We start from the raw sequence: 226,248 nt of genomic DNA on the forward strand, positions 1-226,248 counted from the left end.
GGCGGAGAGAGCTCGGCCGAATTCGGCGACCTGGTCGGCGAGTCCGACAACGCGCTCGAATCCGTCGACGACCGGGTGACCGTCAGCGGGCTGCTGCACCGGCTGCCCTGGCGGGAGCGGCGGATCCTGGCCATGCGCTTCTACGGCAACCAGACCCAGGCGGAGATCGCGGCCCGGTTCGGCATCTCCCAGATGCACGTCTCGCGGCTGCTGTCGCGGGCGCTGACCTGGCTGCGCCAGGCGATGCTCGCCGACGCCCCGCCGCCGTGGCAGAACGGGGCGGCGGAGTCGGACGGCGCGAAGACCCGGATCTCGGTCAGGCAGAACGGGGACCGGGTGGTCGTGGAGGTCGGCGGCGAGGTCGACCGGGACGGCGCGGACCAGCTGCGCCGGGCCATGCTGGAGGCGGTGACCGGGCAGCCCGCCGAGGTGGTGGTGGACCTGGTCGGCGCGGGCGGCTTCGACGCCGGCGGTATCGCCGCGCTGATGGCCGGCCGCGAGGCCGCCGCCCGCACCGGCGTGCCGCTGCGGCTGACCCGGGTCCAGCCGGCCGTGCGCCGCTCGCTCACCGCGGCCGGTCTCGCGCAGGCCCGCGAGAGCTGACCACGGCCGGTTCCGCGAGAGCCGGTCTCACGCAATCCCGCGAAGGCCGAGCCCATGGCCGGTTCCGCGAGAGCCGGTCTCACGCAATCCCGCGAGAGCCGAGCCCACGGCCGGTTCGGCGAGAGCCGGTATCGCGCGGTCCCGCGAGAGCCGAGCCCACGGCCGGTTCGGCGAGAGCCGGTCTCGCGGGAGCTGACCGACCGGGCGCGTCGGGAGGGGCCGGCGCCCGCCGCTTGGGCGCCGGCCCCTCCGCGCGTACGGCCGCTCAGTGCTCCGGGGTGTCGCCGGGCCCGCGCGGGTGCCGCCAGCGGTCCTTCTCCTGCTGCTCGCGCTGGGCGCCGAGCCGGGTCTCCTCCGGCTCGTCGGTCTGCTCGAAGGCGGGCCGGCGCACGTCTTCCGGCTCCGGCACGTCCACCGGCCGGGCGCCCGACTGCGCCGCCGGCTGGTACGCGGCCGCCTCCGGCGCGCCGTGCGCCCCTTCCAGGGACGGCGACTCGGGCACGTGCCTCTCGCGGTGCAACTCGTCGCGGAACTCCTGCGGCGGCTTGGTGGTGCGCTGGGGCAGGTCCCGGCCGAGGTCGGAGACCAGCGGGCCGTACTTGAGGTCGAACGCCGGGCGCTCGGAGCGGATGCGCGGCATCCGGTCGAAGTTGCGCAGCGGCGGCGGGCAGGTGGTGGCCCACTCCAGGGAGTTGCCGAAGCCCCAGGGATCGTCGACCGACACCACCGCGCCGTAGCGCCACGACTTCCACGCGTTCCAGATGAAGAAGAGCGTGGAGGCACCGAGCACGAAGGCGGAGATGGAGGAGACCGTGTTCAGCGCGGTGAAGCCGTCGGACGGCAGGTAGTCGGCGTACCGGCGGGGCATGCCCTCGTTGCCCAGCCAGTGCTGCACCAGGAAGGTGCCGTGGAAGCCGAGGAACATCGTCCAGAAGTGGGCCTTGCCGATGCGCTCGTCGAGCAGCCGCCCGGTCATCTTGGGCCACCAGAAGTAGAAGCCGCCGAAGAGCGCGAAGACCACCGTGCCGAAGAGCACGTAGTGGAAGTGCCCGACGACGAAGTAGGTGTCGTGGGTGTGCCAGTCCGCCGGCGGGCTGGCCAGCAGCACCCCGGTGAGGCCGCCGAAGAGGAAGGTGACCAGGAAGCCGATCGCGAAGAGCATCGGCGTCTCGAAGGTGATCTGCCCCTTCCACATGGTGCCGATCCAGTTGAAGAACTTCACCCCGGTGGGCACCGCGATCAGATAGCTCAGGATGCTGAAGAAGGGCAGCAGCACCTGCCCGGTGGCGAACATGTGGTGCGCCCACACGGTCATCGACAGCACCGTGATGGCGATGGTGGCCAGCACCAGGCCGGTGTAGCCGAAGATCGGCTTGCGGGAGAAGACCGGGATGATCTCGGTGATGATGCCGAAGAACGGAATCGCGATGATGTAGACCTCGGGATGGCCGAAGAACCAGAACAGATGCTGGTAGAGCATGGGTCCGTTGTTGTCCGGCGTGTAGACCTGCGCGTTGAGCAGCCGGTCCGCCGCCAGCGCCAGCAGCGCCGCGGCGAGCAGCGGGAAGACCAGGAGCACCAGCACGCTGGTGAACAGCATGTTCCAGGTGAAGATCGGCATCCGGAACATCGTCATGCCGGGCGCGCGCAGGGTCAGGATCGTGGTGATCAGGTTGACCGCGCCCAGGATCGTGCCGAGCCCGGAGACGACCAGGCCGATCACCCACATGTTCGCGCCGACGCCGGGGGAGTGCTCCTGGCTGCTCAGCGGCGTGTAGGCGGTCCAGCCGAAGTCGGCGGAGCCCTGGGGGGTGAGGAAGCCGCCGATCACCATCAGGCCGCCGAACAGGTAGAGCCAGTAGGCGAGGGCGTTGAGCCGGGGGAACGACACGTCGGGTGCGCCGATCTGGATCGGCACGATGTAGTTGGCGAACCCGAACGCCGCCGGGGTGGCGAACAGCAGCAGCATCACCGCGCCGTGTGAGGTGAACAGCTGGTTGTACTGCTCGGGGGAGAGGATCTGCATGCCGGGGCGGGCCAACTCGGCCCGGATCAGCATGGCCTCGACGCCGGCGACCAGGAAGAAACCGAACGAGGTGATCAGGTAGAGCAGGCCGATCTGCTTGTGGTCGGTGGTGGCCAGGAACCGCAGCAGGGTCCCGCCCGGGAGCGGCTTGCGCAGCGGCCCCGGAAAGCCGCCGAAGCGTGCCGGTGCCAGGATCGCCGGTCCCCGGTCGCGTGGAGGTTCCGTGGTTACCCGCTTGGGCATGAGACTCTCACCCCGTCGTGACGACAGAAAGGACGGGCGTGCCTGCCCGCCCCCTCTGCCCATGTAACCAGGCGAGAGCGGCTATTCAGGCGAGAGCGGTAATTTCGGTCAATTGGCGGGCAGCGTCGCCCAGACGACCTTGCCGTCGCCGGCCGGCACGCTGCCCCAGCGCTGGGTCAGCTCACGGACGAGCATCAGCCCCCGGCCACCCTCGGCCAGCAGGTCGGGGGAGCCGGCCCGGGCCGAGCCCCGGCACCCGTCCACCACCGTCAGGTGCAGGTACGGCCGGCGCAGGGTCACGGTCACCTGCATCGGGGTCCCGGCATGCCGGACCACGTTGCCGACCAGCTCGCTGAGCACCAGCGAGGCCGGGCCGACCGCCTGCGGCAGGTTCCACCGGGCGCACGCGTCGGCGACCAGCTCACGGGCCCGCCGACAGGCCCCCGCCACCGGTTCGAGCCGGGCCCGCAGCCGCGGCACCGCCGCGGCGTTGGCCACCCGGGTCGCCTCCTCGCAGTCGGGGCGCACCGGGACCACCCGGCACGCGGTCGACTCCGCCAGCCACCCCGCCGCCTCCGGCGGCGGGGCGCAGAGCACCACGGGTACGGCCGGCCAGTCGGCGGCGCGCCGGGCGGCGGCCGCGAAGACCGAGAGCGCGAGCCGGTCGCGCACGGTGACGTCGGTCAGGTCGACCACGAGCGCGTCGGGCTGGGCCGCCAGGCAGTCCTCCAGCACGGTGTGCACCGCGCGCATGGTGCCGAGGTCGAGGCCGCCGCGAAGCCGTACGACGGTCACGGGCGACGCGTCGCGCACCTCGCAGGTGATCCGGCTCGACATGGTGCCCTCGCTTCGCATCGTCGGGGAGCCTGCGAACTACCCGGGCGCGACGGGGACCAAACCGGCCGGGCGACCACACCGGCCGCCCGACCCGCCGGCCGGGTCACCGGCCGGATCTCCCCCGCGTGGTCAGCAGGCCGAGCGCGATCATGCCGACGCCGAGGAACAGGTGCAGCCAGTTGTCGGCGTTGTTCACCGGGACGAAGTTGGCCCCGCTGTCGTGGTCGACCACCAGGCCGTAGAGCCAGAGCACCAGGTAGATGGCGCCGCCGCCGACCAGGAACGTCCGGGCGCCGGAGACCGTCCTGGCCAGCGCCAGCCCGGCCACCCCGAAGAGCAGGTGGACGAGGTTGTGCAGCACCGAGACCTGGAAGAGGCCGAGCAGCTTGGCGTCGGACTCGTGCCCGGCGAACCGCAGGTCGCCGTAGTCGCTGGTGATGCCCGGCACGAAGCCGAGCACGCCGATCAGGAGGAAGACCACCGCCACGACGGTGGCGGCCCGCCGGACGGGCGCCTTGCCGTCAGCCGGATTGCGCCGGGCGCGGGAGTGCGCCATGGGACCGGTCACCGCCGTCTCCTCACTGTGCGGGAACGCTGAGCGGTCCGCGCCTTCCCGCTTCCCGCCCCGCCAAACCCGCGCGCCCGAGGGCGTCCCCGTTGCGCGGCAGCGCGCCACGCCGGCGACGGCACCCGCGCAACGGGGGCCGGTCCGACCTGCCAGGCGGACCGGCCCCGGAGCGCGGATCAGACCGGTTGCAGGCGCGGGGCGGAGGCGAGCTGGCGGACCCGCTCGTAGAGGTCCACGTACCGCTGTGCCATCACGGCGGGGGTGAAGCGGACGGCGGCCTCGCGCCGGCACTCGTCCGGATCGAGGAGGCTCGCGGCCAGCAACAGGTCGGCCAGCTCCTCCTCGTCGTCGGTGAGCAGGCCGGTGCGGCCGTGCTCGATCAGCTCCGGCAGGCAGCCCCGCGCCGTCGCCACCACCGGCGTGCCCAGGGCCAGCGACTCGACCACCGCCGTGCCGCCCGGCTCCTCCCAGCGCAGCGGGAACAGCGAGGCACGGGCGCCCGCCAGCAGGTCGTCACGCTCCTGACCGGCCACGGTGCCCACCCAGCGGACCAGGTCGCCGTCGACGTGCGGCGCGACCTCGTCGTAGAAGAACCGGACGTCCGGGTTCTGCCGGGCCTCGTCGCCGGCGGCGGCCAGGTCCTCCGGCCGGTGGTACGGCCCGACCGGCCCGGCGAGCACCAGCGGCACCCCCACCCGGCGGGCCAGCCGGGCGCCCACGTCCTGCCCCTTGCCGGGGTTGATCCGGCCCAGGATGACCAGGTGGTCACCCTTCTCTGCCCGGGGCCGCCGGTCGGCGTCGACGGCCAGCGGGGTGGACAGGTGCACGTGGCCCACGGAGTGCTCCCGCAGCGCCTGGGGCGCCCGGGCCAGCTGCGAGGCGGAGACCCCGTTGACCCGTACCCGGTCGCCGCCGTCGAGGTTGCCGTAGAGCGCCGGGTGCTTGGCCAGGTCCCAGTGCAGGGTGTGCAGCGCAGGCGGGGCGTCCGGGCCCATCGCGGCGAGCGTCGCCAGGCCCACCGCCTCCACGTGGTCGTGCACCAGGTCGATGTCGTCGCGGGAGTGCAGCGCGCGCACCACCCCGAACAGGTGCGCCTGGGAGATGCCGCAGACCTGGTTGTACGGGCGTTGCAGGGCGTGGAACTGCCCGTCGGGGAAGACGGAGATCTTCTCGTCGACCGGGAGGGTGCTGCTGTCGACCGACGCGAGCACCACCCGCACGCCGAGGCGGCGCAGCTCCGGCACCAGCGTCGCGATCACGTTCTCGATCCCGCCGTAGCCGGGGGGCGGCACGGACAGCCACGGACCGGCGTTCATCAGGACGGTGAGGCTCATCGTGCGGGATTCCTTCCCTCGGCGGGGCTCTGGGCCGTCCGCGACCGGTCGACTGCGTTCGGCTGCGGCCGGGCGTTCACGCCGCGGCCACCCGTCGGCGGGGGATCCGGTGCCGCAGCTCGGCCAGGGGCGGCCGCTCCTCGACGGAGACGTCGCTGACGACGATCTCCCGTTCCAGGTTGGGCAGCGCGTCGGAGCCGCCGCGCCGGAACTGGGTCAGCAGGGCGGCGGGCATCGCGCCCGGCGCGGCCCAGCCGCGCCGCTGCAACCGCGACCACGCGGTGAGCATGATCTGGGCCGACATCCGGCCCAGCGCGGCGGTGTCCTGGTGGCGGTGCTTGCGCTCGCCCAGGTCCACCTGGGCCAGCGCGTCCAGCCCGACCAGGTCGAGCAGGTCGATCAGCATCGCCGTCTCCACGCCGTAGCCGGAGACGAACGGCACCCGCTCCAGCACCTCCCGGCGGCCGGCGTACTCACCGGCGAGCGGCTGCACGAAGCCGGCCAGTTCCGGCCAGAACAGGTTGAGCATCGGCCGGGCCATCAGCTCCGTCACCCGGCCGCCGCCGTCGGCCTCCACGCTTGCCGTCCCCACCAGCGGGCGGTGGTAGAAGCCCTTGACGAAGTCGACCGACGGGTCGGTCAACAGCGGGCCGAGCAGCCCGGTCACGAAGTGCGGCCGGAACTCCCGCAGGTCGGCGTCGACGAACGCGACCACGTCTCCCTCAGCCGCGGCCAGCCCGGCCCACAGCGCGTCGCCCTTGCCGCTCAGCCGGGGCAGGCCCCGGGTCATCGCGTCCTGGCTGACGACCTCCGCGCCGGCGGCCCGGGCCACCCGCGCGGTGCCGTCGGTGGACCGGGAGTCGACCACGATCAGCTCGTCCACGAGGGCCACCCGGTCCATCAGGTGCTCCCGGATCGTCGACACGATCGCGCCGACCGTCGCCTCCTCGTTGTGAGCCGGCAGCACCACGCTGACCCGGCTGTCACCCTTGGCGCGCATGAGCCGCCGCGCCGGCCAGTCGGCCGCGGACGTGGTCCGGTAGGTGGCCCACGCCTCCACCACCGGTGAAACCATCGCTTCCGAGTTCCGCACAGGCACCCCCTGATCGTGGCGGAAAAACCTTCCCTGGTTTTCCCACTGCCGCGCTCGCGCTAACCGCACCATGCCTAACAGCTTGATCACGAAGACGACGCGGCCGGGTTCCTCACCGGTGAACGTTTCATTGCGTCCGCGTGGGGGGAGTGCAGTCGGCGGAACGTGAAACCGTGGCGGAAGGGCTTTTACATGCGCACGTGCCGGGTGGGACTGGTAGGGGCCGGCGGGGTGGCGCAGCGCCACGCCCGGGTGTTGGGCGGCTTCGCCGACGTGGAGCTGCTCGGGGTGACCGACGTGGTGCCGGAGGCGGCGGCGGAACTGGCCGGCGCGCACGGCGCCCGCACGTTCGGCGACGTCGAGGAGCTGCTGGCCGCCGGGCCGGACGCGGTGTACGTCTGCGTGCCCCCGTTCGCGCACGGGCCCGCCGAGGAGGCGGTCATCGCGGCCGGGGTGCCGATGTTCGTGGAGAAGCCGGTCGCGGTCGACCTGGCCACCGCCGAGCACGTCGCCGACCTCGTCGCCCGGCGGGGGCTGCTCACCGGCGTCGGGCACCACTGGCGGTACCTGCCGGTGGTGCAGCGGGCGCGGGAGCTGCTCGCCGACCGCCCGGTGCGGATGGTCAGCGGCGCGTGGTGGGACAAGGTGCCCCCGGTCGCCTGGTGGTCCAGGCAGGACCGTTCCGGCGGCCCGGTGGTGGAGCAGGCCGCCCACGTGCTGGACCTCGTCCGGTCGCTGGTCGGAGAGGCGACGGAGGTCACCGCGTACGGCAACGGCACCCCGCCGCCCGTCGACGGCGCCGACATCGACTCGGTGACCACCGCGGCGCTGCGGTTCGCCGGCGGCGCGGTCGGCACGCTGACCGCCGCGTGCGTGCTCGGCTGGAAGCACCGCGCCGGGCTGGAGATCCTCGCCGACGGGCTGGCCCTGTCGCTGACCGAGGACGGCCTGGTGGTCCGCGACGCCGACGGCGAGCGCCGCTACGACGCCGACCCCGAGGCCGCCCGGGTGGCCGTCGACCGGGCCTTCGTCGACGCGGTCCGGGGCGTCGGCGACGACGTGCGCGTCCCGTACGCCGAGGCGCTCGGCACCCAGCGGCTCGCTCTCGCGGTCGCCGACTCCGCCCGCACCGGCCGGACCGTACGCCTGGACGTCCCGGCCGCCGCGCCGCTCGCCACGGGGGTGACCGTCGATGCGTGACAAGGTCGTGGTGGTCACCGGGCCGGGCCGGGTGGAGCTGGTCGAGCAGGACGCCGCCGAGCTGAACGACGGCACCTTCCGGGTCGAGACGCTGTTCAGCGGCGTCTCCGCCGGCACCGAGCTGAGCTACGTCAAGGGCACCAACCCCTACCTGCACGTCACCTGGAACGCGGACCTCGGCCTGTTCCAGCCGGGCCGGGCGAGCACCCCGTACCCGGTCGACCGGCTCGGCTACATGCAGGTCGGCCGGGTGGTGGAGAGCCGCACGCCGGCGGTCGCCGTGGGCGCCGTCGGCGCCATGACCTACGGCCACCGCACCGGCTGGGTCGCCGACCCGGTCGCCGAGCGGTTCGTGCCGCTGCCCGACGACCTCGACCCGCTGCTCGGCGTCTACGTCGCGCACATGGGGCCGATCTGCGCCAACGGGGTGCTGCACGCCGCCGCCGACCTGTGCGGCACCGACGTGCGGTCCCTCGGCGACGGCGTCCGGGGCCGCCGGGTGGCGGTGGTCGGCAGCGGAGTCGTGGCCCTGCTCACCGCCCTGTTCGCCAAGCGTCACGGCGCCGCCTCGGTGGTGGTGCTCGACCCGACCCCGCAGCGGCGCGCCGTCGCCGAGGCGCTCGGCCTGGAGACCCTCGACCCGGAGGCCGACGACCCGGCGGTGGTGCTCAAGACCCGCTGGGCGCACGGCCCCGGCGACCGGGGCGCCGACGTGGTGTTCCAGTGCCGCGGGCAGGCGTGGGCGCTGCAGCTCGCGCTGCGCCTGCTGCGCCCCCAGGGCACCGTCGTCGACCTGGCCTTCTACCAGGCCGGCGCGGACGCCGTCCGGTTCGGCGAGGAGTTCCACCACAACGGGCTTTCGCTGCGCTGCGCGCAGATCGGCCGGGTGCCGCGCGGGCTCGCCCCCACCTGGGACCGCGAGCGCCTCTCCGCCGAGACGATCGACCTGCTGCGGGCGTACGGGGACGTGGTCCGCAAGCACCTGGTGTCGGCGGTGGTGCCGTTCGAGGAGGCGCCGACCCTGCTGACCGACCTCGCCGAGCGGCGCCGGCAGGAACTGCAGGTGGTGCTGACCGTCTGAGCGCGCCGCGCGGCCCGTCCGGGACGCGCCGCGTGGCGGCGCGCCGGGCGGGCCGCCGTCACCCGGCCCGGTCGCGTACCGTTGCCGCTCATGGGTGTGTCGCAACGCTTGAAGAGCAGGTTCCGCCGGTTCCTCCAGCGCCCGGGGACGACGGTCGACCTGGGGCCGCTGGAGAAGCTGCTGCCCGCCATCGAGGCGCGCGAGGAGAAGCTGTCGGCGCTCGACGACGCCGAGCTGACCGAGGCCGCCGGCAATGCCACGGGCTACGAGGAGATCTGCGCGATCGGCCGGGAGGCCGCCCGCCGCGGCCTCGACCAGCGGCCGTACGACGTGCAGCTGCTCGGTGCCATGGCCCTGCTCTCCGGCAAGGTCGCCGAGATGGCCACCGGCGAGGGCAAGACGCTCACCGCCACCGTCGCCGCCTACGGGCACGTCCGGCTGGGCAACGGGCCGGTGCACGTGCTCACCGTCAACGACTACCTGGCCCGCCGCGACGCCCAGTGGATGGAGCCCGTCTACACCCTGCTCGGCCTGACCGTCGGCTGGGTCAACGAGGCCTCCACCCCGCAGGAGCGGCGCGACGCGTACGCCTGCGACGTCACCTACGTCTCGGTCAGCGAGGCCGGCTTCGACTACCTGCGCGACCAGCTCGTGACCGACATCGCCGACCGGGTGCAGCCGCCGCTGCGCACGGCGATCGTCGACGAGGCCGACTCGATCCTCATCGACGAGGCCCGGGTGCCGATGGTCCTCGCCGGCGCGGTGGCCAGCGAGCAGGATCCGGTGCACACGGCCGCCGCCCTGGTGCGCGGGCTGCGCAAGGGCAGGCACTACACGGTGGCCGAGGACGGCCGCAGCGTGGCCTTCACCGCCGCCGGCCTCGCCGCCGTCGAGGCCAAGCTCGGCATCGACCTCTACGACGAGGAGCACGTCGCGCAGCTCTCGGCGGTGAACGTGGCGCTGCACGCCCACGCCCTGCTGCACCGCGACGTCGACTACATCGTGCGGGACGGCACCGTCGAGCTGATCGACGAGATGCGCGGCCGGGTGGCGCAGCGCCGCCGCTGGCCCGACGGGCTCCAGGCGGCGGTGGAGGCCAAGGAGGGCCTGGACGCCACGGCCGAGGGCGAGGTGCTCGGCACGATCGCCGTGCAGGCGTACATCGGGCTCTACCCGACGGTGTGCGGCATGACGGCGACCGCCGTGCTGGTCGGCGACCAGCTCCGGGAGTTCTTCGGCCTCGAGGTGGCGGTGATCCCGCCGAACACCCCGTGCGTCCGCGAGGACGAGCCGGACCGGATCTACGCCACCCGGGCGGAGAAGGAGGAGGCGCTGATCGACGAGATCACCCGCTGCCACTCCGCCGGGCGGCCGGTGCTGGTCGGCACGCTGGACGTGAAGGAGTCCGAGGGGCTGGCCGCCGGCCTGAACGCCGCCGGGGTGCCCTGCGTGGTGCTCAACGCCAAGAACGACGACGAGGAGGCGGCGATCATCGCCGAGGCCGGCGCGTACGGTGCCGTGACCGTCTCCACGCAGATGGCCGGCCGGGGCGTCGACATCCGGCTCGGCGGCAGCGACCAGGCCGACCGGGAGCGGGTCGCCGAGCTGGGCGGCCTCTACGTCATCGGCAGCGGCCGGCACGACAGCCGGCGCGTCGACGACCAGTTGCGCGGCCGCGCGGGCCGGCAGGGCGACCCGGGCGGGTCGGTCTTCTTCGTCAGCCTGGAGGACGACCTCGTCGCGCGGCACGCCGGCGACGCCGTCCCGCCCTCGCCCCGGATGAACGCGGACGGCCTGGTCACCGACGAGCAGGTGGACTACGCCGTCGAGCACGCCCAGCGGGTCGCCGAGGGCGTCAACCACGAGATCCACCGCAACACCTGGCGCTACAGCGTGGTCATCGAGCAGCAGCGCAAGGCCCTCGCCGAGCGCCGCGAGCGGCTGCTGACCACCGACGTGGCGGCGCTGATGCTGCTGGACAAGGTGCCGGAGAAGGCCGGGGAGATGGACGAGGACCTGCTCGCGCGGGTCGCCCGGTCGATCGCCCTCTACCACCTCGACCGGCTCTGGGCCGACCACCTCGCCGAGCTGTCCGAGGTGCGCGAGGGTGTGCACCTGCGCGCGCTCGGCCGGCTCGACCCGCTCGACGAGTTCCACCGGGCCGCGGTGCCGGCGTTCAACGACCTGATCCCGGAGATCGAGAAGCGGACCATCGCGACCTTCGAGGAGACCGAGTTCGGCGAGGACTGGGAGCCGGACGAGTCGAAGCTGGTCCGGCCGAGCGCCACCTGGACGTACCTGGTGCACGACAACCCGTTCGGCTCGGAGCTGGACCGGTTGATCGCCTCCGTGGGTCGACGGCTCGCCGCCGGCTCCCGCTGACGCGTCCGGGCCCCTTCCGCGCCACCCGGCGCCGGAAGGGGCCCCCTTTTGCGCCGTTTCGACCCCGGTTTGCGAGGGTAGTAGGGCGGGTCCGAAGAGTCGGGAGAGATCAGAAGATGGAACAGGTGACGACGCCGGTCGGGCGAGCGGGAGCGCGCGCGGGTTCGGTGGAGGCTGTGCGGCGGTGAACCTGGAGATGCGGGACCCGGCGGTGGAACGGCTCGGCGTCCTGGAGACGGCCGCCCTCCTGCGGGAGCTGACGGCCGGGCTGATCGCCGTCGACGACTTCGACGAGGCGCTGGCGGCGCTGGTGCGCATCGCCCGCGACGCGGTGGACGGCGTGAGCTGGTGCGGCTTCACCGCGCTGCGGGCCGGGGAGCCGGCCGGCGTGGCCGCCTCCGACGCCCGGCTGGCCGGCCTCGACGACCTGCGCCACGGCCCGGACTCGCCGGCCATGGACGCGATCCGGCGACGGGAGATGATCCTCTCCGACCACCTGGGGCGCGAACCGCGCTGGCCGGCCTGGACGCCGCGGGCGCGGGAGTTGGGCGTGCGCGGCGTGATCTCCGCGCCGGTCGACGTCGACGAGCAGGTGATCGGGGCGATCAACCTCTACGCCGGGACCAGCGACCTGCTCACCCCCGGGCACCAGCTCACCGCGATGCTGCTCGCCGAGCACGCCGGACTGCTCCTCGCGGCGGTCCGCGACCGGGCCCGCCAGGCGGCCCGGGCCGGGGAACTGGACTCCTCGATGCTGGGCGACGGCGTCGTCGGGCAGGCGATCGGGGTGATCATGACGCAGCGCGGCTGCCCGGCCGAGGAGGCGCTCGACGTGCTGCGCAGCGCCGCGTCGTCGCTCGACATCCCGCTGCGGGAGGTGGCCGACCGGCTGGTCAGCACCGTGTCGCGCCCCCGGGACACCTGAGCCCGCCCCCGTCCGACCAACGGGCACGGTCGCCCTCGGCGCCCGAGGCTTCGATGGTGACTGCCAGGCGCCCGCCCGCGGCGAGAAGTGGCGATGCCTGAGGGGGCGGTGACGGTGGCTGTCAGGACGGTCGACGCCCGCGAGCCGCAGGGATCCAGTCGGCGAAGATCTCGGGCAGGCGGTTCAGGTCCGGCGGTCGGATCGTGACGAGCCTGATGCCCGAAATGCGGGCGAGTTCCATCTTGCGCCGGGCCTTGGCAGCGTAGCCGTCCTGCTCCAGCATGCCGAGCGCCTCGACGTACGTTCCGTCGGCCAGCAGCCAGTCGGCACGCAGGCCGCTCGTGTTGAGCAGGTGGTGCCGAGGATAGTGCGGCTCCACCTCGTGCGCGATTCCCTGGTGGTGCAGGAAGTCGTCGATGTGCCGTTCGAACATCGACCGGCACAGGTGCCCGTCCGCCGCGACGGAGAGGATTCCGCGCGCCGGTCGGGAGGCGTCGGCGAGCAGCCCTGCGACCATCAGCCAGTCGGTCCAGGTGCGCTGCCTGCGGCCGGGACGGGCGGTGAGAGCGTGGGTGCGGGGGATGAGGAACCGGCACAGCATCGCCTCGTCGGCGAGGACGGGGTCGACGAGGGCGATGCTCGAGAGCTGTTCCTTCGACGGTGGACCGGAGAACTCGATCTCTGCGAGTCGGCGCAGGGCCCAGATCGTCGCGTCGGTCCATGGTCCGTCGGTGCCGTTGTCGCGCAGGAGTCCGTGACCCGCGAGGACGCAGCAGTCGAAGCAGTATGCGAGCCCGGACCGGGTGCCGTGCGCCATCGTGCCGCAAAGACGGCACGGGCGGGTGCTGTCGCCGATGTCGTCGGTGCGGAACAGGTCGCCGAGGATCTTGCGCTGCAACTCGAGGGTGAAGGCGGCGACGTTGGGAGCCGGCTCGTGCCTCGCCCGTACGTTCAGCCAGGGCCGGTGCGGCTCCGGCACCAGGTCGACGGCTCGCGCGGTCAGGCTGCACGACGCGGGGACGACCGCCAGATCGTCGACGATCAGTCCGCCTCCCAGCTGGTGGATCGACCTGTCGCGTACGACGGGACGGAACGGTCCGATCTCGGCAGCCAGGAAGGCTGCGGCCCTTCGGTTGTTGTTGACGGTCGTGCTCGAGGGCGAGGCCCAGCGCACCCTTGCGGGACGGACGTCGTGCCTCCTGAGCAGGGTGGTCATCGGGGCGATGTGGGGGCGAGCGTAGACCGTGAGTACGTCGGAGTCCGGGTCGTACATCCCGGCTTCCGGTAGTTCGTCGAAGTCGACTCCGTCCCGCACCAGCCGGATGGACCAGATCCGCTCCCGATCCGTCGGATCGTCGCGGAGCCGGTCCGTCCTGACGATCGCGTCCGGAAAGTCGCCGAGCTCCTCGAAGTCGTCGGGAAGAGACACGTCCACGCCGTGGTCGCGCAGGGCCGCGACGGCGTCCGGACGGGCGCGCTCGTCGATCAGCGTGAGAGGACCGTCGGGCAACTCGTGGCGACCGACCTCGAGGCCGCAGTGGTCGGTGACGATGATTCGCTCGAATCCCCAGGTGGATCGGCTGATGGCGCGAAGGCCTTCGTACGGGTGCGGGATCCGCCGGTAGTCCGCCCAGGCGCGCAGGTCCGCCGACGCCGCGGCGTCCCAGCGGTCCTGGGTCCGGCTCCGCTCCGTCGGGACACCCCAGCTTCCGGTGGCCAGCCTGGCGGCGAGGGCGCCGCGGAGCAGCTGACCGAACTTCGCGATCACACCCGCGCGGACGACGTCGTCGACGGACGCGTCCACGGCCGGCGGCGCTGCCGCGGCGAACCCGTCGACCAGTAGGTGCAGGGGACCGGAGTCCGGCAGATCCAGATAGAGGCGGCCGATCTGGTACCCGAAGCGGCGCTGCTCCGCCGGCGAGAAGGGGTCGTCACGACTGGGCTCCCATTCCCCGTCGTCGTCCAGCTCGTCGTCCTCGATCGGGTGGAGTCGGACCCAGCCATGGCAGCCGATGGGATGTGGGGCGGCGGCGACCGCGAGTCGCTGCAGGCTCTCACCCACCCAGTGCAGGGTGCTGTCGTACAGGAAGCCCATGTGCCGGTCGATGACCGAGCCGCCGCTGCTCGGCGGTGCGACTGCTGAGATCGCCTTCGGGTTGTAGGTGTTGTCCGGGCGGGGCATCAGACCCAGCACCACCGGAAGCCGCAGCTCGATCTCGTCGTGTCGGTTGCGTGCCTCGACGAACCCCTCGGCACGCGCCAGGCTGTCGGTGACGAACCGGCGAAGCGCTGCGACGGAGTCGTCGAAGACCGCGATGCCCGTCGAGTAGCGTGTCCTCCCGGGCGGGATGACGACCATCCCCACGGTCTCCTGGTAGGCGATCTGATCTTGCGTGGCCGGCACCAGCGGATCATGCCAGAGCTCGGGCGATGGACCAGTCGGTGGGGTTGCCCTGTGCCCGTGGCGGGCGCGGCGCCCCGCGACGAGGGAACCGGTTGATCACCTGCGAACCGTCCCGACGACGACGGTGGCTATCCTGCTGCGATGTCGACGCAGCGGCTGAGGATGATCTGGTGACGACGTACCGACGTCGCGGGCACTGGCGAACACGTTCAAGCGGCACCCGACACTGGGTGACCACCCACCACGTGACCCGGTCGTCCGCCAGGCCCGCCACGTCGCCCGGGCGGAGCCACCCGAGATCGTCATCACCGGCACCCAGCGGCGCGGTGGGGTGGATCAGCCCGAACGCCAGCTGCCCGGTCTGCGGTGCGGCGGTCTACTTCTACGCCAACGAGCACGGCAGCCGCGTCTTCTTCGACGAGCTGGGACCGCCGTGGCCCAAGCATCCGTGCACCGACAACCCCGCGCTGCACGCGACGACGGCGGGTGGTCGTCAGGCACCCAGCATCCGTGACCTCGGTGTCGCTCGGCGTCCGAGCGACATGCGTGACCGCGCGTGGAAGGCGTACGCGGTCAAGGGCATCGCCATCGAGGACGGCCGGTCGTCGATCGCACTTCAGCCCCTCAACGGGGCTGGGCGAGGGCTCTCGTGGACCGTCTCGAGGCCGTTGTCCCTGCGAGCGGACGACATCGTCTTCGTGAGGGCACAGCAGATGTCCTACTTCGACGCCGACGCGTGCGAGCCCGCGATCGTCGAGGATGCCAGGCGCGCCGCTGAGATCGCTCGAAGGCTGATCACCGAACGGGACAGGCAGCACGTCCTGGCGGCGATCGCCGGGCGAGTCGCGGCGGGGGAGATGACGCCCGACGAGGTGGCGGAGGTGACGGTCGCCGTCCGGGCCGCCCGAACCCGCGGCGAGCTCGCCGCCGCGATCAGGATCAGGGTCACGGACCTGACGGTCGCACCGCCTCGCCGCGGCGACCTGTGGCTGCTCGCGATCGCGTTCGTGCTCATGGTGGGGGCGACCAGCGCCGCCGAGGGCGGACGCTCCTTCCTGATGATGCTTCCCGGGCTGCTGCTCATGGCGACGGCGGTCTACCGTCTCAACCCGGATCTGGAACGCGGGGCCAGGGTCGTCTTCGCCGTACTGACGGCCGTGGTGGCGATCTGTCCCGCTGGCGCACTCGGCGGTGCGATCCAGGTCGAGATCCTCCAGCGCTGACCGGGGAACCAGGCCGGTCGAGCCTGAGCAGCCCGGAACCGGGTCGGTCGAACATGCCTGGCCCGCGCCGCCTCCGCGATCACCGGACAGCGGCCCGCAGGGGCCGGCCGGGCGCGTGTCGTTTCGCCTCGGTGGCGCACGGGTAGCACTCTGGATTCGTGGGTTGGCCGACCTGGGGGAGGAACCATGCAGAGCCGGCTGCGGGTGCAGGGGCACCCGATCCAACCGATGCTGGTGACGTTCCCGTTCGGGCTCTTCGTGAGCGCGACCGTGTTCGACCTGACCGACGTGCTGGGGGGCCCGGCCTTCCTCGGCGAGGTGGGGTACTGGACCTCGGTGGCGGCCCTGTTCGCCGCCGCGCTGGCCGCCGTGGCCGGCATGATCGACCTGTGGGACGTGCCGGGCGGCCGGACCCGCCGCACGGCGGTCACCTTCAACCTGGTGAACGTGGCGATGGCCGCGCTCTTCCTGGTGGCCTGCCTCGTCCGCGCGGACGCGCCGCAGCGCGGCGCCAACGTCGTGCTCCTGCTCACCGAGATCGTGGCCCTCGGCGTCGGCGCGGTCGGGGTCCGGCTGGGCGCCCGGCTGGTGCGCCGCTTCGACGCCGGCCGCCGCGCCGAGGCGACCACCTTCGACGCGCTCGGCGGTGTCTCCGGCTCCACCGTCGACCTCGCCCGCTTCCGTCCCTGACGCGGCCCGGCGGCCGCGCCCGGGACCGGGCGAAGCCGCTGCGGGCGGAGCGGGGTCAGGGCGCCCAGGTGTAGGTGGCGGTCAGCGAGCGCCCGAGGAGCGCGGCGGGCAGGAGCGGTAGGGCCGCGTCGCGCAGGACGGTCAGCGGGGCGGATCTCCAGTGCGCGGGGGCGCCGACCTGGCGGGACAGGCGTACGACCAGCTGGGTGCGCGGCCGGCGGGCGCGGTCGTACGCGGCCAGCCCGGCGGGCACGCCGTGCGAGTCGACGGCGGCCGCGAGGGTGACCGCGTCCTCGAGCGCCTGGCAGGCGCCCTGGCCGAGGTTGGGCGTCATGGCGTGTGCAGCGTCACCGAGGATCGCCACCCGTCCGCAGACGTAGGTGTCCAGCTCGGGCAGCTCGTAGGTGTCGTGCTGGAGCACCTCCTCGGGGCGCGCGGAGCGCAGCAACGCGGGGATGGGGTCGTGCCAGCGGGCGAAGCGTTCGCGCAGCTCCGCCAGGCCGACGCGGGTGCCGGCCGGGGCGTTGGCCATCAGGTGGCAGTAGACGCGGCCGTCGGGCATGGGCACGTGCCCGAACCGCTCGCCCCTGCCCCAGGTCTCCACGCTGCCTTCGACGGGTCGGGGTGGGGCGAGGAGCCGCCAGGTGGTGTATCCGACGTAGCGGGGCCCGGGAAGGCGCGGCCAGACGGACCGGCGGGTGACGCTGTGCACGCCGTCCGCACCCACCACCAGGTCCGCCGTCGACGTGCCGCCGCCGTGGACGACGGTGCCGTCCGGGCGTACCTGACGCACGTCGACGCCGGGGCGCAGGGCCTCCGCGGGCAGCGCCCCGCGCAGCAGGTCGACCAGGTCGGCGCGGGGGCCGGGCGCGCCGGCCGACCGGTCAGGGGGTGGGGTGGGACTCGGCGTGATGGGCGGCCAGGACGTCCGCACCGAAGTCGCTGGCGGGGCGACGCAGCACGGTGTGCGCGTGGTTGCCGTCGTCGGTCGTGTTGTCGTACTCGATCAGCAGGTCGTCGCCCTGCACCCGGTAGTAGTGGCGCTGCCCGGGACCGGTCGGGCCGGCCCATGCGAAGTGCAGCTGCCCCGGGGCCAGCCGCCGCGCCTCCCGGATCGCCAGCTCCGCCGGGAGCCGGTCGAGATAGAGCGCCACGAGCTGGTCCAGCAGCGCCCGGCCCGTGGCCCCGAGCCGGTCGCCGGGCACCCCGAGCGGCTCCAGCGGGGCGTCGACGCGGGGGCGGGTCGCGCTGATGATGTCCCCGGGCGCCTCGTCGGCGACGATCGCCGCGGCCCGGCCGGCGGGGCCAATGGCGTCCAGCAGGGCGCGGGCCAGGTCCTCCTCGACACCCAGTGGGCGCGAGACCGGGCGGCCGGCGTACCGGACGGTCGCCGGGTTGGCGCCGAGGAAGACCGGCGCGGGGGAGACCTGGTCGGCCGCCACGGTCATGCTCACCGAGAGGTGGTGCCCCTCCAGCCGCCACGCCCAGGTGTCGTCGCGGGCCGGGTCGCCGAAGACGGCCACCCAGTAGTCGCCGCTGTGCCGGCCCCGCCGCCATCCCTCGGCCCGGTCCAGCACCTCCTCGAGCGCGACGATCGCCATCGCCTGCGCGTACGCCGGCGGGCTCAGCGCGGTGGCCAGCAGCCGGTGCGCGGCCTTGCGCCCGGCGCGGTCGAGGTCGGCCAGGCAGACCCCGGGTCGGGGCCGGGGGCGGTACTCCAACCAGCGCCGGGCCTGCTCGTCGTCGAACCGGAGGGCGGCGCGGGCGCGGGCGGGCTCGTCCAGCGCGGCCAGCAGCGCCGTGCCGGCGGTACGCATCTGCTCGGGCAGCGGATCTTCCACCGCCTCTGTATACCGGTCCGGCGACGACCGCGCGGGACGACCTCCTCAGCCGGCCCGCGGCCCGGTCAGCAGCGCCAGCATCTCGGGCAGGTCGAAGAAGCGGGCCGTCTCCACCGCGGACGGCGTGCCGTGGTGCGGGTCGGCCCCGGCGGCGAGCAGTGCCCGGACCGCGTCGCCGCTGCTGCGGAAGGCCGCGGCGGCCAGCGCCGTCTGCCCCCGGTCGTTGGCGCGGCTGTGGTCGGCGCCCCGCGCCAGCAGGGCGGCGACGGTCTCCGGGTGGGCGTGGTAGGCCGCCAGGATCAGCAGGGTGTCGCCCTTGCCGTTGGTCAGGTTGACCGGCAGGCCCGCGTCGACGTTCGCGGCCAGCTCGTCGGTCGCGCCGTCGCGTGCCAGGTCGAACATCCGGTGCGCGAACGCCAGGGTCTCGGCGTCGAGTTCCTCGCTCACCGGTCCAGGCTAGTCGGGCGTGCGCCTGGTAGGTTGCTCGGCCGGCGTGCTGGGGGAGGGGCGATGGACGACACGGTGTACGTGGGCAACGCGGGTGTCGACGGGGCGACGAACGCGGGCTGGCTGCTCGGCCACTTCATGCCGCCCGGCGACGCCCGGCACAGCACCGACGTCGAGGTCAAGTGGGGGGTGCACCCGGCCGGGGAGGCGCGCTCCCGGTGGGCGACCGGCGAGCGGCGGACCGCCCTGCTGGTGCTGGTCAGCGGGTGCTTCCGGGTCGAGCTGCCGGACCGGACGGTGGTGCTGCGCGAGCCCGGCGACTACGTGGTGTGGGGGCGCGGCGTCGACCACTCCTGGTACGCCGAGCGCGAGTCGGTGGTGCTGACCGTCCGCTGGCCGTCGGTCCCCGGCTACCGGGTGGAGCCACCCGTGCGCCGCTGACCCGCGCGGGGTGCGTGGACGTCCGTGTCCCGACATGCGGAACTGCTCAGGTCTTCACCCGCCTGCAACTGCTCGCCAACGTCCGGGGCTACGAGCACGCGGTGGCTCGCACCGTCGACGTGCACGGCGGCGGCTGCGCGCCAAGTTCGACGCCGGCACGCCGCTGGTGACCACCGTCCACGGTGTCGGCTACCGCCTGGCCGACGAGGCCCGGATCGAGGTCGACCGGGGTCGCTGACGGGCCGGGGCGGGCCCTGAAGGCCCGTGCCCCCGTCCCGCCCTCTCGCGGCGCGTCCGGGTTCCGGACGCGCCGCGCGGTCGAGTCCCCACACTGGGAGCGCGCCCGCCGTTCGGCCGCGTTCGACCCGGACCGCGTCCGCTGAGCTGTGGCGCGACGACCTCGACGAATGTGAACCGGACGGGGACCCCCCGTATCGGGGCAACCCGGCGGCTCTGCTGTAATCATCAGGCTTCGTACGCAGAGCGAGCGTTCGGCTCCTGTGCGTTCGTCAATTGTCACATTCATGCAACGCAGCCGCCCCTTGACCCTCGCACCGGCGCCGGGAAGCATCGATGAAGCGGCGTCCCGGGCCGTGGGGAGATACCCGGACCAGCCAAGGAGGACCATGTCGGTCAGCCCCGCCTCGTCGCGCGCCGGATGGCATACGTCCCAGCCCGCTGTTCCCGGTCGGCCCCCCGGCGGCCAGCGCCGCCCCGCCAACACGGCCGCGCCGATGCTCACGGTGACCCTCAACATCCCCCTGGCCTGCGAGGAGTCGCTGACCCCACCCGCCCGTCGGCTGCTGGAGGCCGCCCGCGAGATGCTCGAACGCGGCGAGGGCACGATCACCGCCGCCACCGTCGAGCGCCGCCCCGACCCGGTGCCGGCCGGCCGGTCGCCGTCCCGCCCGGCCGCCGCCCCCACCATCCCGGCCCTGCACATCCTCGCCTCGTCCCGCTCGGTGCTGCGCGACGGCGAGCCGTTGCCGCTGACCCGGCTGGAGTTCGACCTGCTGCTGCACCTGGTGGCCCACCCCCGCCGGGTGTTCACCCGGCTGCAGCTGCTCAACGCGGTCTGGGGCTACGAGCACGCCGGGGTGCGCACCGTCGACGTGCACGTGCGCCGGCTGCGCGGCAAGGTCGGCGTCGACGTCCCGCTGGTCACCACCGTCTACGGCGTCGGCTACCGGCTCGCCGACGACGCCCGGGTCACCATCGACCGCAGCGGCTGACCGGCCGGCGGGGCACGATGGTCGGATGCGGATCCGCCCCATCTCCCCGGATCGGCTCGTCACCGAGCTGACCGAGCGGCTCGCCGGCGCCGATGTCGCCGGCCGGCTGCGCGTGGCCGTCGACGGCGCCCCGGCCGCCGGCCCGGACGCCCTGGCCGCCGCCCTGGTCGACCCGCTGCGCGCGCTCGGCCGGCCCGTGCTGCACGTGCGCGCCGACGACTTCCTCCGCCCCGCCTCGGTCCGCCTGGAACACGGCCGGACCAACCCCGACGCGTACTACGAGGGCTGGGTCGACGAGGCCGGGCTGCGCCGCGAGGTGCTCGACCCGGCGGGGCCGGGCGGATCCGGGCGGGTGCTGCCCACGCTCTGGGACGCCCGCACCGACCGGGCCAGCCGCGCCGCGTACGTCGATCTGCCGCCCGGCGGCGTGGTGCTGGTCAGCGGGGCGCTGCTGCTCGGCGGCGGCCTGCCCTTCGACGTCACGGTCCACCTGGCGCTGTCTCCCGCGGCCCTGGCCCGGCGCACCGACCCGGCGCTGCGGTGGACGCTGCCCGCCTTCGCCCGGTACGCCGACGAGGTCGTGCCCACCTCCTTCGCCGACGTCGTGGTCCGTGCCGACGACCCCCGCCACCCGGCCCTGGTGGAGTCCGCGGTGTCCTCGTGACCGCCGCGACGTCCGGAAAAGTCGCCGGTTTGATCGTCGGCGGGTCGGGGTATTCGGCCGGCTCACAGAGCACGGGTGATCTCACCCGCGCGCGAGACGACCACGGCCCGGGCCCACGCACCGGCGCCCAGGCGGACCTTGAGGCCCAGAAAGGCAGGCAGCGATGCTCGTCCACGACAAGGTCGGTACGGGCCGATCCCAGGCGGAGATCGACCAGATCCGGCGCTCCCTGCAGGCTCGTTACGACGAGCTGTCCGCGGAGTACGAGCAGGCGGTGCTGCAGAGCCAGGTGCTGCGACTGGTGGAGGTCGGCGACACCGCCGGCGACGACCAGGCCGACAGCGGCACCAAGACGGCGGAGCGGGACACCGCGCAGTCCCTGCTGCGGACCATCCTCGACCGCCGTGCCCAGTTCGAGCACGCGCTCACCCGGCTGGAGGAGGGCACCTACGGCTTCTGCGAGGGCTGCTCCGCGGCCATCCCGGTCGAGCGGCTGGAGATCTTCCCGTCCGCCACCACCTGCGTGCAGTGCAAGCAGAACCGGGAGCGCCGGGCGGCCTGACGCGAGCGGTTGCCGGTCGGTCCGGGGCACGGTGGACTCCACCCATGGGTGAGATCAAGGTGGGCACCGCCTCCTGGACCGACCGCACGCTGCTGGACTCAGGCTGGTACCCGCAGACCGCAGACACGCCCGAGAAGCGGCTGGCGTACTACGCGCGCCGGTTCCCGCTGGTCGAGGTGGACGCCACCTACTACTCGCCGCCCGCCGAGCGGACGGCGCGCCTGTGGGCCGAGCGGACCCCGCCCGGCTTCACCTTCAACGTCAAGGCGTTCAGCCTGCTCACCGGGCATCCGACCCGGATCTCCGCCCTCTACAGGGACCTGCGGCCGGAGACGGAGAAGAAGAACCTCTATCCCGACGACCTGCCGCCGCAGGCGTACGAGGAGGTCTGGACGAGGTTCCTCAGCGCCCTGGACCCGCTGGTCGAGGCGGGCAAGCTCGGCGCACTGCTGTTCCAGTTCCCGCCCTGGTTCACCATCAAGCGGGACAACAAGCAGTACCTGCTGGAGGTGGCGAAGCGCTGCGCCCCGCTCCGCCCGGTCTACGAGTTCCGGCACGCGTCCTGGTTCGACGGCGACAACGCCGAGGAGACCCTGGCCTTCCTGCGCCAGCACGAGCTGGCGTACGTCTGCGTGGACATGCCGCAGGGGCACCGCTCGTCGGTGCCCCCGGTGCTGGCCGCGACCGCGGACCTGGCGGTGGTCCGCTTCCACGGGCACAGCGACAAGTGGACCAGCAGGGACATCCACGAGAAGTTCGGCTACCGCTACTCCGACCGGGAGCTGCGCGACTGGGCGCCGAAGCTGCGCGAGCTGGCCGACTCCACGCGGCAGACCCACGTGCTGATGAACAACTGCTACCGGGACTACGCCCAGACCAACGCCGCCACCCTCGCCGGGCTGCTCGACGCCGGCTGAGCCGCGGCGACTTCTCATCCCGTCCGGGTGAGGTCCGCTCACCCCGCCGCCGCGCAGCATGGAGGGTGCGTGCGGTCGACCGCGACCGCGGAACCGACACCACGGAGGTGGCTGGAGATGACGGTTCGGGTGGTACCGGATCGACGGCGCGGCGTCGTGCTGCACGTCGTCGGATCCTCCGGCGACGCCCGGTCGGCGCCGCGCGCCAGCCGGGTCGGCCCGACCCGACAGCCGCGTGGCCCGGTGGGGCCGCCGCGACGTGACGACGACCGACGGTGGGAGACCGACGTACGGGGGTGGAACGATGGCTGAGCAGCTGCATTCGGCGTTCGAGTCCTCGATGGACAAGACCAACCTGATCCTCAAGGACATCGAGCAGGCCTACGGTTGGCCGAAGGAGCAACGCAACCAGTCCTACTGCGCGCTGCGCACGGTGCTGCACCTGCTGCGCGACCGGATGCCGGTGCAGGAGAGCGTGGAGTTCGCCGCGCAGTTGCCGGTGCTGGTGCGCGGGATCTACTTCGACGGCTGGAAGCCGCAGGACGTGCCGATCAAGCTCAACCGGGACGACTTCCTGCTGGAGGTCCGGCAGGGCTTCCCGTACGACGTCGAGGGGGGCCCGGAGCGCGTGGTGCAGGTGGTGCTGGACACCCTGCGCCGGCACGTCACCCAGGGCGAGTGGGACGACGTGAAGGCCACCATGCCCAGGGACATGGCGAACATCATTCCCTGATGCGCCGGCACGCGCGACGGCCCGCCCCACCGCCGGTGGGGCGGGCCGCACGTCGCCTCGGCCCAACCGACGGTCATTCACTGCGGCAGCCCCTGCGGGTAGAAGCGGCCCCGCCAGTCGCGGTACTGCCACCCCGAGGCGCCGAGCAGGATCATCGGGCGGCCCTACCAGAGGTCGAAGTGGAACACCTCGAACGCGGCGCCGTAGCGGACGCCGAGCCGGGCGCCCACGGGCCGGCCCAGACCTTCGAGGAACTCCTCGGCGTCGAAGCTGCCGTCGCCCAGCCCGGTCAGGTACGCCTCGTGCGCCCGCAACGAGGCCAGCCCCCGGTCGAAGGTGTCGGTCACGTCCACCCCGTGCCCGGCGAGCGGGGAGGAGGCGGCCCAGACCTGGCGCACCCCGTTCCACGGCTCGACGCCGTCGGTGAGCTGCTCGGGGAAGACCCACCGGTTGCCGGCGTCGCGGACCGCGTCCAGCACGGCCCGGCCGGTGGCGATGTGGTCGGCCTGGTTCAGCGCGTACGCCCCGTCCCAGGTGTCGCGGAAGTTGTTGGTGACGACGATCTCGGGGCGGTGCCGGCGTACGACCGCGGCGAGTTCCCGGCGTAGCGGCACGCCGTACTCCAGGACGCCGTCGGGCAGGCCGAGGAACTCCACCGTGTCGACGCCGACCAGCGCGGCGGACTCCCGCTGTTCCCGCTCGCGCACCTCACGGGCCCGCGGCGGCGGCATGCCGTCGATGCCGGCCTCGCCGCTGGTGACCAGGCAGTAGACGACCTGCTTGCCCTGCCCCGTCCAGCGGGCGACGGCGGCGGCCGCGCCGAACTCCAGGTCGTCGGGGTGCGCCACGATCGCCAGGGCGCGCTGCCACTGCTCGGTCACCGGCTCCAGCGGCCCGGGGCCCTCGGTCATCGCCACCTCCACGTCCGACCGGACCATCCTGCCACCACCGGCACCGCCGCGCCGCCCGGCGGGCGTGCCGGGCGCGGTTCCCGGGCGGGCGGCGGTGGAGACGGTTGACGGTGGACCACACGGATGCCAGCATGCTGGAAGCGCTCCCATCGACCGACGTCGACCCCCGCCGCCCGCACCGGGCGGCCCGACGAAGGACAGGGACCTCATGCCCACCCACCCTCACCGAGCCGGTCGGATCCGACCGGCGCTGCTGGCCGCCGTGCTGGCCGCCGGCGCCGTCCTCGCCGTCGGCCACGGCATCAGCCGCCCCGACGCCGCCGAGGCGGCCACCACGCTGAAGAGCCTGGCCGACGCCAAGGGCCGCGACATCGGCGTGGCCATCGACCCCGGCCGCCTCGCCGAGGCCCCGTACAAGCAGATCGCCGACAACGAGTTCAACCTGGTGGTGGCCGAGAACGCGATGAAGTGGGACGCCACCGAGCCCGCCCGCGGCCAGTTCAACTTCGGCCAGGGCGACGCCGTGGCCGACTACGCCGCGTCCGGCGGCAAGCGGCTGTACGGACACACCCTGGTCTGGCACTCCCAACTGCCGGGCTGGGCCGCCGAGCTGCCCGGGCCCGAGCTGCTGGCGGCGATGCGCGCCCACATCGCCGGGGTGGCCGGCCACTACCGGGGCAAGGTCGTCGCCTGGGACGTGGTCAACGAGGCGTTCGCCGACGGCGGCTCCGGCGGCCGGCGCGACAGCGTCTTCCAGCAGCGCATCGGCGACGGCTGGATCGAGGAGGCGTTCCGCGCGGCCCGGGCCGCCGACCCCGGCGCGAAGCTGTGCATCAACGACTACAGCACCGACGGGGTGAACGCGAAGAGCACCGCGATCTTCAACCTGGTCCGCGACTTCAAGGCCCGGGGCGTGCCCATCGACTGCGTCGGCTTCCAGGCGCACCTGATCGTCGGGCAGGTCCCCGGCGACCTCCAGGCCAACCTGCAGCGCTTCGCCGACCTCGGCGTCGACGTGCGCATCACCGAACTGGACATCCGGATGCCCACCCCGGCCAGCGCGGCCAACCTGGCCACCCAGGCCGCCGACTACCGGCGGGTGGTCGCCGCCTGCCTCGCGGTCGCCCGCTGCGCCGGCGTCACCACCTGGGGGATCACCGACAGATACTCCTGGATCCCGTCGGTCTTCCCCGGGCAGGGTGCCGCGCTGATCTGGGACGACAACTACGCGCCCAAGCCGGCGTACCAGGCGGTGGCCGAGGCGCTCGGCGGCGGGGCCACCCCGACCCCGACCACGCCCGCCCCGAGCACCCCCGCCCCCGGCACCGGCTGCACCGTCGCCTACGTGCCCAACTCGTGGAACAACGGCTTCACCGCCGAGGTGCGGGTCCGCAACGACGGCACGACGCCGGTCGTCGGCTGGACCGTCGCCTTCGGTCTCCCCGCCGGCCAGCGGGTGACCAACGCCTGGAACGCCACGGTCACCCAGAACGGCGCCCAGGTCGAGGCCCGCAACGCGAGCTGGAACGCCACAATCTCCGCCGGCGGCACCGTCGGCTTCGGATTCCAGGGCACCCACGGCGGCACCAACCCGTCGCCGTCGGCGTTCACCCTCAACGGCGCGCCCTGCCGTACCGCCTGAGCAGTACCGCCGTGCCCGGGGAACCGCCGGTGCGGGCCCGGCCGGACGTCTACGGTGGGTTAGAGAAGATCGCGCGTGGGGTACCACCCGCTGCACGACGGACCCCGGCGCACGGCGGGGCGGCACATCCCGAGGGAGCACCGATGGCACTCAACGACGACGACATCCAGACCACCGGCGGCGGCGGCCTCGAGGGCCCGGCCGACGGCGGCGCGACCCCCGGTCAGCAGGACGGCGGCGCCGACGGTGGCGCCGACCGCGGTGTCGAGCGCGGCACCGACAAGGGCGCCGACCAGGGCGCGGAGGGCCCGGCCGACGGTGGCGCGACGCCGGGGCAGCAGGACGGCGGCGCCGACGGCAGCGCGGAGGGCCCGGCCGACGGTGGCGCGACGCCGGGGCAGCACGACGGCGGCGCCGACGGCAGCGCCTGAGCGGCACGCCATGACGCACATCGACCCGCCGGGCGGCCACGGCCGCCCGGCGGTTCCGTCCGCGGCCGACGCGGCGCTGACCCGCTGCGTGTCGGTCGAGCCGGCGAAGTTCGCCGCCGCCCACTGGGGACGCACGCCGCTGCTGTCCCGCGCCGACGAGCTGCCCAACGCCGCCGGGTTCACCGACCTGCTCAGCCCCGCCGACGCCGACGAGCTGCTCAGCCGGCGCGGCCTGCGCAGCCCGTTCCTGCGCGTCGCCAAGGACGGCCAGCTCGTCCCGGCGGCCCGCTTCACCGGCGGCGGCGGCGCCGGCGCCGAGATCGGCGACCAGGTCCTCGACGAACGGGTCCTGGAGCTTTACGCCGACGGGGCCACCCTGGTGTTGCAGGGCCTGCACCGCACCTGGCCCGCCCTGATCGACTTCGCCCGCGACCTCGGCGCGGCGGTCGGGCAGCCGTTGCAGGTCAACGCCTACCTGACCCCCGCCGGCAGCCAGGGCTTCGCCACCCACTACGACACCCACGACGTCTTCGTCCTCCAGGTCGACGGCCGCAAGCACTGGCGGATCCACCCGCCGGTGCTGCCGGACCCGCTGGAGAAGCAGCCCTGGGGCGGGCGGGCGGACGAGGTCGCCGCCACCGCCGACGGCCCGCCCGCGCTCGACGTGGTGCTCGCCCCCGGCGACGCCCTCTACCTGCCCCGCGGTTGGCTGCACAGCGCGCAGGCGCAGGAGTCCAGCTCGCTGCACCTGACCGTCGGCGTCCGGGCGTTGACCCGGTACGCGCTGGTCGAGGAGCTGCTCGCCCTCGCCGCCGAGGACCAGCGGCTGCGGGCCACGCTGCCGTTCGGCACCGACGTCGCCGACCCGGACGCGATCGAGCCGGAGCTGACCGAGACGGTCGAGGCGCTGCGGGACTGGCTGCTGCGGGCCGAACCGGCCGCGGTGGCCGCGCGGCTGCGCCAGCGGGCCTGGCCGGCCGCCCGACCCGCGCCGATCCGCCCGCTGGCCCAGACCAACGCGCTGGCCGCGCTGGGCACCGACACCCGGCTGGCCCCGCGCCCGGGCCTGCGCTGGCAGCTCGCCCCGCAGGGGGACCGGCTGGCGCTGCGCCTGTTCGACCGCACCATCACCCTGCCCGCGACGTGCGAGCCGGCCGTGCGCGCCCTGCTCACCGGGGAGGCCGCCCGGGTCGGCGACCTGCCGGGCCTGGACGACGACGCGGACCGGATCACTCTGGCCCGTCGCCTCCTGCGCGAGGCCGTGCTGGTCCCCGCCTGAGCGCCGCCCCGACGCCGTGCCGCACCCGCCCCGACGCCGTGCCGGGACCTGTACCGCGCGACTTCGGGGAAGTTGTCGCCTCCCGCCGGTGGGAGCCGGCACCTTCGCCGAAGTTGCGCGGATCATGGTCGGGCGCGTGCCCGCCCGTGGGCAGGCTCGGGTCAGGCGGTGTCCAGGGCCGTGACCGGGCGGACCTCGATCGGCAGGGTGGTCGCCCGGGACAGCTTCGCCGCCCAGCCCAGCGCCGCGTCCAGATCCGGCGCGGCGATCACGGTGAAGCCGCCGACGTGCTCCTTGCCCTCGGCGAACGGGCCGTCGGTCAGCAACGTCTCGTCGTCGCGGACCCGGACCACCCGGGCGGTGTGGGCCAGCGCCAGCCCGGCGCCGAAGACCCAGACGCCGCTGCGGCGCATCTCCTGGTTGACGGCCCCGACGTCCCGCATGATCGGCTCGAGGAACTCCGGCGGCGGCGGGGCGTCGCCGTCGGGCTGGATCACGTTGAGCACGAAGTTCGGCATCGCAGCTTCCTCTCGTCGGGTGGCCGGCGTCGCCCGGCCTCTCCCGTCTACACGAACGGCGGCCCGTCGGATCGACGACGCGCTGCCCGGGCCGCGCCGGATATGCCCTCGGCGTCGGAGATGCCGCGCCGGGAACGCCGCCGCGCCGGGAACGCCGCCCGCCCCGGCGGGTCAGCGGCCGGCGACCAGCAGCGCGACGGTGGTCACCAGCCCGGCGACGAGCACGACGGCCATCGGCCGCGGGCCGAGCACGGCGTGCCGGCGATCCGCCAGGACCTTCGCCGGCACCAGGCCGACCAGCGGGCCCAGCAGGGTCACCACCAGGGCCAACACGGGCAGCCCGACCGCGAGTTCGCCGCCGTATCGGTCGCCCGCCGCCCGCGCCGCGCCCCCGAGGGCGTACGCGAGCACGGCGCCGGCCACCCCGCAGAGCGCCAGCAGCGGGTTGACCGAGCCCGGCAGGTCACCGGGCTGGCGGGTCCGGTTCAGCAGCTCCCGCACCCCGTCGAGCAGCGGCACCGGGTCGGCGGTGGCGCCGGGAGCCGGGGCTGGCGGCCCGCCCGCCCGACGGCCGCTGCCGCCCAGCCGGCCGCGCAACTGCTGCCACAGGTGGGCGGCCTCGGCGTCGACCCGCTCCTGCAGCTCCCGCGCGTCGACGAGTTCCCGCTCGGCGCGCGCGAGCGCGGCCTCGGCGTCGGCCACCGCCCGTTCGGCGGCGGCGCACTGCTGCTCGTGCCAGGTGTGCGCCTCGGCCCGCTGGGCGCGTACCCGCGCGGTCAGCTCGGCCAGCCGCCGAAGCTGGTCGGCGTACGTCTCACTGGTCACCGGTTCGTTCATCGCGACGGTCCGTAGGGGATGATCACCTGACCGGTGCGGTGCACCGCCCGGTCGAAGAACAGCCCGCGCCAGGGGCGGGGATACCAGTCCGGGCCGCCGGTGCCCGGATAGAGCGACGAGCCCAGCTCGCCCCCGTGGGCGTCCAGCGCCACCCAGGCGCCGATCTGGTCCGTCCGCGCCGCCGGTCCACCCAGGTCGGCGCGCATCCGGGCGACGCCCCGCCACCACGCCAGCACGTGGGTGCGCCGCTCCGGCCCGTCGTGCAGGATCCGGCGCAGCTCCTCCAGCCCGGTGCGCCGGCCCACCCGCGTCCCGAGCGTCCCGGCCGCCGCGTCGACGGCGAACAGCAGCAGGTAGTGCGGCACGCCCGGCGCCTCGAGCCCTTCGGCGGTCTCGGCCATCAGCTCGCCGACGGTCTCCTCGTCGTACCAGGCGGCGTCGTCGGCGAGGTCCTCGTAGAGCGAGCGGGCCGCCGGGTCGGCGTCCGGGTCGAGGCAGGCGATGGAGAACCGGGCCGTGCCGGGCCGGTGCTGGCGGGCCAGCGAGCGGGCCGCCGCGTCGAGCACCGCGCACGCCTCGTCCACCCGGGTGCCGAGCACCGCCAGGTTGCGACCGGGCGCCCGGGGCAGCCGTAGCGCCGCCGAGCGCGCCTGCACGTCGATGATCTCGCCGAGCAGCGCGACGGGCGTACGCGGGTGACCGGTCTCCGGGGCGGCCAGCGCCCGGAAGTCCGGCGCGTCGGCGAGCCGGGGAATCGCGTCGCCGTCGAAGAGGCGGGCCGGGGCGGCGTCCTGCGGGCGCATCCGCCACAGCCGGTGCTGCAACTCGCTCCACGTCTCCCAGTCGCTCGCCGACGGGATCCGGGCGATCTGGTTGCCCTCGGCCATGCCCGACTCGGCGTTGACGACCGCGTGGTGCCGGGGCAGCGACTGGGCGGCGTCGTTGCGTTCGGCGAGGATCCGCAGCGCCTTGGGCAGGGCGATGCGCAGCGTGAACTGGGCGACCAGGGCGGGACGCCCCCACAGCGCCTCGATGCCGCGCACGTCCTGCGAGGCGAGTACCAGGTGGATGCCCTGCGATCGGCCGCGCCGCGCCAGGTCCTCCAGCAGGTCGGCGGCCTCCCGGGCGACCACGTCCCGCCCGGCCAGGAGCATCTGGAACTCGTCGACCACCGCCACGATCCGTGGCCAGTGCCCGGTCGGGTCGACCGCCCGCAGCTCGGCGAGCTTGGTGACCTCGTGCTTCTTGGCCGCGTCGGCCCGCCGGCGCAGCTCCTCGGCGAGGAAGCGCAGCAGCGCCAGGCCGAACTCCCGGTCGGTGTTGACGTTGATCCCGACGAGCCGCATGTGCGGCAGCCAGCTCGGGTCGCGCCGACCCTGGGCGAACCGGGCGAAGGACACCCCCTCCTTGAAGTCCAGCAGATAGAACTCCAGCTCGGCGGGGGAGTAGCGGGCGGCCAGCGCGCCGATCCAGGCGAAGATCAGGTTCGTCTTGCCGGTGCCGGACGGTCCGCCGATCAGCGCGTGCGGCGGGTAGTCGCCGAGGGTGAGCTGCACCGGCCGGCCGTGCGGGCCCTCGCCGATCGGCGCGGTCAGCCCGGTGGCCGAGTCCTCGCGCCACATCCGCTCCGGCGGCGGCAGCAGGTCGGTGAACGGGGTGGGTGCGGGGCCGGCGTTCACCCGCGCCGCCACCTCGCGGCAGGTCTCGGTGACCAGGGTCGCGGGCGGCGGCGGGTCGAGCCGGACGGGCAGCGCGCCGATCCAGGTGGCGTCCCGGTCGACCGTCACCCGGGTCACCGTCCGGTCGTCGGGCAGCGCGACGCCCCGGACCACCAGGTGCACGCCGCAGGCGGCCCCGGTGCGGACCACCCGGTCGAGCTGGCCGCGCTCGTGCCGGGACAGCTCGTCCCCGCCGAGCAGCACCGCCACCCGCCACGGCTCGGGCCGTCGGCCGGTGGCGGCGGCCAGCTCGCGCAGCGAGCTGTGCTCCCCGGCCAGCACGGTCTCGTTGATCCGGCGGATCTGCTCCACGAGGTCGTCGAGCAGCCGGGCCAGCCCGCCGGGACCGACGAAGGTGAGCAGCCCGGCGGTGCCGAGCGGGGCGAAGCCGGCCAGCCCGCCGCCCAGGTGGTCCGGGTCGTAGCCGACCAGCCGGACGGTGCCCGGGTCGGCGCGGCCGACGGCGCGCAGCAGCAGCGCCGAGACCACCGCCTCGCAACCCTCGCGGTCGTCCCCGGCCAGCTCGACGTGGCCGGCGTCGAGCAGCGGCACCAGCGCGGGCACCGGTTCCGCGCCCGGAATGCGTACCGTGCCGATCCGCAGCGCGCCCGGCGGCTCCGCGCGCCGTACCGGGGTGGGGCGCCAGCGCGCCCAGTCGGCGGACGCGGCGCCGGGGGCCTCCCGCAGCGCGGCGTCCGCGGCGCGACGGGCCAGTTCGGCGAGGCGCGCCGCGTGCCGGTCCTCGATCTCGGCCAGTCGGCGGTCCCGCTGCGCGCCGACCCGTTCCGGCACGGCTGCCGCGGCCCGCCGCACCTTCGCCAGCCGCTCGCGGGCCGCGGTCAGCTCCTCGTGCGCCGTCGACAGCCGGGTCCGGGTCGCGCCGAGGGCCTCGCCGAGCATGCCCCGGACCCGGTCGACCAGCTGCGTCCGCCGGTCAGCCATCGACGCCCCGCGGCCGCGGCTCCCCGCCCCCGCCGGTGGTCGGGCGACCCGCCGGCGGGCTCGACCAGACGCGGCCACCGGCGCCGGGCCGGCCCGCGCCCGCCGCGCCGCGACCGGCGCCCGCCGCGGGCGGCGCCGCCGGGCCGCCGGCGCTCGGCCGTCCACCGCCCGTCGGGCCGTCGGCGCTCGGCCGTCCACCGCCCGCCGGGCCGTCGGAAGCCGGCCGTCCACCTCCCGCCGGCCCACCGGTGCCGGACGGCCCGCCGCCCGCCGGGGCGTTCCGCCGGGCGGCGGCCGCCCGCTCGGCCGCCGCGACGGCCTGCTCGCGCGCCGAGGCCGCCCGGTCGGTGGCCGCGGCGACCCGCTCCCGGGCGGCGTCCGCCCGCTCCCGCGCGCCGGCGGCGCGCCGCTCCCACTCGGCGTCGGCCGCCCGGCGGCTCGCGGCGTCGGCCCGCCGGTCCCGTTCCTCGTCGGCCTGGCGCGCCCGGGCCGCCTCGGCCCGCCGGTCCCGCTCGTCGCCGGCCGGCAGGTCGCGGCCGAGCCGGGCCAGCAGCACGCCGGTGAGCACCCCCGCGGTGACCGCCGGATCGGCCGCGTGCGGCCGCTCGGCCTCGTCGCGGCGCGGTGGCGGCATCCGGCAGACCCGGGTCAGCAGGGTGTCCAGCACCGGCGCGGGCAGCCCGGGCAGCAGGTCCCGGACCCGGCCGTCCAGCTCGCTGTGCAGCCGCCCCAGATCGTCGGCGCGCGGCGGGTGCCCGAGAAGCTCCCGGGCCAGGTCGCGCAGCAGCGGCGGGGCCACCGCGGCCAGGCCGAGGCCGACGTCGGCGTGCGCGCGGCGCAGCTCGGCGTGCAGCCGGCCCCGGTCGCCGGAGCGGACCCCGTCGACGACCCGGCGCAGCAGCTCGCGGGAGTCGCCGACCCGCTCGTCCGGGTCGTCCGGCGGACCCTCCCGGCCGCCGGTCAGCTCGGCCACCCGCACCGACCACCAGCGGCGCAGCTTCACCTCGCCGGCCGGCTCGGGCGCCGCCGCGACCGGTGCCGCCTCGCGCGGGGCGTCGTGCGCCGGCCGCCGCTGCTGCCGCTCCGGCCCGGGCGCGGGCCCGCCGTCGGGCCCCAGCCCGATCGCGGCCAGGTACGCCGAGAGCTGCTCCTGCGCGACGCGCAGCGCGTACCCGGCGGTCTCGGCGTGCTCGGTGGCGGCCGAGAGCTCCGGCACGCCCATCGGGTCGGCCGACTCCTGACGCACCCAGCGCAGCCGCTCCGCGGCCAGCCCGAACGCTTCCAGCGCCTGGGCGAGCTGGGCGATCGGCAGTTCCTCGGCGGCGGCGCGGACCTGCGCGCCCACGTCCTCGACGATGGACACGGCCCGGCCTCAGAGCGTCGCGATGTAGAGCTGCGCCTGCTCGACCGCGACGAGTGTCGCGGCGAGGCACTCCTCCAGCTCCTGGCTGGCCTGGGTCAGCGAGGACTGGGCCGCCTCCACCGTCTCGTGCCCGCTGCCCTCCAGCGCGCCGGCCAGCGTCTGCTGCGCCTCGGCCAGCTTCTCGCCGGCCGCCTGCACGGCGCTCTGGCCGTCGCCGATCTGTTGGAGCGCGACATCGATGGCTGCCTTGAGCTCGGCGACGCTCGCCACGGCGAAACCTCCTGGGGGCGGGGAGGCCTCCATTAGAGCCTACGGTCGGGGTGCGGGAACATCCGCCCTGTCAGTGTTCCTGCCCCGGTGACCGGTTGTCGACCGGAAGCGCCCGGAGTCCGGTCAACGGGACCCGTCGGACGGGTCGGCGCGGTCGCGCAGCCAGCGCGGGCCGTACACCTCGGCACCCTCGTCGGTGACCCGTTCCCGCAGCTCACGGTCGGCCGTGACCACCAACCGCCGGCGGTCCGGCGCGGCGGCGACGAGCGCGACCACGGCGTCGTCACCGGAGCCCGCCGCGGCCACCACCCGGACCCCGGACGTGCCCGGCACGTCGCGGGCGCGGCCCTCCACCACCAGCACCACCTCGACCGGCGGCGGCAGCTCCGGGGGCAGCCCGGCCGCGGCCACCGGGGCCAGCGAGTCGCGCAGCCGGGCGGTGGCGCCGGCCCGGTCCCGCCACCAGCCGTCCGGGCGGGAACCCACCACGTTGGCGGCGTCAACGATCAGCAGAGGCGTCGCGTCCATCCCGCCAGCCTGCCATCCCGCCCGCCCCGCGAGGCGTAAGGAGGGGCCACCCGCCACCGCCGACGCGGCAGGGTGCCCTCCCGCGAGGTGCGACGGGGGCCTTCCCCCACCGCCGACGCGGGAAAGGTGCCCTCCCGCGCGAGGGCCCGGGCCGCCGACGCACGCGGGCGGCCCGGGCGTGGCGGGCGTTTGTCGGGCCGACCGCCGGGTAGCCCCTGGCGACCGTGCCGCGCCCGAGCAGCGGAGGACAGAGATGATGGGACCCGGTGACTTCGGCTCCGACCCCTGGGACGAGTTCCTGGCCCGGTACTTCGGCCGGGGCGAGGGCGGGCGCCGACCCGCGCACCGGGTCGACATCACGCGACTGATGACCGCCGACGCCCGGGAGATGCTGGCCGACGCCGCGCGCCGGGCCGCCCAGCGGCAGAGCACCGACCTGGACACCGACCACCTGCTCTGGGCGGCGCTGCAACGCGAGCCGCTGCGCGACCTGGTCCGTCGCGCCGGCGCCGACCCGGACACGCTGCTCAACGCGCTCGGCGGGCGCGGCGACGGCGCGCCCCGCGGCGAGGTGCCGCCGAACCTGTCGCTCACCCCCGCCGCGAAGCGGGCGCTGCTGGACGCCCACCAGTTGTCGCGGGCGATGGGCGCGAACTACATCGGTCCCGAGCACATCCTGATGGCGCTCCCGCTGAACCCGGAGTCGCCGGCCGGCCGGATGCTCGCCGCCGGCCGGATCCAGCCCGAGTCGTTGCAGGCCGCCAGTGCCGAACGCGGGCCGATGGCCGGGCCGAAGCCGGACCGGGGCACGCCCACCCTCGACCAGTACGGCCAGGACCTCACCGACCTGGCCCGCAACGACCAGATCGACCCGGTGATCGGCCGGGCCGAGGAGATCGAGCAGGCCGTCGAGATCCTGTCCCGACGGACGAAGAACAACCCGGTGCTGATCGGCGAAGCGGGCGTCGGCAAGACCGCCATCGTGGAGGGCCTGGCCGAGCGGATCTGCGACGGCGACGTGCCGCAGACGCTGCTCGGCAAGCGGGTGGTCCAGCTCGACCTGGCCGGCCTGGTGGCGGGCACCCGCTACCGGGGCGACTTCGAGGAGCGGCTGAAGAAGGTGATCGAGGAGATCCGCGCGCACCGCGAGGAGCTGATCGTCTTCCTGGACGAGATCCACACCCTCGTCGGCGCGGGCGGGGCGGGCAGCGAGGGCGGCATGGACGCGTCCAACATGCTCAAGCCCGCGCTGGCCCGGGGCGAGCTGCGGGTGATCGGCGCGACCACGCTGGACGAGTACCGCAAGAGCATCGAGAAGGACGCGGCGCTGGCCCGCCGGTTCCAGCCGGTCTACGTGCCGGAGCCCAGCGTCGAGGACACCGTGGCGATCCTGCGCGGCCTGCGGGACCGCTACGAGGCGCACCACCAGGTGCGGTTCACCGACGAGGCGCTGGTCGCGGCGGCCGAGCTGTCCGACCGGTACGTCACCGACCGGTACCTGCCGGACAAGGCGATCGACCTGATCGACCAGGCGGGCGCGCGGGTCCGCCTGCGCACCCGCACGCCGGCGTCGGACGTGCGCGAGCTGGAGACGCAGCTCGACGAGGTGCGGCGGGACAAGGAGCAGGCCGTCGCCGACGAGCAGTACGAGAAGGCGTCCGCCCTGCGCGACCGGCTCGCCGAGCTGGAGGAGGAGATTCGCCGGGTACGGGGCGACGAGGGCGGCACGTCGCAGGTGCCGGCGGTCGGGCCGCGCGAGATCGCCGAGGTGGTCTCCCGGGCCACCGGCATCCCGGTCAACCAGCTCACCGAGGAGGAACGCGACCGGCTGCTGCGCCTGGAGGGCCACCTGCACGAGAAGGTGGTCGGCCAGGACGACGCGGTCACCGCCGTCGCCGAGGCGGTGCGCCGCTCGCGTACGGGGCTGGCCGACCCGGAGCGGCCGATGGGCAGCTTCCTCTTCCTCGGGCCGACCGGCGTCGGCAAGACCGAGCTGGCCCGCGCCCTCGCCGAGGCGCTCTTCGGCGAGGCCGACCGGATGGTCCGGGTGGACATGAGCGAGTTCCAGGAGCGGCACACGGTCAGCCGGCTGGTCGGCGCACCGCCCGGGTACGTCGGCTACGAGGAGGCCGGCCAGCTCACCGAGGCGGTGCGCCGCCGCCCGTACGCGGTGGTGCTGCTCGACGAGATCGAGAAGGCCCACCCCGACGTGTTCAACATCCTGCTCCAGGTCCTCGACGACGGGCGGCTCACCGACAGCCAGGGCCGTACCGTCAACTTCAAGAACACCGTGCTGATCATGACGAGCAACCTCGGCTCGGAGCTGATCACCGGCACCCAGCGCGCCGTCGGGTTCGGCGCCGGCGCGCCGGGCACCGACGCCGAGCGCGACGAGCTGCGCGAGCGGCTCATGCGTCGGCTCCAGGAGAACTTCCGCCCGGAGTTCCTCAACCGCATCGACGAGGTGATCATCTTCCGCCGGCTGGAGGCCGAGCAGCTGCGCCAGATCACCGAGCTGATGCTGGAGGAGACCCGGCGCCGGCTGCACGCCCAGGACATCCAGGTCGACTTCACCACCGCCGGCGTCGACTGGCTCGCCGAGCACGGCTACCAGCCGGAGTTCGGTGCCCGGCCGCTGCGCCGGGTCATCCAGCGGGAGGTGGACAACCAGCTCTCCCGGATGCTGCTGGAATCGGCCGTCTCGTCCGGCCAGAAGGTCACCGTCGACGCCCGCGACGGCCGCCTCGCCTTCGACGTGGCCGCCGGCGAGCGCGGGTACCGCGCGGCGAGCACGTCCCATCCCCGATGAGCCGGAGGGCGGACATGACCGAACCGGAGGAGACCCAGGAAGAGACCGACCGCACCGATCGGATCCTGGCGCCGCCGACGGCGAACCCCGCCCGGGTGCAGGTGCCGCCGGAGGGCCTGGGCCAGCAGCAGGGCGACGAGCCGGAGCCGCCGGCGTCCGACCGTCGCGGTCGAGAGGAGGGCTGATGGTACGCGAGCAGCGGCTCGATCCCGAGGTGGAGGTCCTCTGGGACGACTTCCACGCCCAGGTGAACGTCCCGTCCGAGCAACTGCGGCAGTGGCTGCTCACCCGCGGCTCGGGGGAGGAGTCGTTCGGGCCGGACCCGGACCTCGACCTGCCCGAACCGGGCCGGCAGATCCTGCGGGTGCTCAGCAAGCGCAAGGTGGACCTCACCCCGGAGGACATCAGGGTGATGCAGGACGCGATCGACGAGATCCAGAACCTGCTGGAGGCGAAGCCGCCCCGCGGCAACGCCGACGACGAGTGGCGGCACGCGCTGCTCGACCTGGGCCACGACGTCCTCGTCGAACGCTGACCGGCCCACGTCGCGGCGCTGACCCCCGGACCACGTCGCGCCGGGGGCCGACCGCTTCGCGGCGGAAATCGTAGACCGACGCACCGACGGCGTACCGGGCCTGCTCCCGGTACGCCGTCGGCCGGCACCGTCAGCCGTGGTCGCTCTCCAGGCTGCCGATCGTCAGGCCCGCGGCGTCGGCCGCCGCCTCGCGGTCGGCGCGCGCCCGCTCCTCGCGGGTCAGCAGGTTGGCGTACTCCGTCACGTCCGCCGGGTCGGGCACCTCGGGCAGGCGACGCAGGAACGCCTCCACGTCGCGGGCGGCGGACGTGTGCGCGGCGGCCGCCTGCCGGAGGATCTCCCGGTCGTCGGCGGCGGGGTAGAGATCGGTCATGTCCGCCTGATACCCGGCGCTACGCCGTTCGCACCCCGTCCGTGCCGGCGGTCGTCAGCCCCCGCGCCCCGTCCGGGCCGGCGGTCGTCGGCCCCCGCGCCCCGAAGCCCGGGTTGCGCAGCAGCCAGGACAGGTAGTCCGGGTGCGCCGCCAACGAGTCGGTGTACGCGGCCAGCGCGGTCTCCAGCACCGCGTCGGCGTCCCGGGCGGCGGGGGAGTCCGGGTGCCAGCCCAGCATCAGCCGCCAGCGCAGCGGCGTCCCGGCCAGCATCCGGGTGACCAGCCCGGCGACCGGGCGGAAGGTGGCCTGGCACAGCGCCACCGCCTCGCCGGAGTCGACCATGTCGATGCAGACGCGCACGTCCGCCTCGTACAGCTTGCGGGGGGTGAAGCCGGCGCGGGCGCAGGCGGCGGCGAAGCAGTCGCCGAAGCAGCCGTCGCCCGGCGCCGCCACCCACTGCTCACGGCGCAGGTCCGCCAGGGGCACCTCGGCCCGGTCGGCCAGCGGATGCTGTTCGGGCAGCATGACGAGCACCGGGTCGACCGCCACCTCCCGCCAGCTCAGCCCGCACTCCGCCGGCGGCGCGGCGTCGCCGCACACCCCGATCAGCGCGAAGTCCAGCCGACCGCCGGCCACCAGCTGGGCCAGTTCCTCGGCCGACCAGGAGGCGTGGGTGGTGATCTGCGCCGGCGGGGGATCGGCGGCGAGCCGGTGCACGAGCCGGCCGAGGATCGGGCTGTTCACCCCGCCGAGCCGGTAGCGCCGGGGAGCGTCCCCGGCGCCGGCCAGCCGGGCCGCCTCGTCCTGCAGGCCTTTCATGGCCGGCAGCAGCACCCGCGCCCGGGCGAGCACCAGCTCGCCGAGGGCGGTGGGCCGCGCGCCGCGGCGGTCCCGTTCGAACAGCGGCCCGCCCAACGTCCGCTCGATGCGCTGGAGCTGGGCGGTGAGCGCCGGCTGGGCCAGGCCGAGCGTCGAGGCCGCCTTGGTCACACTCCCCGTCTCCGCGATCGCGCAGACCACCCTCAGGTGTCGCAGCTCCAGATTCATAGAGTGACGGTATGACCCCGCAGCGGCCGACGGAAGGGCCCGAGCGGATCAACACTTGCCGATGCGTACCCGAATCGTCGCCCCGTCGTCCCGCGACGGCGTCGGCGGCTCAGCCCGGCGGCGGCTCGGCCAGGTCGGCGAGGTGGGTGGGGCGGCCGGTGACGGCGTCGCGCACCTTGTCGACCACGCCCACCGCCGGCTCGACGACCCGGTTCCACGGCGGGGTCGCCGGGGTGCCCGGGTGCGGCCGGGTCGGCGCGGCCTCCTCGGCGATTTCCAGCCGGTTGCCCAGGCGGATCAGCTCCTCGGCGCTGGCGGCCTGCCGCAGCGCCGCGACGAGGGCGCCCACCTCCTCGACGTGGCGGCGGACCCGCGCGTCGACCTCGGGCAGCCCGTCGGCGGCGAGCCCGCGCAGCAGGGTCAGCAGCTCGGTGTCGTCCGCGAGCACCCGGTCCACCCGGGCGGCGGTGTCCGGCAGCGCCGCCCGGACCGCGGGCAGCAGATACTGCTCCTCGGCGGAGAGGTGCCGGGACAGCGCCGCCGTGAGCACCGTGGCGCCGCCCTCCGGCGCCGGCTCGGGGTCGGCGTCGGTGAGCCGGCGCAGCAGCGCGGTCAGCTGCCGGTGCTCGGCGTCGACGATGTCGGCGATGCTGCGCCCGCCCGGCCGGAAGACCTCGTCCTCTCCGGTGGGCGGCAGCGGCGGCAGGGGAACGGTCATCGTGCCCTCCTCGGGCGGCGGGCGGAGCGCGTCGTGGGTGCGGTCGGGACCGGCGGTACCCGAGCGCGGCGACGGCGAAACCGGGTGACCGCCCCGCCGGCACCGTCCCGCGCGGCGGGGCGGGCGGCGCGCGGCGGGGCGGGGGGACCGGAGCGGGTCGGTCGGCTGGTATGAAGAACCGATGACGAGCGACGCCGCCACCGCCCTTCCCGACCCCACCGACGAGGTCGTCGACCTCTGCCGCGACCTCCTGCGCATCGACACCACCAACACGGGGGACAACGACACCAGCGCCGGTGAACGCGCCGCCGCCGAGTACGTGGCGGAGAAGCTGGCCGAGGTCGGCGTCGAGTCCGTCATCCACGAGTCCGCGCCCGGCCGGGCCAACCTCGTCGCCCGCATCCCGGGCACCGACCCGAGCCGGGGGGCGCTGCTGGTGCACGGCCACCTCGACGTGGTGCCCGCCGACGCCGACGAGTGGTCGGTGCACCCGTTCTCCGGGGAACTGCGCGACGGCTACCTGTGGGGCCGGGGCGCGATCGACATGAAGGACTTCGACGCGATGGTGCTGGCCGTGGTGCGGCACTGGCGGCGCACCGGCGTCCGCCCGCCCCGCGACATCGTGCTCGCGTACACCGCCGACGAGGAGGCCGGCAGCGACTACGGCGCGCACTTCCTGGTCGAGCGGCACCGCGACCTCCTCGACGGTTGCACCGAGGCCATCGGCGAGGTCGGCGGCTTCTCCTACTCCGTCAACGACGACCAGCGGCTCTACCTGATCGAGACCGCCGAGAAGGGCATCGACTGGCTGCGCCTGCACGCCAGGGGCCGCCCCGGGCACGGCTCGATGGTGCACGACGACAACGCCGTCACCGCGCTCGCCGAGGCGGTTGCCCGGGTCGGTCGGCACCGCTTCCCCGTGGTGGTCACCGACACCGTCCGGGCGTTCCTGGAGGAGGTCTCCGACCTGCTCGGCATCGAGCTGGACCCGGAGGACCCGGAGACCGCCATCGCCAAGCTCGGGCCGATCGCCAACATCATCGGCGCGACGATCCGCAACACCGCCAACCCGACCCGGCTCGCCGCCGGGTACAAGGACAACGTCATCCCCGGCCGGGCCACCGCCACCATCGACTGCCGCAGCCTGCCGGGGCAGTCGGAGCTGCTGGAGCGGCAGCTGCGCGAGCTGGTCGGCCCCGACATCGTCATCGAGTACATCCAGCGCCAGCCCGCGCTGGAGACGACGTTCGACGGCGACCTGGTCGACGCCATGTCGGCGGCGCTGCGCGCGGAGGACCCGGGCGCCCGGCCGGTGCCGTACATGCTCTCCGGCGGCACCGACGCCAAGGCGTTCTCGCAGCTCGGCATCCGCTGCTTCGGCTTCGCGCCGCTGCGGCTGCCCGCCGACCTGAACTTCTCCGCGCTGTTCCACGGCATCGACGAGCGGGTTCCGGTGGACGGACTACAGTTCGGCGTGCGGGTTCTCGACCGGTTCCTCCGCACCTGCTAGCCCCCGCCAGGAACCGGTGTTCCGGCGGGAACCTCTGATCGTGAAGGGACTGACCCACATGACCGACCAGCACGGTGAGCTGGACGCCGCCCTCGAGCGCGTGATCGATGCGGCCCGCCACCACCTGGCCGCCGTCCGCGCCGCGCAGGGCCGCGTCGACGACGACGACGTCTGGCAGGCGTACGTCGCCCTGAACAACGCCTCCTACGCGTACGACGAGCAACTCCTGGACGCCTTCGGCGAGGTCACCCCGTGGGACGTCGAGTCGATCGACCCGGACGAGGCCGACCAGCGCTTCGGCGGCGGGGAGGGCGTGGAGGCCACCGACCCGCACCCGCGGGTCATCTCGGTGCGTCAGCGGCGCGACTACCGGGTGCCGAGCGTGTCGGCGCTGATCCGGGTGGCCGAGGCCGCCCGGCGGGAGGGCACGCCGGCCGACGACGAGCCGGAGCCCGTCGAGGGGGTCGGCGAGGCGGTGCTGGAGCTGCTACAGAGCGGCGACGGCTCGCTCGGCGCGCTGGACGTGCCGGAGCTGGAGCCGCTCGACGGCGTGGTGATGGTCAGCGAGATCGGCACCCCGGTCGACCTGGAGTCGTTCGACGACGACGACCCGGTCGGCCCGTTCCAGCCGGCCGCCGACGACCGGCTGGTCGGCCGCCTCGACGAGCACCCGTTCATGGAGCTCGACGACGAGCACGACCACGCCCACTAGCGGCCCCGCCCGTGCAGCGGCGACGCCCCGGGATCCGGCCGAGCAGCCGGGCCCCGGGGCGTCCGCGTGCCGGGTGCCGCCGGCGCCTCAGTGCGACGGCCCCGCCCGCCTCAGTACGACAGTCCCGGCTGCGGCTGGTTGACCCGCCGGCGGCGAAGCACCACCTGGCGCGTGCCGTCGCGGTACAGCCGCACCCGGGCCAACTCCCACCCGGAGAACTCCGCCTGGATCGCCAACTGCGCCGCAGCGGTCAACCGGTCGACGTTCGGCGGCAACCGCAGCGGCGCGTACTCGTAGTCCATGTGCCCTATGCTGCCCAGCCCGGCGGCCGTCCGCCACCCCCTCGCCGCCCCGGCCCCGACGCACCCGCGCCGCAGCCGGGCAGGGCGTCCGCGGTCGAGGCGTCGGCCCAGGGACGCCACCGGAGCTCCTTCGCGGCCGGCTTCGCCGAGCCTGGTCGTCCCGAAAGCCGGCCGGTCGAGCGGAGATCGGCCGACACGAGGAGATCCCACCCGACCCCGGCACCGTGCGCGGGCAGGCCCGCAACCCTGCCTACAAGGCCCGCGCCGACTCCTGAGCCGTGTCGTGCCGGTCGAGCAGGTACCTGACGCTGCAGTGCATAGTCGCGGTCAGTAGCGGCAACGGGCAGCGGGCATTGCTTCGCTCGTGTTCGACACGAAGTTGAAGACGATCAACATGGTTGGCCGACGCCTGCGCCGTGTGCGATCAAGGGTGTTGCCGACGCGCGCGCCACAGGTCGTCCTGGGCGGTTGTCTTGTGCCAGAGATGAGCGACGCCATCCGGGCCGAGGTCGTCGAGTGGTACGAGGAAGTGTGTGGAGAGCGTCCTGGCGAACTCCTCTGCGTCGCCGATCGTCCGGCGCGTCCTGCCGTCGGTGCCCAGCCGACGCAGGGTACGTGACAGCAGTAACAAGGTGTGCTTGGCGACTGGCCGGGCGGCCATGAGCGTGGTGACGTACGGCGATTCGGGGGAGGTGGACATTTCGCGGGAGCGGGCGGCGAAGTCGGCGATCTGCCGTGGCTGGAGCCGGAAGTCGTAGGAGGCGATGGATCCGCTGGGATGGTGGTGGAAGCGCCAGGTGTCCGGATCGAGTCGCTCGAGCCGGTAGGTCAGGTCTCCTTGGGTGTGCGGCCCCTCCTGCATCGGCAGCGGCAGGACGAATCCGTCGCCGATGCCGGCGTCGGCCAGCCAGCGTTGGCTGTCGAGGTCGACCAGCAGCGCGTTGTGGTTGCCCCACATCGTCTCGCCGCGGTCTGCGCGCATCACCGCGGCCTCCACCAGCGTCACCTGAAAGCCGGCCAGGCGCAGCAGCGTGGCCAGGCCAGCGTTCTGCTCGTAGCAGTAGCCGCCGCGGCGCCGCCGCACGAGTTTGTCGAACAGCGCGTTGGGGTCGAGGCTGATCGGCCTGCCGAGCTGGATATCGAGGTTCTCGTACGGCACCGCGTGCCGCCAGGCCCGGTGCAGAGCCAACAGCGTCTCCATGTCAACGGTCACGTGCCCCCGGTACCCGATCCTTCGCAGCATCGGGTCGATGGTCATCTCCACGTTCGTTCCTCCCGAATAACTGGTAGAACATCCCCCACTTATGAAGCTTATCCGAGGGGTGGCCTTCCGTATACTGTTGGAGTGACGAATGAAAGCCCCGGCCGCAAGCTCCGGGCCGACGCCAGACGCAACCGCGAACAGATCATCGAGGCCGCCCGCAATCTCATCGCGGAACGCGGCGCCGAGGTGCCGATGGAAGAGGTGGCCCGCCGCGCCGGCGTCGGAGCCGCCACCCTCTACCGCCGCTTTCCCGACCGTGAAGCGCTGGTGCGCGGGGTGGCGCTGGACGGCTTCGGCCGCGTCGTCGCCATCGCCCGCGATGCCGAGGACGAGGAGCGGGACGCCTGGCGAGCGTTGTCACGATTCATCCGCCGCGCCGCCGCCGAGCTGCGGCTGGCGACCTGGCTGTCGATCTGGTTCACCAGCACCTGGGAACAGCTCCACGCCGACCCCGAGGAACGGCGGCTGCGTCAGACCTTGCTGAAGATCCTCGACCGGCTCGTCCGCCGCGCCCAGGCCGACGGGGACCTGCGCCACGACGTGGACGCCGGCGACCTGACCCTGATGATGGCCCTGCTGCTGCGACCGCTCCCCGGCCTGCGCGTCGAGCTCACCCAGCGCAACGTGGACCGCTACCTGGCGCTCATGCTCGACGGACTGCGCGCCGGTCCGGACATCCAACCCCTTCCTGACGGCGAGCTCGGCCTGGCCGACCTCGGCGGCGCCTGACAACCGCTTCAGCCAGCGATGACATCTCGATCACCGCAAGCTGTTCATGGCTGACTCAGCGTGATGCCCGGCTGTCAGCGGAGGCGATGGTCGCCCGGTTGCCAGCGGTACGCGGAGACGGTCGCCGAGGCCCGTGGCCCACGCGGTGTGTGGCGATGAGGTGGAGGGTCAGGCCGACGCAGCCGCTTTCCGGGGCCAGGCGTGGTTCGTTGATGAACAGGTGCGCGGCCGTGGCGGCGGTGACGTGGCAGTGCCAGCCGATCCAGGAGCGGCCTTCGAAGTGGTCCAGGCCGAGGCCGGTCTTCAGTTCGCGATGGTCGTGTTCGGTGTGCCAGCGGATCCTGCCGTAGCGGACGGGGTCGGTGGCTGGTCACCTCGGGGAGGCTGGACAGCCAGTACTTGACGGGCTCGGTCTGGTCGTCGGACCACTGGGTGATCAGCCGTCGCTCGAGCGGGGTGCCGTCGGCGTCGCGGGCGACGCGGTGCCCGGCGGGGCGCACGCACGGGTAGACGAATCGGGAGCTCATGGTGCCTTTCGAGCCTTCCGCCAGGACCACACCCGCTCGACTGGCTGTGCGCCCGGGTTGTGGGCGAGGGCGTCGCCTTCGACCTGCATAGGTAGCCGATCCCGCGTTCGTCGAAAGCGCTGCGGAATGGGCTGTTGTCGCCGGCGTCGGCGGCCGGTAGCGATGGGCGCAGCACGTGGCCGGTCAGCTCGTCGAGCATCTCCACCACCAGCGACCACTTCGGGCGGTGACGCCCCTGCTCGGGAATGCCGCAGCGGGCCGGCGAGCAGCCACCCCCCGGGCTGGTCAGCCTCGTCACCGGCGTGGTCGTCCCGCGACGCGACGTCGGGAGAAACAGCCGCCGGTCCGGGGGCACGACGCGGTGTCGGCGACCGTGTGGACGCTTACGCCCAGCTGGCAGTTCGCGACCTTGCCGGGCGTGCCGGAGTACTGCCTGGCCACAGCCGGCGAGCTCCTGCCGCCCTTCGGAAAGCCGGTGTCGTCAACGACCCATGCCTCCGGCTCGACCACCTCGAGGGCTCGGCGGGTCAGCCGCATCCGTACCGCTGTGGTGTCCCACGTCGAGGTCGTCACAAACTGCTGCAACCCCTGTCTCGGCGGCCGGCTCGGACGGGGCGTCGGCGGTCGCGTCGGCGGACGGGTCCCTCCGGTGCCGTTCCTCTCCGGTGCCGGTGATCGGCTCGGCCCCGTCCGGCCCTTGCGGGCCGTCGGTGGTCGGGTCGGCCCCGGTGACCGCCGGCCCGCCCCCGGCGTCGGGGCCCGCCGGATCGACGGCCTGACCGATGCCGTCGGCGAGGGCCGGCGGGGTCGGCGGCACGGCGGCGACCTGGGCCGGGTCCGGGGGCGGCGGCACGGCGGCGGCCCCGGTCGCGCGGGGCGCCGGCGGCACGGGCGGCGCCGGGGGCACGACCGGCGGCGGCAGGGTCGGCTGCGGTGCGGCGGGTGTCGGCGGCGCGGGAGCGGGCGGCACCATGGGAGGCGGCGGGACCGACGCGACGGCCGCGGGCCGGGGGCGCGGGCCGGGCGGCACGGTCGGCTCCGGCCGCACCCGGGGGCCGGTGGGTGGCAGCACCTGGCAGGAGAGCGCGTCCGGCCGTGTGGTGAGCACCGCGGCGGCGGTACGCGCGACGAACTCGCTCCACCAGCGCAAACCCTCGGCGGTACGCGGCGTCTCGTACCACCAGCCGGCGGCGCCCTGCGACGGCCACCAGCCCAGGTCCGCCATGCGGCGCTCGTCGTACGGCGGGCAGACCCCGCGGACCGTGGTCCGGCGCACCAGCAGGTGCAGCCGGCGGGGACCGGCGGCGAGTTCCAGGTCGGTGTCGCGGTCGCAACGGGACAACGTGTCGTGCAGCCGGGCGACGATGTCCGGCCAGCCCGGCGAGGTCATGCCGGCGGCCTCGGCAGGCGCCCGTCGAGGCGCCCGAGCCGGCCCATGGCCTCCTCCAGCCGGCCCAGCGAGGCGAAGTCCCCGGGGGTGCCGAAGATCCCGTTCAGGCCCGCGCCGAGGGTGGCGTCGAGCCCGCCGGTGCGCTCGTCGAGCTGCTCGTTCGCCGCCGTCCGGGCCTGCCGGTACGCCTCGATCACCATCGCGGCGAGGTCCTCGGCGCCCACCCGCAGCGCGGTCGGCGCGAAGCTCAGGTCGGTGAGTTCGCCGGTCGCGGAGGCCGGTCCACTCTCGTCGGTGGCGGTGCCGCGCAGCTCGTCCAGGTCGTCCTTGAGCCCGGCGAAGCGACGTTCGATGTCGGCGAGCCGTCCGGCCAGGGCGTCGAACGCGGACAGCGGGTCGGACATGAGAACCTCCCGTGGGGCGCCGGCCCGGGGTGGCGACCGGCGGCGCCATGATCGTATCGGCGCCCGGGCCGGACGAACGGGGGGAGGAGCGTGGTGCACGGGGTCAGCCCGGGGCGGCGTCGCGCTGGTCTCCAGCCTGTCCGTGCCCGGCTCGGAGCAGATCGGCGATCAGGTCGACGCGGCGGTGCAGGGCGGCGCCGACTGGATCGACCAGAATGTCTTCGGCCAGCGGCCGGCGGAGCGACCGGCCGGCCGGTGAGCGGCGAGCGAGGGGGCAGGGCGTGACCGGTGGGCGAGGGCGACTCGGTCGGCTGACCGAGGCGGTGCTCGGTGGGGCGCGGGCCGCCCGGGACAAGGCCCGCGAGCTGCGCGACGAGTTCCGCACCACCGACGAGCCGGAGCGCGCGCTGGTCGCGCCGCTGCTGCCCGGCGAGGAGATCCGGTACGTCGGGCTGGCGCCGGTGCGGGCGCCCGAGACCCACCGGGCGGGCAGCCAGTTCGCCGACCGGGTGGGCGCCGAGGTGGCGGAGGCGCTCGACCCGCGCGCGCTGTTCGGGCTGCTCAACGTCGTCAACCCGGTCGCGTGGGTGGACGCCGTGATGACCCCGGTGCGGATCGTCGCGGGCGTGCTGATGCTGCCGGGCAAGGCCGCCGTCCTCGCCGCGGACGGCGGGGACCCGGCCGGGGCCGACCCGCCGGGCCCCGACCGGCCCGCGCAGGCGCGGCAGCCGGTACCGCTCACCGAGGAGCAGGAGGCGTTCCGGGCGTTGTTCCGGCTCAGCCGCCACCGGCCGCTCGCCGACCAGCTCGCGGAGATCGCCTACCGGCGGCGGTACGTCTTCAGCGGTGACCTCGCCTCGCTCGCCGGTAGCCTGCTGCTCTTCCTGGAGCGCTACACCGGCACCCCGCTCGTGGTCACCGACACCCACCTGCACCTGCTGCGCATGGGGCGCCGCCCGGACGAGGGCCGCGAGGACCGCCGGCGTCCCCAGGTGCTGTGGAGCGTCGAACGGCGGCGCATCGCCCGCATCGACTCCGACCACGGCGCGGCCCGCCTCATGCAGTTCCCGTCCACCATCGTGTTCGACGACGGCTCCTGGATCCGGATCGTCAACCCGGCCACCCGCGACGACCAGGGGCGCTTCCTCGCCGCCGTACGCGACATCCCCGGCCAGCGTCCGGCGACCTGAGCCGGGCGGCGCCCGCCGGACCGGCGCGGACGCCACCGCCGCGCGACGGGCGGGGCGGCGGGTCAGCCGTCGCGCTCCGGGTAGCCGACCGGGACGGCCGACACGTCGTCCAGCGCGGTGATGATCTCCTCCGGCAGGGTCATGCGCTCGACCTGGAGCGCGCCGAGCAACTGCCCGACCGTCCGCGCGCCGAGGATCGGCGCCACCACACCGGGGCGGTCGCGGATCCAGGCCAGCGCCACCTCCAGCGGCGAGACCCCGAGCCCACCGGCCGCGGTGGCGACCGCCTCGACGATGCTGGAGCAGCGCGGCTCCAGGTAGGTGGCGACGAACCGCTCGAAGTGGGGCGAGGCCGCCCGCGAGTCGGCCGGCCGGCCGTGCCGGTACTTGCCGGTGAGCACCCCGCGGCCCAGCGGCGACCAGGGCAGCACGCCCAGCCCGAGGGCATCGCACGCGGGCAGCACCTCCCGCTCCACGCCCCGTTCCAGCAGCGAGTACTCGACCTGCGCGGCCACCACCGGGGCGCGGCCCGGCCAGGCGGCCTGCCAGGCGGCGGCCCGCGCGGTCTGCCAGCCGGAGAAGTTCGACACCCCGACGTAGCGGACCCGGCCGCTGGCGACCGCGTGGTCGAGCGCCGCGAGGGTCTCCTCCAGCGGGGTGTCGGGGTCGTAGCCGTGCACCTGGAACAGGTCGACGTGGTCGGTGTTGAGGCGGCGCAGCGAGGCGTCCAGCGTCCGCAGCAGGTGTCCCCGGGAGCCGTCGCGGCGCCGGCCGCTGCCCGGCCGCAGCCCCGCCTTGGTCGCGATCAACAGCTCGTCGCGCGGCACCAGGGCGCCCAGCAGCGAGCCGATCACCGACTCGGCGTCGCCGTCGCCGTAGACGTCGGCGGTGTCGATCAGGTTGCCGCCCGCGTCGAGGAAACTCTTCAGCTGGGCGGCCGCGTCGTCGGCGTCGGTGTCCCGGCCCCACGTCATGGTGCCGAGCGCGAGCCGCGAAACCGCCAGCCCGCTTCGGCCGAGCGGTCGCTGTTGCATGGGTGAACCTTATTTGGAACAGGGCCGCGCGGACATCCTCGCTCCCGTCAAGTCTGCCGGGCGCGTCGTGTTTCCGACCGCCTGATCCGTCACCGGGAGCACGCGGCCGGTACGCCCGACGCGCCGGCCCGCTCCGCGTCTGGTTGCGGTGAGCCGGTGATCGGGCCGTCCCGAGGCATTGCGTAACCTGATGCGACCTGTGGTGCGGATGGGGGAGGACCTAGTGCGACTCGGGCTCAGCCTCGGATACCAGACGGCGTGGAGCACGCCTGCCGATCACCTGGCTTTCGCCCAGGAGGCGGACCGGCTCGGCTACTCGGTGGTGTGGGCGGCGGAGGCCTACGGCTCCGACTCGCCGAGCATGCTCGCCTGGATGGCGGGGCAGACGGAGCGGATCGACCTGGGCAGTGCGGTGATGCAGATCCCCGCCCGCACCCCGGCGATGACCGCGATGACCGCGGCGACCATCGACGCGCTCTCCGGCGGCCGGTTCCGGCTCGGACTGGGGGTGTCCGGCCCGCAGGTCTCCGAGGGCTGGCACGGCGTCCGGTTCGGCAAGCCGCTGGCGCGGACCCGCGAGTTCGTCGACATCGTGAAGCTGGCCGTGGGGCGCAAGAGCGTCGCGTACGACGGCGAGTTCTACACGCTGCCGCTGCCCGACGGGCCGGGCAAGGCGCTGAAGCTGGGCTTCCACCCGCCCCGCGAGCACATCCCGATCTACCTCGCCGCCGTGGGCCCGAAGAACCTGGAGCTGGCCGGCGAGATCGCCGACGGCTGGCTGGCGATCTTCTACGCGCCCGAGTTCGCCGAGGAGCAGCTCGCGTCGGTGCGCGCCGGGCGGGCGAAGGTCGGCAAGGAGTTGGCCGGCTTCGACGTCGTCCCGTCGGTGCCCGTGGTGGTCGGCGACGACGTGGCCACCTGCGCCGAGCTGGTCCGCTGGTACGCGGCCCTCTACGTCGGTGGCATGGGCAGCCGCCAGCAGAACTTCTACAACCAGCTCGCCACCCGGATGGGCTACGGCGACGCCGCCCGCGAGGTGCAGGACCTCTACCTGGCGAAGCGGCAGCGGGACGCCGCCGCCGCGGTGCCGCTGGAGTTCATCGACCGCACCTCGCTGCTGGGCCCGAAGGAGCGCATCGCCGAGCGGATGCGGGAGTACGCCGCCGCCGGCGTCACCACCCTCTCCGTGACCCTGTTCGCGGGCGACCGGGACAGCGGCGTGCAGACCCTGCGTACCGTCGCCGAGGCGCTGGACCTCTCGGGAGTCGGGGAGTGACCTGGGTCGAGGCCATCGTCCTGGGCATCGTCCAGGGACTGACCGAGTTCCTTCCGGTCAGCTCGTCGGGGCACCTGCGAATCACCTCGGCGATCTTCTTCGACCGCGACGCCGGCGCGTCGTTCACCGCGGTCACCCAGTTGGGCACCGAGGCGGCGGTGCTGATCTACTTCGCCAAGGACATCTGGCGGATCACCCGGACGTGGCTGGTCGGCATCCGGGACAAGTCGGTGCGCTCCAGCCTCGACTACCGGATGGGCTGGTACGTCATAGTCGGCTCGATCCCGATCGGGCTGTTCGGCTTCCTGTTCAAGGACCAGATCCGCACCGCCGGCCGGAACCTGTGGCTGGTGGCCACCACGCTGATCGTCTTCGCGTTCGTGCTCGCGTTCGCCGAGTACTGGGGGCGGCAGACCCGCACCCTGGAGAACTTCCGGATGCGCGACGGCGTGGTGATGGGTTTCGCCCAGGCGATGGCGCTGATTCCCGGCGTGTCCCGTTCCGGCGGCACGCTCACCGCCGGGTTGCTGCTCAACCTGACCCGGGAGGCGGCGGCGCGGTACTCGTTCCTGCTGGCCATCCCGGCGGTGGTGATGTCGGGCATCTTCAGCGTCGGCGACGTCTTCGAGCCGGCGGCACCCGGCACCTCGGTGCCGAGCGTCGCACAGATGATCGTCGCCACGATCATCGCCTTCGGCGTCGGCTACGCGGCCATCGCCTGGCTGCTGCGCTACGTCGCCCACCACACCCTGTACGTCTTCGTGCTCTACCGGGTCGCGCTGGGCACCCTGGTGCTGGCGCTGTTGATGACCGGGACCATCAGCGCCACCTGACCTCCCGTGGCCCGTGCCGGCCCCCGTTCGCCTCCCGGCGACGGGGGCCGGCCCCGTTCGCGGGGCCCGGCCTGCCCGGGCTCGGTCCGGACCGCCCTGCCCGGGCTGAGCCCGTGATCGCCCTGCCCGGGCTGAGCCCGGCGGGCCCTGTCCGGGCTCAGTCCGGATCGCCCTGTCCGGGCGGTGGTGGGGTCGCCCGGGGGCGGGCGCGCAGGTGGGCGCGCTCGCCCTGCGTGCCGAACAGGCTGAGGAACTCGACCGGCTCGGGGTCGGCGGCGCCGAACCAGTGCGGCACGCGGGTGTCGAACTCGGCCGCCTCGCCGGGAGAGAGCACCAGGTCCTGTGCCCCGAGCACGAGCCGGAGCCGCCCGTTGAGGACGTAGAGCCACTCGTAGCCCTCGTGGGTCTGCGGGTCGGGCACCCGCCGGTGGCTGCTGGCCGGGATGACGAGCTTGTACGCCTGGATGCCGCCGGCCCGGCGGGTGAGCGGCAGCATGGTCATGCCGTGCCGCGTGACGGGGCGCAGGTGGATGCGCGGGTCGCCGGTCGGCGGGGCGCCGACGAGTTCGTCGAGCGTGACGCCGTGGGCCTTGGCCAGGGGGAGCAGCAGCTCGAGGGTGGGTCGCCGGGCGCCCGACTCCAGCCGGGACAGGGTGCTCACCGAGATGCCCGTCGTGGCGGACAGTTCGGCCAGCGTCGTGGCGCGCTGCCGGCGCAGCGCGCGCAGCCGGGGCCCCACCGCGCCGAGCGCCTCGTCGAGATCGTCGTCCATGCCGCAAGCTTGCCAGCCTGGCAACAGCGTTTGCCACCCCGGCCGGCGTGACCGTCCCCGCCCCGGGCCGGTCACGGGCGGGCGTGCCGACCGCCGGCGCCCGGGGCCATAGGGTGGTCACCGTGGCGACCCTTCTGCTTCTGCGACACGGCCGAACGACCGCGAACGCGGACGGCGGGCTGGCCGGCCGCCAACCGGTGGAGCTGGACGACACCGGCCGGGCCCAGGCCGCCGCGGTGGGCGAGCGGCTGCGGGCGGTCCCGCTGGCGGCGGTGGTGACCAGCCCGCTGATCCGCTGCCGGCAGACCCTGGAGCTGGCGTTGCCCGGGGCCGAGCCGGTCGTCGAGGAGGGGCTGATCGAGTGCGGCTACGGCACCTGGGAGGGGCAGCCGCTGAAGAAGCTGGCGAAGGACCCGCTCTGGCCCGTGGTCCAGCAGCACCCGAGCGCCGCGGTCTTCCCCGAGGGGGAGGCGATGGCGGCGATGGCGGCGCGGGCGGTCACCGCGGTGCGCTCCTGGGACGCCCGGGTCACCGCCGAGCACGGCCCGGAGGCGGTCTGGCTGGCGTGCAGCCACGGCGATGTGATCAAGGCCATCGTGGCCGACGCGCTCGGCGTGCACCTGGACCTGTTCCAGCGGATCGTGGCCGATCCCGCGTCGGTGACGGCGATCCGCTACACCCCGCTGCGGCCGTTCCTGGTGCGGCTCAACGACACCGGCGGCGACCTCGCCGCCCTGGTGCCGCCGCCGCGCCGGCGGCGTCGCCGGCCGGCCCGAGCGGCCGGCGCGGCCGACTCCGACGCGGCGGTGGGCGGCGGGGCGGGGGCGGGCCGGTGACGGCCCGGCGGCGGTCGGCCGCCACGCCCGGCTCCGGCCGCCGGCACGCCGGGCGCGGCGGGCGCGCGGCGATTCGCGTCGGTGGGGTACGCGGTGCCGTGGCGCGCCGGATAGGGTCGTGGGTATGACCCACCAGGTGCACGCCTTCGAGCCGCCGGAGCGGTTCGTCGCCGGGACCGTCGGGCCGCCCGGGGAGCGCACGTTCTTCCTCCAGGCGCGCGGCGGCGGCCGGCTGGTCAGCGTCGCGCTGGAGAAGGTCCAGGTGTCGCTGCTCGCCGAGAAGCTGGAGGAGCTGCTCTCCGAGGCGCAGCGCCGGTTCGGTGTCGAACTGCCCGAGCCGGTGGCCGCCGTCGGCGACAACGACCCGCTGGACACGCCGGTCGACGAGGAGTTCCGGGTCGGCACGCTCGGCCTGGCCTTCGACGTGGACACCGCGACCGTGGTGATCGAGGCCATCGCCGCCGGCGAGGCGGAGGTCGAGGTCGAGCTCGGCGAGCCGGACGACGAGGAGGACGAGGCCGACGAGGAGCCGGACGACGACCTCGACCGGCTCCGGGTGCGGCTGACGCCCGAGGCGACCCGCGCGTTCATCGAGCGCGCCCGGCGGGTGGTCAACGCCGGTCGCCCGCCGTGCCCGCTGTGCGGCCAGCCGCTGGATCCGGCGGGTCACCTCTGCCCGCGCCACAACGGTTATCACCGGTGACGTCGTCGGAACTCCAGCCCCGACAGGACGGCGACGCCGCGCTCCGGCTGCTCCGCGACGGCTCGCTCGAGTTGGAGGGGCGGCTCGTCGACGCCTCCAACACCACGCTGCGGGGCTTCCTGACGCTCGACGGGGTGACCGCGCGGTGCGTCTACAAGCCGGTGCGGGGCGAGCGACCGCTCTGGGACTTCCCGGACGGCACCCTGGCCGGCCGTGAGGTCTCGGCGTACGTGGTCTCCCGGGCCACCGGCTGGGACCTGGTCCCACCGACGGTGCTGCGGGACGGCCCGTTCGGGCCGGGCTCGTGCCAGCTCTGGATCGACGAGCCGGCCGACGCGGAACCGCTGGTCGGGTTCGTGCCGGCCGCCGCGCTGCCGCCGCGCTGGTTCCCGATCGCCGCGGCCCGCGACGACGACGGCACGCCCTACGCGCTCGCCCACGCCGACGACCCGCGGCTGGCCCGCCTCGCGGTGCTCGACGCGGTGATCAACAATGCCGACCGCAAGGGCGGCCACGTGCTGGTCGGCCCGGACGACCGGATCTACGGCGTGGACCACGGGGTGAGCTTCCACGTCGAGGAGAAGCTGCGCACCGTGCTCTGGGGGTGGGCCGGCCGTCCGCTCCCGACCGACGCCGTGGAGATGCTCGACGCGCTCGCCGGCCAGCTCGCCGGCGCGGTCGGCGCGGAGCTGGCCGATCACCTGACCCTGGCCGAGCTCGCCGAGCTGGCCGCCCGGGTCGACCGGCTGCGGCACACCGGGTGCTTCCCGCAGCCGTCGCAGGACTGGCCGGCGGTGCCCTGGCCCCCAATGTGACCCGGCGCGCGCCGTTGTCATGATGATCACCCACGGGGTGGCCGTGGCGCGGTCCGGTGGCTGGTTAGGCTGACGGTCATGGACTCTTGGGCGGGACATGAGGTGCCGCGGCTGCCGGGCAGGGGCGGGCCGCTCGCGTTGTTCGACTCGGCGCGTCAGGGTGTCCACCGCAGCGATCCGTCGGGCACCGCGACCATGTACGTCTGCGGCATCACCCCGTACGACGCCACCCACCTCGGCCACGCCGCCACCATGATCACGTTCGACCTGGTGCAGCGGGTGTGGCGCGACGCCGGCCTCGACGTGCGCTACGTGCAGAACGTCACCGACATCGACGACCCGTTGCTGGAGCGGGCCGAGCGCGACGGCGAGGACTGGAAGGTCCTGGCGATGCGCGAGACGGCGCTGTTCCGGGAGGACATGGAGGCGCTGCGGATCATCCCGCCGGCGCACTACGTCGGCGCGGTCGAGTCCATCCCCGACATCGCCGAGAGGGTCCTCGTGCTGCTCAAGGACGGGGCCGCGTACCGCCTGGAGGACGGCACCGGCGACGTCTACTTCGACCTCGCCGCCGCGCCCCGGTTCGGCTACGAGTCCAACCTGACGCGCGAGCAGATGCTGGAGATCTTCCCCGAGCGCGGGGGCGACCCCGACCGGGCCGGCAAGCGCGACCCGCTCGACCCGTTGCTGTGGCGCGGCGCGCGCGAGGGCGAGCCGTCCTGGCCGGGCGGCGACCTGGGCCCCGGCCGCCCGGGCTGGCACATCGAGTGCGCCGTCATCGCGCTCAACCTGCTCGGCGACCGGATCGACGTGCAGGGCGGCGGCAACGACCTGCTCTTCCCGCACCACGAGTGCTCCGCCGCGCACGCCGAGCGGCTCACCGGCGCCGCGCCGTTCGCCGACCACTACGTGCACGCCGGCATGATCGGCCTGGACGGCGAGAAGATGTCGAAGTCCCGGGGCAACCTGGTCTTCGTCTCCCGGCTGCGCGCCGACCGGGTCGACCCGATGGCGGTCCGGCTGGCCCTGCTCTCCGGGCACTACCGCAGCGACCGTGCCTGGACAGACGAGCTGCTCGCCGCCGCGCAGGAGCGGCTGGCCCGCTGGCGGCGGGCCGCCGCCGCGCCCGCCGGCGCCGCGGGGGAGGCGTTCCTGGCCGGCGTACGCGCCCGCCTCGCCGACGACCTCGACTCGCCGGGCGTCGTCGCGCTGGCCGACGAGTGGGCCGAGGCGACCCTGGCCGGCGCCGCCGACGATCCGGCCGGCCCCGCCCTCTTCGCCGACACCCTCGACGCCCTCCTGGGCATCCGCCTCTGACCCCACCCCTCTCCCTCCCTCACCCCCTCACCCTCACCTCACCCCCGATCGCCCGCGATCTTGCACTTGCTGCCCCGACAAGGCGGACATACGCCCCGCATCGGGGGCCGAAAGTGCAAGATCGCGGGAGCGGGAGGGCGGGGGCGGGGGACGCTCCTATGCCGCGTCAAGTGGTTGGGGTGGGTTTTCGAGGCGTCGGTAGAGGTCTCGGGCGACGTAGCGCTTGAGGCAGCGTTTGATCTTCCGGTCGGTTTTGCCTTGGGCGCGGCGGCGGTCGGCGTAGGCGCGGGTGGCGGGGATGGGGGCGGTGCCGGCGAGCATGGCGAACGCGGCGTCGTTGCGGCAGCGGCCGGGGTGTGACCAGGCGGTGAGCACGGTGGCCGCGACGATCGGTCCGACGCCGGTGAGGTCGAGCAGGTCCGGTCGCCAGGAACGCACGATCGTCCGGATCGCTTTCTCGTGTGCGGTGGCTTCGGCTTCGAGGAAGCGGACGCGGCGGGCGAGGTCCCGCAACACGGTCAGGGTGGTGAACACGTCGACGTCGGCGTTGGTGGTAGGGCGCAGTCGGGTGGCGGTGGTGAGCATGGCCCGGGTGCTCTGGCCGCGGAACCGGGCCCGCACCACCTCGGGGGCGGTGATCACCAGCGCGTGCAGCTGCCGCTGGGCGTCGGCGCTGGCTTCCACGGCGGCCCGACGGGCGGTCAGCCGTGCCTGCAACGCCGCCCGTTCGGGGCCGGTCTTGGGCTGCGCCAGGTGAGTACGCGCCAGAGCGTCGCGGGCGGCGCGCTCCGCGTCGATGGGGTCGGACACTTCGCCCCGGCGCGGCGGGCCGGTCGCACCGGCCGGTCCAGTTCCACGACCAGCTCACCATGATCAGCCAGGTGTCGGGCCAAGCCCGCGCCGTAGCCGCCGGAGCCCTCCAGCGCCCAGGCCCGCAACCCCGAGTGCTGCTCGGTCAGGGCCACCAGCTCGGCATAGCCGTCCGGGTCCGTGTTCACCGTGACCATGGCTAGGACCCCGCCGGTGCGGGTGTCGAGCACGGCGGCGGTGTGGGTGTCTTTGTGGGTGTCGACGCCGATGACGACCTCGACCAGATCTGCCAGCATAGACATGCGTTCTCTCCTCACCGTGGGGACGCGAGGGTCCGGTCCGGTGCGGAGATGGCAGGACTGTGATGAGACACGCCAGCCACTAACTGGCGGTCAAGCTCCTGATCAGGACAAACGTCTCCCGCCGGGCCGGCGCCGGCAGCAGCAGACGGACAAGTCCCGTCAAAGGCACAAAGCCAGTCAGACCAAGAGTCACACCCGCTGCCGCCGACCATCAGCCCATCATCTGCGGACCGACCCCGCCAGCCGCACAGTCAGCCCAGGACGAGGCCCGGGTCGGGGTCCGGGTCGGCGGCGGGGGCCGGGATCCGGTACTCCTCGGTGAGGGTGGTGACCGGGCCGGGCCAGGTGGCCTGGGCGACCTCGATCGGCTTGCGGTGGCCGTCGTACGCGACGTGCAGCAGGTGCAGCACGGGCGTGTCGGGGCGGATCTGGAGGATCTCCGCCTCCTCCCGGCTGGGCTGGCGGGCGCTGATCGTGTCGGTGGCCGACACGTACCGTCGGCCGGTGGCATCCTCGGCCTCCTGGTAGAGCGGCCGGCCGAACGCCTCGGCGCGCTCCAGCGAGGTGCCGGCGGTGTCGGCGGGCAGGAACCACGAGGCGCTCACCTCGACGGGGGAGTCCTCGGTGCGCACGAGATGACGTCGGCAGAGCAGCTCGGTGCCGTCGGCCACGCCGAACGCGTCGGCCACCTCCGGCGGCGCGGGGGCCCGGCCGACGGAGACGAGCTGCTGCCGGTAGCGGGCGGCCAGGTCGGTGTGGTAGCCGCGGAAGCCGCCGTAGCGGCCCCGGGAGAGCCGGTTGAGCCGCCGCCGGGTGCCCCGGACGTACGTCCCGGAGCCGGGCTTGGTGATCAGGATGCCCTCGACGCGCAGCTGGTCGACGGCGCGCTGCACGGTCTGCTTGGCCACGCCGAACATCTCGGCAATGGCCGGGATGGACGGCAGTCGCTCGCCCGGCCCCCAGTCGCCGCGGCGGATCTGCGCCTTGAGCTGCGCGGCGATCTGCCGGTGAGGGAACTCGGCCGCGCCCGGATTGATCTGCATGCCCGCCTCCTTGATCACAGCTAGGTTCCTAGGATGCCGTAGAGGTGGTGACGGTGCCACCCCGGACACGCCGAAGCTCCGCGCACCCGCACACGAAAGGGCCCCGGACGACGCGCGTCCGGGGCCCTGCGGGGCAGGGGGAGTGGCGCTACCAGGAGCCGGCGGTGGGGCCGGCGGAGCCGCCGCGCCGACGCAGGTACTTCTCGAACTCCTGGGCGATCTCGTCGCCGGTCAGCGGGGTGATGCCCGCGTCGCCGACGCGTTCCTCCAGCTCGCGCACGTACTCGCCGAGCTCCGCGTCCTGCTCGGCGGCGCTGCGCACCCGCTGCTCCCACTCGGCGGCCTCCTCGGCGAGGTCGGCCATCGGCACCGGCAGGTCGAGCACCTCCTCGACGCGGTGCAGCAGGGCGAGCGTCGCCTTCGGGCAGGGCGGGTTGTTGGCGTAGTGCGGCACGTGCACCCAGAACGAGACCGCGTCGACCTCGGCGCGGGTGCAGGCGTCGTGCAGCACGCCCACGATGCCCGTCGGGCCGTCGTAGCGGGTGGGGGTGAGCTGGTAGCGCCGCGCGGCCTCCGCGTCGGATGCGCTGCCGCTGATCGGCAGGGGCCGGGTGTACGGCACGTCGGCCAGCAGGGCGCCGAGCACGACCACCCGCTCGACCTCCAGGCTGTGGCAGATCTCCAGCACCTGCTCGCAGAAGGTGCGCCACCGCATGCTCGGCTCGATGCCCCGGATCAGCACCACGTCGCGTTCGGTGCCCTCGGGGCTGGCCACCATGAAGCGCGTGGTGGGCCACTCCACCCGGCGGGTCTCGCCCTCGGCCATGGTGATGGTGGGGCGGCTGACCTGGAAGTCGTAGAAGTCCTCCGGGTCCAGCTCGGTGACCTGCCGGGCCTGCCACACCTGCTCCAGGTGCTCGACGGCGGCCGTGGACGCGTCGGCGGCGTCGTTCCAACCCTCGAACGCGGCGATCGCCACGGGGGACCGCAGCACCGGCAGTCCGTCGAACTCGGTCACGCCGTCACCTCACCCTGCTCGTCGGGGGCGGCACCGGGACCGTACCCGGCCGCCCGCCCGCCGGGCGCGGTGCTTCTGCTGTAGTCCTTCACGTCCGCCAGCCTACGTCCCGGGACGGGAAGCGGCCCGTCGGCCGCGCCGGTCGGGCCCACCCTCAGCCGGTCATACCGCAACCAACCGGACGGCGTGATCCCGCTGACAGAATGTGGGAAGGCCGGCACGGGGGGATCCGTCGCGCCGCCGCGGCACTAACCTGATCCCGTGCGGACCTCAATGCTCGACGTGTTGGCAGACCGGATCCTCATCGCCGACGGCGCGATGGGCACGATGCTGCAGGCGGCCGACCTCACCCTCGACGACTTCGAGGGCTACGAGGGCTGCAACGAGATCCTCAACGTGACCCGGCCGGACGTGGTGCGCGGGGTGCACGAGGCGTACCTCGCCGCCGGCGCGGACTGCGTGGAGACCAACACCTTCGGCGCCAACCTGGCCAACCTCGGCGAGTACGACATCCAGCACCGCATCCGCGAGCTGTCCGAGGCGGGGGCCCGGATCGCCCGGGAGGCCGCCGACGCGTACGCCACGGCGGAGCGGCCCCGGTTCGTGCTCGGCTCGATCGGCCCGGGCACCAAGCTGCCCACCCTCGGGCACGCCGCCTACGCGACCCTGCGCGACGCGTACGCCGAGAACGCCGCCGGCCTGATCGCCGGCGGCGCCGACGCCCTCATCGTCGAGACCTGTCAGGACCTGCTCCAGGTCAAGGCGGCGGTGGTCGGGTCCCGGCGGGCGATGGCGGAGACCGGCCGGACGGTGCCGCTGATCTGCCACGTCACCGTCGAGACCACCGGCACCATGCTGCTGGGCAGCGAGATCGGCGCCGCGCTGACCGCCATCGAGCCGCTCGGGGTGGACCTGATCGGGCTGAACTGCGCGACCGGCCCGGCCGAGATGAGCGAGCACCTGCGCTACCTCTCCCAGCACGCCCGGGTGCCGCTGTCGGTGATGCCCAACGCGGGCCTGCCGCAGCTGACCGCCGACGGGGCGGTCTACCCGCTGACCCCGGTGGAGCTGGCCGACGCGCTCGAACGCTTCGTCACCGAGTACGGCGTGTCGCTGGTCGGCGGCTGCTGCGGCAGCACCCCGGAACACATCCGGGTGGTCGCCGAGCGGCTGCACGGGGCCCGGCCGGGTCCGCGCGAGCCCCGGCGGGAGCCGGGCGTCGCCTCGATCTACCACCACGTGCCGTTCGCCCAGGACGCCAGCGTGCTGATGGTGGGGGAGCGGACCAACGCCAACGGCTCCAAGGCGTTCCGCGAGGCGATGCTCGCCGGGGACTGGCAGTCCTGCGTGGAGATCGCCCGCAGCCAGGCCCGCGACGGCTCGCACCTGCTGGACCTGTGCGTCGACTACGTGGGCCGCGACGGCACCCGCGACATGCGCGAGCTGGCCGGTCGGTTCGCCACCGCCTCCACGCTGCCCGTCATGCTGGACTCGACCGAGCCGGCGGTGATCGAGGCCGGGCTGGAGATGCTCGGCGGGCGGTGCGTGGTCAACTCCGTCAACTTCGAGGACGGCGACGGCCCCGGCTCCCGCTACGCGCGGGTGATGCCGGTGGTCAAGGAGCACGGCGCCGCGGTGGTGGCGCTGCTCATCGACGAGGAGGGCCAGGCCCGCACCCGGGAGTGGAAGGTGCGGGTCGCCGCCCGGCTGATCGAGGACCTCACCGGCCGCTGGGGCCTGGATTTGTCCGACATCCTGATCGACGCGCTGACCTTCCCGATCGCCACCGGGCAGGAGGAGACCCGCCGCGACGGCCTGGAGACCATCGAGGCGATCCGGGAGATTGCCCGCCGCTACCCCGGGGTCAACTTCACCCTGGGCATCTCCAACGTCTCGTTCGGGCTCAACCCGGCGGCGCGGCAGGTGCTGAACTCGGTTTTCCTGCACGAGTGCGTGCAGGCGGGGCTCACCTCGGCGATCGTGCACGCCAGCAAGATCCTGCCGATGTCGAAGATCCCCGACGAGCAGCGCGAGATCGCCCTCGACCTGGTCTACGACCGCCGCCGGGAGGGCTACGACCCGGTGCAGCGCTTCATCGAGGTCTTCGAGGGCGTCGACGCCGCCTCGGCGCGCGCCGGCCGGGCGGAGGAGTTGGCCGCGCTGCCGCTGGACGAGCGGCTCAAGCGGCGCATCGTCGACGGTGAGCGCAACGGCCTGGAGGCCGACCTGGACGCGTCGATGGCCGCCGGCCGGCCCCCGCTGTCGATCATCAACGACATCCTGCTGGACGGCATGAAGGTCGTCGGCGAACTGTTCGGCTCCGGCCAGATGCAGCTGCCGTTCGTGCTCCAGTCCGCCGAGGTGATGAAGACCGCGGTGGCCTACCTGGAGCCCCACATGGAGAGGGCCGACGACGGCGGCAAGGGCCGCATCGTGCTCGCCACGGTCAAGGGCGACGTGCACGACATCGGCAAGAACCTGGTGGACATCATCCTGTCCAACAACGGCTACGAGGTGGTCAACATCGGCATCAAGCAGCCGATCAACGCCATCCTGGACGCCGCCGAGCAGCACCGCGCCGACGCCATCGGCATGTCGGGCCTGCTGGTCAAGAGCACGGTCATCATGAAGGAGAACCTGACCGAGATGGCCACGCGCGGGGTCGCGGAGCGCTGGCCGGTGCTGCTGGGCGGGGCCGCGCTGACCCGGGCGTACGTCGAGGACGACCTGCGGTCGATGTTCCCCGGCCAGGTGCACTACGCGCGGGACGCCTTCGAGGGGCTGTCCCTGATGGACCGGGTGATGGCCGCCAAGCGCGGCGGGGCGCCCGTGATCGACGCCGAGCGGGAGGCGGCCCTGGCGGCCCGCCGGGCCCGCCGGGAGCGGCAGCGGGCGATCGTCAACGAGGCGCTGCCGGCGCTGGACGACTCGTCGGTCCGCTCCGACGTGGCCACCGACGTCGAGGTGCCCACCCCGCCGTTCCTGGGCACCCGGGTCGTCAAGGGCGTGCCGCTGGCCGACTACGCGGCGCTGCTCGACGAGCGGGCCACCTTCCTCGGGCAGTGGGGGCTGCGGGGTGCCCGGGGCGGCAAGGGGCCGTCCTACGAGGAGCTGGTCGAGACGGAGGGCCGGCCCCGGCTGCGCTACTGGCTGGACCGGCTGATCGCCGACCAGGTGCTGGAGGCGGCCGTCGTCTACGGCTACTTCCCCGCGTACGCCGAGGGCAACGACCTGGTGGTGCTGGACGAGAACGGGCACGCCGAGCGGGCCCGGTTCTCGTTCCCCCGGCAGCGTCAGGAACGGCGGCTCTGCCTGGCCGACTTCTTCCGGCCGCGCGGCGACGAGCTGGACGTGGTGGCGTTGCAGCTGGTCACCGTGGGCCAGCCGGTCAGCGAGTACGCCGCCAAGCTGTTCGCCCGCAACGAGTACCGCGACTACCTGGAGGTGCACGGGCTGTCCGTGCAGCTCACCGAGGCCCTCGCGGAATACTGGCACCGGCGGATCCGCGCCGAGCTGACCCTGCCCGGCGGCCGTACGGTGGCCGACGACGACCCGGCCGACCTGGCCGGTCTGCTGCGCACCGACTACCGGGGCTGCCGGTACGCGTTCGGCTATCCGGCCTGCCCCGACCTGGAGGACCGCGCGAAGATCGTGGAACTGCTGGGCGCGGAGCGGATCGGCGTGCAGTTGTCGGAGGAGTTCCAGCTCATGCCGGAGCAGGCCACGGACGCCATCGTGGTGCACCACCCGGAGGCGAGCTACTTCAACGCCAAGTGACGCCGTCGCCCCTGCCGGAGGGCCTCGCGCCCGGCGCCGAGGCCCTCGCCGTACTCGCGCGTGCCCGGAGAGCGGGAATCAGCGACCGCCGGATCCGATGCGCTTCAGGCAGAGGCGGACGTTCAGCTCCGGCATGCCCGCCACCGTGAAGTAGCGATCCTGTTCGTGGTCGGGGAGCTCCGCGCACTGCCGCGCGGAACTCTGCCCCTCGAAACGGGCGACGACGGCGAAGCTGCCGTTCCGGCATCCCTCCAGCGACCACTTGGCGCCGTCAGGCTCGCCGTGGACGCAGTCGCCCTGATCCGCGTTGTAGGCGGTGCCGTCGCTGTGCCGGTATACCAGGCAGACCGCCACGTCGGGGTCGCGGACGGAGTGGCGCCACTCGACGCCGTCGACGTAGTCGCAGACCTTCCGGTCGGTGGTGTTCCTGAACAGGCGAACGGCCTCGAACACTCCACCGCCGGTGCAGTCGGCGGCGCGGAAGTCCGGCTTCTGCATGTCTCCGGCGTTGCGGAAGCAGTCTCCCTGCTGGGCGTCCGCGAACGCGTGACTGGTCTTCGGTGTCGGTTCCTGCGTCGGCTGCGCACCGGAGGTGCCGCCCGCACCGCTCTGGCCGGACGGGATCACCGTCCACAGGACACCGGCGGCCGCGAGCACCGCGGCCGCCGGCGCCGCGATCAGCCACCGTCGCGGCCGCCGAGCTCGGGAGCCGGCGAGATCCGGTTCGGGTACCCCCGGTCGCGTGAAGATTTTTGTGGGGTTGAGGTCGCGGGGGCCGGGGAGGATTTTGGTGGGGGCGGGTTGGGTGTATCGGCGGATTTCGGCTTGCTGGGTTTCGGTGAGTTGGGCGATGGGGTCGGGCCAGGGGTGGTGTGGGTGGGGTGGTGGGCCGAGGGTGGTGAGGAGGGTGGGGGCGTCGGGGCGTTGGGTGGGGTCGCGGGTGAGGCAGGGTTCGACGATGTGGCGTAGTCGTGGGGGAACCCGGTCGAGGTCGGGTTCTTTGGTCATGATGTTGAGGCGGGTTTGTTCGCTGGTGGCGCCCTGGAAGGGGTTGTGGCCGGTGGCTGCCAGCACCAGCACGGTTCCGAGGGCGAAGATGTCGCTGGCGGGGGTGAGTTGGGTGGCGCCCATCGCTTGTTCGGGGGACATGAAGCCGGGGTTGCCGATGATCATGCCGGTCTGGGTGACGGTGGCGATCCTGGTGTCGGTGGTGTCGTCGGGCAGGCCGGTGGGGCGGGCGATTCCGAAGTCGATGACGATCGGGCCGTCGTCGGTGAGCAGCACGTTGGAGGCGGACAGGTCGCGGTGGATGAAGTTGTGGGCGTGGATGTCGCGTAACGCGGTGGCGAGGCCGGCGGCCAGGTGCAGCACGGTGTCGGTGTCGAGTGGCCCGGCCGCCTGAAGGGCCTGGCCGAGGGTGGGTCCGTGATGGAATTCGTAGGCCAGCCAGGGCACGCCGGCGGTGGCGTCGGCGCCGATCACCCGGGCGGTGTGGGGGCTGTCGACCCGGCGTGCGGCGAGGGCCTCGCGGTGCAGACGCTGCCGGAAGGAGTCATCGTCGGCGGCGAACGCCCCGCGGACCAGTTTCACCGCGGCGAGTCGACCGTCGGTGGTGGTGGCCAGCAGCACCCGACCCATCCCACCCTCGCCCAGCACCGCACGAGTCCGGTACGGCCCGACCAGACGAGGATCGGACGGCCCCAAATCCCACACCGGCAACTCCGAGTGACTGTCGATATTCGAGCGAAGGGCGAGTTACTCTACGGGGCCGATGTTGTAGTTCACGCCGTACATGCCGGTGTCTTTCGAGGTGGGCTCTCCGTTCGCGTCGCAGAAACCGATGATGAGGTCGACCTGCCACTTGTCGTTCTTGAACTGAAAGATGCCGCCTACGCCGGTTTCGGTTCCCCTCACCTTCTTGAAGCCGTCGGACTCGAATTTGGCGAGCGTGGCCCGCACGTCCTCTAGAGACACCGCGAATACCGTCGCCAGGTGGAAGTTGCCGTCCGGTGCCGAGGCCGACAGGATCTTGTATTTCGCGGGCAGCGGGATTTCCCGCGGCCACTCGTCGGAAATCTTGTCCTGGCCTTCCAGCGCCTCGCCGGAGCCGGAGGTCGTCGGGCTTGCCGACGCGGCGGCCCGGTCGGGGCCGTCCGCCGAATCCTGGCCGCACGCCGTCGTCAGCGCCAGGGTCAGTGCCAACACGGCTGCGGTGCGCGCGGAAACGGGTCGCAACATCATGACGATCCCTCCTGTGGTCGAATGGTGCGGGCCTGGAATGACGTGGTTGGGGCGATCACTTCGGGGTTGCCTGCGCCAGTGACCGGGCCAGCTTCGCCATGCCGGCGGGCGAGCGGATCGACAGCACCGTCGGCGACGCGAGAGCGTCCCAGCCGTCGGCGTCGGCCACCTGGGCGATCCTCCCCGCCGCGAAGGCCGGCAGCGCCTTCAGGTCCTTGTTGGCCAGGTCCCGATCGGCCATCTCCCGACTGTTGGAGTACACCACGACGATGTCGCAGTCCAACTTGTCGAGATCCTCGTAGTCGAGGTCGTACATGACGTCACCACCTGTTGGCGCCAGGTCCGCGACAGAGCCGGCGAGTTTCATGCCCAACCGTTCGAGAACCCGGACGGGCGGGGAAGTTTCCGAGAAGACCGTGACCTCTCGTTCGAGACGATTGTGGACGATCGCGGCGAAGGTCAGTCCCGTCAGCTCGTGCTGCTTGCCCAGTGCGGAGAGGTAGGCGTCGGCGTCGGCGAGGATCTCCCTTCCTCTGCCTTCCAGGCCGAGCGCGGCGGCGGTGACCGCGACGACCCCCTCCCACATGTCGACCGAGTCGGGACGAGCCACGACGGGCGCCACGGCGCTGAGCTTGTCGTACTGCTCCCGGGACAGCCCGGAGTACGGTGCCAGGATCAGGTCGGGGGCGGTCGAGAATATCTGCTCGTAGGGCACCTTTCCGGCCGCACTGTCCGGGTCGAAGACGACCGGCAACCCGACGCCCTTGGCGCGGTAGGCGTCGGCGACCCAGGGCATGAGGCCCCGACCGGAGCCCTTTCCGGCGACGCCGACCGGAAAGGTGCCCAGGGCGATGGCGGCCTCGGTGGCGCCCCAGCCCCACGTCGCCACCCGTTTCGGTCGTGTCTTGATGACTGTCGTGCCGTAGGAGTGTTCGATCCTGGCGGAGAAGGTGTCCGCGGCCTCCGGCGAACCGTCGGGGGTGGCGTCGTCGCCGCCGATCGCCCACGGGACCGCGACGACCAGCGCGGCGACGCACGCGAGCGCCAGGGCGAGCAGCGACGTGGCACGCCTGTCCAGCCGGGGCCTGCGGATCGACACGTCGGCCGCCGGCTCGACGATGGACTCCACAGCCACCGGCGCGTCGCGCTGCACGGCCGCCGATCCCCGCCACCGCGTGAAGATTTTTGTGGGGTTGAGGTCGCGGGGGCCGGGGAGGATTTTGGTGGGGGCGGGTTGGGTGTATCGGCGGATTTCGGCTTGCTGGGTTTCGGTGAGTTGGGCGATGGGGTCGGGCCAGGGGTGGTGTGGGTGGGGTGGTGGGCCGAGGGTGGTGAGGAGGGTGGGGGCGTCGGGGCGTTGGGTGGGGTCGCGGGTGAGGCAGGGTTCGACGATGTGGCGTAGTCGTGGGGGAACCCGGTCGAGGTCGGGTTCTTTGGTCATGATGTTGAGGCGGGTTTGTTCGCTGGTGGCGCCCTGGAAGGGGTTGTGGCCGGTGGCTGCCAGCACCAGCACGGTTCCGAGGGCGAAGATGTCGCTGGCGGGGGTGAGTTGGGTGGCGCCCATCGCTTGTTCGGGGGACATGAAGCCGGGGTTGCCGATGATCATGCCGGTCTGGGTGACGGTGGCGATCCTGGTGTCGGTGGTGTCGTCGGGCAGGCCGGTGGGGCGGGCGATTCCGAAGTCGATGACGATCGGGCCGTCGTCGGTGAGCAGCACGTTGGAGGCGGACAGGTCGCGGTGGATGAAGTTGTGGGCGTGGATGTCGCGTAACGCGGTGGCGAGGCCGGCGGCCAGGTGCAGCACGGTGTCGGTGTCGAGTGGCCCGGCCGCCTGAAGGGCCTGGCCGAGGGTGGGTCCGTGATGGAATTCGTAGGCCAGCCAGGGCACGCCGGCGGTGGCGTCGGCGCCGATCACCCGGGCGGTGTGGGGGCTGTCGACCCGGCGTGCGGCGAGGGCCTCGCGGTGCAGACGCTGCCGGAAGGAGTCATCGTCGGCGGCGAACGCCCCGCGGACCAGTTTCACCGCGGCGAGTCGACCGTCGGTGGTGGTGGCCAGCAGCACCCGACCCATCCCACCCTCGCCCAGCACCGCACGAGTCCGGTACGGCCCGACCAGACGAGGATCGGACGGCCCCAAATCCCACACAGACACCGCCTCTGAGCTGGAAATAGATTGATACAGAGCCCTGTCTGCGCTGATCCAGAAGGCGCTTGTGATGCTAACCGATCGGGTATGCGTCGTCTGCCCCTCGGTGAGCGTGGAGGTCCTGTTTCGGCGCGAAGAGGGGACGCGTCCGGGCCTGTTCGGAATGTCGTCGCCGGTGATTGAGCGCACCGCGTGGTCGTCGAATCCTCGGCCACGCGAACACGATTCGCAGGCCGCGCCTTCGCGAACAGCTGACGGGGTGGGTCGCGGAAGCGGTGCGCGACGGGGTCGACGCCGCTTCGGGCTCAGCGCCTACCGCTGGCGGCCGTGCTCAGTCTCGCGCAGGCCGGCACGGCGAGGGCGGCGCCGAGCAGCAGCATCGCGACGACGGTGGCGGTCGGGATGTCGGGCCCGAGTGGGACGGTCACGGCCACAGCGACGTCCGTGACGGCGCCTTTGCCGCCGCCGGCGATCGCACGGGTGTGCACCGAGGCGTCGCTGTCGCCCGCCACCGGCCGGCTCCCCCAGGCGCCGTACCCGGCGGCACAGGCCGTCGCGGCCAGCAGCGTGGCGCCGACCGTGACGATCGAGGGGGCGGCGCCGTGGCGCCGCACCGCGCGGCGCACGAGCCACGCGTACCCGCCGAGCACGACCAGCGCCGCCACGGCCACGTCCGTCGACGAGCCGAGCAGCCCCGCGGCCGCCCCGCCGGGGAGGAGGGCGACGATCACCAGGGTGCCCAGGGTGAGCGCGCCCACGACCGGCGCCGCCCGCCCGATCCGGCGCAGCCGCTCCGACGGCAACCGTCCGATGGCGACGCCGACGCAGGCACAGGCCAGGATGAGGCAGCCTGCCACGGCCAGTTGGCGCAGGTACTGCGTCCGCTGTCGTACCGGGTCGGTCACCAGCGCGGTCAGCTCACTCGCGCTCGGCGGGGTGTCGCCGAACGGCGAGGCCGCCCATCCCGACAACTGCACGGCGCCCGCGAGGGCGATGGAGAGCAGGACGCCCCGCACCAGCAGGCGCGTCGACCGGGGTACGGCTGGGTCAACCACCGCGGGGTGGACGGCGAGGAGGCCGAGGACGAGGGCGCTGCCGACGCCGGTCGCCCACGCAGATCCGAAGAGCGCGCCCACGACGGCCGGCAGCGCGGCCCCGAGCAGCAGCAGGGTGGGCTTCGGTGGGGGCATCCGCACAGGGTAGACGGGCGTGCCGGACGCGGAAGACCGGACGGTCCGCGCGATCGGGCGCAGTGGCCCGGCATCGGTCGGAACGACGTCCGACAGCGGCGACCAGGCTCACTGGGCGAGGCCCTCTTCGACTACTGGGACTGACCTGGACCGTTCACCGGCGCCCGGCCGTGACGGGGTGGATCCGGCCCACGGCGTCAGCCGGAACGCTACGGGCGGTCCTCCCCGGCGACCGGCCCGGCCTCGGTGGTCCGTCGACCCGGGCGGTCGCCGGGGTCCTGGTGGGCGGCCTGCGACCGCGCGGCGCGGCGGATGTCGAGCAGGTGGTGTTCGCCCTCGTGGATCGTGTGCCGACCGAGCCACAGCAGCGTCCGGGCGTGCGGTCGCGGCCACGGATAGATCCCGGTGCGGGCGAGGTCGGCGGGGCCGAGCACGCGGAAGCGGTCGGCCAGGTCGTCGGCGGCGGCGCCCAGCGTGGCCAGCACGGTCGCGGGATCCTGTTCGTTGTACGCCTCGGCCACCGCCCGCTCGTCGCGCCCCATCGGGGCGAACTCCGGCTCGTCGACGCGCAGCGCCAGGGCGAGTCGTTCGGCCTGCACGCCGAGCACGTCCCGGACGTGGCAGGCGTACTCCAGCGGCGACCACACGCCCTCGGCCGGTCGCCGGCGCACCTGCCGCACCTCGGTGAGGGCGGCGGCGTATCGGCCGGCGAACGCCCGCAGGAGCGTCGGCAGTTCGTCGGGGGAGACGTCGGCGTAGTCGAAGCCGCACTCGTCGCACCGGTCCACGTGCCGAGGGTAGCGGCGGTGCCGGGCCGCCGTCACGACCGCCGTCGGGCGGCGGTCAGCGATGGACCCGCCCGAGGAAGTCGCGCAGCAGCCGGACCACGTCGTCGAGGTGCGTCTCCAGCAGCCAGTGTCCGCCGTCGAGCAGGTGCAGCTCGGCGTCGGGCAGGTCCCGCAGGTAGGCGCGGGCGGCGCCTTCGGGCATGTAGCCGTCGTGCGGCCCCCAGACGATCAGTGTCGGTGGCCGGTGCCGGCGCAGGTATTCCTGCTGCCGGGGGAACCAGGCGACGGTGCTGCCCTGGTCGGCGAGGAGGCGGACCAGGTTGGCGCGCCGCCGCGGTGTGGTCAGCGCGGCGGCGAGCCGCCACAGGTCCGGGCTCACCCGGTCGCGCAGCCGGTCGGGCAGTTCCCCCAGGAACTCGGTGCGGAAGCCCTCCTCGCCGACGGCCGCGGCGAGGCGGTCGCGGCCCTCGTCGGTCGGGGCGCGCCAGAACTGCTTGAGCGGCTCGTACCTGGGCCCGTGCTGGTCGGGGTAGATGTCGCCGTTCTGGATGACCAGGCCGGCGACCCGCTCGGGGGCCGACATCGCCAGGCGCAGCCCGAACTGGCTGCCGTAGTCCTGAAGGTAGATCACGTATCGGGTGAGTCGCAGCGTCTCGGCGAACCGGCGCAGCACCTCGGCGTGGGCGTCGAAGGTGTACGCGAAGCGCTCGGGGTCGGGCGTGTCGCTGTAGCCGAAGCCGGGCTGGTCGGGGGCGATGGCCCGCCACCGGTCGCCGAGCGCGGGGAGGAGGTGACGGAACTGGAACGACGACGACGGGTAGCCGTGCGGCAGCAGCACCACCGGCGCCGCCGCCGGCCCGGTCTCCCGGTAGAAGATGCCGATCCCGTCGACGTCGACGGTCCGGTGGTGCACGGCTGCGGAGGTCACCGTCGTCTCCTCACCAGGCGCGGTACGGGCGGCACCTCCGACGGTGCCAGAAATCGGCGCCGCGCGAGGGAGAGCCGGCGGGAAACGGGCGGCCGGGCCGGTCCCGCCGACGGCGCGTCGCTCGGGCGCGTCGCCGCACCCGGTGGGCACAATCGGCTGATGGAGAAGCCACGGACAGTGTCGGCCGACGAGTGGCGGCAGGCCCGCGACGACCTGCTGAAGGCCGAGAAGGAGCTCACCCGCGCGCAGGACGCGCTCGCCGCCCGCCGGCGTCGCCTCCCGATGGTCCGGTTCGACAACGACTACCGGTTCGACACCCCCACCGGCGCCCGCACCCTGCTCGAGTTGTTCGAGGGCCGGCGTCAGCTCGTGGTCTACCAGTTCATGGACAGCGGCCCCGACCACCACTGCCCGGGCTGCACGTGGTTCACCGACAGCGTCCCGGTGACCGGGCTGGCGCGGCTGGCGCAGCGGGGCATCAGCTGGGCGACCGTGTCGGACATGCCGCTGGCGCAGATCGAGGCGTACAAGGCGCGTCGGGGCTGGACGCTGCCGTTCGTCTCGTCGCACGGCACGTCGTTCGCGGCGGACTGCGGGGCCGGGCGCGGGTTCATGCTCAGCGTGTTCCTGCGCGACGGTGAGGACGTCCACCGCACCTACGACACCACCGCCCGCGGCGTCGACCGGCTCGTCTTCGTCAACAGCATCCTCGACCTCACCCCGTACGGCCGGCAGGAGGACTGGGAGGACTCCCCGCCCGGCTGGCCGCAGCAGCCCACGTACGGCTGACCCGCCGGTCGCCGGGTCGCGGCCCCGTCGTGGCAGCCCGGGCCGCCGTGGGACGGGCGCGGTCGCCGCGCCTGTCGGGCGGCCCGGCCGGACGGCGTCACGTTCGGCCGAGCCGGCGGCTGCGTGCCGCCGGTCGGTGGTCACATGATCGTGATTCCTGGCAGGGTTGGGGAATGGCCGCGTCGCTCCGCTCACGTCTGACCGACTGGACCGTCTCCGTACCGCTGCTCGCGGTCGTGACGTTGCTCCTCACCTGGGGCCGCGAGCTGCCCGGTCCCGTCGTGGTCGTGGTGGCCGCCTTCCTGGCCGGCGCGGTGCTGGCGGCCGTGCACCACGCCGAGGTGGTCGCCCACAGGGTGGGGGAGCCGTACGGTTCGCTGGTCCTCGCCGTGGCCGTCACCGTCATCGAGGTCGCCCTCATCGTCACCCTCATGATCAGCGGCGGAGAGAAAGCCCAGTCCCTCGCGCGGGACACCGTCTTCGCCGCGGTGATGATCACCTGCAACGGGATACTCGGCCTGTCGTTGCTGATCGGCGCGCTGCGCCGCCGGGTCGCCGTGTTCAACTCGGAGGGCACCGGCGGTGCGCTGGCCACCGTCGCCACCCTCGCGGCACTGAGCCTCGTGGTGCCGACCTTCACCACCAGCCGGCCGGGCCCGCAGTTCAGCCCCGCCCAGCTCGCCTTCGCCGCCGTTGCCTCGCTCGCGCTCTACGGCCTGTTCGTGATGGTGCAGACCGGCCGGCACCGCGACTACTTCCTGCCGGTGACCAACGACGGGCGGGTGGTCGACGCCGACGGGCACGCCGCGCCGCCGTCGAACCGGGCCGCCCTGCTCAGCCTCGGACTGCTGCTGGTGGCGCTGGTCGCCGTGGTCGGCGACGCCAAGACGGTCTCCCCGGCGATCGAGTCCGCCGTCGCCGGCGCGAACCTGCCCCAGTCCTTCGTCGGCGTGGTGATCGCGCTGCTGGTGCTGCTGCCCGAGACGATCGCCGCCGCCCGCGCCGCCCGCCGCGACCGCGTGCAGATCAGCCTGAACCTGGCGCTCGGCTCCGCCATGGCCAGCATCGGGCTGACCATCCCGGCGATAGCGCTTGCCTCGATCTGGCTGGAGGGCCCGCTGCTGCTCGGCCTCGGTGGCACCCAGCTCACCCTGCTCGCCCTCACCGTCGTCACGGGCGTGCTGACCGTGGTGCCGGGGCGCGCCACCGTGCTGCAGGGCGGCGTGCACCTGGTGCTGCTCGCCGCGTTCGTGGTCCTCGCCGCCAGCCCTTGACCGCCCGCCGCCCGCGCCGCCCGGTCGTTGACGCGCGCCGCCCGCCCGCCGCCCGCGCCGCCCGGTCGTTGACGCGCGCCGCCCGCCCGCCGCCCGCGCCGCCCGGTCGTTGACGCGCGCCACCCGGTGACGGGCCCTCGGCAGCACGCGCGATGTCGTGCCGGCCCGGGCGGCGCGGCCGGGAGTGACGCGCGGACCGCCGGGGTACTGCACGCGGCATAGCCGACGCCGGGGAGGGCACTGTGACGACGCGCGTGGGACGCCGGCCGCGGAGCGTGCTCGCCGGGCTCGTGACGGCGCTCGTCGTGGCGGCCGGCTGCGTGGTCGGCGGCGTGTCCGAGCCCGAGGGGCAGGAACCCCCGCCCGGCGGCGCGTCGCCCGCGCAGACCCGGGCGGACGGCACCACCAGCGTCGAGGAGTTCCAGCGGGACGTCGCCGACGCGCGGGGCCTCGCCGAGCGCTACTGGGCCGCACAGTTCCGCGCCTCGGGGGAGCGGTTCCGCCCGGTCCGCCGGGTCATCCCGTACCAGCGCGACGGCGAGGTGTCCTGCGGCGGGCAGGGCCTGCCGCGCAACAACGCCGTCTACTGCTCGGCCGGCGACTTCATCGCCTACGACGTGAACTGGTCGGTGTGGGCGTTCCGTCAGGTCGGCGACGCGTTCGTGTTCTACCTGCTCGGCCACGAGTACGCGCACGCCATCCAGGTCCGCCTCGGCATCCGCTACAGCTACACCATCCAGCAGGAGCTCCAGGCCGACTGCATGGCCGGGGCGTACCTCGGCGACTCGGTGCGCTCCGGGGCGCTCACGCTCGACGAGGGCGACCTTGAGGAGTTCCGCGAGGGACTGCTCGCCGTCGGGGACGACCCCGGTCAGCCGTGGTTCGCGGAGGGCTCGCACGGCACCGCCGAGCAGCGCACCGAGTCGTTCTTCCGCGGCTACGAGCGGTCCCTGGACGCCTGCGGCCTGCGCTGAGCACCCGGGCCAGACCCGCCCCACCACCGGCGCACCCGCACGGCGGGCCCGCGAGCACGTCGAGCGGACGCGCGGCGAGAGGGCCACACGCCGCAGCGGGGACGCGCGCGCCAGCGTCTGCCGTCCCGCCCTCCGCCGCGCGGCCCGTCGGCCAGGTCACCCTCGGCGGTACCTGCCCGCGGCGCCGGCGTCCCGGCTGAGAGGATCCCGGGGTACGCCGTCCGAGGAGGATCTCCTGAGCAGCCATCACCCCGCCGCCGTGCTCTTCGACATGGACGGCACCCTGGTCGACAGCGAGAAGCTGTGGGACGTCGCTCTGCAAGAGCTGGCGGCCCGGTGCGGCGGCGTCCTCTCCGACGCGGCCCGCAAGGCGATGGTCGGCAGCAGCATGGCCGCGTCGATGCGGCTCCTGCACGACGACCTGGGCCAGCCGGAACGCGACCCCGAGGCCAGCGCGGCCTGGATCAACGCCCGCATCCTGGAGCTGTTCCGCACCGGGCTGAGCTGGCGTCCCGGCGCGCTGACGCTGCTGCGGGCCGTACGCGCGGCGGGCATCCCGACGGCGTTGGTGACCTCCAGCGGCCGACCCCTGGTGGAGGTCGCGCTGGACACCCTCGGGCGGGACAGCTTCGACGTGGTGGTGTGCGGCGACGAGGTCGACGCGGCCAAGCCGCACCCGGAGCCGTACCTGACCGCCGCTCGACTGCTCGACGTGCCGATCGCCCGCTGCGTGGCGATCGAGGATTCCCCGACGGGGGTGGCCAGCGCCCTCGCCGCCGGCGCGGCGGTACTGGCCGTGCCGGCGGAGGTGCCGATCGAGCCGCTCGACGGCGTACACCAGGTGGAGAGCCTGACGGCGGCGGACCTGGAGCTGCTGGCGGCCCTGCTCGGGGCGCCCCCGGCCGGCGCCTGACCCGACGGGGGAGCGGCCGAGGACGGGCCGACGCGGCGAGCTGGCGGGCCCCGACGCGGCGAGGGGCCCCGCCAGCTCGGCGGGACCCCTCGTCGCGGCGTTCCGGTCAGTCGTGGGCGATGGCGCCCAGGACGTTGATCCGGGCGGCCCGGACGGCCGGCAGTGCCGCGGCGACGACCCCGATGATCGCGGCCAGGCCGAGGAAGACCCCCATCTGGGACCAGGGCAGCACCAGGTCGGTGATCCCCTCGTCACGCAGCGCCTCCACCACGGCCGCGCCGAGTCCGGCGCCGACGACGACACCGAGCAGCGCGCCGAAGACCGAGATCACCACCGCCTCGACGGTGATCATCCGCATGGTCTGCGCCCGTCGCAGGCCGATGGCCCGCAGCAGCCCCAGCTCGCGGGTGCGCTCCAGCACCGACAGCGCCAGGGTGTTGACGATGCCGAGCACGGCGATCACGATGGCCAGCGCCAGCAGGATCTGGATCATCGTGAGCAGGCCGTCGAGCTGGCCGGCCTGCTGGTCGATGAACGCCTCGCGGTCGGCCACCGACACCTCGGGCGAGTCGGCCAGCAGCGCCTCGATCTGCGGCTGCACGTCGGCGACCCGGGCGCCCGGGGCCAGCTGGATGAAGCCCTGGATCGGCTGCGGGATGGCGAAGTCGCGCGCCGCCTCCGGCGGCAGCACCACCGGGTTCGTCAGCTCCGAGCTGGCGTAGATGCCGGCCACCGTGTAGGTCCGCGCCTCGCCCCGGGCCAGCTGTACCGGCACCCGGGAGCCGACGGAGAGCCCGCGCGACTTCGCGGTGTCCGAGCTGACCAGCATCTCGTCCGGCGCGAGCCGGTCGATGGTCCCGGCGGTGGCCTCGGCGCCGAAGATCTGCCGCAGCGCGGCGACGTCGCTGCTCGCCGCCACCCAGGTGCGTTCGCCGCCGACCACGGCCATGTCGCCGTACTCGCCGTCGGCGAGGCGCACCCCGGGGATCGCCGCGGCCTTCTCCAGCACCCCCGGGTCGAAGCTCGGCGGTCGGGGGCCGCTCTGTGCCCCGGAGATCACCAGCTCCGCCTTGAGCGTGTCCTGGGCGAGCGCGCTGATGCTGCTCTTCGCCGAGTCCAGGATGACGGTCACCCCGGTCACCAGGGCGATGCCCACCATCAGCGCCGCGGCGGTGATGGCGGTGCGGCGTGGGTTGCGGCCGGAGTTGAGCCGACCCAGCTTGCCCGGCACCGACCAGGCGAAGATCGCGCCGAGCAGGCTCACCACCGGACGGCTGATCAGCGGCGTCAGCAGCGCCACGCCGATGAAGGCGAACAGCACGCCGCCGAGGATGGTGACCAGCGTGCTGCCCCCGGCGTTGCCCGTGAGGCCCAGGGCCAGCAGCCCGGCGCCGACGGCGGTGACGATCGCGCCGGCCACCGTGACCTTCGTCAGCGGGCGGTCGGGGTTGGCCACGTCCTGCATCGCCGCGATCGGCGGGATCCGGGACGCCCGCAGGGCCGGCAGCAGCGCGGCGACCACCGTGATCACCAGGCCGACGGCGAACGCGCCGATCACGGCCGACAGCGGCACGCCGACCCCGGCCAGGGTCAGCCCGCCGGCGAAGGTGCTGAACAGGTACGCCAGCAGCGCGCCGATGCCGATGCCCGCGCCCAGCCCGAGCACCGAGGCGATCAGCCCCACCGCGACGGCCTCCAGCACCACCGACCCGATGATCTGCCCGCCGCTGGCCCCGATGGCGCGCATCAGCGCCAGCTCACGGGTGCGCTGCGCCACGATGATCGAGAAGGTGTTGAGGATCAGGAACGTGCCCACCAGCAGCGCCACCGCGGCGAAGCCGAGCAGGATCCGGTTGAAGAAGGACAGCGCCTCCTTCATGCTGGCCGCCGCCTCCTCGGACAACTGCTCGCCGGTCTTCACCTCGTAGTCGGCGCCCACCGCGGCGGCCACGGCGTCGCGCAGCGACTCCTCCGACACCCCGCCGGCGGCGGTGACCGTGATGTTGCTGAAGGTGTCCGGCGCGCCGAGCATCAGCCGCTGCGCGACGGGCGTGGTGAACATGATCTCGTTGGCGCCGCCGATCGAGTCCCGGTCGCCGCTGTAGCCGAAGATGCCGACGATGGTGAACTCCTGCTTCGGCTTGAGGGTCAGCACGCCGACCCGGTCGCCGACCTTCACCCTGCCGGCCGTGGCCAGCGCCTTGTTGATCACGATCTCGTCGTCGGCCTGCGGCGGCCGGCCCTCGCGCAGCCGCACCAGGTCGCTCTCGCCCGTCCAGTTCTCGCCCAGCTGCGGCGGGCCGAACGACGCGACGACCTTGCCGTTGCTGCCGATCAGCCGCGCCCCGTCGACGCCGACGACCCCGGTCGCCTCCGCCACGCCAGGCACCGCGCGGACCTTGTCCAGGGTGGCCGCCGGCAGCGGCGGGGGCACCTGCATGCCCTCGGTCTCCGCCACGTCGATCTTCGGCTTGGCGGCGACGTTGACGTCCACCCCCTCGTACGCGTCGGCGAAGATCGAGTCGAAGGAGCGGCCGAGCGTGTCGGTGAGCACGAACGCGCCGGAGACGAACATGACGCCCAGCACCACGGCCAGGCCGGAGAGGATCAGCCGGACCTTGCGGGCCAGCAGGCTCTTCCACGTCGCGCGGAACATCAGCGGGCCACCTCGGTGACGGTGTCCAGCTTCTTCATGGTGTCCAGCACGGTCTCGGCGGTGGGCTCGATCAGCTCCGAGACGATCTGCCCGTCGGCGAGGAAGACCACCCGGTCGGCGTACGCGGCCGCGGTCGGGTCGTGGGTGACCATCACGATGGTCTGCCCGTGCTCGCGGACGGAGTTGCGCAGGAAGTTCAGCACCTCCGCGCCGGAGCGGGAGTCCAGGTTGCCCGTCGGCTCGTCGGCGAAGATCACCTCGGGGCGGGAGACCAGCGCCCGGGCGCAGGCCACGCGCTGCTGCTGCCCGCCGGAGAGCTGCGCCGGCCGGTGGCCCAGCCGGTCCTGCAGGCCCACCGTGGCGATCACCGTGTCGTACCAGGCCGGGTCCGGCTTGCGGCCGGCGATCGACAGCGGTAGCAGGATGTTCTCCTTCGCCGTCAGCGTCGGCAGCAGGTTGAACTGCTGGAAGATGAAGCCGACCTTGTCCCGGCGCAGCTTCGTCAGGCCGGCGTCGCCGAGGCCGGTGACGGTGGTGTCGCCGATCGACACCGTGCCGCGGGTGACCGAGTCGAGGCCGGCCAGGCAGTGCATCAGCGTCGACTTGCCCGAGCCCGACGGGCCCATGATCGCGGTGAACCGGCCCCGCTCGAACTCCGCGCTGACCCCCCGCAGCGCGACGACCTGCGCCTCGCCGCTGCCGTACACCTTCCACACGTCGCTCGCTCGGGCCGCGGCCTGCGCCTGCTGGCCTATCGTCGCGGTCACGTCATCTACCTCTTCCGTCTGATTCTGATCCGCGCCGCCCCCGCTGGTCCGGCGCGGCAGTCCCATCATCGGGGCTCGTCGGCCCCGATCCGTCCGACTCCGGTCGGAGCCGTTGCCCATTTCGCGGTGCGGGTGCCCCCGACCCCGGCTCAGGGTTGCCCCTGAGCCGGCGGCCGGCCGAACGGTCCGCCCGGCCGCGGGACCGATACTGCACACTGCCGCCACGTGAGGGTCAACCCTGCGGCCCCGCCTGCGGTCACGGTAGGTGACGGCGGCAAGCAGCGTCGGGCGTCCGCGGATCCTCGGGTACGCCGACGGGAGCGAGCCGGCCACGCCGACGGCGCTACCCCTTGGGGCGCACCAGCCCCGACTCGTACGCCAGCACCACGGCCTGCACCCGGTCGCGCAGCCCCAGCTTGGTCAGCACGTGCCCGACGTGGGTCTTGATGGTGGTCTCGCTGACCGACAGCGCCCGGGCGATCTCGGCGTTCGACAGGCCCCGCGCGACGTGCACGAGCACCTCCCGCTCGCGTTCGGTCAGCGAGCCGAGGGCCTTCGGCGGGGCCGCCGCCGGGTCGGGCAGCAGGTCGGCGAAGCGGTCCAGCAGCCGCTTGAGGATGCGCGGCGCCACCACCGCGTCCCCGGCCGCCACCGTGCGGATCGCCGTGACCAGGTCCTCGGCCGGCACGTCCTTGGCCAGGAAGCCGCTCGCCCCCGCCCGCAGCGCCCCCACCACGTACTCGTCGAGGTCGAACGTGGTCAGGATCAGCACCCGCACCGGCAGGCGGGCGTCGACGATCGCCCGGGTCGCGGCCACCCCGTCCATCCGCGGCATCCGGATGTCCATCAGGACCACGTCGGGCAGCAGCCGGCGGGCCAGGTCCACCGCCTCCAGACCGTCGCCGGCCTCGGCCACGATGTCCAGGTCGTCCTCCGTGCCGAGCACCATCCGGAAGCCCGTACGCAGCAGCGGCTGGTCGTCGGCGAGCAGGATGCGCACCGGCCGCGCCGGCACCGTCGCCTCGGTCACCTGATGCTCCGTCCCTGGTCCCCGGTCACGGAATGTGGCCCGGCCGTGATTGTCGCGTACGCCCCCGAGCCGGTCACGCCGCCACCGCGCCCCGCCGCTCCACCGGGATCCGCGCGGCCACCCGGAAGCCGCCGCCCGGGCGTGCCCCGGTGCGCAGCACCCCACCGTAGAGCGCGACCCGCTCCCGCATCCCGACGAGGCCGTGCCCGATCCGGTCGCCGCCCGGCCCGGGGCCGCGCCCGGTGTCGGCGACCTCCACGGCCACGACCCTGTCGTCGAAGGCCAGCCGCACCTGCGCGGTGGCCACCCCGGCGTGCTTGAGCGCGTTGGTCAACGCCTCCTGCACGATCCGGTAGAGGGTCAACGCCACCCCCTCCTCCAGCTCCCCGGGGTCGCCCTCGACGCGCAGCGTGACCGGCAGGCCGGCGTCGCGCACCTGCTCCACCAGGGCCTCGATGCCGGCGAGCCCCGGCTGCGGGGAAAGCTCGGCGGCCGGCTCGGCGTCGGTGCGCAGCACGTCCAGCAGCCGACGCATCTCCCGCAGGGTGGCCCGGCTGGTCGCCTCGATGGTGGCGATCGCCTCGTCGGCGGCGCCCGGGTTTCTCGGCAACACCCGCCGGGCGCCGGTGGCGAGCACCCCCATCACGCTCACGTGGTGCGCCACGACGTCGTGCAGTTCGCGGGCGATGCGGCGGCGCTCGTCGGCGACGGCCCGGTCGGCGAGCGAGCGCTGGTTCTCCTCCGCGGAACGGGCCCGCTCCCGCAGCGCCTCCGTGGTGGCCCGCCGCCCGTACACCGCCCGCCCCACCGAGTACGACACCGTCCCGATCAGCAGGTTGTTCAACACCAGGTACGCGGAACTGACGTCCTCCACCACCCCGTCCACCGGCGCGACGGCGCTCACCACCGCGACCGGCAGCCAGATCGCCAGCGCCGCCGCCGTCGCCGTCCGCGGCGGCCGGGTGGCCGCCACCGTGTAGGTCAGCACCAGGAAGGTCAGGCCCTGCGCGCCCGGCGCGAAGCCGAGCAGGGCGGGCACCGCCAACGTCGCCACCGCCGTGGCGACGGCGGGCCACGGCGCGACCCGGCGCAACGCCACCGGCGCGGCGCAGACCGGGCTCCAGGCCAGCACCGTCAGCAGGTGCGGCGGCCGGTATTCGCGGGGTGTCAGCCCGGTGAGCACCACCTCCGCCGCGACGAGCACGAGGGCGAGGAGAGCGTCCGCGGCGAACGGATGCCGGCGCAGCCACGCCTTCGGGTCCGACGTCATACCGCGACGCTAGCCGCCGCCGCGCCGGATCGATCGTCGCCGGTGGGGAGCCCCGCCTCCTACCTGAGGAGGAGACCCGATCCTCCGTCTCGGGGTCCGCCCGCCGGTCCGCCCGCCGCGCCAGCCCCGGTGGACCCGCCGCGCCGGCCCCGGTGGACCCGCCGCGCGGCCGTCCGGCCGTCGCCGCCCGAGGCGTACGCGACCCGGCCGCCGGGCCGCCGCCGCACCGTCACTCGTCGGCGCCGGGGACCGCCGGGCGGGACCGGGCGTCGCGCAGCGGATCCGTCGCCACCTGCTCGGGGAACGGCGGCGGGGTGCCCCCGAAGCTCGGACACAGCGCCTGGTGGTTGCACCAGTCGCAGAGCCGGCTCGGCCGGGGACGGAAGTCCTGCCGCGCGGTCGCCTGCTCGATCGCCCGCCACAGGGCCACCACCGTGCGCTCGAAGCGGAGCAGTTCCTCGGCGTCCGGCGCGTAGTCGCAGACCTCCGCGTCCTTGAGGTAGAGCAGCCGCAGCACCCGCGGGACCACGCCCCGGGTGCGCCACAGCACCAGCGCGTAGAACTTGAGCTGGAACAGCGCCCGCGCCTCGAACGCCTCCCGCGGCGCGCCGCCGGTCTTGTAGTCGACCACCCGCAGCGCGCCGTCCGGCGCCACGTCGAGCCGGTCGAGGTAGCCCCGGATCAGCAGCTCCTCGTCGACCACCGCCGAGATCAGGCTCTCCCGCTCGGCCGGCTCCAGCCGGCGCGGATCCTCCACCGCGAAGTAGCCCTCCAGCAGCGCGGCGGCCGAACGGAGGAACTCGGCCGCGGCCGGGTCGTCACCGGCGGCGAACAGGCCGGCCAGCTCCGGCTGCTCCGTGACCAGCCGGTCCCACTGCGGGGCCACGAGGTCGCCGGCGGCCGTCGGGGTGCGCCCGTCGGCGGGCAGGTCGAACAGCCGTTCCAGCACGGCGTGCACCAGCGTGCCCCGGGCCTGCTCGACGGTCGGCCGCTCCGGCAGCCGGTCGATGCTGCGGAACCGGTAGAGCAGCGGGCAGGTCTTGAAGTCCGCCGCCCGCGACGGCGACAGCGAGGCCCGTACCGTGGCCGGCACCTCCGCCGGGGTCGCGGGCTGCTGCGTGGTCACCGGTTCCGCCGTCATGCCCGGAAGGTTAGGGCACCGGTGTGACACCACGGCCGTCGCCGCTCCGGCGCATGATCTCCGCCGCGTAGCATCGGGCCAATGGAGCAGACGAGGCGACCGCGGCGCCGGCCCGACCCGCGGCCCGGCCTGACCGTGGGCCGCGTCCTCGGCGTACCGCTGCACCTCAACGGCTCGATGGTGCTGCTCACCCTGCTGGTGACCGTGCTCTACGCGGAGTTCGCCCGCCGCCAGCTCGACCTGTCGCAGCTCGCCGGCTACCTCATCGGCTTCGGCTTCGTGGTCTCCCTGCTCGGCTCGGTGCTCCTGCACGAGCTCGGCCATGCCCTGACGGCCCGCCGCTACGGCATCGGTGTGCGCGGCATCACCCTGGAGCTGCTCGGCGGCTACACCGAGATGGACCGCGACGCCCCGTCGCCCCGCGTCGACCTGCTGGTGTCGCTGGCCGGGCCTGCCGTCTCCGCCGCGCTCGGGGCGCTCGCCGTCGCCGCCACCCTCGCCCTGCCCGACGGCACCCTGGCCAACCAGCTCGCGTTCCAGCTGGCGGTGAGCAACGTCATCGTCGCCGTGTTCAACAGCCTGCCCGGCCTGCCGCTCGACGGCGGCCGCGCGCTGCGGGCGGCGGTCTGGGCCGCCACCGGCGACCGGCACCGGGGCACCGAGGTCGCCGGGTGGGTGGGGCGCGCCGTCGCCGTCGGCACCGCCGCGCTGGTCCTCCTGTTCACCCTCACCCGCGACCTCGCGCCGCTCGCCCTGCCGCTGATGCTGCTTGTCGCGTTCACGCTCTGGCGCGGCGCCGGGCAGTCGATCCGGATGGCGCGGGTCAGCCGCCGTCTCCCGCTGATCGACCTGTCCCGGCTGTCCCGGCCGGTGCTCACCGTGCCCACCGGCATCCCGCTGGCCGAGGCGCAGCGCCGCCGGGACGACGGCGCCGCGCCGCACGCCGCGCTGGTGGTCACCGACTCCGCCGGCCGGCCGGTCGCCCTGGTCGACCCCGCCGCGGCGGACGCCGTGCCGGCGGCGCGACGGCCCTGGCTGGCCGTCGACGCGGTCGCCCGGTCGCTGGCCGACCTGCCCGCCATGCCGGTCGGGCTCGACGGGGAGCGGGTCATGGAGACGGTACGGACCCACCCGGGCGCGCAGTACGTGGTGACGTCAGGCGAAGATGTCGTCGGCATCCTGCACATCGCGGATCTGGCTCAGCTCCTCGAACCTCAACGGAAGATGAACACGTGACCGCAACTCCCCCCGCCGTCCCGGCCGAACCGGGCGCCCCGGCGCCCGCCGACACCCCGGCGCTGCCCCCCGTGCACCGCGGCCCGTTCCGGCCCGGCGACCGGGTGCAGCTGACCGACCCCAAGGGGCGGATGCACACGGTCACCCTCGAGCCCGGCAAGGCGTTCCACACCCACCGCGGCATCCTGGAGCACGACGTGCTCATCGGCCTGCCCGACGGCAGCGTGGTCACCACCACCGGCGGCGGCACCGCGTTCCTGGCCCTGCGCCCGCTGCTGTCCGACTACGTGCTCTCCATGCCGCGCGGCGCCCAGGTGATCTACCCGAAGGACTCGGCCCAGATCGTCGCCATGGGCGACATCTTCCCCGGCGCCAAGGTCCTGGAGGCCGGCGCCGGCTCCGGGGCGCTGTCCTGCTCGCTGCTGCGCGCCGTCGGCACCGAGGGCGAGCTGCACTCGTTCGAGGTGCGCGACGACTTCGCCCAGATCGCCAGGCGCAACGTCGAGGCGTTCTTCAACGGGCCGCACCCGGCGTGGCGCCTGCACGTCGGCGACGTCGCCGGGTGCGCCGAGACCGGCTTCGACCGGATCATCCTCGACATGCTCACCCCGTGGGAGACCCTAGACATGGTCGAGCGGGCCCTGGTGCCCGGCGGCGTGTTCATCGGCTACGTCGCCACCACCCCCCAGCTGTCCGAGCTGGTCGAGGCGCTGCGCGAGCGCGGCGGCTGGACCGAGCCGCGCGCCTGGGAGTCGCTGGTGCGCGACTGGCACGCCGAGGGCCTGGCGGTGCGCCCGGACCACCGCATGATCGCGCACACCGCGTTCCTGGTGTCCGCGCGTAAGCTCGCCCCCGGCGTGACGGCGCCGCCGCGTCGCCGCAAGCCCAGCAAGGGCGCCGAGGCGTACGCCGAGCGCCGCCAGGCGCTGCGCGAGGCGGAGGCGGCCCGGCAGGCCGCTGCCGCCCGGGTCGCCGCGGCGGAGCCGGCCGAGGCCGGGGACACGACGCAGCCGTGACCCTGGAAGGGCACGGCTGGGAGTGAACGGACGGACGCCGCCGGCCGGTGCGGGCCGGCGGCACGGGTGCGGGGAGGTGGCATGAACCGGCCGGGCTTCGGCGGTGACCTGCCGGCGGTGTTTCCCGACTGGTCGCCCTACCAGGATCTCGAATCGGCGGCCCGGGCCTACCTGCGCGACCCCGACGTCGCGCTGGAGGCGCTGGGCGGGGTGCTTCGCGGGGCGTCGGTGCTGGGCTTCACCCTGGAACGCTTCGTCAACGAGGTCAACGGAGTGTGGCAGGAGGTCGTGGTCTGCGACGGCAGCCGGCTCGTCCTCTGGCACGGCGAGGACGTCCCGCCGGGGGAGGGGCCGCCCGGGTCGATGACCTCCTCGCTGCGGGTGGTGCCGGTCTCCACCGTCACCGAGGTCGGCTGCCGGCGCCGGCTAACCCGCGACGACGACGGCGGCATCCGCGTCGACAGCATCGACGTCTACCTGCTGCTGACGTCGCTGGACGAGGCACCGCCCAACGACGAGGCGGTGGGCGCGCCCCGGCACGACGCGCTGCGCTTCGGCAAGACCCTCGACGACGGGGGCGCGGGGCAGATCGCCCGGCTGGAGGAGTTCGCCCGCCTGGTCGCCTCGGTGGTCGGCCGCCCCGTGCTCTGAGGCGTACGCCCCGGCGCCCGACGGGGCGCGCGGTCCGGTCGTCCTTGCATGCCCGACGGGGCGGTCGTCCTTGCGTGCCTGACGGGGCGCGCGGTCCGGTCGTCCTCCCGCGCCCGGCGGCGCGGGAGGGCGGGGCGGTCAGTCCTCCTCGGCCTCGGGCCCGGCGACCTCGACGCCGTCGCTGCCGCGCACGACGTGGATGCACTCGCCCGGGCACTCCTTCGCCGAGTCGATCACCTCGAGGCGCAGGTGCTCGGGCACGTCGACCCGGCTGCCCGGCGCCAACCGCAGCTCACCGTCGGGGCCCTTGACGTAGGCGAGCCCGTCGACGTCGAACTCGAAGACCTCCGGCGCGTACTGCACGCAGAGCCCGTCGCCCGTGCAGAGATCCTGGTCCACCCAGACCTGAAGCTGGTCGGTCACGACCTCCGCCACGGCGCACCCCCCATGTTCTCCCGTCCCACGCTCCGACGGTACCCGAACGCCCGGACCGGCCCGCGGGGCCACCCTTGGCGATCAAGGTTCGGTGACGAGCGCGTTGCGTGGGACCGAATCGGCCTCATAGCGGCTAGTGTTAGGGCAGAACGTTCAAGCCCCCCGGGGAGGTGGGACGTGGCACGCAGCGACGACGCGGACTCGCGCGCCGCACGGTGGGAGAAGGAGGCCCACGATCTCTCCACGCAGGTCGCGTTCCTTCAAGAGGAACTCGCTCTGGTGCGGCGCAAGTTGACCGAAAGCCCCCGACACGTCCGGCAGCTCGAAGAGCGGCTGGCGGCCACCCAGGCACAGTTGGCGCGGCTGACCGAGAACAACGACCGGCTCGTGAGCACCCTCAAGGAGGCTCGCGCGCAGATCGTGACGCTCAAGGAGGAGATCGACCGCCTCGCACAGCCGCCGAGTGGCTACGGCGTCTTCCTCGCGCGGCACGACGACGGCACGGTGGACGTGTTCACCGGCGGGCGCAAGCTCAGGGTCGCCGTCTCGCCCTCGCTGGACGTCGCCGAGCTGCGGCGCGGCCAGGAGGTCCTGCTCAACGACGCGCTCAACATCGTCGACGCGTTCGGCTACGAGCGGGTCGGCGAGGTGGTCATGCTCAAGGAGATCCTCGCGGGTCCCGAGGGCAGTCCGGGCGACCGGGCCCTGGTGGTCTCGCACTCCGACGAGGAACGGATCGTGCACCTCGCCGAGACCCTGATCGGCTCGCCGATCCGGGCCGGCGACTCGCTCATGATCGAGCCCCGCTCGGCGTACGCCTACGAGCGGATCCCGAAGAGCGAGGTCGAGGAGCTGGTCCTGGAGGAGGTGCCGGACGTCGACTACACCGACATCGGCGGCCTCCACGCCCAGATCGAGCAGATCCGCGACGCGGTGGAGCTGCCCTTCCTGCACGCCGACCTGTTCCGCGAGCACCAGCTCCGGCCGCCGAAGGGCATCCTGCTCTACGGCCCGCCCGGCTGCGGCAAGACACTGATCGCCAAGGCGGTGGCCAACTCGCTGGCGAAGAAGATCGCCGAGCGGGAGGGCAAGGAGAGGCACACCAGCTTCTTCCTCAACATCAAGGGCCCGGAGCTGCTCAACAAGTACGTCGGCGAGACCGAGCGGCACATCCGGCTGATCTTCCAGCGGGCCCGCGAGAAGGCCGGCGAGGGCACCCCGGTCATCGTGTTCTTCGACGAGATGGACTCGGTGTTCCGGACCCGGGGCTCCGGTGTCTCCTCGGACGTGGAGAACACGATCGTCCCCCAGCTGCTCAGCGAGATCGACGGCGTGGAGGGCCTGGAGAACGTCATCGTCATCGGCGCCTCCAACCGGGAAGACATGATCGACCCGGCGATCCTGCGCCCCGGCCGGCTCGACGTGAAGATCAAGATCGAGCGGCCGGACGCCGAGGCGGCCAAGGACATCTTCTCCAAGTACATCCTCCCCGGGCTGCCCCTGCATCCGGACGACCTGGCCGAGCACGGCGGCGACCCCCAGGCCACCGTCGCGGCGATGATCGACGCGGTCGTCCTGCGGATGTACTCGGAGACCGAGGAGAACCGCTTCCTCGAGGTCACCTACGCCAACGGCGACAAGGAAGTCCTCTACTTCAAGGACTTCAACTCCGGCGCGATGATCCAGAACATCGTCGACCGGGGCAAGAAGATGGCCATCAAGGAGTTCCTCACCTCCGGCCGCAAGGGCCTGCGCCTGCAGCACCTCCTCGACGCCTGCGTCGACGAGTTCCGCGAGAACGAGGACCTGCCCAACACCACCAACCCCGACGACTGGGCCCGCATCTCCGGCAAGAAGGGCGAGCGGATCGTCTACATCCGCACGCTCGTCTCCGGCGGCAAGGGCGCGGAGGCCGGCCGGTCGATAGAGACCGCCAGCAACACCGGTCAGTACCTCTGACCCACACCCGCACGGGGCCCGCGACGCGACGCGTCGCGGGCCCCGTCCCGTCCGCCCCCGCCCGTCCCGTGCCCGACGCCCCGGTCCGGCGCGCCCCCTTCCGCCGTACGGCCGACTACGCTCGACGTGACGGGGGACCGGTCGGGCGAGCGAAGCGGGTAGGTCGATGAGCGTAAGACGGATCATGGGCACCGAGGTCGAGTACGGCATCTCCGTGCCCGGCCAGGCCGGGGCCAACCCCATGGTCACCTCCTCCCAGGTGGTCAACGCCTACGGGGCGCGCCCGGAACTGAACCGGGGCGGCCGCGCCCGCTGGGACTACGAGGAGGAGTCGCCGCTGCGGGACGCGCGCGGCTTCACCTACTCCGGCGCCGCGTACGACCCGGCGGAGGCCCTCGCCGACGAGGACCTCGGGCTGGCCAACGTGATACTCACCAACGGCGCGCGGCTCTACGTCGACCACGCCCACCCGGAATACTCCACTCCGGAGGTGACCAACCCCCGGGACCTGGTGCGCTGGGACAAGGCGGGGGAGCGGGTGATGGCCGAGGCGGCCCGCCGCGCCGCCACCATCCCCGGCACCCAGCCGATCCACCTCTACAAGAACAACACCGACAACAAGGGCGCCAGCTACGGCTCCCACGAGAACTACCTGATGCGCCGCCAGACGGCCTTCGCCGGCATCGTGGCGTACCTGACGCCGTTCTTCGTGACCCGGCAGATCGTCTGCGGCGCCGGCCGCGTCGGCATCGGCCAGGACGGCGGGCAGAGCGGATTCCAGATCTCCCAGCGCGCCGACTTCTTCGAGGTCGAGGTCGGCCTGGAGACCACCCTCAAGCGGCCGATCATCAACACCCGTGACGAGCCGCACGCCGACGCCGACAAGTATCGGCGGCTGCACGTCATCATCGGCGACGCGAACCTGTCGGAGATCTCCACGTACCTCAAGGTCGGCACCACGGCCCTGATCCTCACGATGATCGAGGAGAAGGCGCTCGGCAGCGACCTGGGCATCGCCGACCCGGTCAGCGAGCTGCGCGCGGTCAGCCACGACCCGTCCCTGACGCACCTGATGCGCCTGCGCGACGGGCGGCGGCTCACCGCGCTGGACGTGCAGTGGGCCTACTACGAGCGGGTACGGTCCTTCGTGGACGACCGCTACGGCGCCGACGCCGACGAGCAGACCCTGGACGTGCTGGCCCGCTGGGAGAGCGTGCTGGACCGGCTGGGCCGCGACGTCATGCTCTGCGCCGACGAGCTGGACTGGGTGGCCAAGCTGCGCCTGCTGGAGGGCTACCGGGAGCGCGAGAAGCTCGGCTGGGGCTCGCACAAGCTCCAGCTCGTCGACCTGCAGTACTCGGACGTCCGCCCGGAGAAGGGCCTCTACCACCGGCTGGTCTCCCGGGGCGCGATGAAGACCCTGCTCGACGAGGAGGAGACCCGCACGGCGATGACCGAGCCGCCGGAGGACACCCGCGCCTACTTCCGCGGCCGCTGCCTGGCCCAGTACGCCTCGGAGGTGGTCGCGGCCAGCTGGGACTCGGTCATCTTCGACGTGGGCCGCGAGTCGCTGGTGCGGGTGCCGATGATGGAGCCGGAGCGCGGCACCCGCAAGCACGTGGGCGCGCTCTTCGACCGCTGCCCCAGCGCCAAGGATCTGCTGGAAACCCTCACCGGCGGCTGACCGCCGCGGCCGAATGCCCGCCGTGTGCCGAAGCCGGCGCGCGGCGGGCTTTTCGTCGCCTCCGCGAGGTAAGTTGATCGCAGGGCGATCGTGGAGGAGGCAGCAATGGCCACTCGTGACAGCGGCGGGCAGTCGCAGTCGGGCAAGTCGCGTCAGGGCGAGGAGATCGAGGACGTCACCACCGAGGCGAATCCGGAGGTCGCCGAGCGGCACGCCGAGATCACCGAGGACGTCGACGACCTGCTCGACGAGATCGACTCCGTCCTGGAGGAGAACGCCGAGGAATTTGTCCGCGGCTATGTTCAAAAAGGGGGCGAATAGGGTCTATCTGGCATTTCGGACATGCCCCGACGGTTGGATGATCGAGACGGAGAGCGCCGTTGCCGCGACTGCGGCGCGTGGAAGCCGCTAGCGGAATTCTGCGCCAACAGCCGGCGACCCGACGGCCGCGGTAGCTACTGCAAGCCGTGCTTCAACGCGCGTTCGAAGGCGAGCTACGCCAAGCGGATTCGCGAACAGCACGGCCGTGACGTGCGTCAACCGCCGGCGGTGCCGGACGGGCACCGCCGGTGCCCAGCGTGCGGCGTGACCAAGGTGCTGGAGGATTTCCCTCGTAACCGCTCCGGGCGGAGCGGTTACGGCCGATACTGCAAACCCTGTCACAACGCGAAGGGCAAGGAGTCGCGGACGCGGCTTCACGGCGGGAGCCGCGAGTACCACCTTCGGCGGCGCTACGGAGTAGGGCAGAAGGAGTTCGACGAGCTCCTGGCAGAGCAGGGCGGCGTCTGCGCGATCTGCGGCACACCGGACCCCCAACATCTGGACCACGATCATCGCACCGGGTGGGTGCGCGGGATATTGTGCTTCAACTGCAACGGTGGTCTCGGCCAGTTCCGTGACGATCAGTCGCGGCTGGCGGAGGCGATCACATATCTGAGAGGAACCACGTGGCAGCGGGTTTTGATCCATCCGGGCGTCTACCAGATGTGTTCACCAACGCGGGGACGTCCTCCTTCACCTCGTTCCTGAGCAAGGTGGCCCCCGAGATGCTGCCCGGCCGACGGCCGCTGCCGCCGGGCATGGCCGCCGACATGGCGCCGCACGCGACGACCATCGTGGCCATCTCGGCCGCCGGCGGCGTCGTGATGGCCGGCGACCGCAGGGCCACCATGGGCAACCTGATCGCCCAGCGCGACATCGAGAAGGTGCACCCGGCCGACGCGTACTCCCTGGTGGGCATCGCGGGCACGGCTGGCATCGGCATCGAGCTGATGCGACTGTTCCAGGTGGAGCTGGAGCACTACGAGAAGATCGAGGGCGCGATGCTCTCGCTCGACGGCAAGGCCAACCGCCTCGCCTCGATGATCCGCGGCAACCTGGGCGCCGCGATGCAGGGCCTGGCGGTGATCCCGCTCTTCGCCGGGTTCGACCTGGCCGCGAAGGACCCGGCGCGCGCCGGCCGGATCTTCAGCTTCGACGTCACCGGCGGCCCCTACGAGGAGACCGGCTACGACGCGATCGGCTCCGGCTCGCTCTTCGCCCGGTCGGCGCTGAAGAAGCGCTTCCAGCCCGGCCTCTCGATCGACGAGGCGGTGCGCCTCGCGGTGGAGGCGCTCTACGACGCGGCCGACGACGACACCGCGACCGGCGGCCCGGATCTGATCCGCCGGATCTACCCGGTGGTGATGACGGCGACGGCGGAGGGCACCCACCGGCTCACCGACGAGGAGATGTCGGCGATCGCCGAGAGCGTGGTCTCGGCCCGGATGGAGAACCCGGGCGGTTGATCCGCCCCCGCCCGCACCAGCAGCAGCCGTCAGCACAGTGCCCTAAGGAGAACCGCCGCCGTGGCCATGCAGTTCTACGCCTCGCCCGAGCAGATCATGCGCGACCGCTCCGAGCTGGCCCGCAAGGGCATCGCCCGGGGCCGCAGCGCGGTCGTCCTGAGCTACTCCGGCGGGGTGCTCTTCGTCGCCGAGAACCTCTCCAGCGCCCTGCACAAAGTCAGTGAGATCTACGACCGGATCGGCTTCGCCGCCGTCGGCCGCTACAACGAGTTCGAGAACCTGCGCCGCGCCGGCGTGCGGATGGCCGACCTGAACGGCCTGAGCTACGACCGGCGGGACGTCACCGGCCGGGCCCTGGCGAACGCGTTCGCGCAGACCCTGGGCGCCATCTTCACCGAGCAGTCGAAGCCGTTCGAGGTGGAGATCTGCGTGGCCGAGGTCGGCGCGACCGCCGAGGACGACGAGCTCTACCGGCTCACCTACGACGGCTCGGTCAACGACGAGCCGGGCCGGATGGCGATGGGTGGGCAGGCCGAGGCGATCACCGGGGTGCTGAAGTCCCACCACCGCCCGGACATGTCGCTGGGCGAGGCGGTCAAGGTCGCCGTGCAGGCGTTGGGCAGCGTCGGGGGTGAGGGCGGCGCCGCCCGGACCATCGCCGCCAACCAGTTGGAGGTGGCGGTCCTCGACCGGCGCCGGGTGGGGCGGACGTTCCGCCGCGTCACCGGGGCCGCCCTGACCGCGCTGCTCGACGGCGGCAAGGGGGCCGAGCCGGAGGTGTCGGCGCGCCCGGAGACCCCGACCGCGCCGGCCGAGGAGGCGAAGAAGCCCACCACCTCGGCCGGCTCGGCCGATCTGGAGGGCCAGCAGACCGAGGGCCCCGAGGCGTAGCGACGCGCGAAGGGCGGCGGGCGTCCGGGTCATGGGCCCGGGCGCCCGCCTTTTCGGTACGCGCCGCCGACCTTCCGCCGTCGTCGCCGACGTTCGTCCACTCGCCGCACCGGCGTCCACTCGCACCGGTCGGCGCGTCCGCGTCGTGCGGGCCGACGGGCACCCCGGCGTGAGACGCCGCGGCGAGCGCTGCCATCTGAGGCCTCGGGCGGCTAATGTCTCACCATGGAGCGGCGAATCTTCGGCCTCGAGACCGAGTACGGCGTCACCTGCACCTACCGGGGGCAGCGCAGGTTGTCCCCCGACGAGGTCGCCCGATACCTCTTCCGCCGGGTGGTGTCGTGGGGCCGGTCCAGCAACGTGTTCCTGCGCAACGGCGCCCGGCTCTACCTCGACGTCGGCTCGCACCCGGAGTACGCCACCCCGGAGTGCGACTCGGTGGTCGACCTGGTCGCCCACGACCGGGCCGGCGAGCGGATCCTGGAGGGGCTGCTCGTCGACGCGGAGAAGCGGCTGCACGACGAGGGCATCGCCGGCGAGATCTACCTGTTCAAGAACAACACCGACTCGGCCGGAAACTCGTACGGCTGCCACGAGAACTACCTGGTCTCGCGGCACGGCGAGTTCGGCCGGTTGGCCGACGTGCTGATCCCGTTCCTGGTGACCCGGCAGTTGATCTGCGGCGCCGGCAAGGTGCTGCAGACCCCGCGCGGGGCGGTCTACTGCCTGTCGCAGCGGGCGGAGCACATCTGGGAGGGCGTCTCCTCGGCGACCACCCGGAGCCGGCCGATCATCAACACCCGCGACGAGCCGCACGCCGACGCCGAGCGCTACCGCCGGCTGCACGTCATCGTCGGCGACTCCAACATGAACGAGGTCACCACGCTACTGAAGGTCGGCACCGCCGACATCGTGCTGCGGATGATCGAGGCCGGGGTGGTGATGCGTGACCTGACGCTGGAGAACCCGATCCGGGCGATCCGCGAGGTCTCGCACGACATCACCGGGCGGCGCAAGGTGCGGCTCGCCTCCGGCAAGGAGGTCAGCGCGCTGGAGATCCAGCAGGAATACCTGGCGAAGGCGACCGAGTTCGTGGAGCGGCGCGGCGGCGACCAGACCGCGAAGCGGGTGGTCGAGCTGTGGGGCCGGGTGCTGCGCGCGGTGGAGACCGGCGACCTGGAGCCGGTGGCCCGGGAGATCGACTGGGTTACCAAGCTGCGGCTGATCGAGCGCTACCAGCGCAAGCACGACCTGCCGCTGTCGCATCCGCGGGTGGCCCAGATGGATCTGGCCTACCACGACCTGCGGCGGGGCCGGGGCCTCTACGGGCTGCTGGAGCGGCGCGGCGAGGTGGACCGGGTGGCCACCGACCCGGAGATCTTCGAGGCCAAGGAGACGCCGCCGCAGACGACCCGGGCGCGGTTGCGCGGGGAGTTCATCCGGCACGCCCAGGAGAAGCGGCGCGACTTCACCGTCGACTGGGTGCACCTGAAGCTCAACGACCAGGCGCAGCGCACCGTGCTGTGCAAGGACCCGTTCCGGGCGTACGACGAGCGGGTGGAGCGGCTGATCGCCAGCATGTGACGGCGCGGGCCGGTCCGGCGCGGTGGCGACCGCCTGCCGGGCCGGCCGGCCCGGTAGGCTGACCGCGCCATGACGACTTCCGAACCTCCCGAGAGCGGCCGCCAGCGGCAGAACTGGGTCGAGCGCCGCCGCGAGAAGATCCGCGAGGAGATCGCGCGCAACCGGCGCGGCGAGTACACCGTGCCGACGTGGGTGCTGGCGCTCGCGCTGGTGCTCATCGTGGGCGCCTGGCTCACCCTGATCTTCATGGCCTGAGCCTGCGGTCGACACCGCAGCCTCGAAGTGGTGGCGGCCCCGGCGGGGCTGGGATCATCGTGCCGTCCGGCGTTGTCGGTCCGTGGACCGGCACGCCCCGCCCTGCGGCAGGGATGGTGACGTCATCGCACACATCGACCTCGGCATCGACGAGCGGGCCCATCCGGGCATCCGGGGCCCGATGCGGTTCCGGCCGGAGACGGCGAAGCCCCTCAACGCGCTGGCGGAGGCGCTCCTGCGTGCCCCGCACCCGACGCTGACGCCGGGCGAGCGGGAACTGATCGCGGCGTACGTGTCGGGGCTCAACGAGTGCCGGTTCTGCTGCGCGACGCACGCGGCGTTCGCGGCGGCGCAGCTGCCCTCCGGCATGCCGCTCGTCGACCGGGTGCTCCGCGACCCCGTGGACGCGGAGGTCGGCGACAAGCTGCGGGCGTTGCTGCGGATCGCGGAGGCCGTGCGGCGCAGCGGCCGGGACGTGACCGCGGAGCTGGTGGCGGCCGCGCGGGAGGCCGGCGCGACGGACCTGGAGATCCACGACACGGTCCTGATCGCGGCGGCGTTCTGCATGTACAACCGCTACGTGGACGGGCTGGGCACCCTGGTCCCGGACGACCCCGTGGTGTACGAGAAGGCCGCCGAGCGCATCGTGCGGCACGGGTACGTGGAGAGCTGACCGTCCGCCACCTGACCCGCGCGGGATCAGGTGAGCAGGCGGGCGGCGTGCCGGCCGGCCGCCGCGGCGGCCAGGAAGTAGGCGTGGTCGGCGTCGAGGCCCCGGCCCATGGTCGACAGCGGCACCGGCGTTGCCCGCAGCGCGGCGTCGAGCCCGTCGGTGGGCACCCGGACGAGGGTGTGCCGCGCCGCGAGGGGGGCCAGCGCGGCGTCCACCTCGCGGGCCAGGGCGGCCTCCAGCCCGTCGGGCACCACCAGCTCGGCGGGGGCCAGCGCCACCCGGCCGTACGCGGTCAGGCTGTGGTGCGAGACGCCCCGGTGCCTTGGTCGAGGGTCGGCGTCGGAGAGGCGCAGCGAGCCGACGGGACGCCCGCCCAGCGTGGCGACGGCGTTCACGGCCTCGCCGACGGCCACGCCGGAGAAGCCCCACCGGGTGCCGGTGCCGAGGTTGCCCGGTCCCTGGGCGACGATCGCCACGTCGGCGCGGAGCACGTGCCGGGCGGCGAGCAGGCCGCTGTGCACAGTGCTCGCCTCCAGGTCGCCGCCGAAGGCCTGGCCGACGCTGACGGTGCCGACGAGGTGGTCGCGCAGGCCGGCGAGGGTGCGGGAGAACCAGGCGGGCAGCGCGCCGCCGTCGGTCAGCACGTACGCGACCCGGGCGTCGGGGGCGTCGGCGTGGACGCCGGCCAGGATCGCCGGCAGCGCGGAGTGCAGGTCGGCGGTGACGACGGGCAGTCCCGCCAGGTCGTCGGCGGCGGCCAGCAGCTCGCGGTGCGGGGACGCCTCCTCGTCGACGCCGAGCAGGATCGGCTGCAGCGGGGTGTAGCGGGCCTTGACGAGGTGGCCGGCGTCGCGGGTGTCGAGGGCCTGCGGCGGGTCCGGCGGCAGCCGGTCGGGCAGCGCCACGACCAGGGCGTACCCGCCGGTGCCGAGGCCCATCAGGAGCGCGCCGGCGTTGAGCAGCACCCGGTCGCCGGGCTCGGGACGACCGACCAGTTCGGGGTAGGCCAGGGCGCGGACGGTGGCGCCGTCGGGGAGTTCGACGTCGAGTTCCACCGCCCCGGTCCACTGCCGCCGCAGTCTGTTCACCGTTCCCGACCGCCATCGCACCATGCCCGGCACGCTAGCGTCGCGGCCCCGGCCGGGCGCGCCCGGGGCGGGTGGACACGACCGCCGGGAACGCCCGGCCGTGGCTCTCCTCGGCGCGCCTGAGAGGATGGCCGGCGCGACGCGGCACACGTCGTGCCCGCGTGGGTGCACGTGCCCGGCGGGCGGGCTGCTAGCGTCTACCGCGTGTCGCGGACCCGCACCGAACGCCTGGTCAACCTGGTGATCTGCCTGCTGTCCACGCGACGGTTCCTGACCGCCGCGCAGATCGCCGCGACCGTTCCCGGTTACGAGCACGATCCGGAGGACGCGCGCGACCACGAGGCGTTCCAGCGCAAGTTCGAGCGGGACAAGGCCGAGCTGCGCGAGCTGGGCGTGCCGCTGGAGACCGGGACGGCGAGCGTGTTCGACGCGGAGCCCGGCTACCGGATCGCCCACCGCGAGTACGCGCTGCCCGACATTCCCCTCGAACCGGACGAGGCCGCCGCGGTGGGCATCGCGGCGCGGCTGTGGCAGCACGCCGGCCTGGCCGCCGCCGCCTCCTCCGGCCTGGCCAAGCTGCGCGCCGCCGGCGTCGACGTGGACCCGCAGGCCACGCTGGGCCTGGAGCCGATGGTCACGGTGGATCCGGCGTTCGCGCCGCTCACGGCCGCGGCCCGGGACCGGCGCGAGGTCGTGTTCGACTACCGGGTGCCCGACCGCGACGAGCCCAACCGCCGCCGGCTGCAGCCGTGGGGCGTGGTCTGCTGGCGGGGCCGGTGGTACGTGGTCGGTCACGACCTCGACCGGGCGGCGACCCGGTGCTTCCGGCTGTCCCGGGTGGTCGGGGCGGTCCGGGTGACCGGCGCGCCCGGCGGCTACGAGCCGCCGGCCGGGGTCGACCTCATCAGCCACGTGGCCCGCTGGTCGGGGCCGGTGGAGCGCACCGGCCGGGCCACCGTGCTGGCCGTCCCGGGCCGCGCCGCGGGGCTGCGCCGCTGGGCGGTCGGCGTCACCGCCGGGCCCGACGGCGACCGGCTCGTGCTGCCGTACGCGGACGTGGACGTCCTCGCCGGCCAGCTCGTCGGCTACGGTCCGGACGTGCGGGTGCTCGACCCGCCCGAGGTGCGGGAGGCGGTCATCCAGCGGCTCAAGGAGATCGCGGCCCGGCACGACGACTTGGCGGTCGCCGGGGGTGCCCGGTGACGCGGCCGGCCGCCCGTGGCGGCTCCCGGGCGTCGGCCGACCGGCTGGCCCGGCTGCTGAACCTGGTGCCCTACCTGCTGGCCCGGCCCGGCATCGAGATCGCCGAGGCCGCCGGTGACCTGGGCGTCACCGAGCGGCAGCTGCGCGAGGACCTGGAACTGCTGTGGGTGTGCGGGCTGCCCGGCTACGGCCCGGGCGACCTGATCGACATGGCCTTCGACGGTGACCGGGTCACGATCACCTACGACGCGGGCATCGACCGACCGCTGCGGCTCACCCCGGACGAGGCCCTCGCGCTGGTGGTGGCGCTGCGGATGCTGGCCGAGACGCCCGGGGTGGCCAACCGGGAGGCGGTCGAGCGCGCCCTCGCCAAGATCGAGAGCGCGGCCGGCGACCTGGTGGCCGCGCCCGTCGAGGTCCGGCTGCCCGCCGACACGCGTCGGGTGCAGGAGTTGCGGGCCGCCGTCGAGAGCGGCCGTGCGCTGCGCATCACCTACTACACGGCGGCGCGGGACGAGACCACCGACCGCGTCGTCGACCCGCTGCGGATGCTGATGGTCGGCGGCCGGTCGTACGTGGAGGCGTGGTGCCGCCGGGCGGAGGCGGTGCGGCTGTTCCGGGCCGACCGGATCGACGCGGTCACCGAGCTGGACGAGCCGGCCGTCGTGCCGCCGCAGGCGCGCCCGCACGATCTCACCGAGGGCGTCTTCCGGCCCTCGCCGGACCTGCCGCTGATCACGCTGCGCGTCGGCCGCGGGGAACGGTGGATCACCGAGTACTACCGGTGCGAGCGGGTCGAGGCCGGCGCCGGCGACCAGTGGCTGGTCTCGCTGCGGGTCACCGACCTGGGCTGGGCGCGCCGGTTCGTGCTGGGGCTGGGGCCGGACGTGACCGTGGTCGCCCCCGTGGAGCTGGCCGAGCAGGTGCGCGCGGCGGCGGTCGCCGCCCTCGACGCGTACGCGACGCCGACGCCGGCCGCGCCCCGGCGCCCGGCGGACACGCCCTCGGCCGACCCGGCGGTGCCTGCCGGCACACAGTAGGCTGGCCGCCGTGGTGAAGTGGATCGTGCTCGCGGTGGTGCTGTTCGCGCTCCTCGTGCTGGCCCTGGCCGTCCGGCCGGTGCTGGCGCGGCTGCCCCGGCTGCGCCGCGCGGCGCTCGCCCTGCAGCGCCGGGCGACCGAGGCGGAGGCGCTGCGAGACAGCGCGGAGGCGCTCCAGGAGCGGGCCGAGGTGCTCCAGCGGCAGCTCGACACCACCCACCGCCGACTTGAGCTGATCAAGGCCAGGCGCGGCGGCTGATCGCTCGGTGTCGCGTCGCTGCGCGATCCGCCCCGGTTCCGCTCACCGGCGATCCGTCGGTTGATGTTGACGGGACGTCCCGCGTTGGTCGAGACTTCACCGGCCGGGGGCCAACCAGCGTCACCCGGTGGGTGGCAGCGGCCGTCGACGCACGTACGATGGGCTTCGGTACACCCCTCACGACGACACAGAGCGACTGGAGCTTCCCATGGGTGCCCTCAAGCCGTGGCACATCGCCGTACTCGTGGTCGTGCTGATCCTGCTCTTCGGCGCGAAGCGGCTCCCCGACGCGGCCCGTTCGCTGGGCCGCTCGCTGCGGATCATCAAGGCCGAGACCAAGAGCCTGCACGACGACGACCGTGACCTCGCCGAGAAGGCCGACGCGCAGGCCGGCTACCAGCCGCTCCCGCCGCAGACCGTCCAGGGCCAGCCCTACACGCCGCCGCCGGCCGGGCAGCAGCCGTACGCCGCGCCCCAGCAGCAGCCGTACGCGCCTCCGGTCAACGACCCGGTGCAACGCGTCCGCGACAACTGACCGAAGGGCCCCGAGACCCGTGGCCTTCTCCCTCAAGAAGCGCGGTCCGAGCAACTTCGAGCGGGCCGCGGACGGCTCGATGACGCTCATCGAGCACATCCGCGAGCTGCGCACCCGGTTGTTCCGTGCCTCCCTGGCGATCGCGGTCGGCCTCATCGGCGGCTTCCTGCTCGCCCAGCCGGCGTTCAACCTGCTCAAGCAGCCGTACTGCCAGTTGCCCGGCATGACGGTCGACGGTGAGTGCAAGAATTTCCTGCTGCTCGCCCCAGCGGACGGCTTCGTCCTGAAGCTGAAACTGGCGCTCTGGATCGGGCTGATCATCGGTGCTCCGGTCTGGCTCTATCAGCTCTGGGCGTTCATCGCGCCTGGCCTGCACCGGCACGAGCGCAAGTGGGCGTACGTCTTCGTCTCGATCGCGGCACCCCTGTTCGCCGCCGGCGCGTTGCTGGCCTACCTCGTGGTGGACAAGGGGCTGGCGTTCCTGCTGGACGCCGGGGTCACCGGCACCGACTCCCAGCTGGAGGTGACGCGGTACATCTCGTTCGTCACCAACATGATCCTGCTGTTCGGGGTGGCGTTCGAGTTCCCCCTCACCCTGTTGATGCTCAACTTCACCGGGGTGGTGAGCGCGCGCCGGCTGCTCGGCTGGTGGCGGACCGTGGTCTTCATCTGTTTCGCGTTCGCGGCGGTGGCGACCCCCGACCCCGGGCCGTTCGGCATGACGCTGTTGGCGCTCTGTCTCTCCCTGCTCTACTTCGTCGCCGTCGGTGTGGCGTTCCTCAACGACAGGCGCAAGGGCCGCGGCAAGGAGATCTACGCCGGCATCGACGACGACGAGGTGTCGCCGCTGGAGTTCGAGCCGGAGCCGGTCGAGGCCGGGCAGCGGGTCGACGCCACCTCACCGGTGGCGGCCCCGGAGCCGGTCGCCGCGCCGGCGCCGATCGACCGTCGTTACGACGACATGACCTGACCGCGCCAGGCACGCACGAGAAAGCCCTCGGTGACCCCGGGGGCTTTCTCGTGCGTGCCCTGTGCCGGGCCGCCGCCCGGTGTCGCCGGATCGCCTCGTAGCGCACGGCGCGGCGGCCGTCAGCGATCCAGTCGGCAATCCGTCATCACGCATCCATGAGCTGCGATCGGGTAATCAGATCTTTACGATGTGTCGACGGTCCAGACGAGGAAGGGTCGTTGCCCCGTGCGTCGCCCGACGTTCCGCCCCGCACCCCTCGCCGCGCCGGAGGCCGCCACCGCCCTGCGGCGGCGTGGCGTGCCCGTCGGCCGGCTGACCGCCCTGTGGGGAGCCGCCGTGGCGGCAGGATTCCTGGCCGTCGCGTTCTCCGCAGACCCGGCCGCCGCCGAGGACGGAGCTTCCGCCGCCGGGGAGGAAACGCGTGCCGTCGTCGCGGGGCGGGGAGTGCGCGCCGTCGAGGATCGAGCGCCGGCCGCCGTCGCGGGGGAGCGGGCGCGCCCTGCCGCGCCCGCCACGGCGCCGCCCGCCACGGCGCCGCCCGCCACGGCGCCGCCCGCCACGGCGCCGCCCGCCACGGCGCCGCCCGCCACGGCGCCGCCCGCCACCGCCGCCCCGCCGCCCGCGTCCCGTATCGGCGCTCGCGCCGTCGCGGCCGCGCCGCCCGCCGCGCCACCGAGCACGTCCCGTGTCGGCCGGCCGACGGACCCGTCGCGCCTGCTCCGTGGGGCCGCGCAGCCGGTTCCGGCGGGCTCGTCCGTGGCGCCCGGGGTGACCGGGACGCCGTCGTCCCCCGTACGGCCGGGGGAGCCGTCCCTCGCGTCCCGCAAGGCCGCGACGGCGCCGGCGCGGCCGGTGGACCGCGCGGTGTCGTCGCTCACCACGCGGGTCGCCGCGATCGGGAACTCCGTGGTGCGGCCCGTGGCCGCGACGACCGCCCTCGTCGAACCGGTCCTCCGCGCGACCCTGACCACCACGCGGGGCGCGGTGGCACACGTCGTCGGGCTGGTCGGCATGCTCGTCGTCGTGCCGCCGCCGGCTCCCGCGCAGCCTGCCGACCCGTCGTCGTCTCCGGCCGCCGGTCGGGACGTGCCGCCAGCGGCCGCTGCCGCACCGGCGGGGGCCGTCGCGCGACCGGACGGGCCGCGGTACGTCGCGCGGGGAGCATCACCCGCCGCCCCGGCGCCGGTGCCCGCCCCGTCGGCCGACGGGGCGGGTTGGTGCCCGGCGACGACCGGCGGGGCCGTGACGGACCCGGGGCCGGGGCCCGCGGGGCTTCCGTCCCTCCCCGCCGTCCCGGAGCGAGACTGTGCCGCCGCCACGGACGGCGGCGGCGCGGCGGCGTCGGGGCCGGCCCTCGACGTGGACTGGCCGACGCCGGTCCTGCTCGGCCTCGCCGCCCCGCCCGCGCTGCCCGGCGACCGGCTCTACGGAGTGAGCGCCCGCCCAGGCTGAGGTTCGACGGGACCCGCCCCGCGCGGTCGCCCGGCTCGTCCGGTCGCACCGCCCGGCGCAGGGTCACACGGTGCCCGTGCACGTCGTACGACAGGCGACGCGGCTCGGGCACGACCCCGTCCGTCCCACGCGGCCGGCCCGCGCAGTCCCGTCAAGGGGACCCGACTGGCCGCGTATCCCAGATCGGAGCCACGCGTTGATCCGCGTTGTCGTCGCTGAGGAGATGCGCCTGCTGCGCACCGCGCTGTGCGCGGCGCTGTCGGGTGAGCAGGAGATCGAGGTCGTCGCGGAGGTGACCGGAACGGCGGAACTGGCCGCCGTGGTGCGCCGGCACCGGCCCGACGTGGTGCTGGTGGACCTGGCGTCGGACGTGCCGCAGCCGGTGGAGGTGGTCGCCGAGATCACCGAGGCGGTGCCCGACACGGCCGTGCTGGCGATGGGGCGCCGGTGGAGCCCGGCGGTGGTCGGTGACCTGCTGGCCGCCGGCGTGCGGGGCCTGGTCGGCAAGGACGCGCCGCTGGAGGCGCTGGTCGGGGCCGTCCGGGAACTCGCCGCCGGCGGCAAGGTCATCGACGCGGAGGCCGCCGTGACCGCGCTGCGTCCCCCGTCAAGCCCGCTGACCCGCCGGGAGGTGGAGGTGCTGCGGGTGGCCGCCGAGGGCCTGCCGCTCAAGGAGATCGCCCGCCGCCTCTTCCTGGCGCACGGGACCGTGCGCAACCACCTGTCGGCGATCATGCGCAAGACGGGCGCCCGCAACCGCATGGAGGCGGTCTGGCGCGCCCGCCGCGACGGGTGGATGTAGTTCGTCCGGGGCGCGGGCGGGGCGGCGGTTCCGCCCGGCCCGCGCCCGCCCCGCGTCCAGGGTGGACGGCCGGCGCCCGCTCACCGAGCGATACCGATCGGTACGTGTTTGAATGCGGACGGTCCGTGATCCGCTCGACGACGCTCGGGAAGGTCAATGGTGATCCGTGCCCTGCTCGCCCTCGACGGCGCCCTGGTCCGTGGCGCGCTTTCGCTCGTCCTCGCCGCCGAGGAGGACATCAGCGTGGTGGCCGAGCTGGATCGGGGTGACGACCTCCCGCCAGCGGTCCGGGCGCAGCGTCCCGACGTGGCGGTCGTCGACCTCGACCTCGTCGACGAGGCCGGTGTGGCGGGGCAGTGCCCCCTGCTGGTGCTCGCCGACCGGCGCCGCGCGCGCCGGCTGCACCGGGTCCTGGCACCCGGGCGGACCGTCGGCATCCTCGGCAACGACGTCGCCCCGCATCGGGTGGTGGACGGGATCCGGCGGTTGGCCCGACGGGAGTCGGTGATCGACGCCGACCTGGTGATGGCGGCGCTGAACCGGGACAGCCCGCTGACGACCCGGGAGACGGAGATCCTCGACCTGACCGCCGCGGGGGCGCCGGTCGTGGAGGTCGCCCGGGCGCTCGGGCTCGCCCCGGGCACGGTGCGCAACCACCTCGGGCGGATCGCCCGCAAGGCGGGCGCGCGGACCAGGGTGGAGGCGGTGCGGGTCGCCCGCGAGGCCGGCTGGATCTGACGGCGACAGGCGCGACGGAGGCGGGTCGGGGCGTCCGGCGCCGTGGCGAGGTCGAGGCCGGTGTCCCGAGGGCGGGAGCGCCTGGGTAGCGTGCCGTCATGAGTGCGGACAGCTTCCGCTCGGTGGAGATCGAGCGCACCAGCGTCGGGCAGTACGTCGTGCGGAACGTCCGCGGCGGATCGTTGTCGATGGGCGCCGGCGAGGACGCCAGCTTCACGCCGGTGGAACTGCTTCTGGCGGCCATCGGCGGCTGCACGGCGATCGACGTGGACCTCATCACGAGCCGCCGCGCCGAGCCGATCCGGTTCTCCGTCGAGGTCACCGGCGACAAGATCCGGGACGAGGCCGGGGCGAACCGGATGTCGAACATCGAGGCGCGGTTCACCGTGACGTTCCCGGAGGGCGCGGACGGCGACCGGGCTCGTGAGGCGCTGCCTCGATCGCTGCAGCAGTCGCACGACCGGCTCTGCACCGTCTCCCGTACCGTCGAACTCGGCACTCCCGTCTCGATCGTCGAGGCTGCCGGCTCCACCGGAGACTGACGTCCCGCGGGCGTCACCCGCTCCTGCGTGGCCGGTGGGCCGCGGCGAGTGTCGTCGCCGGCCCCGACCGGCAGCCGCGCGGCGTCGGCGGTCCGACGCCGCGCCGGTCCGTCGGCGCGGTGGAGGCGACGTTCAGTAGGCGTTGTTCGCCGTGGTCAGGCGCACCTCGCCGGCCGGCAGGGCCGGGCATGCCGCGGCGCCCTTGTACGTCGGGCCCGGCGGGGTGAGCAGCCACACCGGCAGGTTGGCGGTGCTGCCGATCAGGTATGTGCCGAGGTCGTTGCCGACGAACCGGTTGTGGTACGACGAGCACTCGTTGCCGGCCTCGTTCACCTCCTCCCGGTAGTGGACCATGGACGGCGAGGCCCGCAGGAACCCGTTGGCGCCGAACACGTTCTGCTCGAACGTGTTGAAGTTGCTGCCGTCACGCACCTTGATCGGTTCGCTGCTCACGCCGGTCACCTGGTTGCCCGCGAACCGGTTGCGGGAACTCTTGTGCGTCACGTATACGGCGTGGATGTAGCTGTTCTCGGAGTTGCGCAGGTCGACGAAGTGGTTGTTCTCGATGCGGTTGTCGGACGACTCGGTCAGCACGATCCCGCCGTACCCGCACCGCAGGAAGTCGGGGTCGTCGCACGAGCCGCCGGTGTAGGCGTTGCCGATCTTCGTGAACCGCATCCCGAAGGCGGTGTTGCCGTTGAGCCCTCGGGCCGACGGCAGCCCCGGCGCCGAGGACGGCTGGTAGCCGCCGCCGCACGAGCCCGCGGAACCGTCCAGCGAGAGGGCCGAGCTGGCGTAGTGCTCCACCTGCAGGTAGTAGAACCGCAGCCCGGCCGTGCCGCCGCCGGCGAGCGGCTGGCCCGGGTTGCCGGGACAGGCGTAGAACCACGGCCCGGTGATGTAGCGTCCCGATCCGCTGGCGCGCGCGTTCTGGAACACCGGCAGCGCCGCGATACCGTCACGGCCCTCACCGTACTCGTAGTCGTCCGGCATGAACGTGATCGTGTGCCCCGGCCGGTAGGTCTGCCAGACGATCCCCTGTGCCACGTACGTGCCGGCGTGGATGCGTACCTCGACGTCCGTGTCGAGCGGGCCGGCGGCGACGAGCTGCTGCACCCGGGCGAGGCTGCGGACGGCGGAGCCGGGTGTCGCGCCGTCGCGCGCGTCGTCGCCGGACGCGTTCATGTAGATGGTCTGCACGCCCTCGGCAGCGGCGGCCGACGCGACCACGACGACCGACGACAGCCCGATCAGTGCCGCCGCGAGCAGGTGCTTGAGGCTTCTCATGGACGATCCTCCCCGTGTGCGACGCGCCGACCATCCGGAAGGAACGGTCATCATCGATCTTGATCGTCCTGTGATGATGCCATACGCGGCCTCGTCGGATGCGCCGCGACGTCGCAGCGGCCGGGGCCGCCGGGCGGTTCGGGGCACGGGTTCGACCCGGCTGCCGGCGGGCAACGCGGGTCGGGCGGTCGGTCACGCGTGGGCGAGAGGCACCCGTGGCGGTGTCGCCGCGTCCTGCCAGTGGCCCACCAGCTCCCGGTAGGTGGGGGAGCGGCCGAGCAGCTCGTCGTGGGTGCCGACGAGGGGCCGGTCGCCGTCGAGGACCAGGATCCGGCGGGCCCGGGTCGCCGAGCTGATCCGGTGGGCGACGACCACCAGCGTGCCGGGGCGGCGGGCGAAGGCGTCCTCGACGGTCGCCTCCAGCGTCGGGTCCAGGTGGCACGTGGCCTCGTCGAGGATCACCAGCGGCGCCGGGGCGAGGTAGGCCCGGACGGCGGCGACGAGCTGCCGTTCCCCGGCGGACAGCGCACCGGGGTCGATCTCGGCGGCGAGACCGCCGAGGCGGGTCACGAGGGGACCGGCTCCGAGGGCGTCCACGGCCGCCGCCACGGTCGCGTCGTCGGCCTCCGGGCGCAGGTAGCGCAGGTTGTCGCCGACGGTGCCGCTGCGCACGTACGCCTCCTGCGGCACCAGCACCCGCAGCCGCGCCAGGGTCGTGGGCGAGGCGGCGGCCACGGGCGTGTCGCCGAGGAGTACCGTGCCGGACTCCGGCCGCGCCAGCCCGGCGACCAGGGCGGCCAGGGTGGACTTGCCGGCGCCGCTGGGCCCCACGACGGCCAGGTGCTCGCCGTCGGCCACGGTCAGGGTGAAGCCGGCCAGCACGGGCCGGGCGTGCGGGCCGTACCGGAAGGTCAGCCCGCGCAGCCGCACCGCCGGCGGGGCGGCCGCGGACGCGCCGGGGCGCGACACCGGGCCGGGCACGGCGGGCGGGTGGGGCGCCGCCGGGTCGGGCCGATCGCCGTCCCCGGGCGGCGGGCAGGTGCGCAGGATCCGGTCCAGGGTGACGGCGTAGCGCAGCCCGCCGCCGCCCACGCCCTGCACGACGGCGTGCAGGGCGGGTTGCAGGCCGGTGGTGACGTAGACCAACGCGCCCAGCACGGCGCCGGTGCTGAGCCCCTGCCGCACCAGCCACGGCGCGGCGAGCAGCAGCACCACCACCGGCAGCCAGCCGCCCAGCCCGAGGCTGAGGCTGCGCAGCGCCGCCATCCGTGCGAGGGTCCGCTCGGCGTCGGCCTGCGCGCCGACCCGCCGGTCGACGCCGGCCGCAACCCGGTCCTGTGCGCCGCAGGCGACCACGTCGCGGTGCCCGGTCAGCGCGGTCGCCGCCGCCCGGCCGAGTTCCTCGCCGGCGGTCACCTGGGCCCGCTGGTGCGCCACCATCGCCGGCAGCGCCGCCGCGAAGACCGCCAACCCGACCACCAGCGGCGCGGCCACCGCACCCGCCAGCGGCGGCGCCAGGGCGAGCAGGCCGAGCAGGGCCGCGCCGGCGGTGAACAGGAACCCCCGGACCACCAGCAGCAGCCCGCCGAAGGTGTCCCGGACGACCTCCGCCTGGTGGGTCAGCCGGGCCACGGCGGCGCTGTCCGGCCGGCCGCCGGCCCGGGTGGCGTCGTGCAGCGCGGCGTGCACCACCCGGGCGGCCAGCTCGTCGCGGAACGGCTCGACCACGGCGCCGAGGCTGCGGTAGACCTGCCCGGTGGCGGCCGCGCCGACCAGCACGGCCGCGCCGAGCCCGGCCAGCCAGGCCAGGCCGGTGGCGAACTGGCCGGCCAGGAAGCCCCGGTCGACCGCGCGGGCCACCAGCAGCCCGCTGAGCAGCGCCGGCAGGGACTCGACCAACGACCAGGCGGCGAGCCGGCCCAGCTCGCGGCGGCGGGCGCGCAGCGCCGCCCAGGTCGTGCCGCGTACGCCGCTCACCGGTCGTCACCACCTGGCGCGAAGACGGCCCGGTAGTCCGGGTCGGCCCACAGCCGCCGGTGCGGCGCCACGGCCCGCAGCCGGCCGCCGTCGAGCCAGGCGACCAGGTCGGCGGCGGCGGCCGTCGTCGCGCGGTGGGTCACCACGAGGCGGGTACGGCCGCCGGCTCCGTCGGCCACCGCCCGGGCGATCCGGTGCTCGGTGGCGGTGTCCAGGCTGGACGTGGCGTCGTCCAGGATCAGCAGCCGTTCGGCGGGGAACGCGCGGGCCAGCCCCAGCCGCTGCGCCTCGCCCCCGGACAGCGGCGCGTCCGCCAGCCGGGTGCGGAAGCCCTCGGGCAGGCGGGCGACGACGTCGGCGACCTGCGCCGCCCGGGCCACGGCCAGCACCGGCGCGGTGGCCGGCGCGCCGTCGGCGGGCGGGCGCGCCGAGCCGTCGGGCAGGGCCAGGCCGATCGCGTCGTGCACCGTCTCGCCGACCAGCACCGGCCTGTCGAAGGCGTGCCCGACGGCCGTGCGCAGCGCGGACCGGCTCAACCGGCGCAGCGGCACCCCGTCGAGCAGCACCTCGCCGGCGTCCGGGTCGTGCAGCCGACCCGCGACGGCGGCGAGGGTCGACTTGCCGGCGCCGGAGCGCCCGACGACGGCGACCGTGGCGCCGGCGGGAACGGCCAGGTCGATCCCGGCCAGGACCGGCCGCCCGTCCTCGGCGCGCACGCCGACGCCGCGCAGCCGCAGCTCGCCTCGGCCGGGCGGCAGCGTGTCCGCCCCGTCCGGGCGTGCCGGGTGGGCCAGGGGTTCCGCGATCCGGCCGGCCGCCGCGCGGGCGCGGACCAGCCGGTTGAGGGTGGCCAGCACCGCGCCGAGCCCGGCGCCGAGGGCGGCGTACTGCACGGCGGCGACCAGTTGACCGGGGGTGAGCCAGCCGGCGGTGAGCGCGTACCCGCCAACGGCCACGACGGCCACCTGGAGCAGCGGGCCGACGGCGGCGGTGCGGGCGCTGGCCCGGGCCAGCAGCCGCCAACCGAGCAGGCCGTACCCGCGCAGCTCCGGCAGTGCCGCCAGCACCCGGTCGCGTTCCCGGTCGACGGTGGCGGCGGCGGCGATGGTGCGGGCGCCGCCGAGCGCCTCCAGCAACCGGCCGGCGATGACGCCCAGCACCCGCTGGTACCCCCCGACGGCGGCGGAGGCGTCGGTGACGAAGGCGCGCATGAGCACCGCGAGCAGCGCCAGCCCGCCGAGCAGGGTGGCGCCGAGCAGCGGCTCGATCAGGGTGAGCGCCACGACGCTGCCGACGGGCGGAAGCAGCGCGACCACGCCCAGCGTCACGGCGGTGCCGGCCTGCCCGGCGTCGGCGGCCTGGCCGACGAGCCGGCCCACCAGGTCGCCCACCGGGTAGCGGCGGACGGTGCGCACGTCGGAGGCGAACAGGTGGCGCAGCAGTCGCCGGCGCAGCAGCGCGGTGGCCCGGGCGGCACCGTAGCCGCCGGCGAGGTCGGCGAGGACGTCGGTGACCATGAGGACGGCGACCAGGCCGCAGGCGGCGGCCGGCCACCAGGAGCCGTGCCCGCCGACGGCGGCGTCGACGGCGAGCCCGAGGGTGGCGGGGAGCGCCAGTTCGGCGGCCGCGCCGGTGAGCGCGACCGCCCCGAGCAGGACCGTCCAACCGCCGCCGTCGCGGACCACCCGGCGCAGCAGCCGGTCGGAGCCGGTCAACGTCCGCATCGGACCTCCCACCAGGACGTGCGGCCCTGGGCGGGTACGTCTACCCGCCCAGGGCCTCGCGTGGTGACCTGATCAGTTGCAGGTCGTGACGGACAGCGAGCTGTCGCCGCAGAGCAGCAGGCTCGCCCGGCTGCCGCCGCCGGTGCGGTCGGCGGGGGCCATCTCCAGGCCCTGAAGGTCCAGAAGCGCCATGTCGTGTCACCTCCTTCCGTGCTGGTCGGTCGGGTCGGTCGCCCTCGCATCGGCGAGGGAGTCGGTGGCGCCCGACAGGGGCGCGAGGAACGGCAGGGCCACCGGCGCGTCGTGCCGCGCGGCGGCCAGCGCCAGCAGCACGCCGGCGGTGCCGGTGCCGAGGTCCATGGACAGCCGCAGCAGCTGCTCGCCGGGGAACGCGGTCCCGTCGGCGTAGGGCAGGGCGTGCCAGGCCAGGCGCCGCACCTGCGTCGCCAGCTCCCGCCGCAGCCCCGGATCGTCGGGGTACGCCGCGAGGTAGGTGACGATGCCCGCCCGCCCGGCGAACAGGCCCGACTGCGCGTAGAACGGGGACCGGGCGGCGCGGCGCACGCCGGCGCTGGCCTCGGCGAACCGCTCGTCGGCCTGGTGCCGCAGGTACTGGTCGAGCACGAGCCCGATGCCGACGCTGCCCTGCCCCAGGTAGGGCATGGTGCGCCAGCCCTCGTTGACCTCCAGTGCGCCGTCGGGGCGTACCACGCAGCGGCGCAGGTCCTGCCGCAGGGCGGTCGCGGCGTGCTCCAGCAGGGACCGCTCGCCGGTCAGCTCGTGCAGCCGCACCAGCAGCAGCGCCGGCCCGGTCCGGCCGCGCAGCAACCCGGCGTACGGGTGCCTGCCGCCGCTGACCTCGGGCCCCGGATCGTCGGCGAGCTGCTCGATCACCCGCTCGGCGGCCCGCCAGGCCGCGTCGCGCAGGGCCGTCTCGCCGGTGCGACCGGCCAGCTCGGCCAGGTTGAGCGCGATCCCGGACAGGCCACCCGAGAGGCTGTGGTCCAGGCCGTCCAGCGGCTGGCGCAGGCAGATGTCGAGCACGTCGAGGGCGTCCTGCCGGCGGCCGAGCGACTCCAGGGCGTACGCGACGCCGTGCAGGCCGTCGTAGAAGCCGCACCGGGTGCCGGCGGCGGGCGACGTGGCCCGGCGGACCAGCCACCGCTCGTGTTCCGGCCAGCGTCCGGCGCCGCTGACGTGCAGGGCGTACAGGACGCCGGCGGCACCGTGGGCGAGGTTGAGCCCGCCGCTGCGGAACTGCTCGATGTCGCCGGGGAAGAGCCGGTCGTCCCGGCCGGGCGTCGCGCTGGCCAGGATCGCCCGGGCGAGCCGGTCGCGGTGCTCCGGGCCGACGTCGACGGTGAGGTCGGGGGCCGGGTCCTCGGTCGGTTCGCCGGTGATCTCGGCCACGGCGGCGTCGAGGAGCTCCCTCGGCACCGGGAAGTGGGTGGCGATCACGTCGGCGAGGTGCGCGGCCTTTGCCGGCGCCAGCCGCACCAGCTGGGTCAGCGGCAGGAACAGCGCGAGCCGCAGGCAGGCCAGGGCGTAGCGGTCGACGGCGGGACCCGTGCGGTCCCGGGGCGCGGCGAAGCCCTGGTTGCGCAGGCCGGGCCGGCGGTGCCCGTCGATCGGGGCGGCGACCTCGAAGTCCACCAGCGCGATCCGGTCGTCCGGGCGCACCATGACGTTGAACAGGTGCAGGTCGCCGTAGACGAGGCCCCGCTCGTGGATCGCCGTGACGACCTGTTCGACCTGCCGGTGGACGTCCAGCGCCCACCGGGTGTAGTCGGCGCGGTCGGCGTCCGTGGCGTCGGCGTCGATCAGCGGATACCTGTCGACGAGGACCTTGTTGAGCGCGCGGCCCTCGATGAACTCCAGCGCGAGGAACCGGTGCTCGCCGAGGGTGAACTCGTCGTGCACCCGGGGCACCTGCGGCAGGTCGGCGAGCCGGCGCAGCGCCTCGGCCTCGCGGGCCAGCCGGGCGACCGCGTCGGCGCCGTCGGCGTCCAGGCCGGCGTGCGGGCGGGCCTCCTTCAGCACCACCTGCGTGTCGGTGCGCACGTCCCGGCCCACGTAGAGGCCGCCGCCGTTGGAGAAGTGGATGACCTTCTCGATGCGGTACGGCACCTCGTCGGTGCTGGTGGCGTTGCGGGCGGCCAGGTGCGGGCCGAGGAAGTCGGGCAGCGTCACCCAGGACGGCACGTGGAAGACGGGATCGCGGCGGTCGGGCACCAGGGTGCCGCTGTCGTCCTCGATCGCGGGGACCACCTGGCCGTCGGGGGAGTGGCAGAAGCGGGCGGCGAAGCCGCCGTAGCGCACGTGCACCGGGCCGGCGCCGTGACGCAGGTCGCTGAGGATGTACGGGCCGGGCTCGCCGGCGAGCAGCTCGTCGAGCTCCTTGCAGACCAGCTCCAGCTCGGCGTCGTCGCGGGGGTAGACGGTGACGAACTTGCCGCTGGCCGCCCGGGAGGCGTACTTGGAGTTGCGCAGCAGCAGGGTGCGGGGGCCGCGGAGGAACTTGAACGACAGCCCGCGCGGGACGCAGTAGTCCCAGACCGTCTCCAGTACCCGGTCGGCGTTCGCCAGCGTCGCCGAGACGTGGATCTTCCAGCCCTGCTGCGGCAGCGAGCCGCCCTCGGGGGCGTAGATCAGCCAGTCGTCGAGCGGCTCGGAGCGCCAGCCCTCGGGCACGGGCCGTCGGGCCGCCGCGAAGGTGGGCTGCTCCACCGCGTTGCCGAGCGAGTCGTAGAACAGCCGGTCGGCGGCGCAGTAGCTGTCGTAGCGATCGTCCACCGTGACCACTCCTTCCGCTGTTCGGTCGAGCCCTCGGCCCTGCTGACGGATACGAGTCTGTCCGTTCGGCCCATGGCGGCTCCAGTGTGATCAGTCATGACGATGGATGCGTGCCGCACGGGCCGCCGTGACAAATGTCAGGCGTACCGGGACGGACGCCCGCCGTGCCGGGCCCCGCCGCCCTGCCCGGGCCGGGCGGTGCGGGCACCCTGGTCGGTGGCGGTACGGTGCTCGCCGTGACCGCAGACGATCACCCCTGCGCCGCCGGCGGGCCCGTCGCCGTGCTGGCCAACCCGACGGCGGGACGGGGCCGGCACCGAGGGCTCCTGCCGCAGCTTCTGCGCCGGCTCGCGACCGCCGGCCGACCGGTGCGCCTGCTGCACGCGCACAGCGCCGACGAGGCCGAGGCGGCCTGCCGCGCGGCGGTCGCCGACGGCGCGTCCGCCCTGGTCGCGGTGGGCGGCGACGGCACGGTGCACCGCGCGTTGCAGGCGGTCGCCGGCACGACGGTGCCGTTCGGCCCGGTGCCGGCCGGCACGGGCAACGACTTCGCGGTCGACACCGGCTTCCCGGCCGACCCCCTCGCCGCCGTCGACGTGATCGCGGCGGCGTTGCGCGACGGCCGCGCCCGGCCGGTGGACCTGGCGCGGCTGACGGGCGTCGACGGCACGCACCGCTGGTACGGCGCGGTGCTCGCGGCCGGCTTCGACGCGATCGTCAACGAGCGGGCCAATCTGATGCGCTGGCCGCGCGGCCCGCGCCGCTACGATCTGGCGATCCTGGTGGAGCTGGCCCGGCTGCGCCCGCGCCGCTACACGCTGCGGCTCGACGGGGTGGCGCACGAGGTGGACGCCGTGCTGGTGGCGGTGGGCAACTGCGCCAGCTACGGCGGCGGGATGCGGATCTGCCCCGACGCCGATCCGACCGACGGGCTGCTCGACGTGGTGGTGGGCGGCCGGTTCGACCGGCGCACCCTGATGCGGGTCAAGCCGCGCATCTATCGCGGCACCCACGTGACGCATCCGCTGGTGCGCAGCCACCGTGCCCGCACGGTCGAGCTGAGCGCCGAGGGCATCACCACGTACGCCGACGGCGAGCGGTCGCTGCCCCTGCCGGTGACCGTCACCGCCGTCCCGGGCGCCGTCCTCCTGCTGCGCTGATCCCCGGCCCCCGGGGGAGTCAGGCGGCGGCGCGGACGATGCGGTCCAGCCACTCCGCGAGGAGGGCGCGTTCGGCCGGGGTGAGGTCGGTGGCGAGCTCGTCGAGGGCGGCGCGCAGCGCCACCGCGTACCGCACCGGGTTGCCGGCGCGGGAGGTCGCGCGGGCGGCGGGGGAGTCGGTGACCAGCGCGGCGAGCACCGCTTCCCGGGTGCGGTCCGACAGGGCGGGATCGCGCCGCGGCGGCGGCGTGCGGATCAGGGCGAGGGTGACCCCGCAGGCGGCGGCGTGCAGCATCTCCGTGGCCTCGTCGACGCTTGCCCGCAGCCGGCCCGCCTCGGCCACCCGGTGCACGAGCTGACGCAGGATGTCGGCCGCGACCCGGGCGGCGGTCGGCGTCTCGCCGGGGCGCGGGTCGCCGTACATGAGGGCGTGGAAGGCGGGGTTGGCCACGCCGAAGCCGACGTGCACGTCCCAGCCCCGGCGCAGGTCGTCGACCGGGTCGCCGGCGAGGTCCCGGGACGCCTCGGCGTGCAGGTACGCGGCGAACCCGTAGCTGGCCGCCGCGTCCAGCAGGCCGCGCATGTCACCGAACTGCCGGTAGATGGTCGGCGCCTGCACGCCCGCCGCCCGGCTCACCGCGCGGGTGGAGACCGCCTCCCGGCCGCCCTCGGCGAGCAGCGCGGCGGCGGCGCGGACGATCCGGTCCCGGGGCGACGTCTCGGTGATCATGACAGCGACGATAACGCCCTCATGTTATCGACGCCGGCTAGCGCCGCTGTCGTCCGCGCGTTAACGCCGCTAAACCCGTGGTCAGTGCCGCTTTCATCCCGCCGCCAGCGTCGTTGTCGCCCTGCGTGCAGGGGCGCTCCAGCCCTGGGTGGAGCGTCGCTGTCGCCCCGCCGTCAGCGCCGCTGGTCGACGCCGGCCACGTCCAGCACGGTGCCCAGGCCGTTCGGCCGCCCCGCCTCGGCGGCCGGCAGCACCAGCACCCCGCAGCCGGCCGCGACCGCCCCCGCGTCGGCCGGCGTGTCGCCCACCATCAGCGCGCGCTCCGGGTCGACGCCGAGCATTCCGCAGGCGCGCAGGAAGATCCCCGGGTCCGGCTTGCAGCGCCCGACCTCGTACGACAGGGTGAAGGCGTCGACCAGGTCGGCCAGCCCCCACGCCGCGAAGATCGGCCGGATGTCGAAGCCGATGTTGCTGACCACGGCCACCGGGACGCCCGCGGCGCGCAGGGCGGCCAGCGTCGGCGCGGTGTCCGGGTACGGCACCCAGCCCTCGGGCACCAGCACCCGCTCGTAGAGCGCCTCGGCGAAGCCCTCGATGCCGGCGTCGACGGTCTCGGCCAGCCCCGTGTAGGCGCCCCGGTGGGCGTGCGGGTAGAGATCCCGGTCGGCCCACAGCTCGGCCAGCCGGGGCGGCACGCGGGCCGGCAGCGGACCGCCCGCCCGGCCCGCCGTCAGGAGCCGGTCGGCGAGCGCGGTCGCGCGCATCCGCTCCAGGGTCACCCCGCAGGAGGCGGCGGCGGCGAGCACCCACTCGCGCGGCTCCTCCACCTGGGCCAGCGTGCCGTGGAAGTCGAACAGGACCGCCTCCACCGGGCGGCGGGACGGGCCGGGGCCGACGGCGTCGTCGGCGCCGGGTGGGGCGTGGGGCGGTTCGGCGTGGTCCGGCACGTCGTGCACCCTACCGACCGCCTCCGACCCGGCTGTCGGTTGGCCTTGTCGCGTGGTCACCGGCGGCACGCATTAATCTTGGAGACATGTCGAGCCCCGCCGAGCGGTACGCCGCGGCGCGCCGCCGGGCCGCGCAGGCCTCACAGTTCCCGGCGCTGGACGAGTTCGCCCTTGACCTGGGGTTCGATCTCGACGACTTCCAGCGGGAGGCGTGCCAGGCGCTGGAGCGGGGCAGCGGGGTGCTGGTCTGCGCCCCCACCGGCGCCGGCAAGACCGTCGTCGGCGAGTTCGCCGTGCACCTGGCGCTGCGCGGCGCGCCCGCCACCGCTGCCCGCGCGTCCGCCGACGCCACCGCTGCCCGCGTGCCCACGACCGCCAACGGTCCCGGCGCGGACGACGAGGTGGTGCCGGCGGCCGGCGGGGAGGTAGCCCCGTCCCCGGCCGCGCCCCGGCGGCGCAAGTGCTTCTACACCACGCCGATCAAGGCGCTGTCGAACCAGAAGTACCACGACCTGGTCGACCGCTACGGCGCCGAGCAGGTCGGGCTGCTCACCGGCGACAACGCCATCAACGGCGACGCCCCCGTGGTGGTGATGACCACCGAGGTGCTGCGCAACATGCTCTACGCCGGCTCGGCCACCCTGGAGGGCCTGGCGTACGTGGTGATGGACGAGGTGCACTACCTCGCCGACCGGTTCCGCGGCGGGGTGTGGGAAGAGGTGATCATCCACCTGCCCGCCTCGGTCACCCTGGTCTCCCTGTCGGCGACGGTGTCCAACGCCGAGGAGTTCGCCGACTGGCTGGTCACCGTGCGCGGCGAGACCGCCGTGGTGGTCAGCGAGCACCGGCCGGTGCCGCTGTGGCAGCACATGCTGGTGGGCAGGCGGATGTTCGACCTGTTCCACGACGCCGACGCGGCCCGCAAGCACGACGTGCACCCCGAGCTGCTGCGCTACACGCGCGACACGATGCGCCGACTGGAGCTGGGCGAGGGGCGCAGCGCCGGCCCGGGTGGCGGTCGGCGCGGGCCGCGCTGGCGCGGCCCGATGCGCCCCGACATCGTCGACCGGCTCGACCGGGAGGGCCTGCTCCCGGCGATCCTGTTCATCTTCAGCCGCGCCGGCTGCGCCGCCGCCGTGCAGCAGTGCCTCGCCGCCGGCCTGCGGCTCACCTCGCCGGAGGAGCGGGCGGAGATCCGCCGGGTCGTCGAGTCCCGGGTCACCGCCATCCCCGGCGAGGACCTGTCGGTGCTCGGCTACTGGGAGTGGCTCGACGGGCTGGAGCGCGGCCTGGCCGCCCACCACGCCGGCATGCTGCCGGTGTTCAAGGAGGTCGTGGAGGAGCTGTTCGTCCGCGGCCTGGTCAAGGCGGTCTTCGCCACCGAGACGCTCGCGCTGGGGATCAACATGCCGGCCCGCTGCGTCGTGCTGGAGCGGCTGGTCAAGTACAACGGCGAGGCGCACGTCGACCTGACCCCGGGGGAGTACACGCAGCTCACCGGCCGCGCCGGCCGGCGGGGCATCGACGTCGAGGGGCACGCCGTCGTCGTCTGGTCCCCGGAGACCGACCCCCGGCACGTGGCCGGTCTCGCCTCCACCCGCACGTACCCGCTGCGGTCCAGCTTCCGGCCGTCGTACAACATGGCGGTCAACCTGGTCGGCACGGTCGGCGCCGAGCCGGCCCGGGCGCTGCTGGAGTCGTCGTTCGCGCAGTTTCAGGCGGACCGGTCGGTGGTCGGCCTGGCCCGCCAGGTGCAGCGCAACACCGAGACCATCGAGGCGTACGGCGCGGAGGCGGCCTGCCACCACGGCGACTTCGACGAGTACTTCGCGCTGCGGGTGGCGATCGCCGACCGGGAGCGCGCCATCGCCCGGCAGGGGCAGAGCCAGCGCAAGGCCGCGGCGGTGGCCTCGCTGGAGCGGCTGCGGGTCGGCGACGTGATCCGGGTGCCGTCGGGCCGGCGGGCCGGCCTGGCGGTCGTGCTCGACCCGGCCACCGGCGGCTTCGGCGAGCCTCGGCCGCTGGTGCTCACCCAGGACCGCTGGGCCGGGCGGGTCAGCCCCGGCGACTTCACCACGCCCGCCGAGGTGCTGGCACGCATCCGGGTGCCGAAGCACTTCAACCACCGCTCCCCGGCCGCCCGGCGGGACCTGGCCGCCGAGGTGAGCGGCACCGGGCTGGACCGGCACGGCGGTCGCCGGGGCGGCCGGTCCCGGCAGGCGGTCGGCGAGGACCACCGGCTCAGCCAGCTCCGCGCGGAGCTGCGCCGGCACCCCTGCCACGCCTGCCCGGACCGGGAGGAACACGCCCGCTGGGCGGAGCGGCGCCGCCGGCTGGAGAAGGACACGGAGGAACTGCGGCAGCGGGTGGCCGGGCGGACCGGTTCGCTGGCCCGTACGTTCGACCGGATCGTCGCGCTGCTCACCGCCCGCGGCTACCTCGCGCCCGACGGCGCGGTGACCGACGCCGGCCGGATGCTCGGCCGGATCTGGACGGAGGCGGACCTGCTCGTCGCCGAGTGCCTGCGACGTGGGGTGTGGGACGGGCTCTCCCCGGCCGAGCTGGCCGCCGCCGTGTCGGTGGTGGTCTTCGAGGCCCGTCGGGACGTCGACGAGCGGGCGTCGCTGCCGCGCGGCCCGGTGGCCGAGGCGGTCGACGAGACCCTCAAGCTGTGGAGCGAGATCGAGGCCGACGAGGCGGCCCGCGGCCTCGCCGTCACCCGCGAGCCGGACCTCGGCTTCGCCTGGCCGATCTACCGGTGGGCACGCGGCGAGGCCCTGGCCAAGGTCCTCGGCAGCGGCCACGAGATCGACGGGGAAATGCCGGCCGGCGACTTCGTCCGGTGGGCCCGTCAGGTGGTCGACCTGCTCGGTCAGCTCGCCGACTCTGGCGGCGCCTCGACGGAGCTGAGGTCCACCGCCCGGCAGGCGATCGCCGCGGTCAACCGGGGCGTGCTGGCCTACCACGCGGCGGCCTGACCGCCAGTCGGCGGATCGGGTCCGTCGGCTGCCCACGGTCCACGGCGTCACCGGTGCGGCCGACGACTGCGCCGGCGCGATGCACGTCGCGCGGTCGTCTGGTTCACCGACCGAGCTGCTCCGCGGCGACGGCCGCGCCCGCGTCGAGGCCGAGGAGCGACAGGCAAGCCGACAGGTCGTTGAGGCGGCGGGCACCCACCCGCACCGCGAACGCCTGCCACAGCATCCTGATCTTGGGATCCAGCCCTTCCTCCACCAGTTCGGCCGTACGCTCGACGGCCTCGGCCTGCCCCAGCGTGCCGGGCGTCGGGACCTCCGCGTCCTTCCGTCCTGCCAGCCAGGCCAGCCCGGTGGGCAGGGAGCGCCGCAACGCCTTCTCCGCGCTCGCACTCCCAGCCGAGCAGGCCGATCGCGGCGTCGACCCCGATCTCGGGGTCCCAGCCGAACGCGTCGAACAGTGGTAGCCGACCGCCGATGAGCCGCATTCCATACGGGGAGCCCGTCAGCACCTCAAGCACGGCCGGAGGCGGTGCCTCGCCGCCCAGGACCATGGAGAGGGAGTTGGCGTAGCAGTACGGCCCGGAGCCGACATAGGTGGCAGACCTGCCTTCAATGTGCCGCCTGACACGGTGCCAGGGGCAAGCCGGTCTGCGCCTGCCTCGTCACGGCCATCGAGGGCACCGGTGACACCGCTGTTCGGCGTGCGCCAGGCATCACGGCGCCAGGTGGGTCAGGTTGAGCCGGGCCAGCCGGTCGGGGTCGGACAGGATGTCGATCGTGACGATCCTGCTGTCGGAGATGGTGAAGTTCATGACGGAGATCAGCTGGTCGTCGATGGTGTTGACCAGGCCGGCGAGGCCGTTGACGAGCGCTGGGTGGGTGGTGGCGCTGGTGGCCATGCGCTGGAAGGTGGCGGCCTGTCCGGCCACGGCCGCGGCACCGCGGATGACCTTCATGCCGCCGGTGAGCACGCCGCCGTCGGCGCGCAGCACCACGTCAGGGTCGAGGATGGCCAGCAGCGCGTCGAAGTCGCCGCCACGCGCGGCGGCCAGGAACGCGTCCACCACCCGACGCTGACCGCTCAGGTCAGGGTCAGGGCTCGGGGTCGCGCCGCGGACTCGTTGGCGCGCCCGGCTGGCGAGTTTCTTCGCTGCCACGGGTGTGCGGTCCACGATGGGCGCGATCTGCTCGAACGGTAGACCGAACATGTCATGGAGCACGAACGCCAGCCGTTCGGCCGGGGTCAGGGACTCCAGCACGACCAGCAGCGCCAGCCCCACCGAGTCGGCCAGCAGCACCTCCTGCTCCGGGTCGGCGGCTCCCGCGCGGCTGATCAACGGATCGGGCAGGCGCTCCTCCAGCGGCTCCTCGCGCCGGGACTTGCGGGCGCGCAGCATGTCCAGGCACACCCGGCCGACCACGGTCGTCAGCCAGCCGCCGAGATTGTCGATGTCACCCGAGTCCGAACGTGCCAACCGCAGCCATGCCTCCTGGACCGCGTCCTCGGCCTCGCTCAGTGAGCCGAGCATGCGGTAGGCGACCGTCTTCAGATGGGCTCGGTGCCGCTGGAACTGGCCGGCCAGAACGTCTTGGGGTGTCACTTGCATTCCTCTCGCTTCAGCCACGTCAGACTGCTGACGCGTCAAAGTAGGCAGAGGTGACCGCGAACGCACACGGTCACCTCTGCTTCAGGCCATCCGTCATGCCGGCGATCAACACTCACTTACGAAGGGTTGCCGACGATGGGCAGGATGGATGTCCGCGGAACGGCCGCGGACGGCTTCGAACCGGTGCGCGAGGCGTTCGCCGCGGTGGTGGCCGAGCAGGACGGCCAGGCGGGGTCGCAGCTGGCCGTGTACGCGCACGGTCAGCTGATGGTCGACCTGTGGGCCGGGGACGAGGTGAGCGGTGACACGCTGACCGGGGTCTACTCCTCCACCAAGGGCGCCGCGACGCTGGTGGTGGCGCTGCTGGTGCAGGAGGGTGTCCTCGATCTCGACGAGCCGGTGGCCCGGCGATGGCCGGAGTTCGCCGCGGCCGGCAAGGATGGGATCACGCTGCGGGACGTGCTGACTCACCGCTCCGGCGTCATCGGCGTCGACGGCGGGCTGTCGGCAGCCGAGTTGGCCGACGATGCGGTGATCGCGCGCCGCCTGGCCGGGCAGCGGCCGTACTGGCGTCCGGGTTCGGCCTACGGCTATGGCGGGTTCGTCTCGTTCGCCATGGTGAACGAGGTGATCCGGCGGGTGACCGGCCGGTCGCTGCAGCAGGTCTACGACGAGCGCATCCGGACCCCGTACGGGCTGGATCTCTATCTGGGGCTGCCCGCAACTGAAGAGAAGAGGTTCCGCCCGATCCAGTGGTGGACGGCAACGCCGGAGCAGGAGGCCGCGTTCTGGTCGAACCTGCCCGGCCCGCACAGCATCCTCGGCGTCGGCTACGGGCTCAACAGCACGCCGCCGCTGGACCAGGCCGCCTTCGCCAACACCCGCGTCGTCCGCGCGTCCGGCCAGGCGTCGGCCGGTGGGGTGGGCAGCGCGCGCGGCCTGGCCGGCCTGTACGCAGCGGCCGTATGGGGCATCGACGGACGCCGTCCGCTGCTCAATCCGGACACGATCGGGGAGTTCTCCATGCTGCACTCCGCCGGCAGCGACCTGGTCCGCGGCGACCAGGGCAACTACGCGCTCGGGTTCCAGGCCAAGGGCCTGCGGTACGGGTTCCTCAGCGCGAACGCGTTCGGTCACGACGGCTCGGCCGGTTCGGAGTCCTTCGCCGATCCCCGCACCGGCATCGCGTTCGGCTACACCCGTCGCCGTTTCGGCTTCGGCTGGTCCTACCCCGAGCACGACCTGCTCGCCGCCGCCGTCCATCGCGCCGCCACCGCCTCCTGAGGAACCGGCATGACCTCGCATCTCGATACCCGCGACACCCGCCTGGCCCTGCTGGTGATCGCCGCCGCGCAGTTGCTGGTGGTGATGGACGGCACCATCGTGACCGTGGGCCTGCCCGTCATCGGAACCGGGCTCGGCATCGCCGAGGCCGACCTGGACTGGGTGCTCACCGCCTACGCCCTGGCCTTCGGTGGCCTGCTGCTGGCCGGCGGTCGCGCCGGCGACGTGTTCGGCCGCCGCAGGATGTTCCGCGCCGGACTGGTCGTCTTCCTGGCCGCCTCTCTGCTGGGCGGTCTGGCCGGCAACGGCACCGTGCTGATGGCCGCCCGCGTCCTGCAGGGTGTCGGCGCCGCGATCGTCGCTCCGGCCGCGCTGTCCCTGCTGGCCGACACCTTTGCCGCCGGGCCGGCGCGCAACAGGGCGCTCGGTGTCTACGGCGCCATGGGCGGCCTGGGCTCGGTTGTGGGCCTGCTGCTGGGCGGCGCGCTCACCGAGTACTGGGGCTGGCGGTGGATCATGTTCGTCAACATCCCCATCGCGCTGCTGGTCCTGGCCGGGACATTCGCCCTGGTGCCCGGCACCCGCGAGCGCGGCGGCCTCGACCTGCCCGGAGCGGGCACGGTGACGCTCGCCCTCGGTGCGCTGGTGTACGCGATCAACCGGGCCGGGTCGCATGGCGTCGGCGACGGGCTCACCGTGACCGTCGGCGCGATCGCCGTGGCGCTGCTCGTGGTGTTCGCGCTCGTCCAGCGCAGCGCGCGCCGCCCGATGCTGCCGTCAGGCGTCCTGGGCGACCGCGGCAGGCTCGGTGCGAATGTGGTGATGCTCCTGATGGGCGCCGGGCAACTGGCCACCTTCTACTTCCTCACCCTGTACATGCAGACGATCAAACAGTACCCGCCCATGATCACCGGCGTGGCCTATCTGCCGTTCGCCGTAGGCATAGGCCTCGGCTCCGGCGTCGTCGGCCCCAGACTGCAGGCCCGTACCTCTACGCAGGTCGTTCTGGCGACCGGGACGGCGGTGGCCGCCGCGGCGATGGGCTGGTTCAGCCTGCTGACCCCGGACCAGAACCCGCTGCTCGTGTTGCTGCCCGCGCAGCTCGCCGGCGGCATCGGCCTGGGCATCGGCTTCGTCGCAGCCACCATCGGCGGCGTCCAGGGTGTCGCATCGCGCGACTCGGGCATCGCCTCCGGCCTGGTCAACACCAGCCAGCAGATCGGCGGTGCCCTCGGCCTGGCCGTCCTGGCTGGCATCGCCGTCAACGTCACCACGAGCCAACCGGCAGGTACCCCCCTGCCCGACGCGCTCACCAGCGGCTACACCGTCGGCATGCTCGGCGGGGGCGGCTTCTACCTGGCCGCGATCCTTGCCGCCGTCCTCCTCCTGCGTCCCCGGCCCACGAACCGGCACACCGAGCGCAAACCGGAGGCCCTCGGGAGCATGCCCGGATGAAGTCGACCGTCTCGCCGGTCACCTTCGGCCCATTCGATCCGTCAGAACAGTGATCCACGACCCAAGATCAAGGAAGGAATGCCCATGACCGTCACCGAGTCGCGCCTGCCCAACCCCGCCGTGCTCGTCCCCGAGCTCAAGGACGTCGGCGGCGCTCTGTACAAGGCAACCGGGAACGGCACGATCCCGCAGATCACCATCAGCCTGGTCCAGTTGCGCGCCGGTCAGATCGTCGGCAGCACCTACCTGACCGTCCTGCACACCGGCAACCTCCGCAAGGCCGGCGCCACCGAGGAAAGCATCACCGCCGTGGCGTCCTGGCGGGACGCGCCCTACTTCACCGACGCCGAACGCATCGCGCTGGAACTGGTCGAGTCCGTGCTCACCCCGAACCCCTTCGGCGAGCGGGTCCCCGACGAGCTCTACTCCCGGGCGTCCGAACAGTACGACGACAAGGCGCTCGCCACGCTCATCATGGCCATCGGCCAAGTCTGCTTCTTCCTTCCGCTGGCACTCATCGGCAAGCCGCTGCCGGGTGTGTCGCCGGCGGAGCAGTGGAGGCCGTAACGCCGAAGACGCCCCGGGCCAGGATGCGGCATCTCGCCCGGAGGCCAGATCAGGGCCGGGCCAGGCGGCTCGCTCGCCCCACCCCCGGCTCGTCCAGCAATCCACAACCCGAGGAAACGGATCATGCACGCGCGAATGGCCAATCCGGCCTACCTGGTACCGGACGCGGGACACGCGATCGGGGCCCTCATGCGGGCCATGCAACACGACATGGAGCAGGGTGTCGTTCCGGCGGCGACGCTGATGCTGGCCGCCGTGCGCGGTAGTCAGATCAACGGCGGCAGCGCCTGCCTGTACGCCGACGCAGCCGAGGCCAGAAAGGCCGGGGTCACCGACGACCAGCTGATCACGGTGGCGGCATGGCGGCAGTCGCCGTACTTCACCGACGCCGAACGGGCTGCCCTGGCGCTGGCCGAAGCGGCAACCCGCATGAACGACCAGTCCGACGACGCCGTCCCCGACGCAGTCTGGAACGAACTCGTCGAGCACTACGACGAACGACAGCGCGCCACCCTGATCCTGTGGATGGCCACCAGCAACCTCTTCAACACCATCAACAACATCATCAAAGATCCTGCCGGCACCACCTGGAACTAGCCGGGTCCTCCTGCGCGGCTGCCCCTCGGGTAGCCGCGCAGGAGCGGGCTCGCAAGCCGGCATGGACGCTGACATCCCGCGACAGCAAGTGGGAGCCGCGCAGCGGCAAGACGTCCTCTCCGCACCTTCGGCGATCTCCAGGGCTCCCCGCGCCGTGCTCTCGACCATCACAACCAGATGGCGCTGAACCAGCCGTCTCGGGCAGGTCGTGGAATGGTCGCAGCCCGGAGCCGACATCGGCGTGGGACGTTCTCGCTGTCTGCCGCGGAGATGTGGGTCAGCATCTCGTCGGGCCGCGCGTCGAGCCGGAATCCTCCGGGTGGCGGGTAGCGGGCGCCGGCCGCGCGGGACGATGATGTGCGGGTGGCCGATCCCGTCGCCGACGTCGCCGCCAGCACACCCGGCCACGCCACGCCCGCTCGGCGGCGGCCCACCCCGCCAGGTCCCCGGGCCACCGGCCCCTGGTGGGTCGCGGCGACCACGACGACGGTCCTCCTGCTGCTCTCCGGCCGCTACGGCCACCACCGCGACGAGCTCTACTTCCTGCTCTGCGGCCGACACCTCGACTGGGGCTACGTCGACCAGGGCCCGCTGGTGCCGGCGCTGGCCCGCCTGGCGGACACGATCGCGCCGGGCAGCCTGACGGTGCTGCGGACCCCGTCGGCGTTGATCGGCGGCGCGGCGGTACTGCTGGTCGCCGCGATCGCCCGCGAGTTCGGCGCCGGGCGCGGCGCGCAGACCTACGCCGCGTTCCTCGCCGCCACGGCCGGCATCGTCCTCGCCGGTGGTCACCTGCTCAGCACCACCAGCGTCGACCTGCTGGTCTGGCTGGCGGCCGCGCTGTGCGCGGCGCGGATGCTGCGCACCGGGGACAGCCGTTGGGCGCTCGGCGTCGGGCTCGCGCTCGGCGTCGGCATGCTCAACAAGCTGCTGCCGGCCCTGCTCGCCGTCGGCCTGCTCGCCGGGCTCCTGATCGCTGGGCCGCGTCGGCTCCTGCGCGACCGGTGGGTGCTCGCCGCCGCCGCGGTCTTCCTGCTGCTCGCCGCGCCGACCCTGATCTGGCAGGCGGCCCACGGCTTCCCGCAGCTCTCGGTGGCCGCCTCGATCGCCGCCGGCGACAGTTCGTACAGCGGCCGGCTCGACGCGCTCGTCCTCCAGTTCGTCATCATCAGCCCGTTCACGGTGCCGATCTGGGTCGCCGGGCTGGTGGCGCTGCTGCGCCGGCCGGCCTGGCGGGCGTACCGGGCGCTGGGGTGGGCCTGGCTGGTGGTGGTCGCCGTCGTGCTGCTCGCCGGCGGCAAGGGCTACTACGACGCCCCGCTGCTGCTGGTGCTCACCGCCGCCGGGGCGGTCGTCACCGTCGGCTGGGCCGCCCGGGGTCGACGGCTGCCGCGCCGGGCCCTGCTGGCCGTGGGCGCCGCGCTGACCGCCGTCAGCAGCGCGGTGCTGCTGCTGCCCGTGCTGCCCGTCGACCGGCTGCCCGGCTTCGTCGTCGCCGCCAACTACGACGTCGGCGAGACCATCGGCTGGCCCGCCTTCGCCGACTCGATCGCGGCCGTGCACCGGGGCCTGCCCGCCGACCAGCGGCAGCGCGCCGTCATCCTCACCGCCAACTACGGTGAGGCCGGTGCCGTGGCCCGCTACGGCCCGGCGCGCGACCTGCCGCCCGCCTACTCGGGCCACAACAGCATGGCCGGCTTCGGCCGCCCGCCGGAGACCGCGGACGTGGTCCTCGCGGTCGGGTTCGCGCGGCCCGACCGGCTGCGCGACTGGTTCTCCGAGGTCACCCTCGCCGGCCGGGTGGACCAGCGGGTCGAGGTCGACAACGACGAGAACGGCGGGCCAATCTGGCTCTGTCGTGGCCTGCGGCGTCCGTGGGCGGAGATCTGGGACACCGAGGTACGCCACCGCGGGTGACGGGCGACCGAGCGCGCGAACACCGCTACCGCCGGCAGGCTGCCCGTCACCAGGTTGGTCGACGTCCCCGGGCATTACACCTGGGGCGTACCCAGGTCGGCGATCAGGACGCCACGCAGCCGTTCGTACGTCGGAGCCAATCGGCGCAGCCCGGCCGCGAGCGCCACGTCGTCACCCGACACGAGCGGACCCTGCAGGCCACCGACGATACGGGCCTGCTCCGCGGCGACGGCCGCGCCGGCATCGAGGCCGAGGAGCGACAGGCAGGCCGACAGGTCGTTGAGGCGGCGGGCACCTACCCGCACCGCGAACGCCTGCCACAGCGCCCTGATCTCGGGATCCAGCCCTTCCTCCACCAGTTCGGCCGTACGCTCGGCGGCCTCGGCCTGCCCCAGCGTGCCAGGAGGGACGTCCACGTCCTTCCGGCCCGCCAGCCAGGCCAGCCCGGTGGGCAGGGAGCGCCCCAACGCCTCCTCCGGGCCGACCTGCTCGCGCCGGGTGAACCCGTGCCGCATCCGGAACGGCCGCTCCAGGTAGGGGATCAAGTCCCCGCGCCACGCCTCGGCGAAGGCGTCGACCGGCAGCGTGGCGTACGGGTAGCCCTGCGGGTCGTGCACGAGCACGGTGTCGTCGCCCACCTTCAGCACCACCACGTAGTGGTCGGCGCCGACCGCCTTGCCCGACCCGGGCTGGTAGGACAGCAGACCGAGTTCGAGCGGCCCGGCCAGCACCGGGCCGTCCTGGCAGGCTCGGCGCAGCCGGTCGAGCGCCGCTGCCGCCGTCCCGCCGTCCGCGCGCTCGCACTCCCAGCCGAGCAGGCCGATCGCGGCGTCGACCCCGATCTCGGGGTCCCAGCCGAACGCGTCGAACAGTGGCAGGCGACCGCCAATGAGCTGCATCCCGTACGGGGAGCCCGTGAGCACCTCGATCACGGCCGGAGGCGGCGCCTCGCCGCCCATGACCATTGCGAGGGAATTGGCGTAACAGTACGGCCCGGAGCCGACATAGCTGGCAAACATGCCTCGCATCGTGCCGCCTGACACGGTGTCAGGGGCAAGCCGATGTGCGTCTGCCTCGTAACGTGCCCTCGCCTCGAGAGCACCGTTGACTCGGCGGGGATCGGTGTGCGCCAGACACCACGGCTTCAGGTGCGCGCGGCTGATCTTGGCCAGCCGGTCGGGGCCGGACAGGATGTCGATCGTGGCGATCCTGCTGTTCGGAGATGGTGATGTTGGTGACGGGGCAGCACCTGGAACTGGCCGGGTCCTCCTGCGCGGCTGCCCCCTCGGCAGCCGCGCGGGAGCGGGCTCGCAAGCCGGCACGGGCGCCGACAACGACCGTCCGACGTGCTTCAGGCCGGCTGGGCGAGGGCGTCGACCAGGCGGCGCGCGGAGCCGGCCAGGTTCCACTCCTCGGCCAGCGCCAGCAGCCGGTCGGGGTCGGCCGGGGCGGCCGGCAGCTCCGTGACCAGCTCGGGCAGCGGCACGTCGAGGGCGACCCGGACCACCTTCGGCGCGACCGCCAGGTAGTCCCGCGCGGCGGCGAGCTTGGCGCGCAGCCCGGGGGCGAAGCCGGAGCCCGGATCGTCAAGTGCGGCCAGGATGCCCGCGATGTCGCCGTACCGCTCCACGAGGCGTGCGGCCGTCTTCTCGCCGACCCCCGGCACCCCGGGCAGCCCGTCGCTGGGGTCGCCGCGCAGCGCGGCGAAGTCGGCGTAGCGGGCGGCCGGCACCCCGTAGCGGGACCGCACGGCGGCGTCGTCGCAGTCGTCGAGCTTCGCCACGCCCCGCCCGACGTAGAGCAGGCGCACCGGGCGGGCGTCGTCGACGAGCTGGAACAGGTCGCGGTCGCCGGAGACCACCTCGACCGGCGCCGGCTGCGTCACCGACAGGGTGCCCAGCACGTCGTCGGCCTCGTAGCCGGCCGCGCCGACGTGGGTGATGCCGACGGCGTCGAGCACCTCGAGGATCAGCGGCACCTGCGGGGAGAGCGTGTCGGGCACCACCTCGCCGCCCTCGGGCGCCAGCCGGTGCGCCTTGTACGACGGCAGCAGCGCCACCCGCCAGTCGGGCCGCCAGTCGTGGTCCATGGCGCAGACCATCCGGTCGGGCCGCCGGGTGCGGATCAGGGTCGCCAGCATGTCGAGGAACCCGCGCACCGCGTTGACGGGACTGCCGTCGGCGGCCCGGGCCGCGGACTCGGGGATGCCGAAGAAGGCCCGGAAGTAGAGGCTGGGCGCGTCGATGAGCATGATCGGGGGTCGCTGTGCCACGCCCGACAGCCTGGCACACCGCACCGACGATCGGGGGGCACGGCGCGGGTCAGGGGCGCTCGTCGCTGGAGTAGAGCGTCTCGCGGCGGGCCAGGTACTGCACGGCGTAGCTCGCCACCAGCAGCGCGATCGCCGCCGCCACCTCGATCCAGGCCGCCGTGCCGTCGGCGATCGTCAGGCCGACGACCAGCAGCGCCAGGCCGGCCACCGCGAGGATCCCCGACCAGAGCAGCCGGCGGCGTCGTGTCGCGGCGCGGTCCTGGTCGGCAGTTGCCACGGCTGTGGGTCCTCTCCGTCGGCGAGGCGCTCGCAGGTACAGGCTATCGGCGCGGGCGGGCGCCCGGGCCGGAACAGTGCTGCGACCGCGCCGGCCCGGGGCGCAGACTGACCGGTGTGACGTTCGTTCCCGGCCTGACGCTCGGCCGACGGTTCCACGGCGAGGTGCTCGCGCCGATTTTGCGCCGGCGCTTTCCCGGCCTGCGCTACGCGGCCGGCCTGCTCGACGGCGGCTCGGAACTGCTCGGGCTGGACACCGCCCGCTCCACCGACCACGACTGGGGGCCGCGCGGGCAGCTCTTCGTGTCGGCGGCCGACGCGTGGCGGATCCCGAGCCTGCACGCGGCGCTGGACGCCGACCTGCCGGCCGAGTTCCTCGGCTGGCCGACCCGGTTCGCCGGCCACGGCCGCCTCGGGGTGGCCGACCCGGCGGGCAGGCGGCACGGGGTGAGGATCGACGAGTTGGGCGGCTGGTGGCGCGACCGGCTCGGCTTCGACCCGGGGGCCGGGGTGACCACGGCGGACTGGCTGGCCACCCCGAGCCAGCGGCTGGCGGAGGTGACCGGCGGCGAGGTCTTCCACGACGGCCTCGGCGGCGCGCTCACCGGGGCGCGGGCCGCGCTGCGGTGGTACCCGGACGACGTGTGGCGGCACGTGCTCGCCGCCGGATGGACCCGCGTCGCGCAGGCGGAACACCTGCCCGGCCGCTGTGCCGAGGTCGGCGACGACGTCGGCAGCCGGGTGGTCACCGCCGGGCTGGCCCGGGACGTGATGCGGCTGGGCCTGCTGCTGCGCCGGCGCTGGCCGCCGTACGACAAGTGGCTGGGCACGGTGTTCGCCCGGCTGCCCGGCGCGGCGCCGGTGGTCGCGGCCCTGACCGACGCGCTCGGTCCCGACGAGTGGCCGCGGCGGCAGGACGGGCTGGTGCGGGCGCTGGCGGCGGTCGCCGCGTGGACCGACGACACGGGCCTGGCCGCCCCCGTGCGCGCCCGTCCGCGTCCCTTCCATCGGCGGCCGTTCCTGGTCCTGGACGCCGGCCGGGTCGCCGCCGCGCTGCGCGCCGCCATCACCGACCCGGCCCTGCGGGAGCGTCCGCCGCTCGGCGCGGTCGACCAGTACGTCGACAGCGTGGACCTGCTGACCCACGCCGAACGGGCCCGGCGGCTGGCCGGCGCGCTCCCCGCCGAGCCGGACCCGACGGACCCGTCCTGACCGGGGTTCCGGGGGCAGCGCCCCGGGGACGGACGTCCGCCCGACGCCGGTCGGGCCGACGGTGGAGGGTTCCCCGGCGCGCCGGCCGGGCTGGGTCGGCGCCCGAACGAACGTTAAGCTGACCGGGTGGGATCCGAGGAGCTGTATCCGCCGCAGCGGCTGGCCGCCGCGCAGCGCGCCACCGCCGCCGCCGGGCTGGACGCGCTGCTGCTCAGCCCCGGCTCGGACCTGCGCTACCTGACCGGCTACGACGCGCACGCCGGCGAGCGGCTGACCTGCCTGGTGCTGCCCGCCGAGGGCGACCCGACGCTGATCGTGCCGGCCCTGGAACGGCCGGCCGCGGAGGCGTCCCCGGCCCCGGCCACCGGCGTGCGGATCGTCGACCACGCCGACGGCGCCGACCCGTACCCCCTCGTCACCGCCGCCCTCGGCGGGCCCGTCACGGCGGTCGGGCTGGCCGACCGGATGTGGGCCGAGCAGGTCCTCGCCCTGCGCGCGGCGCTGCCCGGCGCGACCCAGCGGCTGGCCTCCGAGGTGCTGCGCGAGCTGCGGATCCGCAAGTCCCCGGCCGAGGTCGCGGCGCTGGCCGAGGCGGGCGCGGCGATCGACGCGGTGCACGAACGGATGGGACGGTGGCTGCGGCCCGGCCGCACCGAGGCGGAGGTCGCCACCGACATCGCCGCGGCGATCCGCGCCGCCGGCCACGTCACCGTGGACTTCGTGATCGTCGCCGCCGGCCCCAACGGCGCCAGCCCGCACCACGGCACCTCCGACCGGCCGATCGGCGCCGGCGAGCCGGTGGTGGTCGACATCGGCGGCACCATGCCCTCGGGCTACCGCTCGGACTGCACCCGCACCTACGTCGTCGGCGGCCCGCCGCCGGCCGAGTTCGTCGACTACTACGCGGTGCTGCACGCCGCCCAGCGCGCGGCGGTGGCCGCCGTCCGCCCCGGGGTGACCGCCGAGGCCGTCGACACCGCCGCGCGGGAGCCGATCACCGCCGCCGGCCACGGCCCCGCGTTCCTGCACCGCACCGGCCACGGCATCGGCCTGGACGGCCACGAGGAGCCGTACGTGGTGGCGGGCAACGCCCGCCCGCTCGAGGCGGGGATGGCGTTCTCCGTCGAACCGGGCATCTACCTGGCGGGCCGGCACGGCGCCCGCATCGAGGACATCGTCGTCTGCACCACGGACGGCGTGCAACGGCTCAACACCACCCCCACGGAGCTCATCGCGCTATGACTGTCGACCGGATCCTCCCCACCGACGAGGCCCACGACCTGCTCGACCTCGCCACCGAACTCGCCGACCGGGAGCTCGCGCCGAACGCGGCCGGGTTCGAGCAGCGCGCGGAGTTTCCCCGGGAGGTGCTGCGCACCCTCGGCCGGGCCGGCCTGCTCGGCCTGCCGTACGCCGAGGAGCACGGCGGTGCCGCCCAGCCGTACGAGGTCTACCTGCAGGTGCTGGAGATTCTGGCCAGCCGGTGGCTCGCGGTCGCCGAGGCGGTCAGCGTGCACACCCTGTCCTGCTACCCGCTGGCCCAGTTCGGCACCGACGAGCAGCGAAAGCTGCTGCCCGACATGATCGGCGGCGAACTGCTCGGCGCGTACTGCCTCTCGGAGCCGCAGGGCGGGTCGGACGCCGCCTCGCTGGCCACGAAGGCCGTTCGCGACGGCGACTCCTACGTGGTGACCGGCACCAAGGCGTGGATCACCCATGCCCGGGTCGCGGACTTCTACAACGTCTTCTGCCGCACCGGCGGCCCCGGCCCGAAGGGCATCTCCTGCCTGCTGGCCGACCGGGGCACGGCGGGCATCACGCCGCAGGCGGCGGAGCGGACGATGGGCCTGCACGCCTCGCCGGTGGCGCAGATCGCCTTCGACGACGCCCGGGTGCCGGCGGAGCGGCTGATCGGTGGGGAGGGGATGGGCTTCACCATCGCCATGTCCGCCCTGGACTCGGGGCGCCTCGGCATCGCCGCCTGTGCGGTGGGGCTGGCCCAGGCGGCGCTGGACTACGCGGTCGGCTACGCCCGGGAGCGTCAGCAGTTCGGCAGGGCGATCATCGACTTCCAGGGGCTGGGCTTCCTGCTCGCCGACGCGGCCACCCAGATCTCCGCGGCCCGGGCTTTGACCCTGGCCGCGGCCCGGCTGCGCGACGCCGGCCGGCCGTACTCGACCGAGGCGGCGAAGGCGAAGCTCTTCGCCACCGACGTGGCGATGCGGGTCACCACCGACGCGGTGCAGGTGCTCGGCGGCGCCGGCTACGTGGCGGACCACCCGGTGGAGCGCTACATGCGCGAGGCCAAGGTGCTGCAGATCGTCGAGGGCACCAACCAGATCCAGCGGCTGGTCATCTCCCGGGCCCTGGCGAAGGGCTGATCGCGGCGCACCGCGCGTGCGCCGCGTCGTGCCGGCGGGGGTCCGTCGTCGCAGCCGCGCCGTTTTCCCGGTAGGTTGCACGCCGTGGAGGAGATCGACCGTGCCATCGTCGCCGCGCTGACCGCTGACGGTCGGCTGTCGTACACGGACCTCGCGGAGAAGGTGGGCCTGTCGGTGTCCGCCGTGCACCAGCGGGTCCGCCGGCTGGAGCAGCGCGGCGTCATCAGGGGGTACGCCGCCCGGGTCTCCTTCGAGGCCCTGGACCTGCCGCTGACCGCGTTCGTGGCGATCCGGCCGTTCGACCCGTCGCAGCCGGACGACGCGCCGGAGCGGCTGGCCCACCTGCCGGAGATCGACTCGTGCTACTCGGTGGCGGGGGAGGACTTCTACCTGCTGCTGGTGCGGGTGGCCAGCCCGGCCGACCTGGAGCGGGTGCTGCAGGAGATCCGGACGGCGGCGAACGTGACCACCCGCACGACGGTGGTGCTGTCGACCCCGTACGAGAACCGGCCGCCGAAGATCAGTGCCGAGCCCCCGGCTCGGCCGCGGTCCCGGGTGCCGGGGGAACCGGCTGGTTCCACCGCAGGATGACCCGCCGGCCGTGCTCGTGGCCGAGCACGCTGACGGTTGCGGTGTCCAACCGCAGGAGGCCGCCGGCCGACGGCGGCAGGCCCACCCAGCGGGCGCCGAGCACCCGCAGGCTGTGCGCGTGCCCGACGAGGGCGACGGTGCCCCGGTCGAGCAGCGGGTGGATCCGGGCGAGTACGCGGTCGAGGCGTTCGCCGACCTCGCTGGGGGACTCCCCGCCGGGGCAGCCGTCGGCCCAGAGGTTCCAGCTCGGGTGCTCGTCGTGGATGTCGGCGGTGGTGCGCCCCTCGTAGTCGCCGTAGTGCCACTCGGCGAGGTCGTCGTCGGTGCCGGTGACGGCGAGCCCGGCGAGCTGCGCGGTGTGCAGCGCCCGGGCGCGGGGGCTGGTCAGGACTGCGGCGAGTTGCCGGCCGGCGAGGAACCGGCCGAGGGCGCGGGCCTGCCGCTCGCCGTCGGGGGTGAGCGGGAGGTCGGTGTACGAGGTGTGCCGGCGGCTGGCGCTCCAGGTGGTCTCGCCGTGCCGGATCAGCAGGAGGTCGCCCATCGGCCCAGTCAACCAGACACACGGCACCCCCGTGCACCTAGTGTCCTAGGATGCCCTGCCGGGTGTGCGCTGGCACACCACGAAACAGTTTCCCGGCAGCGACACCGGGAAACCGGGCAGGAAGCGTCGGGGAGGCCCTCGACGGGCGCACCAGCAGAGGAGGCGACATGAGCTTCACCGACAAGGCGAAGAACAAGGTCGAGCAGCTCACCGGGGCGGCCAAGGAGCGGATCGGCGACGCCACCGACAACGAGCGGTTGCGCGGCGAGGGCGCCGCGCAGCAGCAGGACGCGCGCGCCCGCCAGGCCGGCGAGCACGTGAAGGACGCCGGTCGCGACGTGCGGGACGCCTTCACGAGGTGACCCGTGGTTCGCGGTGCGGCCGCCGGCACGTGCCGGCGGCCGCACCGCGTCAGGCCCGGCGTTCTCTTCGACGCTGCTGCGTTCGGGCGGGAGCGGTCACCGGGGCGCGAACGCGTGGCATCCTCATCGACAGTTGTCACCGTCTTCTGGAGGATGTCCCGCATGCGATCTCGGTTGCTCTCCAGCGCGTCCGCACTGGCGCTCGTCGTGGGCGGCTCGGTGCTGGCGCTGATGCCCGCCAGCCCGGCCAGCGCGCACTGCTCCGGCCACGGCACCCACCCGGATCTGTACAGCGGGGGCGCCATCTCGTTCGGCAACGGAAGCAACATCCGGGCGTACCCGCACGTCGACTGTGCCAGCCGCGGGCTCGGTTACCCGGGTCAGGGGATCGACGTCCACTGCGCGACCTACACCAACGCGCTCTGGATCTTCCTCCGCAACACGACGACCGGCGTCAACGGGTGGTCCCGGCTGGACGCGCTCAACGTCTCGCAGCCCACCACCATCGCCGACTGTTCGAGCGCGGTCGCCACCACGCACCGGGTGGCCTGAGCGGCGGACACGCGTCACCCCCGGGCCGGCGGGCGGCTCCGGGGGTGACGCGTGTCGGCGGGTCAGTCCTCGATGCGGTGGTCGGCCCACCACTTCTGCCCGGTCTCGGGCAGGGTGTCGATCGGGTCGTAGTAGGCGTAGCGCTTGTTGAGCGCCTCCAGGTCGGCCGACTCGATGGAGGTGCGGTAGTTCTTCGTCCAGTAGGAGATGCCGCGCTCGCGGTCGTACTCGGTGAGCATGTGCACCCAGCGCTTGCCGACGAAGGGGACGTCACAGACGATGCGCGGGGTGGCGTAGCCGGGCAGGTAGCCCATGATGTCGTGCTGGAGCTGCTGGGCGTGCCAGACCGGGACCCGCCAGTGCTCGGCGTTGGGGATCATGTCGCACATGTAGAAGTAGTACGGCAGGATGCCGGCCTCGCCCTGGAGGGCGAAGCAGAGGTCGAGCAGGTCGGGGGCGGTGGCGTTGACGCCGCGCATGAGCACGCCCTGGTTGCGGACGTCGCGTACGCCGACGTCGAGGGCGGTCTGGGCGGCCTTGGCGACCAGCGGGGTGAGCGACTGGGCGTGGTTGACGTGGGTGTGGATGGCGAGGTTGACCCCGCGGCGGGCGGCGGTGCGGGCGACACGTTCGAGGCCCTCGACGACGTCGGGCTGGAGCCAGTGCTGGGGCAGGCCCATGAGGGCCTTGGTGGCGAGCCGGATGTCGCGGACGGTCTCCAGTTCGAGCAGCCGCATCAGGTAGGACTCGAGGTTGCGCCACGGGACGTTGGCCACGTCGCCGCCGGAGACGACGACGTCGCGGACGCCGGGGTGGGCCTTGAGGTAGCTGATGTGGGCGTCGTAGCGGTCGACGGGCTTGAGGGTGAGCTTGAGCTTGTCGACGGCGGGGGTGGAGTTGCCCACGAGGTCCATGCGGGTGCAGTGGCCGCAGTACTGCGGGCAGGTGGAGAGCAGTTCGGCGAGGACCTTGGTGGGGTAGCGGTGGGTGAGGCCCTCGGCGACCCACATGTCGTGTTCGTGCAGTGAGTCGCGGCTGGCGTACGGGTGGGAGGGCCAGTCGGTGCGCCGGTCGGAGGCGACGGGGATCATGTAGCGCCGGATGGGGTCGGCGAGGAGCGCCTCGGTGGTCATCGGGGCGAACGGCACCATCGTGTTGAGCATCTGCGGCGGCACCAGCATGGACATGGTGGCCAGGGCCTTCTGGTCGGCCTCGAGGTCGGCGTAGAAGGTCTCGTCGACGAGGTCACCGAGGACGTTGCGCAGCTGCTTGATGTTCTTGACGCAGTTGACGCGCTGCCACTGGGCGTTCTCCCACTGGTCGCGGGTGACGTGGCGCCAGCCGGGGAAGCGGGTCCAGTCGGGTTCGACGAGGGGCGCGCGGCGGTATTCGTAGGGCTGTCCGGCGGTGGGGGTCGCGACCGGCGTGGAGCGGGGCGCAGGGATGGTCTCCACCGGTTGGGTCTGGGTCACGGCCCCTCCTCGAAGTGGTGTGGTTGATCAGCGGTTCCGAAGGCTACTGGAAAATATGCGGTGAAGAAATTAGTCTGCCGGAAGTTTTCCCGCTACGCGAGCCCTGGTCGGGGCTTCGGGCGGCTTTGACAGGGGAGGTCGGCGTGACGTCACCGGTGGGTCTGCACCGCGTTGTCGAACCGGCGGGGGTGCTGCCGCAGGCGGCGTGGCGGCTGGACGCGCGCCCGGAGATCGCGGCGAACGAGGTTCGTATCCGGGTGGAGCGGTTGAACCTGGACGCGGCGAGCTTCCGGCAGTTGTGGGAGAAGCACGGCGGTGACGGCGACGCGGTCCGCGCCGAGGTCCTGGAGATCGTGTCGGCCCGGGGGAAGATGCAGAATCCGGTGACCGGGTCCGGTGGCATGTTGATCGGCACGGTAGAGGAGGCGGGGCGGCGTTCCCCGTTGGGGCTGAAGCCGGGGCAGCGGGTGGCGACGCTGGTGTCGCTGACGCTGACGCCGCTGACGATCCTCGACGGGCTGGCCCGCTGGGACGGGCGCAGCGAGCAGGTGCCGTGCGACGGGTACGCGATCCTGTTCGCGCGGTCGATCGCGGCGGTGCTGCCGGCGGACCTGGACCCGCAGTTGTCGCTGGCGGTGCTGGACGTGTGCGGGGCGCCGGCGTTGACGGCGCGGGTGGTGTCGCGGCACGTGGCGGACCGGGAGCGGGCGGGGGATCCGTCACCGGTGCGGGTGGCGGTGATCGGGGGCGCGGGCAAGAGCGGGTCGCTGTCGTTGGCCGCGGCGCGGCGGGCGGGCGCCGCCCGTACGGTCGGGGTGGTGCCGGTGGTGGCGGAGCGTGACGCGCTGGCGGCGGCGGGCCTGGCGGACGCGGTGGCGTTGGCCGACGCGCGGGATCCGGTGGCGTTGTCGACGGCGGTGACGACGGCGCTGGGGGCGCCGGCGGACGTGACGGTGGTGTGCGTGGACGTGCCGGGCTGCGAGCACGGGGCGGTGTTGGCGACGGCCGACGGCGGCACGGTGGTCTTCTTCTCGATGGCGACGAGTTTCGCGGCGGCGGCGTTGGGCGCGGAGGGCCTGGCGGCGGACGTGACGATGCTGGTCGGCAACGGCTACGTGCCGGGGCACGCGGAGCTGGCGTTGGGGTTGTTGCGGTCGGAGCCGGGGGTCCGGGCGCTGTTCGAGTCGCGGTTGGCGGCAGACTGACTGTCATGACGAACCCCTCGACTCTGTATCGCGGCGGTGTGCTGCACTGTCCGGCTGATCCGCGTGCGACGGCGCTGTTGGTGCGTGACGGCAGGATCGCGTGGCTGGGGGTGGACGCGGACGCGCCGGTCGCCGACCGGGTGGTGGACCTGGCGGGGGCGTTGGTGACGCCGGCGTTCGTGGACGCGCACGTGCACGCGACGGACACGGGGTTGGCGTTGTCGGGGCTGGATCTGTCGGCGGTGCGGTCGGCGGGGCAGTTGCTGGACGCGGTGGCGGTGTTCGCGGCGGGGTTGCCGGCGGACGCGGTGGTGTTGGGGCACGGTTGGGACGAGTCGGGTTGGGTGGCGCCGGAGTTGCCGGACGCGGCGGCGCTGGATCGGGCGGCCGGGGGGCGGCGGGTGTATCTGTCGCAGGCGTCGATCCATTCGGCGTTGGTGTCGGCGGCGTTGCTGGCGGCGTGTCCGCAGGTGGTGTCGGCGGCGGGTTACGACGCGTCGGGTTGGCTGCGGCGTGACGCGCACCACGTGGTGCGGGCGGCGGCGTTCGCGTCGGTGACGCGGGCGCAGCGGGTGGCGGCGCAGCGGGCGGCGTTGGGGCACGCGGCGTCGCTGGGCATCGCGGCGGTGCACGAGTGCGGTGGCCCGGAGATCTCCGACGAGGAGGACTTCACGGGGCTGCTGGCGCTGTCGGGTGACGGTGTGGCGGAGGTGTACGGGTACTGGGGCGAGCTGGGGGGTGCGGCGCGGGCCCGGGAGTTGGGTGCGGTGGGTGCGGGGGGTGACCTGTTCGCCGACGGGGCGTTGGGGTCGCGTACGGCGCACGTGTCGCGGGACTACCTGGACGGCGACGGTGGTTGCGGGCACGGCTACCTGTCGGCGGAGCAGGTGCGGGATCATCTGCTGGACTGTGCGGCGCACGGCATGCAGGGCGGGTTCCACGCGATCGGTGACGCGGCGATCTCGACGGTGTTGGAGGGTTTCGCGGGCGCGGCGCGGCGGTTGGGTACGGACCGGGTGCGGGCGGCGCGGCACCGCGTGGAGCACGCGGAGATCATGAACAAGCGGTTGATCGCGGGGTTCGTGGAGTACGGGATCGTGGCGAGCATGCAGCCGGCGTTCGACCGGTTGTGGGGTGGCGCGGGCCGGATGTACGAGTCTCGGTTGGGCCTGGACCGGTCGTTGGAGTCGAACCCGATGGGGGCGATGCACGGCGTCGGGGTGGCGTTGGCGTTCGGGTCGGATTCGCCGGTGACGCCGTTGGATCCGTGGGGTTCGGTGCGGGCGGCGGTGTGGCACCACAACCCGACGCAGCGGATGAGTGTGCGGGCGGCGTTCGCGGCGCACACCCGTGGCGGGTGGCGGGCGGTGCACCTGGACAACGAGGGTGTGTTGGCGTTGGGGGCGCCGGCGACGTTCGCGGTGTGGTCGACGCCGGCGGGGGTGGACCGTGGTCTGCCGGTGCTGCTGGCCGACGACGTGGAGGCGCGGGGTCCGCTGGATCCGACGCCGTTGCCGGTGTGTCGGCGCACGGTGTTGCGCGGTGACGTGATCTACGAGGAAGGGTCTGCGTGAGCATCCATCGGTACGGCGTGGGCGGGTGCGTCTTCGCCGGGTGTGGCGGGGTGAGGGCGTGACGGGAAAGCTTGGTCTGGATCCGCGGCTGGTGGCGCGGGCGCGGGAGTTGGCGCGCCGGGCGGGGCAGCCGGTGGTGGATCTGGCGCGCAGCCACACGACGGTGTCGGTGGAGCGGGCGGTGTTGCGGTTGGCGGGGGTGACCGGCGCCGACCCGGACGGCATTCCGTGGGTGAACCGGCTCGTGGACGCGGTGGTCGCGGACGTGGGGTTGGGGCACGGGGTGGCGGCGCCGGTGTTCGACGCGTTGGCGCGGGAGCAGATCGGCGACGTGACGTTGCTGGCGCAGAAGGCGGCGGCCGGGTCGGTGCGTTTCGAGGTGCCGGCGGGGCGGGCGGCGACGGCGGCGCGGAAGGCGGCGCGGCGGGCGGTCGGGGCGGGGATCCGGGTGATCGACCGGCGGCGTGCGGAGCGGGACCGGCTGGTGCGGCGGTTCGGGGATCCGAAGCAGCGGCCGTGGATCTATCTGATCGTGGCGACGGGCGACATCTACGAGGACATTCCGCAGGCGCAGGCGGCGGCGCGGGCCGGGGCGGACATCATCGCGGTGATCCGGTCGACGGGGCAGTCGTTGCTGGACTACGTGCCGGAGGGCGCGACGCGGGAGGGTTTCGCCGGCACGTACGCGACGCAGGAGAACTTCCGGTTGATGCGGGCGGCGTTGGACGCCTCGTCGAAGGAGTTGGGCCGGTACGTGCGGCTGACGAACTACGCGTCGGGGCTGTGCATGCCGGAGATGGCGACCCTGGCGGGCCTGGAGCGGCTCGACATGATGTTGAACGATTCGATGTACGGGATCCTGTTCCGGGACATCAATCCGATCCGCACGTTCGTGGACCAGCGGTTCTCGCGGCAGGTGCACGCGCGGGCGGGGATCATCATCAACACCGGTGAGGACAACTACCTGACCACGGCGGACGCGGTGGACGAGGCGCACACGGTGACGGTGTCGCAGTTGCTCAACGAGTTCTTCGCGCACGAGGCGGGGCTGGCGGACTGGCAGTTGGGTCTGGGGCACGCGTTCGAGATCAACCCGGATGTGCCGGAGTCGTTGCGGTTGGAGTTGGCGCACGCGTTGCTGGCGCGGGAGTTGTTCCCGGACGCGCCGTTGAAGTGGATGCCGCCGACGAAGCACATGACCGGTGACGTGTTCCGGGGCAACCTGTTGGACGGGTTCTTCAACCTGGTGGGCACGATGACCGGTCAGGGCATCCTGCTGGTGGGGATGATGACGGAGGCGGTGGTGACGCCGTGGTTGTCGGACCGGGACATCGCTCTGCAGAACGTGCGGTACGTGTTGGGGGCGGCGGGCGGGTTGCACGAGGACTTCGTGCCGGCGCCGGGCGGGTTCATCCAGCAGCGGGCCAACCGGGTGCTGTCGGAGGCGGTGGACCTGCTGGAGCGTATCGGTGATCAGTCGTTGTTGACGGCGATCGCCGAGGGCACGTTCGGGATCATGAAGCGGCCGGCGGATCGGGGCAAGGGGCTCGCGGGGGTCGCCCGGCACGAGGCGGACTACTTCAACCCGGCCACCGAGATCCTGGAAGGGGATGCGGCGTGAGCGCCGTCGAGGTGGGCGCGGCGGCGCCGGGCGGCGGGGCCGCCGAGAAGAGGATCGTGCGGCCGTACGGGGACACCACCGGCGACGGCATGGTGCAGGTGTCGTTCACGTTGCCGTTGCCGCACGACAAGCGGGCCGAGGGCGCGGCGGTGCAGTTGGCGAACAAGATGGGCATCGATCCGGCGATGCTGGTGCACGCCAAGCCGATCGGTGACGGTTTCACCTTCTTCGTGGTTTACGGGCGGGTGAACCACCTGGTGGACACCTCGGCGGTGCAGGTGGTGGAGCGTGACTTCCCGCTGCTGGGCGCCAAGGAGGTCAACGCGGTGGTGAAGCAGAGGTTGCGGCGCAAGCTGTCGGTGGTGGGCGCGTGCATCGGCACGGACGCGCACACCGTGGGCATCGACGCGATCCTCAACGTCAAGGGCATCGCGGGGGAGAAGGGCCTGGAGTACTACCGGGAGTTGAAGGTCACCAATCTGGGTGCGCAGGTGAGCGTGCCGGAGCTGGTGGAGGCGGCCCGGGCGGAGAAGGCCGACGCGGTGCTGGTGTCGCAGGTGGTGACGCAGCGCGACGCGCACCTGCACAACACGCGGGAGATGTCGGCGGCGTTTCGGGAGGCGATGCCGGCCGGGAAGCGGCCGCTGCTGATCGTGGGTGGGCCGCGGTTCGACGAGACGATGGCCGGCGAGTTGGGGGTGGACCGCATCTTCGGTCGGGGCACCACGCCGGGCGAGGTGGCGAGCTACCTGGTGCACGCGTTGATCACGGAGAAGAAGGCGAAGGCATGAGTGATTCCCGGGTCGGTCTGACGGTCACCCACCGGCGGTACGTGCCGTACTCGCACGCCCACTACGCGGGCAACCTGGTCGACGGGGCGTACGCGTTGGGGTTGTTCGGGGACGTGGCGACGGAGGTGTGCATCCGCACCGACGGCGACGAGGGGTTGTTCGCGTCGTACTCGGACGTGCAGTTCCGCAGCGCCATGAGGGCGGGGGACGTGTTGGAGGTGACGGCGACGGTGACCCGGGTGGGTACCCGCAGCCGCACGATCGACTTCGAGGCGCGGGTGGTGTGTCGGGGTCGGCCGGATCGGGGTGAGTCGGCGGCGGAGGTCCTCGACAGCCCGGTCGTGGCGGTCACGGCGACCGGCACGGTGGTCGTTCCGCCGGCGGCGTGAGGTACGCGGTCTGCGCCGACGTCGGGTCCACGTACACGAAGGTGGCGGTGGTGGATCTCGACGGCGGTGGGTTGGTGGCGGCGGCGTCGGCGCCCACGACGGTCGGCACGGACGTGCTGCACGGCCTGGACGCGGCGGTCGGCGCGGCCACCGCCGGGGTGGGTGTGCGGGACGTGCCGTGGTACGTGTGTTCGTCGGCGGGTGGTGGGCTGCGGCTGGCCGTGGTCGGCTACGAGCATCTGGTGACGGCGCAGGCGGGCCGGCGGGTGGGTCTGTCGGCGGGCGCGAACGTGGTGCACGTGGCGGCGGGGCGGCTGGGCGCGGCGGGCCTGACGGCGTTGCGGGCGGCCCGCCCCGACGTGGTGCTGCTGGTCGGCGGCACCGACGGCGGGGACGCCGAGACGTTGACGCACAACGCGACGCGGCTGGCGAGGGCTCGTTGGCGGGTGCCGGTGGTGCTCGCCGGCAACGTCGACGTCCGCGACGACCTGCACGCCCTGCTGGCTGCGGCGGGGGTGCCGGTGACGGTCGCCGACAACGTGCTGCCCCGCATCGGGGTGTTGGCGCCGGCGTCGGCGCGCGCGGCGATCCGGGAGGTGTTCCTGCGGCACGTCATCGGCGGGAAGCGGCTGTCGCGGGGGGCGCGGTTCGCGCGGCTGGTGCGGGCGGCCACGCCCGACGCGGTGCTGACCGGTGTGGAGGTGCTCGCCGACGCCCTCGGCGGTGACCTGGTGGTGGTGGACGTCGGTGGCGCCACGACCGACGTGTACTCGGTGCTGACGCCGGACGAGCGGGCCAGTGGGCCGGGTCGGGAGGTGGCGGGTTCGCTGTGGCGGGCGCGCACCGTGGAGGGCGACCTGGGGATGCGGTGGAGCGCGCCGGGTGTGGTGCGGGCCGCGGTGGAGGAGCGGCTGCTGGGCGACGCGGAGCGGGAGGCCTTGGCTGCTGCGGCGGCGGTGCGGGCCGCCGATCCGGGGTTTTTGCCGGCGGGCGACGGCGAGCGGGCGGTGGATGCCCGCATCGCGGCGTTGGCGGCGACGGTGGCGTTGCGGCGGCACGCCCGGGGTGCGGCGACCGGGGAGCGGGCGGGCCGGGATCTGCGGGACGTGCGGCTGCTCGTCGGGTCGGGCGGGGTGCTGCGGCACGCCGCGCCGGCCGACGCGGCGGGCGTGTTGGGGGCGGTGCTGGCCGATCATGCCGGTGGGTGGCCGCTGCCGCGGGCGGCCCGGCCGGTCGTCGACGTCGACTACGTGCTGGCCGCCGGTGGGTTGTTGGCGGCGGAGCATCCGGCGGCGGCGGGGGCGCTGCTGCGTCGCCACCTGGCCACGGATTGAGACTCGCCGACGCGACACGCCGTGGTGCAACACACGACAGGCCGGGGTGGGTTGACAGCGGCGGGGGTCCACGCCGTACCGTCTTTGAGTCCTACTACGGGAAGCGGCTGTTGTTCGCTTCGTCCCTTCGTCCGCTGGCCGAGCGACATGCAGTGCGTCGCGGCGGCCAGGTCCAGCGGGCGGGGGTCGGCGGGGCGGCGCGAACCGGCCGCGGTTACCGGTGTACGGGCAGGGTGAGGTGCACGGCCAGTAGACAACGGCCAGGCGGGGGCAGCCAGTCCGCGTCGGGTCGGTCCGAAGGTCGGCGCAGCTCATTCTCGCCCCACCGGCCGGGAAGGGCCTGGGAGCATCGGGGCGCGGCGTGAGCCGCGCCCCGATTTTCGTTCTGCCGGCCCGGATCTTCGTTCGCCCGGCCGGGTGCCGGCGCGTCCGGTCGCTTCGTCTCGCGCATCACGTCGACCGCCGCCGGGGCCTCGGGGCTGGGTGAAGGCCGAGGGCCGCTTTCGGTCCGGTTCGGGTTTCCGGGCGCGGTGTCGTCTCTCGCTCCGGAGCCGGTGTGCGGTCTGTGGTGGGTGCGGCGTCAGGTGGGGGGCGTCGCGGTCGTGGTCGGGGCGCGGTAGGCGTCGAGCTGGTCGGCGAGGCGTTGCGGCTGGCTCAGCGCGACGAGGTGCCCGCCGGGCAGCACGTCGACGTCGACGCCGAGGCGTTCGCGGGCGAGGCGGCGCTGGAAGTCGGCGGGGAAGAACCGGTCGTCGCGGCCGGTGACGACGCGGGTGGGCACGTCGGGCCAGCGGCGCAGCGGGTTGGGGCGGGTGAACACCGCGGCCGACTCGTCGGGCGCGTCGGCGGTGATCCGGGCCACCACCGCCTCGGGCACGTCGTGGAAGAAGTCGACCGTCAGGTCGACGTGGTCGCTGGGTGGGCGGCCCTGGGCGGCGGCGTACGCGGCGCGGGCCTGCGCGTGGCCGGTCGCCTCCCACCACTGCCCGGGCGTCTCGCCGGGGGCGGGGATCATCGGGTTGACCAGGACGAGCATCGTCACCTGCGGGTCGTCGGCGACCAGGGCGGCGGTGAACGCGCCGAGGGACTGGGCGACCAGCGTCACGTCGCGGCGCGCACCGATGGCGGCGCGGACCGTGGCGGCGTACTCGGGCAGGGCGGCGGTGTCGTCGGCGGCGGGCAGGTCCACGGCGACGACGTCGCGGCCGCGGCGGCGCAGCTCGTCGACGAGCAGGTGCCAGTAGTCGGCGCTGCCGCCGGCGCCGGGGATCAACACGTAGCTCACGAGCGGCCCCGGGCGGCGAAGTCGTCGGCGCTGCCGCCGCCGGGGAAACGGGTGGTGAAGTCCAGCACCCCCACCCATGCCGGGCGCAGCCCGATGCGGGCCATCCGCACCGGCTGGTCGCCCGTGTCGGCGAGCACGGCGTCGACCTGTTCCTGCCCGCCGTAGCGGTGGTGGGCGGCGAGGTATTCGGGGGCGAGGCCGTCGACGTCGGTGACGGTGACGGGGCCGCGCAGCAGCAGCACCTGCGGCGGCGTGGTGGTGGTGTCGATGGTGACGGCGACGTGGGGTCGCGCCCGCAGGTCGTTGATCTTCCGGGCGCCGGCGAAGGTGCAGAAGACCACCTCGTCGCCGGTGAAGTGGAACAGCATGGGCAGCACCCGGGGTGTGTCGTCGGGCGCGACGTAGGCCACGCGGGCCAGCTCCGTCGAGGCCAGCAGCCGCCGGGCCACCGGGTGGTCGAGTAGTCGTAGGTCGCCCTGCGGCAGGGCGGTGGTCGCGGTCATGGCGCCTCCCTCGAAACGGCTCGCTCCTACATTAGGAGTTGTCACTTCGCGTGTGCAAGCGGTTTCGCTACGCTGGTCGGGTGCGTTCCTACGATGATCTGTGCGGGCTGGCCCGCGCGCTGGCCGCGGTCGGCGAACGCTGGGCGCTGCTGGTCGTCCGGGAGCTGCTGCTCGGGCCGAAACGCTTCTCCGACCTCAGCCGTGGGCTGCCCACGATGAGCCAGAACGTGCTGTCCGCGCGGCTGCGCGAGCTGGAGCGGGCCGGCGTGGTGACCCGCCGCGTCCTCGGGCCCCCGGCCAGCGCCCGCGTGTACGAGCTCACCCCGCGCGGCCGGGAACTGGAAGAGAGCCTGCTGGCGCTGGGCCGGTGGGGCAGCCGTCAGCCCCTGCCCGCCACCGGCCAGTTGAGCGTCGACGCCCTGATGCTGGCCCTGCGCACCACGTACGACCCGGGCCCGGCCACGGGCCCCCAGCCGCCGGTCGGGCTGCGGCTGGGCGCCGACCGGTTCGTCGCCGAGGCGGGCCCGGCCGGGCTGCGCGTCACCCGGGGCGCCGGGGAGCGCTGCGCCGCCACCGTCGACACCGACCCGCGCACCCTGCTGGAGGTCGTCTACGGCTACCTGCCCCGCGACGAGGCCGAACGCCGCGGCGCGCTGCGCGTCACCGGCGAGCGGCAGGCCGCCGAGCGGTTCCTCGGCAGCTTCACCCGCCCGGTCACCACCGGCGACGCCGGTGCCGCGCCGGCCGCCGGGTAGCCTTCCGCGGTGTGATCGAGGTGAGGTGCCCGTGACGACCGTGGACAGCAGCCAGCCGCGCGCCGACGCCCCGCGCGTGCCCGACGCGGCGCCGCGCCCGCTGCCGCTGCGGGTGGCCGTGCCGCTGGCGGTGGCCGCCGGGCTGGCGCTGCTGGCGGCGTTCCCCCCGTACGGGGTGTGGCCGCTCGCGCCGGTCGGGGTGGCGCTGCTGGCCGTGGCGACGCACCGCCGCCGCGTACGGGCCGGCGCCGGGCTGGGCCTCCTCACCGGGGTGGCGCTGTTCGCGCCGCTGCTGAGCTGGACGAACCTGCACACCGGCTACCTGCCGTGGACGCTGCTGTCGCTGCTGCAGGCCGGCTACCTGGCGCTGCTGGGCGCGGCGGGCGCGTACGCGTCCCCGCTGGCCGACCGGCTGCGGTGGGCCTGGCCGGCGCTGACCGGTGTGTTGTGGGTGGGGCAGGAGGCGCTGCGCGACCGCACCCCGTTCGGCGGGTTCCCGTGGGGGCGGCTGGCGTTCAGCCAGGACGGCTCGCCGCTGCTGCGGCTGGCCGCGCTGGGCGGCGCGCCGCTGGTGACCTTCGCGGTGGCGCTCACCGGTGGGCTGCTCGCCGCCGCGCTGTGGCGGGCCCGGGACGGGCGGCGCCGCTGGGCGCCGGTCGCCGGCCTGACCGCCGGGGCCGTCGGGGCCGTTGCGCTGCCCGTGGTGGGGCTGCTGGTGCCGGTGGCCGCCGCCGGCGACGGCGACACCGTCACCGTGGCGATCGTGCAGGGCAACGTGCCCCGGCTGGGCCTGGACTTCAACGCCCAACGCAAGGCGGTGCTCGGCAACCACGTCGACGCCACCGTCGAACTGGCCGGGCAGGTGGCGGCCGGCACGCAGCGCCGTCCCGACCTGGTGGTGTGGCCGGAGAACTCCAGCGACATCGACCCGCTGCGCGACGCCGACGCCGGCGCCCAGATCTCCCGGGCCGCCGACGCGGTCGGCGCCCCGATCCTCGTCGGCGCGGTGCTGCGCGGCCCCGACGACGGCCAGGTCCGCAACGCCGGGATTCTGTGGCGGCCCGGCACCGGCCCCGACCTGGGGCAGGTCTACACCAAGCGGCATCCCGTGCCGTTCGCCGAGTACGTGCCGATGCGCGACCTCGCCCGCATGGTCAGCAAGCAGGTCGACCGGGTCCGCGCCGACTTCGTGCCCGGCACCGAGCCGGGCGTGCTGCGCGCCGGCGCGGCCGTGCTCGGCGACGTCATCTGCTTCGAGGTCGCCTACGACGAGGTGGTCCGCGACACCGTCACCGGAGGAGCGCAGCTGCTGGTGGTGCAGACCAACAACGCCACCTTCGACGTGGCGGAGGCGCGCCAGCAGTTGGCCATGGTGCGGCTGCGGGCGGTCGAGCACGGCCGGCCGGCGCTGATGGCCTCCACGGTCGGAGTGTCCGGGTTCGTTGCCCCCGACGGGCGGGTAAGCGACGCCACCGGGTTCAACACCCGAGCGGTCGTGGTGCGGCAGCTGCGCCTGGACGACGGGCGCACCCTGGCCACCCGGGTCGGCCTGTGGCCCGAGGCGGCGCTGGCGACCCTGGCGGTGGCGGCCCTGGTCGGCGCGGCCGTGCTGCGCCGCCGGCACCACGCCGGATGACACCAGCCGGTACGCCGGTGGAGGGGGACGCGACGGTGGGCGAGACGACCGGCACCCGAGGACCACGCCCCGGCCAGCCGGGGCCGGGGCGGGTGCTCGTGGTGATCCCGACCTACAACGAGGCCGACAACGTGGCACGGATCGTGGCGCGGGTGCGCCGCGCCGCCCCGGCGGTGGAGATCCTCGTCGCCGACGACAACAGCCCCGACGGCACCGGCGCGGTCGCCGACGCCCTGGCCGCCGCCGACCCACGGGTGCACGTGCTGCACCGCGAGGGCAAGCAGGGGCTCGGCGCGGCCTACCTGGCCGGGTTCGCGTGGGCCCGCGAGCGCGGCTTCGACGCCGTGGTGGAGATGGACGCCGACGGCTCGCACGCCCCGGAGGACCTGCCCACGCTGCTGGCGGCCGCCCGCGACGCCGACGTGGTGATCGGCTCCCGGTGGACGCGCGGCGCGCGGCTGGTGAACTGGCCGCTGCGGCGGCTGCTGCTGTCGCGCTGCGGCAACCTGTACGCGCGGCTGGCGCTGGGCATGCCGGTCTCCGACGCCACCGGCGGCTACCGGGTGTACCGGCTGTCTGCCCTCGACGAGATCGACCTGGCGTCGGTGTGCTCGCAGGGGTACTCGTTCCAGGTGGAGCTGTCGCGGCTGGCGCACCGGGCCGGGGCGCGCATCGTCGAGGTGCCGATCACGTTCGCCGAGCGGGAACGCGGCAGCAGCAAGATGAGCCCGCTGATCATCGCCGAGGCGCTGTGGCGGATCACCGCGTGGGGCCTGCAGGACCGGCGTACGGCGGTGCGGCGCGGCCTGCACGGCACCCCCACCGGTCAGGTGCGGTGGCCCTGAGCCCGGGCGTGTCATGCTGGACGGAACGCCTGCGCGGACCGACCGCAGGCGTCGCGGATGGCGGATGAGGTGAGATGCGCCGAGGACTGAGGTACGTTCCGCTGGGCCTGCTGCTGGCGGTGCTGCTGGAGCTGGCGGTGTTCGTCGCGGTGGGCCGGGCGATCGGGTTCGGCTCGGCGCTGCTGGTGGTGTTCGCGGCGTCGCTGCTCGGGCTGGTGCTGCTGCGCCGGGAGGGGATGCGTGCCTGGCGGGGATTCCGGGCCGCCGCCGAGGCCGGTCAACCGCCGGGACGGCAGGTCACCGACGGGCTCGTCGGGCTGGTGGGCGCACTGCTGCTGGCGACCCCGGGCCTGGTGAGCGGCCTGGTGGGGCTGTTGCTGCTGGTGCCGCCGGTGCGCGGGCTGGCCCGCGCCGGCGTGCGGCGTGCCGCGGAGCGGCGGGTGTCGTCGATGGTCGCCGGTGACCTGTTCGGGCCCCGCCGGGTGCGGGTGCGCCGGGGCGCGCCGCAGCCCGCGCCGCGTCCGACGGCCGAGCCGCCGATCGTGGTCGACGGGGGCCGGGCCATCGAGGGCGAGATCGTCGAGCCCGGCCGCAACTGACCCGCCTCGGCAGCGGCCGGCGGGCCCGCAAAGGCCCTGCCGACCCCGAGGCGACAGCGGGGCGGGACCGGAGCCGGACAGCGGGCCGGGTGACCCGAGACTCACCCGGCGTCCGAGACCACCCGGCAGGGCGCCGAAACCGATCAACCGGGACACGACGGCGCCCCGGGAGCGTGGCTCCCGGGGCGCCGTGACGTCCGTGCGGGTCAGGCGCGACCGCGGCGGGTGCGGACCTCCTGCAGCCGCTCGGCCAGGATGTCCTCCAGCTCGGCGATCGAACGCCGCTCCAGCAGCATGTCCCAGTGGGTACGCGGCGGCTTGGCCTTCTTCTGCTCCGGCTCGCTGCCGTCGACCAGCCGGGCGACGCTGCCGTCGAACTTGCACTCCCAGGTCGTGGGGACCTCGGCGTCGACGGCGAACGGCACCTCGAACTGGTGACCCTTTGCGCAGAGGTACTCGCGGGTCTGGCGCGGCGCGAGCTCCGTGTTGCGGTCGGATTCGTAGCTGACCGCGCCCAGCCGGCTTCCGCGCAGCATACGCTCGCCCATATCGACTTCCCCTCGTTCGTGGTGCTGGTCTTCTCTGTGTAACGGTCCGTTCCCGCCGGGCCATTCCCACCCGGAGCGCTGACGCGCCGCCGGGCAGGCCCGCACAAGGGTAGCCGGCCATGCCAGCCGCCCGGCGGGGTCGTCCCCGGGGCCGGGTCGGTTGGGTGGAGTGTTTCCGCTGCCAACGGGGATGTTAACCGTCCCGAGCAAGCGGAGGTCGCGATGGTCGGTGACGCGCCGGTGGAGTCCCGGCCGCCCTCCGGGCGGACGTTCCTCGGTCACCCGCGGGCCCTGTCCACCCTCTTCCTCACCGAGATGTGGGAACGGTTCAGCTTCTACGGCATGAGGGCGATCCTGGTGCTGTACCTGACCGCGTCGCTGGCCGACGACGGGCAGGCGATGAGCGAGGCCAGCGCCAGCGCCGTCTACGGCACGTACAACGCCATGGTCTACCTGATGGCGCTGCCCGGCGGCTGGGTCGCCGACCGGCTCATCGGCGCGCGGCGCAGCGTGCTGTGGGGCGGGGTGGTCATCGCCGCCGGGCACTACGTGATGGCGATCCCCACCCGGTGGAGCGTCTTCGCGGGCATGGCGCTGATCGTGCTCGGCACCGGCCTGCTCAAGCCCAACATCTCCACGATGGTCGGCGACCTCTACGACCGCGACTCCCCGCGCCGCGACGCCGGCTTCTCGATCTTCTACATGGGCATCAACCTCGGCGCGTTCATCGCGCCGCTGATCACCGGCTACCTCGGCGAGAAGGTCAACTGGCACCTCGGCTTCGGGGCCGCCGCGATCGGCATGACCCTCGGCGTGCTGCAGTACGTGCTGGGCCGGCGCAACCTCGGCGACGCCGGCGCACGCCCCGCCGACCCGCTGCTCGGCGCCGACCGCCGGCGCGCGCTGACGCGCGTCGGCGCGGTCACCGCCCTGGTCGTCGTCGCGGTCGCCGTCCTCGCCGTGGCCGGGGCGTTCACCGTCGACACCGTGGTCAACCTGCTCACCGTCGCCACCGTGCTGATCACCGTCGGCTACTTCGTGCGGATCATGGTGGACCGGGAGCTCAGCGCCACCGAACGCAGCCGGATGAAGGCGTACGTGTGGCTGTTCGTCTTCGCCGCCTCGTTCTGGCTGATCTACGACCAGGCGGGGTCGGTGCTGAACATCTTCGCCGCCGACAACACCGACCGCGACGTCGCCGGGTTCACCTTCCCCGCCTCGTGGCTGCAGTCGGTCAACCCGATCCTGATCATCATCGGGGCGCCGCTGTTCGCGCTGCTCTGGCTGCGGCTGGGCCACCGGGTCTCCACCCCGACGAAGTTCGCCGTCGGGCTGGTGCTCAACGGCCTGTCGTTCGTGCTGATGGCCGCCGCCGCACAGGCCGCCGTCGGCGGCGACCTGGTCTCGCCGTGGTGGCTCGTCGCCGTGTACGCCATCCAGGTGGCCGGCGAGCTGTCGCTGAGCCCCGTCGGGCTGTCGGCCACCACCAAGCTGGCGCCGGTGAAGTACGCGAGCCAGATGATGGGGCTGTGGTTCCTCGCCACCGCCGTCGGCGACGCGGTCGGCGGGCAGGTGGCCCGGCTGGCCGACACCTGGCCCGAGCCGACGTACTTCCTGACCTTCGGGGTCGCCTCGGTGGCCCTCGGCCTCGGCGCGGTGATGTTCGCCCGACAGATCCGGGGCCTGATGGCCGGCATCCACTGATCCGGCGACCCGTTCGTCGGCACCAGCTGCGCCAGCACTCGGCGGCACCCGCGACCGGCGCGCCGGCGCCCGGGCCGGGCTCAGGCCGGCGGGGTCGGCGGCAGCGGCAGCGGCAGGCCCGGCAGTCCGTCGATGCTGCGGGCGACGTGCTCCTTGCCGGCGAAGTAGTCGCTCAGCGACGCGTCGTCCTCCCGGGCGAACCGCCTGGCGTGCAGGTCGCGGTCGGCGTCGTAGGTCATGAACGGCACCGCGTAGCCGCAGGTGTCGCGGATCAGCTCGGCGCGCACCACGATGATCGCCCGCAGGCCGTGGACGCTGGTGTCGACGTCGGGGAAGTGGCCGGCCAGCTCGCCCCAGCGGGGGTCGTCGCGGAACACCGGCTCGCCGCGCCCGTGCACCCGGACGATGTTCGGCGGCCCCTGGAACGCGCACCACATCAGCGTGATCCGCCCGTTCTCCCGCAGATGCGCGATTGTCTCGGCGTTGCTGCCCGCGAAGTCCAGGTAGGCCACCGTGTGCGCGTCGAGCACCGCCCAGGAGCCGCGCAGCCCCTTGGGGGACAGGTTGACGGTGCCGTCGCCGGACAGCGGTGCGGTGGCGGTGAAGAACAGCGGCTGCTCCTCGATGAACGTCCGCAGCCGGCCCTCGATGCGTTCGTGTGTCTTTCCCACCCGCACATCATGGTCGCGCCCGGACGGTGTCCGCCGGTCCGCCGCCGGTGGCGGCGGACACCCGGGCGTCCGTCGGCCCGGCGGGTTCAGGCGGGCGGTGGGGTGTCGCGGGCGCCGAGGTGGGCCAGGGCGGCGGCGAGGTGGCTGACCTGCTCGGCCAGCTGGGCCACCCGCCGGTGGGCCTCGTCGCGGTCGGTCTCGGCGGCGCGCAGCCGTACCGTCAGCGTGTCGAGCCGGCCCTCGGCGGCGGTCGCGGCGTCCCGCGCGGCGGCCAGCTCCGCGCCCAGCGTGTCGTGCCGGCCGGCGAGCGCCGCCAGCTCCGCGCGGACGCGGTCGGCCTGCGCGGTCGCCTCCCGGCGGGCGGTCTCGGCCTGCTCGCGCGCCCTGGTCGCCTCGGCGGCCGCCGCACGGGCCGCGTCGGCCTCGGCGCGGGCCGTCTCGGCCTGCTCGCGGGCCCGGTCGGCCCGCTCGCGGGCGGCCTCCGCGTCGGCGTGCAGGCGCTGCGCCCGGTCCAGCGCCTCGGCGGCGGCGCGGGCCGCCCGGTCGGCGTCGGCGCGGGCGGTGTCCCGTTCGCCGGTCGCCTCGGCGGCACGGCGGCGCTCGGCGTCCAGCTCGACGCGCAGCCCACGCAGCTCGTGGCGGGCCGCGTCACGGTCCCGCTCGGCCTGCGTGCGCAGCGCCTCGGCGGCGCTGGCCTGCCGGCGGGCCTCGTCCCGGGCCGCCTCGGCCCGCTCGGCGTGCTCGCGGGCGGCGGTGGCCCGCTCGGCGGCCGCGCGCGCCTCGTCGCGGGCCGCGTCCCGCTCGGCGAACGCCGCCCGGGCCTCCTCGCGGGCCCGCGCGGCGGCCGCGGCGGCGTCCTCGGCGTCACGGCGGGCCTCGTCCCGCTCGGTCTGCGCCGCCGCCACCTGCGTCGCGGCGTCGGCGCGGGCCTGCGCCAGCTGGCGTTCCACCCCGACCGGGGACAGCTCGGCGTGCAGCGCCTCGGCGAGGGTCTGGGCGACCTGCTCCAGCCGGTCCACCGCCTCCCAGGTGCGGGCCACCTGCCCGGGCAGGCCGGGGGCGTTGCGGTGGCGCATCCGCGAGTTGCGGGAGGCCCGCTGGCAGGCGCCGTCGTTGTCGCGGCAGTAGCGGAACGGCCGGCCCGCGCCGACGCGCTGCGGCACGTCGCGTCCGCAGTGGGCGCAGGGGCGGGTGTCGGCGGGGGAGGCGGGCTGGGCGTCCATCGAGGGCGGAGTCTACTGCCGGGTCCAGCCGTCGCCGCCGCGCGCCCGCGCCGGCCGGACGGGGGCCGGTCAGCCGGCCGTGCGGGCCGTACGGTCCAGGGTGTAGCGGCGTTGCAGCAGCAGCGCGACGAGCATCGCCGCCGCGGGCAGCAGCCCGAAGCCCCAGCGGATCGCGGTCAGCGCACCGTCGGGCTGGGTGACGCCCTCGCCGGCGGTGGAGGCGACGAACCCACCCGCGGCCAGGCACAGCGAGTACGCCCACGGGCCCAGCGCCGCGCCGGTGGCCTCGGTGGCGGTCCAGACCCCGGTGTAGGTGCCGGCCGCGCCGCCGCCGGCGCGGATGACGTCGGGCACCATCGAGAACGGCAGCAGCTGCATGCCGGCGAACGCGACGCCGAGCACCGCCACGGCGGCCACCAGCACCGGCAGTCCCGCCGGGCGGCCCACGGCGAGGACCAGCGAGCCGGCCGCGAACGCGCCCTGGGCGCCCAGCAGCGCCCGCTGCTTGCCGACCCGCCGGGCGAGCACCAGCCACGCCGGCGTGACCAGCAGCGCCGGGGCGACGAACGCCGCCACCAGCACGGTGGTCAGCCCGGGGCGGCCCAGCTCGTACTCGGCGTAGTAGGGCACCCCGGCCAGGACCAGGTGGGTGGTGGTGGACATGGCCAGGTAGGCGGCGACCAGCCACCGGAACTGCCGGTCGCGCAGCGCCACGGCGAGCCCCCGCCAGCCGCCGCCGTGCGGGGCGGGCGCCGCGGCGGCGGCCCGGCGCAGCCGGGCGATGCCCGCCACCCCGACCAGCATCGCGGCCAGCATCCCCACGGCCAGCAGCACGCCCATCCGCTGGTAGCCGGCGCGGGTGGCGTCCTGCCCGCCGGCCAGCAGGGGCGCCAGCAGCCCGGAGGCGAGGATGCCGAGGGTCAGCACCACCATCCGGAACGCCATCAGGCGGGTCCGCTCGTGGTAGCCGATCCGCAGGTCGGCGGGGGTGGCCAGGTAGGGAACCTGGTAGGCGGCGAAGAGCAGGTTGCCGGCCACGAACGCGACCGCCACCCACGCGGCGGCCGGCGCGCCGGTGAGCCCGCCGGGCACGGCGAACAGCGCGGCGAAGGCGAGCGGCAGGGCACAGCCGAGCAGCAGCAGCCGGCGCCGGTCACCCCGGCGGGACTGCTCGACGTCGCAGCGGTGCCCGACCCACGGGTGCAGCAGCACGTCGGCGACCTTCGGCAGCAGCAGCGCCAGCCCGGCCAGCCAGGGAGCGACGGCCAGCACGTCGGTGAGAAAGTAGAGCAGCAGCAGGCCGGGGACCGTCACCCAGACGCCCATGCCGAGGGAACCGGCGGCGAAGCCGAGCAACGGCCCGCGGGGCAGGATGGTGGCGTCCGTGTCGGCCTGGTGCTGGTCGAGCCCGGTCATGGCGGCCTTCCTCTCCGGGCGCGCCGCCCGCAATCCAACGGATGCTGGATTGTAGGGGCAGAATGGCGGCCATGACCATGCCTCGCCGCCGACCCGGGCGGCCCCGCCGCGACGAGACCAGACCCACCCGGGAGGTGGTGCTCACCGCCGCGACCGCGCTGTTCGCCCGGCGTGGCTTCGACGCCGTCGGGCTGCGGGAGGTCGCGGCGGCGGCCGGCGTGGACGTCGCCACGGTCTCGCACCACACGGGTACGAAGGCGCAACTCTACGACGCCTGCTTCGCCCGGGTCTTCGCCGCCGAGCGGGAGGTGCTCCAGGTGGCGGCCGAGCGGGCGCGGCAGGCGCTGGACAGCGGGCCGGCGCAGGCCCGGCGCGCGCTGCACGACCTGGTGGACGTGTTCGTGGACTTTCTGGAGGACCGGCCGGAGACCACCGCGTTGTGGCTGCGCCGCTGGCTGGAGCCGCAGCGGCACGCCGAGCTCGACGAGCGGTACGCGGCCCCGCTGTACCGGCTCGTCGCCGACCTGCTCACCGCCGCCGCGGCGGCCGGCGCGCTGGTCGAGCCGACGCCGCACGTGACGGTGCGCAGCCTGGTGTGGGCGGTGCACGGGCACGTGGTGGCCCTGGCCGCCGGCGGGGGATCGCAGGCGCGCCAGCGGCGGGAGTTCCGCGCCTTCGTGCACCGCTTCCTCGACGGGCTGTACGGGCCGGTGACGCCTTGACGTGCCGCCCGCGCCGGTCCATTATCCAACGCACGTTGGATTAACGGGAAGGAGCCGGCGATGGGCGCACAGCCAACCGTGGCGGTCATCGGCGCGGGCGCGGCCGGCCTGGCCACCCTCAAGGCGCTCGCCGACGTCGGCGTGCCCGCCGTCTGCTTCGAGGCGGCCGGGCGGGTCGGCGGCCTCTGGGTGTACGGGGCGCCGGGCTCGCCCGCGTACCGGACCCTGCACCTGAACACCAGCAAGGCGCGCACCGAGTTCGCCGACCACCCGATGCCGGCGCACTGGCCGGACTACCCCGACCACGCCCGCGTCGCCGGCTGGCTCACCGACTACGCCGACCGGTTCGGGCTGCACGACGCGGTGCGGCTGCGGCACACCGTCAACCGGGTCGCCCGCGGCGACGACGACCGGTGGACGGTGCACGCCGACGGGCCCGACGGCCCGGTCGAGGTCACCGTGGACGCCGTCGTCGTCGCCAACGGCCACAACCGGGTGCCGAAGTCGCCCGCCACCGCGAGCGAGACCGCCTGCACCGCCCGGCAGATGCACAGCCACGCATACCGGGGGCCCGAACAGCTCGCCGGCCGGCGGGTCCTGGTCGTCGGCGGCGGCAACTCCGCGATGGACATCGCCGTGGACGCCTCGTACGCGGCCCGGCGCACCCTGCTGTCGCTGCGCCGGGGCGTCTGGGTGGTGCCGAAGCACCTGCTGGGCCGCCCGTCGGACACCCTCAACGGCGCCCTGGCCCGGCGACTGCCGTGGCGGCTGCGCCAGCGCATCACCCAGCGGCTGCTCACCGCGACCGTCGGCCCGCCCACCCGCTACGGCCTGCCCGCCCCCGCCCACGGCTTCCTCCAGGACCACCCGACGCTCTCGGACGGGCTGCTGTCGCGGCTGACCCACGGCGAGATCGAGCCCCGCCCCGGCATCGCCGGCATCGCCGGCGACCACGTCACCTTCACCGACGGCCGCGTCGACGAAGTCGACCTGATCATCTGGTGCACCGGCTACCGGGTGGAGATCCCCTTCCTCGACCCCGCGCTGCTCGGCGACGGGGCGGACACCCTGCCGCTGTACCGGCACGTGTTCCACCTCGACGCGCCCGGGCTGACGTTCGTCGGCCTGATGCAGTCCACCGGCGCCGCGTTCCCGCTGGTCGAGGCGCAGGCCAAGCTGGTCGCGGCGCAGCTGTCCGGCCGCTACGCGCTGCCCGAGCCGCAGGCGCAGCGCGCCGCCTGCCGCGCCGAGCTGCGCGCCGCCGCCGCCCGGTGGGGGCAGCGCCGGCCCGCGATGCGGGTGGACTTCGACGCGTACCTGGCCGAGCTGGGGCGGGAACTCGTCGCCGGCGGCCGCCGCGCCCGCGCCACCGGGGCCACGGCGTGAGCGCCCTGGAGGGCCGCCGGGTGCTGGTCACCGGGGCCAGCGGCACCTTCGGCCGACAGCTGTGCGCCGCGTTCACCCGCGCCGGGGCGCGGGTCGTCGGCATCGACCGCCACCCGGCCGACACCGACGACGTGCCGGTGCTCGGCTGCGACCTGACCGACCCGGCCGCCGTGCCGCCGACGGTCGCCGCCGCCGTCGACCGGCTCGGCGGGCTGGACCTGCTGGTCAACAACGCCGGCGTCGGCGGTCCCGCCCCGGCCGAGTCGCCGCCCGACGAGGTGGTGCGCCAGCAACTGGAGGTGAACCTGCTCGCCGCCTGGCGGACCACCGCCGCCGCGCTGCCCGCCCTGGAGGCCGCGCGTGGCCGGGTGGTCTTCGTGGCCAGCCGGATGGCCGTGCTGCCGCTGCCGCTGGCCGCCGCGTACGGGGTCAGCAAGCGGGCCCTGGTCGCCTACGCCGACGCGCTGCGCCACGAGGTGGGCACCCACGTCGGCGTGAGCGTCGTCTATCCCAGCATGGTCGCCTCGCCGATCCACGACAGCACCGCCGAGGCCGGCCTGTCGCTGCGGGGAGTGTCCCGCCTCGAACCCGTGGAGGGGGTCGTCGCGGCTGTCCTGCGCGCCGCCACCGCCCGGCGGGCGCCCCGGGACGTGGCCACCACCCGGCGCGGACGCCTCGAACTGGCCCTCGCCCGGCACGCGCCGGCCCTGGCCGACCGGCTCGTGCGGCGTACCGTCGCCGCCCGGGTCGCCGCCGGCGACATGGACGCCGCGCCGCTGGCCGCCGGGATGCTGCGCCGGCACCGCGACACCACCGGATAGCGTGACCGGGTGGCCGTCTCCCCGTACGTCGCGAAGCTGCGTGCCCACGTCGGCACGGACCTGCTCCTGCTGCCCGGGGTGAGCGCGGTCGTGCGCGACGACGCCGGGCGGGTGCTGCTGGCCCGCCGCGCCGACAACGGCCGCTGGTCCCTGCCCGCCGGTCTCATCGACCCCGGCGAGCAGCCGGCCGACGCCCTCCTGCGGGAGGTGTACGAGGAGACGGGCGTGCGCGTGCGCATCGAGCGCGTCGGCGGCGTCGCCACGCACCCGGTCGTCTACCCCAACGGCGATGCCTGCGAATACCTCAACGTGTGGTTCCGGTGCCGGGCCGTGGGCGGCGAGCCCCGGGTCAACGACGACGAGTCCACCGAGGTGGCGTGGTTCGACCCGGCCGACCTGCCGGAGCTCGACGGCTGGGCGCGGCTGCGCATCGACACGACCCTGCGCGAGGACGCGCCCACCTGGCACGCCGCGCCCGGCTCGCGGCACCCGGCGCTCGGCCAGCCCGACGCGCTGTGAGTGACGGGCCGGTCGCCGGCGGCCGCGGGTCGGCCGGACCTCCACGGGGAGCCGGTCGACGCCAGGTTCGAATTTGGCCGGTGCGCGCCGTCGAATGGTGTCAGGAACTGACCTGAATGGCTTCTAGCGTTGCCGCATGACTCCGTTCCGGATCGACATTCCCCAGTCAGACCTCGACGACCTGCGCGACCGGCTCGCGCGGACCCGCTGGCCCCGGCAGCTTCCCGGCGCCGGCTGGAGCCGCGGGGTGCCGGTGGCGTACCTGCGCGACGTGGTCGCGTACTGGGTGGAGAAGTACGACTGGCGGGCCCACGAGGCGAGGCTGAACGAGTTCCCCCAGTTCGTCACCGAGATCGACGGGCTGGGCGTGCACTTCCTGCACGTGCGCTCGCCGGAGCCGGACGCGTTGCCGCTGATCCTGACGCACGGCTGGCCGAACTCGTTCGTGGAGTTCGTCGACCTGATCGGCCCGCTGACCGATCCGGCGGCCCACGGCGCGGACCCGGCGCAGGCGTTCCACGTGGTGGTGCCCTCGGTTCCGGGCTTCGGCTTCTCGCAGGCGCCGCCGGAGACCGGCTTCACGGTCGCCCGGGTCGCGCGGATGTGGGCCGAGCTGATGCGCCGCCTCGGCTACCAGCGGCACGGCACCCAGGGCGGCGACCTCGGCGCGTACGTGGCGCCCGAGGTGGCCGCGGTGGCGCCGGAGCAGGTGGTCGGCGTGCACATCGACGGTGGTTTCGGCTTTCCCACCGAGGCCGACGTGCCGGACATGACCGAGGCGGAACGGGCCGAGTGGGCGCAGATGCAGCAGTGGATGAGTGGCGGCGTGGACCACCACGCGTTGCTGCGGGCCGCGCCGCAGACCTTCGCGTACGCGTGGCAGGACTCGCCTGTCGGGCTGCTGGCCTGGATGATGCAGAAGTTCAAGGAGTTCACCATCACGGCGCCGACTCCCGAGCAGGCCATCGACCTGGACCTCATCCTGACCAACGCGAGCCTGTACTGGTTCACCGGCACGTCCGGCTCGTCGTCGTGGCCGATGTACGAGGGCCTGACCCTGGCCGACGACGGCGGCTTCGCGTGGCCGAGGGGGCAGCAGCGGGTGCCGTCCGGCGTCTACGGCGGCGGGTCCGCCCTGATGCGGCGCCTCGCCGAACGGGACAACACCATCGTGCACTGGCCGCAGGGGAACCCCGGGGGCCACTTCGTGGCGATGGAGGAGCCGCTTGCCCACGCGGCCGACATCCGCGCCTTCTTCGCCAAGGTGCGGTGACCCGCGCCGTCCGCGCGGGAGCGGCGACCGGTCGCGGCGCCACCGGTCGCCGGCGGGGTCAGGGGCACGACGGGACCCTGACCCCGGGCGTCACGGCGTCTCCGCGCCGACGGGCGTCACCGCGTCTCCGCGCCGTTGGGCGTCACGGCACGGCGACGGCGGCCCGGGAGCGGTCGGCGGCGATCCGCACCGCCAGGGCCGCCAGCACCGTGCCGGTCAGCAGCCGCTGCACCCTCAGCCAGAGCGGCCGGCGGGCGAAGAACCCGGCGAGCGCGCCCGCGGTGAGCACGATCAGCGCGTTCACCGTGAGCGCCACCGCGATCTGGGTCAGCCCCAGCACCAGGCTCTGCGCCGCGACGTGGCCGCGCGCGGGGTCGATGAACTGTGGCAGCAGCGACACGTACAGGATGGCGATCTTCGGGTTGAGCAGGTTGGTGACCAGGCCCATGGTGAACAGCCGCCGCGCCGGGTCGGGCGGCAGCGGCGCCGGCGTGAACGGCGACTGCCCGCCGGGGCGCAGGGCCTGCCAGGCCAGCCACAGCAGGTACGCCGCGCCGGCCAGCTTCACCGCCGTGTAGAGGGCGGGCACCAGCACGAACACGGTGGCGATGCCGGCCACCGCGGCGACCAGGTAGACGCCGAAGCCGGCGGCGACGCCGAGCAGCGAGACCAGCCCGGCCCGCCGGCCCTGGCTCACCGACCGTGAGACCAGGTAGACCATGTTCGGGCCGGGAGTCAGCACCAGCCCCAGCGCCACCAGCGCGATGCCCACCAGCGCACCCGTACCGACCATGTCGCCCCCCCGGTTCCGTTCGGCTGGTGCCGACCCTACGCCCGCTCGGTGCTCAGCCGGCGACCGGCACCCGGCGGGCCGCGACGGCCGCGCGGGTCTCCTCGGCGGTCAGGTCCGCGTTGATCGCCGCGCCGGCGGCCAGCCCCGCGGCGGCCGAGGTGATCACCTGGGCGCGCGGGTCCGTGACGTTGCCGGCCACCCACACGCCGGGCACCTCGGTCGCCCCGGTCGGGCCCGCCGGCACCGCGCTGCCGACCACCTGGCCGCCCATCTCCTGCACCACCGGCGTGAGGCCCAGCGACGCCAGCACGTCGGCGCGGGCGTGGAAGCGGGGAGCCACCACCACCGCGCCGCAGCGCAGCACCTCGCCCCCGGCCAGCCGCACCCCGGTCAGGGCGTCGCCGGCGAGCTCCAGCCCGGCGGCCGGGCCGTCGACCACGCGTACGTCCCGCGCGGCGAGCTGCTCGTCCTCCTCGGCGGTGAACGCGCACGGCGTGTGCCGCACGACGGTCACGTCGGTGCTCCACTGCCGCCACAGCAGCGCCTGGTGCGCGGCCAGCGGGCCGGTCGCCAGCACCACCAGCGGCACGTCGCGCACCTCCCACCCGTGGCAGTACGGGCAGTGCAGCACGTCGCGGCCCCACCGCCCGGCCAGCCCGGGCACGTCGGGCAGCTCGTCGACCAGGCCGGTGGTCACCAGCAGCCGCCGGGCGTCGACGGCACGCCCGTCGGCGAGGGCGACGCGGAACCCGCCGTCGTCGCGGCGGGTCGCCGCGACGACGGCGCCGTCAACGAACTCCCCGCCGTAGCCGGCCACCTCGGCGCGGCCGGCCGCCAGCAGCTCGCCGGGGGGCGTGCCCTCCCGGGCGAGATAGTTGTGCACACCTCCGGCCGGCGCGTTGCGCGGCTCGCCACCGTCCACCACCAGCACCGAGCGGCGGGCCCGGGTCAGGGCCAGCGCCCCGCTCAGCCCGGCCGCGCCGCCACCGACCACCACCACGTCGTACGTCTCACGCACGGAACTCTCCCTCCGTCCCGGCGGGCCCATGCCCGCCGTCGCCCCGACTGTCCGCCGGAATCCGCAGGGTTGGCAAACATCGTTGCCGGAACGGCAAAACGGCGATCGTGGGACCGAGGTCACCCCGCCCCGCCCCCACGGCGGCGACCTCGGCGGGCACACTGGGCCGATGCTGCGCGCCCCGGCCACCGCCACCCTGCCGGAACTGCTGTTGCGTCCCTGGCGCGACGACGACGCCGACGCCCTGATGGCCGCGTACCGGGACCCGGTGCTGCTCCGCTGGACCCGGGCGCCGGTGACCACGACCACCGAGGCGCGCCGGTTCGTGGCCGCCGCGCACCGGGACTGGGACGGCGGCGGGCGGTTCAGCTTCGCCGTGGTCGAGCCCGGCCCGACCGGCGAGACGCTGGTCGCGCAGGTGGTGCTCAAGAACGTCGCCGAAGGGCGCGGGGACGCCGAGGTGGGCTACTGGACGGCCGCGCCCGCCCGGGGCCGGGGCATCGCCGGGCACGCCCTGGAGGCGGTCACCGGCTGGGCGTTCGCCCGGTTCGCCGGCATGCGTCGGCTGGACCTGATGCACCAGATCGACAATCCGGCGTCCTGCCGCGTCGCGGAGAAGGCCGGCTACCGCTTCCAGGAGGTGCTGCCGGCCCGGCCGCCGTTCCCCCGCGACGGCCACCGGCACGCCCGCTGGGCCTGAGCGGCCCGGCCGCCGTTCCCCCGCGACGGCCACCGGCACGCCCGCTGGGCCTGAGCGGGCCGGCCGGCAGCCTGCCCGGGGCGGCACGGGAATGCCCGGCGTCGCCCCGGCGCTGTCCCTTTCGGCGGCCCCGGCACCGGGGGCCGCGTTACCGTGGGCGGGGGAGGTGTCGGCAGGTGGACAGGTGGGACGCGACGGTCGAGGCCCGGATCCGCACCGCGCAGGAACGCGGCGAGTTCGACAACCTGCCCGGCACGGGCAAGCCCATCCCCGGGCGCGGCCAGCCCTACGACGAGTCGTGGTGGATCAAGAGCTTCCTGGAGCGTGAGGCGCTCCCGACCGACCTGCTGCTGCCGACCCCGCTGCAACTGCGCCGCCGCATCGAGCAGGTGCCCGACGAGGTACGCGACCTGCCGACGGAGGAGTCCGTGCGGGCGTTCGTCGCCGACCTGAACGCGCAGATCGTCGCCTGGCTGCGTACACCCACCGGCCCGCGGGTCGTGGTGCGGCCGGTCGACGCCGACGGCGTCGTACGCCGGTGGCGGGCCGAGCGGCAGACCGCCGCCGCGCCGGACCCGGCCCCCGCCCCGCCGCCCGCCCCGCCCCACCGGGCCCGCCGGTCGTGGCGGCTGCCCTGGCGGCGCCGGGCGGCGTAGCGTCGCCGAACCCCGTTGCCCGGCGCGACGACCGACCACTAGGGTCGGAGGCGTGACTGCCGGGTCGGCCATGGGCCACGAGCGGACAGGGCACCCGGCCATCCGGTGAGCCGGGGGCGGGCCCGTGGTCCGCCGATGCGCCGGGGCGGGCAACCGGCCCCGCCCACGCGCCGCACCCCGCCGGTGTCGACCTCGCGTCCACCGGCCGCGCGCCCCCTTCCGCCGCCCGCGCCGGTCGCACGCCGGCGCCAGCCAGATCCTCGCCGCCACCCTCGCCGGGCGGGCGATCCACCGTGGCCGCATCCTCGTGCCGACAGAGAGCAGAGCCTTGCCCAACGACTTCAACCAGCAGATCATCGACGAGTTCCGCGCCAACTCCGGCCGGGTCGCAGGGCCCTTCGAGGGCGCCCGGCTGATCCTGCTCACCACCACCGGCGTCCGCTCCGGCGCCCCGCACACCACGCCGGTCGGCTACCTGCCCGACGGCGACCGCATCCTCGTCATCGCCTCCGCCGGGGGTGCCCCGAGGCACCCCGACTGGTACCACAACCTCGTCGCCGACCCGTCCGCCACCGTCGAGGACGGGGTCTTCACCTACCAGGCGCGCGCGGAGGTGCTGACGGGGGCCGAACGCGACGAGGTCTTCGCCCGGGCCGTGGAGGCCGACCCGGGCTGGGCCGCGTACCAGGCGAAGACGTCCCGGGTGATTCCCGTGCTGGCGTTGCGCCAGGTGGCAGGCGGGCCCCCGAACGCGGCGTCCTGGGGCGCGGCGCTCAAGCTGGTCCACGACGCGTTCCGGCGGGAACTCGCGCTGATCCGCGACGAGGTCGCCCGCTCCGGCCCGGGCCTGGGCGCGCAGTTGCGGGTGAACTGCCTGACCGTCTGCCAGGGCCTGCACCACCATCACCGCAACGAGGACGCCGGCATGTTCACCGGCCTGGCGGAGCGGCGCCCCGACCTCGCCGCGACGCTGGCCCGGCTGCGCGAGGAACACCGCCGCGTAGCGGCCCTCGTCGACCGTCTCCAGCGGGTGGTCGGCGAACCCGACGCCGACCCGGTCGAGGTCCGCCGGCAGGTCGAGCGCCTCACCACCGAACTGGAGGCCCACCTGACGTACGAGGAGGAGCAGCTCATCCCCGTGCTCGACGAGGCCGGCTGAGGGCCGTGACGATCCCGGGGCCGTCGGCGGCGCACGCCGCCGACGGCCCCGGGGCGTGGCAGCGGGTTCAGTCGTCCCCGGCGTCGTGGGCCAGGAGCGCCAGCTGGACCCGGTTGGTCATGTCGAGGCGGGTCAGGGCGCTGGAGATGTGCGCCTTGACGCTGCCGACCGACAGGAACAACCGGCTCGCGATGTCGGCGTTGGACAGACCCGCCGCGACGGCCAGGGCGACCTCCCGCTCCCGCTCGGTCAGCAGGGCGAACCGCTCCCGGGCCCGCCGCCGCCGCGCGTCGACCGGCGGGTCCCCGCCCGTGGCGACCCGGTCCATCAGGGCGCGCGCGACAGTCGGGGAGAGCACGGGCTCGCCGGCTGCGGCCCGCTGGACGGCGTCCACGATCCGCTCCGGCGGGGTGTGCTTGGTCAGGAATCCGGCCGCCCCGGCCCGCAGCGCGTCGACCACTGTGGCGTCGGCGTCGAAGGTGGTCAACACGATGACGGCGGGGCGGTGGCCGGCGCGGTTGGTGATGCCCCGGGTCGCGGCGATGCCGTCCAGCAGCGGCATGCGGACGTCCATCAGGACGACGTCCGGCCGCAGCCGGGTCACCGCGTCGGCCACGTCCGCCCCGTCGGCCGCCTCGCCGACCACCACCAGTTCCGGGGCGCCGCCGAGCATCAGCCGCAGCCCGGTGCGGACCAGTGCGTCGTCGTCGACGAGCAGGACACGGATCGGGTCCGACGTCACGCCGGCCAGGATAGCCGGACGGCGAGCCGGAACGACCCGTCGGCGACGCCGTGCTCGATGGTGCCGCCGTCGACGGCGACCCGCTCGGCGAGACCGGCCAGGCCCGCCCCGGTGCCGGGAGGGTCGTCGGCGGGTACGCCCGGCAAAGGGTTGACGACCGTGGCGACGACGCCGGCGTGCGGCGCGGCGTCCACCCGCACGGTGACCCGCGCGCCCGGCGCGTGCTTGCGGGCGTTGGTCAGCCCCTCCTGGACGGTGCGGTAGACGGTGCGCTGCGTGGCCGGCCGCAGCGCCTCGGTCGCCCCCGGCGCGCACACCATCTCGAAGCTCACCCGCTGGCCCGCGGCACGGGCCTCGGTGACCAGCCGGGGGATGTCGGCGAGCCGGGGCTGCGGCACCACCCGATCCTGCGCCTCGTCGTCGCCGGTGCGCAGCACCGCGAGCACCTCGCCCAGCTCGTCGAGTGCCCGCCCGGCCGCGTCCCGGATCACCTCGGCGGCCCGGCCGATCTCGGCGGCGTCCAGGGGGCGCCCGACCCCGGCCTCGGCCTGCGCCGTCCGGTACGCCAGGCCACCGGCGTGCACCGACAGCAGCGAGATGCGGTGCGCGAGCACGTCGTGCATCTCCCGGGCGATCCGTTCGCGTTCGCCTCGCCGGGCGTCGGCGAGGCGACGGCGGTGCTCCTGCCGCTCCCGCTCGGCGTCCCGCCACAGGCTGAGGATGAGCTGGCGACGGGCCCGGGTCGCCACGCCCCACCCGAGCGGCACCAGGTACATCATGCCGACGACCGCTACCGACAGCCCCACGCCCGTCCCCGGCGTCGGGTGCAGCGCCCCGAAGGTGGCCGCCGGGGCGAGGTAGGCGGCGGTGACCAGGGTCGCGGGCAGCCGGTCGCGGCGTACCGCCACGTTCAGCACGGCGACCATCGTGGCGCCCACCGCGGTGCCGGCGACCAGCAGCGCCGGCACCAGGGCGACGGCGAGGGCCATCGGGAAGCGGCGTCGCCACCACAGGGCGAGGCAGGCGGCGGCGCCCACCCACGGGTCGACGGCGAGCATCCACGCGGGGATCGCGTCGGCGTAGTAGGGCGGGTAACCGTCCCACACCGACAGGCCGACCAGCGCCGCCGCCCCGAACAGCAGCCCGTCCATCGTCCAGTCCCGTACCGTGCGTCGCCCGGCCGCGTCGCCGGCCAGTTCGCCGGGGAGCAGCCAGTCCGGCGAGGCGCGGCCGGCGCCGCGCGGGGGCGAGGTCATGTCGTGAGCGTAGGTGGGCGGGCGCGTCGCGGCCGGTGTCCGCCGGCCATCAGTTCTGGCCGTCCGGCCAGGGATCTGGCCGTCCGGCAGGTGTTCCGGCCGCGGCGGGTCCGCACCATGAGCCGATGGACGCATCGACGGTACGGTTGCGCCCGCCGCGCCACCGGGTGGCGCGGCGGGCCGTCGGTTGGTGGACGGCTCGCTCCCTGCTGGGGGCGGCCCCGGTGCTGGCCGGGCTCGGCGCGGCGTACGCGCTGCTCGGGGCGGCCCGGCCGTGGCTGGGTCCGGCGCTGGTCGCCGTCGCGGCGCTCGCCGCCGGGCACGCGGCGGTGGTGCCCTCGTGGCGGTACGCGGTGCACCGGTGGGAGACCACCACGACGGCGGTGTACGCGTCCTCGGGCTGGTTCGTGCGGGAGTGGCAGGTCGCCCCCCTGTCGCGGATCCAGACCGTGGACCGGGTGCGCGGCCCGTTGCAGCAGTTGTTCGGGCTGGCCACGGTGACCGTGACGACGGCCTCCGCGCACGGGGCGGTGCGGTTGGTCGGGTTGGACGCCGACGTGGCCGCGCGCACCGCGGAGCAGCTCACCGCACTGGTACGGCGGACAGCCGGGGACGCGACGTGACGGGTCCGCCGTGGCGCCGGCTCGACGGGCGCGTGGTGTGGGTCGACGCGGTGCGCAGCCTGCTGGCGCTCGCGCCGACCGGCCTGGCGGTGACGGTGTTCCAGGTCGAGGCCCGGTTCTCGGCCCTGTGGCCGGTGCTCACCGTCGCGGTCGTCGGGGTGGCCGGCGCCGTGCGGGACCTGCTGCGGTGGCTGAAGACGCGCTACCGGATCACGGAGGATCGGGTGGAGCTGCGCGCGGGGCTGCTGTTGCGCAGGCACCGGTCGGTGCGGCGGGACCGGATCCGCAGCGTCGAGGCGACGGCGCTGTTGCGGCACCGGTTGGCGGGGCTGCGGGTGGTGACGGTCGGGGCGGGCCTGCCCGGCACGGGCGGGGAGGCGGCGCTGCGGCTGGACGCGGTGTCCGTCGCCACGGCCGAGCGGCTGCGCCGGGACCTGCTGCGCCGCGCGGCCGACGCGAGCACCGACGGCGGGTTCGCGGCCGACGGCGCGACCACCCACGGCGGGTTCGCGGCCAGTGGCGCGGCCACCCGCGGGCAGCAGGCCCCGACCGCCGACAGCGACCCGTCGGGGGCGGACACGGCTCCCGGCGGGTCGGAGCCGCCGGCACCGGACCGGGCCGTCGTCCTGGCGCGGATCCGCTGGTCGTGGATCGTGCACAACGTCGTCAACTTCTGGTCCTTCGTGATGGCGGCCGGTCTGCTGTGGGGCGCCTACTGGACGGCCGAGTCGTTCGGCGTCGACGTCGTCGAAACCGCCGCCGGCTGGGTGGACTGGCACGCGATGGGGGCCGGTCGTGCCATCGCGCTCGGGGTCGCCGCGGCGGGACTGCTCGGCGTCGCCGGCATGGCGGTCGCCTTCGTCGCCGAATACTGGGACTTCCGGCTGCTGCGGGTGCCCGTCCCCGGCGGCAGCGTGCTGCGTACCAGGCACGGGCTGTTCAAGACCCGGGAGATCGACCGGGACGACGGTCGGCTGCGCGGGGTGCGGATCTCCGAGCCGGTGCTGTGGCGGTGGATGGGCACGGCCGACACGGACGTCGTCACCACCGGCCTGACGGTGTGGAGCATGACGCCCGCGACCACCGTCCTGCCACGCGGTCCGGTGCGGGTCGCCCGCGCCGTGGCGGGCGCGGTGCTCGAGGCCGACCCGAACCCGTTCGCGGCGTCGCTGCGCCCCCACCCGCGGGCCGCGCTGCGCCGACGCGCCGGCTGGGCGCTGCTGGCCGTGGCGCTGGGCGCCGGTGCGCTGGCCGTGCTGGACGCGCTGCTCGGCCCGTCCCGGCTCTGGCCGGCGGGCCTGGCGGCGGTACCGCTCGCGCCGGTGGCCGCCGTGGTGGCGTACCGGGCACTGGGCCACACGGTGACCGGCGGTTACCTGGTCGTGCGCTCGGGGCTGGTCAGCCGGTCGACGGTGGCGCTGCGGGGGCCGGCGGTCATCGGCTGGCGGGTGCGCCAGAGCGTGCTGCAGCGGCGGCTCGGCCTGGCCACCCTCACCGCGACCACCGCCGCCGGGCGCGGCCGGTACGCCGCGGTCGACATGACCGCCGCCGACGTGACCGACCTGGCCGAGCGGGCCCGACCCGGCCTCCTCGCCCCGTTCGTCCTAGGCGCACCGACCGGCGGCCCTCCGGTCGTCGGTTCGGCGGGCGACGGACGGTCGACTGCCCGGAAGTACCTAAGCACGTCAGATTCCCCGGCGTCCCCGTCTCCCTAACGTGGTGGTCACAGCAGGCACGACCACCGAGGAGAACGTCATGAGCGACACCAACGAGCTGGTCCAGCGCTACATCGCCGCGTGGAACGAGACCGACGCGGACGCGCGCCGGGCCGTCCTGGCGGAGGTCTTCGCCGAGGACGCGACGTACACGGACCCGCTGGTGTCCGTGCGGGGCAGGGACGGGCTCGACGCCACCATCGCGGCGGTCCAGGGGCAGTTCGGCGGGCTGGTCTTCAGCCTCGGCGGCGCCGTGGACGCCCACCACGACGTCGCGCGCTTCACCTGGCACCTGGGGCCCGAGGGCGCCGAGCCGATCGTCGTCGGCTTCGACGTCGCCGTGATCGGCGCCGACGGGCGGATCAGCCAGGTCCTCGGCTTCCTCGACAAGGTGCCGGCCGGAGTCTGAGCACACCCGACGGGGCGGGGCGGCCTGCCGGTCCGCCCTGATCGTCCAGACAACCACAGGAGGAACCATGACCGCGTACGTGATCGCGCACCTTCGTGACCCCGAGGAGATGCACCCGGAGGTGCTGGAGTACATGGAGCGGATCCAGTCGACGATGGACCCGTACTCCGGCCGCTTCGTCGTGCACGGCGGACCGGTCGACGTCCGCGAGGGCACGTGGCCCGGCAGCGTCATCATGCTCGAGTTCCCGTTGCGGCAGTCCGCCCGGGACTGGTACGAGTCGGCCGCATACCAGGCGATCCTGCCGCTGCGGGCGGACCACCTGGAGGGCGAGGTCGTCATCGTCGAGGGCGTCGGGCCCGACCACGACTCGGCCGCGATGGCCGCCGAGCTCAGGAAGAGCCTCGGTCAGCCGGCGACGTCGTAGTTGAAGCCGAAGGCGCGCACACCGGTCCGCGTACGGGGCCGGTGGCTCGTCTTCGGGCCGAAGGCGACATAGCTGCCCGGGCCGTGGGTGCGGTCGCCCTCGACGATCTCGCCGCGCACGACGAAGTACGCCTCGCCGTAGGTCTCGTGGACGTCGAGGTCCGGCCACTCGGCGCCCGGGGCGAGGTCGATCACCCACGTCCGGATCCCCGGCATGCCCGGCAGCGCCCGTACGTGCACACCTGGTCCCAGCTCGACCGGCGGGATCGCGTCGACGTCAACGGCGAGGGTCTGCCCCGGCGACACCTGGTCGGAAGTGGTCATCGGGACACCATCTCACAGCCCCAGCCGGGCGGCGACTTCCCTCAGCTCGCCCCGGGAGGCGACGCCGAGCTTGGGGTAGGCCTTGTAGAGGTGGTAGCCGACCGTCCGGTGGCTGAGGAAGAGCTGGGCGGCGATGTCGCGGTTGGACAGCCCGCGTGCGGCGAGGCGGGCGATCTGCAGCTCCTGCGGGGTCAGGCCGGCGGGCGCGCCCCCGCCGGGCCGGGGACCCTGCTCCTGGACGCCGGCAGCGGTCAGCTCGCCGCGGGTGCGTTCGGCCCACGGCCGCATGCCGAGCCGGTCGAAGACCTCCAGGGCGTCGGTCAGCGGCCCGCGCGCCTCGGCCTTGCGCCGGGCCCGGCGTAGCCACTCGCCGTAGAGCAGCGCGGTCCGGGCGTACTCCACCGCGCGGCCGTCCTGGTCGTGCAGTTCGAGCGCAGCCGTGTAGAACGCCTCGGCCTGGTCGTCGTCGGCGAGCAGCCCGCGGCAGCGCAGCACCAGCGCGTCGGCCCACGGCTGCCGGACCGACCCGGCCCACCGCCGCAGGCGCGCCAGCGGCTCGGCGGACCGCTGCGGCGCGCCCACCCGTACGGCCGCCTCCACCAGGTCGGGAACGGAACGGGTGGCGCAGATGTGGTGGCGCATCGGTTCGCGGGTGAGGCGCTCGAAACGGGCGAGCGCGGCCTCGGCGCGGCCGAGGCCGAGGTCGAGCAGCCCGAGCGACCAGTGCGCCCAGGGCGCGCCGGGGGAGACGGCCCCGACGGTGGCCGCCGCCAGCCCTTCCTCCGCGTTGCGCCGGCAACCCGCCTCGTCCCCCCTGACTGCGTCGAGGTGGGCGAGCACGCTGCTGAACTGGCTGACCCACTGCTGCTGGCCGGTGTCGCGGGCGAGTCCCAGGGCCTCGGTCGCCGTGCCGAGGGCGTCCAGGTGCCGGCCGGTGAACACCTCGCCCTCGGCCATGAAGAAGAGCACCGTCGGCAGCCGCCCGACGCCACCCCGGGCACGGTGCTCGGCGGCGAGCGCGCTCGCCAGGTCGTACGCGTCGGCGTCCTGCCCCAACGCGAGGGCCGCTCCGCAGAGGATCAGCAAGGCCTGGTCGGGAGCCCCGCCGCGCCGCCGGACCGCCGCGAGGGTGTCACCCAGTGCCGGTGGCCGCCCGTCCCGGCCCGGGTCGAGGTGGGCGAGGTAGGGCCCGAGCGGCGCGAGCGGGTCCGTGTCGTCCAACGGCAGCGCGGCCAGCCGGCCCAGCGTCGCCGCGACCTGCCGTTCCCCCAGATACCAGGAGGTGTGCAGGGCCTGCATCAGCAACCCGGCGGCCTGTCCCGCGTCGGTGTCGCGCACCCGCTCGGCGCCGTCGAGCAGCGACCGGTGGGCGGCGGAGTAGGAGCCCTGCCAGAAGTCCGCGAGCGCCCGCACCCCGGCGATGCGGGCCCGCACCGCCGGGGCGTCGTCGAGTCGCCGGGCGGCCCGGTCCCCGAGGGTCCTGGCACGATCCAGGTCGCCCGCCTCCAGCGCCGCCTCCGCCGCCAGGGCCTCGCGGCGGGCCCGGGCGGCGGGGTCGACGCTCAGGCGGGCGGCCCGCTCGTACGCCGCCGCGGCCGCCTCGTGTCCGTTGCGTTCGCGGGCCCGCGCGGCGGTGCGCTCCAGCGCGGCGGCGGCCTCCTCGTCGGCTCCGGTGGCGGCGGCGGCCAGGTGCCAGGCCCGCCGGTCGGCCTGCTCGGGCGAGGCGAGGGCGGCGGCGAGCGCGCGGTGGACGGCGAGGCGTTGCCCGAGGGGCGCCCGCTGGTAGACGACGGCGCGGATCAACGGATGGCGGAAGCGGATCGTGGTGCCGTCGGCGTCGCCGCGCCGCACCAGGCCGGCCCGCTCGGCGGGGGAGAGGTCCTCGACGGCCGCCCCCAGCGCGGCGCCGGCGCTCAGGATCACGGCCAGTTCGCCGGCCTCGTCGGCCGCGGCCGCCAGGAGCAGGCTCTGGCAGGCCTCCGGCAGGCGGCTGACCTGGCCGTGGAAGGCCAGTTGCAGGCGGCTGGTCAGGGGCAGCGCCCCCGGCGAGAACGCCACGCCCCCTTCGGCGGCCAGGGCGACGGGCAGCTCCAGCAGGGCCAGCGGGTTGCCGCCGGCCTCGGCGAGCAGCCGGTAGCGCACGGCGGGCGCGAGCGGATGCCGGTCGAGCAGGGCGGCGGCCGCCTCGGGGGCGAGCCCGCGCAGGCGCAGTTCCGGAAGGCCCTGGGTGGGGAAGGACCCCTCGCCGTCCCGGGCGGCGAAGATCATCACCACGCCCTCGGCGTGCAGGCGACGGGCGGCGAACAGCAGCGCGTCGCGTGAGGCCCGGTCGAGCCACTGCGCGTCGTCGACGAGGCACAGCAGCCCCGCCTCGTCGGCGTGCTCGGCCAGCAGGGAGAGCACCGCCAACCCGACCAGCATCGGCTCGGAGCCGGCTGCGGGCCCGAGCCCGAAGGCCGCCTCCAGGGCCGCGCGCTGCGGGTCGGGCAGCGCGGCGAGGCAGCCGAGCGCCGGACGCAGCAACAACTGCAGCCCGGAGAAGGGCAGCTCCGCCTCGGACTCGACCCCCGTACCGCGCAGCAGCCGCATGTCCCCCGCCGCCGCGGCGGCGTGGTCGAGCAACGCCGTCTTGCCGATGCCCGGCTCGCCACGCAGCACCAGCGTCGCGCTGGTGCCCGCCCGGGCCGCCGCCAGCAGCCCGGTGATCGCGTCCTGTTCGGTCTGTCTCCCGTGCAGCTCCCCCGCGCCCATGATCCCATCCTGGCACTGGGCCTGGAGCGCGCGATCCGGCCCAGTCGCCGGCGGACCGACCGTGACGGTGTCCGGAACGACACGCCCCATACAATCCCCGACGTGAGTCCCGCCCCACGCTCCGTCGCCGTCGTCGCCACCGACGGGATGCTGCACTTCGAGCTGGCCGTGGCCTACGAGGTCTTCGGCTCCGCCCCGGCCGCGCTGCCAGGCCCCTGGTACGACGTCCGGGTGTGCGGCACGCACGCCGTGCGGGTCGGCCGTTTCCTGCTGGAGCCGGACTGCGGGCTCGACGGGCTGGCCGACGTCGACACCGTGATCGTGCCCGCCCTGGCCGACGTCGACGTGGATCCGCCGGCCGACCTGGTCGAGGCGGTGCGCGCGGCGCACGAGTCGGGCGCCCGGGTGGTCTCGCTGTGCACGGGCGCGTTCGTGCTCGCCGCAGCGGGCCTGCTGGACGGGCTGCGGGCCACCACGCACTGGGCCCACGCCGAGGACCTCGCCGCACGCCATCCCCGGGTGACGGTGGACCCGGACGTGCTCTACGTCGACAACGGCAGCGTGCTCACCTCCGCGGGCAAGGCCGCGGCGATGGACCTGTGCCTGCACCTGGTCCGCCGCGACCACGGCTCGGCCGTCGCCAACGCGTTCGCCCGCCGCCTGGTGGTGCCGCCCCACCGGGCCGGCGGCCAGGCCCAGTTCGTCACCACGCCGGTGCCCGCCGAGGACGGCCACCCCCTGGCCGAGCTGCTGCCGTGGGTGATGCGGCGGCTGGACCAGCCGCTCACGGTGGAGGACCTGGCGCGTCAGGCGAACATGAGCTCGCGCCACCTCGCCCGCCACTTCCGCTCGGTGACCGGCACCACCCCGCTGCAGTGGGTGCTGACGCAGCGGATTCGCCGCGCGCAGGAGCTGCTGGAGGCCACGGACGACAGCGTGGACACCATCGCGTCGGCGGCGGGGATGGGCACGGCCACGACGCTGCGCCGCCACTTCCACCGCACCGTCGGCGTGCCGCCGGACGCCTACCGCCGCGCCTTCCGCGCGTGAGGACGACCGCTGCCGCCGCCCCTGCCTAGCCCTGCCGGGCGTCCTTGACGAACACCATCGCGTCGATGTCGGTCAGGTGCGCCGGGTCCAGCGGCGAGTAGCCGTGCCAGGGCGAGACGCGCGGAGCGGGTGCCGCGTCGCCCAGAGCAGCGGCCAGCCGGCGGGCGTCGACGACGTACCGGTCCTGCGGCAGCGCGTACAGCATCCCCTCGACCGTGTCCGGAGGCGGGTCGTCCACGCCGTGGTGGCGGATCGTGCCCAGGGCCGTGGCGACGAAGGCGTACCCGTCGCCCAGTCGGGCGGCGACGATCGCGCCGGCACCCCACCACCGCACCGACTGGCCGCCCATCCGCATCTCGCTCCTGTTCCGCTGCAGGTGGCCGTTGTGGGCGTTGACCAGCGCCGGGCCTCGCTCGGCGACGGCGAGCAGGTTGGCCGCCATCATCGAGTCCCGCACGGCCAGCAGCCGCGCCATGCGCCCCGGTGACGTGTCGGCCATGCAGGAGTGGTAGCGCAGCAGGCCGGTGGCGGTGCGCCCGTACAGTCGCGCCCGGTCCCACTCGTCCGGCGTGGATGCCGCGACGAGCTGTGGCGCCTGCGCGTCGAGCAGCGCCACGAGGTCGTCGGTGAGCAGCCGCAGCCGCGCGGCCTCGGGCGTCTGCCCCACGGACCGGGAGGGGTCCCTCATCGCGGCGGGGTTGGTCCACCGGTCGTCGTCGCCGAGCAGACGGTCGAGCGTGTCGGCCGTGCAGGGGAGCAGGTCGGCGTCGGCCCGGGCGGCGAGGTGGTCGTGGAGCGCGGTGAGGGCCTGCCGAGGGCTGGCCGCGCCGGTGATCTCCAGCGGGCCGTCGAACCCGGCGAAGCGCAGCCGCTCGGACGCGGGCCTGCCCTCGTTGTACGCGCGCATCCAGCGCACCAGCTCGCGGTTGCCCGGGAAGGCGCCCCACCCGTGGCTGAAGCCGCGCTCCATCACCTCGTCGAGGGTGCCCCTGCCGGACGTGACGTGGTCGTCCACGACCAGGCCCGTCAGGCAGTCGCTCTCGACGGCGATCGTCCGGTAGCCCTCCTGCTCGACGAGTTGTCGGAACAGTTCGTTGCGTACGCCGAGCAGGGTTTCCTCGCCGTGGGTGGGCTCGCCCAGGGCGAGCAGCCGGGGCCGGGGCGGGAACAGCCGCATGACGGTCGCGGCCTCGACGGCATGGGCGGTGTCCTTGGCGCCAACAGTCATGACCTCGACCGTATCGCTGAACCTTCGGGTCAACCCCCCGCGCACGTTGCGCAGGACAACGGCGTGAAACCTTAAAAAGGGTGGACAACCCGCAGGGCACGCCGGGGACGACTCCGTTGCGGCCGGAGCCGCCCCCGGACGGGCCTGCCCCGCACGGATGCCGCAGGGCATCGCGCGCGGCGGCGGTGTCGCCGTCAGTCCCCGGGCAGCACGGTGAAGGCGAACCCGGTGCTTGTCGGGCGGTGCGGTGGAACGTCGCACTTGATCCGGCGCAGCGCCTCGGTCCTGCTGAGGCCGAGCCCTTGCGCGATGAGCCGTTCCGGGCGGACCGGCACCGGATCTGCGAAGACGACCTCCACCCTGACCGGCCACGCCACGGCGTGCCACGCCGACGGCGTGTCCAACCGCCAGGACTCCGTCCAGTCGAGGGTGAAGTGGTGGCGTCGGGCGAGCAGCGGATCCAACAGTCGAGACGCCACCAGGTCCGGATCGTTGGCGTGATAGCCGTCGAGCTCGGTCGGGTCCAGGGATCTGACCGGCGTTCGCTCGTGCACGGTGAGCTTGCTCGTCCGGTCGCAGGACACGCACCGGACGAGCAGCCACACGTCCAGCAGGTTGCCGTTGGCGTTGACGCGGAACTTGCCATCGCCGACGGTGGCCGATTCCGACCGGCAGCGCGGGCATCGCAGTGACAGCAGAGGCAGCCTGGTCCGACGCACGAACCAGGGCAGCACGATATGAGGTTGTGAAGACATGATCTCTCTAGACCTGACACGAGGCCGATTGCGCGCGGCCTCAGACGCTGTACGAACGGGCGCGCGAGGGCAGCCCGGAGGAGCCGACCGGAGGGTCGGCTTGAACAAGCGCGTAGGAAGACGTCAGGTCTAGAGAGCAGGCGGGGTCACGCGGTTCGTCCTCTGTCCGCACAGCGAAGGGGTCGGCAGGCAAGCTACGGAAAGGCGGGGGGAGGGTTCAACCGGTTTCCGGCGGGGATGGCGCCCTACAGCTCGTGGGGGAGCGCGTCCAGGAGATGTCGTGGGGCTCGTTCTCGCCTCCGGATGCCGGCCAGCGCCCGGGCGGCCTGAGATCGCACCCAGCTGTCCGGGTCGTCGGCGCAGGTCAGCAACAGCGCCTCCGTCTCGTCGTCGGACCACGAGCGCAAGGCTTCCACCGCGCTGCGCCTGACCTCGGGATCAACGTCGCGGACCGCGGCCATGACTGCCTCCCGAGCTCGGGGGTGACCCGCTCCGAAGACCGACCCCAGCGCACTCATCGCCTCGGATCGCACGGAGGAGTCCACGTCGGACCCGGCCTCGACGACCAGCTCGATGTATTCGTCACGCTGACTCCAGTCGAGAGCGCTCAGGCCCCACACCCCCACCCGACGCAGACCGGCGTCCTCGGCGGCGAGGCATGACATGACCTGCTCCATCGCCTCCGTGGGTGAGCCCCTGAACAGTTTGAGGACGTCACGTTGCAGGGTGCCACCGTCGTCGTTGCGGTCCTCGACGAGCGCCCGCAACAGCGCCGGCAACGCGGCGGATTCGCATGCCCCCGCCAGCACCCGCGCGATCTGGTCGCGGGCAACGGAGTCATCGGCGGCGACGTACCGATGCAGCAGTTCCTCCAGCCGGGGCTGAAGGAACCTGGCCGCCGGCCTCGCGAGCTGTTCGACCAGTCCCGCGGTACGTCGACGGCGACCGGGGTCCTGATCGCCGTCCAGCTGTAGGACCAACTCGTGGAGGGCCTGCCTCAGATCGGCTCGCCCCTGATGATTCTCGATGAGAGTTCGCCACCCGTCCAGAGAGAGGTCAGAAGCCGAAGGAGTTGAACGGTTCGGGATCGGCGCGGAAGACGCGGGCGATGTCGGTCACCGCACCGGGTCGGTGAGGGCGGATCCGGCCGGCTCCGGCCAGCACGGCGGCGGACATGCCACCCAGGTACAGGGAGCCCAACGACTGGATGTCCATCGTGAGATCCGGTCGCGTGTCCGTTCGGGTGCAGGTCGCGCCCTCGGGGGACACCGCCAGCCGCCATGTGCCGACGTTGTGCGGGCACATGGCGTCGTGTTCGATCGCGACCGTCAGCTCTGCGGTGGTGTCGTAGGCGCGCGCGGTCAGGGCGCCCGGCAGGTCGAGGATGCGCAGCCACAGGTTGTCGGACTGCCGGGTGATCCGCATGGCCCGTGGATCACGCAGCATCCAGCGCAGTGGTTCGTCCATCGGCCGGGATGGCGCGACGATCTTCCGGGTGAGGTCGAAGTCGGTCAGGAGCATCCACATCGCCCGATAGGCGTCCGGCGTCACGGCCTGGAACGCATCGACCACGAGCGTCCCGGTGTGTTCCGGCAACGCCGACCACGGGAGCCGGAAGTTCGCGACGCCGTCGAGGGTGCCGTGCGCGTCGCGACGCACCAGGTACCGCATCGGCCCGTCGGTGCCGACGGCCTCATCGGACAGGCGGTCCCACCGGCCGGGCTGGGGAGTGAGTTCGCCGACCTGGCGTTGCCGGATCTGCTCATGGATCTGCGGCCACGCCTGCCGTGCCGCCGCGGCGTCGACCAGTTCCAGCGAGCCGGCGGGAGACTCGGGGTCGATGAAGCGGGCGTCGCTGCGCTCCAGGTCCCAACGGGCGCGCATCGTCGCCGGGGAGAACCCGAAGCGCCCGTAGATGCTTCCCTCACTTGCGCTCAGAGCGGCCAGCGGCTCGCCGCGTTCCAGGGCTTCGTCGAACATCGCCTGCATCATGCCGCGCAGGAGCCCGCGCCGACGGTGGGTCGCGATCACGGCGGTTGCCGTGACGCCGCCGAACGGCACCGCACGCGGGCCCGGGGCGGTGATGGCCAGCGAGAGCATCGCCGAGCCGCCCACCAGCTTCCCGTCCACGAAGGCGGCCTGCGGATGGAAGTAGTCGTCCAACACCTCGTCGGCCCAAGCTTGCAACTGCTGCCCGGTGGCCGGCTTTCGCGGCGGCGGCCAGGCTTCCGGGCCGCCGTGCCCCGCACTGGGCGCCGGCTCCCAGTTCGGCATCCCGTTGACGTACGGCAGCACCTTGACGTAGTCGACCGCCTCGGAGCGTTCGACGGGTCGGATCTCGATCTTCACGAGCCGCATCCTTCAGGTCGGCCGGCGCCGAAGCAAAGCAGATTCAGGTAGCCGCGCACCGCGACCGGCACACCGGCGGGCGCACCGGGCACCCGGCGGCCCCTCGACCGGGATTATCGGATTACTGGCAACGATAATGCAGTAAATACTGTGGACAAATGGGACAGAACGCTGTTGCGCCATAATGACTGTTCTTGGGTAACAACAATATGCAGTATTGTTGTTACGTGTCCAAAGTGTGCCGTCGGTGCGAGAAGACCCGACCGATCGAGAGCTTCCTGAAGGCCGGCCGCGAGTTGGTCTCGTGTGCCCCGTGCCGCGAGTACGCTCGCGCCAACAACCACCGGAACCGCAGGGCCAATCCGGACAAGATCCGAGCCGACAACCTCTGGTCCTTCTACCGGATCAGGCCACAGGAGTACGACGCGCGGCGCGCGGCCCAGGACTACCGGTGCGCCATCTGCGGTAGACACGAGAGCGAACTGAAGGTCAGGTCCCGGGGCCGGCCACGACTTGACGGCACACCGAACGCCGAGCCGTTTCGCCTCGTCGTGGACCATTGCCACAACTCCCGGCAGGTACGCGGTTTGCTCTGCGGCGCATGCAACATGGGGCTCGGCGCGTTCCAGGAGTCGCCCGACGCGCTCATGGCGGCCGCCCGCTACCTCCTCGCGCGGGAGGGCGCCCGGACGGGAGCGTCAAGTTGAACGGCCTGTCTCACACCCGCCGGCGACGGAGTGGCGCAGGGAGAGGGATAGGCGATCGGCGGGCGGGCTAAGGGGTCGATGGCGAGGCGGATGCGGCGGCGAGGCAGGGCGGCTGTCCAGTCCCAGCGGAACTGAGATGTCCCACTGAGGTTGGCGGTGTTGGACCGGCCATCTGCGAGCCAGCCCACTGAATCCGATCAGTGGGCTGCTGCGTCGCCGGCTGCCACCGACGTCACGCGGCCAACGCCGTACCTGGTCGCGCTGGCGCGCGCTGGTCCCGTCCTTGACGAAGCATTGGTCGAGCGCCCGCCTGGCCTGATTGCTTAACCTGCTACGGGCCAGCTACGAGGGGAGACCGACCACCGTGACCGTCATCGACAAAATCGCCTGGATCCGGCTGGAGAACGGCGCGATCCTCAGTTCCCGCTCACGCGGCAAGGATGTCTACCACATCCCGGGCGGCAAGCGAGAGCTATCTGCGCACGCACGCTTCATGGTCGAAACGGGCGTCCCGGTGTTCTTCGCCGACCCGCCCTTGTTCTCGACACCGCCGACCGGCAGGTGACGTCCCCTTACACGGTGCCTGCGCGAGGGTGGCGGGCTGTGGGCGGCGCTCATCGGCTACGCGCGGCGGCGACGGCCGGCACGATGGCCAGTGCCAGGATGCCGCCGCCGATGGCCAGGAGAGGGTAGCCGGCAGCGGCGACGACGAAGCCCGAGGCCATGCCACCAGTGGCACCGGCGATGGCGATGGCGACGTCGACCAAGCCCTGGGTTTTGGCGCGGGTGGCCAGCGGAACGGCATCGGTGACGATCGCGGTGCCGGTGACGATGCCGAAGTTCCAGCCCAGGCCCAACAGCGCGAGGGCCACCGCGAGCGGGGCGACGGAGTCGCCGGGGGCGCTGGCGGCGACGATTCCGGCGGCCAGCAGGATCAGCCCGGAGGCGCCGGCGATCGTGAGGCGGTCGTAGCGGTCGACGAGCCAGCCGGTCAGAGGTGAGGGCAAGTACATCGCGCCGATGTGGATGCCAATGACGAGGCCAGGGGCTGCGGTGCCGTGGCCGTGGTCGTGCATGTGGATGGGCGTCATCGTCATGATCGCGACCATGGCCAGCTGGGTGAGCACCATGACCAGCGCGCCTACCAGCACCCCGGAGCGGCGCCTTTCGACCGTCGGGCGCGGCCGACCGCTGGCATCGCCCGGCTGCGCGTACGCCGCGGCGGTGCGTTCGGCCTTCAGCGCGCGGGCCAGCAACAGCGGGTCGGGGCGCAGCCAGATGGCCAGAACCAAGGCGGCCATCGCGTAAGCGGCACCGGCGAGAAGGAACGGCCCGGCCAGGTGGGGGATGCCGAGGGTGTGAGCTAGGTCGCCGGTGGGCGCGATGAGGTTGGGACCGACCACGCCGCCCAGGGTGGTGGCGACCAGCACGGTGGACACGGCGCGGGCGCGGCGCGCAGGGGCGGCCAGATCGGCTCCGGCGTAGCGGGCTTGCAGGTTGGTGGACATGCCGGCGCCGTAGACGAACAGGGCGAAAAACAGCAGAACGGGGTTGCCGGCGACGGCGGCAGCGATGACGCCCGCGCTGCCGACGGCACCGGCCAGATAACCGGCGGCAAGGCCAGGGCGGCGGCCGCGGGCTTGAGAGATGCGCCCGACGGCGACGGCCGCCAGCACCGAACCGGCGGTGCCCAGGGCACTGGGCAGACCAGCAAGGCTGGTGGAGTTGAGCATGTCCTGCGCGAGCAGGGCACCGACGGTCACGCCGGCCGCCAGGCCGGCGCCGCTGAGGCCCTGAGCGGCGACCAAGACGATCAGGATGCGGCGCTGCACCTGGGAACGCGGGAGGTCCTCGATCCGGGCAGGCACGGTAGTCGTCACGAGAAAGTTTCTTTCCATAGGCGTGACCCCGGCCGAACGGCGCCATCGGCGCGGTTCCGACGGATGAGGTCGACGGGAGGCGACGGGGCAGGCCGATCGGAAGGCGACGCGTGGGGCGATGGGGTTATGGGTGGGGTCGGATTCGGGAGGCGTCGACGGGTTGGCGGCTATCCGATGACGAGGAAACGTGAACGAGGAGCGCGTAGCCCGGCTCGACGGGAAGTTCCGATTACGCGGCGGGAGGTGGAACTTCGACCGTTTCCCGCCCGCGTCCGCATCGACAAGCCCTGGATGACGCCCGCGATCAAGCCGGGGAAGTTCCGCCTCCGGTTGAACCCGGAACGCTCTTGTCGTACCCCCCGGCGATGATGCTCCGATAAGCGTCAGCGCCTCCGAACAGCCGGCGCCGCAGCTGCGGACCCCCGCCAAGCGTAAGGCCCGCGAGCTGGCCAAACACCTACACGGCGAACGCCCGGACTACACATACCTCAAGAGGTGTTCCGACACCTGCGCGCCGACCTCGACGTCGAGGTCACCACCACGGCGAAGAAGCTGCCATTCGTCCCCACCGAGGAGCAGCTGCGCGCCTTCTACGCACAGGTGTGGCGTGGTGGCCGCTCCGGCGACATCATGCTCATCCGCACCTTCATGTTCACCGGCGTGCGCGTCGCCGAACTGGTGGCGATCCGCGCCGACGACGTCGACCTCGACGGCTGTCGGATCAGGATCACCGACGGCAAGGGCGGCAGAGACCGCTGCGTGCCCTTCCCTGCCACCTTCGCGATGGTGCTGAAGGTCCACATCGGAAATCTACTCGTAGATGTCCCGGGTCTGCTGCACTGGCAGGTGACAGGTGCAGTCACGCGGCCTGGCCACGGCCTAAGCCAGCTACGACGGAACACCGAAGTAAGTACGGCTGATCTTGCAGAGGTCAAGCCGGTCGCCAAGAGCAGAGTTCCGCCCCGACCGGCCGGTACCGCCGATGAGGTACCGCCGCGATCGGGGCGGAGCTCTGCATCTGCTGGCCACCGCCATCGCCGAGGGCCGGGGCCTGCCCTCGGTGAGCGGCGTGCTGGCCGGCGCCGCCTACCGCCTGCTGCTGGCCTGGCGGCGGGGCCCCGGCCCGCGGCTAGCGCAGGTGCCGGGCGAAGAACCCGGCCGCGTCCTCCCCTGCGAACTGCGGGACACCGGTGTGTCCGCCCATGTTGGCGTGCAGCGTTTTCTCCTTGGAGCCGAAGGCGTCGAACAGGTCCAAGGCCGCCTGCCGGTCGTTGCCTTCGTCATCCCACTGCAGCAGGACATGCAGCGGAATGGTGACCTGGCGGGCTTCCTCGAACATGGCGCGCGGTACGAAGCTCCCAGCGAAGAAGCCGGCGGCCACGATGCGGGGCTCGACCACCGCAAGCCGGACGCCGATGGAGATCACTCCTCCCGAGTACCCGACCGGGCCGCCGATCTCGGGCAGCGACAGGAGGGCATCCAGGGCGGCCTGCCATTCGGGGACCGCCTTGTCGACGAGCGGGAGGATGAGGGCGTCGATGATCTCGTCGCTGACCGGCTCACCGGCCTCCAGCGCCCGGCGTAGATCGGCGTGGGCCTGCTCGGCGGCGGCCCAACGGGGCCGGTCACCGCTGCCGGGGAGCTCGATGGTGGCTGCGGCGAAGCCATCCGCCGCGGCGTGCCGGGCCCGCGCCACCAGACGGGGGTAAATCCTGCGCAGTCCGAGCGGGGGGTGGCCGAGCAGGATCAGCGGGACCGGTGCGGACGCGGACGCGGATGCGGGCGTCCACAGGATGCCGGGGATCTCGCCGAGGGTGAACTCGCGCTCGAGGACGCCGTCATCGAGGCGCTGCTCAGTAGTGAATTGCATGGTCGTGCCTTTCGGGAGTGCTCGCGAAACGGCGCTCCCGGACGACCTATCGCCCGACCGTGACCCCAGAGGGGAGCACCCATGTCGAAACGTTCACGGGTACCACCTCCTCGGTCTCTGGCACGGCCTCCGGAAACTAGCAGCGGCCACCGTGATCCGCCAAACGTGTTTTCTGCGGAGGCTCCCTGGCCGGATGCCACGGACAGGCCGCATGCGGTCAGGTGCGATGTGAGTTCACCGGATCACGTCCAACGACGTGGCCCCGGTGTTCCCTTCCTGAGTCCCGCCCTGTCCCGAACCGCGGTTCAGGGCACGATCATGCCTCGACCTCGTTGGCAGACGACAGCTGCGCACGAAGCTGGACTCGACGACGTGTGACACCATCGACCGGTTCCTCACGCCCGACCAGCATCCGAGAAGCGGGGACTCGATGAGGGCCGACCACTACGACGGCTTTGCCGAGAGCTACTCGAAGGAAAACGAGTCGGGCCTCTTCAACGCCCACTACGAGCGACCGGCGATGCTCAGGCTCGCCGGCGACGTCCGCGGTCGTCGGATACTCGATGCGGGGTGTGGCGCCGGCCCCCTCTTCGAGGCCCTCCGGGCGAGGGGTGCCGTCATGAGCGGTTTCGACTCCAGCCCGGCCATGGTCGAGCTGGCGCGAAAGAGACTGGGTGAGGACGCCGACCTGCGGGTGGCCGACCTCAGTCTGCCGCTGCCGTTCGCCGACGGCACGTTCGACGATGTCGTCGTCTCGCTCGTGCTGCACTACCTGCGGGACTGGAAGGCGCCGCTGTCCGAGCTGCGGCGCGTGCTCAAGCCCGGTGGCCGTCTCCTCCTGTCGGTCAACCACCCCCGCGTCCTCGAGTCGAGCGATCCCAGCGCCGACTACTTCTCCGTCACCCAGTACTCGGACGAGTACGTGTTCGGCGACGAGCGCGCGGTGCTGACCTTCTGGCACCGGCCCTTGCACGCGATGAGCGACGCGTTCAGCGAGGCCGGCTTCCGCATCGCGGTCATCAGCGAGCCTCCCTTCTCGCCCGACACCCCACGCGAACTCCTTCCGCCGGAGCTGGGCGACCGGACGGCCTTCATCTGCTTCATCTTCTTCCTCCTGGAAGCGCACTGACGACCGCGCGCTGCACACCCGCGAAAATTTTCGACGCTGCTTCAGCCGTTGGGATGCCGTCGGCGCGACGGCCAGGGCGTCGGGGGTCTCCGGCAGGGCCGCCCGCCGACTACGATCAACCCTCGACTTCGGAGTCGATTCCCAACCCCTCCATCGCAGACATCAGGACAGGCAGTGAAACAGAAGACGGATGCCGTCCATCGATCGCGTCGCTTCGTTCTGCGGCAGAACGGCTCTGAGTCAACCGTTTCGCGGCTCGCCGCCGAGCGGGCATGGCAGAAGATCGGTGAAACGGTCGACAAGGGCTTCCGGAAAAAGGCCCTGCACGTCGCCTCGGAGATGTCGCCGGGGGTCAGGCTCAGCTATCTGAGTGACAGCAGAGCGAAGACCGCGTACGTGGTCATCACGAGCGAGTCCGTCTCGGACCTCGACCCTCACGTGGCTCAGCTCATGAGCGCGGGCCTGGATTTCCACACATCCGACGAGCTTCTCCATGAGGTGACGTCGGCGGGCACCGCCAAGAGCAAGGGGCTGGCGCTCGTGCGGTCGGGGATCGGAGCGCCGAAAAGCCCGACGACTCCCTACGTGCGCGCCTTCTTCGCAGCGATGCGAAGCTCGTCGCCGCAGGTGCGCATGAGTGGAATCACGGCCATCGGATATGCCGAATGGCCCATGTTCGTGGAGCTGCTGGATGCCGTCGCGGCGGAAGATGACGACAAGGAAGTGAGGACTCACGCCCAGAGCATGGCCAGCGCGTTCCGGAGAGCGTAAGGATCGGCCGGTTCACCCACGCCGACCCGCGCCTCTCCAGGAGACACCGGTCGTTCCCGACGACCTGCACCAGGCCGCGCGCCTTCAGGGGCCGGCACACGTCATCGTTACGCGCGGCGGCGACGCGTACGCGGAGCACCGCCCGCAGCCCCGTCCCGCATGGGGTGAGCCGGCGTCCGGTCAGCCACCGTGCCGCGTCCCTCACCGAGGGCGGAGACGAGGTGGTCGACGCCTTCACCCGGGCCGGCCTGGCCGGCCGGCTCGACCTGGGCTGAGCCGTCGGACGCCCGGTCAGCGTGCGCCCGGGCGGGTCAGGCGCGCGCGCCGCCGAAGCCGAGCAGGACGGCGAGGCCCAGCGCGCTGCGCGGGGCGTACGGCACCCGCCACAACCCGCCGTGCGCGGCGCCGTACGCCTCGTCCTGCCAGGGGTGCGGCAGCGCCGGGCCGCCGGTGCGCAGGGCGTGCACCAGGAGCGCGGCCATCAGGGTGTTGCTGGTCGCCGGCTCGAACACCTCGATGCCGAAGCGGTGCGCGCCCGCGTACGCGGCGGCGAGGGCGCGGTTGCGCACCACCGAGCGGGTGCGGGTGGGGGGTGCCACCGCGAACGACACCGTCGTCCCCGCATCCCGGGCCACCGTCGCCCGCCACCGCTGGAGCCGTTTCGCCAGCGCGTAGTTGGGACCCTGCTGCGGGACGAGGCTGTCGTTGACGCCGGGGTCGGCGTCCGGCGGGTAGTTGCGGTGCAGGAGCCTGCCGCCGGAGGCGACCCGCAGCGACCGGCGGACGATGCCGCGGGCGGCGTAGCCCCGTTCGGCGTGCCGCACCGCGTCGCCGGGCACGGCGAAGACGTCGGTGGGGGTGGCCAGGAACGCGAGCGCCACGTCGTCGCGGCGGTCCTGCAACCGCAGCGTCAGCGCGTCGACGGCGGTGGCGACCCGAACGTTGGTCGCGCCGTCGGCGTAGACGTAGTTGCCCAGCACGAGCCGGCCGTCGACGCCGAGCAGCCAGTCGGCGACCTGGGGGAGGTGGTGCAGCAGGTCGGCGCCCGCGCGGGCGGCGAGCGCGCCGTCGTCGGGGTCGGTGCCGGCCGGCACCGGCAGGTGCAGCCGGCCGCCGGAGCGGCGCGCCGTGTGCAGCAGGCGTCGCCAGATCTCCGGTCGCGGCAGGTCGACGGCGACGACGTCGCCGCCCCAGCGCAGCACCGACGGCAGCGGGCCCATCTCCGCGCCCGCCCCGAGCACCACGACGCGCTGGTCGCGCAGGTCGAGCCAGTCCGGGTTCGCCATGACGGCACGTACCGCGTCGGCGCAGGACGGTTCGACGACGCCGGCGGCGACCCACGCGTCGAGCCGGCGGTGCAGGTCGTCGCCGCGCAGCCGCCGGCCCCGGTACGGCAGGGACAGCTCGCGCTCGGCCTCCGCGGTGCCGGCGACCGTCGCCGTGTGCAGCGGCGCGGCGTCGGCGGGGGCGGTGAACACCTCGGCGAGGCCGGTTTCGGTGCCGTCGGCGCGCACCACGGTCATGCGCCGGTGCAGGGAGGCGAGCCCGTCCCGGGCGATCGTCACCGCGGCGTCGCGGGAGAGCAGGCCCGCCTCGACGAGCCGCCGGAAGTGCCCGAGGTAGCCGTGCCGCCAGTTGGTCTCGTGTTCGGCCGAGTGCGCGCCCACCGGGTCGACGGCGCGCAGGGCGTCGGCGACGACCGCCCGTCCGAGCGCGGAGGTGCTGCGCCCCGCGTCGGTTGTCGGGAACACCACCCCGGTCGGACCTTCCACGGCCACCGCCCTCCCGTACCGGCCCGTGGGGCCGCCCTCGATCGTCGGTGCCACTCTGCCGTACCCGGCGGCGGCGCGCAGCGCCCGGGTCCCGCGCGGCGCCGGTGGTCCTGGGCGGGCCGATCCGACCGGGCAGCCCACCGCCTCAGGTCCGGGTCGGTACGCGCAGCCGGCCGTCGACCATCTCGGCGACGGCGTCGACGCGGTCGAGGTGGCCCCGGTCGTGGGTGACCAGCACCGTGGCGGTGCCGCGCTGCCGGGTGAGCCCGGTGAGCAGGTCGACGATCGCCGCGCCGCGCTCGTGGTCCAGCGCGCTGGTCGGCTCGTCGACGAGCAACACCGCCGGGTCGTTCATCAGGGCACGGGCGATGTTGATCCGCTGGCGTTGCCCGCCGGAGAGCTGGTGCGGACGACGCCCGGCCTGCCCGGTCAGCCCCACCGCGGCCAGCAGTTCGGCGGCGCGCTCGCGACCGGCCCGACGCGGGCCGCCGCCGAGGTGGGTGATCACCTCCAGCTGTTCGGTGGCGGTCAGCGAGGCGATGAGGTGGGGCTGCTGGAAGACGATCCCGACCTTTTCGCGCCGCAGGGCGGTGGCCTGCCGGCGGCTCAGGCCGGTGGTGTCGGCGCCGGCGAGGACGACCCGGCCCGAGTCGGGGGTGATCAGGGTGGCGGCCACCGCCAGCAGGCTCGACTTGCCGGAGCCGGACGGGCCGACGACGGCGGTCGTGGTGCCTGCCGGCACGCGCAGGCTGACCCGGTCGAGCGCGGTCAGCCGGGCGTCGCCGTCCGGGTAGGTGAGGGTGACGTCGGTCAGGTCCAGGCTCATCGGGCGCTCCCCAGGGCGGTCAGCGGGTCGACGGAGGTGATGCGGCGCACGGACAGGGCGGCGCCGGCGGCGCCGAGGACCACCATCACGGCGGCCGGCAGCAGGACGGATCCGACGGTGAGCGCGAACGGCACCGTGCCGGACGCCGCCGCGCCGATCGCCACCGCCAGCCCGGTGCCGGCGGCCGTGCCGGCGAGCAGCAGCGCCAGGGCCTGCCCCAGGGCGTCGCGCAGCAGGTGGCCCGTGGTGGCGCCGAGCGCCTTCAGCACTGCCACGTCGGGGCCCCGCTGGATGGTCCACACGGTGAAGAACGCGCCGACCACCAGGGCGGAGATCGCGAACAGCATGCCGCGCATGAGCTGGAGCGAGCCGTTCTCGGCGGTGTGCGAGCCGATCGCGGACAGCGCCGCCGCGCGGGTGACGGTGCGGGTGCCGGCCTGCCGGTCGGCGGCGGCCAGGTCGACGTCACCGGCGGTGGTCAGCGCGATGACGGTGGCGGAGTCGGCGGGCGCGCCGGGGGCGAGGCGCTGCCAGTCGGTCAGGTCGGTCCAGACGACCGGGGTGTGGCTGTGGGAGGCGTCGCCGGCCACCGCGGCCACGGTCAGTCGCCGCCCGCCGACGACCACCTCCTGGCCCGGGCGGGCGTCGAGGGCCTCGGCCGCGCCACGTGACAGCACGGCCTGCCCGGCGCCGACGGGGCCGGGCGCCAGCCGCGAGTCGGGCGCGACACCGAACGCGGACAGCGCGGCGGTGCGGTCGCCGGCGCTGACCCTCGTGGTGGTGATGCCGAGCGGGGCGGCGCGCGTCACGCCCGGCACGGCGCGCCACTGCCGCCACTGCCGCGCCGTCACGGTCGACTCGGTGAAGGAGAGCTTCTGCCCACCGACGGGGGCGGAGAAGGCGAGGTGGTCGGCGGGCAGGTCGGTGATCGCCGAGGTGCTGCCCCGGCCCAGGCCGGCGGTCAGGCCGGAGAGCAGGACGACCAGCAGCGTCATCAGTGTGACGACCGTGCCCATCAGGGCGAACCGGCCCCTGGCGAACCGTAGGTCTCTCCACGCGACGAACACGAGCGCATCAGCCTTCCGTTGGCGGGAGGGCCGCGGCGGCGACCCGGCACCAACCCTGGCCCGGTCCCCGCCGGCCGGCATCGCGCGGCGGATCGGGCCCGGCGCGTCGAAGTGCGCAGGTCAGGATCAACCCTTTGGTTGATGGCGGCGGCCCTGCGCGCCCTAGCCTGGAGGCATCGTGAACCCGGAATCGCTCGCCCGGCCGCTGCGGTTGCTGCGTGTCTGCCTGCACCTGCTGGTCGGTGCTCTGCTGGCCGTGGTCGCCGTACGCGCCCTGGCGGGGCCGGCATCGCACCGCGCCGCCGTGCTCGCCGCGGCGCTGGCGGTGGCCGTCGTCTACGCGGTCGCCGCCGCGCTGCCGTCGGTGCGCCGGTCCCGCCGCGCGGCGGCGGCGTGGCTGGCGGTGCTGACCGCCGGGTGGCTGGTGCTGCTCGGCCTGACGCCCGACGGGGTGTGGCTGGCGTTCCCGCTGTTCCTGCTGCACCTGCACCTGCTGCCGGCGCGGTGGGGGGTCCTCGCGGTGGCCGCGACGACCGTGGCGGCGGTCGGCGGCGTGATCGGTCACCAGGGGGCTGTCACGCCCGGGGCGGTGCTCGGCCCCGTGCTGGGCGCCGGCGTCTCGGTCGGCACCGTGCTGGGCTACCAGGCGTTGTACCGGGAGAGCGAGCAGCGCCGGCGGTTGATCGAGCAGCTGACGGCCACCCGAGCCGAACTGGCCGCCGCCGAGCACGCCGCCGGTGTCCTGGCCGAACGTGAGCGGCTGGCCCGCGAGATCCACGACACCCTCGCGCAGGGGCTGTCCAGCATCCAACTCCTGCTGCGTGCCGCCCAGCGGGCCCTGCCGGAGCGGGTCGGCGTCGCCGCCGACCACGTCGAGCAGGCCCGCCGGACCGCGCAGGACAACCTGGCGGAGGCCCGGCGGTTCGTCCGCGCCCTGGCCCCACCCGGCCTCGACGGCGGCTCGCTGCCCGCGGCGCTGCGCCGGTTGTGCGCCACGACCACCGCCCGGTCCGGGCTGGCCGTGCGCTTCCGTCTGGACGGTACGGCGGTGCGCCTGCCCACCCCGCACGAGGTGGCGCTGCTACGCATCGCGCAGTCGGCGCTGGCCAACACGGTGCGCCACGCGGGTGCGACCCGCGCCGAGGTGACGTTGCGCTACGGCGGGCACGGCGTGGTCCTGGACGTGGCCGACGACGGGGGCGGTTTCGAGCCCGGCGACGTCGCGGAGGGCGGTGGCGGGTTCGGGCTGGCGGCGATGCGGGCCCGCGCCGAGGAACTGGGCGGGACGTTGACCGTGGCGTCGGCGCCCGGTCGGGGCACCTCGCTGGCCGTCCGCTTCGCCCGTCCGACGACCGAAGGGACACCGGCGACCGCATGAGCCGACCGATCCGGCTGCTGCTGGCCGACGACCATCCGGTCGTGCGTGCCGGCCTGCGCGCCGTTCTCGCGACCGAACCGGACTTCGAGGTGGTGGCCGAGGCCGCCACCGCCGAGCAGGCCGTCGCGCTCGCCGACCGGGACCGGGTGGACGTGGTGCTGATGGATCTCCAGTTCGGCGCGGGCATGCACGGCGCCGACGCCACCGCCGCCATCGCCGGGCGCCCCGACGGCCCGGTGGTGCTGGTGCTGACCACCTACGACACGGAGGCCGACATCCTCGCCGCCGTGGAGGCCGGCGCTACGGGCTACCTGCTCAAGGACGCCCCGCCCGACGAACTCGCCGCCGCGGTGCGCGCCGCCGCGGCCGGCAGGTCGGCCCTCGCCCCGGCGGTCGCGCACCGGCTGATCGACCGGATGCGCACCCCGGGTACGGCGTTGAGCCGCCGCGAGACCGAGGTCCTCCAGCTCGTCGCCGACGGGCTGTCGAACCAGCAGATCAGCAGGCGGCTGCACCTGAGCCAGGCCACCGTCAAGACGCACCTGGTCCACGTCTACGGCAAGCTCGGGGTCGACTCGCGTACCGCCGCCGTGGCCGCCGCCAGGGCCCGCGGGCTGATCCGTCGCTGACGGGCGGGTGGTCCGCCCAGGGCTGACAGGAGGCGCCGGCGCGGGCAGGATGGCCGGATGAGAAACGAGCCGATCGAGCTGGCGGGTGCGCTCGCCAGCTTCACCGAGCTGTGGAGCCCGCGCATCGTCACGCGGGTCAACGACTACGACGTGCGGGTCGCGAAGGTCGCCGGCGAGCACGTCTGGCACGCCCACGACGACACCGACGAGTTCTTCCTGGTCTTGGAGGGGGAGTTGCGCATCGCCCTGCGTGACGGCGACGGGGGCGCCGAGCGGGAGGTGGTACTGCCTCGTGGCGCGGTGTACGTGGTGCCGCGCGGGGTGGAGCACCGGCCGTCGTCGTCGGGCGGCGCGTCGATTCTGCTGTTCGAGCCGACGGGCACCCTGAGCGTCGGGGACCGGCACGATCCGGTGCCCGACCACGTGGACGCGACCACGGGCCACACGCTCTGAGCGCGCACCGCGCGGCGGCCACCGGGTCGCCGCGCGGTGCCGGCGTGGCGGTGTGTCGACGCACCCGGGGTATGTGGGCGGTGCCGGCGCAGGCGAGGAGGACCAGCGCGCCGGCGTCGACCCGTCCCAGGCACGCGCCGCCGTCGACCCCGACGAGCGGCGGGGCTGGCCGACCTGCTGCGCCGGATCGTGCGACGCGCCGAGGAGCGGCGCGACCCGTCGTCCCGCCGCCGCCAGCGGGACGACGGGAAATGCCGTGGCGGCGGCGGTACGGCTGCTGGCAGGGTGGCCGGCATGACAGCGCAGGCTCTGGCGGGGGCGCTCGCCGACGACGTACGGCGGCAGGTCTTCGCGGCGATCGTGCTGGGCGGCGCCGACGCCTCGGCGGTGGCCGACCGGACCGGCCTCGCGGCGCGGCAGGTCGTCACCGCGCTGCGGCGGCTGGTCGACGCGGGCCTGGTGGCCGGCGGCGACGGCGATTTGCGAGTGGACGTCGCGCGGCTGCGCGAGGCCGCCCGCACGCCCGCGGCCCCTCGCCCGGAGGGGGAGCCCGCCGACCGGGTGCTGCGGACGTTCGTGCGCGACGACACGCTGGTCGGCCTGCCGGCGCAGCGCGGCCGGCGGCGGGTGGTGCTGGCCCGCGTGGCCACGTCCTTCGAGCCCGGGGTGCGCTATCCGGAGCGGGCGGTGGACGACGTGCTGCGGGGCTGGTGCGACGGCGGCGGGTCCGACCACGTGACCGTGCGGCGGCACCTGATCGACGAAGGGTTCCTGGCCCGCGACGGGGGTGTCTACTGGCGCGTCGGCGACTGATCGTCCGCGTCGCGAACCCGTCTGTCTCCGCAGCGCCTTGTCAGCCTCGGCGCATGACCTCGTGCGTGCCGGGCGGCGCCCCTGACCTGATGTTCACGCTCTCCTGGGCGCGATGCACCTGGCGGTGGCCGCGGCGCTCGTGCCCCTGCTCCCGGCCTGCCGCGCCTGACCGGCCTGCCGCCGCGCCGACGGCGCCGGCCCGCCCGGCCCGTGCGGCGGAGGTGTACCGGGCGCCGCCGGCGCGGATAACCGGTCGCCCCACCCGCGATGATCAACGGGTGACGACGACAGACTGGGCGGTCCTCCCGACCCACCCCGACCATCCCGACGCGGTTGCCCTGATCGAGGCCTACTACGAGGAGTTGGTCGCCCGCTATCATGACCGCCCGGCCCGCCCGGGCGAGGTCGTGGCGGCGATGGCCGACGAGCCGAGCGGCGACCTGACCGCGCCTACCGGTTTCTTCGTCGTGGCCCGCCGCCACGGCCGTCCGGCCGCGTGCGCGGGCCTGCGGTTCCGGCCCGACTGGGCGGAGCTCACCCGGGTGTACGTGGCCCCGGCGCACCGCGGTCACGGCGGCGGCGCGGCGCTGCTCGCGGCCGTGGAGGAGCGGGCCCGGGCCGCCGGGATCACCCGCATCCGGCTGGACACCCGCAGCGACCTGGTCGAGGCCCGTGCCCTGTACGCCCGGCACGGCTACCGGGAGATCCCGGCGTTCAGCCACGGCCCGTACGCGCAGCACTGGTTCGAGAAGGTCCTCGAGTTGACGACTTGCGCGCCGCACGCTAAACAAGAAGAGGAAGTTGAGTCGCCCAGACTCAACTAAGGACCTTCGGCCAGGAGAACCGAGGAGGCAGGACCATGCTGATGCGCACCGACCCGTTCCGCGAGATCGACCGGCTCACCGAGCAGTTCTTCGGCACCACCGCCCGCCCGGCGGTCATGCCGCTGGACGCCTACCGCGACGGGGACTGGTTCTACGCGGCGTTCGACCTGCCGGGCGTCGACCCGGACAGCATCGACTGCACCGTGGAGCGCAACGTGCTGACCGTCCGGGCGGAGCGGCGCCGGCCGACCGGCGACAACGTCGAGCTGGTGGCCGCCGAGCGCCCCATGGGCACCTTCACGCGGCGGCTGTTCCTCGGCGACACCCTCGACACCGACAAGCTCGAGGCCGGCTACGAGCACGGCGTGCTGACCCTGCGTATCCCGGTTGCCGAGCGGGCCAAGCCCCGCCGGGTCACCATCACGGCCAACGGCAACGACCGCAAGGAGATCAGCGCCTGACCACCGCGACGCGCCCGGGGCGGGGGTGTGGTCCCCCGCCCCGGGCGCGTCGCGGTGAGCCCGCCGCCGAACGGAGCGCGCCGCGGCGGCGGCCGGCCGCCTCAGCGGGCGAAGATCGCGCTGTGGACGTCCACCGGGTTGGTGGCGTTGTCGGTGGTGACGCCGTACACGGCCACGAAGGCGCCACCGTTGGACACCAGGCCGGTGTAGTCGCCGATCATGCGTCCCGCGCTCGTGGCCGGGAACTTCCGCGCGTCGAACGGCCCCTCGACGTGCTGCTCGCGCCACGCCCCGGGCCGCGTGCAGTCGTTCTCGCAGGTGACGGCCCAGAGGTCGGTGGGCAGGGTGGCGGGGTCGGGCGTGTTGTTGCGGAAGTCGTAGTAGGTGACGGCGACGGTGCCGTCCTCGGCGACGGCGACGACCGGTACGGCGGCCGACCCGGTCGGCGTCTTGTCCACCCGGATCGGTGCGGACCAGTTCCTCCCGCCGTCCGTCGACCGGGAGTGGTCGACGTGGAAGGTGCCGTCGGCGGCCTGGCTCTGCCAGACGGCGTCCACCACCTGGCTGTTCGGCCGGGCGGCCAGCAGCGGCAGGGAGGCGTTGCGCAGCGGGTCACCGGAGTTGTCCGGATCCGGGATGCGGGGGCCCACCGCGAAGGGGGCCGGCACGTCCAGCGTCGGGGCCGACCACGTCCGGCCGCCGTCGGTCGAGCGGATGACCTGGGTGGCGGATTCGGTGTTGGTCTCGTAGTGCATGCCCATCAGCAGCGTGCCGTCCGGGAGGGGCACCAGTTGGGTGCCGATGGCGCCGCTGTTGTTGGGGAAGTCGTACACCTTGCTGGTGGTCCAGGTGCGCCCGTCGTCGGTCGACTTCGCCAGGTAGATCGGCTGCACCCAGCCCGCCTCCGTGCTGTCGACGCGGTCCCACACCGCGTAGACCACGCCGGGGCGGTAGGGGTCGGCGGTGACCGTGGGGCGGTCGTTGAAGAACCGCGGGTTGTCGTCGCGCTGCAGGTTGACCGGGGCGTCCCAGGTCTGGCCGCCGTCAGCGGAGCGGGCCACCAGGATGGCGGTCACGTCGCCGGCGCGGGACAGCGAGAAGGCGGCGGCCACCGCGGTGCCCGACGGGGTGACGGTGATCCAGTGGTCGGTCGTGACGTCGTAGTCGCCGCCGTTGGCGGCCGTGCCGCCGGTGCAGCGGGAGAAGGCGGGCAGGTTCCGCGACCGCTTCCAGCTCAGGCCGAAGTCGTCCGACACGGCGGTGACCGCGCCGTTGCTGCCGTACCGGTTCCAACGGTCCTGCTGGAACACGGTGACCAGGTGCCACGGACGCTTCGGGTCCCGCGCCACCACGGGCAGGGCCTCGGTGTTCGGGTTCAGTGTGTAGCCGTCGGCCGGGGGAAGTCCGCAGCCTGCCGGCAGTGGGCTGACGCCCGAGACCGGCCGGACGATGGCAGCCGCGGAGGGTGTCGGGCCTTGCGCGGCAGCGGGCTGCGCGACGGCGCAGGCGAGCAGGACGGCCGTCGCGGACATCAGAGCCCTGGAGCGTCGGATCACGGACCTTCCTTCATCTTCTCTCGGCACGTCCACAGTGGACAGTGCTGCCTCACCGGGGTTGGCGGGGACGCCGCCCGGAGGGCCGGAAAGGGATATTCGGCAGGCTACCGCCGGACCCTCGATCCCGTGTGCCCGTTGACCGACGGCTCAGGAAACGGATCGTGTGCGGTGGCCGCGCGCAGGCACCCGGAGCAGGGCGTCTGTGCCGCCGGACGCCGACTCGACCGGTGTTCTTTTCCTTCTCGTGGGGTCGGCGTCCGAGCGCCGGCACGGACCGGGCCAGGCCGCCCGCAGGCAGGCGTCCACAGCGGAGGCCGGGCCGCTCGGCGGGCCCTGACGCCGGGGCGGTCGGGGTCAGGGCGCGGGGGCGTCCTCCGTCCGGTCCGGATAGAGCGCCGCCAGGGCGCGCGCGGTGGCGGCGAACCGGTCGCGCAGCTCGGCCGGGCCGAGCACCTCCACCTGCGCGCCGAGCTTGAGCAGCTCCACGTGGCCGTGCTTAACCGACTCGATCGGCACGGTCGTGCGCACCCATCCGGCCCGGTCCGGCGCCGACGCCGCCGCCCGCGCCGCCCGGCTCATCGCCGGCGGCAGGACGTACGTCGCCAGCTCCAGCGCGGCCGTCGTCATCCGCACCCGCGCCTCGTCGCGGTACACGCCCCGCTCGTACCGGTCGGCGTGCTCCTGCCAGCAGCGGGCGAGGTCGAAGCCGTCCGGCCGGTCGAACCGCTCGTCGAGGACGGAAAGCTCCAGCACCGCGCCGACCCGGTAGGTGCGCACCTGACCGTCCGCGTCGGCCACCAGATACCAGCGGCCGGCCTTGAGCACCACGCCCAGCGGGGCGAGCGTCCTGGTCACCTCGCGTGGGGTCTTCCACCGCCGGTAGCGCACCCGCACGAGCCGGTCCTCCCACACCGCCCGGGCCAGCTCGGCCAGGTGCGGAGTGGGCTCGGGCTCCCGGAACCAGGTGGGGGCGTCGAGGTGGAAGCGCTGCCGGATCCGCCCGCCCCGGTCGGCCAGCTCCGCCGGCAGCGCGGCGCGCAGCTTCAGCTCGGCGGCGGCGAGCACCGACCCGAGCCCCAGCTCGGCGGCGGGGCCCGGCATCCCGGCCAGGAACAGCGCCTCCGCCTCGCCGGCGGTCAACCCGGTCAGCCGGGTGCGGTAGCCGTCGAGCAGCCGGTAGCCGCCGGCCGGGCCGCGGTCGGCGTAGACGGGCACGCCCGCCGCGCCGAGCGACTCCACGTCCCGGTATACGGTGCGTACCGACACCTCCAGGGCCTCGGCGAGTTCCGGGGCGGTCATCCGGCCCCGGGTCTGCAGAAGCAGCAGCAGGGACACCAGCCGACTCGCGCGCACGGGCCGACCGTACCGGGCGGGGAGCCGAGAAGCCGGGCGGCGGTGTCGATCGCGTCGGGCGCGCCTCCTCCCGTTTGCCAGCCGAAGCTGAGAACCTTTTTCACATGCTGTCCCCGAACGCTCCGGCGTGGTCCCACCGGTCGCCCGCGCCGGCCCTGCCCGGCGGGCCCATCGACTTCACCGAGGCGTGGCTGCGCAACCGGCGGCTGTCCGACCACACCCGCGACGCGTACCGGCGGGACGTCGCCGGATGGCTCGACTGGTGCGCCACCCGCGAACTGGATCCGCTGCACGCGAACTTCCTGCACGTGAACGAGTACGCCCGGGCGCTGGAGGCGACGCTGGCCACGCGAAGCGGCAAGCCGCTCACCCCGGCCACGGTCGCCCGCCGGCTCTCGGCCCTGTCGAGCTGGTACGACTTCCTGGTCAAGCTCCGCGCCGTCGAGGCCAATCCGGTGGCCGGAGCCGACCGGCCGCGCGTCGACCGTGACCACTCCGCCACGGTGGGCCTCAGCCCCGAGGAGGTGGACGCCCTGGTCGCCGCCGCCGAGGCCGACACCGGGCCGACCGCCGCCCGCAACCGGGCCGCGATCGCGCTGCTTGCCGACCTCGGGCTGCGCGTCGGGGAACTGGTCTCGCTCGACCTGACCGACCTCGGTGCCGAGCGGGGCCACCGCAGCGTCCGCTTCGTCGGCAAGGGCGGCAAGTCCCGCCGTCGGGCCCTCACCCCGGGCACCGCGTACGCGGTCGACGCGTACCTGGCTCAGCGGGCGGCCGCGCAGGGGGTGGCGGTGCACGAGCTGACCGGCCCGCTGCTGGTCACCGCCACCGGGGCACGGCTGGACCGGCACGCCGTGTTCCGGCTGGTGCGCCGGCTGGCCCGGGCGGCCGGCATCCCGGCCTGGGCGAAGCTGTCCCCGCACTCGCTGCGGCACGCGTTCGCCACCACCGCTCGGGCCGAGGGCGTCCCCCTGGAGGACGTGCAGGACGCGATGGGGCACGCCGACCCGCGCACCACCCGCCGCTACGACCGGGACCGGCACAACCTCGACCGCGATCCGGCGTACGCCATCTGGGCGGCCCGCGCCCGCCGGCGCGGCTGAGCCGAACCGCCGGCGGGCGTCGTGGCCCGGCGGTCAGCCCTGTGGGCGGGGGCAGATGCAGAACGGCTGCCCGGCCGGGTCGGTCAGCACCACCCACCGGTCGCCGCCGGGCTGGAATTCCGGCTTCGCGGCGCCGGCCGCGACGAACTCCTTCTCCGCCACGGCGAGGTCGTCGACGTACAGGTCGAGGTGGTACCGCTTGCCGGCGTCCTCGTCCGGCCAGGACGGCGGCCGGTACCCCTCGACCAGGCCGAAGCCGACGGCCACGCCACCGGCGGTGACCATCGCGTACTCCGGCTGGCTGTGGGTGATCTCCCCACCGAGCACGCGCTGCCAGAATTCGGCGTGGGCGACGGGGTCGGGGCTGTCGAGGTTGACCATGGCGATGTCGGCGGTGACTGTCATGCCGGGCAGTCTGCCGCGCGTACCTGACATCTCCTGTCAGGTACGCGGCGGCTACGGGTCCGCGAGTGCCAGCAGGCGGCTCAGCGCCCCGATGCCCGCCGGAGTGCCGGCCGCGATCAGGACGTCGCCGTGGGCGAGGACGTGCCCGGATCCGGGCGCGGTGATCGTCCGGCCCGCGCGCAGCACGGCGATGACGGTCACGTCGCGGGTCCGCGCGACGGCCTCGGCCAGGGGCCGGCCGTCGTAGGGCGACGCGGCGGTGACCGGCAGCTCCGCGACGCTGATCGCCTCCCTGCGCCGCTCCAGGTGCGTGACGTGGTCGACGGTGGCGACCGGGTGCAGCAGCTCGGACACCTCCTGCGCCTCCGCCGCGCTGAGCGACAGGGACCGCTCGACGGTGTCCGGATCGTCGGACGCGTAGACGACGAGGTCGCGCCGCCCGTCGCGGTGGCAGACGACCCCGAGCGACTGCCCCTCGCCGGTGTGCACGGTGTAGCCCACGCCGATGCCCGGCAGCGGAACGCGTTCGATCTGCATCATTGCCTCCTGTCCGAATTTGGTGCGGTGTGTGCCTGGCCGGTCTCGCCGAACCAGGTGGCCAGCCGCCCGGCGCGCGCGACGGCCCGCAGGCGCCGCTGGGTCGCCTCGCGTACGGGCGGGGTGGTGAGCACGACCAGTTGGTCCCCGACACGCAGCCGGGTGTGGTGGTCAGGCACGAAGGTGTCGTCGCCGCGTACGACGAGGGTGGTCGCGGCCGGCGGCGGCAGCCGCAGCTCTGGCAGGTACACGCCGTGCAGGCGGGAGCCGGGCTCGACGGTGACGTGGATGAGGTCGGCGTCCATGGCGTCCAGCGGCGCCAGTTCGATCTGCAGGTCGGGCCCGACGTCGCGCGCCGCCAGGCGCAGCCGGCGCGCCAGCCAGGGCAGGGTGGGCGCCTGGATGACCGTGAAGACCACGACCAGCACGAACACGATGTTGAAGACCTGCTCGCTGCCGGGGGCGCCCGCGACGACCGGGATGGTGGCCAGCACGATCGGCACGGCGCCGCGCAGCCCGGCCCACGACAGGAACGCCTGTTCGCGCAGCGGGATGCGGAACGCGGCCAGCGAGACCAGCACGGAGGCGGGCCGGGCGACCAGCAGCAGGGCCGTGCCGACGACGATCGCGGGAATGATCGCGGCGGGCAGTTCGCTGGGCGTGGCCAGCAGGCCGAGCATCACGAACAGGCCGATCTGGGCGATCCAGCCCAGCCCTTCGGCGACCGAGTGGGTGGCCCGCCGGTGTGCCAGGCCGGCGTTGCCGAGCACCAGCCCCGCCAGATAGGCGGCGAGGAACCCGCTGGTCTGGGAGAGGCCGGCGACCGCGAAGGCCAGCACGCCGCAGGCGACCGTCGCGATGGGGTACAGGCCGGAGGTGGGCAGGGTCAGCCGGCGCAGCAGCCACACCCCGGCCGCACCGATCGCCAGGCCGATCGCCCCACCGGCGACCAGCTGGTAGGCCATCGCGCCGAGCAGCGGCAGGGGAGCGACGGTGTCGAGGGTGGCGGCGCTGAAGGTGAGCACCAGGATCAGCGTCGGCGCGTCGTTGAGGCCCGACTCGGCCTCCACGAGGCTCGTCAGCCGGCGGGGCAGCGGCACCGACCGCAGCACGGAGAACACCGCCGCCGCGTCGGTGGACGACACGATCGCCCCCAGCAGCAGCGCCATCTGCCAGTCGACGTCGAGCAGCAGGTACGCCGCCCCCGCCGTGACCGCGACGCTGACGAAGACGCCGACGGTGGCCAGCACCGACGCGGGCGCCAGCACGCCGCGTACGTCGGCGAACCTGGTGGTCAGGCCGCCCTCCACCAGGATGACCGCCAGCGCCGCCAGGCCCAGCGCCTGCGCCAGGGCCGCGTCGTCGAACGGGAAGCCGGCGACGTCCTGGCCCAGCAGCAGGCCGACGCCGAGGTACGCCAGCAGCACCGGCATGCCCAGCCGGCTGGCCAGCCGGGCCGCGCCGACGCTGGCCAGGACCACGCCCGTGCCGACCGCCAGCATCACGTACAGCTCGCCGAGGTTCACGTCGGCCCCCTCGTCCCCGGGGCGGGCCCGCCCGGGGCGCCGGCTACGCGGCGAGGTGGCGCAGCCACACGTACTCCCGCGCGATGGGCGCGAACGCGACCACGAGGATGGCGGTCGCGGCCAGGGTGGGCCAGCGGCTCACGGGCGCCCGCCCGGCGGGCCGTTCTCGGCGATGGTGGGCCGGTGCCCCCGGGCGGGGGTGACGGTTTCCGGCGGCACGGGTGCGGCCAACTCCAGGTGACGGTGCACGGATCCTCCCGGGAGGGGTTCGACGCGGGACAAGGCGGCGCCGCCGGCAGGCGGTGCTGCCGGAAACGCGGGGGTGGGCCGGAGCGCTTCCGCGCCCTTCTTCATGGTCGTCCGCACCGCGGGGGCCGACATCGGGGCTGACACCCATTTGGCCGCCGTCGCCCCGCCGGGCGACCCATTTCGGCGCAGGCCGGGGCGGATAAATGGGTGCGGGCACGCATTTACACCACGTGGGCGGTGCGACAGGCTGGATCATGATGAGGGGGACGGCCGACGCGCGACGCGATCACCTGCCGCCCGCCGCGCCACCGGGAGCCGCCGGTGCCGGCCCGGGCCGGCGGGGCGTCCGGGCCGGGAAGGGAGGGGCCGGCGTGTCGCTGTTCTGGCGGATCTTCCTGCTCAACGCGGCGGTGCTCGTCGCCGCCACGCTGCTCCTGCTCGGGCCGGTCACGGTGTCCACCCCGGTGCTGCTCACCGAGGCCGTCGTCCTGACGGCGGGCCTCGCCGCGATGCTGGTCGCCAACGCCGTGCTCCTGCGGGTCGGCCTGGCGCCCCTGCACCGGCTCACCCGGGCCATGACGACCATCGACCTGCTCCAGCCGGAGCCGCGTCCGGTCCCGGCCGGGCAGGCCGACATCGCGGATCTGATCCGCACCTTCAACGCCATGGTCGACCGCCTGGAGACCGAGCGGGCCACCAGCGCCGCCGCCGCCCTGTCCGCCCAGGAGGCCGAGCGCCGCCGCATCGCCCAGGAGCTGCACGACGAGGTCGGCCAGACGCTGACCGCGGTCCTGCTCGAACTCAAGCAGGTCGCCCGGCAGGCGCCCGACCCCGTCCGCGCGCAGCTCGCCCAGGTGCAGGAGACCACCCGCGACAGCCTCGACGAGATCCGCCGCATCGCCCGGCGGCTGCGCCCGGGGGTGCTGGAGGAGCTCGGCCTGATCAGCGCACTGAAGGCGCTCGTCACCGAGGTCACCGGGCACACCGAGCTGACGGTGCGCCAGCACCTCGGCGCCGACCTGCCCGCCCTCGACGACGAGGCCGAACTGGTGGTCTACCGGGTCGCCCAGGAGGCGCTCACCAACACCGTCCGGCACGCCAGGGCCACCACCGTCGAGGTGTGGCTGGCCGGTCGCCCCGACCACGTGCTGCTGCGGATCCGCGACGACGGCCGGGGCATCGGCGACGCGGCCGAGGGCGCCGGAATCCGCGGCATGCGGGAGCGGGCCCTGCTCATCGGCGCCCAGCTCGCCGTGACCCCGGCCCCGGCGGGCGGCGCCGAGGTGCGGCTGCGGGTGCCGGCGACCGTCCGGGAGGGCCGCCCGTGACGACCCGTATCCTGCTCGCCGACGACCACGCCCTGGTGCGCCGCGGGGTCCGGCTCATCCTCGACAGCGAACCGGACCTGACGGTCGTGGCCGAGGCCGGCGACGGCGCCGAGGCCGTCGCGTTGGCCCGGTCCGAGCGCCCCGACCTGGCCATCCTCGACATCGCCATGCCGCGGATGACCGGCCTGCAGGCGGCCCGGGAGCTGTCCCGGCAACAGCCGGACCTGCGCATCCTGATCCTGACGATGTACGACAACGAGCAGTACTTCTTCGAGGCGCTCAAGGTCGGCGCCAACGGCTACGTGCTCAAGTCCGTCGCCGACCGGGACCTGGTGGAGGCCTGCCGTGCGGCCGTACGCGACGAGCCGTTCCTCTATCCCGGCGCGATCAACGCCCTGATCCGCACCTACCTGGAACGCACCGCCCGGGGCGAGAGCCTGCCGGCCCGGGCCATCACCGAACGGGAGGAGGAGATCCTCAAGCTCGTCGCCGAGGGCCATTCGTCGAAGGAGATCGCCCGCCTGCTGTTCATCAGCGTCAAGACCGTCGAACGGCACCGGGCCAACCTGCTGCAGAAGCTCGGCCTCAGGGATCGGCTCGAACTGACCCGCTACGCCATCCGGGCCGGCCTGATCGAGCCGTGAGCGGCACCGCGGCGGCGGATCCGGGCGGTGCTCGCCGGCGTGATGCTGCGCGTCACCCGGGCGCACCGCCCCCGGACTTCGTGCCGGGGGCGGGTGCACCGAGGGTCGGCCGTGGCGGGCGACCGGGCCGGTCCGGCCCGTGACCGGCGTGACTCCGCGCCGGGCGCCGGCACCGAGGGCCGGCCACGGCAGGGCGACCCGGCCGACTTCCTGCGGGCGGCCCCGCCGGTTCTCTACGGTCGACGGGTGGGGGCTGAGCAGCCATGGAACCGGCCGGCCCGGCGGGGCCGCCCGGTGCGCGCCGGGCTGGTGTTCGCCGGCGTCGCCGTGCTGCTGTGCTGCGTCGGGGTGGCCGGGCTGGGCGCCTGGAACGTGCAGGTGGTCACGCAGGCCAGCGGCCCGGTGCGGGAGACCGCCGACGGGTTCCTGCGGTCGGTCGCCGCGGGCGACACCGACGGCGCGTACGACCGGCTGTGCGCCGACGCACGCAGCCGGTGGAGCCCGATCGGGTTCACCAGTTGGCTGCGCACCCCGCCGCTGGTCAGCGGCTACGAGATCCTCGACGTGTCGGTGGCGACGCGGGGCGGCCGCCCGCACGGCACGGTGGCGGTGCGGCTGACCCGCGACAGCGGCCTGACCGAGGAGCGGAAGCTGTCGGTGGTGCGCGAGGACGGGGACTGGCGGGTGTGCGGCGACCCGTACTGAGTCGGCCTCTCGGTGAGGAGCGCCCGGTGAACGTCCATGGGACAGCGCACCGGGGCTCATCGAGGTGACCGATTCTGTGACCGGCGCGGCGTACCGGGACCTGCTGTCGAGATGCACATGCGAGCCCAGGCGGCCGGGCTCGCCGCGGCATGGTTGCAGGTCAAGGCCGGCCGCCGGTTGCGCGTCAGGGGCGACATCGGTGATTACGGCCTCAGCGGCGCGGGCCCAACTCCCCGGCGCGGTAGTGCCGCCGGCAGAGCACCTGGTAGCGCACGTCGGCCGTGTCCACGGTGTCGCCGATGACGACCTGTTCGCCCTCGCGGACGACCCGCCCGCCGACCACCCGGGCGTTGAGCCGCCCCTCCCGGCCGCACCAGCAGAGCACCTCCACCTGGATGCGGGCCACCTCGTCGGCCAGCTCGAACAGTCGCTGCGCGGCCGGGAACAGGCAGGACCGGAAGTCGGTGGCCAGCCCGAACGCGTACACGTCGACGTCGTAGCTGTCGACCAGCTCGGCCATCTGCTCGATGTGCTCGAGGTTGTAGAAGGAGGCCTCGTCGCAGATGAGGTAGTCGACACGGACCCCTTCGGCCCACGTGTCGCGCACCAGCGCGCGCAGGTCCAGCTCGTCGGTGACCTCGACGGCCTCGTGGGCCAGGCCGATGCGGGTGGTGACCTGCGGGCCCAGCGAGCGGTCGATGCGGGTGGTGACCAGGCCCCGGCGGCCCTGGCGGGCGTGGTTGTGGTTCATCTGCAGAGCCATCGTGGACTTGCCGCAGTCCATCGGCCCCCAGAAGAACTTCAGCGCGGCCGCGTGCAGCGGGCGGCCGTCCACCCCGCGCGCCGCGGCGCACCCGGCGGGGGAGTCGTCGGGGCCCAGCGGCGGGCGCGCCAGACAGGTCGGGGCGGCGGCGTGGTCGGTCACGGACGGGCAGCCTAGCCGATCGACGCCCCCCGATCCGGCGGGTGCGGGTCGCGCCGGTACTCAGAGCACCCGCGGCGGGGTGTTGCCGGCGGCGACGATCGCGCGGCGGATCGGCACGGCCAGCAGCAGCAGGAACCCGACGACGAAGAAGATCAGCAGGGAGACCAGGCCCACCCGGTAGGAGTTGGTGAGCTGGAACACCAGCCCGAAGGCCAGCGGGCCGAGCCAGCTGGTGCCCTTGTCGCTGATCTCGTAGAAGCCGTAGTACTCGCCCTCCTTGCCGGCGGGGATGAGCTGGCTGAACAGCGACCGGCTCAGCGCCTGGCTGCCGCCGAGCACCAGGCCGATGGCCGCGCCGAGGACCATGAACGGCACGGGCGCCTCGGCGGGCAGCCGGAACGCGCCGAGGATCACCCCGGTCCAGAGCACCAGGCTGATCAGCACGGTCTTCCAGGCGCCGATGCGCTTGGCGAGGGCGCCGAGCAGCAGCGCGCCGCCGAAGGCGAGGAACTGCACCAGCAGGATGGTCACGATCAGGGTGCTCTGCCCGAGCTTCAGCTCCTCGGTGCCGTACTGGCTGGCCAGGGCGATGACGGTCTGGATGCCGTCGTTGTAGACCAGGAACGCGAGCAGGAAGAACAGCGTCAGCGGGTACGCCTTGATCTCGCGCAGGGTGCGGCCGAGCTGGCGGAACCCGTCGGTGAGCGGGTTGCCGCCGCGCAGCGCGGCGGCGGTCGGGTGCTCGCGCAGCCAGCGCAGCGGGACCAGGGTGAACGCCGCCCACCACAGCCCGGCGGACACGATCGACCACCGGGCCAGGTCGAGGGTGCGCTGGTGGTCGCCCTCCTCGCCGAGCATGCTCACGGCGACCAGGTTGAGCGCCAGCAGCAGGCCGCCGCCGAGGTAGCCCAGCGCCCAGCCGCGGCTGGAGATGCCGTCGCGGTCGTCGGGGCCGCCGAGCTGCGGCAGGAACGAGTTGTAGACCACCACGCCGGCGCCGAAGGCGATGTTGGCGACCATGAACAGCACCCCGCCGAGCAGATACCGGTCGCCGGTGACGAAGAGCATGCCGACGGTGGCGCCGGCGCCGGTGAACGCGGCGGCGGCCAGCAGCCGCTTCTTGTGCGCCGACCGGTCGGCGATCGCGCCCACGACCGGCAGCACGAAGACGGTGAGGAAGACCGACAGCGACACCAGGTAAGGAAAGTAGGAACCGGCGGCGACCTTGATGCCCAGCGGGTACACGTGCCCGGAGCAGCTGTCGGCGCCGAGTTCGCAGCCGGCGGCGAGTTCGGTGACCGTGGTCAGGAAGGGCCCGAGGAACACGGTGATGACGGTGGTGGAGAACGCGGACATCGCCCAGTCGTAGAAGTACCAGCCGGTGCGTTCGCGGCGGGTGCTCGCCGGGGCGGGGGTGTCGCCCACCATGGGGGTGGCGGTCTCGGCCATCGGGGTCCTTCGGGCGCTCAGGCGGCCCAGTGGCCGCGGCTGCGGTATACGTCGCGCAGCACGCCGACGTGATCGGTCATGATGCCATCCACCCCAAGATCAAGTAACTCGTGCATCTCGGCAGGTTCGTCGATCGTCCAGACGTGCACCTGCAGGCCGAGTCGGTGGGCGTGGCGCAGGAACCGGCGGTCCACCACGGGTACCCGTCCGTAACGCACCGGCACCTGCGCGGCGACCACCGACGGGGGCAGCCGCAGCGGCCGTCCGGTCAGGGAGGCCATCCGCAGCCGGGCCACCCCGCGCATGCCGAGGCTGGTGGCGATCCGCCCCTGCGTCAGGGCGCGCAGCCGGGCCAGCCGGGCGTCGCTGAAGGAGGCGAGCAGCACCCGGTCGCCGGCCTCGACGCGCCCGATGGTGGCCACGGTCGCCTCGACGCCGCCGTCGGCCTTCACGTCGATGTTGAACCGCACCTGCGGCCAGGCGTCGAGGACCTCGTCGAGGCGGGGGACCACGGCGGCGCCGCCGACGCGCACCGACGCCAGGTCGGTCCAGCGCAGGTCGGCGATGCGCCCCGGCTCGCCGGTGACCCGGTCCAGCGTGGCGTCGTGGAAGACCACCGCGACGCCGTCGGCGGTGCCGTGCACGTCGGTCTCGACGTACCGGTAGCCGAGCCCGACGGCCCGCGCGAACGCCGCGACGGTGTTCTCGTCGCCCTCGGCGGCGCCGCCGCGGTGGGCGAACGCCAGCGGAGCGGGGGCGTCCAGGTAGGGGTGACCGGTCAGCACGCGACGCAGTATGCCGGTCCCCGGTTGCCGCACGGCGACCAGCCCGTGACCGTCGATCTCCGGCGCGAACGCATCGGTGCCGTCGTCGGCTCGCTGTGCCGGCGACCCCCGGATGACCGTCGTGTGAGCCCTTCCGGGTCGCATCCGGTCTTCCACCCGTCGACCCGCGGGAGTCGCCGACCTACCGCATGGCCGGCCCCCGCGCCCTTGGTGGAGGCCGCCATTGCGTCACCCGGTGTGACATCGCGGGTGAATCACTCTCCGTAGCTCACGGCGGGTTCGAGCCGGGTATCGTCACCGGGCCCTTTGCTCTGCACCCTGATCCGCACCACCCCGCTGAGCTGCTGACTCGGCACTCGCCGTTGTGCCGGTCCGGCCGGCGTACCTCACTCTCAGTGGCTGGCGCGTCGGTGGGTGCAGAGCAAAGGGCCGACGGCGTGTGCGGGAGGGAAGCGTCCGCCTTGCACGTTGAGTGACGATCGGATGCGCGCGGAAGGGCGGTTGGACGCTCCGGTGAGCGGTGGGACCCCCGCAGGTGTCAGCCGGCGCGGCGCGGCTGATAGCGCCCTGACGCGCGGTGACGCGGCCGAGTCCCGGAGTTCAGGCGGAGCGGTGCCGGCGGTGGGAGCGACTGGTGTCGGTCGGGCGGCCGGGGTCGACGTGGCGGGGGCGGTCGGGCTCGTCGGGGCGTAGCGGCACGAGGGCGTCGGTGATGGCGTCGACGATCCGGTCGGTGGCCCGCCGCGCGGCGCCGGGCGCGCCGTGGGTGAGGTCGGCCAGTTCGACGGGCGCGCCGAAGTGCACGCGCAGCGCCGGGCGGCGCCACACCGCGCGCGCCAGGCCGCGCAGCAGGCCCTTCGGGGCGCGGTAGGGCACCACCTCGTGGGAGCCCCACTGGGCGACGGGGATCACCGGGGCGCCGCAGGCCAGGGCGAGGCGGGCGGTGCCGGTCTTGCCGCGTTCGGGCCACATGCCGGGATCCAGGCCGATGCGCCCCTCCGGGTAGACCAGGATCACGGAGCCGCCGGAGACCGCCGCCGCGGCGTCGTCGAGGGCCTGGCCGACGGCGGCGGTGCCCCGGTCGACGCGGATGTGCCCGGCGCGGCGCATGGCGGCGCCGATGACGGGGGTGCGGAACAGTCCGCCGGTGGCCATTATCCGCGGGGCGACGCCGCGGGCGCGGCAGGCGGCGGCGAGCACGATCGGGTCGAACGGGCTGATGTGGTTGGCGGCCAGGATCAGCGGGCCCCGGCGTAGCGCCTCGGGCACGTCGCCGCTGACCTCCAGGCGGGCCAGGAGCGCGACGGCGACGCGGGCGAGCAGCAGCGCGGCGCGCCAGATCAGCGGCGGCTGCCAGGTCGGGCGGGTGGTGTCCATCAGCGCGCAATGGTCGCACGCGGGCACCGGCGCGCCCGGCGCGGGTCGCGTACGGGGGCCGGGCCGTCCGGCAGAGGTGATCAGGGTCATTGGTCCCGGGTCGCTTCGGGACCCCCGCCCCTGCCGGTTTCTCTACGACGGGCAGTAGTATTTACTACGTCTCGTAGTATGCACAGCCTGGGGGTTACTGGTGGACGCGTTGGACGTCGCCCGCTGGCAGTTCGGTGTCACCACCGTCTACCACTTTCTCTTCGTGCCGCTGACCATCGGCCTGTCCGTGCTGGTGGCGATCCTGCAGACGATGTGGCACCGCACCGGCGACGAGAAGTACCTGAAGCTCACCAAGTTCTACGGCAAGCTCTTCCTGATCAACTTCGCGATGGGCGTGGTGACCGGCATCGTGCAGGAGTTCCAGTTCGGCATGAACTGGAGCGACTACTCGCGCTTCGTCGGCGACATCTTCGGCGCCCCCCTGGCCATCGAGGCGCTGGTCGCGTTCTTCCTCGAGTCGACCTTCATCGGCCTGTGGATCTTCGGCTGGGACCGGCTGCCCAAGCGGCTGCACCTGGCCAGCATCTGGGCCGCCGCCATCGGCACGAACCTCAGCGCGTACTTCATCCTCGCGGCGAACTCGTTCATGCAGAACCCGGTCGGCTACCGGATCAACCCCGAGACCGGCCGCGCCGAACTCACCGACTTCGTGGCCGTACTGACCAACAAGGTCGCCCTGATCACCTTCCCGCACACGATCGCCGGCGCGTTCCTGGTCGCCGGCTCGCTGCTGGTCGCCGTCGCCATGTGGCACCTGGTACGCAACCGCGACTCCGCCGACACCCCCGCCTACCGATTCGCCGCGAAGTTCGGCTCCTGGGTCACCCTGGTCTCCGCCGCCGCCGTCGCCATCACCGGCGACATCCAGGGCAAGATCATGACCGAGGTGCAGCCGATGAAGATGGCCGCCGCCGAGGGCCTCTACACCACCGAGTCGCCCGCCTCGTTCAGCGTCCTGACCGTCGGCAGCCTCGACGGCAGCCGCGAACTGTTCGCCCTCAAGATCCCGCACCTGCTGTCGTGGCTGGGCACCGGCGACCCCAACGGCACCGTGCACGGCATCAACGACCTGCAGGCCCAGTACGCCGCCCAGTACGGCGCCGGCAGCTACACCCCGATCATCCCGGTCACCTACTGGAGCTTCCGCTTCATGATCGGCTTCGGGATGGCCGCCGCCGCGATCGCCCTGCTGGTCCTCTGGAGCCAGCGCAAGGGCCGCACCCCCACCAACAAGTGGCTGCTGCGCGCCGGCCTGATCATGCCCCTGCTGCCCCTGGCCGCGAACTCCTTCGGCTGGATCTTCACCGAGATGGGCCGTCAGCCGTGGATCGTCTTCGGCGAGATGCTCACCCGCGACGGCGTGTCCCGCAGCGTCTCGCTGACCGAGGTGCTCACCTCGTTCACGGCCTTCACCCTGATCTACGCCACGCTCGCCGTGATCGAGGTCAAGCTGCTGCTGCGCTACGCCAAGGCCGGCGTGCCCGACGTGACGCCGAACCCCGAGATCGACGACAGCCACGACGACGCCGAGCGCCCGCTCGCCTTCGCCTACTGATCACCGGAGCCCCATCGTGGAACTCACCACCGTCTGGTTTCTGCTCGTCGCGGTCCTGTTCACCGGGTACTTCATCCTGGAGGGCTTCGACTTCGGCGTCGGCATGCTGCTGCCCGTGCTCGGCCGCGACGACCGGGAACGCCGCGTACTGATCAACACCATCGGCCCCGTCTGGGACGGCAACGAGGTGTGGCTGATCACCGCCGGCGGCGCCATGTTCGCCGCCTTCCCCGAGTGGTACGCCACCCTGTTCTCCGGCTTCTACCTGCCGCTGCTGCTGATCCTGCTGGCGCTGATCGCCCGGGGCGTGGCGTTCGAGTACCGCCACAAGCGCCCCGAGGCGTCCTGGAAGCGCCGCTGGGACACGGCGATCTTCGTCGGGTCGGTGGTGCCGGCCGTGCTGTGGGGAGTGGCGTTCGCCAACATCCTGCGCGGCGTGCCGCTGGACGCCGACCACGAGTACGTCGGCGGGCTGGTCGACCTGCTCAACCCGTACGCGCTGCTCGGTGGCGCGACCACCGCGGCGCTGTTCGTAACCCACGGCGCGGTGTTCATCGCGCTCAAGACCGTCGGCGACGTGCGCGATCGCGCCGGCGCGCTCGCGGTGCGCCTGGGCGTGGTCACCGCCGTGCTCGCCGTGGCGTTCCTGTCCTGGACGCTGACCATCCGTTCCAGCGCGGCCGCCGTGGTGTTCGCCGTCGGCGCGGCACTGGCCCTGCTCGGTGGCCTGGCCGCCGCCCGGGTACGCCGGGAGGGCTGGGCGTTCGCCGGCACCGCCGTGGCGATCGCCCTGGCCGTGGCGACGCTGTTCGCGGCGTTGTTCCCGAACGTGCTGCCCTCGACCCTCGACGCCGCCGGCACGCTGACCGCCACCAACGCCGCCTCCACCCCCTACACCCTGAAGATCATGACCTGGGTGGCGGTGGTGTTCACCCCGATCGTGCTGGCCTACCAGGGCTGGACGTACTGGGTGTTCCGCAAGCGCATCGGGGTGGCCCACATCCCGCAGCACTGACCCGCCCCCGTCGGGTGGCGGCGGGTCCCGCCGCCGCCACCCGCACCCCGGGCCGCCGGGGCGACGCGGACGTCCGGGATCCCTCCCCGCCAGCGTCGGCGGGGGAGACGGCAGCAGGAGTCGTGGGCCAAGCCAACAATTGCGGTAGGGTCACGCCATGTTCCACACCGGCGAGCAGGAGCCACCCAGCCGGCTGCGCACCACCCCGAGCTGGCTGCTGACCCAGACCGCGGCCCACGCCAGCCGACTGGTCGGTGAGGGCTTCGCCGCCCTCGGCGCCCGCGGCTACCACTACCGCCTCCTGGCCGCCCTCGACGAGTTCGGCCCCGCCAGCCAGGCCGACCTCGGCCGCCGCGGCGGCATCGACCGCAGCGACGTCGTCGCCACCATCAACGAACTCGCCGCCAACGCGTTCGTCGTGCGCGCCCCCGACCCCACCGACCGGCGACGCAACGTCATCACCCTCACCCCCGCCGGCCGCGCCGAGCTGCACCGCATGCAGGAGGCCCTCACCCGCGTGCAGGACACCCTGCTGGCCCCGCTCACCGACACCGAACGCGCCCAGCTCACCCGCCTGCTCGGCAAGCTGTTCGACCACCACGCCCGGCGCCGCGGCTGACACCCGGCCGCCGCGGCGGGTCGACCACCACGCCCGGCGGGGCGGGCGGCACGGGGCCGGCGGGTCGAGCACCACGCCCGGCATACGGTCGGCGGGACGGGCGACACCGCCACCCACCCCGCCGACCGCGCCCGCGTCAGCGCGCCTCGTGCAACTCCGCCAGGCGCGCCTCGATCTCGGCCAGCTCCGCGCGCAGCTTCTCCGCCTGCTGCTCCGCCTCGGCCCGCTCCGCGGCCATGATCTGCTCCACCGCCTCGTGCACCCCCGGCACGTCGACAAGCGCCACCATCCGCAGCGCCTCCGCCGGCTTGACCACGTACGGCTTCGCCAGCGACTTGCTGCCCTGCTGCGCCGCCACCGTCCACTCGCCGTCGGCGTACGCCAGCGTCACCGTCAACCCGGCCGGACCCTTCGGCTTGGCCGCCTTCACCGGACGCCGCGCCGGCTTCGCCTCCACCGTCTCCACCTTCGACTCCTCCCGTGGCTGCCGTGGCGCCGGCACCCGCTCCCGGTCCAACACGAACTCCGGCTCCGCCGGCGCGGCCGGCTCCGGCTCGGGCTGCGGCTCCGGTGCCTTGCGGCCCGCGCCCCGCGGCGCCACCGCCACGTCGGCGGGGGAGAAGGGCAACTCGTCGCGACCGAACCGGACCACCACGAACTCGTCCGAGGCCGCCGGGTCCGTCAGCTCCACCACCTGCCCCACCTGCCCGGCGATCTGACCCGCCGACGCGGTGAACACCACCTTCGGCTTGCGCCCCGCCGCCAACGCCTCCCGGAAGTTGCGCACGTCCTCGTCGGACAATCCCTGGCCAGCGGCACCCATCAGCAAACCTCTTCCCCTCGTACACCTGTTCAGACGCCTGCCTTGATACCAGCCGGCCCCGACAGGCGGGCGGTCAACCCCCCAGCGCCCGCAGCGCCGCGTCGGCATGCGCGTTCATGTCCAGCTCACTGTGGACCACCTCGACCACCCGCCGGTCCCTGCCGATCACGAACGTCATCCGCCGCGTGCTCAACGCGCCCAGCGGCAACCGCCGCCGCACTCCGAACCGGCCCGCGACCACCCCGTCCGCGTCCGACAGCAACGGATAGTCGAACCCGTGCAGCCGCGAGAACTCCGCCTGCTTCGCCACCGGGTCCCGGCTGATCCCCACCCGGGTCGCGCCCACCGCCGCGAACTGCGCCGCCAGGTCCCGGAAGTGGCAGCTCTGCGCCGTGCACCCCCTGGTCAGCGCCGCCGGATAGAAGAACAGCACCACCGGGCCGGCGGCCAGGAACTCCGACAGCCGCCGCGGCGTACCCGTCTGGTCGGGCAGCTCGAAGTCCTCCACCACGTCCCCGACACCCACACCCGCCACCGCGCACCTCCACCGTCGTCGCCAGTGCGCCGAAGCGTATGCGATCCCGCGCCCACTAGCGTTCCCATTATCGAGAATGATAACGTCATGTCGTGGACACCCCGCCTCACCGCTGGTCCGACCTGGCCCTGCACCCGGTACGCATCCGGATCCTGCGCGCGATCGCCGGCGCCCACCGCACCACCCGCGACCTCGCCGCCGCGCTGCCCGACGTCCCACAGGCCACCCTCTACCGGCACCTGGCCACCCTCGTCCGGGCCGGCCTGGTCGAGATCGCCGAGGAACGCCCCGCCGGAGGCGCCACCGAACGGATCTACGCGCTGCCCGGCGGCGGATCCTCACCCGACCCCGCCACCCTCGCCGCCGCCACCCGCGAGGACCACGCCCGCTGGTTCACCGCCTTCGTGTCGAGCCTGCTGTCGGAGTTCACCCGCTACCTCGACCGCGACCACATCGACTACACCGCCGACGGCGTCGGCTACCAGCAACTCGTGCTGCACCTCAGCGACGCCGAACTGGCCCAGCTCGCCCAGGACCTCGGCGCACTCCTGCTCCCGCTCGCACAGCACGAACCGACCCCCGAACGGACCCCCCGGCTGCTCGCCACCATCCTGCTGCCGACCGACCCTCCCCGCACCGACCCCACCCCGGGCAACACGAAAGGACCCGCCTGATGGCCTCCACCGCCCTCACCGCCGACCACCTCCACATCCGCTTCACCGCCGGCGAACGAATGTGGATCCGACGAGAACACCTGACCGTGCCCCTGACCGCCGTACGGGACGCCACCGCCGTCACCGAGCCGCTACGCCTGGCCCGCGGCGCCCGCAGCGGCCTCGCCGTCTCCGGCTTCGTCAAGATCGGCACCTGGGGCGTCCTCGGTGGACCACGACAACTCGTGTCCGCCCGCGCCGGCCAACCCGGCCTGCACCTCACCGTCGACCGCGCCGTCACCGGCTACGACGAGATCCTGCTGTCCGACCCCACCGCGCCCACCGTCGCCGACGCGATCCGCCACGCCACCCGGAGCCGACCGTGACCGGCGAACACCCACCCGCCGAGCCGTCCCACCCGACCAGACGCCCCGCCACCTGCGCGACGACACGCCCCGCCGCCGCCCACGCCGCATGTGATCTCCGCCTCCACCCCGACGACGCGCCGCCACGGTAGCGTCGGCCCAGCAACCACGGCAGGGGAGTAGACCATTGAAACCGGTCACCGTCATCACCGGCGGCAGCCGCGGCATCGGCGCCGCCACCGCCCGCCGCCTCGCCACCGCCGGCCACCACGTCGCGTTCAGCTACCGCCGTGACCGCACCGCCGCCGCCGCGGTGCTCGCCGACATCGAAGCCGCCGGCGTACGCGGCGTCGCCGTGCCCGCCGACACCCGCCATCCCGGCCAGGTCGCCGCCCTGTTCGACGCCGCCGCCGACCTCGGGCCACTCACCGGCCTGGTCAACAACGCCGGCGTCACCAGCCCCATCGGCCCGTTCGTCGACCTCGACCCGGCCGACCTGCGCGACGTCGTCGACATCAACCTCGTCGGCTACGTCCTCTGCGCCCAGCAGGCCGCCCGCCGGATGGGCGACGGCGCCGCCATCGTCAACGTCTCCTCCGCCGCCGCCACCCTCGGCAGCCCCGGCGAATACGTCCACTACGCCGCCGTCAAGGCCGCCACCGACACCCTCACCACCGGCCTGGCCAAGGAACTCGCCCCCCGGGGCATCCGCGTCAACGCCGTCGCCCCCGGCATCATCCGCACCGACATCCACGCCCTCTCCGGCCAACCGGACCGGCCCGACCGCGCCGCCGCCCGCATCCCGCTCGGCCGCCCCGGCGAACCCGACGAGGTCGCCGGCGCCATCGCCTGGCTGCTCGGCCCCGACGCCACCTACACCACCGGCACCGTCCTGCGCGTCGCCGGCGGCCTCTGACACCGGAACCGCCGACCCGCCCCGCGAATCCGGACCGCACCGCCGACCGCGGCCCCGGTCAATCCGCCGCCCGACCCCGCGCAGGAAGGACGTGCCATGCCCCTGCTCGTGGCACCCGCCGTCGCCCCCGGCACCCTCGCCCGCCTGCCCCAGCCCGACATCGACGCCGACGGCTGGCACGACATGCACCTGCACGCCCGCCTGCGCACCGACGGCCCGCCCCCGCGCACCTGACCCGAGCGGCCCGACCCCGGATCGCCGGCGGCGTCCAGCACCTCCTGACCCCCACCAGGAGACACCTGACCGCCGGCCGCGACGGCCGCACCATCGAGCACCGGAAACTGACCGACGCAGGGGAGAAGACCCTCATCCCCTGGGCGAGGATTCGCTCCGTGCGGGTCCCCGACGACGACAGACACGACACCGCGCCGGCCGAGGCCGACGACGACCCGCGCCGACGAGGGACCCGGCCAGCCGCCGACATTTGGTTAGATCGAGCCAGCCGACGCCACCGAAGACCGCCGCGGGCGGCCCCGCGAGACAGATGGAGACACGATGAGCACGGCCACCAGGACGAACGCACAGCCGCCCACGCCACGCACCGCCGACAGCCACGACCTTATCCGCGTGCACGGCGCGCGCGAGAACAACCTCAAGGACGTCAGCATCCAGATCCCGAAACGCCGGCTGACCGTCTTCACCGGCGTCTCCGGCTCGGGCAAGAGCTCCCTGGTGTTCGGCACGATCGCCGCCGAGTCCCAGCGGCTGATCAACGAGACCTACAGCGCCTTCGTGCAGGGCTTCATGCCGAGCCTGGCACGGCCCGAGGTCGACCGGCTGGAAGGGCTGACGACCGCGATCATCGTCGACCAGGAACGGATGGGGTCCAACCCGCGCTCCACCGTCGGCACCGCCACCGACGCGAACGCGATGCTGCGCATCCTGTTCAGCCGCCTCGCGCAACCGCACATCGGCCCGCCCAACGCGTACTCCTTCAACGTCCCCTCGGTCAAGGCCAGCGGCGCGATCACCGTCGAGCGCGGCGCCGGCAAGACGAAGACCGAAAAGGCGACCTTCACCCGACTGGGCGGCATGTGCCCGCGCTGCGAGGGCATGGGCTCGATCAACGACATCGACGTGACCCAGCTGTACGACGACAAGAAGTCCCTCAACGAGGGCGCCATCACCGTTCCCGGCTACAGCATGGACGGCTGGTACGGCCGCATCTTCCGCGAAGGCGGCATGTTCGACCCCGACAAGCCCATCCACAAGTACACGAAGAAGGAGATGCACGACCTGCTCCACAAGGAGCCCACCAAGATCAAGGTCGAGGGCATCAACCTGACGTACGCGGGACTGATCCCGCAGATCCAGAAAGCGTTCCTGGCCAAGGACGTCGACTCGCTGCAGCCCCACATCCGCGCCTTCGTGGAGCGGGCCGTGACGTTCACGGCCTGCCCCGAATGCCACGGCACCCGACTCAGCAAGGAGGCCCAGTCCTCCAAGATCAAGGGCAAGAACATCGCCGACCTCTGCGCGATGCAGATCAGCGACCTGGCCGCATGGATCCGCGACCTCGACGAGCCCTCCGTCGCCCCACTACTCACCGGCCTCCAACACCTCCTCGACTCCTTCACGGAGATCGGGCTGGGATACCTCTCCCTCGACCGGCCGGCCGGCACCCTGTCCGGGGGAGAAGCCCAACGCACCAAGATGATCCGGCACCTCGGCTCGTCGCTGACCGACGTCACCTACGTCTTCGACGAACCCACCATCGGCCTGCACCCCCACGACATCCAACGCATGAACGACCTGCTGCTGCAACTGCGCGACAAGGGCAACACGGTGCTCGTCGTGGAACACAAACCCGAGACGATCGCCATCGCCGACCACATCGTCGACCTCGGCCCCCGCGCCGGCACCGCCGGAGGCGAGGTCGTCTTCGAGGGCACCATCGACGAGCTGCGGGCCAGCGACACGCTCACCGGGCGACACCTCGACGACCGGGCCAACCTCAAGAAGTCGGTACGCTCGTCCACCACCGCCCTGGAAATCCGCGGCGCCTCGACGCACAACCTCCAGAACGTCGACGTCGACATCCCACTCGGCGTGCTCTGCGTACTCACCGGCGTCGCCGGCTCCGGCAAGAGCTCACTGATCCACGGCTCCGTCGCCGGCCGCGACGGCGTCGTCGTCATCGACCAGAGCGCCATCCGCGGCTCGCGACGCAGCAACCCGGCCACCTACACCGGCCTGCTCGACCCGATCCGCAAGGCGTTCGCGAAGGCCAACGGCGTGAAACCGGCGCTGTTCAGCTCCAACTCCGAGGGCGCCTGCCCCACCTGCAACGGCGCCGGCGTCATCTACACCGACCTGGGCGTCATGGCCACCGTCGAGTCCACCTGCGAGGACTGCGAGGGCAAGCGGTTCCAGGCGGCGGTGCTGGAATACACGCTGGGCGGCCGCAACATCGCCGAGGTCCTCGCGATGTCGGTCACCGAGGCCGAGGAGTTCTTCTCCGACGGCGACGCGCGCACACCGGCCGCCCACAAGATCCTCGACCGCCTCGCCGACGTGGGGCTCGGCTACCTCAGCCTCGGCCAGCCGCTCACCACGCTGTCCGGCGGCGAGCGGCAACGGCTCAAGCTGGCCGCGCAGATGGCCGAGAAGGGCGACATCTACGTCCTCGACGAGCCGACCACCGGCCTGCACCTCGCCGACGTGGAGCAACTGCTCGCCCTGCTCGACCGCCTCGTCGACTCCGGCAAGTCCGTCATCGTCATCGAACACCACCAGGCGGTCATGGCCCACGCCGACTGGATCATCGACCTCGGCCCCGGAGCCGGCCACGACGGCGGCCGCATCGTCTTCACCGGCACCCCCGCCGACCTGGTCGCCGCCCGCTCCACCCTCACCGGCGAGCACCTCGCGGCCTACGTCGGCACCGATTGAGGCGCACAGCGCAGCAGCGGTCGTCGTCGCACACCGCCCCGCCGGCCTCGGTCACGCACGGCCGGCGGGGCAGGACTCAGCGGCGGAACACACCCAGCGCGTCGTACACGTGCCACGACCCGACCGTCTTGTCGATGGTCAGCACGTTGGTGCCGGCCACCAACGTCGCAGCGGGCAGCGCAACCTCGACGTACGAGGGCTTCAGCGGACTGTCGGGCAGGGTGGCATCGCCCTCCAGCGAGCCTCGGGTCGCACCACCCTCCAGTGCGACCTCGCGAACCGGGGCGCCGTTGAGACCGAGCGCGACCGTGCCGGGCAGGCTCGCGTGCGTGTCGATCAGCCAGATCGCCAGCCACAGGCCAGCGGCCGGCGGCGTGTCGAGGGTGAACCGGAAGGTGAACCGGTGTTCCCGCCGCCCGGCCCACGAGTCCGCCGGACCCGGGTGGATGTACGACCAGTCGGCGGTGCCGTGCACGCCGTGGGTGACGTCCACCCCGTTCGGGAACCGGGTCAGGAACTGGCTCGAAGCGTTCGGCGCCAGGGCGAACTCCAGGCTCCGCTGGTCGAACTCGCCAAGCGTGGCCACCGGCTGACCGGTGACTGTGACCGAGTCCAAGCTGGAACCGAGGACCTCCGCCGACGGTTCACTGCGGTTGCCCGCCGCGTCCACCGTCACCACCCGGTAGTGCCAGTCCTGCCGTCGGCCGCCCAACCGTTCATGGCGGAAGTACGAGTAGACAGTCTTGCCGAGCAGGGTCTGCGGGCCGACGGCGAAGCCGGACGACCGACCGGCGTACACCGCGTAGTGGTCGACCAGGGGGTGGAACGCCTCACCCGCCCAGGACAGCCGGATCCGGCCGAGTTCCCCGGTGGCCCGCAGGCCGTGCACCGGCTTCGGTGCGGGACCGGCGACGTCGCCGGCGGGAGAGCCGTCCTCGGCGTGGGCCGCGGTGGCGGTGCCGACGAGGGCCGTCGAGCCGGCCAGCGCGGCGGTCAGGCCGAGCGCGGCCCGACGGGTGACGGCGGACGGAGGCTTCTGTCGCATCGGGTCCTCACACCTCTCGGTTCAGGCCGGGACGACCGGCCTCGGTGACGAAGCGCGCGGTCGTGGTGATCGGCGCGCCCGGACGCAGCACGTAGGGAACGGTCTTGAACTCCGAGGTCAGCTGCGTGGGGGTCATCCGGCAGCTCAGGTAGCCCCGGCGGGCGTTGTAGAGCTTCACGTGCGGGTTGCCCAACCACAGCGGGCCGTAGCGGTCGGTGTCGGCGCCGTCGCTGTCGGAACCCACCGAGGTGCAGATCAACTCGGTACCGACCGTCGTCGAGGCCGGATCGCGCCAGTCGGCCTTCAACTCGGCGGCGATGTGCCGGTGCACGTCACCGGTGAGCACCACCGGATTGGCGATCCCGTACCGACGCCAGGCGGCGAAGAGGCGGTCCCGGTTGGCGGCGAAGCCGTCCCACTGGTCGAAGCTGAACTCCTCGGCCGGGCCGGTGTCCCGGTCGATCTGGGCCATCACCACCTGTTGGGCCAGCACGTTCCAGACCGCGTCCGAACGGCGCAGACCGTCGTACAGCCACGCCTCCTGGGCCTGGCCGAGAATGGACCGCTGCGGGTCGAGGCGCTCCGGATCGTTGCCGGTCACGGTGTCTCCCGGGTACCGGTCCCGGTGCTGCCGGGTGTCCAGGACGTCGAACTGGGCAAGCCGCCCCCAGCGCAGCCGCCGGTACAGCGCCATGTCCGGCCCGTCCGGCCGCACGGTGAGCCGCAGCGGCAGGTTCTCGTAGAAGGCGCGGTACGCCACCGCCCGACGGCGCAGGAAGTCGCCCGGCGGGATGCCGGTCTCGGACCACTCGTCGGCGTGGTTGTTCTGCACCTCATGGTCGTCGGTGGTGACCACCCACGGCGCGGCGGCGTGCACCGCCTGCAGATGCGGGTCCGTCTTGAACAGCGAGTACCGCAGCCGGTACTGCTCCAGGGTCACCGTCTCCACGGCGTGCGCCGGGCCGGGCAGGGACACGCCCTGACGCCGCATGTTCGCCGAGGTGATGCCGTACTCGTAGATGTAGTCGCCGAGGAAGAACACCAGGTCCGGATCCTCGCGGGCCAGATGTTCGTACGCGGTGAAGAAGCCGTGGTACCAGGCCTGGCAGGACGCGGTGGCGAAACGGAGCGCGGCCGGCGTGCCACCCGGCTCGGGCGCGGTCCGGGTCCGGCCGACCGGGCTGATCTCGGTGCCGACCCGGAACCGGTAGAAGTACTCGCGACCGGGGCGCAGTCCGTCGACCTCGGCGTGCACCGAGTGGGCCAGTTCCGGGGTGGCCAGCGCGACGCCCCGGGCGGCGATCCGGGTGAACCGCTCGTCCTCGGCGACCTCGTACCGCACCGGGTACGGCCGGCGCGGCATCCCGCCGTGGCCGTCCTCGGCCAGCGGCTGCGGTGCGAGACGGGTCCAGAGCACCACGCCGTGGGGGAGCGGGTCACCGGAGGCGACGCCGAGCGTGAAGGGGTCGGCCGGCACCGGCCCGGTCGGGTAGTCGGCGGCGGCCGGCGCGCCGGTGCCCAGGGCGACGGCGGCACCGCTGACCCCGCTGAGGGCGAAAAACGCGCGGCGGCTCGTTCGGGGGACGGACGGTTTCATCAGGACTCCAGGGGGATGCGGGGCCTACTTCAGGCCACCGGAGGTGAGACCTTCGACGATGCGGCGTTGGAAGAGGAGGACGGCGACGACGAGCGGCACGGTGACCAGCACACCGGCCGCCATCTGCGTACCGAACGGCTGGTCGTAGCCGTGCTGCCCGGTGAACTGGGCGACGATCACGTTGGCGGTCTTCATGTCCTGCTCGTTCACCATCGTCAACGCGATCATGAACTCGTTCCAGGCCACGACGAAGGTGATGATCGCGGTGGTGAAGACGCCCGGCGCGGCCAGCGGCAGAATGATCTTCCGGAACGCCTGGCCGGCGGTGCAACCGTCGACCATGGCCGACTGCTCCAACTCGAAGGGCAGCTGCCGGAAGAAGGCGGTCAGGTTCCACACCGCCAGCGGCAGGGCGAAGGACAGGTTCGGTACGACCATGGCCTGGTAAGTGTTGATCCACCCGATGTCGGTGAACAGCTTGAGCAGCGGAACGATCAGCAAACTCCCCGGGAACATCGACGTGGCGATGACCAGCGCCAGCACCGGCCGCTTGAACCGGAAGCGCAGCCGGGCCAACGCGTACGCGGCCGTCGTCCCGACGACCAACGTCAGCAGGGTGGTGGCCCCGGCGACCAGCAGACTGTTGCCCAGCGCCCGGACGAAACCGTTGCCCGGCTGGAACACCGCCCGGTAGTTGTCCAGCGAGAACGGGCTCGGCAACGGCGTCATCTCGAACGCGTCCTGCGAGCGCCGAAGGCTGGTCACCACCATCCAGTAGAACGGTGCGAGGCAGAACACCACCACCGCGAGCAGCGTGGTGTGGTCACCGAGCCGACGCAGCACCGGTCGGCGTCGGGGGGATGTGGTCGTGGCGCTCACCGGGCCGCACCTTTCGTCGTGGTCGCCGCGCCCGCCGGCCGGCCCAGCCGGGGACCGTCGCCCACCAGGTCGGCGCCGAGCAGTTTGACGAAGACGTACGCGGCGAGCGCGATGTAGCAGAACAGCAGGGTGGCGGTGGCCGCCGCCGGCCCGTACCGCAGGTTCGTGGCCTCCTCCCAGGCGAGCTGGGACAGCGTCTCCACCGCGGGTTTCCGAGCCCCGATGAGCACCTGCGGCAGGTCGAACATCCGCAGCGCGTCCATCATCCGGAACATCACCGCGACCAGCAGCGCCGGCTTCACCAACGGCAGGGTGATGCCGACGAACTGACGCCAGGCGTTCGCACCGTCCACCCGGGCCGCCTCGTACGTCTCCCGGGGGATGACCTGCAGACCGGCGAGGACGAGCAGCGCGACGAACGGCGCCGTCTTCCACGTGTCCGCGATGATCACCGCGAGTTTGGCCGGTACGTCCTCCGCGGTCCAGAGCACCTCGGTGCCGAGGATCGTGTTCGCCACCCCGTCGGCGGCGAAGATCCACCGCCAGAGCAGAGCCGAGATGGCGGTGGGGACCGCCCACGGCACCAGCACGCTCGCCCGGAACAGGGCCCGCCCACGGAACGCGCGGTGCATCAGCAACGCCATCCCCACACCGATCACCGTCTCGATCGCCAACGTCGTGACGGTGAAGAACGTGGTATTCCACAACGCGTTGAGGAACCGGTCGCCGGTCGCGCCCCGGAACAGGTCGAGATAGTTGTCCAGGCCAGTGAAAGCCTCCCGGGCCACGATCAGCCCGTCGGCGTCCAGTTCCTCGGTGCTGCGATGCATCGAGTCCCACACGGCCGCGACGATCGGAAAGGCGATCACCACCCCCAGCACCGCGAAGGTGGGAGAGAGCAACAGGGCGGCCAGGCGGCCCTGCCCCGACCGGTCACGCCGTCGAGGTCGTGCGACCGGGCGGGCGGCCGTACTCGGCTGCTTCGGGTCGGCGTCGGTGGTCGTGTCGATCACGGTGCTCCCTGCGGTCACGCGGTCGACGGTGGGGGCGGCGGGTTCCGCCCCCACCGTGGCCAGGTCAGTCGGTCAGCCCGGCAAGCGCCGACTGAAGGTCGGCTGCGGCCTGGTCGACGGTCTTCGTACCGTTCATCGCCGCGTACACGTTGTCCTGGATGGCCGCCGTGACGTCGCCGTAGCGGACCACGGTCGGCCGGGGCTTGGCCCGCAGAATGCCCTCCTTGAGCACCGGCAGGTACGGGTAGAGCTTGATCTGTTCCGGGTCCTCGTAGAGCGCGGCGCGGGACAGCGGGAACGACTGCTTGCGGCCGTACTCGCGCTCGGTCTCCAGGCTCGTCATGTAGCTGATGAAGTCCCGGGCGGTGCCCTGGTGCTTGGAGAAGGCCGACACCGCGAGGTTGTTGCCGCCGAGGGTGCCGGAACCGGGGCCGTCCTTGCCCGGCAGCGGGGCCACCGCGAACCTGCCGTCCACCTTGGACGAGCCGTCGGTGGCCGAGGCGAGCGCGTAGACGTACGCCCAGTTGCGGTGGAAGACCAGCTTGCCGTCCTGGAACGCGCGCCGACCCTCCTCCTCCTTGTACGTGACACCCTTGGCCGGGATCGTCTTCTGCCTGACCCGTCCACGAGGAACTGGAGGCCGGCCTTGGCCTCGGGGGTGTCCACCCGGGGCTTGCCCTCGTCGTCGAAGACCGTGCCGCCGGCGGACTGGACCGCCTCGGCGTAGTTGACGGTCAACCCCTCGTACTTGTCGTGCTGGCCGGCGTAGCAGTCCACCCCGGCGCCGGCGGGCAGCTTGGCCACGGCGGCGCAGGCGTCGCGCAACTCGGCCCAGGTGGTCGGGGCCTGCTTGATGCCCGCGGCGTCCAACAGGTCCTTGCGGTAGTAGAGGATGCCGGTGCCGGTGAGCCAGGGCGCCGCGTACAGCTTCCCCCGGTACTTCCCGGTCTCCAGGGCGGGGGCGAGGTACGTGTCCACGTCGAGCTTGTCGGGGGCGAGTTCCACCACCCAGCGGCGGGCCGCGAACTCGGCGGTCCAGACCGCGTCGAGCTGCACCACGTCGTACGCGTCCGACTTGATCTGGGCGTTCTGCACGAGCATCTGCCGGGTCTGGTCGGCCGCCTCGGGCAGCTCGACCAGGCGGACCTGCTCCTGCGGGTGCTCGGCATTCCACGCGTCGATCAACTTCTGCAACTGACCGGTGAGGTCCTTGCCGGTCGCGAAGGTGATCGGGCCCCGGGCGTCGTTGGTGCCGGTGGCCTGCGGCTTCTCCGGTTCCGAGCCGCAGGCGGCCAGCGTGCCGGCGAGGCAGAGCGCCACGGCGGCGGCGGACAATCGTCTGGTCAGCATCGACCTGCTCCTGATCCGTGTGGGTTGGGGGTGGGGGGTCATCGGGGGATCTCGACCACCTGTCCGGTTCGTCGGGCCAGTTCCGCCGCCCAGACCACGCGGTGCCCGGCGAGGCTCTCCCGCGCGTCCGAACTGAGCAGCGAACGGTCGCCGGTGGCCAGCGCGGCGACGAAGGCGTCGGCGAGCGCGTCGTCGGCCTCGACGTGGCCGATCTGCGACTCGTGACCCGTACCGGTGTCGAACGTCTCGACCTCGCCGGTGACGAAGTCCCGGACGGACACCTGACGGCTGTCGCCCTCCAGGTATCCCCGGGTGCCGAAGATCCGGGTCTGTCGCTGGGCCATCGGCGTGAACGCGGTCATGGTGAACGACGCGGTCGCGCCGGACGGGAACTCCATGCTCACCACCTGGTGGTCCACCACGTCGTTGTCACCGCCGTACACGCACCGCCCGTACGGTCCGTCGCGCAGCGCGGCCAGCACGCCCTCGGTGGTGACGTCGTGCGTCACCGCGCCGAGCGGCCACCGTTCCCGATCCGGGTCACCCAGACAGGACAGGTAGAGCCGCTTCGCCGAGTACGCGCAGTCCCGCTCGACCGGGCAGTCGAGGCAGCGGTCGGCGGCACCGGCGGGACGGTTGTCGGGGCGGAAGTGCGACAGCCGGCCGAACGAGGAGACCCGGCTGGGCACCTCGCCCAGCACATGCATGATCCAATCGATGTCGTGACACGACTTGGTGAGCAGCATGGGGCCGGACTCCGCCTCGCGCCGCCAGTTGCCGCGCACGTACGAGTGCGCCTGGTGCCACCAGCCCACCGGCTCGAGGTGCTGCACACTCACCGGCGTGCCGATGCGGCCCTTGGCGATCAGTTGACGCACCAGCCGGGTGTAGGGCGTGTACCGGAGCACATGGCAGACCGCGAGCATGCTGCCGCTGCGCTCGACGGCGTCGATGATGCGCTGGCAGTCGGGCTCGGTGGTGGCCATCGGCTTCTCCAGCAGGATGTGGTACCCCTGCCCGGCGAACCGGACCGCCGGCTCCACGTGCTCGTGGTCCAACGTCGCGACGATGATTCCGTCGGCCAGCCGACCGGCGGCCGCCAGGTCCCGCCAGTCGGCGAAGGTCCGCTCGAGCGGGATCCCGTGCCGTTCGGCGAAGGCGGCCCGCCGTACCGGATCCCGCTCGGCGACCGCGACGATCGTCGCGGCTCCGCCGGTCGCACACCGGTCGGCGTACGCGCTGCCACGCACTCCCGCCCCGGCCACGGCGAGCGTCACCGTCGTCTCCTGCATCACACCCGACCCTCCCGCCGAGGTCGCACCCGACCCGCGGATACTTACGTAAGCTTGTTTCGTAATGATGTTGCATAATTTTCACGGCGATGTGATCCATGTCAAGGGGTGCAGGTGAAGGAAAGTCCGCTCCAGGCCGGCGATCCATCGATGCTCCGGCGGATGAACGCGGTCGCCACCCTGCGGGCACTCCGCAAACTCGACGCGCCCACCCTGACCGAACTGGCACACGAGGTGGGCCTGTCCCGCCCCGCCACCGAGGGCGCGCTGGGAGACCTGGCCGGACGAGGACTCGTCGTCGAGGTGGCGCCACCTGCCGGCAAACGGCTGGGGCGACCGGCCCGGCACTACCGGTTCCGAGCCGAGGCGGGGTACGCCGTCGGCGTCGAGATCACCGCCGAGCAGGTGCGGCTGTTCCTCGCCGATCTCGACGGCCGGATCATCAACCGCCAGTCCACCCAGACCCCGGCCGACTCCGCGCCGGCGTACCGCCTGTCCCAGGTCGAGACCAGCCTGGACCGCGCGCTCGCCGAGGCGCGGGTGACGAGGTCCGACCTCTGGGCGGCGGCCGTCGGCACCCCCGGCGTGATCGACCCCGACGGCCGGATCACCTCCTGCGTCGTGATACCGCAGTGGGAGGGCACCCACCTCGCGCAGACGCTCGGGCGTTTCCTGGCATGCCCGGTCCTCGCCGAGAACGACGCCAACCTCGCCGCTGTCGCCGAGCACTGGCGCGGCGTCGCGCAGGAAGCCGACGACGTGGTGTACGTCCTGACCGGCCAGCACACCGGAATCGGCGTGCTGATCGGCGGCCGGCTGCACCGGGGCCGCTGGGGCGGCGCGGGGGAGGTCGGGGTGCTGCCCGAGATGGGCCTGCGGTGCACCGTCGAGGCGCTCATCGGGCCGGACAACGCCGAACGGCTCATCGGGCCCGGGGCCGTCCTCGACGCCGTGCGAGCCGGTGACACCGCCGCCCGCGACCGGCTGGAACACCTCGCCGCCCGGATGGCCCGAGGCGTGGCCGCCGTGTCGCTCGCGCTGGATCCGGAACTGGTCGTGGTCGGCGGCGCACTCACGTTGCCCGGCGACGTGCTGATCGAGCCGCTCCGCCGGTACGTGGAACCGCTGCTGTTGAACCCTACGCGGCTGACCGGATCGAGCCTCGGTGACGAGGCGGTCCGGCTCGGAGCGGTCCGGTTGGCACTGAACCGGATCGAGGAGGGCCTCTACCGGGTCGGCTGACGTCCATTCGCCCGGCGGTTGGCGATGTCAATCCAGGCCCGGGCGACGATCCACAACAACCGATGCCGTGGACCGCCGGACAACCGGTGGGGAAGGGCGGCTCCTACGTCGCCGTTGTCGCTGTTCGGTCTTGTCGCCGCCATCTGCCAGGGCTGCCGGTAACGCAAGGCTCAGCGGCGGCGGTTCCCGCTCCACACGCAACGGCTTCGCCGGCTTCTTTCCAGCTCGGTGGGGGGCCTCGACGTTCCTCGGAAGGGCCGAGGTCCACCACCATGCGCTCGACGACGAGGAAGCGACAGAGGCTCGGACCAGATCTCGATCCGCAGGTTCGATAATGTACATTATGTCAATTAACGCGGATGAGCCCCTCCCTCGCACGGGTCCGACGGGAGGCTGGCGAGCCGGCGCAGGTGCGCCTCCAGCAGCGCGACCCGCACCGGCACCGGGCCGGGCGGCACGACGACGAGTTCGTGCCCGTGCGCCCGGTAGATCTCCTCGTGCACGCGCGCGAACGCCAGCGACCCGGCGTAGCCGATCCGGCGGGCGGCGGTGCGCGTCACGAAGCCCAGCGGCTCGACGAGGAACACCTGGCGCTGGTAGACGCCCTCCCGGAGCACCCGCGTGACCTCGGCGACGAGCGCCGGCCCCACCGGGCGGCCCAGGAAACGCGCGAGCGCCAGGGTGCACAGTGGTGACCGGTCGTAGACCTGTGCCGGCGCGCCGCCGTCCCGGTCGCGCCAGGCCCCGCCCTGGGGCTCGGCCGCCTGCTGGCGTGCGCGCTGCAGCCGGGCCACCGCCTCGGCGAACTCCGGCCAGCGCCAGGGCTCGGCGACGCCGCGCGCCTGCGCCGCCGCGATCACGTCGGTCGACGCCTCCGCGACGACGCTCCACCCGCGACGGCGCAGCGCGTCGACCAGTGTCGTCTTGCCCGCCCCGGGCGCGCCGGTCAGGACGTGGCGTCGCACGCTCTCCCCCTCTCCCGCCGTTGCCGGCGAACGCGAAAGTCATGCATAATAGTGCTTATGCATGACAAAAAGGACGAATCGGTAGTGTGGTTGATCGAGGAGTTCCTGACCGCTCGCGCCACCCGCAAGCCCTCCCCCCACACCCTCGCGGCCTACCGCCGGGATCTGCGTACGGTGGCAGCGCTCGCGGCGCAGGAGGCCACCCCTCCCCTCCCCCTCGACGATCTGCCCGTCGCCGCCCTGACTCCCCGGGTCATGCGGGCGGCGTTCGCCCGGTTCGCCGCTCCCCGCGCGGCGGCCTCCGTGCACCGGGCCTGGTCCACCTGGAACAGCTTCTTCTCCTTCCTGGTCGCCGACGGGGCGGTCGCCGGCAACCCGATGCCGGCGGTCGGGCGGCCCCGGGCGCCGCTCCCCCAGCCCAAGCCGCTGCGCGGGGCGGACACCCCGGAGCAGCTGCTCGCCTCGGTGGCCCGCCAGGAGGGCCGGCAACGCGACCCGTGGCCGGAGCGGGACCTGGCGGTGCTGGCGTTGGCGCTGTGCGCGGGTCTGCGGCTGTCGGAGCTGCTGGCGTTGCGGGTGGGCTCGGTCGCGGGTCGACCGGGTGAGCGGCGGATCGACGTGGCCGGCAAGGGTGGGCGCCCGCGGGTGGTGCCGATCGAGCCGGAGCTGGACGGGGTGCTGGCGGGCTACCTGGACAGTCGGGCGCGCCGGTTCGGCTCTCGGACGGTGCGGCCGGACGCGCCGTTGCTGGTGGACCGGCGGGGTGAGCCGCTGCGCCGGGGCGGGCTGCAGTATCTGGTGGAGTCCTGTTACCGGCGGGCCGGCATCACCGACCGGGTGCCGCGGGGGGCGCGGCTGCACGCGTTGCGGCACACGTTCGCGACGCGGTTGGCGGAGGACGGGGCGAGCGCCGCGGAGATCATGCGGTTGCTGGGGCACGCGTCGCTGGCGTCGTCGCAGACGTACATCGAGGTGACGGCCGGGCAGCAGCGGGAGGCGGTGCGGTCCAACCGTACCAACCGGGCGTTGGCGGCGTTGGCGGCGTCCGGGTCGGCGGCGCGGTCGTGAGGGCGGGCGCGGCGCGCGCGGTGGCGGCGGCGTGGGTGCGCCGGTACGCGGCGCGCACGCCGGGAGTGGAGGGTGCGCTGCTGAGCGGGTCGGTCCTGGGCATGGCGGCGGATGCGGTGTTGCCGCCGTGGTCGGACGTGGACGTGCTGGTGGTGCGGGCGGAGCCGGCGGAGAAGCTGGGCAAGTTCCGGTGGGGCGGGGTGCTGCTGGAGGTCAGTTTCGTGACGTGGGAGGAGTTGGGCTCGGCGGAGGACGTGTTGGGGTCGTGGGTGTTCGCGGGGTGTCTGCGGGGCGACGGGGTGTTGGCGGATCCGACGGGTCGGTTGGCGGGGTTGCGGGCGCGGGTGTCGGCGGAGTTCGCGGATCGGGTGTGGGTGCGGCGTCGGTTGGCGGGGTTGCGGGCGCGTGTCGAGGCGGGGTTGCGGGGCCTGCCGGTGTCGGGGCCGTTGCACGAGCAGGTGACGGCGTGGTTGTTCCCGACGTCCTTGACGGCGGTGTTGCCGTTGGTGGCGGGGTTGGTGGAGCCGACGGTGCGGCGGCGGTACGTGGTGGCGCGGGAGGTGTTGGCGGCGTACGGCATGGCGGATCGCTATGCGGAGATGCTGGGGCTGTTGGACGGCGGTGGGGTGTCGGCGGGGCGGGTGGCGGAGCATCTGGCGGGGTTGGCGCGGACGTTCGACGTGGCGGCGGGGGTGGCGCGGACGCGGTTCGCCTTCAGTGCGGACATCACGGCGGTGGCGCGGCCGGTGGTGGTGGATGGTGGTGCCGCGTTGGTGGCGTCGGGGTCGCATCGGGAGGCGATGTTCTGGGTCGTGGCGACGTATGCGCGGTGTCACGCGGTGCTGGCGGTGGACGCGCCGGGGTGGGGTGTGGAGTTGGCGCCGTCGTTCGAGGCGGCGGTGGCGGATCTGGGGGTGTTGTCGGCGGCGGAGCGGCGGCGGCGGGCGGACGAGGTGTTGGCGTTTCTGCCGGGGTGGTGTGCGGCGGTGGAGCGGATCGCGGCGCGGTGAGGGTGGGTTGTGCGGGGTCGGGCTGGTGGGGGCCTGGGCGGTGTGGCTGGCCGCGAACGTTGCGGGGCGTTCGCGGCCGGCGTCGTTCGTCAGTGGGTGGTGGTCGGGTGGTGGTGCTGGGTGTGGGTGAGGAAGAAGGTCCGGATGTCCTCGGCGAGCAGTTCGGGCGCCTCCATGGCGGCGAAGTGGCCGCCGTGTTCGAATTCCGACCAGTGCCTGATGTCGTACAGGCGCTCGGCCAGTGGTCGTACCGGCTGGGTGATGTCGTGTGCGAACACCGCGACGCCGACCGGTACCGGGCAGGGTTCGGTTCGCCGGGGGGCTTCGCGGTGCAGTCGGGCGGAGGAGGCGGCGGTGGCGGTGAGCCAGTAGAGCGTGGTGTTGGTGAGCAGGCGGTCGTCGCTGATCTGTGAGTGTGGGTCGGTCCAGTGGGCGAAGCGCTCGGCGATCCAGGCGAGTTGGCCGACGGGTGAGTCGGTGAGCGCGTAGCCGATGGTCTGTGGGGTGGTGGCCTGGAGGGCCTGGTAGGGCGGGCGGTTCGCCATCAGGTGTCGGATCTTGTCGAGGCGGGCTTCGTCCGTTGCGGACAGTGGGATGTCGGCTTCGGGGTCGGGGCGGGTGGGCAGGTAGTTGACGTGTACGCCGACGACGTGTTCGGGTGCGATCGCGCCGAGGGCGGTGGAGATGCCGGAGCCGAAGTCGCCGCCCTGTGCGCCGTAGCGTTCGTATCCGAGGCGGCGCATCAGTTCGGCCCAGGCGTGTGCGATTCGGAGGGTGTCCCAGCCGCGTTCGTGGGTGGGGCCGGAGAAGCCGTAGCCGGGGATGGAGGGGATGACCAGGTGGAAGTGGCGTGACAGGGGTTCGATGACGTCGAGGAACTCCAGGAACGATCCGGGCCAGCCGTGGGTGAGGACGAGGGCGAGTGCGTCCGGTTTGGCGGATCGGACGTGGACGAGGTGGATGTTCTGGCCGTCGATGTCGGTGGTGAAGTGTGGGAGTTCGTTGAGCTTGGCTTCGTGTGTGCGCCAGTCGTAGCGGGTGCGCCAGTGTTCGGCGAGTTCCTTGAGGCGGGTGAGGGGGAAGCCGTAGTCCCAGCCGGCGTCGGTGACCTCGTTGGGCCAGCGGGTGCGGGCGAGTCGGTCGGTGAGGTCGTCGAGGTCGGCCTGGGGGATGTCGATGCGGAACGGCTTGATCATGGTGGGGGCTCCTGCGGGTCAGGCCTCTTGTGTTGGCTGAACCAACGTTGGCTTGACCAACGTTAACAGCGGTCATTGGCCGGGCCCACGATGTGTCGGGCTCGTCACGTGGAGGTCGTGAGGCGCACGATTTCGCGCCGCGGGAGACGGTGCGGAACGGGAACCCCGACCGGGCCGGGGTGATGTTGACGGAGACCGAAGGCCGGCTGCGCGTGGAACTGGAGGCCACGCCGTGGGGCGCGCCGCGCCGCTGGCGGCGCCCGCCGGCGGTGTGGCTTAGGTACGGCGAGTGGGTGCGGTGGCAGGTCAACTACCGGTTCTCGTGGCCGGCGGCCCGTGGTGGCGCCTGGAGCTACCGGCTGGACACGCTGAATCTGGCGTACGGCCCGACGACGGTGGACGTCTTCACGGGAAGCCCGACCCGTCACGTCGACGAGCGCGCGCTGCTGCGGTAGGAGGGGCCGTGCCGGCGACCCGTCGCCGGCACGCGTGGACCTGTCCCCTACCCCGCCCGTGTCGGCCCGTTGCCGGCCGTGGTCGCCGCGCCGGCCACCGGGACGTCGTGCCGCAGGCCGCACGCGTCGGCCACGGCACGGGCGTCGACGAGCTCGCCCCGCCGTGCCAGGGCCGCGGCGATCGCACGGCCGACCGCCCGGGCGGATGCCCCGTCGGGCACGACCGCCAGCAGCGCGAGGAGCGTGTCGAGCTCACCGGTCGCGGCCGCGGCGCCGGCGAGGCAGGCGGCCCACTCACCGGCGTGCTCCACGGGGAACCGGTCGAGCAGCCGCGCGGCGGCGGCGCGGCCGGTCGGACCGAGCCGAACGGCGACGGCGGGGCTCAGCGACCCGGACGACGCCCCCGCGGCCAGCATGTCGAGGACCTCCGCGAACAGGTCCCGGTCCCGGTCGGCCACGTCGGCCGCCACGGCCGCCTCGATCAGCGGCCACGGCCTGAGGAACAACTGCCGGCCGTGCCGCGCCGTCCGCACGGCGGCGCGCAGGAACTCCGTCGCCTCGTCGATCCGGCCGACCGCGGCCAGCCCGGCCGCCAGCCCGGCGTCGACCAGTGCCCGGTCTCCGGGCTGCAGCCTCGCCCGCAGACCGGACGCGCGGGCGCCGGCGATCTCCGCGCGCAGCACCGGGTCGGCGAGCACGAACACCTGGTGGAGCACCGGCGCGACGCACGGGGCGAGTTCCTGCGGTATGACGTGCGGGCTCGCCAGCGCGTCGAGCACCGCGCGCAGGCGCTGCCCGGTGGCCTCGTCCGGTCGCTGGTCGAGCCATCGCACCAGCTCCCACGCCAGCGGGGCCGGCCCGAACCCGGAGGTGCGGCAGTCGCGCATCCTGGACAGCTCGGTCAGCGCGTCGTCGACCCGGCCGAGTGCGAGCAGCATCCGGGCGAACCGGTGCCGGTGGGCCATCTGCCGGTCGCGGTCGCGGCCGCCCTTCGGGCAGGCGCGGAACGCGGCCACCACGGCGCGCGCGTCGCGCGCGTCGGTCACCACCCGCGCCGTGGCGACCAGCGCCTCCTGGCGGTCGTGCGGGTTCAGCCGTGCCGCGAGTTCCAGGGCCTCTCCCGCGTGGCCGGCCTCGGCGAGGGCGCGTACCAACGGTACCGACTCGATCTCGGGGACGTTGTCGCCCAACCCGCCGCAGTGCCGGTCGATCTCGGCCAGCCCGAGCGGCGCCAGCAGGCTGGCGGCGCCGGCGAGCCGGGGCCGGTCGGCGTCGCCGAGGATCCGCGACCAGTGCTCCAGCCGGGCCGGCTCGTCGCGGTGCGCGTCGGACAGCACCGCGAGGACCGCCGCGATGCGGCGCATCCGGTTGCGGTGCGGGAAGCTGCCGGGTCGGTCCTCGTAGGGATGGGTCACGAGGACCGCGCGCAGCAGCGCGTCCTCGGTCTCGGCGGAGCCGGCGGCGACCCGGGCGAACTCGCCGGCCGCCGGCCGGCCCTGGCCGGAGTCGTAGGAGCGCGCGTTGACGTGGCCGGCGTCGATGGCGGCGGCCACCACGGCCTGCGCGTGCCTGCCGGTGAGCCGCCGCGCCGCGGCCAGCAGTGTGTCCGGTGCCGCCTCGCCGCATTGCAACGCCAGCACCAGTTGGTCGGCGGCGGCGCCCGGGTCCGCGCCGTCGATCAGCGCGTGCGCCCATGCCGCTCGCTCGGCGGGCGACACGGGCGGGGCATCGCCGACGGTGAATCGGGCGAGGGTCTGACGGACGTGTGCCACCACGGTTGCGCTCATCGCGGGCATCGTAGGGTCGGCCTCCGACACCGCCGGCGGCAGACGCCCCCGTGGGGTGGCCGGTCCTGGTCGGGCCGTACCGGTGGCCGGGCGGGCCGTGGCCACGGCGGGGGCCCGGCCGGCGGCGACGAGTGGTGACCGGTCGGGCACGGGGACGGTGGCCCGGCGGCGGGCAACCCGCCACGCGCGATGGTGGTGGGGTCGCCCGCCGCGGGGCCAGGGGTCGGGTCGCCCGCTGCGGTGCCAGGGGCGGGATTGCCCGCGCCGCCGGGTAGGGGTCGGGTCGTCCGCCCGCCGGGGGTGGGGCGTGCCCGTGGGCTGCCGGGGCCGGGCGCGGTGCGTGCGGTCAGGCGTGGCCGGTGGCGCGGCGGGCGGCGTCGAGGGCGTTGCGGAAGAGCATGGCGACGGTGGTGGGGCCCACTCCCCCCACACGCGGGGTGATCGCGCCGGCGACCTCGGCGCAGGACTCGTCGACGTCGGGCAGCAGGCGTCGGCCTTCGTAGCGGACGCCTCCGCCGATGACGACCGCGCCGGGGCGGACGTGTTCGGGCTGGACGATGCCGGGCACGCCGGCGGCGGCGATGAGGATGTCGGCGCGGCGGGTGTGGGTGGCCCAGTCGGGGACGCCGGTGTGCACGACGGTGACGGCGGCGTTGGCGGTGGGGCGCTTCTGGGTGAGCAGCAGGGCGAGGGGGCGGCCGAGGGTGGCGCCGCGGCCGAGGATGACGACGTCGCGGCCGGCGACGGGGACGTCGTGGAAGGCCAGCAGCGCTTCGATGCCGGCGGGGGTGCAGGGCAGGGGGCCGGGCAGGCCGAGGGCGAGCCGGCCCATGTTGAGCGGGTGCATGCCGTCGACGTCGAGGTCGGGGTCCATGGTCTGCAGGGCCCGGTCGTAGTCGAGGTGGCCGGGGATGGGGTGCTGGATGAGCAGGCCGTGCACGTCGGGTGCGGTGTTGAACTCGGTGATGACGCGGTGCAGGTCGGCCTGGGTGGCGGTGGCGGGCAGGTGGACGTGGGGTGAGTCGAAGCCGAGTTCGGCGGCCTGGCG

210 protein-coding genes and 10 pseudogenes (2 of these 220 running past the window's edge) are annotated in these 226,248 nt (G+C 73.9%); 120 read left to right on the forward strand and 100 right to left on the reverse strand.

The genetic code is table 11. The annotated features are described in order from the left end of the window. On the forward strand, positions 1-603 hold the 3' portion of the coding sequence (locus GA0070606_RS30030; RefSeq protein ID WP_091106561.1) for a SigB/SigF/SigG family RNA polymerase sigma factor. It extends 537 nt beyond the left edge of the window; only the last 603 of its 1,140 coding nucleotides appear in the window; its start codon lies off the left edge, out of view; it ends in the stop codon at positions 601-603. 265 nt (positions 604-868) lie between these two features. Here GA0070606_RS30030 and ctaD read toward each other — a convergent pair whose 3' ends face one another. The 5 genes from ctaD to GA0070606_RS30055 form a co-directional block, all read right to left on the reverse strand. Next, on the reverse strand, positions 869-2,872 hold the full coding sequence (ctaD, locus tag GA0070606_RS30035; protein WP_091106563.1) for an aa3-type cytochrome oxidase subunit I: 2,004 nt from the start codon (positions 2,870-2,872) through the stop codon (positions 869-871). Between the two features lie 108 nt (positions 2,873-2,980). After that, on the reverse strand, positions 2,981-3,727 hold the full coding sequence (locus GA0070606_RS30040; protein ID WP_245724873.1) for an ATP-binding protein: 747 nt from the start codon (positions 3,725-3,727) through the stop codon (positions 2,981-2,983). 85 nt (positions 3,728-3,812) lie between these two features. Next, complete coding sequence (locus GA0070606_RS30045; RefSeq protein WP_091108396.1) at positions 3,813-4,265, reverse strand: DUF4383 domain-containing protein; 453 nt, start codon at positions 4,263-4,265, stop codon at positions 3,813-3,815. Positions 4,266-4,453: 188 nt separating this feature from the next. Beyond that, on the reverse strand, positions 4,454-5,611 hold the full coding sequence (locus GA0070606_RS30050) for a glycosyltransferase (RefSeq protein ID WP_091106568.1): 1,158 nt from the start codon (positions 5,609-5,611) through the stop codon (positions 4,454-4,456). A gap of 76 nt (positions 5,612-5,687) precedes the next feature. After that, on the reverse strand, positions 5,688-6,686 hold the full coding sequence (locus GA0070606_RS30055) for a glucosyl-3-phosphoglycerate synthase (RefSeq protein WP_176737475.1): 999 nt from the start codon (positions 6,684-6,686) through the stop codon (positions 5,688-5,690). 210 nt (positions 6,687-6,896) lie between these two features. Between GA0070606_RS30055 and GA0070606_RS30060 the strand changes: the two genes are divergently transcribed. From GA0070606_RS30060 to GA0070606_RS30075, 4 genes are all read left to right on the forward strand, one after another. Further along, the gene (locus GA0070606_RS30060) at positions 6,897-7,904 is read left to right on the forward strand and encodes a Gfo/Idh/MocA family protein (RefSeq protein ID WP_091106572.1); all 1,008 of its coding nucleotides are present in this window, start codon (positions 6,897-6,899) and stop codon (positions 7,902-7,904) included. Next, positions 7,897-8,985 (forward strand): zinc-dependent alcohol dehydrogenase, encoded by a 1,089-nt coding sequence (locus GA0070606_RS30065; RefSeq protein ID WP_091106574.1) that lies wholly within the window; start codon positions 7,897-7,899, stop codon positions 8,983-8,985. Before GA0070606_RS30060 ends, GA0070606_RS30065 begins: the two co-directional genes overlap by 8 nt. A gap of 90 nt (positions 8,986-9,075) precedes the next feature. Beyond that, positions 9,076-11,367: an accessory Sec system translocase SecA2 gene (secA2, locus tag GA0070606_RS30070; protein ID WP_091106576.1), complete on the forward strand. Its 2,292-nt coding sequence runs from the start codon at positions 9,076-9,078 to the stop codon at positions 11,365-11,367. Positions 11,368-11,551: 184 nt separating this feature from the next. Continuing rightward, complete coding sequence (locus GA0070606_RS30075) at positions 11,552-12,292, forward strand: GAF and ANTAR domain-containing protein (RefSeq protein ID WP_091106578.1); 741 nt, start codon at positions 11,552-11,554, stop codon at positions 12,290-12,292. 121 nt (positions 12,293-12,413) lie between these two features. Here GA0070606_RS30075 and GA0070606_RS30080 read toward each other — a convergent pair whose 3' ends face one another. Next, positions 12,414-14,696, reverse strand: coding sequence for a hypothetical protein (locus GA0070606_RS30080; RefSeq protein ID WP_218106099.1), 2,283 nt, complete (start codon positions 14,694-14,696; stop codon positions 12,414-12,416). Between the two features lie 326 nt (positions 14,697-15,022). Here GA0070606_RS30080 and GA0070606_RS30085 point away from each other — a divergent pair, with 326 nt between their 5' ends. Together GA0070606_RS30085 and GA0070606_RS30090 are read left to right on the forward strand one after the other, a co-directional pair. Beyond that, positions 15,023-15,919, forward strand: coding sequence for a DUF1707 domain-containing protein (locus GA0070606_RS30085; RefSeq protein ID WP_091106580.1), 897 nt, complete (start codon positions 15,023-15,025; stop codon positions 15,917-15,919). Positions 15,920-16,105: 186 nt separating this feature from the next. Beyond that, entirely contained in the window at positions 16,106-16,609 is a 504-nt protein-coding gene (locus tag GA0070606_RS30090; protein ID WP_091106582.1) for a DUF2231 domain-containing protein, read from the forward strand. A 55-nt stretch (positions 16,610-16,664) separates the two neighbouring features. On the opposite strand, the gene GA0070606_RS30095 is transcribed toward GA0070606_RS30090, so the two are convergent. Genes GA0070606_RS30095 through GA0070606_RS30105 form a run of 3 tightly spaced genes read right to left on the reverse strand, consistent with a single transcriptional unit; the run spans position 16,665 to position 18,897 of the window. Next, positions 16,665-17,543, reverse strand: coding sequence for an FAD-dependent monooxygenase (locus tag GA0070606_RS30095; RefSeq protein ID WP_218106101.1), 879 nt, complete (start codon positions 17,541-17,543; stop codon positions 16,665-16,667). Continuing rightward, entirely contained in the window at positions 17,494-18,450 is a 957-nt protein-coding gene (locus GA0070606_RS30100) for a DUF3500 domain-containing protein (protein ID WP_176737476.1), read from the reverse strand. The genes GA0070606_RS30095 and GA0070606_RS30100 overlap by 50 nt, the downstream gene beginning before the upstream one ends. A gap of 45 nt (positions 18,451-18,495) precedes the next feature. Further along, positions 18,496-18,897, reverse strand: coding sequence for an ankyrin repeat domain-containing protein (locus GA0070606_RS30105; protein ID WP_091106585.1), 402 nt, complete (start codon positions 18,895-18,897; stop codon positions 18,496-18,498). A 63-nt stretch (positions 18,898-18,960) separates the two neighbouring features. On the opposite strand from GA0070606_RS30105, the gene GA0070606_RS30110 reads away from it, so the two are divergent. From GA0070606_RS30110 to GA0070606_RS30145, 7 genes and pseudogenes are all read left to right on the forward strand, one after another. Next, positions 18,961-19,338: a cupin domain-containing protein gene (locus GA0070606_RS30110; RefSeq protein ID WP_091106586.1), complete on the forward strand. Its 378-nt coding sequence runs from the start codon at positions 18,961-18,963 to the stop codon at positions 19,336-19,338. A 47-nt stretch (positions 19,339-19,385) separates the two neighbouring features. Then, positions 19,386-19,576 (forward strand): annotated as a pseudogene (locus tag GA0070606_RS30115) (winged helix-turn-helix domain-containing protein); the annotation flags it as partial. 388 nt (positions 19,577-19,964) lie between these two features. Next, on the forward strand, positions 19,965-20,570 hold the full coding sequence (locus tag GA0070606_RS30120; protein ID WP_091106588.1) for a winged helix-turn-helix domain-containing protein: 606 nt from the start codon (positions 19,965-19,967) through the stop codon (positions 20,568-20,570). A 25-nt stretch (positions 20,571-20,595) separates the two neighbouring features. Further along, positions 20,596-21,234 carry a nucleoside/nucleotide kinase family protein gene (locus GA0070606_RS30125; RefSeq protein ID WP_091106589.1) on the forward strand — a complete coding sequence of 213 codons (639 nt, stop codon included), beginning with the start codon at positions 20,596-20,598 and terminating at the stop codon, positions 21,232-21,234. A gap of 163 nt (positions 21,235-21,397) precedes the next feature. Further along, a complete protein-coding gene (locus GA0070606_RS30130; RefSeq protein ID WP_091106591.1) occupies positions 21,398-21,796 on the forward strand; it encodes a TraR/DksA family transcriptional regulator in 399 nt (132 codons plus the stop codon). Between the two features lie 44 nt (positions 21,797-21,840). After that, complete coding sequence (locus GA0070606_RS30135) at positions 21,841-22,713, forward strand: DUF72 domain-containing protein (RefSeq protein ID WP_091106593.1); 873 nt, start codon at positions 21,841-21,843, stop codon at positions 22,711-22,713. Positions 22,714-23,017: 304 nt separating this feature from the next. Next, positions 23,018-23,446: a DUF2267 domain-containing protein gene (locus GA0070606_RS30145; protein ID WP_091106597.1), complete on the forward strand. Its 429-nt coding sequence runs from the start codon at positions 23,018-23,020 to the stop codon at positions 23,444-23,446. 164 nt (positions 23,447-23,610) lie between these two features. Here the strand turns inward: GA0070606_RS30145 and GA0070606_RS30150 are convergent, their stop codons facing one another. Next, on the reverse strand, positions 23,611-24,384 hold the full coding sequence (locus GA0070606_RS30150; RefSeq protein WP_245724875.1) for a PIG-L deacetylase family protein: 774 nt from the start codon (positions 24,382-24,384) through the stop codon (positions 23,611-23,613). A gap of 181 nt (positions 24,385-24,565) precedes the next feature. Between GA0070606_RS30150 and GA0070606_RS30155 the strand changes: the two genes are divergently transcribed. The 3 genes from GA0070606_RS30155 to GA0070606_RS30165 all read left to right on the forward strand — a co-directional run bounded on the left by GA0070606_RS30155 (position 24,566) and on the right by GA0070606_RS30165 (position 27,709). Further along, positions 24,566-25,999 carry a glycoside hydrolase family 10 protein gene (locus GA0070606_RS30155; RefSeq protein ID WP_091106599.1) on the forward strand — a complete coding sequence of 478 codons (1,434 nt, stop codon included), beginning with the start codon at positions 24,566-24,568 and terminating at the stop codon, positions 25,997-25,999. Positions 26,000-26,142: 143 nt separating this feature from the next. After that, complete coding sequence (locus tag GA0070606_RS30160; protein WP_091106601.1) at positions 26,143-26,430, forward strand: hypothetical protein; 288 nt, start codon at positions 26,143-26,145, stop codon at positions 26,428-26,430. A 10-nt stretch (positions 26,431-26,440) separates the two neighbouring features. Beyond that, positions 26,441-27,709: a cupin domain-containing protein gene (locus GA0070606_RS30165; protein ID WP_091106603.1), complete on the forward strand. Its 1,269-nt coding sequence runs from the start codon at positions 26,441-26,443 to the stop codon at positions 27,707-27,709. 161 nt (positions 27,710-27,870) lie between these two features. Here GA0070606_RS30165 and GA0070606_RS30170 read toward each other — a convergent pair whose 3' ends face one another. The 6 genes from GA0070606_RS30170 to GA0070606_RS30195 form a co-directional block, all read right to left on the reverse strand. Continuing rightward, a complete protein-coding gene (locus GA0070606_RS30170; protein WP_091106606.1) occupies positions 27,871-28,227 on the reverse strand; it encodes a YciI family protein in 357 nt (118 codons plus the stop codon). A 171-nt stretch (positions 28,228-28,398) separates the two neighbouring features. Further along, entirely contained in the window at positions 28,399-29,064 is a 666-nt protein-coding gene (locus GA0070606_RS30175) for a hypothetical protein (protein WP_091106607.1), read from the reverse strand. Next, on the reverse strand, positions 29,061-31,724 hold the full coding sequence (locus tag GA0070606_RS30180; RefSeq protein WP_091108402.1) for an FtsK/SpoIIIE domain-containing protein: 2,664 nt from the start codon (positions 31,722-31,724) through the stop codon (positions 29,061-29,063). The genes GA0070606_RS30175 and GA0070606_RS30180 overlap by 4 nt, the downstream gene beginning before the upstream one ends. After that, complete coding sequence (locus GA0070606_RS30185) at positions 31,717-33,087, reverse strand: hypothetical protein (protein WP_245724876.1); 1,371 nt, start codon at positions 33,085-33,087, stop codon at positions 31,717-31,719. The genes GA0070606_RS30180 and GA0070606_RS30185 overlap by 8 nt, the downstream gene beginning before the upstream one ends. 9 nt (positions 33,088-33,096) lie before the next feature. Next, positions 33,097-33,357 carry a hypothetical protein gene (locus GA0070606_RS30190; RefSeq protein WP_091106609.1) on the reverse strand — a complete coding sequence of 87 codons (261 nt, stop codon included), beginning with the start codon at positions 33,355-33,357 and terminating at the stop codon, positions 33,097-33,099. 123 nt (positions 33,358-33,480) lie between these two features. After that, entirely contained in the window at positions 33,481-33,885 is a 405-nt protein-coding gene (locus GA0070606_RS30195) for a hypothetical protein (protein WP_091106611.1), read from the reverse strand. 253 nt (positions 33,886-34,138) lie between these two features. Between GA0070606_RS30195 and GA0070606_RS30200 the strand changes: the two genes are divergently transcribed. From GA0070606_RS30200 to GA0070606_RS30205, 3 genes are read left to right on the forward strand one after another with little or no spacing between them, the layout of a single operon-like run. Continuing rightward, positions 34,139-36,694 carry an ATP-dependent Clp protease ATP-binding subunit gene (locus tag GA0070606_RS30200; protein WP_091106613.1) on the forward strand — a complete coding sequence of 852 codons (2,556 nt, stop codon included), beginning with the start codon at positions 34,139-34,141 and terminating at the stop codon, positions 36,692-36,694. A gap of 14 nt (positions 36,695-36,708) precedes the next feature. Beyond that, complete coding sequence (locus GA0070606_RS32795) at positions 36,709-36,879, forward strand: hypothetical protein (protein ID WP_176737477.1); 171 nt, start codon at positions 36,709-36,711, stop codon at positions 36,877-36,879. Then, the gene (locus tag GA0070606_RS30205; RefSeq protein ID WP_091106615.1) at positions 36,879-37,229 is read left to right on the forward strand and encodes a DUF3140 domain-containing protein; all 351 of its coding nucleotides are present in this window, start codon (positions 36,879-36,881) and stop codon (positions 37,227-37,229) included. The genes GA0070606_RS32795 and GA0070606_RS30205 overlap by 1 nt, the downstream gene beginning before the upstream one ends. A 130-nt stretch (positions 37,230-37,359) precedes the next feature. Here the strand turns inward: GA0070606_RS30205 and GA0070606_RS30210 are convergent, their stop codons facing one another. The 3 genes from GA0070606_RS30210 to GA0070606_RS30220 all read right to left on the reverse strand — a co-directional run bounded on the left by GA0070606_RS30210 (position 37,360) and on the right by GA0070606_RS30220 (position 39,368). Beyond that, complete coding sequence (locus tag GA0070606_RS30210) at positions 37,360-37,602, reverse strand: hypothetical protein (protein WP_091106617.1); 243 nt, start codon at positions 37,600-37,602, stop codon at positions 37,360-37,362. 19 nt (positions 37,603-37,621) lie between these two features. Then, positions 37,622-38,650 carry a LysR family transcriptional regulator gene (locus tag GA0070606_RS30215; RefSeq protein WP_091106619.1) on the reverse strand — a complete coding sequence of 343 codons (1,029 nt, stop codon included), beginning with the start codon at positions 38,648-38,650 and terminating at the stop codon, positions 37,622-37,624. A 109-nt stretch (positions 38,651-38,759) separates the two neighbouring features. Then, positions 38,760-39,368 (reverse strand): hemerythrin domain-containing protein, encoded by a 609-nt coding sequence (locus GA0070606_RS30220; protein ID WP_091106621.1) that lies wholly within the window; start codon positions 39,366-39,368, stop codon positions 38,760-38,762. Positions 39,369-39,549: 181 nt separating this feature from the next. Here GA0070606_RS30220 and GA0070606_RS30225 point away from each other — a divergent pair, with 181 nt between their 5' ends. Continuing rightward, positions 39,550-40,878, forward strand: a complete 1,329-nt coding sequence (locus GA0070606_RS30225; protein ID WP_091106623.1) for a M20/M25/M40 family metallo-hydrolase — start codon at positions 39,550-39,552, stop codon at positions 40,876-40,878. A 58-nt stretch (positions 40,879-40,936) separates the two neighbouring features. Beyond that, on the forward strand, positions 40,937-41,590 hold the full coding sequence (locus tag GA0070606_RS30230; protein WP_091108404.1) for a hypothetical protein: 654 nt from the start codon (positions 40,937-40,939) through the stop codon (positions 41,588-41,590). A gap of 110 nt (positions 41,591-41,700) precedes the next feature. On the opposite strand, the gene GA0070606_RS30235 is transcribed toward GA0070606_RS30230, so the two are convergent. Both GA0070606_RS30235 and GA0070606_RS30240 read right to left on the reverse strand, forming a co-directional pair. Further along, the gene (locus tag GA0070606_RS30235; RefSeq protein WP_013734349.1) at positions 41,701-41,892 is read right to left on the reverse strand and encodes a DUF5703 family protein; all 192 of its coding nucleotides are present in this window, start codon (positions 41,890-41,892) and stop codon (positions 41,701-41,703) included. A gap of 424 nt (positions 41,893-42,316) precedes the next feature. After that, positions 42,317-43,150, reverse strand: coding sequence for an arylamine N-acetyltransferase family protein (locus GA0070606_RS30240; protein ID WP_091108406.1), 834 nt, complete (start codon positions 43,148-43,150; stop codon positions 42,317-42,319). Between the two features lie 87 nt (positions 43,151-43,237). Here GA0070606_RS30240 and GA0070606_RS30245 point away from each other — a divergent pair, with 87 nt between their 5' ends. Then, on the forward strand, positions 43,238-43,885 hold the full coding sequence (locus tag GA0070606_RS30245) for a TetR/AcrR family transcriptional regulator (RefSeq protein ID WP_091106625.1): 648 nt from the start codon (positions 43,238-43,240) through the stop codon (positions 43,883-43,885). Between the two features lie 303 nt (positions 43,886-44,188). Here the strand turns inward: GA0070606_RS30245 and GA0070606_RS34095 are convergent. The 3 genes and pseudogenes from GA0070606_RS34095 to GA0070606_RS30260 form a co-directional block, all read right to left on the reverse strand. Then, positions 44,189-44,985: pseudogene (locus GA0070606_RS34095) on the reverse strand (transposase). Beyond that, a complete protein-coding gene (locus GA0070606_RS30255) occupies positions 44,894-45,802 on the reverse strand; it encodes a hypothetical protein (RefSeq protein WP_091106627.1) in 909 nt (302 codons plus the stop codon). Before GA0070606_RS30255 ends, GA0070606_RS34095 begins: the two are co-directional and overlap by 92 nt. Further along, positions 45,799-46,206: a YbaB/EbfC family nucleoid-associated protein gene (locus GA0070606_RS30260; RefSeq protein ID WP_091106629.1), complete on the reverse strand. Its 408-nt coding sequence runs from the start codon at positions 46,204-46,206 to the stop codon at positions 45,799-45,801. Before GA0070606_RS30260 ends, GA0070606_RS30255 begins: the two co-directional genes overlap by 4 nt. Positions 46,207-46,487: 281 nt before the next feature. Between GA0070606_RS30260 and GA0070606_RS30265 the strand changes: the two genes are divergently transcribed. Beyond that, the gene (locus GA0070606_RS30265) at positions 46,488-47,396 is read left to right on the forward strand and encodes a hypothetical protein (protein ID WP_141721883.1); all 909 of its coding nucleotides are present in this window, start codon (positions 46,488-46,490) and stop codon (positions 47,394-47,396) included. A 62-nt stretch (positions 47,397-47,458) separates the two neighbouring features. Here the strand turns inward: GA0070606_RS30265 and GA0070606_RS30270 are convergent, their stop codons facing one another. Next, positions 47,459-48,430, reverse strand: coding sequence for an aldo/keto reductase (locus GA0070606_RS30270; RefSeq protein WP_091106632.1), 972 nt, complete (start codon positions 48,428-48,430; stop codon positions 47,459-47,461). A gap of 223 nt (positions 48,431-48,653) precedes the next feature. On the opposite strand from GA0070606_RS30270, the gene GA0070606_RS30275 reads away from it, so the two are divergent. Both GA0070606_RS30275 and GA0070606_RS30280 read left to right on the forward strand, forming a co-directional pair. After that, a complete protein-coding gene (locus GA0070606_RS30275) occupies positions 48,654-49,706 on the forward strand; it encodes an LLM class F420-dependent oxidoreductase (protein ID WP_091106634.1) in 1,053 nt (350 codons plus the stop codon). Then, on the forward strand, positions 49,703-50,539 hold the full coding sequence (locus GA0070606_RS30280; protein ID WP_091106636.1) for an undecaprenyl-diphosphate phosphatase: 837 nt from the start codon (positions 49,703-49,705) through the stop codon (positions 50,537-50,539). The genes GA0070606_RS30275 and GA0070606_RS30280 overlap by 4 nt, the downstream gene beginning before the upstream one ends. Before the next feature lie 157 nt (positions 50,540-50,696). Here the strand turns inward: GA0070606_RS30280 and GA0070606_RS30285 are convergent, their stop codons facing one another. Then, the gene (locus GA0070606_RS30285; protein WP_091106638.1) at positions 50,697-51,311 is read right to left on the reverse strand and encodes a helix-turn-helix domain-containing protein; all 615 of its coding nucleotides are present in this window, start codon (positions 51,309-51,311) and stop codon (positions 50,697-50,699) included. 113 nt (positions 51,312-51,424) lie between these two features. Between GA0070606_RS30285 and GA0070606_RS30290 the strand changes: the two genes are divergently transcribed. The 4 genes from GA0070606_RS30290 to mshC all read left to right on the forward strand — a co-directional run bounded on the left by GA0070606_RS30290 (position 51,425) and on the right by mshC (position 54,982). Beyond that, positions 51,425-52,147, forward strand: coding sequence for a histidine phosphatase family protein (locus GA0070606_RS30290; RefSeq protein ID WP_091106640.1), 723 nt, complete (start codon positions 51,425-51,427; stop codon positions 52,145-52,147). A 124-nt stretch (positions 52,148-52,271) separates the two neighbouring features. After that, the gene (locus tag GA0070606_RS30295; RefSeq protein WP_091106642.1) at positions 52,272-52,850 is read left to right on the forward strand and encodes a DUF3090 domain-containing protein; all 579 of its coding nucleotides are present in this window, start codon (positions 52,272-52,274) and stop codon (positions 52,848-52,850) included. After that, entirely contained in the window at positions 52,847-53,665 is an 819-nt protein-coding gene (locus GA0070606_RS30300) for an SCO1664 family protein (protein ID WP_091106644.1), read from the forward strand. Before GA0070606_RS30295 ends, GA0070606_RS30300 begins: the two co-directional genes overlap by 4 nt. 78 nt (positions 53,666-53,743) lie before the next feature. Then, entirely contained in the window at positions 53,744-54,982 is a 1,239-nt protein-coding gene (gene mshC, locus GA0070606_RS30305) for a cysteine--1-D-myo-inosityl 2-amino-2-deoxy-alpha-D-glucopyranoside ligase (protein WP_091106645.1), read from the forward strand. Positions 54,983-55,138: 156 nt separating this feature from the next. Here the strand turns inward: mshC and GA0070606_RS32995 are convergent, their stop codons facing one another. From GA0070606_RS32995 to GA0070606_RS30320, 4 genes are all read right to left on the reverse strand, one after another. Further along, a complete protein-coding gene (locus tag GA0070606_RS32995; RefSeq protein WP_218106103.1) occupies positions 55,139-55,699 on the reverse strand; it encodes a transposase in 561 nt (186 codons plus the stop codon). Beyond that, the gene (locus GA0070606_RS33000) at positions 55,684-56,094 is read right to left on the reverse strand and encodes an IS110 family transposase (RefSeq protein WP_218106104.1); all 411 of its coding nucleotides are present in this window, start codon (positions 56,092-56,094) and stop codon (positions 55,684-55,686) included. Before GA0070606_RS33000 ends, GA0070606_RS32995 begins: the two co-directional genes overlap by 16 nt. Before the next feature lie 251 nt (positions 56,095-56,345). After that, a complete protein-coding gene (locus GA0070606_RS30315) occupies positions 56,346-57,137 on the reverse strand; it encodes a GntR family transcriptional regulator (protein WP_091108409.1) in 792 nt (263 codons plus the stop codon). 148 nt (positions 57,138-57,285) lie between these two features. After that, the gene (locus GA0070606_RS30320; RefSeq protein ID WP_091106647.1) at positions 57,286-58,155 is read right to left on the reverse strand and encodes a PAC2 family protein; all 870 of its coding nucleotides are present in this window, start codon (positions 58,153-58,155) and stop codon (positions 57,286-57,288) included. A gap of 261 nt (positions 58,156-58,416) precedes the next feature. Between GA0070606_RS30320 and metH the strand changes: the two genes are divergently transcribed. Further along, positions 58,417-61,932 carry a methionine synthase gene (gene metH, locus GA0070606_RS30325; RefSeq protein ID WP_176737478.1) on the forward strand — a complete coding sequence of 1,172 codons (3,516 nt, stop codon included), beginning with the start codon at positions 58,417-58,419 and terminating at the stop codon, positions 61,930-61,932. A 78-nt stretch (positions 61,933-62,010) separates the two neighbouring features. On the opposite strand, the gene GA0070606_RS30330 is transcribed toward metH, so the two are convergent. The 6 genes from GA0070606_RS30330 to GA0070606_RS30355 form a co-directional block, all read right to left on the reverse strand. Next, positions 62,011-63,645 (reverse strand): serine/threonine-protein kinase, encoded by a 1,635-nt coding sequence (locus tag GA0070606_RS30330; RefSeq protein ID WP_281191045.1) that lies wholly within the window; start codon positions 63,643-63,645, stop codon positions 62,011-62,013. Between the two features lie 42 nt (positions 63,646-63,687). Further along, positions 63,688-64,173: a hypothetical protein gene (locus GA0070606_RS30335; protein ID WP_141721887.1), complete on the reverse strand. Its 486-nt coding sequence runs from the start codon at positions 64,171-64,173 to the stop codon at positions 63,688-63,690. A 55-nt stretch (positions 64,174-64,228) separates the two neighbouring features. Beyond that, complete coding sequence (locus GA0070606_RS30340) at positions 64,229-66,508, reverse strand: serine/threonine-protein kinase (protein WP_342672183.1); 2,280 nt, start codon at positions 66,506-66,508, stop codon at positions 64,229-64,231. Positions 66,509-66,624: 116 nt separating this feature from the next. Next, positions 66,625-67,509 (reverse strand): hypothetical protein, encoded by an 885-nt coding sequence (locus tag GA0070606_RS30345; RefSeq protein ID WP_141721889.1) that lies wholly within the window; start codon positions 67,507-67,509, stop codon positions 66,625-66,627. 209 nt (positions 67,510-67,718) lie between these two features. Next, the gene (locus tag GA0070606_RS30350; protein WP_176737480.1) at positions 67,719-68,297 is read right to left on the reverse strand and encodes a DinB family protein; all 579 of its coding nucleotides are present in this window, start codon (positions 68,295-68,297) and stop codon (positions 67,719-67,721) included. Between the two features lie 55 nt (positions 68,298-68,352). After that, positions 68,353-69,225, reverse strand: coding sequence for an alpha/beta fold hydrolase (locus tag GA0070606_RS30355; RefSeq protein WP_218106105.1), 873 nt, complete (start codon positions 69,223-69,225; stop codon positions 68,353-68,355). A 159-nt stretch (positions 69,226-69,384) separates the two neighbouring features. Between GA0070606_RS30355 and GA0070606_RS30360 the strand changes: the two genes are divergently transcribed. The 4 genes and pseudogenes from GA0070606_RS30360 (at position 69,385) to GA0070606_RS30375 (ending at position 73,175) form a co-directional block, all read left to right on the forward strand. Beyond that, positions 69,385-70,014, forward strand: coding sequence for a DUF899 domain-containing protein (locus GA0070606_RS30360; protein ID WP_091106662.1), 630 nt, complete (start codon positions 69,385-69,387; stop codon positions 70,012-70,014). A 173-nt stretch (positions 70,015-70,187) separates the two neighbouring features. Then, positions 70,188-71,288 carry a calcium:cation antiporter gene (locus GA0070606_RS30365; protein WP_091106664.1) on the forward strand — a complete coding sequence of 367 codons (1,101 nt, stop codon included), beginning with the start codon at positions 70,188-70,190 and terminating at the stop codon, positions 71,286-71,288. A gap of 206 nt (positions 71,289-71,494) precedes the next feature. Then, positions 71,495-72,262: pseudogene (locus GA0070606_RS30370) on the forward strand (neutral zinc metallopeptidase); the annotation flags it as partial. 259 nt (positions 72,263-72,521) lie between these two features. Further along, a complete protein-coding gene (locus GA0070606_RS30375) occupies positions 72,522-73,175 on the forward strand; it encodes an HAD family hydrolase (RefSeq protein WP_091106668.1) in 654 nt (217 codons plus the stop codon). Between the two features lie 106 nt (positions 73,176-73,281). Here GA0070606_RS30375 and GA0070606_RS30380 read toward each other — a convergent pair whose 3' ends face one another. The 5 genes from GA0070606_RS30380 to GA0070606_RS30400 all read right to left on the reverse strand — a co-directional run bounded on the left by GA0070606_RS30380 (position 73,282) and on the right by GA0070606_RS30400 (position 80,039). Beyond that, complete coding sequence (locus GA0070606_RS30380; RefSeq protein WP_091106670.1) at positions 73,282-75,831, reverse strand: ABC transporter permease; 2,550 nt, start codon at positions 75,829-75,831, stop codon at positions 73,282-73,284. Continuing rightward, positions 75,831-76,598: an ABC transporter ATP-binding protein gene (locus GA0070606_RS30385; protein ID WP_091106671.1), complete on the reverse strand. Its 768-nt coding sequence runs from the start codon at positions 76,596-76,598 to the stop codon at positions 75,831-75,833. The genes GA0070606_RS30380 and GA0070606_RS30385 overlap by 1 nt, the downstream gene beginning before the upstream one ends. Positions 76,599-76,941: 343 nt before the next feature. After that, positions 76,942-77,628, reverse strand: a complete 687-nt coding sequence (locus tag GA0070606_RS30390) for a response regulator (protein ID WP_091106673.1) — start codon at positions 77,626-77,628, stop codon at positions 76,942-76,944. 73 nt (positions 77,629-77,701) lie between these two features. Then, a complete protein-coding gene (locus tag GA0070606_RS30395; RefSeq protein ID WP_091106675.1) occupies positions 77,702-78,898 on the reverse strand; it encodes a sensor histidine kinase in 1,197 nt (398 codons plus the stop codon). A 229-nt stretch (positions 78,899-79,127) separates the two neighbouring features. Next, a complete protein-coding gene (locus GA0070606_RS30400) occupies positions 79,128-80,039 on the reverse strand; it encodes a RecB family exonuclease (RefSeq protein WP_091106678.1) in 912 nt (303 codons plus the stop codon). Between the two features lie 81 nt (positions 80,040-80,120). Between GA0070606_RS30400 and GA0070606_RS30405 the strand changes: the two genes are divergently transcribed. The 3 genes from GA0070606_RS30405 (at position 80,121) to GA0070606_RS30415 (ending at position 82,942) form a co-directional block, all read left to right on the forward strand. Further along, positions 80,121-81,275 (forward strand): site-2 protease family protein, encoded by a 1,155-nt coding sequence (locus GA0070606_RS30405; protein WP_091106680.1) that lies wholly within the window; start codon positions 80,121-80,123, stop codon positions 81,273-81,275. Next, positions 81,272-82,291 carry a tRNA (adenine-N1)-methyltransferase gene (locus tag GA0070606_RS30410; protein ID WP_425413075.1) on the forward strand — a complete coding sequence of 340 codons (1,020 nt, stop codon included), beginning with the start codon at positions 81,272-81,274 and terminating at the stop codon, positions 82,289-82,291. Before GA0070606_RS30405 ends, GA0070606_RS30410 begins: the two co-directional genes overlap by 4 nt. An 81-nt stretch (positions 82,292-82,372) precedes the next feature. Further along, positions 82,373-82,942, forward strand: coding sequence for a hypothetical protein (locus tag GA0070606_RS30415; RefSeq protein ID WP_091106682.1), 570 nt, complete (start codon positions 82,373-82,375; stop codon positions 82,940-82,942). A 138-nt stretch (positions 82,943-83,080) separates the two neighbouring features. Here the strand turns inward: GA0070606_RS30415 and GA0070606_RS30420 are convergent, their stop codons facing one another. Next, on the reverse strand, positions 83,081-83,377 hold the full coding sequence (locus GA0070606_RS30420; protein ID WP_091106683.1) for a ferredoxin: 297 nt from the start codon (positions 83,375-83,377) through the stop codon (positions 83,081-83,083). A gap of 177 nt (positions 83,378-83,554) precedes the next feature. Here GA0070606_RS30420 and arc point away from each other — a divergent pair, with 177 nt between their 5' ends. The 9 genes from arc (at position 83,555) to GA0070606_RS30465 (ending at position 92,210) form a co-directional block, all read left to right on the forward strand. Continuing rightward, positions 83,555-85,336, forward strand: a complete 1,782-nt coding sequence (arc, locus tag GA0070606_RS30425; RefSeq protein WP_091106686.1) for a proteasome ATPase — start codon at positions 83,555-83,557, stop codon at positions 85,334-85,336. A 166-nt stretch (positions 85,337-85,502) separates the two neighbouring features. After that, positions 85,503-87,020 (forward strand): depupylase/deamidase Dop, encoded by a 1,518-nt coding sequence (dop, locus tag GA0070606_RS30430; RefSeq protein WP_091106688.1) that lies wholly within the window; start codon positions 85,503-85,505, stop codon positions 87,018-87,020. A gap of 105 nt (positions 87,021-87,125) precedes the next feature. Further along, positions 87,126-87,341, forward strand: coding sequence for a ubiquitin-like protein Pup (locus tag GA0070606_RS30435; RefSeq protein WP_088993750.1), 216 nt, complete (start codon positions 87,126-87,128; stop codon positions 87,339-87,341). 21 nt (positions 87,342-87,362) lie between these two features. Then, positions 87,363-88,049 carry an endonuclease VII domain-containing protein gene (locus tag GA0070606_RS30440; RefSeq protein WP_091106690.1) on the forward strand — a complete coding sequence of 229 codons (687 nt, stop codon included), beginning with the start codon at positions 87,363-87,365 and terminating at the stop codon, positions 88,047-88,049. Further along, a complete protein-coding gene (gene prcB, locus GA0070606_RS30445; RefSeq protein WP_176737481.1) occupies positions 87,968-88,807 on the forward strand; it encodes a proteasome subunit beta in 840 nt (279 codons plus the stop codon). Before GA0070606_RS30440 ends, prcB begins: the two co-directional genes overlap by 82 nt. 60 nt (positions 88,808-88,867) lie before the next feature. Then, positions 88,868-89,698, forward strand: a complete 831-nt coding sequence (gene prcA / locus GA0070606_RS30450; protein ID WP_091106693.1) for a proteasome subunit alpha — start codon at positions 88,868-88,870, stop codon at positions 89,696-89,698. 225 nt (positions 89,699-89,923) lie between these two features. Then, a complete protein-coding gene (gene pafA / locus GA0070606_RS30455; protein ID WP_088993761.1) occupies positions 89,924-91,282 on the forward strand; it encodes a Pup--protein ligase in 1,359 nt (452 codons plus the stop codon). A 69-nt stretch (positions 91,283-91,351) separates the two neighbouring features. Further along, positions 91,352-91,537: a hypothetical protein gene (locus tag GA0070606_RS30460; protein WP_091106695.1), complete on the forward strand. Its 186-nt coding sequence runs from the start codon at positions 91,352-91,354 to the stop codon at positions 91,535-91,537. Between the two features lie 124 nt (positions 91,538-91,661). After that, positions 91,662-92,210: a carboxymuconolactone decarboxylase family protein gene (locus GA0070606_RS30465; RefSeq protein ID WP_091108413.1), complete on the forward strand. Its 549-nt coding sequence runs from the start codon at positions 91,662-91,664 to the stop codon at positions 92,208-92,210. Between the two features lie 26 nt (positions 92,211-92,236). On the opposite strand, the gene GA0070606_RS30470 is transcribed toward GA0070606_RS30465, so the two are convergent. Next, positions 92,237-93,322 carry a DUF3866 family protein gene (locus GA0070606_RS30470; protein WP_091108421.1) on the reverse strand — a complete coding sequence of 362 codons (1,086 nt, stop codon included), beginning with the start codon at positions 93,320-93,322 and terminating at the stop codon, positions 92,237-92,239. A 180-nt stretch (positions 93,323-93,502) separates the two neighbouring features. On the opposite strand from GA0070606_RS30470, the gene GA0070606_RS30475 reads away from it, so the two are divergent. From GA0070606_RS30475 to GA0070606_RS30515, 9 genes are all read left to right on the forward strand, one after another. Further along, the gene (locus tag GA0070606_RS30475; RefSeq protein WP_091106696.1) at positions 93,503-94,501 is read left to right on the forward strand and encodes a helix-turn-helix transcriptional regulator; all 999 of its coding nucleotides are present in this window, start codon (positions 93,503-93,505) and stop codon (positions 94,499-94,501) included. Then, on the forward strand, positions 94,498-95,541 hold the full coding sequence (locus tag GA0070606_RS30480; protein WP_091106699.1) for a helix-turn-helix transcriptional regulator: 1,044 nt from the start codon (positions 94,498-94,500) through the stop codon (positions 95,539-95,541). The genes GA0070606_RS30475 and GA0070606_RS30480 overlap by 4 nt, the downstream gene beginning before the upstream one ends. Positions 95,542-95,551: 10 nt before the next feature. Beyond that, positions 95,552-95,800: a hypothetical protein gene (locus tag GA0070606_RS30485; protein ID WP_091106701.1), complete on the forward strand. Its 249-nt coding sequence runs from the start codon at positions 95,552-95,554 to the stop codon at positions 95,798-95,800. A gap of 208 nt (positions 95,801-96,008) precedes the next feature. Beyond that, a complete protein-coding gene (gene tatA / locus GA0070606_RS30490; protein ID WP_091106703.1) occupies positions 96,009-96,335 on the forward strand; it encodes a Sec-independent protein translocase subunit TatA in 327 nt (108 codons plus the stop codon). A gap of 19 nt (positions 96,336-96,354) precedes the next feature. Then, the gene (tatC, locus tag GA0070606_RS30495) at positions 96,355-97,305 is read left to right on the forward strand and encodes a twin-arginine translocase subunit TatC (protein WP_091106705.1); all 951 of its coding nucleotides are present in this window, start codon (positions 96,355-96,357) and stop codon (positions 97,303-97,305) included. A 225-nt stretch (positions 97,306-97,530) separates the two neighbouring features. Next, on the forward strand, positions 97,531-98,757 hold the full coding sequence (locus tag GA0070606_RS30500) for a hypothetical protein (RefSeq protein WP_091106707.1): 1,227 nt from the start codon (positions 97,531-97,533) through the stop codon (positions 98,755-98,757). 196 nt (positions 98,758-98,953) lie between these two features. Then, positions 98,954-99,559: a response regulator transcription factor gene (locus tag GA0070606_RS30505; protein WP_091106709.1), complete on the forward strand. Its 606-nt coding sequence runs from the start codon at positions 98,954-98,956 to the stop codon at positions 99,557-99,559. 156 nt (positions 99,560-99,715) lie between these two features. Next, positions 99,716-100,297, forward strand: coding sequence for a response regulator transcription factor (locus GA0070606_RS30510; protein WP_245724878.1), 582 nt, complete (start codon positions 99,716-99,718; stop codon positions 100,295-100,297). 98 nt (positions 100,298-100,395) lie between these two features. Beyond that, a complete protein-coding gene (locus tag GA0070606_RS30515) occupies positions 100,396-100,839 on the forward strand; it encodes an OsmC family protein (protein ID WP_091106710.1) in 444 nt (147 codons plus the stop codon). A 132-nt stretch (positions 100,840-100,971) separates the two neighbouring features. Here the strand turns inward: GA0070606_RS30515 and GA0070606_RS30520 are convergent, their stop codons facing one another. From GA0070606_RS30520 to lanKC, 5 genes are all read right to left on the reverse strand, one after another. Continuing rightward, a complete protein-coding gene (locus GA0070606_RS30520) occupies positions 100,972-102,126 on the reverse strand; it encodes a right-handed parallel beta-helix repeat-containing protein (RefSeq protein WP_091106712.1) in 1,155 nt (384 codons plus the stop codon). Between the two features lie 192 nt (positions 102,127-102,318). Next, a complete protein-coding gene (locus tag GA0070606_RS30525; RefSeq protein ID WP_091106714.1) occupies positions 102,319-104,103 on the reverse strand; it encodes an ATP-binding cassette domain-containing protein in 1,785 nt (594 codons plus the stop codon). After that, positions 104,100-105,827 (reverse strand): ABC transporter ATP-binding protein, encoded by a 1,728-nt coding sequence (locus tag GA0070606_RS30530; protein WP_091106716.1) that lies wholly within the window; start codon positions 105,825-105,827, stop codon positions 104,100-104,102. The genes GA0070606_RS30525 and GA0070606_RS30530 overlap by 4 nt, the downstream gene beginning before the upstream one ends. Positions 105,828-105,899: 72 nt before the next feature. After that, positions 105,900-106,019, reverse strand: a complete 120-nt coding sequence (locus GA0070606_RS30535) for a SapB/AmfS family lanthipeptide (protein WP_013734295.1) — start codon at positions 106,017-106,019, stop codon at positions 105,900-105,902. Positions 106,020-106,025: 6 nt separating this feature from the next. Next, the gene (gene lanKC / locus GA0070606_RS30540; protein ID WP_245724879.1) at positions 106,026-108,620 is read right to left on the reverse strand and encodes a class III lanthionine synthetase LanKC; all 2,595 of its coding nucleotides are present in this window, start codon (positions 108,618-108,620) and stop codon (positions 106,026-106,028) included. Between the two features lie 227 nt (positions 108,621-108,847). Between lanKC and GA0070606_RS30545 the strand changes: the two genes are divergently transcribed. After that, positions 108,848-109,780: a diacylglycerol kinase gene (locus GA0070606_RS30545; RefSeq protein ID WP_425413116.1), complete on the forward strand. Its 933-nt coding sequence runs from the start codon at positions 108,848-108,850 to the stop codon at positions 109,778-109,780. A 19-nt stretch (positions 109,781-109,799) separates the two neighbouring features. Here GA0070606_RS30545 and GA0070606_RS30550 read toward each other — a convergent pair whose 3' ends face one another. Both GA0070606_RS30550 and GA0070606_RS30555 read right to left on the reverse strand, forming a co-directional pair. Next, entirely contained in the window at positions 109,800-110,510 is a 711-nt protein-coding gene (locus tag GA0070606_RS30550; protein ID WP_091106722.1) for a TetR/AcrR family transcriptional regulator, read from the reverse strand. A gap of 173 nt (positions 110,511-110,683) precedes the next feature. After that, on the reverse strand, positions 110,684-111,457 hold the full coding sequence (locus tag GA0070606_RS30555; RefSeq protein ID WP_091108425.1) for an HAD family hydrolase: 774 nt from the start codon (positions 111,455-111,457) through the stop codon (positions 110,684-110,686). 86 nt (positions 111,458-111,543) lie between these two features. On the opposite strand from GA0070606_RS30555, the gene GA0070606_RS30560 reads away from it, so the two are divergent. After that, positions 111,544-114,435 (forward strand): DEAD/DEAH box helicase, encoded by a 2,892-nt coding sequence (locus GA0070606_RS30560; protein ID WP_245724881.1) that lies wholly within the window; start codon positions 111,544-111,546, stop codon positions 114,433-114,435. A 103-nt stretch (positions 114,436-114,538) separates the two neighbouring features. Here GA0070606_RS30560 and GA0070606_RS32800 read toward each other — a convergent pair whose 3' ends face one another. Both GA0070606_RS32800 and sigJ read right to left on the reverse strand, forming a co-directional pair. Then, entirely contained in the window at positions 114,539-114,805 is a 267-nt protein-coding gene (locus GA0070606_RS32800) for a hypothetical protein (protein ID WP_176737482.1), read from the reverse strand. Positions 114,806-115,148: 343 nt separating this feature from the next. Then, on the reverse strand, positions 115,149-116,036 hold the full coding sequence (sigJ, locus tag GA0070606_RS30570) for an RNA polymerase sigma factor SigJ (RefSeq protein ID WP_425413076.1): 888 nt from the start codon (positions 116,034-116,036) through the stop codon (positions 115,149-115,151). Positions 116,037-116,186: 150 nt separating this feature from the next. Here sigJ and GA0070606_RS30575 point away from each other — a divergent pair, with 150 nt between their 5' ends. The 5 genes from GA0070606_RS30575 (at position 116,187) to GA0070606_RS30595 (ending at position 121,862) form a co-directional block, all read left to right on the forward strand. Next, complete coding sequence (locus GA0070606_RS30575; RefSeq protein ID WP_245724882.1) at positions 116,187-117,326, forward strand: serine hydrolase domain-containing protein; 1,140 nt, start codon at positions 116,187-116,189, stop codon at positions 117,324-117,326. Positions 117,327-117,335: 9 nt separating this feature from the next. Next, positions 117,336-118,781 carry an MFS transporter gene (locus GA0070606_RS30580; protein WP_141721892.1) on the forward strand — a complete coding sequence of 482 codons (1,446 nt, stop codon included), beginning with the start codon at positions 117,336-117,338 and terminating at the stop codon, positions 118,779-118,781. A gap of 84 nt (positions 118,782-118,865) precedes the next feature. Continuing rightward, positions 118,866-119,348, forward strand: a complete 483-nt coding sequence (locus GA0070606_RS30585) for a carboxymuconolactone decarboxylase family protein (protein ID WP_091106725.1) — start codon at positions 118,866-118,868, stop codon at positions 119,346-119,348. 123 nt (positions 119,349-119,471) lie between these two features. Beyond that, positions 119,472-119,945, forward strand: a complete 474-nt coding sequence (locus GA0070606_RS30590) for a carboxymuconolactone decarboxylase family protein (protein WP_091106727.1) — start codon at positions 119,472-119,474, stop codon at positions 119,943-119,945. 363 nt (positions 119,946-120,308) lie between these two features. Beyond that, positions 120,309-121,862, forward strand: a complete 1,554-nt coding sequence (locus tag GA0070606_RS30595; protein WP_091108429.1) for a glycosyltransferase family 39 protein — start codon at positions 120,309-120,311, stop codon at positions 121,860-121,862. Positions 121,863-121,936: 74 nt separating this feature from the next. Here GA0070606_RS30595 and GA0070606_RS30600 read toward each other — a convergent pair whose 3' ends face one another. From GA0070606_RS30600 to GA0070606_RS30610, 3 genes are all read right to left on the reverse strand, one after another. Beyond that, on the reverse strand, positions 121,937-122,881 hold the full coding sequence (locus tag GA0070606_RS30600) for a cysteine peptidase family C39 domain-containing protein (RefSeq protein WP_091106729.1): 945 nt from the start codon (positions 122,879-122,881) through the stop codon (positions 121,937-121,939). A gap of 332 nt (positions 122,882-123,213) precedes the next feature. Beyond that, the gene (locus tag GA0070606_RS30605; protein WP_091106730.1) at positions 123,214-124,113 is read right to left on the reverse strand and encodes a 5'-3' exonuclease; all 900 of its coding nucleotides are present in this window, start codon (positions 124,111-124,113) and stop codon (positions 123,214-123,216) included. Positions 124,114-124,183: 70 nt separating this feature from the next. Continuing rightward, positions 124,184-124,411: a DUF3040 domain-containing protein gene (locus GA0070606_RS30610; protein WP_091106732.1), complete on the reverse strand. Its 228-nt coding sequence runs from the start codon at positions 124,409-124,411 to the stop codon at positions 124,184-124,186. 116 nt (positions 124,412-124,527) lie between these two features. Between GA0070606_RS30610 and GA0070606_RS30615 the strand changes: the two genes are divergently transcribed. The 4 genes from GA0070606_RS30615 (at position 124,528) to GA0070606_RS30630 (ending at position 128,594) form a co-directional block, all read left to right on the forward strand. Continuing rightward, positions 124,528-125,622 (forward strand): DUF4037 domain-containing protein, encoded by a 1,095-nt coding sequence (locus tag GA0070606_RS30615; RefSeq protein WP_091106734.1) that lies wholly within the window; start codon positions 124,528-124,530, stop codon positions 125,620-125,622. Between the two features lie 126 nt (positions 125,623-125,748). Beyond that, entirely contained in the window at positions 125,749-126,864 is a 1,116-nt protein-coding gene (locus GA0070606_RS30620; protein ID WP_091106737.1) for a M24 family metallopeptidase, read from the forward strand. Further along, positions 126,861-128,003 carry an acyl-CoA dehydrogenase family protein gene (locus GA0070606_RS30625; protein ID WP_091106738.1) on the forward strand — a complete coding sequence of 381 codons (1,143 nt, stop codon included), beginning with the start codon at positions 126,861-126,863 and terminating at the stop codon, positions 128,001-128,003. Before GA0070606_RS30620 ends, GA0070606_RS30625 begins: the two co-directional genes overlap by 4 nt. 84 nt (positions 128,004-128,087) lie before the next feature. Continuing rightward, positions 128,088-128,594: an Lrp/AsnC family transcriptional regulator gene (locus GA0070606_RS30630; protein ID WP_091106740.1), complete on the forward strand. Its 507-nt coding sequence runs from the start codon at positions 128,088-128,090 to the stop codon at positions 128,592-128,594. Here the strand turns inward: GA0070606_RS30630 and GA0070606_RS30635 are convergent. Next, positions 128,524-129,135, reverse strand: coding sequence for a histidine phosphatase family protein (locus GA0070606_RS30635; RefSeq protein ID WP_091106743.1), 612 nt, complete (start codon positions 129,133-129,135; stop codon positions 128,524-128,526). The two genes, GA0070606_RS30630 and GA0070606_RS30635, sit on opposite strands and share 71 nt — an antisense overlap. Positions 129,136-129,302: 167 nt before the next feature. On the opposite strand from GA0070606_RS30635, the gene GA0070606_RS30640 reads away from it, so the two are divergent. Beyond that, a complete protein-coding gene (locus GA0070606_RS30640) occupies positions 129,303-129,497 on the forward strand; it encodes a CsbD family protein (protein ID WP_091106745.1) in 195 nt (64 codons plus the stop codon). Positions 129,498-129,659: 162 nt separating this feature from the next. Beyond that, a complete protein-coding gene (locus tag GA0070606_RS30645; RefSeq protein WP_141721894.1) occupies positions 129,660-130,049 on the forward strand; it encodes a hypothetical protein in 390 nt (129 codons plus the stop codon). A gap of 62 nt (positions 130,050-130,111) precedes the next feature. On the opposite strand, the gene GA0070606_RS30650 is transcribed toward GA0070606_RS30645, so the two are convergent. Further along, positions 130,112-131,521: a KamA family radical SAM protein gene (locus GA0070606_RS30650; protein ID WP_091106748.1), complete on the reverse strand. Its 1,410-nt coding sequence runs from the start codon at positions 131,519-131,521 to the stop codon at positions 130,112-130,114. 143 nt (positions 131,522-131,664) lie between these two features. Here GA0070606_RS30650 and kdd point away from each other — a divergent pair, with 143 nt between their 5' ends. The 6 genes from kdd to GA0070606_RS30680 are packed head-to-tail and all read left to right on the forward strand — an operon-like array spanning position 131,665 to position 138,435. Next, positions 131,665-132,726, forward strand: a complete 1,062-nt coding sequence (gene kdd / locus GA0070606_RS30655; RefSeq protein WP_091106750.1) for an L-erythro-3,5-diaminohexanoate dehydrogenase — start codon at positions 131,665-131,667, stop codon at positions 132,724-132,726. A 5-nt stretch (positions 132,727-132,731) separates the two neighbouring features. After that, positions 132,732-134,300, forward strand: coding sequence for an amidohydrolase (locus GA0070606_RS30660; RefSeq protein WP_091106751.1), 1,569 nt, complete (start codon positions 132,732-132,734; stop codon positions 134,298-134,300). A 58-nt stretch (positions 134,301-134,358) separates the two neighbouring features. Next, complete coding sequence (gene kamD, locus GA0070606_RS30665) at positions 134,359-135,921, forward strand: lysine 5,6-aminomutase subunit alpha (RefSeq protein ID WP_091106753.1); 1,563 nt, start codon at positions 134,359-134,361, stop codon at positions 135,919-135,921. Then, positions 135,918-136,712, forward strand: coding sequence for a lysine 5,6-aminomutase subunit beta (kamE, locus tag GA0070606_RS30670; protein WP_281191052.1), 795 nt, complete (start codon positions 135,918-135,920; stop codon positions 136,710-136,712). The genes kamD and kamE overlap by 4 nt, the downstream gene beginning before the upstream one ends. Continuing rightward, positions 136,709-137,101 (forward strand): 3-aminobutyryl-CoA ammonia lyase, encoded by a 393-nt coding sequence (gene kal, locus GA0070606_RS30675; RefSeq protein ID WP_091106755.1) that lies wholly within the window; start codon positions 136,709-136,711, stop codon positions 137,099-137,101. Before kamE ends, kal begins: the two co-directional genes overlap by 4 nt. Continuing rightward, positions 137,098-138,435: a glutamate mutase L gene (locus tag GA0070606_RS30680; protein WP_091106758.1), complete on the forward strand. Its 1,338-nt coding sequence runs from the start codon at positions 137,098-137,100 to the stop codon at positions 138,433-138,435. The genes kal and GA0070606_RS30680 overlap by 4 nt, the downstream gene beginning before the upstream one ends. A gap of 580 nt (positions 138,436-139,015) precedes the next feature. Here GA0070606_RS30680 and GA0070606_RS30685 read toward each other — a convergent pair. Continuing rightward, on the reverse strand, positions 139,016-139,720 hold the full coding sequence (locus GA0070606_RS30685; protein WP_245724883.1) for an alpha/beta fold hydrolase: 705 nt from the start codon (positions 139,718-139,720) through the stop codon (positions 139,016-139,018). Beyond that, positions 139,717-140,223: a pyridoxamine 5'-phosphate oxidase family protein gene (locus GA0070606_RS30690; RefSeq protein ID WP_091106761.1), complete on the reverse strand. Its 507-nt coding sequence runs from the start codon at positions 140,221-140,223 to the stop codon at positions 139,717-139,719. The genes GA0070606_RS30685 and GA0070606_RS30690 overlap by 4 nt, the downstream gene beginning before the upstream one ends. 80 nt (positions 140,224-140,303) lie before the next feature. Between GA0070606_RS30690 and GA0070606_RS33930 the strand changes: the two are divergent. The 4 genes and pseudogenes from GA0070606_RS33930 to GA0070606_RS30710 all read left to right on the forward strand — a co-directional run. Further along, positions 140,304-140,594, forward strand: a pseudogene (locus tag GA0070606_RS33930) (winged helix-turn-helix transcriptional regulator); the annotation flags it as partial. A gap of 282 nt (positions 140,595-140,876) precedes the next feature. After that, positions 140,877-142,640: pseudogene (lnt, locus tag GA0070606_RS30700) on the forward strand (apolipoprotein N-acyltransferase); the annotation flags it as partial. A gap of 9 nt (positions 142,641-142,649) precedes the next feature. Next, a complete protein-coding gene (locus tag GA0070606_RS30705; RefSeq protein WP_245724884.1) occupies positions 142,650-143,459 on the forward strand; it encodes a polyprenol monophosphomannose synthase in 810 nt (269 codons plus the stop codon). Between the two features lie 74 nt (positions 143,460-143,533). Beyond that, a complete protein-coding gene (locus GA0070606_RS30710) occupies positions 143,534-144,058 on the forward strand; it encodes an FxsA family protein (RefSeq protein WP_091106765.1) in 525 nt (174 codons plus the stop codon). Between the two features lie 206 nt (positions 144,059-144,264). On the opposite strand, the gene GA0070606_RS30715 is transcribed toward GA0070606_RS30710, so the two are convergent. Further along, complete coding sequence (locus GA0070606_RS30715) at positions 144,265-144,606, reverse strand: RNA polymerase-binding protein RbpA (RefSeq protein ID WP_046564157.1); 342 nt, start codon at positions 144,604-144,606, stop codon at positions 144,265-144,267. A gap of 222 nt (positions 144,607-144,828) precedes the next feature. Here GA0070606_RS30715 and GA0070606_RS30720 point away from each other — a divergent pair, with 222 nt between their 5' ends. Then, positions 144,829-146,310, forward strand: a complete 1,482-nt coding sequence (locus GA0070606_RS30720) for a peptide MFS transporter (protein ID WP_091106767.1) — start codon at positions 144,829-144,831, stop codon at positions 146,308-146,310. 80 nt (positions 146,311-146,390) lie between these two features. Here GA0070606_RS30720 and GA0070606_RS30725 read toward each other — a convergent pair whose 3' ends face one another. The 3 genes from GA0070606_RS30725 to GA0070606_RS30735 all read right to left on the reverse strand — a co-directional run bounded on the left by GA0070606_RS30725 (position 146,391) and on the right by GA0070606_RS30735 (position 149,620). Continuing rightward, positions 146,391-146,981 carry a pyridoxamine 5'-phosphate oxidase family protein gene (locus GA0070606_RS30725; protein WP_091106769.1) on the reverse strand — a complete coding sequence of 197 codons (591 nt, stop codon included), beginning with the start codon at positions 146,979-146,981 and terminating at the stop codon, positions 146,391-146,393. Positions 146,982-147,067: 86 nt separating this feature from the next. Then, entirely contained in the window at positions 147,068-148,204 is a 1,137-nt protein-coding gene (locus GA0070606_RS30730; protein ID WP_091106770.1) for a hypothetical protein, read from the reverse strand. Between the two features lie 69 nt (positions 148,205-148,273). Beyond that, positions 148,274-149,620, reverse strand: coding sequence for an MFS transporter (locus tag GA0070606_RS30735; RefSeq protein ID WP_091106772.1), 1,347 nt, complete (start codon positions 149,618-149,620; stop codon positions 148,274-148,276). Positions 149,621-149,697: 77 nt separating this feature from the next. Between GA0070606_RS30735 and GA0070606_RS30740 the strand changes: the two genes are divergently transcribed. From GA0070606_RS30740 to GA0070606_RS30760, 5 genes are all read left to right on the forward strand, one after another. After that, a complete protein-coding gene (locus GA0070606_RS30740; protein WP_091108436.1) occupies positions 149,698-150,342 on the forward strand; it encodes a TetR/AcrR family transcriptional regulator in 645 nt (214 codons plus the stop codon). A 60-nt stretch (positions 150,343-150,402) separates the two neighbouring features. After that, positions 150,403-151,728, forward strand: a complete 1,326-nt coding sequence (locus GA0070606_RS30745; RefSeq protein ID WP_091106774.1) for a flavin-containing monooxygenase — start codon at positions 150,403-150,405, stop codon at positions 151,726-151,728. Continuing rightward, positions 151,725-152,549: an SDR family NAD(P)-dependent oxidoreductase gene (locus tag GA0070606_RS30750; RefSeq protein ID WP_091106776.1), complete on the forward strand. Its 825-nt coding sequence runs from the start codon at positions 151,725-151,727 to the stop codon at positions 152,547-152,549. The genes GA0070606_RS30745 and GA0070606_RS30750 overlap by 4 nt, the downstream gene beginning before the upstream one ends. A 9-nt stretch (positions 152,550-152,558) precedes the next feature. Continuing rightward, positions 152,559-153,068, forward strand: coding sequence for an NUDIX hydrolase (locus GA0070606_RS30755; protein ID WP_091106778.1), 510 nt, complete (start codon positions 152,559-152,561; stop codon positions 153,066-153,068). A 136-nt stretch (positions 153,069-153,204) separates the two neighbouring features. After that, positions 153,205-154,341 carry an epoxide hydrolase family protein gene (locus GA0070606_RS30760; protein ID WP_091106780.1) on the forward strand — a complete coding sequence of 379 codons (1,137 nt, stop codon included), beginning with the start codon at positions 153,205-153,207 and terminating at the stop codon, positions 154,339-154,341. 142 nt (positions 154,342-154,483) lie between these two features. Here the strand turns inward: GA0070606_RS30760 and GA0070606_RS30765 are convergent, their stop codons facing one another. Then, positions 154,484-155,134 carry a LysE family translocator gene (locus tag GA0070606_RS30765; protein WP_091106782.1) on the reverse strand — a complete coding sequence of 217 codons (651 nt, stop codon included), beginning with the start codon at positions 155,132-155,134 and terminating at the stop codon, positions 154,484-154,486. A 52-nt stretch (positions 155,135-155,186) separates the two neighbouring features. After that, positions 155,187-156,182, reverse strand: coding sequence for an NAD(P)/FAD-dependent oxidoreductase (locus GA0070606_RS30770; protein ID WP_218106107.1), 996 nt, complete (start codon positions 156,180-156,182; stop codon positions 155,187-155,189). A gap of 139 nt (positions 156,183-156,321) precedes the next feature. Between GA0070606_RS30770 and GA0070606_RS30775 the strand changes: the two genes are divergently transcribed. The 3 genes from GA0070606_RS30775 (at position 156,322) to GA0070606_RS30785 (ending at position 158,667) form a co-directional block, all read left to right on the forward strand. Further along, entirely contained in the window at positions 156,322-156,852 is a 531-nt protein-coding gene (locus GA0070606_RS30775; protein WP_091106785.1) for a GNAT family N-acetyltransferase, read from the forward strand. Between the two features lie 176 nt (positions 156,853-157,028). Next, complete coding sequence (locus tag GA0070606_RS30780) at positions 157,029-157,508, forward strand: DnaJ family domain-containing protein (protein ID WP_091106787.1); 480 nt, start codon at positions 157,029-157,031, stop codon at positions 157,506-157,508. Positions 157,509-157,836: 328 nt separating this feature from the next. Beyond that, the gene (locus GA0070606_RS30785) at positions 157,837-158,667 is read left to right on the forward strand and encodes a nitroreductase/quinone reductase family protein (protein ID WP_091106789.1); all 831 of its coding nucleotides are present in this window, start codon (positions 157,837-157,839) and stop codon (positions 158,665-158,667) included. 67 nt (positions 158,668-158,734) lie between these two features. Here GA0070606_RS30785 and GA0070606_RS30790 read toward each other — a convergent pair. Further along, a pseudogene (locus GA0070606_RS30790) lies at positions 158,735-159,473 on the reverse strand (response regulator); the annotation flags it as partial. A gap of 367 nt (positions 159,474-159,840) precedes the next feature. Continuing rightward, positions 159,841-160,800: pseudogene (locus GA0070606_RS30795) on the reverse strand (histidine kinase); the annotation flags it as partial. Between GA0070606_RS30795 and GA0070606_RS30800 the strand changes: the two are divergent. The 4 genes from GA0070606_RS30800 (at position 160,791) to GA0070606_RS30815 (ending at position 163,839) form a co-directional block, all read left to right on the forward strand. Then, complete coding sequence (locus GA0070606_RS30800) at positions 160,791-161,288, forward strand: PH domain-containing protein (protein ID WP_091106792.1); 498 nt, start codon at positions 160,791-160,793, stop codon at positions 161,286-161,288. The pseudogene GA0070606_RS30795 and the gene GA0070606_RS30800 sit on opposite strands and share 10 nt — an antisense overlap. Then, positions 161,285-163,003 carry a PH domain-containing protein gene (locus GA0070606_RS30805; protein ID WP_091106794.1) on the forward strand — a complete coding sequence of 573 codons (1,719 nt, stop codon included), beginning with the start codon at positions 161,285-161,287 and terminating at the stop codon, positions 163,001-163,003. Before GA0070606_RS30800 ends, GA0070606_RS30805 begins: the two co-directional genes overlap by 4 nt. 40 nt (positions 163,004-163,043) lie before the next feature. Next, positions 163,044-163,412: a nuclear transport factor 2 family protein gene (locus tag GA0070606_RS30810; RefSeq protein ID WP_091108440.1), complete on the forward strand. Its 369-nt coding sequence runs from the start codon at positions 163,044-163,046 to the stop codon at positions 163,410-163,412. 67 nt (positions 163,413-163,479) lie between these two features. After that, positions 163,480-163,839, forward strand: coding sequence for a DUF1330 domain-containing protein (locus tag GA0070606_RS30815; RefSeq protein ID WP_091106796.1), 360 nt, complete (start codon positions 163,480-163,482; stop codon positions 163,837-163,839). On the opposite strand, the gene GA0070606_RS30820 is transcribed toward GA0070606_RS30815, so the two are convergent. Continuing rightward, entirely contained in the window at positions 163,821-164,162 is a 342-nt protein-coding gene (locus tag GA0070606_RS30820; RefSeq protein ID WP_091106798.1) for a hypothetical protein, read from the reverse strand. The genes GA0070606_RS30815 and GA0070606_RS30820 overlap by 19 nt on opposite strands. 12 nt (positions 164,163-164,174) lie before the next feature. After that, the gene (locus GA0070606_RS30825; protein ID WP_091106800.1) at positions 164,175-166,913 is read right to left on the reverse strand and encodes a helix-turn-helix transcriptional regulator; all 2,739 of its coding nucleotides are present in this window, start codon (positions 166,911-166,913) and stop codon (positions 164,175-164,177) included. A 102-nt stretch (positions 166,914-167,015) separates the two neighbouring features. Here GA0070606_RS30825 and GA0070606_RS30830 point away from each other — a divergent pair, with 102 nt between their 5' ends. Further along, on the forward strand, positions 167,016-167,963 hold the full coding sequence (locus tag GA0070606_RS30830) for a GlxA family transcriptional regulator (protein WP_091106801.1): 948 nt from the start codon (positions 167,016-167,018) through the stop codon (positions 167,961-167,963). Between the two features lie 25 nt (positions 167,964-167,988). On the opposite strand, the gene GA0070606_RS30835 is transcribed toward GA0070606_RS30830, so the two are convergent. The 4 genes from GA0070606_RS30835 to GA0070606_RS30850 all read right to left on the reverse strand — a co-directional run bounded on the left by GA0070606_RS30835 (position 167,989) and on the right by GA0070606_RS30850 (position 172,295). Next, entirely contained in the window at positions 167,989-169,191 is a 1,203-nt protein-coding gene (locus GA0070606_RS30835) for an erythromycin esterase family protein (protein WP_091106803.1), read from the reverse strand. 194 nt (positions 169,192-169,385) lie between these two features. Further along, entirely contained in the window at positions 169,386-169,925 is a 540-nt protein-coding gene (locus GA0070606_RS30840; protein WP_245724885.1) for a DUF1062 domain-containing protein, read from the reverse strand. Positions 169,926-170,191: 266 nt separating this feature from the next. Then, positions 170,192-170,926 (reverse strand): HEAT repeat domain-containing protein, encoded by a 735-nt coding sequence (locus GA0070606_RS30845; protein ID WP_091106806.1) that lies wholly within the window; start codon positions 170,924-170,926, stop codon positions 170,192-170,194. A gap of 76 nt (positions 170,927-171,002) precedes the next feature. Then, complete coding sequence (locus tag GA0070606_RS30850; protein WP_218106108.1) at positions 171,003-172,295, reverse strand: GNAT family N-acetyltransferase; 1,293 nt, start codon at positions 172,293-172,295, stop codon at positions 171,003-171,005. Positions 172,296-172,522: 227 nt separating this feature from the next. Between GA0070606_RS30850 and GA0070606_RS30855 the strand changes: the two genes are divergently transcribed. Together GA0070606_RS30855 and GA0070606_RS30860 are read left to right on the forward strand one after the other, a co-directional pair. Next, the gene (locus tag GA0070606_RS30855) at positions 172,523-173,002 is read left to right on the forward strand and encodes an endonuclease domain-containing protein (RefSeq protein WP_176737484.1); all 480 of its coding nucleotides are present in this window, start codon (positions 172,523-172,525) and stop codon (positions 173,000-173,002) included. A gap of 364 nt (positions 173,003-173,366) precedes the next feature. Further along, positions 173,367-173,474, forward strand: a pseudogene (locus GA0070606_RS30860) (DNA mismatch repair protein MutT); the annotation flags it as partial. A gap of 142 nt (positions 173,475-173,616) precedes the next feature. Here GA0070606_RS30860 and GA0070606_RS30865 read toward each other — a convergent pair. Further along, positions 173,617-174,882 carry an MFS transporter gene (locus GA0070606_RS30865; RefSeq protein ID WP_218106110.1) on the reverse strand — a complete coding sequence of 422 codons (1,266 nt, stop codon included), beginning with the start codon at positions 174,880-174,882 and terminating at the stop codon, positions 173,617-173,619. Positions 174,883-175,530: 648 nt separating this feature from the next. Here GA0070606_RS30865 and GA0070606_RS34100 point away from each other — a divergent pair. Further along, positions 175,531-175,632, forward strand: a pseudogene (locus GA0070606_RS34100) (hypothetical protein); the annotation flags it as partial. A 379-nt stretch (positions 175,633-176,011) separates the two neighbouring features. Here the strand turns inward: GA0070606_RS34100 and GA0070606_RS30875 are convergent. Further along, a complete protein-coding gene (locus GA0070606_RS30875; RefSeq protein WP_091106814.1) occupies positions 176,012-176,752 on the reverse strand; it encodes an alpha/beta hydrolase in 741 nt (246 codons plus the stop codon). A 430-nt stretch (positions 176,753-177,182) separates the two neighbouring features. Between GA0070606_RS30875 and GA0070606_RS30885 the strand changes: the two genes are divergently transcribed. Further along, the gene (locus GA0070606_RS30885; protein WP_091106817.1) at positions 177,183-177,881 is read left to right on the forward strand and encodes a class I SAM-dependent methyltransferase; all 699 of its coding nucleotides are present in this window, start codon (positions 177,183-177,185) and stop codon (positions 177,879-177,881) included. Between the two features lie 174 nt (positions 177,882-178,055). After that, positions 178,056-178,652, forward strand: coding sequence for a hypothetical protein (locus GA0070606_RS30890; RefSeq protein WP_091106819.1), 597 nt, complete (start codon positions 178,056-178,058; stop codon positions 178,650-178,652). A 311-nt stretch (positions 178,653-178,963) separates the two neighbouring features. Here the strand turns inward: GA0070606_RS30890 and GA0070606_RS30895 are convergent, their stop codons facing one another. The 3 genes from GA0070606_RS30895 to GA0070606_RS30905 all read right to left on the reverse strand — a co-directional run bounded on the left by GA0070606_RS30895 (position 178,964) and on the right by GA0070606_RS30905 (position 182,266). Continuing rightward, positions 178,964-180,430: a hypothetical protein gene (locus tag GA0070606_RS30895; protein ID WP_245724886.1), complete on the reverse strand. Its 1,467-nt coding sequence runs from the start codon at positions 180,428-180,430 to the stop codon at positions 178,964-178,966. A 139-nt stretch (positions 180,431-180,569) separates the two neighbouring features. Then, entirely contained in the window at positions 180,570-181,250 is a 681-nt protein-coding gene (locus GA0070606_RS30900) for an ABC transporter ATP-binding protein (protein ID WP_091106821.1), read from the reverse strand. Further along, positions 181,247-182,266, reverse strand: coding sequence for an ABC transporter permease (locus tag GA0070606_RS30905; protein WP_245724887.1), 1,020 nt, complete (start codon positions 182,264-182,266; stop codon positions 181,247-181,249). The genes GA0070606_RS30900 and GA0070606_RS30905 overlap by 4 nt, the downstream gene beginning before the upstream one ends. A 229-nt stretch (positions 182,267-182,495) precedes the next feature. Between GA0070606_RS30905 and GA0070606_RS30910 the strand changes: the two genes are divergently transcribed. The 6 genes from GA0070606_RS30910 (at position 182,496) to GA0070606_RS30935 (ending at position 186,875) form a co-directional block, all read left to right on the forward strand. Then, on the forward strand, positions 182,496-183,695 hold the full coding sequence (locus GA0070606_RS30910) for a sensor histidine kinase (protein ID WP_091106825.1): 1,200 nt from the start codon (positions 182,496-182,498) through the stop codon (positions 183,693-183,695). Then, positions 183,692-184,324, forward strand: a complete 633-nt coding sequence (locus GA0070606_RS30915; protein WP_091106826.1) for a response regulator — start codon at positions 183,692-183,694, stop codon at positions 184,322-184,324. Before GA0070606_RS30910 ends, GA0070606_RS30915 begins: the two co-directional genes overlap by 4 nt. A 57-nt stretch (positions 184,325-184,381) precedes the next feature. Further along, positions 184,382-184,777 (forward strand): cupin domain-containing protein, encoded by a 396-nt coding sequence (locus tag GA0070606_RS30920; RefSeq protein ID WP_091106828.1) that lies wholly within the window; start codon positions 184,382-184,384, stop codon positions 184,775-184,777. Between the two features lie 294 nt (positions 184,778-185,071). After that, on the forward strand, positions 185,072-185,590 hold the full coding sequence (locus tag GA0070606_RS30925; RefSeq protein ID WP_091108444.1) for a DUF2087 domain-containing protein: 519 nt from the start codon (positions 185,072-185,074) through the stop codon (positions 185,588-185,590). Positions 185,591-185,868: 278 nt separating this feature from the next. Then, complete coding sequence (locus GA0070606_RS30930; protein ID WP_218106112.1) at positions 185,869-186,414, forward strand: GNAT family N-acetyltransferase; 546 nt, start codon at positions 185,869-185,871, stop codon at positions 186,412-186,414. 35 nt (positions 186,415-186,449) lie between these two features. Beyond that, positions 186,450-186,875: an Hsp20/alpha crystallin family protein gene (locus GA0070606_RS30935; protein WP_091106832.1), complete on the forward strand. Its 426-nt coding sequence runs from the start codon at positions 186,450-186,452 to the stop codon at positions 186,873-186,875. Positions 186,876-186,976: 101 nt separating this feature from the next. Here GA0070606_RS30935 and GA0070606_RS30940 read toward each other — a convergent pair whose 3' ends face one another. Then, positions 186,977-188,431 (reverse strand): sialidase family protein, encoded by a 1,455-nt coding sequence (locus tag GA0070606_RS30940; protein WP_141721898.1) that lies wholly within the window; start codon positions 188,429-188,431, stop codon positions 186,977-186,979. Positions 188,432-188,785: 354 nt separating this feature from the next. Continuing rightward, positions 188,786-189,784, reverse strand: a complete 999-nt coding sequence (locus GA0070606_RS30945; protein ID WP_091106836.1) for a helix-turn-helix transcriptional regulator — start codon at positions 189,782-189,784, stop codon at positions 188,786-188,788. A gap of 104 nt (positions 189,785-189,888) precedes the next feature. Here GA0070606_RS30945 and GA0070606_RS30950 point away from each other — a divergent pair, with 104 nt between their 5' ends. Further along, positions 189,889-190,887, forward strand: a complete 999-nt coding sequence (locus GA0070606_RS30950; RefSeq protein ID WP_091106838.1) for a tyrosine-type recombinase/integrase — start codon at positions 189,889-189,891, stop codon at positions 190,885-190,887. A 33-nt stretch (positions 190,888-190,920) separates the two neighbouring features. On the opposite strand, the gene GA0070606_RS30955 is transcribed toward GA0070606_RS30950, so the two are convergent. The 3 genes from GA0070606_RS30955 to GA0070606_RS30965 are packed head-to-tail and all read right to left on the reverse strand — an operon-like array spanning position 190,921 to position 193,355. Next, positions 190,921-191,292 (reverse strand): VOC family protein, encoded by a 372-nt coding sequence (locus tag GA0070606_RS30955; protein WP_091106839.1) that lies wholly within the window; start codon positions 191,290-191,292, stop codon positions 190,921-190,923. Positions 191,293-191,343: 51 nt separating this feature from the next. Further along, positions 191,344-191,829 (reverse strand): cation:proton antiporter regulatory subunit, encoded by a 486-nt coding sequence (locus GA0070606_RS30960; RefSeq protein WP_176737485.1) that lies wholly within the window; start codon positions 191,827-191,829, stop codon positions 191,344-191,346. Then, on the reverse strand, positions 191,829-193,355 hold the full coding sequence (locus GA0070606_RS30965; protein WP_091106843.1) for a potassium/proton antiporter: 1,527 nt from the start codon (positions 193,353-193,355) through the stop codon (positions 191,829-191,831). Before GA0070606_RS30965 ends, GA0070606_RS30960 begins: the two co-directional genes overlap by 1 nt. A 620-nt stretch (positions 193,356-193,975) precedes the next feature. On the opposite strand from GA0070606_RS30965, the gene GA0070606_RS30970 reads away from it, so the two are divergent. From GA0070606_RS30970 to GA0070606_RS30980, 3 genes are all read left to right on the forward strand, one after another. Then, entirely contained in the window at positions 193,976-194,932 is a 957-nt protein-coding gene (locus tag GA0070606_RS30970) for a HAMP domain-containing sensor histidine kinase (RefSeq protein ID WP_091106845.1), read from the forward strand. After that, positions 194,929-195,576, forward strand: coding sequence for a response regulator (locus GA0070606_RS30975; protein ID WP_091106847.1), 648 nt, complete (start codon positions 194,929-194,931; stop codon positions 195,574-195,576). Before GA0070606_RS30970 ends, GA0070606_RS30975 begins: the two co-directional genes overlap by 4 nt. A 246-nt stretch (positions 195,577-195,822) precedes the next feature. Then, positions 195,823-196,281, forward strand: a complete 459-nt coding sequence (locus GA0070606_RS30980; protein WP_091108446.1) for an Rv0361 family membrane protein — start codon at positions 195,823-195,825, stop codon at positions 196,279-196,281. Positions 196,282-196,492: 211 nt separating this feature from the next. Here GA0070606_RS30980 and GA0070606_RS30985 read toward each other — a convergent pair whose 3' ends face one another. From GA0070606_RS30985 to GA0070606_RS31000, 4 genes are all read right to left on the reverse strand, one after another. Then, a complete protein-coding gene (locus GA0070606_RS30985) occupies positions 196,493-197,206 on the reverse strand; it encodes a thymidine kinase (protein WP_091106849.1) in 714 nt (237 codons plus the stop codon). Between the two features lie 60 nt (positions 197,207-197,266). Continuing rightward, a complete protein-coding gene (locus GA0070606_RS30990; RefSeq protein ID WP_091106851.1) occupies positions 197,267-198,655 on the reverse strand; it encodes an MFS transporter in 1,389 nt (462 codons plus the stop codon). Positions 198,656-198,672: 17 nt separating this feature from the next. After that, on the reverse strand, positions 198,673-199,440 hold the full coding sequence (locus tag GA0070606_RS30995) for a glycerophosphodiester phosphodiesterase family protein (protein WP_176737486.1): 768 nt from the start codon (positions 199,438-199,440) through the stop codon (positions 198,673-198,675). Between the two features lie 600 nt (positions 199,441-200,040). Further along, positions 200,041-200,817, reverse strand: a complete 777-nt coding sequence (locus GA0070606_RS31000) for a lysophospholipid acyltransferase family protein (RefSeq protein WP_091106854.1) — start codon at positions 200,815-200,817, stop codon at positions 200,041-200,043. A gap of 190 nt (positions 200,818-201,007) precedes the next feature. On the opposite strand from GA0070606_RS31000, the gene GA0070606_RS31005 reads away from it, so the two are divergent. From GA0070606_RS31005 to GA0070606_RS31015, 3 genes are all read left to right on the forward strand, one after another. After that, the gene (locus tag GA0070606_RS31005) at positions 201,008-202,423 is read left to right on the forward strand and encodes a cytochrome ubiquinol oxidase subunit I (RefSeq protein WP_091106856.1); all 1,416 of its coding nucleotides are present in this window, start codon (positions 201,008-201,010) and stop codon (positions 202,421-202,423) included. A 16-nt stretch (positions 202,424-202,439) separates the two neighbouring features. Further along, complete coding sequence (cydB, locus tag GA0070606_RS31010) at positions 202,440-203,438, forward strand: cytochrome d ubiquinol oxidase subunit II (RefSeq protein WP_091106858.1); 999 nt, start codon at positions 202,440-202,442, stop codon at positions 203,436-203,438. Between the two features lie 157 nt (positions 203,439-203,595). Continuing rightward, entirely contained in the window at positions 203,596-204,057 is a 462-nt protein-coding gene (locus tag GA0070606_RS31015) for a MarR family winged helix-turn-helix transcriptional regulator (protein WP_091106860.1), read from the forward strand. Positions 204,058-204,193: 136 nt separating this feature from the next. On the opposite strand, the gene GA0070606_RS31020 is transcribed toward GA0070606_RS31015, so the two are convergent. Beyond that, complete coding sequence (locus GA0070606_RS31020) at positions 204,194-204,880, reverse strand: hypothetical protein (protein ID WP_091106862.1); 687 nt, start codon at positions 204,878-204,880, stop codon at positions 204,194-204,196. A gap of 73 nt (positions 204,881-204,953) precedes the next feature. Next, a complete protein-coding gene (locus tag GA0070606_RS31025; protein WP_091106864.1) occupies positions 204,954-205,415 on the reverse strand; it encodes a peroxiredoxin in 462 nt (153 codons plus the stop codon). Positions 205,416-205,507: 92 nt separating this feature from the next. Here GA0070606_RS31025 and GA0070606_RS31030 point away from each other — a divergent pair, with 92 nt between their 5' ends. From GA0070606_RS31030 to GA0070606_RS31045, 5 genes are all read left to right on the forward strand, one after another. Then, positions 205,508-206,089, forward strand: a complete 582-nt coding sequence (locus tag GA0070606_RS31030; protein ID WP_091106866.1) for a helix-turn-helix domain-containing protein — start codon at positions 205,508-205,510, stop codon at positions 206,087-206,089. Beyond that, positions 206,089-206,454, forward strand: a complete 366-nt coding sequence (locus GA0070606_RS31035) for a hypothetical protein (protein WP_091106868.1) — start codon at positions 206,089-206,091, stop codon at positions 206,452-206,454. Before GA0070606_RS31030 ends, GA0070606_RS31035 begins: the two co-directional genes overlap by 1 nt. A 166-nt stretch (positions 206,455-206,620) precedes the next feature. Next, positions 206,621-207,349, forward strand: coding sequence for an SDR family oxidoreductase (locus GA0070606_RS31040; RefSeq protein ID WP_091106870.1), 729 nt, complete (start codon positions 206,621-206,623; stop codon positions 207,347-207,349). 96 nt (positions 207,350-207,445) lie between these two features. Next, on the forward strand, positions 207,446-207,583 hold the full coding sequence (locus GA0070606_RS32810) for a hypothetical protein (protein WP_176737487.1): 138 nt from the start codon (positions 207,446-207,448) through the stop codon (positions 207,581-207,583). A 321-nt stretch (positions 207,584-207,904) separates the two neighbouring features. Continuing rightward, positions 207,905-210,301, forward strand: a complete 2,397-nt coding sequence (locus tag GA0070606_RS31045) for an ATP-binding cassette domain-containing protein (RefSeq protein WP_091106872.1) — start codon at positions 207,905-207,907, stop codon at positions 210,299-210,301. Between the two features lie 76 nt (positions 210,302-210,377). Here GA0070606_RS31045 and GA0070606_RS31050 read toward each other — a convergent pair whose 3' ends face one another. The 7 genes and pseudogenes from GA0070606_RS31050 to GA0070606_RS31075 all read right to left on the reverse strand — a co-directional run bounded on the left by GA0070606_RS31050 (position 210,378) and on the right by GA0070606_RS31075 (position 217,477). Further along, entirely contained in the window at positions 210,378-211,346 is a 969-nt protein-coding gene (locus tag GA0070606_RS31050) for a polysaccharide lyase family protein (protein WP_091106873.1), read from the reverse strand. Positions 211,347-211,353: 7 nt separating this feature from the next. Then, positions 211,354-212,943, reverse strand: coding sequence for an alkaline phosphatase D family protein (locus GA0070606_RS31055; RefSeq protein ID WP_091106875.1), 1,590 nt, complete (start codon positions 212,941-212,943; stop codon positions 211,354-211,356). Positions 212,944-212,967: 24 nt separating this feature from the next. After that, a complete protein-coding gene (locus tag GA0070606_RS31060) occupies positions 212,968-213,822 on the reverse strand; it encodes a carbohydrate ABC transporter permease (RefSeq protein ID WP_218106113.1) in 855 nt (284 codons plus the stop codon). Continuing rightward, a complete protein-coding gene (locus GA0070606_RS31065; protein ID WP_218106114.1) occupies positions 213,819-214,853 on the reverse strand; it encodes a carbohydrate ABC transporter permease in 1,035 nt (344 codons plus the stop codon). Before GA0070606_RS31065 ends, GA0070606_RS31060 begins: the two co-directional genes overlap by 4 nt. 46 nt (positions 214,854-214,899) lie before the next feature. After that, positions 214,900-215,439, reverse strand: a complete 540-nt coding sequence (locus tag GA0070606_RS33805) for an extracellular solute-binding protein (protein WP_281191077.1) — start codon at positions 215,437-215,439, stop codon at positions 214,900-214,902. A gap of 29 nt (positions 215,440-215,468) precedes the next feature. Next, a pseudogene (locus GA0070606_RS33810) lies at positions 215,469-216,227 on the reverse strand (extracellular solute-binding protein); the annotation flags it as partial. Next, positions 216,224-217,477, reverse strand: coding sequence for a Gfo/Idh/MocA family protein (locus GA0070606_RS31075; RefSeq protein ID WP_091106877.1), 1,254 nt, complete (start codon positions 217,475-217,477; stop codon positions 216,224-216,226). The pseudogene GA0070606_RS33810 and the gene GA0070606_RS31075, both read right to left, overlap by 4 nt. Before the next feature lie 114 nt (positions 217,478-217,591). On the opposite strand from GA0070606_RS31075, the gene GA0070606_RS31080 reads away from it, so the two are divergent. Beyond that, complete coding sequence (locus GA0070606_RS31080; RefSeq protein WP_141721900.1) at positions 217,592-218,719, forward strand: ROK family transcriptional regulator; 1,128 nt, start codon at positions 217,592-217,594, stop codon at positions 218,717-218,719. Between the two features lie 350 nt (positions 218,720-219,069). Here GA0070606_RS31080 and GA0070606_RS31085 read toward each other — a convergent pair whose 3' ends face one another. Beyond that, entirely contained in the window at positions 219,070-219,684 is a 615-nt protein-coding gene (locus GA0070606_RS31085) for an AAA family ATPase (RefSeq protein WP_091106882.1), read from the reverse strand. 57 nt (positions 219,685-219,741) lie between these two features. Between GA0070606_RS31085 and GA0070606_RS31090 the strand changes: the two genes are divergently transcribed. Beyond that, positions 219,742-220,752 carry a tyrosine-type recombinase/integrase gene (locus tag GA0070606_RS31090; protein ID WP_091106884.1) on the forward strand — a complete coding sequence of 337 codons (1,011 nt, stop codon included), beginning with the start codon at positions 219,742-219,744 and terminating at the stop codon, positions 220,750-220,752. Beyond that, positions 220,749-221,762 (forward strand): hypothetical protein, encoded by a 1,014-nt coding sequence (locus GA0070606_RS31095; RefSeq protein ID WP_091106886.1) that lies wholly within the window; start codon positions 220,749-220,751, stop codon positions 221,760-221,762. Before GA0070606_RS31090 ends, GA0070606_RS31095 begins: the two co-directional genes overlap by 4 nt. A gap of 89 nt (positions 221,763-221,851) precedes the next feature. On the opposite strand, the gene GA0070606_RS31100 is transcribed toward GA0070606_RS31095, so the two are convergent. After that, a complete protein-coding gene (locus GA0070606_RS31100; protein WP_091106888.1) occupies positions 221,852-222,958 on the reverse strand; it encodes an epoxide hydrolase family protein in 1,107 nt (368 codons plus the stop codon). A 185-nt stretch (positions 222,959-223,143) separates the two neighbouring features. Between GA0070606_RS31100 and GA0070606_RS31105 the strand changes: the two genes are divergently transcribed. Beyond that, complete coding sequence (locus GA0070606_RS31105; RefSeq protein ID WP_176737488.1) at positions 223,144-223,413, forward strand: hypothetical protein; 270 nt, start codon at positions 223,144-223,146, stop codon at positions 223,411-223,413. A 47-nt stretch (positions 223,414-223,460) separates the two neighbouring features. On the opposite strand, the gene GA0070606_RS31110 is transcribed toward GA0070606_RS31105, so the two are convergent. Beyond that, positions 223,461-225,200, reverse strand: coding sequence for a hypothetical protein (locus GA0070606_RS31110; RefSeq protein WP_141721902.1), 1,740 nt, complete (start codon positions 225,198-225,200; stop codon positions 223,461-223,463). A gap of 346 nt (positions 225,201-225,546) precedes the next feature. Beyond that, positions 225,547-226,248: the 3' portion of a bifunctional 5,10-methylenetetrahydrofolate dehydrogenase/5,10-methenyltetrahydrofolate cyclohydrolase gene (locus GA0070606_RS31115; RefSeq protein WP_091106894.1), read on the reverse strand. 165 nt of this gene lie beyond the right edge of the window; 702 of the gene's 867 nt are visible here — the last part of the coding sequence; its start codon lies beyond the right edge, outside the window; the stop codon is at positions 225,547-225,549.

Source organism: Micromonospora citrea, assembly GCF_900090315.1.
GTDB lineage: Bacteria > Actinomycetota > Actinomycetes > Mycobacteriales > Micromonosporaceae > Micromonospora > Micromonospora citrea.

Coding starts and splice junctions, on each gene's coding strand:
- GA0070606_RS30950 (WP_091106838.1), top strand. CDS start 189,889: ATGCTGTCCCCGAACGCTCCGGCGTGGTCCCACCGGTCGCCCGCGCCG.
- GA0070606_RS30235 (WP_013734349.1), bottom strand. CDS start 41,892: ATGGACTACGAGTACGCGCCGCTGCGGTTGCCGCCGAACGTCGACCGG.
- GA0070606_RS30205 (WP_091106615.1), top strand. CDS start 36,879: ATGGTACGCGAGCAGCGGCTCGATCCCGAGGTGGAGGTCCTCTGGGAC.
- GA0070606_RS30460 (WP_091106695.1), top strand. CDS start 91,352: ATGACGACTTCCGAACCTCCCGAGAGCGGCCGCCAGCGGCAGAACTGG.
- GA0070606_RS30575 (WP_245724882.1), top strand. CDS start 116,187: ATGGATGTCCGCGGAACGGCCGCGGACGGCTTCGAACCGGTGCGCGAG.
- GA0070606_RS33000 (WP_218106104.1), bottom strand. CDS start 56,094: ATGTCTATGCTGGCAGATCTGGTCGAGGTCGTCATCGGCGTCGACACC.
- GA0070606_RS30585 (WP_091106725.1), top strand. CDS start 118,866: ATGACCGTCACCGAGTCGCGCCTGCCCAACCCCGCCGTGCTCGTCCCC.
- GA0070606_RS30810 (WP_091108440.1), top strand. CDS start 163,044: ATGAGCGACACCAACGAGCTGGTCCAGCGCTACATCGCCGCGTGGAAC.
- kal (WP_091106755.1), top strand. CDS start 136,709: ATGAGTGATTCCCGGGTCGGTCTGACGGTCACCCACCGGCGGTACGTG.
- GA0070606_RS30960 (WP_176737485.1), bottom strand. CDS start 191,829: ATGCAGATCGAACGCGTTCCGCTGCCGGGCATCGGCGTGGGCTACACC.
- GA0070606_RS31075 (WP_091106877.1), bottom strand. CDS start 217,477: ATGCAGGAGACGACGGTGACGCTCGCCGTGGCCGGGGCGGGAGTGCGT.
- GA0070606_RS30160 (WP_091106601.1), top strand. CDS start 26,143: ATGGCACTCAACGACGACGACATCCAGACCACCGGCGGCGGCGGCCTC.
- GA0070606_RS30800 (WP_091106792.1), top strand. CDS start 160,791: ATGGACGCATCGACGGTACGGTTGCGCCCGCCGCGCCACCGGGTGGCG.
- GA0070606_RS30885 (WP_091106817.1), top strand. CDS start 177,183: ATGAGGGCCGACCACTACGACGGCTTTGCCGAGAGCTACTCGAAGGAA.
- GA0070606_RS30110 (WP_091106586.1), top strand. CDS start 18,961: ATGGACGACACGGTGTACGTGGGCAACGCGGGTGTCGACGGGGCGACG.
- GA0070606_RS30255 (WP_091106627.1), bottom strand. CDS start 45,802: ATGACCTCGCCGGGCTGGCCGGACATCGTCGCCCGGCTGCACGACACG.
- GA0070606_RS30710 (WP_091106765.1), top strand. CDS start 143,534: ATGCGCCGAGGACTGAGGTACGTTCCGCTGGGCCTGCTGCTGGCGGTG.
- GA0070606_RS30260 (WP_091106629.1), bottom strand. CDS start 46,206: ATGTCCGACCCGCTGTCCGCGTTCGACGCCCTGGCCGGACGGCTCGCC.
- GA0070606_RS30225 (WP_091106623.1), top strand. CDS start 39,550: ATGACGAGCGACGCCGCCACCGCCCTTCCCGACCCCACCGACGAGGTC.
- GA0070606_RS31020 (WP_091106862.1), bottom strand. CDS start 204,880: ATGGGTGCCGCTGGCCAGGGATTGTCCGACGAGGACGTGCGCAACTTC.
- GA0070606_RS30745 (WP_091106774.1), top strand. CDS start 150,403: ATGGGCGCACAGCCAACCGTGGCGGTCATCGGCGCGGGCGCGGCCGGC.
- GA0070606_RS30050 (WP_091106568.1), bottom strand. CDS start 5,611: ATGAGCCTCACCGTCCTGATGAACGCCGGTCCGTGGCTGTCCGTGCCG.
- GA0070606_RS30605 (WP_091106730.1), bottom strand. CDS start 124,113: ATGCTCATCGACGCGCCCAGCCTCTACTTCCGGGCCTTCTTCGGCATC.
- GA0070606_RS30360 (WP_091106662.1), top strand. CDS start 69,385: ATGGAGAAGCCACGGACAGTGTCGGCCGACGAGTGGCGGCAGGCCCGC.
- GA0070606_RS30815 (WP_091106796.1), top strand. CDS start 163,480: ATGACCGCGTACGTGATCGCGCACCTTCGTGACCCCGAGGAGATGCAC.
- GA0070606_RS32810 (WP_176737487.1), top strand. CDS start 207,446: ATGCCCCTGCTCGTGGCACCCGCCGTCGCCCCCGGCACCCTCGCCCGC.
- GA0070606_RS30315 (WP_091108409.1), bottom strand. CDS start 57,137: ATGCAGATCAATCCGGGCGCGGCCGAGTTCCCTCACCGGCAGATCGCC.
- GA0070606_RS30200 (WP_091106613.1), top strand. CDS start 34,139: ATGATGGGACCCGGTGACTTCGGCTCCGACCCCTGGGACGAGTTCCTG.
- GA0070606_RS30730 (WP_091106770.1), bottom strand. CDS start 148,204: ATGGACGCCCAGCCCGCCTCCCCCGCCGACACCCGCCCCTGCGCCCAC.
- GA0070606_RS30125 (WP_091106589.1), top strand. CDS start 20,596: ATGCGGATCCGCCCCATCTCCCCGGATCGGCTCGTCACCGAGCTGACC.
- GA0070606_RS30130 (WP_091106591.1), top strand. CDS start 21,398: ATGCTCGTCCACGACAAGGTCGGTACGGGCCGATCCCAGGCGGAGATC.
- GA0070606_RS30775 (WP_091106785.1), top strand. CDS start 156,322: ATGCTGCGCGCCCCGGCCACCGCCACCCTGCCGGAACTGCTGTTGCGT.
- ctaD (WP_091106563.1), bottom strand. CDS start 2,872: ATGCCCAAGCGGGTAACCACGGAACCTCCACGCGACCGGGGACCGGCG.
- GA0070606_RS30295 (WP_091106642.1), top strand. CDS start 52,272: ATGACCCACCAGGTGCACGCCTTCGAGCCGCCGGAGCGGTTCGTCGCC.
- GA0070606_RS30230 (WP_091108404.1), top strand. CDS start 40,937: ATGACCGACCAGCACGGTGAGCTGGACGCCGCCCTCGAGCGCGTGATC.
- GA0070606_RS30915 (WP_091106826.1), top strand. CDS start 183,692: ATGAGCCGACCGATCCGGCTGCTGCTGGCCGACGACCATCCGGTCGTG.
- GA0070606_RS31045 (WP_091106872.1), top strand. CDS start 207,905: ATGAGCACGGCCACCAGGACGAACGCACAGCCGCCCACGCCACGCACC.
- GA0070606_RS30145 (WP_091106597.1), top strand. CDS start 23,018: ATGGCTGAGCAGCTGCATTCGGCGTTCGAGTCCTCGATGGACAAGACC.
- GA0070606_RS30920 (WP_091106828.1), top strand. CDS start 184,382: ATGAGAAACGAGCCGATCGAGCTGGCGGGTGCGCTCGCCAGCTTCACC.
- GA0070606_RS31035 (WP_091106868.1), top strand. CDS start 206,089: ATGGCCTCCACCGCCCTCACCGCCGACCACCTCCACATCCGCTTCACC.
- GA0070606_RS30660 (WP_091106751.1), top strand. CDS start 132,732: ATGACGAACCCCTCGACTCTGTATCGCGGCGGTGTGCTGCACTGTCCG.
- GA0070606_RS30770 (WP_218106107.1), bottom strand. CDS start 156,182: ATGGGCCCGCCGGGACGGAGGGAGAGTTCCGTGCGTGAGACGTACGAC.
- GA0070606_RS30645 (WP_141721894.1), top strand. CDS start 129,660: ATGCGATCTCGGTTGCTCTCCAGCGCGTCCGCACTGGCGCTCGTCGTG.
- GA0070606_RS30600 (WP_091106729.1), bottom strand. CDS start 122,881: ATGTTTGCCAGCTATGTCGGCTCCGGGCCGTACTGTTACGCCAATTCC.
- dop (WP_091106688.1), top strand. CDS start 85,503: ATGAGCGTAAGACGGATCATGGGCACCGAGGTCGAGTACGGCATCTCC.
- GA0070606_RS30640 (WP_091106745.1), top strand. CDS start 129,303: ATGAGCTTCACCGACAAGGCGAAGAACAAGGTCGAGCAGCTCACCGGG.
- GA0070606_RS30530 (WP_091106716.1), bottom strand. CDS start 105,827: ATGCGGACGTTGACCGGCTCCGACCGGCTGCTGCGCCGGGTGGTCCGC.
- GA0070606_RS30470 (WP_091108421.1), bottom strand. CDS start 93,322: ATGGTGCGATGGCGGTCGGGAACGGTGAACAGACTGCGGCGGCAGTGG.
- GA0070606_RS30040 (WP_245724873.1), bottom strand. CDS start 3,727: ATGCGAAGCGAGGGCACCATGTCGAGCCGGATCACCTGCGAGGTGCGC.
- GA0070606_RS30875 (WP_091106814.1), bottom strand. CDS start 176,752: ATGCAATTCACTACTGAGCAGCGCCTCGATGACGGCGTCCTCGAGCGC.
- GA0070606_RS31110 (WP_141721902.1), bottom strand. CDS start 225,200: ATGAGCGCAACCGTGGTGGCACACGTCCGTCAGACCCTCGCCCGATTC.
- tatA (WP_091106703.1), top strand. CDS start 96,009: ATGGGTGCCCTCAAGCCGTGGCACATCGCCGTACTCGTGGTCGTGCTG.
- GA0070606_RS30195 (WP_091106611.1), bottom strand. CDS start 33,885: ATGGACGCGACGCCTCTGCTGATCGTTGACGCCGCCAACGTGGTGGGT.
- GA0070606_RS30825 (WP_091106800.1), bottom strand. CDS start 166,913: ATGGGCGCGGGGGAGCTGCACGGGAGACAGACCGAACAGGACGCGATC.
- GA0070606_RS30240 (WP_091108406.1), bottom strand. CDS start 43,150: ATGACCATCGACCCGATGCTGCGAAGGATCGGGTACCGGGGGCACGTG.
- GA0070606_RS30925 (WP_091108444.1), top strand. CDS start 185,072: ATGACAGCGCAGGCTCTGGCGGGGGCGCTCGCCGACGACGTACGGCGG.
- GA0070606_RS31100 (WP_091106888.1), bottom strand. CDS start 222,958: ATGATCAAGCCGTTCCGCATCGACATCCCCCAGGCCGACCTCGACGAC.
- GA0070606_RS30345 (WP_141721889.1), bottom strand. CDS start 67,509: ATGCCCCCACCGAAGCCCACCCTGCTGCTGCTCGGGGCCGCGCTGCCG.
- GA0070606_RS30635 (WP_091106743.1), bottom strand. CDS start 129,135: ATGGGCGACCTCCTGCTGATCCGGCACGGCGAGACCACCTGGAGCGCC.
- GA0070606_RS30215 (WP_091106619.1), bottom strand. CDS start 38,650: ATGAATCTGGAGCTGCGACACCTGAGGGTGGTCTGCGCGATCGCGGAG.
- GA0070606_RS30550 (WP_091106722.1), bottom strand. CDS start 110,510: ATGATCACCGAGACGTCGCCCCGGGACCGGATCGTCCGCGCCGCCGCC.
- GA0070606_RS30120 (WP_091106588.1), top strand. CDS start 19,965: ATGTCGGTCAGCCCCGCCTCGTCGCGCGCCGGATGGCATACGTCCCAG.
- GA0070606_RS30720 (WP_091106767.1), top strand. CDS start 144,829: ATGGTCGGTGACGCGCCGGTGGAGTCCCGGCCGCCCTCCGGGCGGACG.
- GA0070606_RS30740 (WP_091108436.1), top strand. CDS start 149,698: ATGCCTCGCCGCCGACCCGGGCGGCCCCGCCGCGACGAGACCAGACCC.
- GA0070606_RS30335 (WP_141721887.1), bottom strand. CDS start 64,173: ATGATGTTGCGACCCGTTTCCGCGCGCACCGCAGCCGTGTTGGCACTG.
- GA0070606_RS31050 (WP_091106873.1), bottom strand. CDS start 211,346: ATGCGACAGAAGCCTCCGTCCGCCGTCACCCGTCGGGCCGCGCTCGGC.
- GA0070606_RS31015 (WP_091106860.1), top strand. CDS start 203,596: ATGTTCCACACCGGCGAGCAGGAGCCACCCAGCCGGCTGCGCACCACC.
- GA0070606_RS30045 (WP_091108396.1), bottom strand. CDS start 4,265: ATGGCGCACTCCCGCGCCCGGCGCAATCCGGCTGACGGCAAGGCGCCC.
- GA0070606_RS30905 (WP_245724887.1), bottom strand. CDS start 182,266: ATGGGCACGGTCGTCACACTGATGACGCTGCTGGTCGTCCTGCTCTCC.
- GA0070606_RS32795 (WP_176737477.1), top strand. CDS start 36,709: ATGACCGAACCGGAGGAGACCCAGGAAGAGACCGACCGCACCGATCGG.
- GA0070606_RS30285 (WP_091106638.1), bottom strand. CDS start 51,311: ATGGACGACGATCTCGACGAGGCGCTCGGCGCGGTGGGGCCCCGGCTG.
- GA0070606_RS30170 (WP_091106606.1), bottom strand. CDS start 28,227: ATGCCGAACTTCGTGCTCAACGTGATCCAGCCCGACGGCGACGCCCCG.
- GA0070606_RS31000 (WP_091106854.1), bottom strand. CDS start 200,817: ATGGACACCACCCGCCCGACCTGGCAGCCGCCGCTGATCTGGCGCGCC.
- GA0070606_RS30935 (WP_091106832.1), top strand. CDS start 186,450: ATGCTGATGCGCACCGACCCGTTCCGCGAGATCGACCGGCTCACCGAG.
- GA0070606_RS30690 (WP_091106761.1), bottom strand. CDS start 140,223: ATGACCGCGACCACCGCCCTGCCGCAGGGCGACCTACGACTACTCGAC.
- GA0070606_RS30090 (WP_091106582.1), top strand. CDS start 16,106: ATGCAGAGCCGGCTGCGGGTGCAGGGGCACCCGATCCAACCGATGCTG.
- mshC (WP_091106645.1), top strand. CDS start 53,744: ATGGACTCTTGGGCGGGACATGAGGTGCCGCGGCTGCCGGGCAGGGGC.
- GA0070606_RS30520 (WP_091106712.1), bottom strand. CDS start 102,126: ATGAGAAGCCTCAAGCACCTGCTCGCGGCGGCACTGATCGGGCTGTCG.
- GA0070606_RS30150 (WP_245724875.1), bottom strand. CDS start 24,384: ATGGTCCGGTCGGACGTGGAGGTGGCGATGACCGAGGGCCCCGGGCCG.
- GA0070606_RS30760 (WP_091106780.1), top strand. CDS start 153,205: ATGACTCCGTTCCGGATCGACATTCCCCAGTCAGACCTCGACGACCTG.
- GA0070606_RS30990 (WP_091106851.1), bottom strand. CDS start 198,655: ATGGCCGAGACCGCCACCCCCATGGTGGGCGACACCCCCGCCCCGGCG.
- GA0070606_RS30395 (WP_091106675.1), bottom strand. CDS start 78,898: ATGACGTCGGACCCGAAGGCGTGGCTGCGCCGGCATCCGTTCGCCGCG.
- GA0070606_RS30055 (WP_176737475.1), bottom strand. CDS start 6,686: ATGGTTTCACCGGTGGTGGAGGCGTGGGCCACCTACCGGACCACGTCC.
- GA0070606_RS31055 (WP_091106875.1), bottom strand. CDS start 212,943: ATGAAACCGTCCGTCCCCCGAACGAGCCGCCGCGCGTTTTTCGCCCTC.
- GA0070606_RS30835 (WP_091106803.1), bottom strand. CDS start 169,191: ATGACTGTTGGCGCCAAGGACACCGCCCATGCCGTCGAGGCCGCGACC.
- GA0070606_RS30270 (WP_091106632.1), bottom strand. CDS start 48,430: ATGCAACAGCGACCGCTCGGCCGAAGCGGGCTGGCGGTTTCGCGGCTC.
- pafA (WP_088993761.1), top strand. CDS start 89,924: ATGGAGCGGCGAATCTTCGGCCTCGAGACCGAGTACGGCGTCACCTGC.
- GA0070606_RS30510 (WP_245724878.1), top strand. CDS start 99,716: ATGGTGATCCGTGCCCTGCTCGCCCTCGACGGCGCCCTGGTCCGTGGC.
- GA0070606_RS30625 (WP_091106738.1), top strand. CDS start 126,861: ATGACTGTCGACCGGATCCTCCCCACCGACGAGGCCCACGACCTGCTC.
- GA0070606_RS30175 (WP_091106607.1), bottom strand. CDS start 29,064: ATGAACGAACCGGTGACCAGTGAGACGTACGCCGACCAGCTTCGGCGG.
- GA0070606_RS30135 (WP_091106593.1), top strand. CDS start 21,841: ATGGGTGAGATCAAGGTGGGCACCGCCTCCTGGACCGACCGCACGCTG.
- GA0070606_RS30820 (WP_091106798.1), bottom strand. CDS start 164,162: ATGACCACTTCCGACCAGGTGTCGCCGGGGCAGACCCTCGCCGTTGAC.
- GA0070606_RS30715 (WP_046564157.1), bottom strand. CDS start 144,606: ATGGGCGAGCGTATGCTGCGCGGAAGCCGGCTGGGCGCGGTCAGCTAC.
- GA0070606_RS30400 (WP_091106678.1), bottom strand. CDS start 80,039: ATGACGGCGGAACCGGTGACCACGCAGCAGCCCGCGACCCCGGCGGAG.
- GA0070606_RS30155 (WP_091106599.1), top strand. CDS start 24,566: ATGCCCACCCACCCTCACCGAGCCGGTCGGATCCGACCGGCGCTGCTG.
- GA0070606_RS30435 (WP_088993750.1), top strand. CDS start 87,126: ATGGCCACTCGTGACAGCGGCGGGCAGTCGCAGTCGGGCAAGTCGCGT.
- GA0070606_RS30210 (WP_091106617.1), bottom strand. CDS start 37,602: ATGACCGATCTCTACCCCGCCGCCGACGACCGGGAGATCCTCCGGCAG.
- GA0070606_RS30765 (WP_091106782.1), bottom strand. CDS start 155,134: ATGGTCGGTACGGGTGCGCTGGTGGGCATCGCGCTGGTGGCGCTGGGG.
- GA0070606_RS30220 (WP_091106621.1), bottom strand. CDS start 39,368: ATGACCGTTCCCCTGCCGCCGCTGCCGCCCACCGGAGAGGACGAGGTC.
- GA0070606_RS30405 (WP_091106680.1), top strand. CDS start 80,121: ATGGAGCAGACGAGGCGACCGCGGCGCCGGCCCGACCCGCGGCCCGGC.
- GA0070606_RS30955 (WP_091106839.1), bottom strand. CDS start 191,292: ATGACAGTCACCGCCGACATCGCCATGGTCAACCTCGACAGCCCCGAC.
- GA0070606_RS30065 (WP_091106574.1), top strand. CDS start 7,897: ATGCGTGACAAGGTCGTGGTGGTCACCGGGCCGGGCCGGGTGGAGCTG.
- GA0070606_RS30535 (WP_013734295.1), bottom strand. CDS start 106,019: ATGGCGCTTCTGGACCTTCAGGGCCTGGAGATGGCCCCCGCCGACCGC.
- GA0070606_RS30165 (WP_091106603.1), top strand. CDS start 26,441: ATGACGCACATCGACCCGCCGGGCGGCCACGGCCGCCCGGCGGTTCCG.
- GA0070606_RS30440 (WP_091106690.1), top strand. CDS start 87,363: ATGCCCCGACGGTTGGATGATCGAGACGGAGAGCGCCGTTGCCGCGAC.
- GA0070606_RS31090 (WP_091106884.1), top strand. CDS start 219,742: ATGCATGACAAAAAGGACGAATCGGTAGTGTGGTTGATCGAGGAGTTC.
- secA2 (WP_091106576.1), top strand. CDS start 9,076: ATGGGTGTGTCGCAACGCTTGAAGAGCAGGTTCCGCCGGTTCCTCCAG.
- GA0070606_RS30900 (WP_091106821.1), bottom strand. CDS start 181,250: ATGAGCCTGGACCTGACCGACGTCACCCTCACCTACCCGGACGGCGAC.
- GA0070606_RS30735 (WP_091106772.1), bottom strand. CDS start 149,620: ATGACCGGGCTCGACCAGCACCAGGCCGACACGGACGCCACCATCCTG.
- GA0070606_RS30515 (WP_091106710.1), top strand. CDS start 100,396: ATGAGTGCGGACAGCTTCCGCTCGGTGGAGATCGAGCGCACCAGCGTC.
- GA0070606_RS30180 (WP_091108402.1), bottom strand. CDS start 31,724: ATGGCTGACCGGCGGACGCAGCTGGTCGACCGGGTCCGGGGCATGCTC.
- GA0070606_RS30590 (WP_091106727.1), top strand. CDS start 119,472: ATGCACGCGCGAATGGCCAATCCGGCCTACCTGGTACCGGACGCGGGA.
- GA0070606_RS30415 (WP_091106682.1), top strand. CDS start 82,373: ATGAACCGGCCGGGCTTCGGCGGTGACCTGCCGGCGGTGTTTCCCGAC.
- GA0070606_RS30380 (WP_091106670.1), bottom strand. CDS start 75,831: ATGTTCCGCGCGACGTGGAAGAGCCTGCTGGCCCGCAAGGTCCGGCTG.
- GA0070606_RS30580 (WP_141721892.1), top strand. CDS start 117,336: ATGACCTCGCATCTCGATACCCGCGACACCCGCCTGGCCCTGCTGGTG.
- GA0070606_RS30365 (WP_091106664.1), top strand. CDS start 70,188: ATGGCCGCGTCGCTCCGCTCACGTCTGACCGACTGGACCGTCTCCGTA.
- GA0070606_RS30560 (WP_245724881.1), top strand. CDS start 111,544: ATGTCGAGCCCCGCCGAGCGGTACGCCGCGGCGCGCCGCCGGGCCGCG.
- GA0070606_RS30060 (WP_091106572.1), top strand. CDS start 6,897: ATGCGCACGTGCCGGGTGGGACTGGTAGGGGCCGGCGGGGTGGCGCAG.